The 230,686-nt window shown below is 47.6% G+C and carries 198 protein-coding genes and 2 pseudogenes (1 of these 200 running past the window's edge); 48 read left to right on the top strand and 152 right to left on the bottom strand.

Annotation, left to right across the window (positions count from 1 at the left end):
* The 7 genes from MKX74_RS09725 to pdxR form a co-directional block, all read right to left on the bottom strand.
* Positions 1 to 1,328: the 5' portion of a helix-turn-helix domain-containing protein gene (locus tag MKX74_RS09725; protein ID WP_341178230.1), read on the bottom strand. Its footprint begins 925 nt before the window's first position; only the first 1,328 of its 2,253 coding nucleotides appear in the window; its start codon is at positions 1,326 to 1,328; the stop codon falls past the left edge of the window.
* 81 nt (positions 1,329 to 1,409) lie between these two features.
* Positions 1,410 to 2,600 carry an MFS transporter gene (locus MKX74_RS09720; RefSeq protein WP_341178229.1) on the bottom strand — a complete coding sequence of 397 codons (1,191 nt, stop codon included), beginning with the start codon at positions 2,598 to 2,600 and terminating at the stop codon, positions 1,410 to 1,412.
* Positions 2,601 to 2,759: 159 nt separating this feature from the next.
* Entirely contained in the window at positions 2,760 to 4,454 is a 1,695-nt protein-coding gene (locus tag MKX74_RS09715; protein WP_341178228.1) for a hypothetical protein, read from the bottom strand.
* 17 nt (positions 4,455 to 4,471) lie between these two features.
* On the bottom strand, positions 4,472 to 5,341 hold the full coding sequence (locus MKX74_RS09710) for a carbohydrate ABC transporter permease (RefSeq protein ID WP_018883429.1): 870 nt from the start codon (positions 5,339 to 5,341) through the stop codon (positions 4,472 to 4,474).
* A 39-nt stretch (positions 5,342 to 5,380) separates the two neighbouring features.
* On the bottom strand, positions 5,381 to 6,232 hold the full coding sequence (locus MKX74_RS09705) for an ABC transporter permease (RefSeq protein WP_445667316.1): 852 nt from the start codon (positions 6,230 to 6,232) through the stop codon (positions 5,381 to 5,383).
* A 493-nt stretch (positions 6,233 to 6,725) separates the two neighbouring features.
* On the bottom strand, positions 6,726 to 8,333 hold the full coding sequence (locus tag MKX74_RS09700) for an extracellular solute-binding protein (RefSeq protein WP_341178227.1): 1,608 nt from the start codon (positions 8,331 to 8,333) through the stop codon (positions 6,726 to 6,728).
* Positions 8,334 to 8,642: 309 nt separating this feature from the next.
* On the bottom strand, positions 8,643 to 10,094 hold the full coding sequence (gene pdxR, locus MKX74_RS09695) for a MocR-like pyridoxine biosynthesis transcription factor PdxR (RefSeq protein WP_341178226.1): 1,452 nt from the start codon (positions 10,092 to 10,094) through the stop codon (positions 8,643 to 8,645).
* 139 nt (positions 10,095 to 10,233) lie between these two features.
* Between pdxR and MKX74_RS09690 the strand changes: the two genes are divergently transcribed.
* From MKX74_RS09690 to MKX74_RS09675, 4 genes are all read left to right on the top strand, one after another.
* Complete coding sequence (locus MKX74_RS09690) at positions 10,234 to 10,806, top strand: GNAT family N-acetyltransferase (protein WP_341178225.1); 573 nt, start codon at positions 10,234 to 10,236, stop codon at positions 10,804 to 10,806.
* Between the two features lie 441 nt (positions 10,807 to 11,247).
* Positions 11,248 to 12,114, top strand: a complete 867-nt coding sequence (locus MKX74_RS09685) for an ABC transporter permease (protein ID WP_445667315.1) — start codon at positions 11,248 to 11,250, stop codon at positions 12,112 to 12,114.
* Between the two features lie 18 nt (positions 12,115 to 12,132).
* Positions 12,133 to 13,026 carry a carbohydrate ABC transporter permease gene (locus MKX74_RS09680; RefSeq protein ID WP_018883435.1) on the top strand — a complete coding sequence of 298 codons (894 nt, stop codon included), beginning with the start codon at positions 12,133 to 12,135 and terminating at the stop codon, positions 13,024 to 13,026.
* Positions 13,027 to 13,139: 113 nt separating this feature from the next.
* Positions 13,140 to 14,642: an extracellular solute-binding protein gene (locus tag MKX74_RS09675; protein WP_445667314.1), complete on the top strand. Its 1,503-nt coding sequence runs from the start codon at positions 13,140 to 13,142 to the stop codon at positions 14,640 to 14,642.
* 117 nt (positions 14,643 to 14,759) lie between these two features.
* On the opposite strand, the gene MKX74_RS09670 is transcribed toward MKX74_RS09675, so the two are convergent.
* A complete protein-coding gene (locus tag MKX74_RS09670; protein ID WP_341178222.1) occupies positions 14,760 to 17,060 on the bottom strand; it encodes a helix-turn-helix domain-containing protein in 2,301 nt (766 codons plus the stop codon).
* A gap of 195 nt (positions 17,061 to 17,255) precedes the next feature.
* Here MKX74_RS09670 and MKX74_RS09665 point away from each other — a divergent pair, with 195 nt between their 5' ends.
* Positions 17,256 to 17,705, top strand: a complete 450-nt coding sequence (locus MKX74_RS09665; RefSeq protein ID WP_028591656.1) for a GNAT family N-acetyltransferase — start codon at positions 17,256 to 17,258, stop codon at positions 17,703 to 17,705.
* Between the two features lie 13 nt (positions 17,706 to 17,718).
* Here the strand turns inward: MKX74_RS09665 and MKX74_RS09660 are convergent, their stop codons facing one another.
* Positions 17,719 to 19,545, bottom strand: a complete 1,827-nt coding sequence (locus MKX74_RS09660; protein ID WP_341180549.1) for an APC family permease — start codon at positions 19,543 to 19,545, stop codon at positions 17,719 to 17,721.
* A 346-nt stretch (positions 19,546 to 19,891) separates the two neighbouring features.
* Positions 19,892 to 21,610 (bottom strand): NAD-dependent malic enzyme, encoded by a 1,719-nt coding sequence (locus tag MKX74_RS09655; protein ID WP_341178221.1) that lies wholly within the window; start codon positions 21,608 to 21,610, stop codon positions 19,892 to 19,894.
* Positions 21,611 to 22,045: 435 nt separating this feature from the next.
* Here MKX74_RS09655 and MKX74_RS09650 point away from each other — a divergent pair, with 435 nt between their 5' ends.
* From MKX74_RS09650 to MKX74_RS09635, 4 genes are all read left to right on the top strand, one after another.
* Complete coding sequence (locus MKX74_RS09650) at positions 22,046 to 22,471, top strand: acyltransferase (RefSeq protein ID WP_226383646.1); 426 nt, start codon at positions 22,046 to 22,048, stop codon at positions 22,469 to 22,471.
* Positions 22,464 to 23,570 carry a DegT/DnrJ/EryC1/StrS family aminotransferase gene (locus tag MKX74_RS09645; protein ID WP_341178220.1) on the top strand — a complete coding sequence of 369 codons (1,107 nt, stop codon included), beginning with the start codon at positions 22,464 to 22,466 and terminating at the stop codon, positions 23,568 to 23,570. Before MKX74_RS09650 ends, MKX74_RS09645 begins: the two co-directional genes overlap by 8 nt.
* A gap of 13 nt (positions 23,571 to 23,583) precedes the next feature.
* Positions 23,584 to 24,312, top strand: coding sequence for a glycosyltransferase family 2 protein (locus MKX74_RS09640; RefSeq protein ID WP_018883443.1), 729 nt, complete (start codon positions 23,584 to 23,586; stop codon positions 24,310 to 24,312).
* A 441-nt stretch (positions 24,313 to 24,753) separates the two neighbouring features.
* Entirely contained in the window at positions 24,754 to 26,097 is a 1,344-nt protein-coding gene (locus MKX74_RS09635) for a glycoside hydrolase family 30 beta sandwich domain-containing protein (RefSeq protein WP_341178219.1), read from the top strand.
* A 155-nt stretch (positions 26,098 to 26,252) separates the two neighbouring features.
* Here the strand turns inward: MKX74_RS09635 and MKX74_RS09630 are convergent, their stop codons facing one another.
* The 3 genes from MKX74_RS09630 to MKX74_RS09620 all read right to left on the bottom strand — a co-directional run bounded on the left by MKX74_RS09630 (position 26,253) and on the right by MKX74_RS09620 (position 29,974).
* Entirely contained in the window at positions 26,253 to 26,858 is a 606-nt protein-coding gene (locus MKX74_RS09630) for a thermonuclease family protein (protein ID WP_233426143.1), read from the bottom strand.
* 218 nt (positions 26,859 to 27,076) lie between these two features.
* A complete protein-coding gene (locus tag MKX74_RS09625; RefSeq protein WP_018883446.1) occupies positions 27,077 to 28,195 on the bottom strand; it encodes a GerAB/ArcD/ProY family transporter in 1,119 nt (372 codons plus the stop codon).
* 114 nt (positions 28,196 to 28,309) lie between these two features.
* Positions 28,310 to 29,974 carry an ABC transporter substrate-binding protein gene (locus MKX74_RS09620; RefSeq protein WP_028591649.1) on the bottom strand — a complete coding sequence of 555 codons (1,665 nt, stop codon included), beginning with the start codon at positions 29,972 to 29,974 and terminating at the stop codon, positions 28,310 to 28,312.
* 451 nt (positions 29,975 to 30,425) lie between these two features.
* Between MKX74_RS09620 and MKX74_RS09615 the strand changes: the two genes are divergently transcribed.
* A complete protein-coding gene (locus tag MKX74_RS09615; protein ID WP_341178218.1) occupies positions 30,426 to 31,280 on the top strand; it encodes a helix-turn-helix domain-containing protein in 855 nt (284 codons plus the stop codon).
* A gap of 308 nt (positions 31,281 to 31,588) precedes the next feature.
* On the opposite strand, the gene MKX74_RS09610 is transcribed toward MKX74_RS09615, so the two are convergent.
* The 6 genes from MKX74_RS09610 to MKX74_RS09585 form a co-directional block, all read right to left on the bottom strand.
* Positions 31,589 to 33,568 carry a glycoside hydrolase family 2 protein gene (locus MKX74_RS09610; protein ID WP_341178217.1) on the bottom strand — a complete coding sequence of 660 codons (1,980 nt, stop codon included), beginning with the start codon at positions 33,566 to 33,568 and terminating at the stop codon, positions 31,589 to 31,591.
* Positions 33,569 to 33,987: 419 nt separating this feature from the next.
* Positions 33,988 to 34,944 (bottom strand): IS30 family transposase, encoded by a 957-nt coding sequence (locus MKX74_RS09605; protein ID WP_028591466.1) that lies wholly within the window; start codon positions 34,942 to 34,944, stop codon positions 33,988 to 33,990.
* 104 nt (positions 34,945 to 35,048) lie between these two features.
* Positions 35,049 to 35,561, bottom strand: a complete 513-nt coding sequence (locus tag MKX74_RS09600; RefSeq protein WP_341180548.1) for an MFS transporter — start codon at positions 35,559 to 35,561, stop codon at positions 35,049 to 35,051.
* Positions 35,533 to 36,249, bottom strand: a complete 717-nt coding sequence (locus MKX74_RS09595) for an MFS transporter (protein ID WP_341178216.1) — start codon at positions 36,247 to 36,249, stop codon at positions 35,533 to 35,535. Before MKX74_RS09595 ends, MKX74_RS09600 begins: the two co-directional genes overlap by 29 nt.
* Before the next feature lie 53 nt (positions 36,250 to 36,302).
* On the bottom strand, positions 36,303 to 36,782 hold the full coding sequence (locus MKX74_RS09590; protein ID WP_341178215.1) for a GNAT family N-acetyltransferase: 480 nt from the start codon (positions 36,780 to 36,782) through the stop codon (positions 36,303 to 36,305).
* A 55-nt stretch (positions 36,783 to 36,837) separates the two neighbouring features.
* Positions 36,838 to 37,590 carry an MBL fold metallo-hydrolase gene (locus tag MKX74_RS09585; RefSeq protein WP_341178214.1) on the bottom strand — a complete coding sequence of 251 codons (753 nt, stop codon included), beginning with the start codon at positions 37,588 to 37,590 and terminating at the stop codon, positions 36,838 to 36,840.
* 350 nt (positions 37,591 to 37,940) lie between these two features.
* Between MKX74_RS09585 and MKX74_RS09580 the strand changes: the two genes are divergently transcribed.
* Entirely contained in the window at positions 37,941 to 38,852 is a 912-nt protein-coding gene (locus MKX74_RS09580) for a LysR family transcriptional regulator (RefSeq protein WP_341178213.1), read from the top strand.
* Positions 38,853 to 38,999: 147 nt separating this feature from the next.
* On the opposite strand, the gene MKX74_RS09575 is transcribed toward MKX74_RS09580, so the two are convergent.
* Together MKX74_RS09575 and MKX74_RS09570 are read right to left on the bottom strand one after the other, a co-directional pair.
* Positions 39,000 to 39,149, bottom strand: coding sequence for a hypothetical protein (locus MKX74_RS09575; RefSeq protein WP_341178212.1), 150 nt, complete (start codon positions 39,147 to 39,149; stop codon positions 39,000 to 39,002).
* A gap of 802 nt (positions 39,150 to 39,951) precedes the next feature.
* Positions 39,952 to 41,784 carry a UbiD family decarboxylase gene (locus MKX74_RS09570; protein ID WP_341180547.1) on the bottom strand — a complete coding sequence of 611 codons (1,833 nt, stop codon included), beginning with the start codon at positions 41,782 to 41,784 and terminating at the stop codon, positions 39,952 to 39,954.
* A 374-nt stretch (positions 41,785 to 42,158) separates the two neighbouring features.
* Here MKX74_RS09570 and MKX74_RS09565 point away from each other — a divergent pair, with 374 nt between their 5' ends.
* Together MKX74_RS09565 and MKX74_RS09560 are read left to right on the top strand one after the other, a co-directional pair.
* On the top strand, positions 42,159 to 42,479 hold the full coding sequence (locus MKX74_RS09565; protein WP_036632296.1) for a winged helix-turn-helix transcriptional regulator: 321 nt from the start codon (positions 42,159 to 42,161) through the stop codon (positions 42,477 to 42,479).
* A 316-nt stretch (positions 42,480 to 42,795) separates the two neighbouring features.
* Positions 42,796 to 43,677 carry an SDR family oxidoreductase gene (locus tag MKX74_RS09560; protein ID WP_341178211.1) on the top strand — a complete coding sequence of 294 codons (882 nt, stop codon included), beginning with the start codon at positions 42,796 to 42,798 and terminating at the stop codon, positions 43,675 to 43,677.
* A gap of 170 nt (positions 43,678 to 43,847) precedes the next feature.
* On the opposite strand, the gene MKX74_RS09555 is transcribed toward MKX74_RS09560, so the two are convergent.
* Positions 43,848 to 44,594 (bottom strand): amidohydrolase family protein, encoded by a 747-nt coding sequence (locus tag MKX74_RS09555; RefSeq protein ID WP_341178210.1) that lies wholly within the window; start codon positions 44,592 to 44,594, stop codon positions 43,848 to 43,850.
* A 371-nt stretch (positions 44,595 to 44,965) separates the two neighbouring features.
* Between MKX74_RS09555 and MKX74_RS09550 the strand changes: the two genes are divergently transcribed.
* Both MKX74_RS09550 and MKX74_RS09545 read left to right on the top strand, forming a co-directional pair.
* Positions 44,966 to 45,151 carry a sporulation protein Cse60 gene (locus tag MKX74_RS09550; RefSeq protein WP_028591637.1) on the top strand — a complete coding sequence of 62 codons (186 nt, stop codon included), beginning with the start codon at positions 44,966 to 44,968 and terminating at the stop codon, positions 45,149 to 45,151.
* 214 nt (positions 45,152 to 45,365) lie between these two features.
* The gene (locus tag MKX74_RS09545; RefSeq protein ID WP_341178209.1) at positions 45,366 to 45,812 is read left to right on the top strand and encodes a GreA/GreB family elongation factor; all 447 of its coding nucleotides are present in this window, start codon (positions 45,366 to 45,368) and stop codon (positions 45,810 to 45,812) included.
* An 83-nt stretch (positions 45,813 to 45,895) separates the two neighbouring features.
* On the opposite strand, the gene MKX74_RS09540 is transcribed toward MKX74_RS09545, so the two are convergent.
* From MKX74_RS09540 to MKX74_RS09520, 5 genes are all read right to left on the bottom strand, one after another.
* Complete coding sequence (locus tag MKX74_RS09540; RefSeq protein ID WP_341178208.1) at positions 45,896 to 46,864, bottom strand: polysaccharide deacetylase family protein; 969 nt, start codon at positions 46,862 to 46,864, stop codon at positions 45,896 to 45,898.
* 169 nt (positions 46,865 to 47,033) lie between these two features.
* Positions 47,034 to 47,444, bottom strand: a complete 411-nt coding sequence (locus MKX74_RS09535; protein ID WP_341178207.1) for a hypothetical protein — start codon at positions 47,442 to 47,444, stop codon at positions 47,034 to 47,036.
* A gap of 186 nt (positions 47,445 to 47,630) precedes the next feature.
* Positions 47,631 to 48,614, bottom strand: coding sequence for an ROK family protein (locus MKX74_RS09530; RefSeq protein ID WP_341178206.1), 984 nt, complete (start codon positions 48,612 to 48,614; stop codon positions 47,631 to 47,633).
* A gap of 210 nt (positions 48,615 to 48,824) precedes the next feature.
* Positions 48,825 to 49,304: a ferritin-like domain-containing protein gene (locus MKX74_RS09525; RefSeq protein ID WP_341178205.1), complete on the bottom strand. Its 480-nt coding sequence runs from the start codon at positions 49,302 to 49,304 to the stop codon at positions 48,825 to 48,827.
* 652 nt (positions 49,305 to 49,956) lie between these two features.
* Positions 49,957 to 50,040 (bottom strand): YjcZ family sporulation protein, encoded by an 84-nt coding sequence (locus MKX74_RS09520; RefSeq protein ID WP_231505479.1) that lies wholly within the window; start codon positions 50,038 to 50,040, stop codon positions 49,957 to 49,959.
* A gap of 473 nt (positions 50,041 to 50,513) precedes the next feature.
* Between MKX74_RS09520 and MKX74_RS09515 the strand changes: the two genes are divergently transcribed.
* A complete protein-coding gene (locus MKX74_RS09515; RefSeq protein ID WP_341178204.1) occupies positions 50,514 to 51,725 on the top strand; it encodes a chromate transporter in 1,212 nt (403 codons plus the stop codon).
* 70 nt (positions 51,726 to 51,795) lie between these two features.
* Here MKX74_RS09515 and MKX74_RS09510 read toward each other — a convergent pair whose 3' ends face one another.
* From MKX74_RS09510 to MKX74_RS09490, 5 genes are all read right to left on the bottom strand, one after another.
* Positions 51,796 to 52,824 carry a fibronectin type III domain-containing protein gene (locus MKX74_RS09510; protein WP_341178203.1) on the bottom strand — a complete coding sequence of 343 codons (1,029 nt, stop codon included), beginning with the start codon at positions 52,822 to 52,824 and terminating at the stop codon, positions 51,796 to 51,798.
* A gap of 285 nt (positions 52,825 to 53,109) precedes the next feature.
* Positions 53,110 to 54,117, bottom strand: a complete 1,008-nt coding sequence (locus tag MKX74_RS09505; protein ID WP_341178202.1) for an LCP family protein — start codon at positions 54,115 to 54,117, stop codon at positions 53,110 to 53,112.
* Between the two features lie 269 nt (positions 54,118 to 54,386).
* The gene (locus MKX74_RS09500) at positions 54,387 to 55,529 is read right to left on the bottom strand and encodes a hypothetical protein (RefSeq protein WP_341178201.1); all 1,143 of its coding nucleotides are present in this window, start codon (positions 55,527 to 55,529) and stop codon (positions 54,387 to 54,389) included.
* Positions 55,526 to 56,992, bottom strand: coding sequence for a sensor histidine kinase (locus MKX74_RS09495; RefSeq protein ID WP_341180546.1), 1,467 nt, complete (start codon positions 56,990 to 56,992; stop codon positions 55,526 to 55,528). The genes MKX74_RS09500 and MKX74_RS09495 overlap by 4 nt, the downstream gene beginning before the upstream one ends.
* 2 nt (positions 56,993 to 56,994) lie before the next feature.
* Positions 56,995 to 57,693 carry a response regulator transcription factor gene (locus tag MKX74_RS09490; RefSeq protein ID WP_341178200.1) on the bottom strand — a complete coding sequence of 233 codons (699 nt, stop codon included), beginning with the start codon at positions 57,691 to 57,693 and terminating at the stop codon, positions 56,995 to 56,997.
* Between the two features lie 389 nt (positions 57,694 to 58,082).
* Here MKX74_RS09490 and MKX74_RS09485 point away from each other — a divergent pair, with 389 nt between their 5' ends.
* Both MKX74_RS09485 and MKX74_RS09480 read left to right on the top strand, forming a co-directional pair.
* On the top strand, positions 58,083 to 59,213 hold the full coding sequence (locus tag MKX74_RS09485) for a DUF418 domain-containing protein (RefSeq protein WP_341180545.1): 1,131 nt from the start codon (positions 58,083 to 58,085) through the stop codon (positions 59,211 to 59,213).
* 184 nt (positions 59,214 to 59,397) lie between these two features.
* A complete protein-coding gene (locus tag MKX74_RS09480; protein WP_028591622.1) occupies positions 59,398 to 59,646 on the top strand; it encodes a WGxxGxxG family protein in 249 nt (82 codons plus the stop codon).
* A gap of 95 nt (positions 59,647 to 59,741) precedes the next feature.
* Here MKX74_RS09480 and MKX74_RS09475 read toward each other — a convergent pair whose 3' ends face one another.
* From MKX74_RS09475 to MKX74_RS09455, 5 genes are read right to left on the bottom strand one after another with little or no spacing between them, the layout of a single operon-like run.
* Entirely contained in the window at positions 59,742 to 60,377 is a 636-nt protein-coding gene (locus MKX74_RS09475; RefSeq protein ID WP_341178199.1) for a membrane protein, read from the bottom strand.
* The gene (locus MKX74_RS09470; RefSeq protein WP_341178198.1) at positions 60,374 to 61,813 is read right to left on the bottom strand and encodes a glycoside hydrolase family 1 protein; all 1,440 of its coding nucleotides are present in this window, start codon (positions 61,811 to 61,813) and stop codon (positions 60,374 to 60,376) included. The genes MKX74_RS09475 and MKX74_RS09470 overlap by 4 nt, the downstream gene beginning before the upstream one ends.
* Positions 61,814 to 61,816: 3 nt before the next feature.
* Complete coding sequence (locus MKX74_RS09465; protein WP_133567912.1) at positions 61,817 to 62,176, bottom strand: PTS lactose/cellobiose transporter subunit IIA; 360 nt, start codon at positions 62,174 to 62,176, stop codon at positions 61,817 to 61,819.
* Between the two features lie 21 nt (positions 62,177 to 62,197).
* Positions 62,198 to 63,427 carry a PTS sugar transporter subunit IIC gene (locus MKX74_RS09460; RefSeq protein ID WP_018883499.1) on the bottom strand — a complete coding sequence of 410 codons (1,230 nt, stop codon included), beginning with the start codon at positions 63,425 to 63,427 and terminating at the stop codon, positions 62,198 to 62,200.
* A 14-nt stretch (positions 63,428 to 63,441) separates the two neighbouring features.
* Positions 63,442 to 63,750, bottom strand: coding sequence for a PTS sugar transporter subunit IIB (locus MKX74_RS09455; RefSeq protein ID WP_267879780.1), 309 nt, complete (start codon positions 63,748 to 63,750; stop codon positions 63,442 to 63,444).
* A gap of 229 nt (positions 63,751 to 63,979) precedes the next feature.
* Between MKX74_RS09455 and MKX74_RS09450 the strand changes: the two genes are divergently transcribed.
* Entirely contained in the window at positions 63,980 to 65,815 is a 1,836-nt protein-coding gene (locus tag MKX74_RS09450) for a BglG family transcription antiterminator (protein WP_445667261.1), read from the top strand.
* A 42-nt stretch (positions 65,816 to 65,857) separates the two neighbouring features.
* Here the strand turns inward: MKX74_RS09450 and MKX74_RS28205 are convergent.
* From MKX74_RS28205 to MKX74_RS09440, 3 genes and pseudogenes are all read right to left on the bottom strand, one after another.
* Positions 65,858 to 66,039, bottom strand: a pseudogene (locus MKX74_RS28205) (helix-turn-helix domain-containing protein); the annotation flags it as partial.
* A gap of 28 nt (positions 66,040 to 66,067) precedes the next feature.
* Entirely contained in the window at positions 66,068 to 66,583 is a 516-nt protein-coding gene (locus tag MKX74_RS09445; protein ID WP_341178196.1) for a cysteine hydrolase family protein, read from the bottom strand.
* Between the two features lie 333 nt (positions 66,584 to 66,916).
* Positions 66,917 to 67,666 (bottom strand): SDR family oxidoreductase, encoded by a 750-nt coding sequence (locus tag MKX74_RS09440; protein ID WP_341180544.1) that lies wholly within the window; start codon positions 67,664 to 67,666, stop codon positions 66,917 to 66,919.
* Positions 67,667 to 67,836: 170 nt separating this feature from the next.
* Here MKX74_RS09440 and MKX74_RS09435 point away from each other — a divergent pair, with 170 nt between their 5' ends.
* Positions 67,837 to 68,412: a TetR/AcrR family transcriptional regulator gene (locus MKX74_RS09435; protein WP_341178195.1), complete on the top strand. Its 576-nt coding sequence runs from the start codon at positions 67,837 to 67,839 to the stop codon at positions 68,410 to 68,412.
* A 391-nt stretch (positions 68,413 to 68,803) separates the two neighbouring features.
* On the opposite strand, the pseudogene MKX74_RS09430 reads toward MKX74_RS09435, so the two are convergent.
* The 5 genes and pseudogenes from MKX74_RS09430 to MKX74_RS09410 all read right to left on the bottom strand — a co-directional run.
* Positions 68,804 to 68,945 (bottom strand): annotated as a pseudogene (locus MKX74_RS09430) (transposase); the annotation flags it as partial.
* Positions 68,946 to 68,960: 15 nt separating this feature from the next.
* Positions 68,961 to 69,992, bottom strand: a complete 1,032-nt coding sequence (locus MKX74_RS09425) for an alpha/beta fold hydrolase (RefSeq protein WP_341178194.1) — start codon at positions 69,990 to 69,992, stop codon at positions 68,961 to 68,963.
* Positions 69,993 to 70,180: 188 nt separating this feature from the next.
* Entirely contained in the window at positions 70,181 to 70,828 is a 648-nt protein-coding gene (locus MKX74_RS09420; protein WP_341178193.1) for a response regulator transcription factor, read from the bottom strand.
* On the bottom strand, positions 70,812 to 71,990 hold the full coding sequence (locus tag MKX74_RS09415; protein ID WP_341178192.1) for a sensor histidine kinase: 1,179 nt from the start codon (positions 71,988 to 71,990) through the stop codon (positions 70,812 to 70,814). Before MKX74_RS09415 ends, MKX74_RS09420 begins: the two co-directional genes overlap by 17 nt.
* A gap of 559 nt (positions 71,991 to 72,549) precedes the next feature.
* Positions 72,550 to 73,023 (bottom strand): magnesium chelatase subunit ChlI family protein, encoded by a 474-nt coding sequence (locus MKX74_RS09410; RefSeq protein ID WP_445667313.1) that lies wholly within the window; start codon positions 73,021 to 73,023, stop codon positions 72,550 to 72,552.
* On the opposite strand from MKX74_RS09410, the gene MKX74_RS09405 reads away from it, so the two are divergent.
* Positions 72,954 to 73,514, top strand: coding sequence for a helix-turn-helix domain-containing protein (locus MKX74_RS09405; RefSeq protein WP_445667260.1), 561 nt, complete (start codon positions 72,954 to 72,956; stop codon positions 73,512 to 73,514). The two genes, MKX74_RS09410 and MKX74_RS09405, sit on opposite strands and share 70 nt — an antisense overlap.
* A 266-nt stretch (positions 73,515 to 73,780) precedes the next feature.
* Here the strand turns inward: MKX74_RS09405 and MKX74_RS09400 are convergent, their stop codons facing one another.
* The 40 genes from MKX74_RS09400 to MKX74_RS09205 all read right to left on the bottom strand — a co-directional run bounded on the left by MKX74_RS09400 (position 73,781) and on the right by MKX74_RS09205 (position 116,455).
* On the bottom strand, positions 73,781 to 74,305 hold the full coding sequence (locus MKX74_RS09400) for a hypothetical protein (protein ID WP_341178190.1): 525 nt from the start codon (positions 74,303 to 74,305) through the stop codon (positions 73,781 to 73,783).
* A 2-nt stretch (positions 74,306 to 74,307) separates the two neighbouring features.
* Positions 74,308 to 77,202: a contractile injection system protein, VgrG/Pvc8 family gene (locus tag MKX74_RS09395; RefSeq protein WP_341178189.1), complete on the bottom strand. Its 2,895-nt coding sequence runs from the start codon at positions 77,200 to 77,202 to the stop codon at positions 74,308 to 74,310.
* Between the two features lie 62 nt (positions 77,203 to 77,264).
* Positions 77,265 to 77,708, bottom strand: a complete 444-nt coding sequence (locus tag MKX74_RS09390; protein ID WP_133567931.1) for a PAAR-like protein — start codon at positions 77,706 to 77,708, stop codon at positions 77,265 to 77,267.
* 166 nt (positions 77,709 to 77,874) lie between these two features.
* Positions 77,875 to 79,308, bottom strand: coding sequence for a phage baseplate assembly protein V (locus MKX74_RS09385; RefSeq protein ID WP_341178188.1), 1,434 nt, complete (start codon positions 79,306 to 79,308; stop codon positions 77,875 to 77,877).
* Positions 79,305 to 79,991: a hypothetical protein gene (locus MKX74_RS09380; protein WP_341178187.1), complete on the bottom strand. Its 687-nt coding sequence runs from the start codon at positions 79,989 to 79,991 to the stop codon at positions 79,305 to 79,307. The genes MKX74_RS09385 and MKX74_RS09380 overlap by 4 nt, the downstream gene beginning before the upstream one ends.
* 112 nt (positions 79,992 to 80,103) lie before the next feature.
* Positions 80,104 to 80,628 carry a hypothetical protein gene (locus MKX74_RS09375; RefSeq protein WP_341178186.1) on the bottom strand — a complete coding sequence of 175 codons (525 nt, stop codon included), beginning with the start codon at positions 80,626 to 80,628 and terminating at the stop codon, positions 80,104 to 80,106.
* Positions 80,625 to 81,770, bottom strand: coding sequence for a pentapeptide repeat-containing protein (locus MKX74_RS09370; protein ID WP_341178185.1), 1,146 nt, complete (start codon positions 81,768 to 81,770; stop codon positions 80,625 to 80,627). Before MKX74_RS09370 ends, MKX74_RS09375 begins: the two co-directional genes overlap by 4 nt.
* Positions 81,771 to 82,572: 802 nt before the next feature.
* Positions 82,573 to 83,973, bottom strand: a complete 1,401-nt coding sequence (locus MKX74_RS09365; protein WP_341178184.1) for a transcriptional regulator — start codon at positions 83,971 to 83,973, stop codon at positions 82,573 to 82,575.
* A gap of 621 nt (positions 83,974 to 84,594) precedes the next feature.
* The gene (locus MKX74_RS09360) at positions 84,595 to 85,506 is read right to left on the bottom strand and encodes a DUF4435 domain-containing protein (RefSeq protein WP_341178183.1); all 912 of its coding nucleotides are present in this window, start codon (positions 85,504 to 85,506) and stop codon (positions 84,595 to 84,597) included.
* Positions 85,507 to 86,493: 987 nt separating this feature from the next.
* Positions 86,494 to 87,075 carry a hypothetical protein gene (locus tag MKX74_RS09355; RefSeq protein WP_341178182.1) on the bottom strand — a complete coding sequence of 194 codons (582 nt, stop codon included), beginning with the start codon at positions 87,073 to 87,075 and terminating at the stop codon, positions 86,494 to 86,496.
* The gene (locus MKX74_RS09350; RefSeq protein ID WP_341178181.1) at positions 87,035 to 87,274 is read right to left on the bottom strand and encodes a DUF262 domain-containing protein; all 240 of its coding nucleotides are present in this window, start codon (positions 87,272 to 87,274) and stop codon (positions 87,035 to 87,037) included. Before MKX74_RS09350 ends, MKX74_RS09355 begins: the two co-directional genes overlap by 41 nt.
* A gap of 682 nt (positions 87,275 to 87,956) precedes the next feature.
* Positions 87,957 to 89,717, bottom strand: coding sequence for a YifB family Mg chelatase-like AAA ATPase (locus tag MKX74_RS09345; RefSeq protein ID WP_341178180.1), 1,761 nt, complete (start codon positions 89,715 to 89,717; stop codon positions 87,957 to 87,959).
* A gap of 251 nt (positions 89,718 to 89,968) precedes the next feature.
* Complete coding sequence (locus MKX74_RS09340) at positions 89,969 to 90,544, bottom strand: nitroreductase family protein (RefSeq protein WP_341178179.1); 576 nt, start codon at positions 90,542 to 90,544, stop codon at positions 89,969 to 89,971.
* 431 nt (positions 90,545 to 90,975) lie between these two features.
* Positions 90,976 to 91,383 (bottom strand): YraN family protein, encoded by a 408-nt coding sequence (locus MKX74_RS09335; RefSeq protein WP_341178178.1) that lies wholly within the window; start codon positions 91,381 to 91,383, stop codon positions 90,976 to 90,978.
* The gene (locus tag MKX74_RS09330; RefSeq protein WP_341178177.1) at positions 91,376 to 91,678 is read right to left on the bottom strand and encodes an EscU/YscU/HrcU family type III secretion system export apparatus switch protein; all 303 of its coding nucleotides are present in this window, start codon (positions 91,676 to 91,678) and stop codon (positions 91,376 to 91,378) included. Before MKX74_RS09330 ends, MKX74_RS09335 begins: the two co-directional genes overlap by 8 nt.
* Positions 91,675 to 93,723 (bottom strand): DNA ligase, encoded by a 2,049-nt coding sequence (locus MKX74_RS09325; RefSeq protein WP_341178176.1) that lies wholly within the window; start codon positions 93,721 to 93,723, stop codon positions 91,675 to 91,677. The genes MKX74_RS09330 and MKX74_RS09325 overlap by 4 nt, the downstream gene beginning before the upstream one ends.
* Before the next feature lie 341 nt (positions 93,724 to 94,064).
* A complete protein-coding gene (locus MKX74_RS09320) occupies positions 94,065 to 94,691 on the bottom strand; it encodes a ribonuclease HII (protein ID WP_341178175.1) in 627 nt (208 codons plus the stop codon).
* Positions 94,692 to 95,210: 519 nt separating this feature from the next.
* Positions 95,211 to 96,071 (bottom strand): ribosome biogenesis GTPase YlqF, encoded by an 861-nt coding sequence (gene ylqF, locus MKX74_RS09315; protein ID WP_341178174.1) that lies wholly within the window; start codon positions 96,069 to 96,071, stop codon positions 95,211 to 95,213.
* Positions 96,072 to 96,123: 52 nt separating this feature from the next.
* Positions 96,124 to 96,756 carry a signal peptidase I gene (gene lepB, locus MKX74_RS09310; protein WP_018883526.1) on the bottom strand — a complete coding sequence of 211 codons (633 nt, stop codon included), beginning with the start codon at positions 96,754 to 96,756 and terminating at the stop codon, positions 96,124 to 96,126.
* Positions 96,757 to 96,908: 152 nt separating this feature from the next.
* Positions 96,909 to 97,250 (bottom strand): 50S ribosomal protein L19, encoded by a 342-nt coding sequence (rplS, locus tag MKX74_RS09305; RefSeq protein ID WP_018883527.1) that lies wholly within the window; start codon positions 97,248 to 97,250, stop codon positions 96,909 to 96,911.
* A gap of 299 nt (positions 97,251 to 97,549) precedes the next feature.
* Positions 97,550 to 98,011 carry an ASCH domain-containing protein gene (locus tag MKX74_RS09300; RefSeq protein ID WP_341178173.1) on the bottom strand — a complete coding sequence of 154 codons (462 nt, stop codon included), beginning with the start codon at positions 98,009 to 98,011 and terminating at the stop codon, positions 97,550 to 97,552.
* 281 nt (positions 98,012 to 98,292) lie between these two features.
* Positions 98,293 to 99,066, bottom strand: coding sequence for a tRNA (guanosine(37)-N1)-methyltransferase TrmD (gene trmD / locus MKX74_RS09295; protein ID WP_341178172.1), 774 nt, complete (start codon positions 99,064 to 99,066; stop codon positions 98,293 to 98,295).
* 1 nt (position 99,067) lies between these two features.
* Complete coding sequence (gene rimM / locus MKX74_RS09290; protein ID WP_341178171.1) at positions 99,068 to 99,580, bottom strand: ribosome maturation factor RimM; 513 nt, start codon at positions 99,578 to 99,580, stop codon at positions 99,068 to 99,070.
* A gap of 101 nt (positions 99,581 to 99,681) precedes the next feature.
* Positions 99,682 to 99,912 carry a KH domain-containing protein gene (locus MKX74_RS09285; protein ID WP_018883531.1) on the bottom strand — a complete coding sequence of 77 codons (231 nt, stop codon included), beginning with the start codon at positions 99,910 to 99,912 and terminating at the stop codon, positions 99,682 to 99,684.
* A gap of 22 nt (positions 99,913 to 99,934) precedes the next feature.
* On the bottom strand, positions 99,935 to 100,207 hold the full coding sequence (gene rpsP / locus MKX74_RS09280; protein WP_018883532.1) for a 30S ribosomal protein S16: 273 nt from the start codon (positions 100,205 to 100,207) through the stop codon (positions 99,935 to 99,937).
* Positions 100,208 to 100,302: 95 nt separating this feature from the next.
* Positions 100,303 to 101,682, bottom strand: coding sequence for a signal recognition particle protein (ffh, locus tag MKX74_RS09275; protein ID WP_018883533.1), 1,380 nt, complete (start codon positions 101,680 to 101,682; stop codon positions 100,303 to 100,305).
* A 63-nt stretch (positions 101,683 to 101,745) separates the two neighbouring features.
* Positions 101,746 to 102,114, bottom strand: a complete 369-nt coding sequence (gene ylxM, locus MKX74_RS09270; RefSeq protein ID WP_018883534.1) for a YlxM family DNA-binding protein — start codon at positions 102,112 to 102,114, stop codon at positions 101,746 to 101,748.
* Between the two features lie 134 nt (positions 102,115 to 102,248).
* Positions 102,249 to 102,899 (bottom strand): PAQR family membrane homeostasis protein TrhA, encoded by a 651-nt coding sequence (gene trhA / locus MKX74_RS09265; protein ID WP_025681534.1) that lies wholly within the window; start codon positions 102,897 to 102,899, stop codon positions 102,249 to 102,251.
* A gap of 379 nt (positions 102,900 to 103,278) precedes the next feature.
* The gene (gene ftsY / locus MKX74_RS09260; protein ID WP_028592365.1) at positions 103,279 to 104,292 is read right to left on the bottom strand and encodes a signal recognition particle-docking protein FtsY; all 1,014 of its coding nucleotides are present in this window, start codon (positions 104,290 to 104,292) and stop codon (positions 103,279 to 103,281) included.
* A 148-nt stretch (positions 104,293 to 104,440) separates the two neighbouring features.
* Complete coding sequence (gene smc / locus MKX74_RS09255; protein WP_341178170.1) at positions 104,441 to 108,010, bottom strand: chromosome segregation protein SMC; 3,570 nt, start codon at positions 108,008 to 108,010, stop codon at positions 104,441 to 104,443.
* Positions 108,011 to 108,379: 369 nt separating this feature from the next.
* On the bottom strand, positions 108,380 to 109,078 hold the full coding sequence (gene rnc, locus MKX74_RS09250; protein ID WP_018883538.1) for a ribonuclease III: 699 nt from the start codon (positions 109,076 to 109,078) through the stop codon (positions 108,380 to 108,382).
* Positions 109,079 to 109,091: 13 nt separating this feature from the next.
* A complete protein-coding gene (gene fabF / locus MKX74_RS09245; protein WP_018883539.1) occupies positions 109,092 to 110,330 on the bottom strand; it encodes a beta-ketoacyl-ACP synthase II in 1,239 nt (412 codons plus the stop codon).
* Between the two features lie 347 nt (positions 110,331 to 110,677).
* Complete coding sequence (locus MKX74_RS09240) at positions 110,678 to 110,911, bottom strand: acyl carrier protein (RefSeq protein WP_018883540.1); 234 nt, start codon at positions 110,909 to 110,911, stop codon at positions 110,678 to 110,680.
* 93 nt (positions 110,912 to 111,004) lie between these two features.
* The gene (fabG, locus tag MKX74_RS09235) at positions 111,005 to 111,754 is read right to left on the bottom strand and encodes a 3-oxoacyl-[acyl-carrier-protein] reductase (protein WP_018883541.1); all 750 of its coding nucleotides are present in this window, start codon (positions 111,752 to 111,754) and stop codon (positions 111,005 to 111,007) included.
* Positions 111,755 to 111,780: 26 nt separating this feature from the next.
* Positions 111,781 to 112,743, bottom strand: coding sequence for an ACP S-malonyltransferase (fabD, locus tag MKX74_RS09230; RefSeq protein ID WP_341178169.1), 963 nt, complete (start codon positions 112,741 to 112,743; stop codon positions 111,781 to 111,783).
* A gap of 49 nt (positions 112,744 to 112,792) precedes the next feature.
* Positions 112,793 to 113,782, bottom strand: coding sequence for a beta-ketoacyl-ACP synthase III (locus MKX74_RS09225; protein ID WP_341178168.1), 990 nt, complete (start codon positions 113,780 to 113,782; stop codon positions 112,793 to 112,795).
* Positions 113,779 to 114,786, bottom strand: coding sequence for a phosphate acyltransferase PlsX (gene plsX, locus MKX74_RS09220; RefSeq protein WP_025681529.1), 1,008 nt, complete (start codon positions 114,784 to 114,786; stop codon positions 113,779 to 113,781). The genes MKX74_RS09225 and plsX overlap by 4 nt, the downstream gene beginning before the upstream one ends.
* A 1-nt stretch (position 114,787) precedes the next feature.
* Positions 114,788 to 115,363: a transcription factor FapR gene (gene fapR / locus MKX74_RS09215; protein ID WP_018883545.1), complete on the bottom strand. Its 576-nt coding sequence runs from the start codon at positions 115,361 to 115,363 to the stop codon at positions 114,788 to 114,790.
* A 262-nt stretch (positions 115,364 to 115,625) separates the two neighbouring features.
* Positions 115,626 to 115,799, bottom strand: coding sequence for a 50S ribosomal protein L32 (rpmF, locus tag MKX74_RS09210; protein WP_036645943.1), 174 nt, complete (start codon positions 115,797 to 115,799; stop codon positions 115,626 to 115,628).
* A gap of 143 nt (positions 115,800 to 115,942) precedes the next feature.
* Entirely contained in the window at positions 115,943 to 116,455 is a 513-nt protein-coding gene (locus tag MKX74_RS09205; RefSeq protein WP_018883546.1) for a YceD family protein, read from the bottom strand.
* A gap of 306 nt (positions 116,456 to 116,761) precedes the next feature.
* Between MKX74_RS09205 and MKX74_RS09200 the strand changes: the two genes are divergently transcribed.
* Positions 116,762 to 117,997, top strand: a complete 1,236-nt coding sequence (locus MKX74_RS09200; RefSeq protein ID WP_018883547.1) for a nucleotidyltransferase — start codon at positions 116,762 to 116,764, stop codon at positions 117,995 to 117,997.
* Between the two features lie 36 nt (positions 117,998 to 118,033).
* Here MKX74_RS09200 and MKX74_RS09195 read toward each other — a convergent pair whose 3' ends face one another.
* Positions 118,034 to 119,071 (bottom strand): YlbL family protein, encoded by a 1,038-nt coding sequence (locus tag MKX74_RS09195; protein WP_341178167.1) that lies wholly within the window; start codon positions 119,069 to 119,071, stop codon positions 118,034 to 118,036.
* 124 nt (positions 119,072 to 119,195) lie between these two features.
* Here MKX74_RS09195 and MKX74_RS09190 point away from each other — a divergent pair, with 124 nt between their 5' ends.
* Positions 119,196 to 120,503 carry a nucleoside recognition protein gene (locus MKX74_RS09190; protein WP_341178166.1) on the top strand — a complete coding sequence of 436 codons (1,308 nt, stop codon included), beginning with the start codon at positions 119,196 to 119,198 and terminating at the stop codon, positions 120,501 to 120,503.
* On the opposite strand, the gene coaD is transcribed toward MKX74_RS09190, so the two are convergent.
* The 4 genes from coaD to MKX74_RS09170 form a co-directional block, all read right to left on the bottom strand.
* On the bottom strand, positions 120,478 to 120,993 hold the full coding sequence (gene coaD / locus MKX74_RS09185; protein WP_018883550.1) for a pantetheine-phosphate adenylyltransferase: 516 nt from the start codon (positions 120,991 to 120,993) through the stop codon (positions 120,478 to 120,480). The genes MKX74_RS09190 and coaD overlap by 26 nt on opposite strands.
* Positions 120,986 to 121,576 carry a 16S rRNA (guanine(966)-N(2))-methyltransferase RsmD gene (rsmD, locus tag MKX74_RS09180; RefSeq protein ID WP_025679108.1) on the bottom strand — a complete coding sequence of 197 codons (591 nt, stop codon included), beginning with the start codon at positions 121,574 to 121,576 and terminating at the stop codon, positions 120,986 to 120,988. Before rsmD ends, coaD begins: the two co-directional genes overlap by 8 nt.
* Positions 121,497 to 121,676, bottom strand: coding sequence for a hypothetical protein (locus tag MKX74_RS09175; RefSeq protein WP_341180683.1), 180 nt, complete (start codon positions 121,674 to 121,676; stop codon positions 121,497 to 121,499). Before MKX74_RS09175 ends, rsmD begins: the two co-directional genes overlap by 80 nt.
* 220 nt (positions 121,677 to 121,896) lie before the next feature.
* Complete coding sequence (locus MKX74_RS09170; protein WP_341178165.1) at positions 121,897 to 122,820, bottom strand: DUF7638 domain-containing protein; 924 nt, start codon at positions 122,818 to 122,820, stop codon at positions 121,897 to 121,899.
* A gap of 130 nt (positions 122,821 to 122,950) precedes the next feature.
* On the opposite strand from MKX74_RS09170, the gene MKX74_RS09165 reads away from it, so the two are divergent.
* Entirely contained in the window at positions 122,951 to 123,160 is a 210-nt protein-coding gene (locus tag MKX74_RS09165) for a hypothetical protein (protein WP_081750172.1), read from the top strand.
* Between the two features lie 221 nt (positions 123,161 to 123,381).
* Here MKX74_RS09165 and MKX74_RS09160 read toward each other — a convergent pair whose 3' ends face one another.
* Together MKX74_RS09160 and MKX74_RS09155 are read right to left on the bottom strand one after the other, a co-directional pair.
* Complete coding sequence (locus tag MKX74_RS09160; protein WP_018883554.1) at positions 123,382 to 124,038, bottom strand: SGNH/GDSL hydrolase family protein; 657 nt, start codon at positions 124,036 to 124,038, stop codon at positions 123,382 to 123,384.
* Positions 124,039 to 124,155: 117 nt separating this feature from the next.
* Positions 124,156 to 125,025 carry a helix-turn-helix domain-containing protein gene (locus tag MKX74_RS09155; RefSeq protein ID WP_231505427.1) on the bottom strand — a complete coding sequence of 290 codons (870 nt, stop codon included), beginning with the start codon at positions 125,023 to 125,025 and terminating at the stop codon, positions 124,156 to 124,158.
* Between the two features lie 242 nt (positions 125,026 to 125,267).
* Between MKX74_RS09155 and MKX74_RS09150 the strand changes: the two genes are divergently transcribed.
* The 3 genes from MKX74_RS09150 (at position 125,268) to MKX74_RS09140 (ending at position 129,242) form a co-directional block, all read left to right on the top strand.
* The gene (locus MKX74_RS09150) at positions 125,268 to 127,301 is read left to right on the top strand and encodes a beta-galactosidase (RefSeq protein WP_341178164.1); all 2,034 of its coding nucleotides are present in this window, start codon (positions 125,268 to 125,270) and stop codon (positions 127,299 to 127,301) included.
* Between the two features lie 249 nt (positions 127,302 to 127,550).
* The gene (locus MKX74_RS09145; protein ID WP_018883557.1) at positions 127,551 to 128,225 is read left to right on the top strand and encodes a hypothetical protein; all 675 of its coding nucleotides are present in this window, start codon (positions 127,551 to 127,553) and stop codon (positions 128,223 to 128,225) included.
* Positions 128,226 to 128,564: 339 nt separating this feature from the next.
* The gene (locus MKX74_RS09140; protein WP_018883558.1) at positions 128,565 to 129,242 is read left to right on the top strand and encodes a response regulator transcription factor; all 678 of its coding nucleotides are present in this window, start codon (positions 128,565 to 128,567) and stop codon (positions 129,240 to 129,242) included.
* Positions 129,243 to 129,262: 20 nt separating this feature from the next.
* Here the strand turns inward: MKX74_RS09140 and MKX74_RS09135 are convergent, their stop codons facing one another.
* The 10 genes from MKX74_RS09135 to rpiA form a co-directional block, all read right to left on the bottom strand.
* Positions 129,263 to 132,376 carry an ATP-binding protein gene (locus MKX74_RS09135; protein ID WP_341178163.1) on the bottom strand — a complete coding sequence of 1,038 codons (3,114 nt, stop codon included), beginning with the start codon at positions 132,374 to 132,376 and terminating at the stop codon, positions 129,263 to 129,265.
* A gap of 219 nt (positions 132,377 to 132,595) precedes the next feature.
* Positions 132,596 to 134,605, bottom strand: a complete 2,010-nt coding sequence (locus MKX74_RS09130) for a methyl-accepting chemotaxis protein (RefSeq protein WP_341178162.1) — start codon at positions 134,603 to 134,605, stop codon at positions 132,596 to 132,598.
* Positions 134,606 to 135,023: 418 nt separating this feature from the next.
* Positions 135,024 to 135,644 (bottom strand): GDSL-type esterase/lipase family protein, encoded by a 621-nt coding sequence (locus MKX74_RS09125; RefSeq protein ID WP_018883561.1) that lies wholly within the window; start codon positions 135,642 to 135,644, stop codon positions 135,024 to 135,026.
* A 136-nt stretch (positions 135,645 to 135,780) separates the two neighbouring features.
* Positions 135,781 to 136,209, bottom strand: coding sequence for a GNAT family N-acetyltransferase (locus MKX74_RS09120; RefSeq protein WP_341178161.1), 429 nt, complete (start codon positions 136,207 to 136,209; stop codon positions 135,781 to 135,783).
* A 15-nt stretch (positions 136,210 to 136,224) separates the two neighbouring features.
* Positions 136,225 to 136,398 carry a hypothetical protein gene (locus MKX74_RS09115; RefSeq protein ID WP_341178160.1) on the bottom strand — a complete coding sequence of 58 codons (174 nt, stop codon included), beginning with the start codon at positions 136,396 to 136,398 and terminating at the stop codon, positions 136,225 to 136,227.
* Positions 136,399 to 136,469: 71 nt separating this feature from the next.
* Positions 136,470 to 137,033, bottom strand: a complete 564-nt coding sequence (locus MKX74_RS09110) for a nucleotidyltransferase family protein (RefSeq protein ID WP_018883564.1) — start codon at positions 137,031 to 137,033, stop codon at positions 136,470 to 136,472.
* Between the two features lie 98 nt (positions 137,034 to 137,131).
* Entirely contained in the window at positions 137,132 to 138,856 is a 1,725-nt protein-coding gene (locus MKX74_RS09105; protein ID WP_018883565.1) for an ATP-binding protein, read from the bottom strand.
* Positions 138,853 to 139,941 (bottom strand): cobalamin B12-binding domain-containing protein, encoded by a 1,089-nt coding sequence (locus MKX74_RS09100; protein WP_028592344.1) that lies wholly within the window; start codon positions 139,939 to 139,941, stop codon positions 138,853 to 138,855. Before MKX74_RS09100 ends, MKX74_RS09105 begins: the two co-directional genes overlap by 4 nt.
* A gap of 276 nt (positions 139,942 to 140,217) precedes the next feature.
* On the bottom strand, positions 140,218 to 140,661 hold the full coding sequence (locus tag MKX74_RS09095; protein WP_018883567.1) for a MarR family winged helix-turn-helix transcriptional regulator: 444 nt from the start codon (positions 140,659 to 140,661) through the stop codon (positions 140,218 to 140,220).
* 94 nt (positions 140,662 to 140,755) lie between these two features.
* Positions 140,756 to 141,427 (bottom strand): ribose-5-phosphate isomerase RpiA, encoded by a 672-nt coding sequence (rpiA, locus tag MKX74_RS09090; RefSeq protein WP_341178159.1) that lies wholly within the window; start codon positions 141,425 to 141,427, stop codon positions 140,756 to 140,758.
* A gap of 379 nt (positions 141,428 to 141,806) precedes the next feature.
* On the opposite strand from rpiA, the gene MKX74_RS09085 reads away from it, so the two are divergent.
* Both MKX74_RS09085 and MKX74_RS09080 read left to right on the top strand, forming a co-directional pair.
* The gene (locus MKX74_RS09085; protein ID WP_028592341.1) at positions 141,807 to 143,564 is read left to right on the top strand and encodes a methyl-accepting chemotaxis protein; all 1,758 of its coding nucleotides are present in this window, start codon (positions 141,807 to 141,809) and stop codon (positions 143,562 to 143,564) included.
* Between the two features lie 106 nt (positions 143,565 to 143,670).
* The gene (locus tag MKX74_RS09080) at positions 143,671 to 147,435 is read left to right on the top strand and encodes a non-ribosomal peptide synthetase (RefSeq protein WP_341178158.1); all 3,765 of its coding nucleotides are present in this window, start codon (positions 143,671 to 143,673) and stop codon (positions 147,433 to 147,435) included.
* A 227-nt stretch (positions 147,436 to 147,662) separates the two neighbouring features.
* Here the strand turns inward: MKX74_RS09080 and MKX74_RS09075 are convergent, their stop codons facing one another.
* Entirely contained in the window at positions 147,663 to 148,715 is a 1,053-nt protein-coding gene (locus tag MKX74_RS09075; protein WP_341180543.1) for a zinc-binding alcohol dehydrogenase family protein, read from the bottom strand.
* 128 nt (positions 148,716 to 148,843) lie between these two features.
* Between MKX74_RS09075 and MKX74_RS09070 the strand changes: the two genes are divergently transcribed.
* On the top strand, positions 148,844 to 149,200 hold the full coding sequence (locus MKX74_RS09070) for a winged helix-turn-helix transcriptional regulator (protein WP_341178157.1): 357 nt from the start codon (positions 148,844 to 148,846) through the stop codon (positions 149,198 to 149,200).
* A 92-nt stretch (positions 149,201 to 149,292) separates the two neighbouring features.
* Here the strand turns inward: MKX74_RS09070 and MKX74_RS09065 are convergent, their stop codons facing one another.
* Entirely contained in the window at positions 149,293 to 149,961 is a 669-nt protein-coding gene (locus tag MKX74_RS09065; RefSeq protein WP_341178156.1) for a TraX family protein, read from the bottom strand.
* Between the two features lie 370 nt (positions 149,962 to 150,331).
* Between MKX74_RS09065 and MKX74_RS09060 the strand changes: the two genes are divergently transcribed.
* Positions 150,332 to 151,558, top strand: a complete 1,227-nt coding sequence (locus MKX74_RS09060) for an MFS transporter (RefSeq protein ID WP_341178155.1) — start codon at positions 150,332 to 150,334, stop codon at positions 151,556 to 151,558.
* 26 nt (positions 151,559 to 151,584) lie between these two features.
* On the opposite strand, the gene MKX74_RS09055 is transcribed toward MKX74_RS09060, so the two are convergent.
* The 3 genes from MKX74_RS09055 to yicI all read right to left on the bottom strand — a co-directional run bounded on the left by MKX74_RS09055 (position 151,585) and on the right by yicI (position 155,736).
* The gene (locus MKX74_RS09055; RefSeq protein ID WP_341178154.1) at positions 151,585 to 151,800 is read right to left on the bottom strand and encodes a hypothetical protein; all 216 of its coding nucleotides are present in this window, start codon (positions 151,798 to 151,800) and stop codon (positions 151,585 to 151,587) included.
* 16 nt (positions 151,801 to 151,816) lie between these two features.
* Entirely contained in the window at positions 151,817 to 153,154 is a 1,338-nt protein-coding gene (locus MKX74_RS09050) for an MFS transporter (RefSeq protein ID WP_231505378.1), read from the bottom strand.
* A 266-nt stretch (positions 153,155 to 153,420) separates the two neighbouring features.
* Positions 153,421 to 155,736 carry an alpha-xylosidase gene (yicI, locus tag MKX74_RS09045; RefSeq protein ID WP_341178153.1) on the bottom strand — a complete coding sequence of 772 codons (2,316 nt, stop codon included), beginning with the start codon at positions 155,734 to 155,736 and terminating at the stop codon, positions 153,421 to 153,423.
* Between the two features lie 160 nt (positions 155,737 to 155,896).
* Here yicI and MKX74_RS09040 point away from each other — a divergent pair, with 160 nt between their 5' ends.
* Positions 155,897 to 156,796: a helix-turn-helix transcriptional regulator gene (locus MKX74_RS09040; protein WP_341178152.1), complete on the top strand. Its 900-nt coding sequence runs from the start codon at positions 155,897 to 155,899 to the stop codon at positions 156,794 to 156,796.
* A gap of 236 nt (positions 156,797 to 157,032) precedes the next feature.
* Here MKX74_RS09040 and MKX74_RS09035 read toward each other — a convergent pair whose 3' ends face one another.
* The 12 genes from MKX74_RS09035 to MKX74_RS08980 form a co-directional block, all read right to left on the bottom strand.
* Positions 157,033 to 157,467, bottom strand: coding sequence for a hypothetical protein (locus MKX74_RS09035; protein WP_341178151.1), 435 nt, complete (start codon positions 157,465 to 157,467; stop codon positions 157,033 to 157,035).
* Positions 157,468 to 157,479: 12 nt separating this feature from the next.
* Positions 157,480 to 157,926: a DUF6386 family protein gene (locus tag MKX74_RS09030; RefSeq protein ID WP_341178150.1), complete on the bottom strand. Its 447-nt coding sequence runs from the start codon at positions 157,924 to 157,926 to the stop codon at positions 157,480 to 157,482.
* 117 nt (positions 157,927 to 158,043) lie between these two features.
* Complete coding sequence (locus MKX74_RS09025) at positions 158,044 to 158,274, bottom strand: hypothetical protein (protein ID WP_341178149.1); 231 nt, start codon at positions 158,272 to 158,274, stop codon at positions 158,044 to 158,046.
* Between the two features lie 108 nt (positions 158,275 to 158,382).
* A complete protein-coding gene (locus MKX74_RS09020; protein ID WP_341178148.1) occupies positions 158,383 to 158,865 on the bottom strand; it encodes a tetratricopeptide repeat protein in 483 nt (160 codons plus the stop codon).
* Between the two features lie 286 nt (positions 158,866 to 159,151).
* Complete coding sequence (locus MKX74_RS09015; RefSeq protein WP_341178147.1) at positions 159,152 to 160,495, bottom strand: transcriptional regulator; 1,344 nt, start codon at positions 160,493 to 160,495, stop codon at positions 159,152 to 159,154.
* Between the two features lie 610 nt (positions 160,496 to 161,105).
* Positions 161,106 to 163,019: a threonine--tRNA ligase gene (gene thrS, locus MKX74_RS09010; RefSeq protein WP_341178146.1), complete on the bottom strand. Its 1,914-nt coding sequence runs from the start codon at positions 163,017 to 163,019 to the stop codon at positions 161,106 to 161,108.
* 509 nt (positions 163,020 to 163,528) lie between these two features.
* On the bottom strand, positions 163,529 to 163,987 hold the full coding sequence (locus MKX74_RS09005; protein WP_341178145.1) for an NUDIX domain-containing protein: 459 nt from the start codon (positions 163,985 to 163,987) through the stop codon (positions 163,529 to 163,531).
* Between the two features lie 191 nt (positions 163,988 to 164,178).
* Positions 164,179 to 164,727: a glutathione peroxidase gene (locus MKX74_RS09000; protein WP_018883587.1), complete on the bottom strand. Its 549-nt coding sequence runs from the start codon at positions 164,725 to 164,727 to the stop codon at positions 164,179 to 164,181.
* Between the two features lie 116 nt (positions 164,728 to 164,843).
* Positions 164,844 to 165,116 carry a GNAT family N-acetyltransferase gene (locus MKX74_RS08995; protein WP_341178144.1) on the bottom strand — a complete coding sequence of 91 codons (273 nt, stop codon included), beginning with the start codon at positions 165,114 to 165,116 and terminating at the stop codon, positions 164,844 to 164,846.
* A 9-nt stretch (positions 165,117 to 165,125) separates the two neighbouring features.
* Positions 165,126 to 165,410: a hypothetical protein gene (locus MKX74_RS08990; RefSeq protein ID WP_341178143.1), complete on the bottom strand. Its 285-nt coding sequence runs from the start codon at positions 165,408 to 165,410 to the stop codon at positions 165,126 to 165,128.
* Between the two features lie 47 nt (positions 165,411 to 165,457).
* Positions 165,458 to 165,991, bottom strand: coding sequence for a DMP19 family protein (locus tag MKX74_RS08985; protein ID WP_341178142.1), 534 nt, complete (start codon positions 165,989 to 165,991; stop codon positions 165,458 to 165,460).
* A gap of 96 nt (positions 165,992 to 166,087) precedes the next feature.
* Complete coding sequence (locus MKX74_RS08980) at positions 166,088 to 166,684, bottom strand: HAD family hydrolase (RefSeq protein WP_341178141.1); 597 nt, start codon at positions 166,682 to 166,684, stop codon at positions 166,088 to 166,090.
* Between the two features lie 353 nt (positions 166,685 to 167,037).
* On the opposite strand from MKX74_RS08980, the gene MKX74_RS08975 reads away from it, so the two are divergent.
* Positions 167,038 to 167,889: a YitT family protein gene (locus MKX74_RS08975; RefSeq protein WP_445667259.1), complete on the top strand. Its 852-nt coding sequence runs from the start codon at positions 167,038 to 167,040 to the stop codon at positions 167,887 to 167,889.
* A gap of 141 nt (positions 167,890 to 168,030) precedes the next feature.
* Here the strand turns inward: MKX74_RS08975 and MKX74_RS08970 are convergent, their stop codons facing one another.
* The 5 genes from MKX74_RS08970 to MKX74_RS08950 all read right to left on the bottom strand — a co-directional run bounded on the left by MKX74_RS08970 (position 168,031) and on the right by MKX74_RS08950 (position 172,262).
* Entirely contained in the window at positions 168,031 to 168,516 is a 486-nt protein-coding gene (locus MKX74_RS08970; protein ID WP_341178139.1) for a hypothetical protein, read from the bottom strand.
* A gap of 130 nt (positions 168,517 to 168,646) precedes the next feature.
* Positions 168,647 to 169,234, bottom strand: a complete 588-nt coding sequence (locus MKX74_RS08965; protein ID WP_341178138.1) for a DUF4269 domain-containing protein — start codon at positions 169,232 to 169,234, stop codon at positions 168,647 to 168,649.
* On the bottom strand, positions 169,231 to 169,386 hold the full coding sequence (locus MKX74_RS08960) for a hypothetical protein (protein WP_341178137.1): 156 nt from the start codon (positions 169,384 to 169,386) through the stop codon (positions 169,231 to 169,233). The genes MKX74_RS08965 and MKX74_RS08960 overlap by 4 nt, the downstream gene beginning before the upstream one ends.
* Positions 169,387 to 169,606: 220 nt before the next feature.
* Complete coding sequence (locus MKX74_RS08955) at positions 169,607 to 170,383, bottom strand: response regulator transcription factor (RefSeq protein WP_025677516.1); 777 nt, start codon at positions 170,381 to 170,383, stop codon at positions 169,607 to 169,609.
* Positions 170,367 to 172,262: a cache domain-containing sensor histidine kinase gene (locus MKX74_RS08950; protein WP_341178136.1), complete on the bottom strand. Its 1,896-nt coding sequence runs from the start codon at positions 172,260 to 172,262 to the stop codon at positions 170,367 to 170,369. Before MKX74_RS08950 ends, MKX74_RS08955 begins: the two co-directional genes overlap by 17 nt.
* A gap of 181 nt (positions 172,263 to 172,443) precedes the next feature.
* Here MKX74_RS08950 and MKX74_RS08945 point away from each other — a divergent pair, with 181 nt between their 5' ends.
* From MKX74_RS08945 to MKX74_RS08935, 3 genes are read left to right on the top strand one after another with little or no spacing between them, the layout of a single operon-like run.
* Positions 172,444 to 173,745, top strand: a complete 1,302-nt coding sequence (locus MKX74_RS08945) for an ABC transporter substrate-binding protein (protein WP_341178135.1) — start codon at positions 172,444 to 172,446, stop codon at positions 173,743 to 173,745.
* Between the two features lie 58 nt (positions 173,746 to 173,803).
* On the top strand, positions 173,804 to 174,676 hold the full coding sequence (locus MKX74_RS08940) for a carbohydrate ABC transporter permease (protein WP_018883598.1): 873 nt from the start codon (positions 173,804 to 173,806) through the stop codon (positions 174,674 to 174,676).
* Positions 174,677 to 175,501: a carbohydrate ABC transporter permease gene (locus tag MKX74_RS08935; RefSeq protein WP_341178134.1), complete on the top strand. Its 825-nt coding sequence runs from the start codon at positions 174,677 to 174,679 to the stop codon at positions 175,499 to 175,501. It begins immediately after the preceding gene.
* 419 nt (positions 175,502 to 175,920) lie between these two features.
* Here the strand turns inward: MKX74_RS08935 and MKX74_RS08930 are convergent, their stop codons facing one another.
* The 7 genes from MKX74_RS08930 to MKX74_RS08900 all read right to left on the bottom strand — a co-directional run bounded on the left by MKX74_RS08930 (position 175,921) and on the right by MKX74_RS08900 (position 188,018).
* Positions 175,921 to 177,396: a glycoside hydrolase family 1 protein gene (locus MKX74_RS08930; protein ID WP_341178133.1), complete on the bottom strand. Its 1,476-nt coding sequence runs from the start codon at positions 177,394 to 177,396 to the stop codon at positions 175,921 to 175,923.
* Positions 177,397 to 177,473: 77 nt separating this feature from the next.
* Complete coding sequence (gene licT / locus MKX74_RS08925; protein WP_018883601.1) at positions 177,474 to 178,307, bottom strand: BglG family transcription antiterminator LicT; 834 nt, start codon at positions 178,305 to 178,307, stop codon at positions 177,474 to 177,476.
* Positions 178,308 to 178,348: 41 nt separating this feature from the next.
* Positions 178,349 to 180,277, bottom strand: a complete 1,929-nt coding sequence (locus tag MKX74_RS08920) for a beta-glucoside-specific PTS transporter subunit IIABC (protein ID WP_341178132.1) — start codon at positions 180,275 to 180,277, stop codon at positions 178,349 to 178,351.
* Between the two features lie 331 nt (positions 180,278 to 180,608).
* Positions 180,609 to 181,340, bottom strand: coding sequence for an SDR family NAD(P)-dependent oxidoreductase (locus MKX74_RS08915; protein ID WP_341178131.1), 732 nt, complete (start codon positions 181,338 to 181,340; stop codon positions 180,609 to 180,611).
* A 118-nt stretch (positions 181,341 to 181,458) separates the two neighbouring features.
* Entirely contained in the window at positions 181,459 to 182,502 is a 1,044-nt protein-coding gene (locus MKX74_RS08910; RefSeq protein WP_341178130.1) for a S66 family peptidase, read from the bottom strand.
* Positions 182,503 to 182,537: 35 nt separating this feature from the next.
* Positions 182,538 to 183,164, bottom strand: a complete 627-nt coding sequence (locus MKX74_RS08905; protein ID WP_341178129.1) for a class I SAM-dependent methyltransferase — start codon at positions 183,162 to 183,164, stop codon at positions 182,538 to 182,540.
* Positions 183,165 to 183,392: 228 nt separating this feature from the next.
* Positions 183,393 to 188,018, bottom strand: a complete 4,626-nt coding sequence (locus MKX74_RS08900) for an Ig-like domain-containing protein (protein ID WP_341178128.1) — start codon at positions 188,016 to 188,018, stop codon at positions 183,393 to 183,395.
* Positions 188,019 to 188,529: 511 nt separating this feature from the next.
* Here MKX74_RS08900 and MKX74_RS08895 point away from each other — a divergent pair.
* From MKX74_RS08895 to MKX74_RS08880, 4 genes are all read left to right on the top strand, one after another.
* Positions 188,530 to 189,009, top strand: a complete 480-nt coding sequence (locus tag MKX74_RS08895; RefSeq protein ID WP_341178127.1) for a GNAT family N-acetyltransferase — start codon at positions 188,530 to 188,532, stop codon at positions 189,007 to 189,009.
* Positions 189,010 to 189,041: 32 nt separating this feature from the next.
* On the top strand, positions 189,042 to 189,551 hold the full coding sequence (locus MKX74_RS08890) for a phage tail protein (RefSeq protein ID WP_341178126.1): 510 nt from the start codon (positions 189,042 to 189,044) through the stop codon (positions 189,549 to 189,551).
* A gap of 102 nt (positions 189,552 to 189,653) precedes the next feature.
* Positions 189,654 to 190,163 (top strand): phage tail protein, encoded by a 510-nt coding sequence (locus MKX74_RS08885; protein WP_341178125.1) that lies wholly within the window; start codon positions 189,654 to 189,656, stop codon positions 190,161 to 190,163.
* Positions 190,164 to 190,186: 23 nt separating this feature from the next.
* Positions 190,187 to 190,726: a phage tail protein gene (locus tag MKX74_RS08880; protein WP_028592296.1), complete on the top strand. Its 540-nt coding sequence runs from the start codon at positions 190,187 to 190,189 to the stop codon at positions 190,724 to 190,726.
* 160 nt (positions 190,727 to 190,886) lie between these two features.
* Here MKX74_RS08880 and MKX74_RS08875 read toward each other — a convergent pair whose 3' ends face one another.
* Positions 190,887 to 194,006: a hypothetical protein gene (locus tag MKX74_RS08875; protein WP_341178124.1), complete on the bottom strand. Its 3,120-nt coding sequence runs from the start codon at positions 194,004 to 194,006 to the stop codon at positions 190,887 to 190,889.
* Positions 194,007 to 194,363: 357 nt separating this feature from the next.
* A complete protein-coding gene (locus MKX74_RS08870) occupies positions 194,364 to 197,474 on the bottom strand; it encodes a hypothetical protein (protein ID WP_341178123.1) in 3,111 nt (1,036 codons plus the stop codon).
* A 324-nt stretch (positions 197,475 to 197,798) separates the two neighbouring features.
* Here MKX74_RS08870 and MKX74_RS08865 point away from each other — a divergent pair, with 324 nt between their 5' ends.
* Together MKX74_RS08865 and MKX74_RS08860 are read left to right on the top strand one after the other, a co-directional pair.
* The gene (locus tag MKX74_RS08865; RefSeq protein WP_341178122.1) at positions 197,799 to 198,464 is read left to right on the top strand and encodes a GntR family transcriptional regulator; all 666 of its coding nucleotides are present in this window, start codon (positions 197,799 to 197,801) and stop codon (positions 198,462 to 198,464) included.
* Positions 198,465 to 198,471: 7 nt separating this feature from the next.
* Positions 198,472 to 199,455, top strand: a complete 984-nt coding sequence (locus tag MKX74_RS08860; protein WP_341178121.1) for a DMT family transporter — start codon at positions 198,472 to 198,474, stop codon at positions 199,453 to 199,455.
* 97 nt (positions 199,456 to 199,552) lie between these two features.
* On the opposite strand, the gene MKX74_RS08855 is transcribed toward MKX74_RS08860, so the two are convergent.
* From MKX74_RS08855 to ade, 5 genes are all read right to left on the bottom strand, one after another.
* Positions 199,553 to 199,936 (bottom strand): HEAT repeat domain-containing protein, encoded by a 384-nt coding sequence (locus MKX74_RS08855; RefSeq protein WP_341178120.1) that lies wholly within the window; start codon positions 199,934 to 199,936, stop codon positions 199,553 to 199,555.
* 130 nt (positions 199,937 to 200,066) lie between these two features.
* A complete protein-coding gene (locus tag MKX74_RS08850) occupies positions 200,067 to 200,429 on the bottom strand; it encodes a DUF3139 domain-containing protein (protein ID WP_018883615.1) in 363 nt (120 codons plus the stop codon).
* A 605-nt stretch (positions 200,430 to 201,034) separates the two neighbouring features.
* Entirely contained in the window at positions 201,035 to 201,592 is a 558-nt protein-coding gene (locus tag MKX74_RS08845) for a hypothetical protein (protein WP_341178119.1), read from the bottom strand.
* Positions 201,593 to 201,660: 68 nt separating this feature from the next.
* On the bottom strand, positions 201,661 to 202,263 hold the full coding sequence (locus tag MKX74_RS08840) for a hypothetical protein (RefSeq protein ID WP_341178118.1): 603 nt from the start codon (positions 202,261 to 202,263) through the stop codon (positions 201,661 to 201,663).
* A 515-nt stretch (positions 202,264 to 202,778) separates the two neighbouring features.
* Complete coding sequence (ade, locus tag MKX74_RS08835; RefSeq protein WP_341178117.1) at positions 202,779 to 204,608, bottom strand: adenine deaminase; 1,830 nt, start codon at positions 204,606 to 204,608, stop codon at positions 202,779 to 202,781.
* A 400-nt stretch (positions 204,609 to 205,008) separates the two neighbouring features.
* Here ade and MKX74_RS08830 point away from each other — a divergent pair, with 400 nt between their 5' ends.
* On the top strand, positions 205,009 to 205,449 hold the full coding sequence (locus MKX74_RS08830) for an Imm63 family immunity protein (protein WP_341178116.1): 441 nt from the start codon (positions 205,009 to 205,011) through the stop codon (positions 205,447 to 205,449).
* 151 nt (positions 205,450 to 205,600) lie between these two features.
* Here MKX74_RS08830 and helD read toward each other — a convergent pair whose 3' ends face one another.
* From helD to MKX74_RS08815, 3 genes are all read right to left on the bottom strand, one after another.
* Positions 205,601 to 207,979, bottom strand: a complete 2,379-nt coding sequence (gene helD, locus MKX74_RS08825; RefSeq protein ID WP_341178115.1) for an RNA polymerase recycling motor HelD — start codon at positions 207,977 to 207,979, stop codon at positions 205,601 to 205,603.
* A 348-nt stretch (positions 207,980 to 208,327) separates the two neighbouring features.
* Positions 208,328 to 209,092 (bottom strand): exodeoxyribonuclease III, encoded by a 765-nt coding sequence (locus MKX74_RS08820; protein ID WP_341178114.1) that lies wholly within the window; start codon positions 209,090 to 209,092, stop codon positions 208,328 to 208,330.
* 77 nt (positions 209,093 to 209,169) lie between these two features.
* Positions 209,170 to 210,228, bottom strand: a complete 1,059-nt coding sequence (locus MKX74_RS08815) for an FUSC family protein (protein ID WP_018883623.1) — start codon at positions 210,226 to 210,228, stop codon at positions 209,170 to 209,172.
* Between the two features lie 428 nt (positions 210,229 to 210,656).
* Here MKX74_RS08815 and MKX74_RS08810 point away from each other — a divergent pair, with 428 nt between their 5' ends.
* Positions 210,657 to 212,000 carry an MFS transporter gene (locus MKX74_RS08810; protein ID WP_341178113.1) on the top strand — a complete coding sequence of 448 codons (1,344 nt, stop codon included), beginning with the start codon at positions 210,657 to 210,659 and terminating at the stop codon, positions 211,998 to 212,000.
* Here the strand turns inward: MKX74_RS08810 and MKX74_RS08805 are convergent.
* The 4 genes from MKX74_RS08805 to MKX74_RS08790 form a co-directional block, all read right to left on the bottom strand.
* Complete coding sequence (locus tag MKX74_RS08805) at positions 211,948 to 212,151, bottom strand: YwbE family protein (RefSeq protein WP_018883625.1); 204 nt, start codon at positions 212,149 to 212,151, stop codon at positions 211,948 to 211,950. The genes MKX74_RS08810 and MKX74_RS08805 overlap by 53 nt on opposite strands.
* Positions 212,152 to 212,229: 78 nt before the next feature.
* Positions 212,230 to 212,967 carry a DUF1361 domain-containing protein gene (locus tag MKX74_RS08800; RefSeq protein WP_028592283.1) on the bottom strand — a complete coding sequence of 246 codons (738 nt, stop codon included), beginning with the start codon at positions 212,965 to 212,967 and terminating at the stop codon, positions 212,230 to 212,232.
* Between the two features lie 218 nt (positions 212,968 to 213,185).
* Entirely contained in the window at positions 213,186 to 214,379 is a 1,194-nt protein-coding gene (locus tag MKX74_RS08795; protein WP_028592282.1) for an MFS transporter, read from the bottom strand.
* A gap of 147 nt (positions 214,380 to 214,526) precedes the next feature.
* Positions 214,527 to 214,904 (bottom strand): MerR family transcriptional regulator, encoded by a 378-nt coding sequence (locus MKX74_RS08790; RefSeq protein WP_028592281.1) that lies wholly within the window; start codon positions 214,902 to 214,904, stop codon positions 214,527 to 214,529.
* 183 nt (positions 214,905 to 215,087) lie between these two features.
* Here MKX74_RS08790 and MKX74_RS08785 point away from each other — a divergent pair, with 183 nt between their 5' ends.
* Positions 215,088 to 215,933, top strand: a complete 846-nt coding sequence (locus MKX74_RS08785; RefSeq protein ID WP_341178112.1) for an SDR family oxidoreductase — start codon at positions 215,088 to 215,090, stop codon at positions 215,931 to 215,933.
* 183 nt (positions 215,934 to 216,116) lie between these two features.
* On the opposite strand, the gene MKX74_RS08780 is transcribed toward MKX74_RS08785, so the two are convergent.
* Entirely contained in the window at positions 216,117 to 216,440 is a 324-nt protein-coding gene (locus tag MKX74_RS08780; RefSeq protein WP_028592279.1) for an ArsR/SmtB family transcription factor, read from the bottom strand.
* 136 nt (positions 216,441 to 216,576) lie between these two features.
* Here MKX74_RS08780 and MKX74_RS08775 point away from each other — a divergent pair, with 136 nt between their 5' ends.
* The gene (locus tag MKX74_RS08775; protein WP_341178111.1) at positions 216,577 to 217,983 is read left to right on the top strand and encodes an MFS transporter; all 1,407 of its coding nucleotides are present in this window, start codon (positions 216,577 to 216,579) and stop codon (positions 217,981 to 217,983) included.
* Between the two features lie 176 nt (positions 217,984 to 218,159).
* Here the strand turns inward: MKX74_RS08775 and MKX74_RS08770 are convergent, their stop codons facing one another.
* Positions 218,160 to 220,865 (bottom strand): beta-mannosidase, encoded by a 2,706-nt coding sequence (locus MKX74_RS08770; RefSeq protein ID WP_445667258.1) that lies wholly within the window; start codon positions 220,863 to 220,865, stop codon positions 218,160 to 218,162.
* A gap of 263 nt (positions 220,866 to 221,128) precedes the next feature.
* A complete protein-coding gene (locus MKX74_RS08765) occupies positions 221,129 to 222,208 on the bottom strand; it encodes a LacI family DNA-binding transcriptional regulator (RefSeq protein ID WP_341178110.1) in 1,080 nt (359 codons plus the stop codon).
* 189 nt (positions 222,209 to 222,397) lie between these two features.
* On the opposite strand from MKX74_RS08765, the gene MKX74_RS08760 reads away from it, so the two are divergent.
* Entirely contained in the window at positions 222,398 to 224,089 is a 1,692-nt protein-coding gene (locus tag MKX74_RS08760; protein ID WP_028592277.1) for an ABC transporter substrate-binding protein, read from the top strand.
* A gap of 180 nt (positions 224,090 to 224,269) precedes the next feature.
* Here the strand turns inward: MKX74_RS08760 and MKX74_RS08755 are convergent, their stop codons facing one another.
* The 4 genes from MKX74_RS08755 to MKX74_RS08740 form a co-directional block, all read right to left on the bottom strand.
* Positions 224,270 to 224,896 (bottom strand): hypothetical protein, encoded by a 627-nt coding sequence (locus MKX74_RS08755; protein ID WP_341178109.1) that lies wholly within the window; start codon positions 224,894 to 224,896, stop codon positions 224,270 to 224,272.
* 374 nt (positions 224,897 to 225,270) lie between these two features.
* Positions 225,271 to 227,583: a class I SAM-dependent methyltransferase gene (locus MKX74_RS08750; protein ID WP_341178108.1), complete on the bottom strand. Its 2,313-nt coding sequence runs from the start codon at positions 227,581 to 227,583 to the stop codon at positions 225,271 to 225,273.
* 18 nt (positions 227,584 to 227,601) lie between these two features.
* On the bottom strand, positions 227,602 to 228,087 hold the full coding sequence (locus tag MKX74_RS08745; protein ID WP_018883635.1) for an NUDIX hydrolase: 486 nt from the start codon (positions 228,085 to 228,087) through the stop codon (positions 227,602 to 227,604).
* An 85-nt stretch (positions 228,088 to 228,172) separates the two neighbouring features.
* Positions 228,173 to 229,006, bottom strand: a complete 834-nt coding sequence (locus tag MKX74_RS08740; protein WP_341178107.1) for a GNAT family N-acetyltransferase — start codon at positions 229,004 to 229,006, stop codon at positions 228,173 to 228,175.
* A 390-nt stretch (positions 229,007 to 229,396) separates the two neighbouring features.
* Between MKX74_RS08740 and MKX74_RS08735 the strand changes: the two genes are divergently transcribed.
* Positions 229,397 to 230,464 (top strand): glycosyltransferase, encoded by a 1,068-nt coding sequence (locus MKX74_RS08735; protein WP_445667312.1) that lies wholly within the window; start codon positions 229,397 to 229,399, stop codon positions 230,462 to 230,464.
* Positions 230,465 to 230,686: the final 222 nt, after the last annotated feature.

Below are 230,686 nucleotides of genomic sequence, written 5' to 3'. Positions count from 1 at the left end.
GGAAAACCGATGATCAGACCGATTCGGCTACTGCTCACCCATTCTGCCCAGCCCTCCAATCCTTCCTGATACGTGAGCTCCTGCAGCAAATTCATCAGCGTCAGCTTCAGCACACTCTGATCCTTTAATGCATGGCTCTCACGGAACTGGTCATATTGGTTGATCTCGGCTGTGACAAAGGCATATTGCCCTACTGACGCAGAGAACAGCTTAAAGCGCTCAAGGATTTCATCCGGGATCGGTAATGCTTCACCCTCCAGCAGATTCAGAAAAAGCTGCCTGCGCTGTACGAGCATATTCTCATCATATTGCTTCTGATAATTGACGGTCTGCTCAATCAGGTTCTCTAGCGCCTGATCAATGATGAGCAGTTCATTTCTCGCTCTCACACCTGTACCTGTCGGCTCCTGTCTAAGCTGTAGCTCCTGAATCCGATTAAGCATGACCTTGATGGGGCGGTAGTTCTTACGGGTGATGTACAGAATGTATGCTGTGCCTGCCGCTACCGTCAAAATGCCGAGAATGATCCATACGTAAGACACGACCGACATCCAGGCGAACAGCTCTCCAGCCCGAATACCGCTCTCGAATGTCCAGCCTGTGCTATCCAACCGTATCGCGGTCAAGACATTCGTCTGTGCTGAATCCTCGACCAGATCTGGAGTATATACGAGCTCACGATCATCGTTAACAACTCGCAAGAAAGAGACCTGGCTATTGACCATATCATTGATCATTCGTTCCAATCGGTACATACTCAGACTGACGACGACTACGCCCTCCTGCCCGAACGGCAATGGAAGCTGCTTGTACATGCTGATTACCCTTCGCTCTGATTCCGAGGTTGCCAGCCGCAGCTTACGCACAGGACTCCAGCCGCGCTCTTCCTTGTCCCTTAGCGCCATCTCCAGAAACGCTCGATCTGCGAATACATCCAGATCAACCAAACCATTCAAGGTCAGTACCTTTCCATCTACAGCACGATAAATATACAGGGAATCTATCAGATCATTACGCACCAGCAACCGTCGCATATCATTGACTGTCGAGTAGAGGGGTGTGAGGTTACCTTCCTCATCCCGCCCACTAAGGAAATTTCCATACCTTTCATTGGTCTCCATTTCCTGCAGCAGTGACAACTCGGCACTCTTTAGCGCATTGCTCACGGAGTCAACCACATAGCCTGTAGAAATTCGATTGGCCTTGGTCGTCTCATTCCGCGATAGCTCCCCAACAATAACAATTGACAGGAAAATCAGGATCGACACTGTCAGCAGAAAGATGGGAAAATAGGAGAACATCATCCTGCTAGACCAACTCCGCTTCATTCGCCATCCCCCCATTTTTTTCTTTGGTCGGAATCAGAAGGAGTTGCCTGATCTTCTGTTCATGAGTCGAGTTAATGTCATCTAATGTGACACAACAACCCGCTTGGCCATTTTATTTATCCAATATAGCATGCCCGCCCCGATTAGTGCACTCATTGTACATGCAAAATACATGACATTGGCACCTCCACTCGAAAAGAGAAAGCCATTAAGCAAATTCCCTACAATCCCTCCAAGACCGGAAAACACCATATTAAAGATACTTTGTCCTGTTGCTTGCATCCTCTTGCCCGCAGCGGCTGCCACATATTCCACAGCAGCGACGTAGAACAGACCAAACGATAAGCCGTGCAGCACCTGAATGCCAACCATAACCATAGGAATCGGAAACAGCCATTGTATGGCCCAGCGCAGGGCGTAGAAGAAAGCAGCGAGCAACAGCGTTCTCTCATGTCCCCACGCCTTGAGTATTTTCGCTGCCAGCAGCATCGAAGGCACATTGGTCAGGGAAGCGAGCAGCAGGGCCGTTCCCACCAGTGAATAGCTCCCCCCTGCCTCCTGAAAAGCAAGCACAAAAAACGAATTGTAAGCTGTCAGTGTCTGATTCACAAAAAAGCAGGCAATCAAAAACAGCAAGAACAGACGATTTCCCAGCAGCTCACGCAAGCCTTCCGAGAGAGATACCGGCGCCGCTGCATACTCACGCTTGTTATTTGACAGACTGAGCACCGTCGCAGCCCCCGCCAGACTTAGCAGCAGGAAGGGTAACCATAATCGAGTAATCTCGAAATGCGATAAATAAAAACCACCCGCATAGCCTCCCAGCGCAGTCCCGAGGCTGCCCAGCATGCGAATCGTTCCATAGGACGTACCCGCTGCGCGGGCAGCCGACACTGCATAAGAGTCTGCAATTGGACTTTGCGTTGTACTGAAGATAATAGAGATAATATAAGCGAATACGATAACAGCAAAGATTTGAAAGCTATAAAAAAAGGAGAGCACTGCCGGTATAATAATCGCTAGCAGGAGCACTCCTTTCGTCTGACGGTAGCGGTCCACCAGCACTCCCCAGATCGGCTGTACGATGATCGACAGCAATATCCCTACAGACATCATTCCTCCTACGATGCTCGCATTCATCTTCTGGTGCACTAATAATGTTGTCAAATAAGGATTAAATAGCCCTCCTGCTGTACCCGTCAGCAAATAGAGAAGCCGAAGCCGATATAGATCTCTCTTGGCTCCTAATGGGATGACCGCTGTATTTTCCATGTCCATAACTTCCTTTTCGTGGATTCAAGCTAGAAAAATAGCCTCCGGCAGTGCCGGAGGACTCTGAACATTAACCATATAAATACAGTGCAACTTCAAGGTTACAGTATGCTCAAAAGGAGTCGCCTGAGATGGCATTACGAATGGTTATGTTTCCTTCTATTCGGCCACAGGGTCCAGCTCCAGATCAAAGCTCATATGACCGTTAACATTCGTCCCGAGATGAGCGTATACGATTTCAATCCGGTTATCTGTCCGAATAACATGAGGATGCGGCGCCTTGCTATCCACCTTGCAGGATAGTCCGGGTAGCTTCCAGCTGTCAGCCGTAATCTCCGCTTGTGATAGACCCGGTCCCTCAATCTCAAAGTACACCTCGACATCCAACTCCGTATCCAGACTTACCTCTGCCGACAAGCGGTCTTTATCCACCTTAGCGTCGAAAACAATACCTTTCAGATGAGTGTTCCAGCCCTTGCCCTTTTCCCTTCGAATCAGCCGCATATAATACTTATCCTCACTGTCTGACTTCCAGTGTATCGTTGCGGAATGCATCTGACCATTCGTATTGCGGCTCCCAGACATCGCTCCAATCATGCGGGAGCGCTCAATCCACGCACTCGCTGTGCAGAGATGACGATTCTCTCCAGGCTTATTACGTTCACAGAGCTCACGAAACTGCTTATCCACTCTACGGTCTCCAGCATGAGTGGCGAGCTGCTGCCGCACATCCTCCGGTACATTCACGCCAACCAGCGCAATCATCGGATCATGACTTGTCTCACAATTGGGAAGCGTCAAATGCTTATAGTCCTGTCCTAAGGCCAGATAAATGAAAACGCCCATCGAGCTGTGCGCCAGCATTTCCATTTCATAGGCTCTTGCGAAGGGACCAGACACATTCTCAAGCTCAGGGTTGTAGAACAGCGCAATATTCCGCCATAGCCCCTCTTCAATCTCGGCTCCAATCTCCTTAAGAGCAGCGGTACGCCCATAACATCTCCACATCCCAAGCACGGTTAGATCAACACCGTAGTAAGTCGTTGTGTTGAACTCGGCGAAGCTACCGAATTCACGGAATTCAGCCAGCAATCGCTCGGCCTGAAGCTGGGCATGCTCCTGCCAATTCTGCCGCTTCAAGCGATATCCGAAATAGTGAACGGCGAAAATATGCATAAGTTCAATATTGGTATTCATGGGGATAGCATCCGAGCCACGGCGATCTATGGAAGCTCCCACCGTCTTTACCATGCACTCGTCCATTCGGGCTACCACCTTGGAAGGCAGATTATGCTCAAAATGCTCCAATATAATAGCAAATGCACAAGCAATGAACTCTCTCCAGTTCGGATCGTAGCTTCTCCATACACGCGGAATGACCTTATCGGCCGCATCGCGCAAAGATTGTATAATGAACCGGGAATCCGATGCATCGGGCCCCATATTCGTATTCTGGTTCCATTGGATGCTTAGTTGCTGCCCGATCCTGTCCAGAGTATCATCCCAGAAATAGGTGAAGCCGGGTGCAAACTCCTTCCAGGCGTAGTTCCCAGCAGGTGGATCTGGTCGCTCGGGTGCCGTACGAAAGGTACCGTAATAGATTTCATCCGGTAGATCAAATTGCAAATCCATTACCTGATGTAGCAGGGTGCAAGCGCGGGTGATGTCCCCTTCACCTGCACGTATCAACAGACCTAATGCATAATGGACACTACTTCGGGTATCATGGCGTTCCGGTACTTCTTCATCCTGCAACAGCCCTTGCTCATCATCGTAGAGACCATCCATCAAATGCATAGCCTGGTCTACCAAATAACGCTGCTCCTCTGTCAACTGCTCTCGTAAAGAGATCATGAATATACTCCTCCTCATTAGCCCTTCACGGCACCTGCCGTAATTCCACTGATAAAGAAACGCTGCAAAAACGGGTACACGATCAGGATCGGAATAGTTGAGAATACGACGCTGGCTGCCTTCAGACTTTCCGGCATCATTTGTGCCATCCCTATCCCTTCCTGCATCATCTCACTCACCTGATTATTCTGAATCATCTGATAGAGCTTAAGCTGCAGCGGGTACAGCTCTGGCTTCGAAATATACATCAACGCATCCTGGAACCCATTCCAGCGGCCTACTGCGTAGAACAGACTAAGCGTAGCCAGCACCGGTAACGACAAGGGGAGAATAATGCGAAACAATGTCCCTATGTGACTGCTGCCGTCAATCTCGGCCGCCTCCTCCAGGCTTTCGGGAATCCCGTGCAAAAAGGAGATGAGAATAATCATATAGAAGGGACTGATCAAGTTCGGCAGTACGAGCGCCCAAATCGAATCCAACAGCTCCAGATTACGAATCAGAATATAGTCCGGAATAATTCCCCCGCTAAAAAACATCGTAACCACAATAATCAGCATGATCCATTTACGACCGCGCAGGTTCCGCTTCGACATGGCATAACCCGCCATAATGGTCATCAGCATAGACAGTACGGTCGTAAGCAGCGTTAGAAAAATGGTAAAGCCCAGTGATCGAATCATCGACATGTCCGCAAATACTTTACTATAGGCATCCAGTGTAAATTCGACCGGTATAAAAGAGACTAGACCTGCCATGATCGGACGGCTGGAACTTAAGGATATTGCGACAATATGGATAAACGGTGTCAAACACAGCAGAATGACTACCGAAATTAACAGGACATTAAAGATATCGAATATCCGATTTGAAGTGTGCTCGCTCATCGCTTCTTTCCCCTTTCAATACATCATTGTACGTTAGATCTACAATATGCTCTCATCTGTAAGCTTCTTGGATGTATAGTTCGCCACGAGCAGGAAGATCAATCCGACAAGAGCCTGGAACAAGCCCACTGCCGTAGCCAGCGAGATCTGCCCGGACTGAAGACCTACGCGGTACACGAATGTACTCAGCACCTCAGCATAGTCTCTGACGGCAACGTTACCAATGATGTAAGGACGGTCGAATCCTATGGATATCATATTCCCAAGGTTAATAATAAGCAAGGTAACAATTGTCGTCTTGATGCCTGGAATGGATATGTGCCAGATCTTCTTGAAACGCCCTGCTCCATCGACCTCAGCAGCCTCGAACAGCTCCTTGTTAATGCCCGTCAACGCAGCCAAATAGAGAATCGTGCCCCATCCCGCGCTTTGCCATACCCCAACGAGCAAATAGGTAATCAGCCAATAATTTTTGTCGGCGAGGAACGGGATTGCATCAAGACCAAAGCTTGTCAGCAAGTTGTTAATAAAACCGGATTGGGTACCGAATACCTGTAGCACAATGCCGCCAATAATCACCCACGAAATAAAGTGTGGAATGTATAGAATCGTCTGCGATAGCTTCTTGAACCACTTGACCTTCAGCTCATAGAGCATAATAGCCAGAATCAGCGGAGCTGGAAAGGATACGATGAGGTCCAGAAAATTCAGCATCAGTGTGTTGCGCAGTGCTTTGGAGAAATCGTTGTTCGAGAACGCCTCACGGAAGAATTCCAATCCGACCCATGGACTATCCGAGATCCCTTGAAAAAAGTTAAAATCCTTAAATGCCACCTGTACTCCATACATTGGACCATACTTGAAAATAATAAAGTACAGCATAGGAAGCATTAGCAGCGCGTACAGCTGCCAATGTCTTCGTAGGTATGTGGATGTCCGCACTGCCTTCACCTCTCCTTGATCATTAATGGTGCTACAGTGAAGAGTACTTGGACCATTATCTTGACCAGATCCAATGTGAGTAAAGAGCCGCTTTAAGCGGGGAGCCCTGTCGACCACTGATAAGCTTGCTGTTCTAATGAACGAATATATAAGCAGATGAACAGCAAGCTTAAAGGCGGCCACTCCGTTTCTTTAGGGCTTCCCCGCTTTCCGCTAACCACGCTCTTTACAGATCATTTAAGCCCAAAATCGTATTCGGCCAAGGTACTAGTAGCCCCTCCACTGTGCCAAGGTATTCATACGACACTCATACGACATTCATAACAATATCCCTTAAGACGCTTTTGTTTGATGTGTAGTTCAGTCCGTTAGTTGATGAGCATTTGAATGAGCTTTTGAATGAGCTTTTGAATGAGCTTTTGAATGAGCTTTTAACAATGCTTTATTGGCCTTTCATAGCCTTATAGGCTGCCGTACGCTCATCCAGAATGGCCTGTCCACCACTTGCCATATAGTCTTTGAGCATCGAATCAAAGGTAGCATCGAACTGATCTGGCTTCACCATCGCAGTCTTCACGATAATTTCCTGATACTTGTCAGCCAGTGTTGTACCATATTTAGCCTCTGATTCAATCGGGTGACCAAAGCGAACCTGCTGGATATTGTCCACATTCGAGATTTCAACTGACTTACGCATATCCTCTTGGTAGATGTCCATCGTCTGTGCGATATAAGCCGCTTCATTTTTGGCATCGTCTCCTGCGAACTTACCGTTTACGATGATAGCCAGGTCTCCGAAATTGTAGAGACGGTTCTTCGCTTCATCTGTCGCATCGGACTTCACAACAGGCACGCCATCCTTCATGACATAGTTTTCATTTTCAATACCAAATTGAATGTCGAACAGGTTACTATCCGAGGCCATCCAGTCCAGATACTTCAGCGCAGCCTCCACATTTTCACTGGATTTCGGAATCATGACGTACATTGCATTGGGTGCATAGGCCGGCTTAGAATGCTTGCCCTCAGAGTCTGTGAAAGCATCAACAGGTGTCATGACAGCTCCAGGAACGTTCTTCTGCAAATTCTCATAGGTGCCGTTGTACGGGAAGTACATTTCGCCCGCATCATCCGTGTAGAATCCGACATTACCGTTCTGAACATCCTGCCACAGCTGCTTCTTGTCCTTATCCAGACCGAAGTCCTTGCTGATTAGCCCCTCATTATAGAGATTGTTCAGGAATTTCATGGCATCCTTGAAGCCTGGCAGCAAGGTTGGGTAATCGCTGGACCCGAGTTGCTGAGTCAGAGTGTAGCGTTGCTCCTCCGTAAGCGGCTGGATGAACGACCAGATTAACGGATCATATTGAGCGGGAGCCAGGCTCATACCGAACGGAATGGCTTTGCCACCTGTATTTCCCGGGTCCTGTTCTTTAAATGCCTTAAGGGTGCTGTGCAGCTCCTCTGTTGTCTGTGGAACTGGCATATTCAGCTTGTCCAGCCAATCCTGGCGAACATATCCTGCATACTTGCCCAGTACAAGACGTTTTCCAGGAATCGCGAACTGTCGTCCGTCATACTGACCATATGCCAGCGTCTCCTCTCCCAGGAACTTCTTCAGGTTCGGTGCATGCTGATCCAGTAGCTCAGTGAGGTCTGTCAGACCACCTTGTTCGGCATAACGGTTGAAGGTACCCGAATCGTAGGTGAAGACAATATCGGGCACTTCACTTTTACTGGCCATGAGAACATTCAGCTTTTGTGTCTCTTCCGAGCGCGGCACAGGGACGAATTGCACCTTAATATTGTTCGGATCGCCGAATCTCTCCTGAATGAGGTTGGTCAAATAGCTGTCTGTTATCGTATAGCCTGCAGGAGTATTCCCCCGATCAAACAGCTCTACCTTTAATGTAGTAGCTCCAGCAGAGCCTCCATTCCCAGTGGAGGACTGTCCTTCAGTAGCTCCGCCACACGCCGAGATGAGCATCGTGGATACGAGTACAGTCGCCATCAGAGGACCCGACCATTTCTTGGACCAACCTTTTGTCATGAACACATCACCTTTCCCCTTTTAAATAATAGGATGCCTTCTGTGCTTTCTGTCATCTCCAGCAGCTCGCCTTATAGGCATCGAATTCTAATCGCTTGCTTGTATACGCCAGCGCCTTTGATGTTAACAAGTATCACACATAAAAACGAAAATGCACAATAAACTATTTTCAAATCATTTTCAAAAGCGGAATTTCATTGATTTAGGTCATGTTTATTCACATATAAACTATTATCCCGTGCAATAAACTTGTTTCCTTATTCATTTTATGTCACATTATATTACATTATATAAATATTTCGAAACATACTAAGAATGAACTCTCAATCTCCCCCATACTTGACTCAACTGCACAATTCCTTCTTCGATTCGCTCCTCATTCATGCCAGCAAAGCCGATGATGAATTCACGCCGTTCCTGATGCCCTGTCCCATGCCAGGTATAAGCTGAGGAGGCAACGTGAATGCCTGCCATTCTGGCCACCTGCAGCAGCTCAGCTTCTGTATGCTCCGTATGTACCCTCAGCACAATATGAAATCCCGCATTCTGTCCAATAACCTCTCCCCAGCCTGCAAAATGCTGCTTGATCGCCTCCACAAGAATATCGTGCTTACGGCGATAGACCTTTCGCATTTTACGAATATGCTGCTCCAGGTAACCACGCTTCATGAATAGCTCCATCGCGCATTGGTGAATCCGAGAAGCAGATTGCTCGAATAACAGCTCGTATTGTAGGGCCCGGAACGCTTCCATCAGTTCAGGAGGCAGCACCATATAATGCAGGGATAAGGCCGGCGCCATAATCTGAGAGAAGCCTCCCATATAGATAACTCGACTCGACTCCATCCAGCCCTGTAGAGACGGAATGGGACGACCGTGATAACGAAATTCTCCATCATAATCGTCTTCAATAATATATCCCTGCTGCTGCTGAGCCCATTCCAGTAATTGCAGACGTTTGCTGACCGACATAACCATCCCCTGAGGATATTGATGGGATGGTGTTACCGCTACTAGCGTTGCTTCACTGGCAAGCAGTCTACTAACATCCAATCCGTCAGGCTCTAGCGGAATTCGCTCCAGCTGGTAGCCCATCCTTCGAAAGGCCGCCGCTATAAGTGGATAGCCCGGGTTCTCCAAGCCTATGACACTGCATCTGTCCTGCAATAGCATGGCTAGAAAGACCAATAAAGTCATTTGGTCAGCTGCAATGACGATATGATCCGGGTTGGTACGTACACCGCGAAAATGCTCCAAATAGGTACAAATCTCCTTGCGCAGTCCAAGCTCTCCCTGCGGATCGCCATAGAACAGCACGTCTGGTGACTGCTGCATGACCTCCGCGGTCACCCTGCGCCACTGAGTATGGGGAAATCGACTAAAATCGTTACGCGACAAGTGAAAATCATAGGTGTACTCTCGCTGTGGTCGCAGAGGATTTGGCACGAATGACTTTAGAGCGGGTGTATCTGCGCTGGAATAGTTCCAAGTCCGGGTACCAAGACGAGCGTAATCCTCGGGCAATGGAAGCACATGATAACCACTTCGATTTCGTGCCTCGACGAATCCTTCAGCAACTAGCTGCTGATAAGCCATTTCGACTGGCGTCGTACTGATCCCGAGTGTGTCCGCGCATTGACGGACGGAGGGGAGACGAGTGCTCACCTCCCAAACTCCTAATACAATCTGTTCCTTCATATAATCATAAAGCTGAATATAGAGTGGGGAGTCCGGTTCAAATCGAATGCCTGCCAATATCATAGTGATCCTCCATACATCTGTCCTTTAGTTTTTATTCAATCTGACTATTTCTGAGTATACAGAAATCCATTATAGTAATGGAGTCTGGACATGCAGGATTCATTAATGAGCTTATTTCTATTACGGAGGGAAAATATATATGAGCAAGTGGATCGATGATGAAGCTACAAAGGACTTGCGCTTGGTCCAAGGGAAGAAGGTATATCTACGCCCGGTCGAGGTCGAGGATGCGAGGATGTACTATAGCACTTTGAATGAACCGGATATGCGTAGACTGACAGGTACCCAGGCTGTCTTCTCCCTTGCACGAGTGCAGAGCTATCTGGAACGCAAAGCCACTGATACCTCATCCGTGCTGCTGTGGATCGGACTGCAGGATACAAACGAGCTGATTGGGGATATTGCCCTTCAGGATATCGACACCACGAATCGGAATGCGAATCTGCGGATTGCGATCGGTAATGCAGACCACCAGGGGAAAGGCTATGGCAGTGAAGCCATTCGGCTACTACTGGGCTATGGCTTTGGCATTTTGAATCTGCACCGCATTGAGCTGAATGTATTCAGCTATAACGATCGTGCCATTCATGTGTATGAAAAGGCAGGCTTTGTACGGGAAGGAGTACAGCGACAAGTCCTCTATTACGATCATGCCTACCACGATTCCATCTGGATGAGCATACTTGCGGATGAATTCCGCCAACCAGGCTGAGTCCAAATACTACGAGGTCCCGAGAGCCCTGTTCTCGGGGCTTTTTTGCCCATCAAGGTTCATTTTGTACACTCCGATCCACATCCTTCACACTAGAAAAATATACTTTTGTTCACCAACCACGAAAGGCTTCACTTCCCAAACTGTATGCGCTTACATAATAATGAACATACGCTACTTCTGCTTGTGGCACCAGGGCTCCACATCTGATAGCAGCTGGGCGAGCATGAAATCACACGAGTGAACTCTTTTTACTCACTATTCGTCTTCATGCTACTTCTACTCTGTCTACATACCAGAAAGGAGTGACCTGCATTGACCCCTGTCTCCAAGCAAGCCGTTCATTTGCCTACAGATGCCTCCCTCCCCGTCCCTACGCCCAAAGTCGGGAGACTCCGAGGCTTCCTGCTGGAGCTACGACGAAATCACATCTTGTTCCTGATGCTGCTACCGACCTTGATCTTCTTCTTCATTAATTCCTATCTCCCTATGGTCGGGATCTATTACGCCTTCACCCAGTTCGATTTCAATACCAGCTTGTTCAATGCTCAGTTCGTTGGTCTGCAGAACTTTCAATTCCTATGGCAATCTGGCACCTTGACCAAGCTGACGCTGAACACGGTCGGCTATAATGCCGCCTTTATTCTGCTCGGCAATACGATGGCGATCGCCTTCGCCATTATGCTCAATGAGCTGCGGGCTCGCTGGTTCAAGCGTCTGGCTCAATCCGTCATGTTCCTGCCCTACTTCGTATCCTTCGTGATCCTGAGTGTCATTGTGTATAATCTTTTCAATTATGAGAGCGGATTCCTCAATACGATGCTTCAGCAGCTCGGGAGCGAGCCCGTTGACGTGTACAACAAGCCATGGGTATGGATATTCCTGATCATCTTCTTCTACCTATGGAAGAACCTTGGCTACAGCACGGTCATCTATCTGGCAGCCATTGTCGGTATTAATGAAGAATATTATGAAGCCGCCAAAATGGATGGAGCGAATATCTGGCAGCGAATCTGGTACATTACCGTGCCCATGCTCAAGTCCACCTTCATCGTCCTGCTACTATTCGCACTCGGCAGTATTATGAAGGGACAATTCGACCTGTTCTATCAGCTTATTGGCAACAACGGGATGCTGTACAATACGACTGACATTCTCGATACCTACGTATACCGTTCACTCAAGGTTACCTTTGATGTGGGGATGGCTACGGCCGCCGGTGTGTATCAATCTCTGTTCGGCTTCGTGCTAATCATGACCGTCAATTATATCATTCGCAAGATTAATGATGAATACGCCTTATTCTAGGAAAGGAGTTCCCTTGCCATGACTATTAAAGAGGAGCTTTCCAGTCGTATTTTCCAATGGATATCCTACTTGTTGACCCTTGCAGCAGCCATCGTCTGCCTGCTTCCCTTTCTGTTCATCCTGTCGGCATCGTTCACGAGCAATGAATCGATCATACGCGATGGCTTCCATTTCATTCCCAAAGAGTTCTCGCTGGAGGGCTACCGCACCGTGTTCACCTTCCCGGAAGAGGTCCTTCGAGCCTATGGGGTCACCGTCTTCACCACGGTTGTCGGTACGACGCTAGGGCTATTCTTCATGACGATGGCTGGCTATGTACTGGCACGCAAGGATTTCAAATATCGTAACAGCCTGTCCTTCTACATTTACTTCACAACCCTGTTTGGCGGTGGTCTTGTCCCCTGGTACATCCTGCTGACCAAATATTTGGGATTGCTGGACTCGTATGCTGTTCTCATTTTTCCAGGCCTGATGACTCCATTCCTCATCATTCTTATGAAGAACTTCATTCGTTCCTCGATGCCAGATGAGCTATTCGATTCTGCCAAGATCGATGGGGCGGGTGACTTCAAGATTTACTACAAAATTGTACTACCGCTGTCCACGCCAGGCATTGCCACCATAGGTCTGTTCCTGGCCCTTGCTTACTGGAATGACTGGTTCTTATCCTCACTCTTCATCAATGATCCGCACAAATACCAGTTGCAGTACTATCTGTACAATGTCGTGAATTCGATGCAATTCATTGCGCAGATGGGCGCAGGCACAGGAGTCTCTCTCTCGGCGGATATGCCGACCGAATCCACCAAGATGGCCATGGCCATCGTCGTCACCGGTCCGATCCTGCTACTGTACCCCTTCGTTCAGCGATACTTCGTTAAGGGACTGACCATCGGTGCAGTCAAAGGATAATGGGTCTGATTACCTGTTGTATCGCCAGGTCAAACCTAACTTACGTAACCTAAGGAGGTCTTCCCATGGATTTTTTTCAATACAGCAAGCCGTATCTGCTTATACTGGTGCCAATGCTGCTCGTCCTCTTTCTGCTGAGCGGCTGCGGTGGTAGTCAAGAGCCACAGAAACCAGGTAATCCTGCAGCCGTTGTCAAGGATGATATGTCCAAGAAAGTGCAGCTGCAATTCTATATGCTCGGGGATGCGCCTAAGGAGCTGCCAACGATCGAAGCTGAGATTAACAAAATGGCGGAACAGGAGCTCAATGCCACCGTTAAATTCAACTATACGACCTGGACCGATTGGGATCAGAAATACAAGCTGCTTCTATCTTCAGGCCAGCCCATTGACTTGATTTTCACAGCCGATTGGACACAATATCAATCCTATGCCAAAAAAGGGGCCTTTCTCCCTCTGGATGAGCTCCTGCCTGAAGCCGCTCCTACATTAAATTCATTCGTGCCCAAGGAGATGTGGGATGCCGTCAAGATTGATGGCAAAATCTATACCGTACCTAGCACCTTCAAGGAATATGTCACGAATGGGTTCGTCTGGCGCGAGGACCTGCGCGAGAAATACAACCTGCCAAAGCCCACGGATCTAGCCAGCTTTGAGGCTTATCTGGATGGTATCCGTCAGCATGAGCCCAATATGCGTCCCATCTCGCTCAACAGCGATGTCAAAGGCAATCTGCATGATCGCTACACAGAATTGGCCACGAAGAGCGTCGGTGCGCTTCCTTATGGCATCGGGATCAAATATGAGCAGCCCACCAAGGTATATGCCTATTGGGGCTCCGACGAGCATAAGGAAGAGCTGAATACCTACAAGCGCTGGGCCGACAAAGGCTTCATTCCGAAGAACGTTCTGAATATTAAGGATACCCTGCAGGATCAGGTGACATCAGGTAAGGCTGCCACCATCTTCGGCGACAATCCGAATCGCTTCAACGATATGGTCATCAAGCTGAAGTCCTCCCACCCGGATTGGAAGCTGGAATACTATCCATTCCCACTGACGACAGGCTATGCGACACCCGTGCACCCGATTCATAATGGGTTCGCCATTCCAAAGAGCAGCCCGAATCCTGCCCGAGCGCTAGCCTTCTATGAGAAGCTTGTGACCGACAAGCGTTACAATCTGCTGACGCAATATGGAATTGAGGGCAAGAACTACACCGTTAAGGATGGCTACTATCAAATGCTGGGGACGAGTGCAAGCAATGGCTTCCCACGCGAGGCCATGAACGGCTGGGCTTGGCGCAATCCCGAATATATGCTGTTTGATCCGAGCTTCGATAAGGTGAAGGAGATTTTTGCAGAGCTGGACACGATTCAAAAGCCTGACATCTATACTGGGTTCGCAGAGGACTATACTACCTATCAGGCCGAAAAGGCTGCTCTGGAGCAAGTGGAGAAGCAATATCTCTATCCCCTGCAGGCTGGGCTTGTAGCGGATATTAATGAAGGTCTTGAATTATTTATGCAAAAAGCCAAGCAAGCCGGACTAGAGAAGGTGCAAAGCGAGTACACCAAGCAATGGGAAGCCTATGTTCAGGAAAAGGGAATTCAATAATCCTCTCAAGTAACGCAGCTATGATAGATCGAACCGATGCTGACCAAAAATAACAGCCGTGCTACGCTCCACTTAAGGAGCTGTATTGCACGGCTGTTGTCTGTAGACTTGCTTGCCTTATACCGAGATCGGACGGGAGCGGCGATAATCTGTAGGAGTTACGCCTAGAGCACGTTTGAACATCCGGTGAAAGTAAGATGTACTGGCAAAGCCCGTTTGCATCGCAATATCCGCTACAGGCCAATCTGTCTCCAGAAGCAATTGACAGGCCTTCTCGATACGGGTTCGCTGCAGAGCATCTACGATCGTAATCATCATCTGCTGCTTGTAGATTCGACTGATATACACAGGGGAGCGATCGAGTTCCTCCGCGATCTGATTCAGACAAAAATCAGCATCCCCATAGCATCGATTTATTTTCTCCTGAATCTGCTCCACCAGTCGCTCTTGCTTGGTACTTCTCTTATGCAGCAGCTGTTGCCGTACACAAGAAAATACGATTTCCACCTCCCTTTGCCATTCCGTCACCGTATCGTAAGCTTCTGGTACGGGTACCTGTGGGAATACTCCTGCCTTGAAGCCGTTCATTTCCTCGATATGACCGATCATTTGCTGTAGATTCAGGACCAATCTTGAAAGCGCTATCTGTATTGCAGAGAACGAAGACCCATGCATCGCTGCAATCATTTTCTGCAACAGCGTATAAGCTTCATCGGTTTGCCCTGACTTCAAGTAATCCAGCAGCTTCTTCTCCTTATCAGCAGGATAATAGTACGTATGCTGAAGTGCAGCTCGCTCCATCGCCTTTGCATCCACAATAATTCCATTACCCAGGAAATAACGTTGCTCCATCGCCTCCTGCACCTGAAGGTATAGGTTTGGTAGTTGCTGTGGCTGATTACTTACTTGACTATAAGACGTTGATATAGATAACCGTAAATATTCAAGGCATGCCTCACGTATTTGACGCAGCACAGCTTCCAGCAGTAGCTTCGAATCATCCGCCTGATCTGAAATCGTAGCACTATCCATATGCAGCAGCAGAATAACCTCTGCTCCGTCCGCATCAATCGTCTCCACACGATAAGCCTGACCTCCGATCTCGGATGCAATGTTCATGATCGCGAATTTGTAGGGAAGGAGATCCGGACCACGCTCCTGCTGCCAGCGGGTATATTCATCAATGTGGATGAGTACGAGACGATAATCCTCATGAAATGGGAATGTAATGCCAAGCTCCATTCGTCGAGTCAGCCCCTTCTCCTCTGACATGGACTGATTGCCTCGTACCATACTCAAGAGCATGCTTTGACGAATCGTGTACATACTGTTACGTTTCTCCGATTCAAGTGTGTTCACATAGGCCAGCATACGGTTGATCGGCTTATATAGAATACGAGATATTTTCCAAGAAGCCGCGAGCCCAGCCACAGCAATCATAAAAGCAATGAACAGCATTGTATTTCGTAATGAACTAGTCATACTGATAACGCTTTCATAAGGAGTGATACTGATATATTGCCAATTCATTTGGTCTGGTGAGGTGAACGAGATCAATGATTTCCTTCCCTGGAATTCATCAATAAAGTAGCCTGAGCTCTGCTTGTAGATCTTCGTCGTTAACCAACCCCGATCGTGCTTATTAGCCTCTGTGTCTACTAATGTCCCAGCAGACAATAGTCTCCCCTGATCATTCAGAATATAGGATTGAATAGCAGAGCTGCTATCCCCTTCTTCGGCAGCCATCCCGGTATTCATCCAGGACGCAGATACATTAACGATAATTGCGGATTGGATCCGCTCCTCCGCATTGATTGCGTCATAGCATAGATACGTATAAGCAGCTACTCTTGAATCATCCCACTGACTCGCTCCAGCTGCTGATTCGGCAGCCGCAAGCTCCGCGGGAGGTAACACGGAGTACACTCTTGGAATTGGCGTAAAGGGCTTATAATTCTGATACTGCTTCATGATCTGCAGAATGCCTTTATCCGCTAGCTCCTCCTTATGAAAGATGCCATTTTGTCCGCGATTAGAGGCGATGTATACGGTATTGCTTTGTGCATTATACACATAGATGGACTCAATATAAGGCATAGAGCTTAGATAGTTGTTCATTTCCGCCATAGCACCCGTGACATCATAGACTATGGGCTCCGGGTAATACAGCAACTTGGACAGTGTACTGCTTCGATACATCTGAAAGGCGAGCGACTGCGCTACAGACGTCATATTATTGACCTCACGACTCCTGCGCATTAGACCAGCATGGTTCGCCTCGAAGGCTTGCTCCTGCTCAACCTGAACATAATAGAAATAATAGACTGTAGTCGATAGCACAAGGGTTAGTGTAACGCATAGGGTAATTCCGACGAGTAGCCTGCTTCGCAGGTTGCGGTACATGTAGAACGAGCTCAAGTGGACTCCCTCCCTGTCTGCATGCAGCTGATATCTGAACTAAGTCTATTATATGTACTTTGGCTTGAACAGAATATTGTACAAATGGGATGTTTGTGTACAATTTGAATTTTTTCAGTTTTGTATTGAATTTTTATTCTTATGGTTGTATATTTATTCAATCACTTCACAAAAACCGAATTGGAGAATCTAGCCATGACAACAATGATTAGAAATGTGACACCACATGATCTGACTCAGCTGACGGAATTGATGTATGAATACATAGTGGATTTTTACAAAAATCCTGCTCCATCCGAAGAGAAGCTTCACAGCATGGTTCATTTGTTAATGGATCAGCAGGAAGGAATTCAATTTATTGCCGAGGATCAAGGGAAGTGTGTAGGGTTCGCAACCCTATTCTTTACATTGAGTACGATGAAGGCTGATCGAATTGCGGTCATGAATGACCTTTATGTACAAGAGGCTTATCGCAATTCGGAGCTTGAAGAGAAGCTATATCATTCCTGTGTCACCTATGCCCGAGAGCATGGTTTTGCCAATATGACGTGGATTACCGCCAGTGACAATACACGGGCACAGTCCTTTTTTCATGCTATGAACGCCCGCCAAGGCAGAGAGTGGGTTCACTTCTCCATGAATTGACGGGCGTAGCTACTTACTTTTTCAGATGGTATGGTACGGTGGTAATAATGACATTTTTCCTGTAGAGCAAATGTGCTCTGATCAACAGACTGGACTGATTATGCAAAATATTATGCCACCCCTTCTTGGGGATGAATTGCGGGATGATCACCGTCACCTGATAGTTCGCCGAGCTAGCCTTGCGCTGCACCGTATCAATGAATTTACTCAAGGGATGAATAATGCTGCGATAAGGAGAGTACAAGGTAACCAGTCGAATGTCAGGCTGCCATTCCTTCCATTTCTTCTCGAAGATCAGCTCATCCTCCCGCTCAAACGGGACATAGACTGCAATAATCTGTTGTGGTGATAAGGATTTAGCATAATTCAATGAATTCTCGACAACATGAGTAATACCAGCCACTGGCAGTATGACCACATTCCCATCAATCGGTAGTGGTGGCTCACACGTAGACAATCTGAGCTGATCAGCTACATCATCATAATGTCTGCGCACACGGTAGAACAGCCATACGATGACAGGCAGGAATATGAGCACTGGCCATACCTGGCCAAATTTGGTCAGGAAGAACATCAGAGCAACCATCAGGCTGATTAGAGCTCCTGTCGTATTGGTTATCCATTTAAGCACCCAGCCCTTGGGCTTCTCACGTAGCCATTTAAGCATCATGCCTGTCTGGGACAGGGTGAATGGAATGAACACACCCACTGCATACAGTGGAATCAGATGCTCAGTCTGTCCCTCGAAGGCAATGATCAGAATAATAGACAAGGCACCAAGACTAATAATTCCGTTCGAATAGCCAAGACGATCCCCTCGAACCGTGAACATTCGCGGAATAAATTTATCCTTGGCCAGATTAACCGCCAGCAGCGGGAAGGCCGAATACCCCGTATTGGCTGCCAGAATAAGAATAAGCGCTGTCGTACCTTGAATGAAATAGTACATAACATGCCTGCCGAAGGTCTGTTCGGCAATCTGCGATACCACAGTCACCTCCCTAAGCGGAGTCACACCATAATAGTAGGCAAGGAGCACAATACCCGAGAACAACAGGGCTAGCAATGAGCCCATCGCGAGTAGTGTCTTGGCTGCATTGTTCGGTGCCGGACTCTTGAAGTTCGGGATCGCATTCGAGATGGCCTCTACCCCTGTCAGGGCAGAGCTGCCTGATGAGAAGGCGCGTAGCAGCAAGAACAAACTGATACCCGCCACAGGCGTCCCAATATTCGCATGCATCGTTGGGTCCACCTGACCTGTGACAATACGATATAATCCTGCCCCGATCAGGATAAATAAAGCGATCACGAACAAATACACCGGATACGCAAGTACCGAAGCCGACTCCGTCACGCCCCGTAAATTCAGAATCGTGAGTAATACCACAAAGATTACCGCAATAAGCACGTTATAAGGATGTAGACTTGGAAAAGCCGAGGTAATCGCGTCCGTACCGGCTGATACACTGACCGCAACCGTCAAAATGTAATCCACCAGCAATGACCCGCCAGCTATAAGCCCTGGATATTTTCCAAGGTTCTCCTTGGAGACGACATAGGCCCCGCCCCCATGAGGATACGCAAAAATAATCTGCCGATAGGACAGGATCAAGGCCGTCAGCAGCACGAGCACACATACTGCGATAGGAATGGAATACCAGAAGGCTGCCGTGCCCACGGTCACCAGAACAATCAGGATCTGCTCCGGTCCATAAGCCACAGAGGACAGGGCATCCGAGGACAGGATCGCCAGCGCCTTTTTCTTGTTCAGCTTCTGCTCCCCGGCTTCATGAGATTTCAAGGGTCTACCGATTAAAAAGCGTTTTAATTGAGAAAACACAAGGCTCACCGCTACTTTCTAAGAAGAATGAATCAGTTCACACATGCTTAAGCATGCGAATCTGCTCGTTGTCATAGTCTCCCCCCAAGCGGCCAGGATTATCTTCCGCCAGTCGGGACTTGAATAGAATATTCCTTTATACCGATGGTGTAAAACGGCGGCTAGCTTAATTTTGACAGGAATGATTTATGTAAACGGGTAAAGTTGCCTTTTTCTATTCCAAGCTCTCGATAGCTTATGAAATCATGCAATTAACCACTTCTTATCAAAAACACCGCTACCGAGCGGTAGCGGGTGATTTCATGTCCGTCTGCAGCCTATTCAGCACTTGTAACTACTTTGGTAATTAGCTATTGGATTCCAGTCTCTCCATAGCCTGTAGCGGCCTGTACCTAGGCTGCCACATAGCAGAGCGCACTGCCTCCTCTACATCCTCTGGCACCTGTAATGCAACCTCATCCTCTATGGCAGCCTTGGCTACAGCTATAGCTACTGCAACCGAGACATTTTTCAGATCCTTCACCCGCGGCAGCAACGGAGCACCCTGCTTGGTTGAATCTACAGCATCCGCTACGGCATGAGCAGCGGCGGTGAACATTTTGCTGGTGAATACCTTGGCTTGAGCTACAATAGCTCCAAGTCCCAAGCCCGGAAATACGAAGGCATTGTTCGCTTGCCCAATCTCATAGATCGTCCCTTTGTAAATGACGGGCTCAAATGGACTGCCTGTCGCAATCAAGGCCTTGCCGTCCGTCCAATGGAGCAGATCCTCAGGCACCGCCTCCGCAAGCTTGGTCGGGTTAGACATGGGCATGATTACGGGACGATCCACATGTCTGCTCATCTCCCTGATGACCTGCTCACTAAATGCACCAGATACACCGGAGGTGCCGATCAGAATAGTCGGCTTCACTTGCTTCACCACCTCCAGCAGTGATATTTTGCCGCTCGGGTCCATCGTCCAGGAACGAAGCTCTTCGGCACCTCGAATATACGGCTTCTGGAACTCCAGCACCCCCTCCGTCTCATCCGTGAGTAGTCCACGATAATCATATGCCCAGAACCGTCTCTCCGCCTCCTCCTTACTCAGCCCTTCCTTCATCAACGCATCGCGAATCTGATCCGCATTGCCGATGCCTGCAGCCCCAGGACCGAAGATAAGAATTCGCTGATCACGTAGAGGAATACCGCTAACCTGCACCCCGGATAAAATCGCTGCCAGTGTTACGGCACCAGTGCCCTGAATATCATCGTTGAAGGTCAGCATATGCGGACCGTAGCGGTTCAAGATGCTTCTGGCATGGACATGACTCATGTCCTCCCAATGCAGCAGTGCCTTCGGAAATAACCTGCGGGCTGTCTGGACATAGGCATCAATGAATTGCTCGTATTGCTCTCCACGAATTCGTTCATGCCGATTCCCGATATATAGCGGATCATGGAGCAAGGTCTGATTATTCGTCCCCGCATCCAATACAACTGGCAAGACTCGACCAGGATCGATCCCGGCAGCAGCCGTATATACAGCAAGCTTGCCGATGGCTATGTTAATGCCGCCAATGCCCCAGTCTCCAATGCCCAGTATACTTTCCGAGTCGGTAGCTACGATCAGATCTATATCGCCAGCCTCCACGCCTGTATTGTGGAATGCTTCTGCAATGCCATCCAGATTGTGAATCGACAAATACACACCGCCTGGCTTATGGTACTGGTGGCTATATTCCTGAATGGCCTGTCCTACCGTCGGTGTGTAGACAATAGGCAGCAATTCGCTAAGATGCTCACTCAACAGGCGATAATAGAGGACCACATTTCGGTTGTACAAATCATTCAGCATTATATTTTTGCGCAGATCGCTTGGCTCATTCTTCAATTGCTCATAAGCACGACTCACCTGCTCCTCGATATTCAGGACGACTGGAGGCAGGATGCCATTAAGATGCAGGGCTGACCGCTCCGCTTCCGTAAAGGCAACTCCCTTGTTCAATAACGGATTGGACAGGATATCCTTGCCTCTGAGTGGCGTTCGGAGCACACCCGTCGAATCCCGATATAATGTTTGCATATACTCATTCCTTTCTTATGTCAGCATCAGTAGTTTCAGAAAAAGCAAAGCACATGACATGCCACGGATGATGGAATATAAGTAATTAGGTTACTTAGACAGGAGTGAAGGTTAGCTTTCCCCGGAAGTCCCAGATTATTACTCCAGCACTTTTGCAATGCCCTGCTTTTTGCGCCTCAGCCTGAATAGTCTTTGAAACTACCACAACCTAGAATCAGCACAGAAAAATTCCTACTTACATACAATGAACAAGATATTTGTATTAGCTATGAAAAGGAGGGATGAGCCATTAATAGTTTCTACACACACGATGAGCTCGCTGAGCTTGGATTAGCCGAATACGGTCATAACGTATGGATTAGCCGCAAAGCTAGCATCTACGGTGCACAGCACATCCGTCTAGGCAATCATGTCCGTATTGATGATTTTTGCATTTTGAGCGGAAAGATCACCCTCGGCAGTTATATTCATGTAGCTGCTTATTCTGCTTTGTACGGGGGAGATCAGGGTATATTCATCGAGGATTTTGCCAACATTTCCTCACGTGTGTCCATTTATTCGATATCTGACGATTACTCCGGCGAGACGATGACGAATCCTATGGTGCCTGAGAAGTATAAGCACGTGACCAGTGAGCCGATACGGATTGAAAAGCATTCCCTTATCGGCAGCGGCAGCATCGTCATGCCGGGAGTCACCATCAGGGAGGGAAGCTCATTTGGCGCGTTCAGCTTTATCAAGAATGACTCCAATGAATGGTCAATCAATGCGGGAATTCCGAGCAAAGAGCTTAAAAAAAGAAGCATGCAAGCTCTTGTGCTCGAACAAAAATGGTTAGAGGAGCGCGGCGGACTTGAGTAAAAAACCAATCTATGTCTCCCGTTCCTCAATGCCGCCATTTGAGGAATATATGAATGAGATCAGACCAATGTGGGAAACGGCCTGGCTGACCAATATGGGGGCATATCATAATCGCTTTGAGCAGCAGCTTGTTGAATATTTGGATGTTGATTATATCTCTTTATTTACGAATGGGCATCTGGCACTGGAGCTAGTGCTGCAATCCATGAATCTGACAGGCGAGGTCATCACCACACCGTTCACCTTTGCCTCCACGACCCACGCGATTGTCAGGAATGGACTGACTCCAGTCTTTTGCGACGTGAACCCGGTCGATTACACCATGGATGTCAGCAGGATTGAAAGCCTGATTACCGATAAGACCTCAGCGATCTTACCCGTTCATGTGTACGGCAATATTTGCAATGTCTATGAGATCGAACGAATCGCCAAGAAATATGAGCTGAAGGTCATCTATGATGCCGCTCACGCCTTTGGGGAGAAAATTCACGGTCAGAGCGTAGGTAGATTTGGAGACGCCAGCATGTTCAGCTTTCATGCCACCAAGGTATTTCACACCATCGAGGGTGGTGCGGTTACCTTTGCTGACGAAGGGATCGGCAAGAAGCTGTATCATCTGAAAAACTTCGGGATTACGTCAGAGGAATCAGTAGAAGGAATAGGCTCCAATGCCAAAATGAATGAATTCCAGGCGGCCATGGGTATCTGTAATCTGCGGCACCTGCCTGAGGTTCTGGAGAAAAGAAAACAGATTGTAAGCCGTTATCGGGAGCGATTAGCTCCTGTGAAAGGGATTCAATTGATTCGTCCCGTGGAGGGTGTGCAATCGAACTATGCTTACTTTCCGGTTGTCTTCCATCAGACGACTTTCGGATTCACCCGAAATGAAATCTATGAACGGCTCAAGAAACATCAGATCATCACCAGAAAGTATTTCTATCCTCTGACCAATACACTCGCATGCTATAATCAGCGATTTGATGTCAATGCAACTCCTGTAGCCCAAACTATTGCCAAGCGTGTGCTCACCCTGCCTCTGTATGCCGAGCTGGCAGTAGAAGATGTCGACCGGATTTGCGATATTATATTAGAAAGATAGGCGGGGAAAGCATATGATTATACATGTATACTCCATCTGCTGGAATGAGGAGAAGATGCTCCCTTTTTTCTTCAGGCATTATGATGATATCGTGGACCAATACTTTATCTTCGATAATGGCTCGACCGATCGCTCCTTATCCATCCTGGAGGCGCATCCGAAGGTAACGGTCGGTAGCTTCGAGACCAAGGAGCATTCACTCGTATTGACAGCTCTTGATCTATTCAATCAGTTCTGGAAAAACAGCATCGGCAAGGCGGACTGGATTATTGTCTGTGACGTGGATGAGCACTTATATCATACGGATCTCAGGGCCTACCTGGAGGATTGCCAGGCGCAAGGAATTACCCTGGTTACTCCCCTCGGATTCGAAATGGTGACAGATACTTTTCCGGATGAAGCAAGCAAGTTGTGCGAGACAGTTCAACACGGAGTACGACGCCACATGTATGACAAGCCGCAAATTTTCAATCCCAACGCGATTACAGAGACGAACTTTACGCCTGGTCGACATCGAGCTGCTCCTGTAGGCAATATCATTTCACCACCCACCATCGAGATCGTTCTGCTTCATTACAAGTACCTGGGCTTCGAGTATGTGAACTCCCGATTTTCGATCTTACAGCAGGGGCTACAGCATCTGGACATTGCCCATGGGTACGGAGTCCAGTACTCATGGGGCGAGCAGCAGCGATTTCAGGAATTCTCCAATCTGCTTATGAGCGCAACAAAAATTGTGTAATCAAACCATCCTGTCGCATTTGAGAGTCTAATTATTGCTGATTAATAGAAGAGGACTCCACCAACGTATAGTTGGGTCTGGAGTCCTTTACAATAAACTGCGTTAGCCAGCAATGCTCGTCATATCATTCTCTACCATCCCTTATCATGACTGTTCATGAGTGGAAGGATTGAAATGAAAAAAAAAATATTTTTACATAAAGGTTTTTGGGAATATTTGGCGAATATGATATGTGTTAGATTTTTTGCATAACCAATTTCAGTATTATAATACACAGAATAGAAAGCGCTTACTTATATGAGAAATTGGGCTATGAGAAAGGAGAATGTCGCGGCGAGTGCATAAAGGTGTGCACGGAAAGTGTGCTCAGACTGTTACAGAGGCTGCATGTCTAAAAGTGTACGGTGCTATGCAATTATTTATTAATAAGGAGATGAGATCATGATTTCACGGGTAAAAAAGACCATTTGCACGCTATTGGCCTGCGTGACGGCATTACCGCTACTATTGAGTGTACCTGCCCCTAATCCAGTGTCTGCGGCAAGTGATGCTACCATTAATTTATCAGCACAAAAGCAAGTCATTCGTGGCTTTGGCGGCATCAACCACCCTGCATGGGCTGGTGATCTGACAGCATCCCAACGTGAGACGGCTTTCGGTAATGGACAAAATCAGTTAGGCTTCTCGGTGCTGAGAATCTACGTAGACTCCAATCGCAATAACTGGAATCGCGAGGTAGCCACCGCTAAGAAGGCTATTGAAAAAGGCGCCATTGTCTTCGCTTCCCCTTGGAATCCTCCAAGCGATATGATTGAGACCTTCAATCGCAACGGTGACAGCAATGCCAAGCGGCTCAGATATGACAAGTACGCTGCTTATGCACAGCATCTTAATGATTTCGTGACTTATATGAAAAATAACGGAGTAGATCTCTATGCGATCTCGGTGCAAAACGAGCCCGACTATGCTCATGACTGGACATGGTGGACTCCGCAGGAGATTCTTCGCTTCATGAAGGAAAATGCCGGCTCCATAAATTGCAAGGTCATTGCACCCGAATCGTTCCAATATCTTAAAAATATATCGGACCCGATCCTGAATGATCCGCAGGCGCTTGCCAATATGGATATCCTCGGCGCTCATCTGTATGGAACCCAGGTCAGCAATTTTGCCTATCCCCTCTTTAAGCAAAAAGGAGCAGGCAAAGAGCTATGGATGACCGAGGTATACTATCCTAATAGTGACAATAATTCGGCAGACCGCTGGCCTGAAGCGCTGGAAGTCTCCTATCACATGCATAATGCCATGGTAGAAGGCGATTTTCAAGCGTATGTATGGTGGTATATCCGCAGACAATACGGTCCTATGAAAGAAGATGGTACCATCAGCAAGCGTGGTTATAATATGGCTCATTTTTCGAAATTCGTCCGTCCTGGCTATGTGCGCGTCGATGCGACCAAGAATCCGGATACGAACGTGCATGTGTCTGCTTACAAAGGCAACAACAAAGTCGTTATCGTAGCAATCAATCGTGGGGATTCAGCCGTCAATCAGAATTTCGTCCTGCAAAATGGAAGGGCAGGTACACTATCCCGATGGATCACAGATGCCAATCGGAATATGGCATCTGAAGCCACACTCAATGCATCCAGCGGCTCATTCTATGCCCACCTGCCAGCCAGAAGCGTCACAACCTTCGTGGGCGATCTGACAAGTTCAGCTACCCTGAATCTAGATGATGCAGCTCTGACGAACACCGTGGTAGAAGATACTTATTCCAAATAAAACAATTGTACGTCGATGTACGAAGACAAATACAGCCTTCACTCCCTTATCTCAAGTGGAGTGAAGGCTGTCGTATTACGTCATACCACAAGCAGCCAGGTTATTCCAACCCTGCAGTAATTCTAGATATCTTCGCGATAGCCTCTGTTCCTTGACTACCTTCCATCTGGATGGAAACCATCCTTCTGCACATAATCCTCTATACTCCAAATACCGATTCCTGCCTTCTGGGCGTCGGATTGAATCTCCTTGAACCGGTCCACATATTTCACATTAGGGGGATAGATGTATGCGACACGGGCGTACCCTTCCTCCAGTAGCATTTCATTCAGCATACGGTCTCCAACCCAAGCATAGGCTAACAGTCGTCCATAGCGATCCCGTTCAGACACATCGAATTCAAGCGATAATTCTTCCTGCTCAAGCATACTTTTCGTATAATCCGAAGCTTCCTTCGCAAATGGCTGCACTGGCGTATTGGGCTTCACGCTTTCTGGAGTATCAATCAACAGTAAACGTACCTTCTCTTCGTTCCCTCCGATAGAGACAACGAACGTGTCACCATCTACCGCCCTGACCCATGTAGCAGGAACACGCCCACCAGCAGTCCATTTATCTGTTTCTGATCGTCCTGTTTCCTCGTGCTGCAGCGCTACACTGAATAACGAAGCTACGGCAATGATCAGCATGAAGATCAATGCCCGATAACGTTTGAACTGATGCAGCCAAATGTTAGCTGTGTTGTTCCTATTGCGGTGCATCTGTTTCCTCTGACTGTCTGTATTTCTCATCCTGTCCTGTTCCCCACTTCTCTCCACCTTTTTCTAGTATGTATGATACTACAATCAAGGGACGGTATAAACCATCCCCTGAAGATCGAGTATGTGGAGGACATTCATGGACAAGTATCACAGCCAAACAGTGCTTGCTTCGAGTTTATGCAATGACTTTCTGTTGGGCACGTATATTTTGTACACGCCTAGGATGTCTTGGACCTACGAGACTTGCTCCCTCCCCTTTTCCTGATAAAGCTGACGATCAGCAGCATGACCGGGATGATCCCGAACAAAAGGACAGATATATCCCCCAGTAGATCTCCTAACGCCAGGGTCTGATCCAAATCCTTCGGCAAATAGGAAATGATATACAGCACGGGTAGTAGAATGAACTGTATGGTCTTTATTTTCTTAATTCCAAATATATCTCGAATACCCACAGATGCGAAATAGTGCTTGAAGACATAAGTGGCAAAGATCTGTACTAACCAAAAGATAAGAAACTGGGATTCAAAGCGCTCAAAAAGAAAACCCTCCATCTCAAAGCTTCTGACCATATCAAAGGTCGGCCAAGTCCTTGCCTCAGCTCCCTCAAGAGACAGGCTCCCTATCACCATAATAATGGTAACCAGATAAATTAAGGTAACAATAGATATGCTGGTGTATACTGCTTTATTGCTATCCTTGATATTGGCCATGTATGCCGTCGTGATCAGAACAACTTCATATCCCGAATATGACAGAAACGATGGCTTGATTCCTTTTAGCACAGGCACGATACCTTGGCCTAATACCGGTCTGAGATGGTTCAATTCAAACGTCTGGCTGCTAAGTAGCATGACAAGAAGAAACAGTGCTAATGTAATCGGTAAAATAATTGCAAATACGCGTATCATCACCGTAATGCCACCCGTAATCATATAGATCCCAACCCACATGATCACCATAATGCTGGCCCAGGTCGGCGTACGATCCAGCAAATACATATCCGTAATCTCTGCCATGACCCTAATCTCAAAGGAACAAAGAATTGTAAAATACAAAATAATAAAAATCCCGAGTAAATAAGAAAGCCATTTCCCAATAATCTCGGGAATGAACTCAAATACCGTCTTTCCGGGGAATTTTCTGCACAAAAAAACCAGTAGGAGGCCTATTCCCGTAACCATCAGACCTGATAGGATTATGGAGATCCAGGCATCAGGCGTGCCCACCGCTTGGCTAATAGTCCGGGGCAGCGTCAATATTCCAGCCCCCAACATGCTGTTCATGACAACCATGACAACTCCGGATGCTTTTATTTTCGAAAAGGAACTATCCATTCATTTCACTCCACTGGAGAATTTGATAAAAGTATCCCCGGGTTCCATTATTTTTATGTGGAGTTAGTGGAGTTAGGTTCACTCAATATTCAATCTGGTATAAATACAAGGCCATTACCATTTCCCAGCTATTCGATCTTTAACCACTTGGTTAATAGTCTCTTCATATGTGATTTTGTCCAATTTATTAAGCTCATTCGTATATTCGAGCCATATCTTCTCGAAATTGCTTGTAGACTCCATGATCAGCTTAGGAAGGTACTTCATTTGCAGATCATCAGACCTCGTGATAAAGATCTGCTCTGGAGAGCCCTGAGCCAACTCAATAGACCAAGCTGGAAACCACGGGCGCTCTTCCGGTTTGGCAAATAGCTCGCTAAAGGTATTTACACCATATGCATCCAGAAGCTTTTTGTCTCCCTCGGTATATGAAAACGATGCAGCCTCTGGCTGATTCCCGGGATTATAAGCGTTACCATCCGTCAAGGTCGAATTATCACCGTAACGCGGCCAATATGCGCCAAAATAAGAGAAACCAAAGGTGCGTCTTAGCTCAGGATCATCATGATATCTACGCTGCTCGTCATTTTTATAATAGTAACGACCATTCTCGTCTACACTGTACGTTTGATCCCGAATTCCCCATTGAACAAGTACCTGGTTTTCCTCCTTTAGTAAAGTATCAAAATACTGGATAATACGGACTGGATCCTTAGCTTTGACCGAAATGCCGATCCCGTAGTTGTTCACGAAGCCTGGAGGATCTATATATTGGTCTTTGATGCCTTTGTCAAATACAATGGGTAGAGGAGCATACCGTTTATCATCAATACCTGCACTTAATAAATTTTTGTTGGCATCGCCCACCTGCCATTCGTAATTGAAATACCCCAGCACACGACCAGAGGTCAGTTTGGCTAAATACTGATCCTTATTCATAGTAAAAGATTCTGGATCAAGTAATCCCTGAGCATGGATCTCGTTCAGCTTCTGAATCCATCTTTTCTGATAGTCTGTTCCTGCTACAAGCTTTGCATCGTGAGTGTTCATATCTACAATGACGCTTCCGTCGTTAGGATAACCAGCCAGATGCATGGCCGGATTCTGCAGCGTAAAGAAGTTATTAGTAACACCTGCAAGGGAAACAAATCCGATCGTGTCGAGGCCGTCCACCTTCGGATATTTCTCCTTATAACGTTTGATTAGGTCAAAATACTCATCCAGCGTAGTGATCTTCGGATAATCGAATGCTTTCAATACAGCTCGCTGAATCCAGAATGCTCCGCCACTGATGTTAGGAGATCCGATATACTCACCCATATTGGCCGTGTAAGGCAATGTATAGATAGCGCCATCCTTCTGTCTCATCTTGTCAAAATAGGGACCGTACACGCGCTTAATATTTGGACCATGCTTTTCAATCAGATCATCCAATGGAATATATGCGCCTGCACCAAGCAACTTATCCATTTCACCACTTGAGCTAATAATATCCGGGTAATCTCCGCTAGCGATCATAACACCTGCTTTGGTAGAGCTGTCACCAACCAGATACTCCAGCTTCCAGTCTACGCCAGTCTGTTTTTGAAGCTCCTTTCCAATCGTTGTCTCGCTAGCTAATATATCTCTGTTTCCAGGTGCAAAATGATAATAGGTAAAGGTAACCGCTTGACTCTCACTTCCATCGGTGGTCGATGTGGCTGGGGTTGCCTCCTTGCTGCAACCAACAAGCATGAACAGAACGGCTAGGCAGACATTTAGTAGCTTATTTCTAAACATTTGGCTGAATCCCCCTTAGTTTTGGATATTTTTGTAAGCCCTTTCAATATAACAAGAAGCCTCATGTTCAGTGACCTAAAAAAGTATAGAACTTACTTAGAAAACTATTCAATTTTTATAATGAAATCGCTTCTTGCTCACGACGAACAAGTTGTTTTTGCTGAGCTACAACCACATTCGAATCCTTGCTCAATAAAAAAGCTCCACCAGCAAGAGCTGATGAAGCCAAAACATTCGATACGACTATTACTTATAGACAAAATTATGAACATGCATAGTCCAATATATAAGCCCATTGCCATCTAAGGCAATAGCCGTACAATCATGCTGTGTGGTTAAGTGCATGTAGTCCATTCCTCCCTCCCAGCAGCTTTTGGCAATATAGCGATCATCTATTGTGCTGTATATACTTCTAATTGTAAGATTGGAGAGATCGGAAAGGAATGATAATATGGCTATTAAACCTGACTATCCTGCTGTCCCCAGATCACATAAACAAGCGCCCCATCCACCCGGTATCCTGGTGTCCGATCATTATCGTGAACCCTACGGATATAAGTGCCATCGCCCCGAGGGCACCAAGGACTGGCTAGTTATGTACACGCTGTCAGGCCAAGGCCGGATTCGGAATGGTAACGGAGGCTATCTGGAGTGTGTCCCAGGCACAGTTACCCTCCTCTCTCCCGGAACACCGCAAGAATATTTCACGACGGAAGACATGATCTGGGAGAAAATGTGGGCTCATTTCATCCCGCGCATCACCTGGATCGATTGGATGCCTTCCAGCAATACGGATGGACCTGTATATCAGATCAATATTACTGATAAGAGCACCCTCGCTTCCATCGAATCGGCGTTTCGCCGTGTGCTTTCCTACCGCCTGGACCCATTTGCATTGCTACGAGATGAGCTCACGCTCAACGCTCTGGAAGAGATCATTCTGTTGCTCTCCGGGCTGCAGTCCGACAAGAAAGCATTGGACCCCCGCATTCGGGAGGTTCTCAATATCCTTGTGGAGCAATACGCAGAGGATCATCCGATCAAGGAGCTGGCGCACAAAGTCTGTCTTTCCCCGTCAAGACTCTCGCACCTCTTCAAAGAGCAGGTGGGGGATTCGATTATTGAGACCTTGATGAAGTATAGACTCAGACAAGCCGAGAAGCTCCTGCAATATACATTCCGTCCTATCACCGAGATTGCACTGGATGTGGGCTTTCATTCATCGGACTATTTCTCAAGGCAATTCGCTTCCTATTATGGAGTAACGCCTTCCCATTTCCGCAAGCAGCATCGGGAGCAGTCCTGATCACTTATATAAGTTATCCTTTAAGCAAAAGAAAAACGTCTTTCGAAGTACTTTCACAGGAGACAGACCGCCTTTAGTGAATGTTCTTCTTGCGATAATCGAATGGCTCAGCTCCGCTGAAAACATATACATTCTATCCATTAAAAATAGCCCCGTAGAATAGACTTGGCGGTCACCAAAATCTGTTCCACGGGGCGCTTATGCCGGTGTAGACGAGTGTAAACAGTGAATTACTGAGTCAAGTTATGTCACGAGTTAACCAATGAAAAGTAATACTATATCTACGAGGGTTACCCCGTTCTCATTTCTCATATATCCATAAATTCAATCAGCTCACCAGACACTACAGAGAAGCCAGTTGGCCTCTGAATCTGAAGCAAGCTTTGTTGCCAATGGTCTGCAGCGATGCCATCGAGACTCACTACATAGCTCTTACCTGGCGACATGATAGGAAGTGTGATACTCGTGGTTCCTCCGGCTGGGTCATGTACTGTTAGTGTATACCCTGTCAAAGTGTAGCTAGGAATACTATCACGAATGGTAATGCTTAGCTCTAGCCCATCCTTTTCCGCCGGCTTGCAGACAGCGCTTAGTTCCAATGGAGAGCCCAATTCTCTCAGCACCTCATAGGACGGCTTTGGCATCCCATAGCAATCCATAGAGCCATGTATACGCTGTCGAAGTCTTCCTTCTCCATCCTCACCCATTTGCGTACGATAGTCGTTCAGGCTGAAATAGATGAGTGCTGCAATGCCAGGGTGCTTGCGGTACTCCAGGGTATTCTCTACCAGAATCTCTCCACGCCGTGCATCTCCTCCTGCAAAGGCCGGTTCACATAATCCGAATTCTGCTACGATAATAGGTTGATCAGGATAGTCCTCGCTTATGCTCCGAATGACGGCAGGGCGGTCCAGATCCCCATGCCATGTTCCAATATAATCATTCCACATAATCAGATCGCCCACCCCGGTTGCATCCAGCCCAGGATTTTCATGCACCGTATTAGATACGTAGTTAATGAACCTTGTATCATCCATTTCGTGCACCAGTGCTTTTAGCTCCCTGAAAAAGTGAACCGTAGCTGGAGACTGTCCATTGACCTCATTACCTAATCCCCAGGCGTAAATACAAGGATGGTTATAATGGCGATTAATCATCTCTGAGGCGTGCTGCCTTGAGCGTTCCAGCCAGGTATCATCAGGATCTGCCGGTGTCTGCCAATGCGGAATCTCCTCCTGTACAAGTAAGCCATGACGATCACACCAGTCTAGAAGCTTGCTGTCCTGCTGCCAATGAAAACGGGTAATTACGCAATTCGCATGCTTGATATGCTCAAGCATCTCAATCCATTGCTCCTCCGTCTCTGCCATTCCGTGATCTGGATGCGACCCTGGCATCCACTCTACACCCATTAATCGCACAGGCTCTCGATTCAATAGCAGCAGGTGACCTTGTGCTTGAATCTCCCTAAAGCCTATGGTTCCCTTCCATTCATCGGTCATGAGTCCTTGGCATGTTAAAGAGATGGAGACGGTATACAGGTGAGGATGATCAAAATGCCACAAGTGCGGTTGCTCTACCCGGATCTCGGGTAGCTGTACTGGATTCCCCTTCGATCTTACCTCGATTTCTTGCTGAGCAATAAGACTGTCTTCTCTGAAAATGCCTATTTTCATTGTCAAAGGTACGTCCAACACGGCGGATTTCTCCGTAGTTAAAAAAACATCACCAGATAATACACCATAGGCAGCACTATTGCCCTCATCCGTAAATACAGGTACAGCCTTGAGCTTCGCATAATCCATCGCATATTGTCCTGTGACGATCAGCGATACGCCGCGAATAATCCCACCATCATCAGGCCAATCGAAGCTATTGCTTAACGGAAGCGCTGTCATGCTGTTCTCATTCTTGACTGATACCACGATCAAATTGTCTTGACCTGAAGCAATAAGTCCTGACACATCCAATACAAAGGAGGTGTAACCGGCATTGGCGTGCTCACCTGCATGCTGCCCATTCACCCAGACCGTGGCATCGCGATAGACAGCATCGAATTGTAATCGGAGCAGCTGCCCTTCCCATTCCGGCTGACCGAATACGGAATAGGAATACCAGCCTGTACCTCTGAACTCCTCCAGCCCTTCTTGTACGTTCCAGGTGTGTGGGATGCTGACTTCTTGAGCATCTGGAAGCCCACGTTCATACCATTTCTGCATGCTTCCTTCGCTCGTAGGGTCTGCTTGGAATTTCCATGTCTCGCTAAGGGAATAACTGAATCTCGCCATGATTGATTTCCTCCATACTCTTTCTGATTCGCTATGTCATGCCTCTGCTCTATTGAGTACTGCTGCCTTTATATCTTTGCATGAAAGTATGGAGTTGAAATAGTTCAATCATGCTGAAAAACAGAAGAATTATGCTACAATCTCTTTTGTATCCCCCTAGTGAATAAAAGAGCCCTACCAGCTCAAGCTCCTGGCAAGACTCTATTCAAATTTTTTACTATCCAGAGAAATAATATAAATGGGTATGTTGGAAAGCTGATTAACTAACCTGCCAATGACCGATCTGTCTGAAAAATCCCTTCAGTTTCACTCAGTACTAGTATCCTTATGCTGTATTAATATTGTTTGACATGAATCCTTTTGTAATCACTGTCGCTAATAAAAAAATAAAACAAATATTTATATTAAATGACGGATTGTCAAGCCAAGTGCGACAGTTCCTCTGAAAAGGATTCGTGAGCGGTCCTCCAGTCCAGACATTTACGTGGTCTTTGGTTGATCAAGTGCAGAGCGTTTTCCAGAGCTTCATCCGTGATTTGCGCGAAATCGGTCCCCTTGGGGAAAAACTCTCGCAAGAGGCCGTTGGCATTCTCATTCGAGCCGCGTTGCCAGGAGGAATACGGATCTGCGAAATACACCTGTACGCCATGAGTAGCTTCCAAGCTGGCGTAACAGGCAAACTCCTTGCCACGGTCTGCGGTAGCGGTTTGAAATGCATGGGTAGGATACTGTGAGGCCGCTACACCAAAGGCAATCTCCATGGACAACGCGGTACGGTCTGGCATCCGAATGGCGGTGTACAAGCGGGTTTTGCGTTCGATAAACGTGGCCAAGCAGCCCTTGCTTTTCCCACGGCCTGAGACGACTGTATCGAGCTCCCAATGGCCGAAGGTCTCCCGGGAACGAACCACTTTCGGACGCTGAGAGATGGCCTTACCCACAGCGAACTTGCCGCGTGTCTCTGCAGGTCTCTGCCGTTTACCTTTGTGCCGTAAAACCGTAAGCACGCCTTTTACCAAACGGCCTGTATACAGCCAGCGATAGATCGTTTTAAAACATACCATCGCTTGACCCTCCTGACGCAATCGCTCTACGGTTTGCTCCGGAGACCAGGTCGCCTGAAGCTTTTCTTCGATGCGACTCGCCAGTTCTAGATTCCACTTACCTCCGGAAACTGACGCCTTACGGCGCTGGACATAGCCCTCTTGCGAGTTCTCCGCGCAGTACGGGTGTTCTGCTGCATTTCGGCGGAGTTCACGGCCAATGGTGGCATGATGTCTGCCAAGTTCCTTGGCAATCGCTCTGGTACTTTTCCCCTGCTGGTGGAGGATTTCTAGCTTGCTTCGCTCGATTATGCTAAGATGTGTGTAGCTCATGGTGGATTCTCCTTGTGTGAATGTGGTGTAGGAACCTTCATTCTACACGAATCCGGCCATGGGCTCTTTGGTATATTTATTTCCAGTAGGTGTCGCACTTCATATTACAATCCGTCAAATATAATAACTAATTTACTAAATAATGCTACACCAATACTCATACCGATAAAATTGCATAAATTATACACACCAATACTTATTTTCTTGGATTCTTTCAGTTCCAAATCTAATAAATTATTTAAAGCAACTTGTACAACAGAAAAGGCAATGAAGCAACAAACACTTGTTAAAATGTATACTATGCCTATTTTTGAGTTAAAAATACTAATTAAATAACCTATGAAAAAAATATATAATCCTATTCTATAGAATTTTTTCACATTTTTATTAGTCATATTCTTCCCAATCCCTATACTTGCAAACCCTCCTATTAAAGCACTTATAAAAAATAGGATTCCAGACTGTATGGGATTAAAAGTATAAGAAAAAATATAAGAGAGAAGAAAAACATTTGCTCCCAGCAAAAAAAATAACAAAAAACTAAGACTAGTTATTCTAACAAAAATTGTATTATTGAATATTTTTTTATCAATAATTGGGTGAGAAACGGTATTGATATGGCGAATAAATAATAGGAAAAATACACCACAAAAAACAATAAAAAAGAAAATTAATGTTCAAGGCACATAATAAAAAGAGAATACATAATAACAAATGAAACGTCCCAAACCAATCAAATGGAGTCTTATTTTCTACGTTAGTTTCTGGAAAAGTAAAATATAAAATCGGTATAAAAATTATTGCACAACTCATAAATAAAAATAACATGTGCCAATCCGTTGTGGATAGAATAATACCACTCAGTAAAGGTCCTAAACCTGATCCTAAAGCCATAGCAAAGCTTATAAAAGCAAGACCTATCGGTAATAATGCTCGATCAAGTACATCTATAATTGCAACCATTGTCAGTGAAATAAAGGCTGCCCCTCCGACTCCTTGTGCAATTCTACATAATACAAGTAGATAAAAATGATCCATAAAAAAGCCCAAAATAGAGAAGAGAACAAAGATAACTAAAGCAAAAAGATATAGTTTTTTTAATTGAATGCTTTCAGCAAGCTTACTGTATACTATTGAACCTACTGTGACCATAATTGAATACCCTAGGATAAACCAACTACTAAAAGATATAGAAATATGTAAGTCCTTCGCAATGGGTACGAGAGCTAAATTAAAAAAGAAACTATTCATTACTCCGAGTAATACAGTGCTTAGTAAACAAAACAATATAATCTTATTCTTCAAAGACAAACCCTCCGTTTAACTATTCCATAAAAATAAGACCTTCTTTCCTTTTGTTATAGTTCTAATAGAAATATAATTGAATTGCGGTCAGGATAATCATATTTAATTGGCAAATCCTCTTTATCAATCTCTTTAAATCCAACCTTTTTATAGAAACCGTGTGACCTAGTGGCCTTAGATGGGGTATCTAAAATGATCTTAGAAAAACCTTGTTTCTTAGCAAAATCAAGCAGAGCTTCATAAAGCTTTTTTCCTGTCCCAAATTCTTTGCCTCGATAGTCTTTATAAACAAAAAATTTCTTTAATACAGCAACCTCCTTATTTTTCTTTTGCAAACCAATTGAACCTACGACCTCACCGTTATCATTTAACGCTATCCAAAAATTACCGCCATCCTTTATATAATTTGAATGAATGTCCAGTATGTCCGGTTGTTCTTTAAGACTAATACCCACTTCATATTCGACATTCTGTACATGCAATATTAATTTAATGACTTCTTCTTTATAACTATCATCGTAAACCGTAATCATTTATTAACTCCTCCAACCGTGTTTATTAAAAGAATGCTATTATATATACCTTTTATTAAGATTTCGCTGCTTTTGCTGCTCCCCAAAGTGCACCTAGATTAGCTCTATTTGGATAGAGTTCTAACATCTTATGGTATAGTTCCTGTGCTGTTTCCGTTATTTCATTCAATCGGTTAAAATCTCGGATGTAATTTTGTGTCTCGGCGATAATTTTGGGATTATCTTCATTTTCGGGTTTCTTATGTCCAGCAACCACTGCACGTGGTTTTAGTACCTCAAGTTTGTCGAGCACAGCTATCCACTCAATTCGAGTTTCGTTAGTGGTTTCGGCCAAGTAAAGATGAATGTCGTTATAAGTTGCATCCCCTGAAACGATTAAATCAATTGATGGGACATGTAGAGACGTTGTATCTCCAGTATCAGTAAACCCAGTATTCACCATGATAAGTTTTTGTCCTTCTAGCTCGAACTCACTTCCTTCAAGTTCCTGAGCGACAACTAAATCCTCAGGTATCTCACCAGGAAAAAGTTTATGCCAGAAAGATTCAGGAGATATTTGTTCTTGCATGGCTTTAACAGCACCTGGAGTTGCTATCGCTCTTGCATCAGGAAAAAAATCTAAAAGCATCTTTATACCAAAGAAATGATCACCATGACCATGAGTGATATAGATTGTGGCTAAGTTTTTACTACTTTTGACAACCCAATCTACCAATGCTTGATTTTCTTTAATAGTAAGAATAGTAAGAAATGTATCAATGAGGACTGCGTCTTGTTCACCATAGATAAGCGTCACCGTATTTGCCACCACTTCAGCAAATCTTGTCCTTCTGGTAAATCTCTACTGAGACCTTGACGCTTTGACACTAACACATCCCAGTTTAGAGGATTTTTTTGATTTTAACTTCCGGCATATCTTTTCTCCTCCCTGACCAGTTATTCTTGTAAATACATCAGTTAAATCCAAGATATGAATCTCAATCTATAAATTCTAGTTATAAAAACGTATAGAATCGTTTTCACATAATAACCTTCTGTATTCAAATTTCCTTTAGATTAACTCGAAACTAATCATTAGTAAAATTGAATTTTGAGAAGTTATCCATTGATTTTTTTGATACTATAGAAATGAGATTAAATTGAAAGTTGGTGAATCTGATGGAAATACGTCATTTTATTACATTTAAAAAAGTTATTCAATTGGGTAGCTTTACACAAGCAGCAGAACATTTAGGTTACACTCAATCCACGGTGACTTCTCATATTCAAGCACTTGAGGAACATTTGGGTGCACCTCTATTTGACCGGATGGGTCGAAAGATAAGATTGACTGATATAGGCAAGAAATTATTGCACTATACTCAAGAAATTCTAGATACTTACGGGAAAATCGAAAGCATTGTATATGATGGTGATGAAATAAGAAGCGAGTTAAGGATTGCTGCCCCTGAATCCTTAACCGTTTATCGACTTGAACCTATATTAAGAGAATATAGAAATAAGTTTCCCCATGTAAGCATCATTTTAAGTAACGCTACTTGCGGAGATAACAAGAGAGCAATACTTAATGGTAGTGCAGATATTGCATTTCTTATGATGCCAACGTTTCAGGATTCAGATTTAATCGTACATGCTTTACTGGACGAGCCTATTGTTCTTGTTGGAAGTTCTGACAACCCGCTGAATGTTTTAGATCAAAGCTGTGAAAACCAAAAGTTAAACGAGTGTTTGATCACGAATGAGAAAGAATGTAGTTATCGAACCATGTTTGAAGAATATCTTCGAAAAAGAGGAATCGTGCTTTCTGATACGATGGAACTTTGGAGTATTGAGGCGATAAAACGTTGCGTAATGAGTGGACTGGGTATTGCTTGTTTACCATTAGTAACTGTAAATAATGAAATTAAGGATGGGAGGTTAAAGGTTATTCCATGTGAAGATGGTCTTAAACAGATTTCCTCCCAAGTTGTTTATCATAAAAACAAGTGGATTTCCCCCGCTCTATCAAAGTTTATCGATATTACATTGAAACACACAAGAGACTGGCCATGTGAGGAAATTATTTGTTAAGGCAATCTGAGGGCTTAGTTATATTTTCTCCTCCATAGTAGCAGCTAAAATATTTAGTATAAAAAATGTATTAACATATATGTGGGACTGACCCCTGTCAAGGAGATTAAGCAACCTGAGTCCGGTATTCATACGGGCCTAGGTTGTTTAATTTTTGATATACGCTTCTTTTTTGCCGTAATAAGGCTTTTTCTTGCGGATAGACAGCTTGAAATCCCTCTCATTCATCAAGCGTTGGATTCGTTTGTGGTTAATGATTTGTCTGTATTTCTTCTCGATCATACTTTGACACGTCAATAGCCGTAGATTCCTCTGACTTCTTTACAGCACTCCGTTATCCTCATCTTAATCTATTCGTCTTCACGCTGCTTGGAGGAAATGAATTGCTGTCTTTTCATCCGCCTATAGTATCCGCTCTTGGAGACTTGAGCGAGTTGCCATAACTGGAGAACGCTATATCCTCTCTTGGTTAATTCCTCAATCACTGCAAATCTTTTGTTACAAGGTACCGAATCCATTCCACCTTTCACATCTTTAAGAGCTTTTTTAGCAATTCATTTTCTGCTTCAAGCCGTTTGATTTTTGCCTCTGGATCTTCGGGCCTCGTTCGTGGCCTACCCATCCCGTCTTTTAAGTGTAAATCCACAGCTTTCTTCTTGAACGCTATATCATATGTTTTTCTAAATTTCCCCATCACATTACCCAGATCACGATAGGTGTCCACTTGCGAGTGATTAGCATAGTCTCCCAGCCCAACTCTTGGTTCTTTGTGGTTACTAAAGCCTTGAACACTGATTCGAACACACTAATTTGGGAGGAAGATTAATGGTGTATACCTTCTACCTGGCAACTATTCTAATGCTCATTAGTTTGATTACAGATGCTGCACAGTTTACATCCTCTGTTTGATTATGAATATAGTAACCATTAGGCATGTCTGTATCAGCGATCCCTAATTATTGCACTCTTGTTCTCATATGTATTATTTATAGGTACTCAAATCAAAAAAAGCTCTTCTAGCATAGCCAGCAGAGCTTTTCATGTAATAGTTATAATAGATACAACCTAATAGATACTTACTTGTTGCAAACTTACAATACTATTTCAATACGCCGCTTAGGCTGCCACCTTTAGCAAATATCGGATCAACTCGCTTCTCAACAGCTGGATCGGGAATAAGTGGCGGGGCATGATGCGGCTTCGTTCTGGCATCGATAATGAGATTGTCGCAGCCCCAATGCTTAAATGTACTGTCAGCGTTCACCCCATAGACATCATGTGAAGGGTTACTTCGGGTGAAGGTCGTCCACAGGAAATTATCAAGCTTCTCTGTGACAAAAGCGCTACTGTCGCATAGAACGATTAGCGGACAGCTGGACAACTCACCACGTACACTAATAGCATTCGTCAGCTCATCCAGCTGCTGCTCTGCATCTGCATACGTATTGAACGCTGGCCCTTCGATCGCCACCATACCCGGAAGGATGAGTCGCGGATTGACGTAATTCCTTAGCTCTTGAAGCTGTTCCGGCACTTCTGTGCACAGGTCACGCTTCTTGTCACCACAAGCAGCGAGTATTACCTTACTTCCTTGATTCAGTCCGTTACCCGAGTAATCTAATGTATCGATGGTTGTGTTGGTCTGAAAATGAATATCTCGCTTCAAATCAATACGCTCCAGCACATAGGAGAAGAACTCAGATATGTTATGGGTGCTGAGCGGCTGTTCTTCCTCTGCTGCAATGAACAAATATTTCGCAAGACTCAGCTGGTTGGTACCCAAAATCCGGTTAGCGATTGTGAGTAGCTCTGCCGGTTGTTTTACCTTGGTGTACGGTGTATAGCGTTCGTAGCCAACTGCAAGCAGCAGTGGATGTACCCCCGCAGCATCAACAGCATGTACTTCTTTTACCCCTGGAATCTCCTGCTTGATGGCCCCACCCGTCAGCGCATGAATGAGTGCTCCGAACGTGGTGTCTTCCTGCGGTGGCCGGCCAACGACGGTGAAGGGCCAGATTGCATTCTGTTTTGCATAGACTTTGCGGATGCGCATCATAGGAAATGGATGAGTTAAGCTATAGTAACCCAGATGATCACCAAAAGGTCCCTCAGGCTTGGTATCGCCTGGATGAATTTCTCCAGTAATAACAAAGTCGGCATCCTTGCTAATACAGAATCCAGCCTCATCATACCCATACCTGAATCTTTTGCCAGCTAACAGTCCGGCAAACAGCATCTCGCTTAATCCCTCTGGTAGCGGCATCACAGCTGATACGGTATGTGCGGGCGGTCCGCCGACGAAAATGCTTACCTTAAGCGGCTCCCCTTTCCGATTGGCTTTATGCTGATGAACTCCAATGCCCCGGTGAATTTGATAATGCAGGCCGAGCTCCTTATTCGTCTCAAATTCATTGCCTGTGAGCTGTACACGGTACATTCCCAGATTAGCTTGCATAATTCCTTGCTTGTCAGGGTCCTCACTATATACTTGCGGCAACGTAATGAAAGCCCCGCCATCCATCGGCCAATGCTTAATCAACGGAAGGTCGGTTATTTGGATTTCTTTGAAGCCTGATAGGACGTTTCCTTGCTTGAGTGGTAGAGCTTTAATGGCCGACGTAGCATCGGAAATATGCCGAAATGGGGTCTTTAAAGCCTTCATCGGATCATTGCGCAAGGCAATGATATTCTGTGTTGATTCCCAGGTATCCCTAAAAATAAATTTGCCCCGCTCCATTGTGCCGAACAGGTTAGATACCGCCTTATAACGCGATCCCTTGATATTCTCGAATAAAAGGGCGGGACCTCCCGCTTCAAACACTCGCAGGTGAATGGCCGACATTTCAAGCAGTGGGTCGACTTCTTCTCGTATGCGAATGAGATGCCCATTTTGTTCCAAGTCCTTTATGCATGCCTCTAGTGATGTATAGATTGTAAGACACTCCTTTCATGAGCTACCCCTATATGCCATTAGCAAAATCTATTGCAGGAAAATAAACATTTTATTTTACCCTTCCTCTATAGTACTTATATGTGAATAATATCTCAACCTAGTCACTACTTACATAACCCATGTTCTCGCCTAGAAGAGGCTCTCATTAGACATGGAAGAAGTTCTTTTAGGTCAAGAGAGGCAGTCATCTCCCGCAATGTGATGACTTGAGTCCAATGAGAATGGTACAGTACAAAGCTATCCAATGGCAAATGATGATTATGAAATGGTATACTTACATGAAAAAAGTAGCTTATGTCATGAATCTTATTCAAGATTACAGATAATCAACATTCATGGAGGGAGGTAGAGACTTGGAGTCTGTCAGCATTAATGATCGTTGTCCTGTAGAGTTTGCTGTGAGTCTGATCGGCGGAAAATGGAAGCTTTTAATATTATATCGGCTAATGACGCATTCAACCATTCGCTTCAATGAACTGCAAAAGATGCTTGCGCCCATAACCCATCGAACATTAACACGACAGTTAAGAGAGCTAGAGGAATCGGGCCTGCTTAACCGCGTTACTTATCCTGTAGTGCCACCCAAGGTCGAATATTCACTTTCCGATAAAGGTAAAAGTCTTGCTACAATACTTACACATTTAGAGGACTGGGGATTACATCATATGAATTAAGTAGGATTAATCCCTCTAACATCCTGTACGGAGGCTCCTACTCTCCATGCCCAGAGCTTTACTCCCGGCTAAGTCCAAGATGAATATATCTTGACTTAGCTTATTCGTCATTGTGTAGATCCTGCAGCTCCTCCCTTGTCTAAAGCCACTTTATCAGCTCTCCCCTGCCCCGTAGTATCCCCGAGGATACTTCATATCAAGAATGTGCGTACTTACATTGCAGAGTCCAGGATGTTAATCTATGACCACAAGTTGAGTACCTTTTCGTATTCAATCAGTATCCAAAACTCTTAATGGAAAGGTAGTGTTCATAATCATGAATAATACGGAGCAATATTTAGTATATGGGGCATCTGGTACACAAGGAGGGGCTGTTGCCAAATTACTCGTTCAAGCTGGGCATGAGGTTCGGACCTTAACTCGTAACGAAGAGACTGCAAAGGCATTGGCCGACCAAGGAATCCAAGCTTGTATTGGAGATCTGGCTGATGCCGAGCTGCTTCATCAAGCACATGAAGGTGTCGACCGCGTGTTCTTGAACCTCCCTGTTGAATTCAACCAGGACAAATTAAGACAGTATACCAAAAATGCTATCGACGCAGCCCTGCGGGCAAACGTGAAATTGTTCGTTGTCAACACGAGTATTTATGTCCCTGACGTCGTCACCGAAGCAGCAGGACTTGAAATTAAACGCGAGATCATTGCTGAAGTACAACAGAGCGGCCTGCCCTTTATTATTGTAGAACCGATTATTTACATGGAGAACTTCTTGATTCCAGGAACACTGAACAATGGGGTACTATCGTATCCTGTACCTGCAGATAGACCGATCTCGTGGATCAGCATTGATGATGCGGCCCAGTATCATTACTATGCTCTACAGCACCCTGAGCTTGCAGGAAGTACGATTCCGGCACCAGGGCCAGAGGCTCTCACGGGTTCACAGTTAGCTGAAGCATTCAGTGATGCCTTGGGTGAGAATGTAAGCTTCGTTCCCTTGCCTTTTGACAGCTTCGAAGCGGGCATTCGTCCATTTCTAGGGGAAGAGACAGCAAGCGGTCTGAAGGGAGTGTACCAGTGGATTTATGATCATACCGATCATCTTCCATTGTATCAAGAGGTTGATGAGCGCCTTAAAGCCATCCTTCAGTTAACTACACTGACAGAGTGGATTCGTCAGACGATGATTAAAGCATAATACTTGAGTTATCAGCTATAAAATGAAGTAAAACAAGTAAGAAAAGATAGATTGCTATCTTTTCTTACTTGTTTTTTTGCACAATCACACTAGCACCTTTACCAGATCTCATAACAGCATAGAGCCGCTGCATGTGAAGTGCTTTGTCAACCACTGCTAAGCTGCCAGCTTCACTTTACATACCAATTCATTGCATTTTTATATAGAACCTTTTCCGTCTGTTCTTCACCTAGCGTATTATAAATCAGTTCAATATCAGAAGGATGATAAGGCCTCTTTGCTCTCGTGGATGGTAAATCCGTGCCAAACATAAGAGCCTCAGAATTCACTGAGCAAATGGAACGGATCGCCTCTGCTACATCAAGCTCAACCCTGCCAAAGCCGGTTGCTTTAACCCTAACCCCTTTATCGACTAAGGATAGGAGATGATGAAATCCTTCCTTTGATAAACCCAAATGGTCTACCGAGACGGCTGGAAGATGCTCTAATACGGATGCGATGTCCGGTAAGGAAGTAGAGTCAATGTATAATTCCGCGTGCCATCCTGCTACCTCATAGACTCTTCTTGCAAAGTAGTCCAAACGAGAGATGTCCTCTGAACCTCCGCGCCTGACATTGAACCGAATGGCTCTTACACCATGCCCATGAAGCCTTATAATTTCTTCGTCTGACGTGTCGTATCGTAATTGAGTTACACCAACAAAATGTTGTCCGAGCTTTTGCAATGAATCGATCAAATAAGTCTGATCAAAGCCTTGAAATGAACCAGATACGACGGCCCCGCCTCTAACCTCTACATTCTGGACTTGCTTCAGGTAATCTGTGCAGGTGAACGCATCAGGCACAAACCCTTGATTCTCGATTAATGGAAAGCGTGGGTCAATAATGTGTAAATGAGCATCAAATATGGCTCGCATGACGTTAAAATCTCCCTTCTTCCTTCTTCCTGCTCCCTTGCTTCTTTACTCCCCGAATTTTTTGGTAATAGCTAAAAACAAATTAAGTTTCATCTATTGAAACCTAATTTCATTATTACACCTATCTTAACATAGCATTCTTGCAATGGAAAACTCCAACATTCACGCTTGAGATACAATGCTCTAAATTTTAAGTCAGGCAAACGTAGCTTCCACGACTAACTGACCATACATTTGCATAAATGGTATCCAAAATAAATTTTATTCAATATATTACATTTAATGTTTAGACAAAAACTTTTATTATGCTATGCTTCATGGATACCTATAAAGGTTTCTTACTAGCACTACATTGTAGGGAGGTGAATGCTGTGATCCAGGTTAAAGAATTCATAAGCACTGATATTTCTTATGCCGAAAAAGAAGCAAATAATTTCCTTGCTGAGCTTCATGAGGAACAATTCATAGAGGTGCTATACGATACTCACACTGTGCTGGATGCCCAAGGCTGTAAACATAACAGATCAGCCATTTTAGTAGTCTACAAAAAAATCTGATGGTTTGACGATGAGTATAGCAATCGAATAAGAAGTGAATGATCACATTTCGTCAGTGAGGCGAAGTGTCTTAGTTGTATGTCCTCTTATAGGAATACTATTAAGGAGGGGATCACGAGATCTAACTTAGTTTCTCTATAACAAAAGAAATACGGAGGGTTTAACATGAGCTATTTATCCAATCCACTTATCTTTCAGGGGGAGCGTATCTATTATGAACCATAGTTTGTTGCTGGAAGGTTCAAGAGTACAACTCATTGACCAATTAGTGTATCTGGATGAAGGTTTGTCTACCTTTATGGATGAGTACTTCCCAACTCCCAATAGACAACGAAAGTTAGTGGAAAATACACTAACAAAATATACGTCCATTATTGAAGGCATTGTTCAGAACTTTACGGATCGTAATTTGAATACATTCGTATTGATTGGAAGCAAAGTCACTATACAATATCTGGATGATGGTACAAGTGAGTCCTTTGTCCTTGTCTTTCCTTCCCTTGCAGATCCGGACAAAAATCTCATATCGTTTCTTTCTCCTATAGGCTTACATTTGCTGATGGCACAAAAAAATGAAGTGTATGAGCTGGAAATCCCTTCAGGAACTGTACCCGTTCAGGTAGAGAATATTCAATATTACAACCATGGAAGCCTGGAGTAATGTGATCAGCTAAATAGAACCCTTCGTCTAGATAGACGAGGGGTTCTCCTAATGACGCAAACCCACTACCTTGCTTCTCATCACTACCTCATAGTTTTAAATGTAAAACCATGATCCTTCAAATATCTCAGGATTTCTGGGAGAGCCTTTGCCGTCTCTTCTTTACCATAGGTGTCGTGCATCAAGATTACTGCTTTTTCCCTGCCAGCCACACTTTTTTTGAACTCTTCTACTAAAGCTTCTGCTTTCTTGGACGCCCCCTCAGCATCTCTCGGCAATGTATTCCAATCTACTTGATGATAGCCATCAGCCTGCAGCATATTGTCCAATACCGATATACCGGAAGGGTCTTTGTGCTGCCAGGTCATATGTCCTCCAGGAAATCGAACAGCCCGTGTTGAGAAATCCTGTCCGAGAACCATCTTCAAAGAGTCCTTCGTTTTATTAATTTCTTTCATAAAATGATCTGCATTAACCTTTCCGCCAGGATATAAATAGTCATAATCATGTGAATATGTATGATTGCCTATCGCATGTCCTTCTGCGGCTATTCTTCTGACTAGATTTTTAGTATCTTCATTTTTATCTACCGCTTTTCCTAATACAAAAAAAGTAGCTCGCACATCTTCTTTCTTCAAAATATCCAGGATTAGCGGGGTCACTGTCGTGGAAGGCCCATCATCAAAGGATAAATAGGCAACTCTTTCCCCATTCGCTCCATCCGGCATGACTCCAAGCATTTGCTGATCTAGATATTTCTCCACAAATGCAACATCCTCAGCCAGAGGATCCTTCTGAAGAGGAACGATTTCATTACTATTTAAAAGAATCGGCCCTTCAGGATTTATATACTCCCCGGACAGCTGTTCTGCTGGAATCAGGGCAAACTCTTTGGTTTGCTCGCTTTTGGAGGACTCGTTACTCGTTAATACTCTTATACATACCAGTATCAAGATGATTATAAGCAATAAGATTAGTCGATTTCTTTTCACTCTTTGAGATCTTTTCATTCCTTTGGCATGTCTCATTTGCAATGCAGCATTCTTTTTCATTCAGGTGTACCTCGCTATAAATGGATTGACCTTCTGTCTTGTCCTACTATAGCAAGGAGTTGTATCTTTCCTCCCCATACTTGTAACGGTGTTGTTACAGCGTTGTCACGGTGTTGTGAAATCATAAAAAAACTGTACAAAAGCACAAAGCTTTCATACAGTAATTTTCCTACCACACTTTAAATGTAAAACGATAGATTTCACTTGTGTCTCGGGTGCTTCCAGCGACAAATAGACTATCCTCCAACCAGGTCAATTGGTAGAAATCCTGAACGTTGCGATAGATGATCGTATCTGACTGGAGTGTGTCATTTCTCAGGTAGGTGACATGCAGCTCATTATTACTGGAATCATACAGGAACAGCCCTCTGGTTCCATCTACTCTACCCATTAGCATGATATCGCCATTATTTAATAGGGAGTATTGCAAGATTTCTTCAGCACGAATGAACAGCTCATCATCCTTGGCATCTTGAAGCGCATAACGGTAGATAGCCTCATTGCCTTGCCCAAGATAAACGACCATAAATATACTTGCCTGATCCTTACTAATGGTTATGCTATCAGGATCAGCCATCATCCCATTTTCATACAAATGGCACCGTATTTATGACAATTCATATACGTGGTCGGCAAAAAAGCCTCATACTCATTGCGGGTCTGACCCTGGCAGTGTGAATGAGGCTCTTTAAATCTAGTTCATCTAATTCATCTAATTCATCTAATTTATCTAATTTATCTAATTCATCTAATTTATCTAATTCATCTAATTTATCTGACTGATCTGGCTCGTTGCATAAGCCGCCGCACCGATCATACCTGCTCGCCCACCAAGCTGTGCAGTGACGACACGACATGCATGTGACGACAATTGAAGTGCATGAGCCTGGATGGTCTCTCGTACAGTATGTAACAGCCGGTCTCCGGCCGCTGACACTCCTCCACCGATGATAATTAACTCTGGATTAAACAGATTAATGACATTCGCAAGACCGAATCCGAGGATCTCCCCTGTCTCATGCATAACCTGAATCGCTATCGGGTCGTTCAGATCATAGGCATCCGAGATCATTTTTGCAGTAATCCGGCTCAGATCACCTTCCACCCAGGTCTGGATCATGCTATGCTCTCCGCGTTCCAGTTTCTCAATACAAGTACGTACCATCCCTATAGCAGACACATATCTTCCCAGACAACCTGAACTCCCACATCTGCATGGACGACCTTCCCGGAACATATTCATATGTCCAATTTCGCCAATGCTCGAAGTAGTTCCATATAGAACTCTTCCATCGACTACAACCCCAGACCCCAAGCCGGTTCCAATGGTGACCAGTACGATATTATTCAAGCCCTTTCCTGCTCCAAAATGCCACTCTCCATAAAGATTCACCCGGACATCGTTATCGATAAATACCGGGAATGAGAAGTCCTTTCTCATCTCTTGAACTACGTTAATATTCTCCCATCCTGGAAAGTTCGGTGAGAAAATAGATAGCCCTTCCGTGGGATTCAGCAATCCCGGGATTCCTAATCCCATACACAATACTTGCTCGTCCGTTATTTGATGAAGCTGCATGAGCTCACGGATTATATTTTTAATAGCTGTAATAACATAATCAGGACCTTCTGATGCATGTGTTGGGTCACTTCGCTCTGATAAAACACTCAAGCTTCCATCTAAAATAGCTGCTTTGATATTGGTTCCTCCGAGATCGATGCCAATCATATAACCAGGTGAATGATTCATGGATGAATCTCCTTTTTAAGGATGTATTCTTTGGGAAATTGTAACTAGCTTTTAGTATAGCAGTTAGCACTCCCCAATACGTATTCGATAATCATCTTTCTACACAAAAACAAATAAGCGATTGAAACACGCATCGCTCGAACGTTACGTCGGCATCCATGCGCACTTCTCTCGCTTATGGGTTATAGCTGAAGCCATTCTCTGCCTTACCTAATGATTCAACGTAATCAGATAATTGTATTTATCAGCATGCTTAAGCTCATCCAATATGATGCCGAACACTGTGTCTTTATAGATGCCAGCAGGCAGTCCAAACCAAATCTTGCGGTATCGTTCTACTGCACCCAATTCTCCCATCAAGGCTCGCTGTAGACCTGCTGTATAGGAGTTCACTTTTTCATATTGCTCATTGCTGGAACCTGTAATGGTCTGACCTGTCAACGCCAGATACATCTCTCTGAACATTTTGTTGTGACCACGCTCATCGTCACGAATACTTTCGATGATGGCTACCTGCTCCTGTGAAGGGGCCAAATTGATTAATTCCGTGTAGAATAGCTCGTCGTTGCGCTCCCCTTGTACCGCTTCCTTAATCATTTGTATCGCTTCCATATATCCAGTGCTCCATATAGGCGTGAATTCGTGTCTCATATAGTATACATTTCCCCAGTAAGAAGGTCCTTGATCCAAGCTGACTCCTCCCAACGTTTGTTTATGGAAGTATATGTGTATTCACCCATTCAGGTTCCTACCCAGAGAATGAGTGCAGTAGTTCCCCATCTGGTTGTAACAGAACTTTTTTATGAACAATACAATCAGTCTGGGCATATGGTGTATTACATTTCAAATAAGGAGTGCTGAGTATGACCCTACAAATGAATCCACAGCAAAGAGTGCTATATCAAGCGGACAATAATACAGCTCAAAACATAAGAGCCTATAGAGATCATCTACACAACATATGCAGACATCATATACACCAGTATGTTCGCATTGAGACCTTAGACGGCCAAATGATGGTAGGAAGAATTGTGAGCTGTGATAAGGGATTGTTGAACCTGGCCGTTAAGAATAATGAAGGTCATCATGGGCATGGTACTTATGGGAGAGGTTTTGGTTACAATGACGAGCTCATTTTAACTCTGGTTCTTTATGAATTGCTCGTAATTACTTTGTTGTACACCTAACAGAATGCTTCATCCTGAACAAAGGAATGACTCCTGTCTTGTACAGACGGAGCCATTCCTTTTTGTGATGTATTTTACCGAACAAGCGAAATCATAGACGGGTGTGTGATCAAGCTGCAAGATGTATTCAGCCTCACTGCAATTGGCGCATTAGATTAGACATAAAAAGTTCTCAGAACGATAACCAAGAGAATGTAGAGTACCAGAATCACGGCAGTCGAAGTGTAAACCGGGCAAATTTTCTCACAACTCACTACAAACACCTCCTTGTGATTTACCACAATATACGCATTTATCGCGCCAAGTGTTTGTGCTTATACCCAAAATTAGATACGAACATTTAGACCAATCCCATAACTTATGTAACACCGTCAAATCTCTAAATAGCCTACAGCACGGGTAGGTTTTACTACTACACGATTAAAAGAGATATCCTCACCTTTCGAAGGCTGGAGGAATGCTACCGGACACTGAGGAAACTTCTTCTCGATCGTGCTTGTTTCCACTCTCCCGCTATGCGTTTACACAAGGTTTTTTGATACAAGCTGTAATTTCAAAAAGTGGCTCAGTTATCTATGATTTAATCCAGCGTTTAATTAATGTTGATCCTGATGATTATAATGTAGCTAATCAGGTAGAGGTAATTCGACCTCCCTTGACTATTAATCAATTGGATAGTCTGGAATAATCCGCTGAGGAGGAATAACAACGCTTGGAGAATCATCAAGTACTACATCAGGACCACCCTAAAAGTAAAGCTAGGGCACTGTCTGAAGTGCTGGCTGTATCCACGAAGCTCGGCCTCACTTCATTTGGAGGGCCGATCGCACATCTTGGTTATTTTCATGAAGAGTACGTTCGCCGTCTAAAATGGATGGATGAGCGAGGCTATGCGGATTTAGTAGCGTTGTGCCAATTTTTGCCCGGACCTGCGAGCAGTCAAGTAGGGATTGGAATTGGGATCATCCGCGCCGGACTGCTCGGTGGGCTGATAGCTTGGATAGGTTTTACACTTCCATCTGTCATTGCCTTAGTCTTGTTCGCTTTCCTCTTGCAAGGCTTTGATATCAGCAGCTCAGGTTGGATTCATGGTCTTAAACTGGTTGCTGTAGCCATTGTCGCCCAGGCTATACTTGGTATGGGACAAAAGCTAGCTCCTGACCGTAGCAGGGCAACCCTTGCCATCTTTACGGCAGCGGCGACCCTCTTGTGGCAGACTGCTTTCATTCCAATCCTCCTTATTGTTCTTGCAGGCATTATTGGTATGATCCATTTTAGAAAAACGACAACCACTCAGATATCAGACCTGTCTGTTCCTGTTAGCCGTAGCTTGGCAGTAGTTTGTTTAGGTACTTTCTTTGGAATGTTGATTGTTCTCCCCCCGCTAAGCCAATTGGATAGCTCGGGATGGCTGTCATTCTTTGACAGCTTCTACCGTTCAGGATCGCTTGTATTTGGGGGAGGTCATGTCGTACTTCCACTGCTGGAGCGCGAATTCGTCCCTACAGGTCTGATCCACAAGTCCGACTTTTTGGCGGGATACGGTGCAGCACAAGCTGTACCAGGGCCATTATTCACTTTTGCCGGATATTTGGGAGCGATGATAAGCGGAGTTACAGGAGCAGTGATTGCAACGATCGCTATCTTTTTGCCCGCTTTTCTTTTAATCGTAGGAGCATTGCCCTTCTGGAATTTTTTACGTAAAAGCCCCAAAATCCAAGGCGCTTTAATTGGTATTAATGCTGCTGTTGTAGGCATCCTGTTGGCGGCGTTATATAATCCGCTTTGGACAACATCTGTTCTAGCTCCTGTTGATTTTGCACTGGTATCTATTTTGTTTCTAATGCTCGTTTTTTGGAAAGTACCCCCATGGATCGTTGTCGTCGCTGGTGCAGCCGGTGGTGCAATGATTAACTTGCTCTAACCCGTTAAACGGCAAAGAGCCTTACCAGTATGAATGCTGGCAGGGCTCTTTTGAATATGACGGTATATTTTTAATACTCACTAACCTCAAATGTCAGTACACGATCATACAAGATGTAATCTTTACGGCTGCTGAATGGACCTTTGTTATGAACATGCTTGTCGAGGGCATAGGAAGCTTTGCCCGAGCCTGCCTGCTTGGCTTCATACCAGGCAATGAAGTCATGGACCTCCTTCATGCTGAGGTCGAATTCTTTCTCCAGCCCTGTTGTCATCGTAACTACCATAATAGCCCGGTTGCCGGAAGGCTGTTCTGGTTCTGGATTAGGCTGTTCACCTGCCAGCGGAGTAGCCGAGGCCTCTTTGGATCGTTCCGATTCCACACCATTTACTGTCGCCGTCACGGCGAAATAATATGTCGTCCCATTGGTTAGCCCTGGAATAACATAGTTGGCATATGCATCCTTAGTCACACTCACTGTTTCCGTATAGTTACCAGGCTTCGTTCCATAATAGATCGTATAGTTTGTGGCATCCTGTACTTCCTTCCAGCTTAAGATAGCCTGCGAGCTGCCAGGAGAAGCCGTTAGTTGAGAGGGAGTATTAATAGGCACAATGTAACCGCCCTGATTAAGATCTATGGCATCCAGTGAAGTCCACACACCTGATTGGACAGATTCAATTACGATTTCATGGAATCCTGTCTCAAGACCTGTCTTTTCAAAAACAAGCGTTAATGTTCCTGTGTTATATTGCTCGCTATACGTGTAGGGAACTCCATCTATGGTGATTGACACTTCAGATGCATGCTCCTTACTTGTGTAGGTTAGTAGACGAATCTGATTTCCATAGAAATCAAATGTAATGTTCTGGCCTGGTGTTTGCGTCCATTTTCCCGTGGAACGATAATAGTTAGGACTTGTCCCTGGAGGTATGGTTCCTGTAACATACGCATCGTCATATCTAGTCCAGCCATTTTCCGGGTTCTTAAGTACGGTTCCTATATTGGCTGCATAGGTTTTTGTTGCCGTTAAAGAGAGTAGCATGAAGAGCGTAAGACCAAAAATGATCGTAAACTTTCTTAATATTTCCTTATTCATCGGAATACCCCCTAATATTTGGTGAATCCACTTAAAAATAAGGTAATCCATCAATCATGTCTAAACATAAACTTACTGATTTATAAAAATATACTATAATTTTGCATAATTATTTTTTATTGGTTTTCATTTTGATACAAAAAGCTCCACCAGTGCTAGCTAGCAGAGCTCTTAATACTAAAACTAACCAATGTTGATTCAGCCATCCTTGAGCTAATAATCACTCAGGTTACTCTATTTACCTTATGCGATAGATTAAGCTACCTCCAATTGTTCCGTGTTTCTTTACTTCCCCACACTAGTACTTGCTTGATCTACACCCGCCTCGTCTACAACTGAATCAGGCTCGCTGGTATGTAGCGCGCCTTGTACAAATGCTCTCAAATCACTTTTACTCGTCACACTTAAGACGGCTGCTCGCCCCACATAAGTCTGTTCAATTAGCTTCATAGGAGGAATCTGCTCACTAGCTGTAACGTTGCTCTCGTAACCCAGTGAAGCCAGCTTCCACATATCATCGACGGATAAATTCGTATCTATATAGGGACTTACTTCCTTCAGGATGGATGGGAGCTTCATAATCGAGGTCGTCGTCTTCATCTCCTCGGCAATGGCCTTCAGGAAATCCCGTTGTCTTTGTGTACGCGAGAAGTCAGACATGGCATCATGGCGGAAGCGCACATACTGCAGGGCTGTTGTTCCATCCAAATGCTGCATTCCCTCTTTGAGGTTGATATCAAATTCGTGCTTATCCGCTTTACTTTCATAATTCATATCCTTCTCAACATGAAAATCAACACCACCTACAGCATCGACCAGCTGAATAAAGCCTTGAAAATCTGTATACACATAGTATTGAACAGGCATACCTAGCAATTCGCCTACTGTACTCATAGCCACCTGTGGCCCGTGTTGAATAGCCGTATTAATTCGGTTCTTGCCGTGTCCAGCTATATCCGTATAGGTATCTCGAAGTATAGAGAACACATGGATGGTTTTCTGCGTAGGGTCCAGGGATACTACCATCATGCTGTCCGATCTCGGAATTTCCCCCTTCTTGGTTCCACGGGCATCTACCCCCATCAGTAGAATATTCACAGGCTCGGTGCCCAGCCACTCAGGTGGTTCAACAGCTACAGCTTCATTAATCTCACTAAAAGGAGAGTTTTCTGACGTCTTATTCAGACTCTCCAGTCCTCTATAAATAGAGGAAATGTAATAGATCGCAGAGCCAAGTGCCATGACTAGGATTAACAATAACAATATGGTTAGCGTTTTTTTTCTAAGGGTCATTCGATTACTTCCTTTCTCGACCTTGCTGTATACTCAGATAAATTAATGGTCCTGCAAGGCTTCATTTAATATACCGAGCAGATGTCGCCAAGATTTGATCAACATGTAAACAAGTTGTCACAAGCGAGGAATGTATTAGAGGAATCTATCAAATAAAAAAAAGAGCATCCCTATCTCCGTAAACCGGAATAGGGGTGCTCTGGGTAGTACCTTATGCAGTTACCAGGTGAACAATGGGGTGGTAAAATGTAAGACACAGAACCAATTTATTATCGAAATTCGATAATGAATGTCTGCTCGTCCTTCGCATCCGAGGCAATAGCTTGCGTAGTTGAGAACATCTTTTGCCCACGAATTAACACACTCTTGTTATCTGGGCTCCAATAGATTTCATTCGCGATGAGACCACGGTAGACAGGTTCGTTAGACAGAATATTCTTCCCTTGGACCTTCCCGACAAATAAAGCATCTTGATCGTATAAAGAATAAGCAATGCTCTTCTTGTCGTGAGACAGTTGGAAATCATTCACCTTCTCCAGCAATATGGACAGTTCACTGCTACGCTTATCGTATACATACAAGGTTCGATCAGCACCGAGGAATACGAATTGATCTGCTGTAAGCCAAGCATATTGCGCCCCCGCTCTTTCGCGCTCATATTGAACTCTAATGCTGTCTCCACTGACTGATCCCAATAGCAGATTAGTCCTGCCATACGAACCAGGTGGATACGTAGTTAAGAGTACACTTTCTCCATCATCGGACATCTGTACGGTAAGAACTGACCCCAATGAAGTCAGGTCTCCTAACATATAGGACTTCGATGTCTTCGTAACAACATCATACGAGCGAAGCCTGCTATGCTCATCTCCCTGATAACCTACCAATAGATAGCTCAGGTATTTGCCGTTGTTCGACCAGGACACGTCCTGTAGGAAAAAAGGGGCCCGGGTGCTAATCTTGGCTACTTCTACCTCGTTACCATCGGCTAAGGAAATGATCTTCAGCCTACTCTCCGATGCTGAACTTGTGATTTGGCTAACATACTTACCGTCAGGCGACAACAGCATTTGAGTGTTGACATGGTCCATTTTAGGTACGACCTTACTTTGATCATAGGGACTGGTTATACGCCTTAATTCAGTCCGACCAGTTATTCCTTCATTTCGGGTGACAGCAAGTACAGAATTCGAAGCTGCCCACCCTAATAATAAATCCGAATTCGTAATCTCATCAGGAAGTCGATAGATCTTATGGACCTGGAATGGATGAGAATCAGGCTCTTCTATATTCATATCTACCTGACCAGGTATAATGACAGTCTCCGTTGTAGGCCCCATATTGCAGCCTGACAAGAGTATCACACTACATGCGAGATTCATTAGAAGCAATGCAACGCGTGTGTTGTTCATAACGATGTCCCCGTTCTTACGATCTTCAAGCCGTCAAATTCTACAGTTACGCTCGTATGACCCTGCTGATTAAGGATGGATACCGCTCCTCCAGATTCATGCACGATAGATTTTACGATGCTAAGTCCCAGCCCTACGCTACCCTCTTCCGATCCACTGGGGTCGGCCAGATAGAAGGGCTCGAACCAATCAGTCAATGAATCTGCCTGCATGGGATCACTCGGATTCTCAAACACAAAGCGAATTTTACCATCGGCGTGAAATGCCTTCACATTGATTTCCGAGAACGATGCACTATATTTAATCGCGTTGTCCAGCAGATTGATAAAGATTTGGCGGAGCCTGTCCTTGTGGATCATTACCATCAGATCGGGCTGAATTTCACACTTTATTTTTTTCTTATAACGCTGTGCGCGGATCGTCATGGACTCACACACATCCTGTAGAATCAGACCTGCCTCGACCTTATCGGATTCCTCTGTTGTTGCATTTTTACGCGAGACTTCAAGGAGCTTCACCACCATGGCATGTAATCTCTTGCTTTCCTCAATAATATGATTCATTCCTTTATCAAAAAAGCTTCGATCCTGCTCGCCGTTCTCCCGGATCAGTTCAGCATATCCCAGAATGGACGTGAGAGGTGTCTTGAGCTCGTGAGTCACGTTATCAAAAAATAGCTTTTCCTTCCGGTGAAGCTCCTGAAGATGATCCCGATCCTTTTTGATAATCGTAATTTGTTTGCTGATCTGGTCAATCATATCGTTGAAATTGTCCGCTAACCTACCGATCTCATCTTGCTGCTTCACCTCAGCTCGCACGTCCAGATTCCCATTCTTTACTTCCGTAGATACCCGGCTAAGCTTGACCAAGGGAACGGTGATATGTCTCGACAGAACATACGAGAAGAGGAAGGCCGCCACAAAAATGGCCAATGACATGTAAAAGATGATATCCAGGACCCGACCACTTTGCTGGTATAACAGGCTGAAATCCTTGGAAAAACGCAATATCCCCACTCTCGCTCCATCAATAACGACAGGATAGGAGAAGAGAGCCACAGCACTGCTGTGGTCATAGGTGATGCTATAAGCCATGTTGCCATTCACAGCCTGCTGCAGATCATTCTCTTTATGCTGTCCGAACATAGAGCTGTCCGAGGCATGGAGTAATTCGCCTTCCACTGTGTAGACACCTACGGCGCTGCCTGTCGCATGATTTAGATCATCCGCCATTTCCTGAGCCATTTCACCAAAATACAGAGTATTGCTTGTGAAATGATTAATGAGAAACGCCTGACGAACATAAATGTTACTGTTGTTCTTAAGTCCCACTAACTCTGAGGTTACGAGCTTCTGATTGCTGGACTGAATGAATTCCTTAACCGTCTGATTAAGAATAAGAAAAGAGAGGAAGAAAATAAGAAAGAATCCTACAAGAAATTTAACACTGATTCTCTTCATGATTCTTAATCCACCTGTTTTACAAATTTATACCCGATACCGAACACCGTAATAATATAATTACTGGCGCCTAGCTTCTTGCGCAGTCGCTGGATGTGAGTGTCTACTGTACGTGTATCGCCTACAAATTGATACCCCCATACCAAATCGAGCAAATCCGAGCGAGTAAATGTCTTGCCCTGATTCCTGAATAAGGTCATCAGCAAGTCATATTCCTTGGGTGTCAGCTCCACAGCTTGCCCATCGTTCTTGACGAGTCGTTCCTCGGTAACAATCTCCAGCTTATGAAAGCTTAGAACACCTTTACCATTCTCTTCATGGCTCCCACTTCTCGCAGAATCAAGCCGTCTCAGGATCGTTCGAATCCGGGCAATAACCTCCCGTAAATCAAAGGGCTTCGTGATGTAGTCATCCGCTCCGATTTCCAGTCCAAGGATCTTGTCGGTAATATCTGATTTAGCTGTAATCATAAAAATGGGGATGTTATAGTCTGTAGTCACCCTTTTACAAATATCCAGCCCGCTCTGATCGGGCAGCATCCAGTCCAGTAACAATAAATCTGGCTTAAATAGCTCCAACTCCTTCATGCCTGCAGCACCGCTTGCAGCAGTCCGCGTCTGGAAGCCTTCCTTGGAGAGTCCATAGGATAGCAGATCGGCTATCGGCGCGTCATCTTCAATGATGAGAATTTTTGCATTGTTCAACGGATCTTCAACTCTTTTCTTCTTAACGTAACGTTCACAAAGTAATAGCTAGAATGGTTGAACCATACTAGTCAAATAACTAAAATAGATGGTTAGCTAGAAAATGGAGAAAGCCTCGTTGCGGGGTCCCTCCTACAATACAGGTCCTTTCGTTCAAGGTATCAGATACAGCTTCCAGACACAATCTTTAAACGGTCTTGTGACAAATTGTTTACATCCTGATCAAACTTTAGTGACATCTCCCCTCTAATATGCACTATATTCAGTCCTTAATCACAAGGAATGAAGGGTACATACAAAACCAGAGTCTTTCTGGGAGGAGGATATCGGTGTCTATTCGTAATACACGGCAACAGGATAGCAATGCAACAACGATCACACAGGATTCTATGGAAGGAAAAAAGCGCCAAAGAGCAAATCCCTCGGGCTCTGGTCGCCTTATCGCGCTTGATGCTGTTCGGGGACTGGCCGTAATAGGCATGTTTTTGCAGCATTTCGCGCTGAATGAAAGGAACGCCTTTGTTTCTGGGAATACAACCTTGCTTTTTATACTCTGTGGCGGAATCTCTTACTCGATTATGGCCGGACGAATGCTGGGGAAAGGAACCGACATAAAGGTATTTCGTACGCGAATGCTGGCCCGGTCCGTATTCATCGACATCATTGGATATCTGCTGATCATGTTAAATGCTCCGTTCGGTGTGATTCTGCCAGCCTATGCTGGACTGTTCCTTCTGGCGTTGCTATTGGTGCGTCGCTCGACCCGGACGCTTGTCTTGACAACAGCAGTTCTGATCTTGATCGCCCCACCTCTGATGATCCTTGGAGGAAGCCTCCTGTCAGGCACTTACTTACTCAGGGACATTGCTGGTGGTCCAATGTCAGCGCTTGGACTGGCACCTGCCTTCGTAGCTGGTATGGCGATTGGCCGCCTTAATCTTCAGCATGCGCGAACAGCCTTCTTGTTCGTTGTTAGCGGAGGATTCATTATCGCGATCAGCAAACTGCTCGCTACGTTCATTATGCGTGGTCTTAATCAGTCATTTGAAGCATGGATCGTAAGCGTTCAGGGCACTGTAGTCAACCAACCTGATCCTTATGCTATTTGGCCGCATAATGTGGATTCTCCGATGTGGCATATGCTTCTGTGGACAGCTCCACACAGTGCTTCTACATTTCAGACACTTATGGGGCTGGGAATCGCGTTCCTGGTGCTAGGAATTGTCTGCCTCATACCCAACAAGCTCTCAGCAGTGCTCAAGCCTTTTGCAGCCGTCGGACGTGTTGCATTGACAATGTATACCTTACAGTTCATTGTGATCTGGATACTTGAGCTAGCTGGAATTGAACTAGGATTGGGTAGTATGCCATTAGGTGATTTGCTCGTTGCAGTAATAACCGTAGCGATTAGTTGGATCATTGCGCTGCGCCGCACAGGTCCACTTGAAGCCTTCATGAGAAGATTCGACCAAGCCTTCACTCCCGCAGCCGACACGAATAGCGGTTCATCTAAGTTATAGTCAACTGCTAAGTTATAACCAGCTACACAAAGTCAATAAGCTTACCTAGTCACTGTGTACAATGCTAGGAAAGCTTATTGACCCTTTTTAAGGTAAGTTGGAATTATATAACTACAAAACACTGCATAATGGGTATGCATTGCGAACAAGCTATAATCATTACACTGTGAGGAGGATTTTTGTAATGAAACGAATAGTTGCATATGTATTGCCCTTGCTCCTGGTTACAGCCTTATCAGCTCCGGCTTTTGCCCAACACACGACGGATCGAGACATGACGTATCAAAACAATAGGGCCAATTACCAAACGAACTCCGTTCGAGCTAATGCAGTGGACAACGATAACAACTCGAATTGGGGTTGGCTGGGATTATTAGGTCTGATCGGATTAGCAGGCATGAGAAAAAGAGTACCTGATCGTTCCGATCGATAAGTAAGCTTATATCCATCAAAGAGCAGTGAGGAAAATCATCCTCCTGCTCTTCGCATTACCTAGGTCCCACAATACTAAATGGTTAAACTATTCAATTAAAAGCTCAAAGTTTTTTTACACTTAAGTAGCATTTTTTCCAGGAGCAGGGTCACCGGTCCGGTTAGCGCAAAGGCTATAATCGTTCCAATACCTACAACCCCTCCAAGAATAAATCCAGTGCTAAAAAAGATGGCATCTACGCCAATTCTACCGATGTCATACCGAAGTCCGAATTTGGACTCGACGTATCGCAGAACAGCGTCTAACGCATACATTCCATTGCTGAAATTCATCAACAACACATAAGTCATGGAGAAAAAAATGTTGGCAAGAAGCACAATGGAGATTTTTGCCCATAGTGAGAATTGAGGCAAGTCCATATCGGCAATGAACGGATGAACCCAGTTAATCAAGGGACCGATTAGAAGACAATACATAATGGAGCCTAACCCGATAGACTTATGATTTAACCAAAGACCTGCAGCAAGAAAAGCAATGCTTAGGCCGAAGCTTGCAAGCCCGACACTGATGCCGAGGCTTTTATGCAAGCCGTCTAATAAAACCGTTAAGGTATCGGACCCTATATTACATTCGATAAATAAATTGACGGCTATGGCGCTTAACAGAGTCGCTACGAACACGATAACCAATTGGCCGATACGATTTGCGAATACAGGGGAAACCAATTTCAATCGAGATCTTCTCCGTTGGAAGCAATCACCTTTTTCATCCAATGATAACTATCCTTAAGATAACGCTTCTTGCTTCCCTGACCATAATCATCCTGATCTACATAAATGAAACCGTACCTTTTGCTCATTTCCGAGGAGGAGCAGCTAACGATGTCGATCGGCCCCCAGGCATAATATCCTCTCAAATCCACCCCATCTTTAATAGCTTCTTTCATTTGCTCAATATGATCCCGGTAATAATCAACCCGGTAAGGATCGTGGATGGAATGATCTTCTTCCAGACGGTCATGGTAGCCGACCCCGTTTTCCGTAATATAAATGGGACACTGGTACCGATCATAGAACAGATTAAGCAAGGTACGCAATCCGACAGGATCAATGGTCCATCCCCATGAATTAGCTGGAAGCTCGAAGTTGCGGTACGGACCCGTTTTGTTTTTCAAGCTCTCATTATCAAAAATACGAGTATAGTAATAGGAAAATGACATAAAGTCAGCCGTATGTCGCAGCGCCTCTTCATCACCCTCCGCGAACTCAACCGTAATGTTGTTGTCGTTGAAGTAACGGAAAGCATAGCCAGGATAATAACCACGCAGCAACACATCGGAGAAGAAGTATTCCATTTGGTTATTGCGAACGGTAGCGAATACGTCTTCTGGTTTGCTGGTCGCCGGGTACGCAGGTCCACCACAAAGCATCATACCGATTTGCAAGTCAGGATTCAGCTCTTTGGCATATTTCGTAATCAAGCCGCAGGCTACCATTTCATTGTGCACACCTTGATATTTAGCGGAGAGCAGATCCTCTACAACATCCTCCGCAATACCTAGATGGTTAAAGGATTCATGAACGATTAAATTGATTTGATTAATGATGATCCAATATTTCACCTTGGTATGGTAACGATCCAGGATGACTTGGCTAAAGCGGTGAAAAAAATCAATCATTTCTCGGGAGTACCAGCCTTTATAAGCCAAAGTTAAATGAAGCGGCATTTCATAGTGGGACAGCGTGATCATCGGCTCCATCCCATTGGCAATAATCTCGTCAATCAAATGGTCATAAAACTTCAATCCAGCTTCGTTGGGCTGCTCCTCATCGCCGTTTGGAAAAATCCTTGTCCAGTTGATCGACGTGCGGAACGTTTTGAGTCCAAGCTCGCTGAGCAGCTTCAGATCTTCTTTATAGGTATGATAGAAATCAATGCCCCAGCGTTTTGGAAAAATCTTCTCTTTATTCTGAATGGCATTTTTAATATAGTCGGTAGTTAGCTCCAGGTTATATTTTTTCTCTAACGGAACTTGGTCTGTATACTCGTTAATATCCGCTACGCTTAACCCTTTTCCGTCAATATCATAAGCACCCTCAGCCTGATTGGCAGCAATGGCCCCTCCCCATAGAAAGTCGGCAGGAAACCCAGATGGAATGGTCTTCATAGTTTATACTTCCTCTCTTTGCTTATTGGTCTCTAATTGGTTCAATCTCTTGTCGAAGCTTTCAAAAATATCAAGCAGCCGCTTGGCCAAGTTAATCTCGCTGTAGACGGTCATTAGCGTATCTTGTGCATGAGCGAATAACACCGAATAATCTCCTTGCTGGCCTTCCGTTTCTTTTTGGATGCAATTCGTTTGCACCCGATGAGCAATGACGATTTCAGCGTTGGCTAACTTCATTTTTGACCTTGCGCCGTCAAACTCAGCATCCTCAATGTCCTTTAATGCCTCCATACAGTGCTTTCTTGCTTCTCCTGCATGCAAAATGATTTGCATCGCTTCCTGAGCCACTTGTTCCGATGTCATGATTATGATCTCCTTAACAAATTAATGGGCTTGCTGCGCTTCCTTCTCAACCTCTTGTTTCTCGTACGTTTTGAAAAATGGATACCAAATCAGCGTTGCTACAACAACACAGATCAGCATCAGCATTATGCCTGTGACCGTTCCCGTCGTGATCCAGGTGGAGATCGGAAACGGGACGTACCACATATCGAATATCACTTTTGGTATAGGAGCAAACGGAATCACTTTCGTTCCGAACCACACGATTGCAGGCAGGACAATACCAATGATCCACATCGGAATCATCAATAACGGATTCCATACGATGGAGCCGAATATTAAAGGCTCGTTGATGTTAAAGATGGAGGGAACCAGACTTGCCCGCCCCAGAGCTTTCAGTTTGGTGCTTTTGGAGAACATATGCATAACAAGTAATGGCAATGTACAGCCAACGCCTCCCACCCACAGGTAAGCGGAAAATATCGTCTCTGATGTAACCAGATTGTGCGCTCCCATTGTCGCATTTGCGGTGATCGCCGCCAGAAAAATGGGTTTGGTTACCGGGGTCAATACCCAACTGGAAATCCCCATGGAATACAGGAAGCAATAAATAAACAGAATCAGCATAAATCCCCAAGGGCTTTCCGTGATGTGAGCCAGCGGCATAAATATATTCAGAATGATATTGTAAATATCGACATGAACGATATCGACTAGCAGCCAGGCTATAATCAAAGTGATGCCAATCGGAAGCATCGAGTCGAACCAGGATCTGACAAAGTCCGGGATAACGGACTCTTCCTTAAAGAAAGAGAATCTTCCGAACAAGCTCATCACATAGCCGGTAAAAAGAGCAGCGATGATGGCAACGAACATTCCCCCGGTTCCCAGCGAACTATGATTAAAACCGACAGTACCATCCTTGACGACTTGAGGAGACACAATGATCAAAAAAGTGATCAGACCTGTACATCCGGCAATAAAGCGCTGTTTTCTTAACTTCTTTTTCTCCATCAGGTTGAACGGTATGAGAAAAGAAACTAACAGTGAAAGCATCCCCATCGTCCATCCGAACGGTACCCAGAAATTAGGGTAATTCGGTATTTTGTATAAATCACCTGGTATCGTCAGTAGGCAAAATACCGATCCTAGAAGAATGAAAGGTAACAGCTGCATGACAGAATCCTTGAGTGTCACAATCCAAACATTATTGTTGACCTTATTCATCTTTGGAGAGAAGTCATTTTTGAGCCATCCGATGAAGTTATTCATTGTCCTTATCCCCTTTAAATGTTCAACTCGCTTAACAAATCATCCAAGGCTTCTTCCCCGTTTAAGGTTGAATAATAAGATGGCTTCATTAAGAGCACTTTAACATCCGTACCTTGCGTGAGCTCCTTAATGTCATCCATAATATAAGCCAAGTGAGGACCCACTAATAATGCATCAATATCATCAATGTAATTTTCAATTTCTGCCTCTCCTCTGGCTTTGATCTCCATATTCAGGCTTCTTTTTTTAGCAGCCTTGCGAAGATTGGCAGCCATAAAACCGGAGCTTGCTCCCGACCCACAGATTAGCAACACGTTTAGCACTTCTTCTGCATTTGCCATGGTAATCATCCTCGCTTTTCTATATAATCGTGTTGTGACAGCGCTGTCATCCTTACAACCACACTATATTACAATTTCAAAGCCGCTCTCAAATAAAAAACTGCACTCCTAAGGTGAAAGATTTTAAAGCGAGGAAACGCCCATGAAAACACAGTATATCGATTTAATTCATTATTTAAGCAACTGCACGCATTGGATACCGTCGCAAAGCTTGGCAGATCGATATGGCGTGTCCAAACGCACCATCAAGTCTTACATTGGTGAGATTAGTCAGCTCCACCATGGGTTAATCCTCTCGTCAAACAAAGGCTATAAAGTGGATACGGATCAGGTGAACACCTTTCTGAACAGCGAACAAACGGCCATCCCTCAGATGCAATCCGAACGAATTGCCTATATTCTGAAAAAAATAGTGCACACCAATCAACCTATTTATATACACGATTTAAGCGATGCACTGTTTATCAGTGAATCAACGCTGAGGCTGGATTTGAAGCTGATCAAGGAAAGGCTTGCCAAAAGCAATCTGGAATTGAGCTGGGCCAAGAATCATATTGATTTGCGAGGCAAAGAAAAGGACAAGCGTAAATTAATGAGCAGCATTTTGTATGAAGAGGCAAACGGAAGCTTTATCGACGTCGATAAAATCAAGAGTTTTTATAGCGAACTGAACGTAGATTACATTCGAAAAGTCGTTGTGGAGACCTTTTCTTCCCACCACTTTTTCACAAATGATTTTTATTTAACGAACGTGATCATTCACATTACCATTGCACTGGATAGAATGAAGCATGATTTTCAATTTTTGAATAAGGCCGTAGATTTTCACACGGACAATGCTGCATATCAGATTGCCAGAGAGATTGCCTCACAATTGGCAGCCTATTTTCACGTCCAATATTCAGAAGAGGAAATCGCGGATTTGGCGCTTCTGATTTCGTGCAATGGTACAAACGTCAACTTTACGCAAATCGAAGTCAGCGATCTGGAACGAATCGCCGGGAGCGACTGTATTGATTTGGTCAGCGAAATCGCATTCAACTTGCACAAGTATTACTATATCAGTATTGCCGATGCTGATTTTATTACCCGTTTCACGCTGCATGTTAAAAACCTGTTGATGCGATTAAACAACAACCATTCAACGAAAAATCCATTAACAAGCACGATCAAAAAGGAATGCCCTCTGATTTACGATTGCGCCGTACATGCATCCCTTGTGATTAAAGAACGAACCGGTTATCGGATCAGTGACGATGAAATTGCTTATTTGGCTTTTCATCTGGGGTATGCCATTGAATTGCAGCGGCAAACCAACGTAAAAATCTCGTGTACAGTGCTGTTTCCACTCTACTACAACATGAATGTACAAATGATCAATAAATTGCAGCAGTATTTTGGCGACGATATTTCGATTCATTCGATTGTTACGGACGAAAGCGACTTGAATTACACATCTAGTGATTTCATTATTTCATCCGCCCAGCTACACAAAATTCCGGAAGTGCCCTTTGTCGTGATTACTCCCTTTTTTATCGAAAGTGACCGCGAAAAAGTATCGGATAAAATATTTGAGATAAAAGAGCATAAGAAGAAAAATCAATTCAAGCTCCATCTGGAATCCTTTCTGGACGAAAGGCATTTCTGCCATTCCACGGAGCAGTCTGAGAAGGAGGATGTTTTACGGTTTATTTGCCAAATTCTGAATCGGGATGGCTATACGGACGAGGATTATTACTCCAAAATCCTGGAACGAGAAACCATGTCGTCAACCGCATTTGGACAGGTAGCCCTACCCCATGCGATTAAAATGGAGTCCCACAAAACGGGCATGTTCATCTACCTGAATCCGAATGGGATCAAGTGGGATCATTCTATCGTGAAAATTGTGTTATTAATCACCGTGAGCGGAGAAGGAAGAAAGATTTTCCGTGACGTATTCGATTCGCTCGCTACCATATTAACGAATGATACCCATGTGAATGTCCTCTCTTCCCTGGATAATTTCGAGGACTTCATCAACCAATTAATCGCCTGCTGGGAATAATCGTTCGGCATCTCCCAGCAAAGGCGCTTATCATTGATGTCATTTCCCGGCAGGGATAGAGGACTTGCGCCTTTGGACATAGTTCTCCTGAGAGCACTCGGCACGGTATGGCTCAGATTTCGATGGAGTTCTCGGCAAATGGAGGCATGATGCCTGCCTAATTCACGGACAATGGTTCTGGCACTATTCCCCTGCTAGTAGAGGATTTCTAGCTTGCTGCGCATTCATTAAGGTGTCTTAACATAAAGAGCCCTAGGTAGTTTCTTCAAAGATGTGGTTCGATAACAAGTCATTTAAACTAATGATTTTACTTCCTTTACTTTCATAATAGCTCAGCATTTCGTTAATTTTCCTTTTATCATAGCTTGTAATGCAATCTGATAATACATTAACGCTATAATTTACTTTGCGTAAGTTGTAGCAGGTTGATTTCACACAAGCAACAGCATCTGCTCCTGTTATGTAGAAGTCACTTATTTGATTGTTGCTAATAAAGTCTGTGAACTCTTCACTGCTCAATGCGCTTCCTTTGTATTTTGTAAAAACATTTTCGGATACCATGTTTAAATCTGGAGCTAGTTCAGCTCCGCGAGTATTGGGTTTAAAAGTTCTCGTGCCGTCTGATAAATTTTCATGCCTAATGTAGATCACATGAATATCCTTATCCACTGCCCATTTTATTGCTCTATTGATATTATCAATTATTTCCTTGTAATTCTTTGTTATGTCGTTTTGAATATCTATTATTACCAAAGCTTTCTTCACCATAGGGCTTCCTCCTCGTATTGGCTTGTTTGATTTTCATCATACTATTCAATTATTGACAACAGTATGGCAGTATTCTAATACTGATCAAAAGAAATTTTGAGAAATTGAAAGTATGTCGTTTGATCCCTTCGTTTATAATCCACACACAAAAAAGCTCATTCCTACTCATGGTTCAAGCGGGAAAGAGCTTTGGGAAGTTTATCAGGTGTTTGATTTATTGGTTTAAATGTACGATCTTGTTTTTTGGGTTGTACATAGGCAGTTGAAAATGTTCACAGACTATGTATCTATTTCAAGATCGCCTACAATATTGAGATTTCTATTATATGTAGATTAATGAATCTTTGGAGGCTCAGACTGCATCGCATCATTAAGCTGGGCCAAAAAAACACCTTCGTTCGGGCCAGGGTTATTCCGAAATACTTCTGCTTCTTTGACCAAAACTTCGTCTATATCCGTGCCAAGTAGCTTTAGCGTTGCATCAATAAATGAAGAAAGCGGCATCGCACGCGGCTCATCATTATTGCTCTGAACCCACGGTGGTACAATTTCTATTACTTTCACCGAAGTATCTTTAAGCATGTATCTTTGGGACAGTGTATAGGTATGAAGTGCTGCCTTCGTCGCAGAGTATATAGCAGTTGCCGCTAGTGGTACAAATCCAAGAATCGAAGTCGTGTTGATGATAACAGCTTCTTCTTTGGACTTCAAATGGTCGATTAATGCAGAAGTCAATCGAATGGGACCTAACAAGTTCGTGGCGACTGTCGAAACCAAAACATCCTCATCGATCCTCCCCACTGCGTTATCGGGCTGAATGATGCCGGCGTTGTTAATCAAGACATTCAAATCCGGAAATTGTTCGATTACATGATTGGCTGCCCTCTCTATACTTACAGGGTCTTGTACATTCAATTCCACTGCGAACATGCCTGGATTCGCTTGGATGGTCTCCTCTAGACGCTCTTTACTTCGGCCAGAGATAATAACTTTGTTTCCGAGATGCTGAAGAGCTTCTGCTAACGCACGTCCAATTCCCGAACCGCCACCTGTAATAAAAATCGTGTTTCCTGTAAGTTTCATCATTATACCTCCTCTTAATTTGAACTTGTTGAATTATCAACATTCATTTTATATAGTGAATGTACCAGGGCTATAGATGGTCTACAATGGTTAAACCAGGTTCAATTGTTCATTTTTCAACAGTTGGGTTCAAGTTGTTCATTTTGTATGGGATGGAGAGGAGGTAAGATATGGACAGGCGCATTCCAAAATCGAGACAAGCTATTATCGATGCTTTTATGAGGCTGATGTCGGAAAAGGAATTTGAGAGCATAACGATCAACCAAATTGCGGAGGGAGCAAATGTCAATCGAGGAACAGTATACTTGCATTTCGATGACAAGTACGATCTACGCGAGCAATGCATGCAATCTCAAATTAACCAGTTACTACAACATTGCATGTCTGAAAAAAACCTCAATCATCTCCCTTCGAAAACCTCGCTACATCGCGCGTTTGAATATTTGGAGCAGCATGCTTCTTTCTATTCCATAATGCTCAAGAGCAAGGGAGGCACTGTTTTTCGAAACCAAATGGAGACTATGTTCAAAAAAAGCCTGAATCAGCATCTTGATTCGATCAATCCCGGTCCAGAAATGAACAGGGAAATTACGGTACAGTTTTTAATAGCAGCGACAGTCGGTGTATTAGATTGGTGGATGATCCGTTCAATGCCTTATCCGGCACCGGTCATGGTTGAACAATTTTGGTGCTTGCTGAACCCAGGTGACAAAGGCCAGGAACATCGTTCCATTGGAAGTTGCTGATTTGGCAGTGTCTGACAGACTGGGCGAAATCGACTTTTCAAACCACAATAAATCAACAGCACGTGGTGCAATAAAATACACTCTTATGACATCAAAGCAAATAGGTGTAATGACTATTGCAGCGGATACAAACTATAATTAGACAGATTCAAAGAGCAGCGAGGTCAATCCTTCTGCTCCTTTTTGTCTGGTAGCTCTTATTCTGTCGAAGTAAAAAATATAGTTCGCTAAATCATGTACTATGAATATATGTAATTATAAAAATGCTCCACCAGCGTTAGCCAACAGAGCTCTTAAAGTCGTTTCTAAATTCATATTAGATATACAATCAGTTGATTTTAATCAACTCCAAGATCGGTTCAACGAAAATAGCCCCTGTAAGGGGGCTATTCCAGATACCCAGCACGTCCTTGTTGCCATCCAGATCCATGCCGATGACCATGTAAGTAGCTTTACTCACGATGGTCCCGCTTAACCTTGAAATGGATGGCATCCAGAAACACGATAGCATACGTCGGTTGCAAGGAACCGTTATATAGTCACATCGACTATTGAATAAACTCTTTGACCATCCAATTTAAGAATCTCTCTTTTTCCTCATAGTGTGGATAGTGCGCCGACTGTTCATAAGAAATGAACTCTTTTTGTTCCGCTTCAATTCCTTCAAAAAATAACTTAGCAGCTAGTGAGGAGGTCATATAATCGTAATCACCCATAACAAAATAGGTGGGTAGATCCATCTCAGTCACCCTAGAAGGCAGGGAATTCATCATGGCTTCCCCTATCAAAATTTCTTGTGAATAGCTCATCCCTTTCGTGTGACGAAATGTATCTACGATGTTGTATTCACTGCTTAACGCCTTTCCCCAGAAGCTCTCATCTGGATTTTCCATCAACCTTGCTGCACCGCCATATTTCTTCACGTATTGTCGTGGCGTAAACGCCTGACCTTGCTGTATGGCTTCAGCAACCTGTTCCAGTTCTTGAACATCTTTTTCATTTCCGGCTAGTCGAGCTTGCTCGACGACATAACTCCAGCTCTCTGTCTCGCTCAGAAGCACATCTCCAACTTGACCTATACCGATGTAGGCTTCGAATTTCTCAGGTGCTTTCTGTGCAGCTAGTGTACCAATGTATGTGCCAAATGAATGGCCGATCAGTATCACCTTTTTCTTACCTAAACGCTCAGTAATGTAGTCGGTGATAGCCAATAAATCCTCAACCAGTAAATCAGCTGAAAGATTAGAATAGTCCTCGGAAAAATGATAGGATTTCCCACTTGCACGCTGATCATAGTTTACTACCGTAAACCGGGATTCCAATAAATCTTGGTTTTTCTTAGCGAATGGAAGCTCCGATGATGCTGGACCACCATGTACAAAGAGAATAACCGGATTATCCAAGTTATGACCTCGAATCATAATCGCATGTTTAGACCCATTTATGTCTACTTGCTCCAACGTGCTAATCCCATTCTCCGTTTTTATTTTCGGAGTCCATGTAGGAAAGTAAAAGACTACGAGTGAAAGGATGAGAATAGTAACACCTGTCCCTAAAATCGTTTTCTTCCATTTATTCATGCTAGTAATACCCCTCTCTTTTTCAATTCAGGCACGCGACGGTGCTACTTGCTTGCTTTGTAAGCATAGATCTTAAAAGTCATACTTACATAGTGCGGTTTAGTAATGATTGAAGGTATGACAAAAAAAATCGGCAACCCAGATGAGTTGTCGATTCTCAAGTTCATAATTAAACACATTTAACCTTGCTAGCCATCCATCATTCCTGAATCTCTTGCCTTACGTGTTGCCTCTTTCCGTCCCTTTACATCCAATTTAGAATAGATCGAAGAGATATAGTTTTTAACAGTTCCTTCACTAAGAAAGAGCGCTTCGGCAATATCTTGATTTCGCAAACCGGATGCAAGCTTGTGAAGCACTTCAATTTCGCGTGCGCTTAATCCGTAATCATTATTTTTTGGAGCTACGGCCTGGGGCATATTTCTAAGCATCTTGCGCGCCATTTCCTGAGAAATTAAAGTCCCCCCTGTGTGCACGACTCTTATTCCTGCGGCCAGTTCCTTGGGACGGATGGCTTTGAGCAGGTATCCTTCTGCTCCATTGCTCAAAGCCGTAAGAACATAATCCACTTCCTTGTAAGAGGTCAACATTATAATTTTGATAGCTGGAAATTGCTTTTTAATCCGTAACGTTGCGGTAACACCATCCATAACAGGCATATTAATATCCATTAACACAATATCGGGTTGAAATTGCTTACTACATTCGATTGCTTCCTCTCCATTTTTGGCCAATCCGACAATTTCAAAATCTTCTTCAAGAGAAAGAACAATATCAAGACTTTCCAGAATCAGCTCCTGATCATCGGCAATTAATATTTTAATGTTCTGCAGCACGCAGCATCACCCCACTTAATGGAATTTCACATCTGACCTCGGTAATTGTAACCGCTCCAGATGAAGAGGAGAGGATCAGCCTGCCTCCTAGGTGCTGAATCCGTTGCTCCATGGTGGTTAAGCCAAAACCATAATCCAGTTTATCTATGGGCTTACCATTATTTTGAATCACCAAATGCAAGACTTCTTCAGCAATATAAAGTTTTAATTGCAGTGCAGATGCTTTCCCATGTTTCAACGCATTCGTAAACGATTCTTGAATTACACGAAGGATAGCCTGCCTTGCTTCAAAACGCATGGGTTGCTCAGTCAAGGGCAAGTCCAACGTAACATGCGTCCCTGTATGCTCGGTAAAGCTAGTCGCAAGGGTCTCAATTTGCTTGTATAGGCAGTCATTATCATCTCCCCCTATTTCGTGAACGATCTCTCTAATTTCGTCCAGATTTCGTTCAGCTAAAGTTCGCAAACGAGTAAGGCGCTCCTTCACCTCCATAGGCTTACGATCCATAAGAGCGATAGCCACATCCAGACTCATAATCATCGAGATAAATGAGTGGCCCAGTGAATCATGTAGTTCCTTGGACATCCGATTTCTCTCTTCCACTAAAGTCATTTGTTCGACCTGAGCAGCGTAATGAATTAACAATTTGTTCTGATGTTCAACTTCAACGGCTAAAGCATTTTTCTGATGATAGGCGTTAGCTATAAAACTAACCCAGATCCCAATAAAGCAAAATAACAGGTTATCAATACCCATGCTCATGCTTTGATTCAAAGTATATCCCTGATAAATTTGGAAGCCGAACGGTAGCAAAAATATAACAGGAAGCACCCAAAACGTCTGTCTGGTCAATAAATAACCCATGATCAGACTGGGAAGCAAGTAATCGGAATTGAACATGAATTCAGGATGAATCATGGAGTTAACATAGTAAGACCCGCCGAGTATAATCTCGACTATGCAAAACCATGTTTTATTTATCCTCCGTTGTGGGAACCAAAACCACATCGGAACAAAAAAGGCTGCCAACAACCAGATTATTTCCAATTGGAGTTGGACAAGATCTTTTGAAGCAGTCACAATTCCAATAGCAAGTAACAAATAATAATAAGATCGAAGCAAAAAAATGCTCCAGTCCATAAAAGCAATTATCTTCTTCACTTGTGTACTCCTCCAGCCTGGTCATCGCTCCGAAATCGAGTAGATAATCTAAACTGCTTGATCACCGGACATCCAAACACTATCTCCCTTCTCCAAAGCAACACTATAACTAATTCCCTAAGACCTCGATGAAATTGATTAAAGCTGTATCATAAATTGAACAATTTCAATGATTAATAACTAAGATAGTCTACCACTGTTTTTTACAACAGCAAAGCGAAGCGCACTGCAAAATTCAGGGTTATTATTGGATCTCATATAACACAGTACTATATTTATCGGATACTTAGGAATCTTACAATTGCGGGGTTAGCTACTAAAGCAGACATTCCAGTTGTAGCGTTTAGTAGAATTGAGAGAAATGTTAAATCTGCAAAGATTCAGATGCTCCAAAGTCTGTCTGGGTTACTTGACTAGCCCGTTTCATATCTTTCTTACTAAGATAAAATCTCTGAAAATACTTTGTGAGAAAAAATAAAAAAGACCAGATTAGTGTAATCAGCACAGGACATAGTATATGCATATTGATGGCATATAAAGCCTTACCTGAAAATGACACTCAGCTTGTATACACCTGTTTCACATCCAGATTCCTGTACTGAATTGCCTCCGCAACATGAGCTACTTCAATATGCTCTTCTCCAGCCAAGTCCGCTATTGTCCGTGACATCTTCAAGATGCGGTCATAGGAACGCATGCTCAGTCCAATCGCTTCCACCGTATGCTCCAGCAATTGCTCTGCCTCGCGGTTCAGCTCCGTATACTTGCGTAGCAGCCTTCCAGATAGCTCACTATTCCAGGCAATTGGCAGCTTGGCATACCTTTGAGCCTGTACAGCCTGAGCCTGCAATACCTGCTGTCGCATATCGTGGGACGAGAGATTCTCCGTTTCCTTACGCCATTCCTTCGGGCGTGGCACCTCTACCTGCACATCAATCCGATCCAGTAGAGGTCCGGAGATGCGTGAGCGATACTGCGCGATTCTGGCTGGACTACAGCTACAGACCTCACCATGAGATTCTCCACTTAACAGTCGGCCACATTGACAACCGTGTAGTTAACACCTTGGGACTATATATCACTAAGGAAACGCGGCTGTTTCCAAACGAACCACCTGAAGAGCTTAACACATCTGGAGCTCGAATCCGGTATCATCGGATACTTCGGAGTCTCACAATTGTAGAGTTGGCTGCTAAAGCAGGCATTTCAGTAGTAGCGCTCAGCAGAATAGAAAGAAACGTTAATCCCGCAAAGATTCACACACTCCAAACTCTGTCTAAGATATTGGGCCAGCCTGTTTCGTACCTTGGGTGCTACGATGGAATGCTTGAGAATACTTTGGGGGAGAAGATAAAAAAAGCCAGACATTATCATGGTCTGACCAAGCGTGAATTAAGTGCAAGAATAAAAGTCGACGCAAAGACAATTCACAACTGGGAGCTTGGAAAGACCAAGCCTTCTACTAAGTATCTAGATAAGGTTCAAACTGTCATAGAAATCCTTAAGGAGTATGATACAGTGTGATTATTAGTATTACTGAATGTACCTCAGCAATTAAGACCATCTTTTGCTCTTCTGCCTGTACCTGATTTGCCATGTCATTCAACTCCTTTGTTTATTTTCTGCACACAAAAAAGCTCATTCCTACTCATAAAACAAGTTGGAAAGAGCTTTTGAAAGTTTATCAAGTGTTTGAAATGTTTAGTGTTTGGTTTGTTGGTTGTAGTGTACGATCTTGTTGTTAGGGTTGTAAACAGGTTTATACTAAAAGACTTCTTCCGACATTAATATTAAGTGAAAACCCTACTCCATCCGTACCTTTTTGTGTTGAGCATATATTCTTTAACAGGTATGAAATTAGCACTATTTAATTCAATATATACATTCGATCTTGTTGCTATAGACAAGTCACATCTACCATAAGGCCATGCCAGAGTTCCCTCTACTTCATAAATATTTCTTTCATCTTCCTGATATACTTCACCCCAAGTTTTGTTTATTTTCATTAAGCTATTATCTGGCCAGCTTAGTTTAGTGTAAGGGGGTTCCTTACTAAATAGTTCGACTTCTATATCTCCACCAGTAACATCATGAAATGTGAGCCTAGAGTAACCCGATACGTAAATATCATCATTGAATGGTTTGGTATGTTCAGTTAATCCATACGCTTCTAAACCAAATACACTAATAGGTAGAGTTACCCCCCATACATCTAGTGCTAATTTAGTAGAAGAAATTGATGAATAGTCAATGTTTATTGTGGACTCACCCAAGTATATGATCTCAAATTTTTCATTAGTAATATTTAATATCATGTTTATTTTAACCTCCTTAAAATTACTTCTAATTGTTTACTTAGTGCCTTCTCACTGAAAGCATCGCCGCTAGTTGTTTTCTGAGTTCCAAACATTAAATCATCCGAAGCTTTCCCTTTGTTTACCAATTCAAAACCGTATTTCGAAAGCTCTTCATCATTCATTTTATATATTTTGCTGAAATAGGGGTTTTTCTCTCCACCTACTATTTTCAATAAGCCTCCTGGCTCAATTACTCGTGGAATATCACCCTCAAGAGCATTATAACCATGTGGATTTTGCACAATTACCTCTGCCTGTGAACCTGTTTTAATTCCAACCAAGTTATTGGCATCCATTACCTCAACACCTTCAGCTCGTGGATCAATGTCCCCATTCCTATATCCTGGTCGAGGGTTATCTCCTGCACCTACATTTAGCCTATTACTTTCATCAAGTTTTCCCGTCCCCTCAGTCTTACGACTATTCGCAGCTCCCTGGTAATTCAATGTATCGTCAAATTCATCAATCGGACGGTTAACACCGGGGCCACCTTTCTCCTTAGGCTGCGGATCTACAGTTGTCTTACCTGAAGTCGAGCTCAGGGCTCTGCCCTCCATATACGCCGTACCTGCACCGTATGCAGTAACAACCGCTGAATCAATTTTAAACCATCGACTCGCATTTTCAAATGACAGTCGGTCCATTTCTTCAACCGTCAGCTTCGATAAATCCTGGCCTTTCTTTTGCAGGCTGTGCAATTGATAGATTAGGTATGAGTTATGTCCCAGTTCCTCTTGGCTTAGTCTTTCAGTAGCCTTGCTTCCATAGAGCCATACCAAGTAGTACTGCTGCGCTTGATAGAACCCTTCCTGCTCTCCACCGTACAACTTGCTCTCTGGATTTCTTGCCTTGATCTCCGCTAGTGTCTGCTTGCCGATGTCTGCATTCGGCCTTAGCATATCCTTCTCCATGTGCAGAGCCATATACGTACTATACCGCTGCTTCCGCTTCATCTCATCCTTCATCGCCTTAATGAGCTCTTCGGCCATCGGCGTTCTGCCGAACATTCTGGCGGCGGTGTACGCCTTGCCCAGCAGCGGACCACCCACAATCGACAATAGATGCTGACCGAATATGCTCGAACTGGAACGTCCTCTGGCTCCTCCTGATGATACATGGCCCATGAACGGCATCGCACCAGCGACTGCCACAGCGACAACGGCACCAACAGCAGCGACCACCGGGCTTGCACCTAAGACTGGGATCATACCCGCCACTGCCTGACCCAGCTTCAGCGCATTGAGTTGCGTCCCCATCAGATTAGCCGCAGGAGCTTGGCCCCCTTCACTTCCCTTCGAATTCGAAGAGCTGCGACCTGACGAGGAATCTCCACCCTCTCCCCCGGAAGCGTCCGGCGAGTCTCCGGGAGTCGGGGCTCCGGCAATGGGCGGTTCCCAGATCAGCTCCAGATCGGCCACGAAGACGGGCCGCTTCACCGTTCCCTCCAGCTTCACCTGTGCTGAGCGCAGATCGGTCTCACCGTCCAGCACGAGACTGCTGCCTCCGGCATGCAGATAGATGGCACTACCTGCATCCACCTGCACACGACGATCTGCATGGAGCGACAGACGACTCTTGGCAGAGACCGACAGGCTGCTGTCACTACTCACCTGCACGCCACCGGAGTGAAGCCGAATATCTACCTTTCCGCTGCTTGCCGTCAGCGTCAACTCAGATGGGCTGAGCTGTATCGACTTCCCCGCCGTCGTACCCCACACCTTCACCTGGGGATCAGTCAGCTTCGCTGACGCTGACTTGGCCCGGCGGATTGAGGCCGTTACCACAGCCTCCGACTCCCGCACATTCGGAAAATAGACCTGAACCTGGTCCCCCACCTCCGGCATGACATACCAGCCGCTATGCCCCTCGGCGCTATAGAGCGTTCCGTAGGGGAACCACCACGCCTTCGCAGGGTCCTGCTGCTCGTCCACCTCCAGATGCACACGCAGGTGATCCTCTTTGACCTCCAGCACCTTGCCTTCCAGTATCGCCCCTGTCAATCTTGCATTGTGCTGCAGCGGCTTATGAATGCTGCCTTCAGGCATCAGGCGGTACTCATGGAGCAACAGTTCTCTTTGGGTGCTCGTCGTGATCTCACCGACGGTCCAGTTCGTTCCCGCCCACTCTACCTCATCTCCCGGTTGGGCCTGTGTTCCGCTCTCCAGCATATGAATGAACTCAGCCGTGGCGTCCTTCTCGAAGCTCCGTCTCAGCCGATAATGGGTGTTGTCCAAGCTGACGGAGCGTCCCTCCGGTACGCCGAACCAGAGCTTCGGACCAGAAAGCGTCACCTCAGGAACCAGCATTGTTCCAAAACGGGATGCCATCCGTTGCAGGAATGCCCAGTCCGTCTCCTGATACTGGACAAGGAGCTCACCAAGCTTGACTTCATCGCCAACCATCTGGATGCAGTCCGCATCGGGATAAAGCTCTAGCACCTGCCGAATAAGCTCAGCGTACGTCATCTGCGAGTCCTGAAAAGAACGCGTCCGCGGTCTAACGTCCAGTTGATAGGTATGAGACACCGCCTCCAGTTCAACGGTGTGTACTCCTCGAACCATGCTCATGCGCACCTGCTGGAGCTCCCCATGAAACAGCGTACGGGCAGGCTGGCCCTCCTCCCCTCGGAGCGTAAGTATGAGCGGTTGATCCGCTCGGGCCTGCTCCAGCACACGTCCCTGTTGCTCCTCGTCTACAATTCCCGTCAGGAACAGTCTGGCGTGATCGTGCAGCGGGCGGCTCATTCGCATATCTGAAATCCTTTGCAGCGCAAATGGCGCTGACAGCTCCAGCCGATGTAGTGGAATGTGACTGGGCTCTACTTTTGTGCTCTGATTGGTCGGAATCTCACTCATCGCCATTCTTCCTCATCTCGTTGTTCCTCCCCCGTCTTCCCTTCCTTGTGATGAACGTCCGCTCAGTCGAGGTTCTGTCCATCATCGTCAATTCGAATCATGCCTCCATACATGCAGGCGTTAGAGCAGCTTTGCAGCAGCGCTGGCTGACCTTCAATCAGCACATCCTTCTTTCCACCAATCCATGCTCCCGTGATGACCGGGACACACGGTGCTTTGGGCACTCCGTAGATATCCACCAGCTTGCTCGCCTTCACCGCAGGGTTGGCCTTACACCAGCACCTGCCAAAGCCAGATATGTTCACTCCCGGCTCACAATCGCCGACATTCATTTGCGCCTTGCCTTTGATATATACACCATGGCTTAGCGGGCGCTTCAGCCGAGTGGGCTGTGTGCCGAAGCTACAGCTTAGAATGGCCCCGGCTACGACATATCCCAGCTTACTTCCCTTTCCGGGCCGCAGATCTTCCTTCCCGGCAGAAGCACTATTCCCTGTCTGTGACAATACCCTCACTCCTTTGCGGCATCATGGCCACCGCATCCTGATCTCCTAACATTTGTCTCTCTCAAACTGCTCTTGCCTACTTCTACTTCTACTTCTACTTCTACTTCAGCCTGTCTACAGATCAATTGAAGTCTGCATATGGTCTCTCTCTGTAGTTTCTTTCCTGCTAATTCGTCTTCACCTCACTGCCCATGACCGTCGTCTGACCGCCCAGAGACACCGTACTGCCCTGACTAGAGAGCTGGATTTCCTGTCCTGCCGTGATCTTGACCTTGTCTCCTGCACTCAGCGAGATATTTCCACCTGCACTGAGGCTGATCTCTTGATCACTCGTAATATGAATACCTTCCTTCTCATTCAAGCGAATAAAGACGGCTCCGTCCTTGCTGGAAATGATGATCTCATCCGGTGTCAGCCGAATTTCTTTACCGTGTGGGGTACGAAAAATCTTCACCTGCGGATTACTGAAACGGTTCTGTCCCTGCTGTCCCTCCTCACTCCGTCCCTCCCGTGCTGAGCTGCTGGCGAAAGCCCCGTCCTCCAGATGCGCTGGAAAGGTAATGCGTACGCGATCCCCCAGCTCTGGCATCACATACCAGCCGCTATGCCCTTCAGCGGTATAGGGAGAAGCATACGGGAACCAATAGGCTACTGCTGCCTCCTGAGTCTGATCGATATCCAGATGTACACGCACCCGATCTCGCTCCACCTGAATGACGCTGCCCAGCAGCGATAAGCCTGTCAGCTGTTCATTGAACAGCTCGCGGTGCCGGAGACCTTTATGCGTCGTCATAGTGTATTCGTGCGTTAAGATGCCTTGCGTCATGCGGGTATGGACCTTGTATACGTACAGACTTTTACCTTGAAAGGCCACCTGGCTGCCCAGATCCAGCACTTGCTCGGTCTCCAGCCCATAATCCACGAAATCCTGCTCATTCACCGGGGTCGTATCATTTCCGTTAAAATGACGATACGTCTCGATCCGTTTACTGACCGTATAATGATAGTTGGACAGATTCAGGCCAGAGGGCATTTCCTCCACGCCAAAATATAATTTGGGGGTATCAAAGTTCGATGCAGGACTGAGGGAAGTCCGATAGCGCGAAGCCATGCGCTTCAGGAATGCCCAATCCGTCTCGGCATATTGGACCGTAAGCCTTCTTAAGGCCGCACCGCCTGTGGCAGAGTCGATCAGGTCAAAGCCAGGATAGTCCTTTCCTACGATGTGCAGCATCGTCTCGACTGTCATATTCTTGTCCTGAAACGATCGACTTCTGGGGCGAATATCCAGCTGATAGCTGTACGACACCGCATCCACCTCCAGATAGTACACATCCCGTACGACCTTGATCTCGATGTTCAGTACCGTGCCGTGAAACAAAGCAGCCTGGCTGCCGTCCTCTTTAAGCTGGAATACACCCACAGGAGAATCTGCTGCCGTCATCTGCACATAGCTGTCCTTCCATTCCTCAGGCACCATGGCGGTAAACGACAGCCGTGTGTGCTCATTCATCTGCTTGCGAATATGAAGCTCCTGAATGCGCACGTGCTCGTAGGGGGTGATGTGTAGTAAATCATACGTCGTTCGCGGGGTCGTCATAGTGTCTCTCCTTTCGTAGGGATCATCTTCAGGGTGGCTAACATCCGGTAGGCAAGTGGTCTCCAGATGGGTAGATGCTCAGCCGTACAGTTAAAGGTGCCGATTAAGGCCTGGCCCTCCAGCTCCGTGAAGAACATCAGATGATACAGCAAGTCATTCCATACAGGCGTCGTGAATTCACAATAGCCGAGCTGTCGACCGTGAATGTCCACCAAGCCCTCGCTCTGCCATTCCTGAATGCGCTGTGTCTCTTTAATGACGGCTGTCATGTCCATCGTGAGCTGCTCTACATCCTGTGGGCCGATATCGCTGTCGATCCAGTTCAAAGCCAGATTGATGCTCCCCTCCTGATTCGTCAGGATCAGGGATGGACGATGGGCGGACGGATACTTCATTTGCTTGAGCTCCGGTGCCATCTCATGAAATGTAACTGGCATCGTCATCCCTACTCGTCCATCCAGCAGCAGACGTTCTGCGAACATCAGAATCTCTCCGTCTACACGACGCATTCCCTTCAGCCACTGCTCTGAAGCTTCCCCGAGTGCGATAGCTTCCTCTAATGTTCCTGTCTTTGCGATCCCCAGATCCTCAAGGCCCTCAACTTCTTCCGCTGGCTCCTCCTGTTGGATTTGGCGCAGGCTAACCATCATTTCATCCAGGTGCTTCTTCTCCAGATGTTCCATGGATACTCCTCCTTCTTGTTGACTGGCTTGCTATACGTCATGAGATCAAGCTCTGCTCCATAGCTGACTTTCGTTACTTGACCGTGAACTTAAGCATCCATGCTCCATTCCTCTACTGCAGCTCAGCCTCTTCCAATTGCATGCCAATGAATCCTCTGCGTAGCATACTTTCTGCAAGCACAAGCTCCACAATGAGGTACGGTTCACGCAATCCCCGCAATCGCGCCAAAGGCTGCTGTTGCATTCCCTGCTGATTCACGACGAGCTTTTGTAGCCCACCTCCAAGCTGCCACTCGCTCCGCGTACCAATACCATCGACAAGTGGAGGCTGGACAAGCCAGTAGAGCCGCTGCTCCATTCGATCCAGATCACGCAGCAGCGCCATCCGGCTGAATAGCTGTGGCATATAGAAGCGCAGCAGTTCATGCACGGAATCGGACACGAGCAGCAGCTCACCAAGCATCAGATCAGGATAGACCGTAAGATCATGGCCTCGCACGCGGAACTGGGCTGCACTGGACTCTGGCCATTGTGTCCAATCCGCGAGACTCAAGTCCTCTCCATTCGCCTCTTCATCCCATACAGGGATAGCCGGATACACCATGCTGTGCTCCGGCTTGCCGATCCAATATTTCATGATTCCACCAGCTTCCTATTCGTTGCTACCTTACTCATCCGCTCTAATCCCACGGATACATCAGAAGAAAATTGTGCTCCTTCCAGCCAAGCCCCGTGAAGCATAGCCTCATCCACATGTAAGGCTCCCCGAAAATCAGCACCGGGCAACCAAGCGCCTGTAAAATCTGCACCCGCCAGATTAGCACCGGTAAAGCATACCGGCTCATAACCAGGTCGTTCCCAGTGCTTCTCCGCCAATAAGCCTGCCATTCCAACACAACCTCGAAAAGACGCATCACGCAGGTCTGCTCCTGTAAAGCTTGCCTCTGCCAGAAATGCCCCGCTGAAATCTGCATCACATAAGTCCGCTTCATCCCAGCGAGAGCCTACTAAATAGCCATTCGTGAATAAGCTTCCTTTACAGGAGCTTCCTCGCAGATCGCTATAATACAAATGAATTCCCGTATAATCTCCCTGCGACAGCTCGGCATGACGAAACACCTCACCGGAATACGCAAATCCATGTCTGCCTGACAGTTCATTCCCTAGCTCTTCTGCAGAGCGCTCTCTGCGATCTACCTTATACACAATCTCGCTGAGATCCCGATATTCGCCGACGCGAATTTCACATTCACGCTCAAGTCGGACACGGTTCAAGGCAGGCATCAGCTTATCTTCATGAAGTCGCAAGGTATAGCGGGCTAATGCAAGCACGTACTGATGGACGAATGCTGTTGTATTCATCATCCATCGCCGCACATCTGTCGGGTCAATCGCTCCAGCATACTTTTTGGCCGTCTGCAACAGCTCTGTCTCCACTGGCTTCAAGAAGTCATAGGCCCAGGCAGCGTCATAACATATAGAGTACGCCTGTTCATCAAGGAACCAGAGTCTGTTCGAGCCTTCTAACAAGTAGAGACCCTGTCCGCTGAGCATGGATGTTCGTAGTAGCGAGAATGTAATATATCCAAGCGCAGCTTGCTGCCCTTGTTCCTGCAAAGCTTCACATCCTGTGATGATTTCTTCTATAGAGATCCAGAATGACTGGGCTAGCTGGGTCTTATGTACCTGATAGTAAGATTCAAGCCGTTGAAGCATATCTTGCAACCGTGGGATCACCGTATTCTGTTCAAAATGCTCCATGGCTTGGGATCTGTTCATTGCTGTCTCTCACTGCCTTTTCCAGATGGATATGTGAAGGTACAGTCACCTTTTAAAAATTGGAATGACGAGAATAAATATTATGAATTGTTCTATTTTAAATACAATGTAATTTTACATTATAATAGTTAATTTTTACTATCAGGCTAATGTTTGAAATTAGTCCGTTGTGCCTTCACATTCGTGAAATTAGAATGCGTATTCCTGCAGCTTTTCAGTATGATAAGAATAGCTATAAGGATTGTTAGACATGAGATTAAAATGGGTAAATGTATAGTCTCGAAGGTCTGCTGGGGAATCTGTAACGTTTAGCAAGTGATCCATGGATCGTGCATATTATTTAAGCGTCTATGAAACGTGACTGAAGTCAATAACTGAGGGACTGCTGATGAAGAACGGTCATGTAGATCAAGCAGAGGAATGTTACCAACAAGCTGAACGGTAGAAAGATGCCATTATTTATTGTTACACGAACTTATAATGAGAAGATTATATAACGGCTCTTATAGAGCATATTTAGGATGGTAGCAAGAGCCCGCTGTATGCAGAGTACCCTTTGTCCGTTGGTACAACACATTGAACACTGACACAGTCGGCTCAATTTGTATCAGCTTAAAAAACCAGTCGGCGGTTTTCAACTCCTTCGACTGGTTACCTCAACTTGTAAGAAACTTTAATCACTTATACTATGTAGAGAAAACTCAAATACTTTGATTGTGATCTTGATTCTTAAGCTTCACCCTTATGATCTTGCACTTGGTACCCTGTTCCTGGCACATAAACACCACATGCAAATATTAAACTAAATACGGTTAGTAGTAACACGATTCTTTTTTTCACTTTGATGCACCTCTTTAAATAATTTTTGATACTCTGACTGCGTATCAGTACTTGCATACTTTCTAAACGTTTCAAATAACCCCACACATTTAACAACAATTGTGTCATAGTTAATTGTAGTTGATTTTGCCAAACTTTTTAATAAATACTTATAACCAATCTCATATTCGCCCTTATGTAGATAATATTCTGACAGTTCATAGAATAGACGTGCAAGCCGTTCCGACTTTAATCTTGTATTATTCATCCCTGGTGTATCCTTACTATCCATTAACAAGCTAATTTCATGGGCAAAGTGTTTGAAAATGGGTGCTGCATCAATATTAAAGCGATTGGCTAGTTCGGCAATATTAAGTAATGACAGTAGGATGTCATCCTTTTGCGTATCAATATAGGACACATAATCCATTAGAACACTTAAATCTCCAGAGAAAAGTTTTGTGACGTAGGCATTGGTTTTTGCCCATTCCTTGAATAACCCCTTCCAATGAAGTGTTTCTTCATCGCTCTCCTTAACCCAGTCCAGATCAGCGTAACCTGAAATGAATTGCAAAGCTCGCTGATAGTCTCCTAGCTCATGGCATACTTCACCGCGAAGCAAGTCGCTGTATGCAATATATACAAATAACGGTCTGCTTAGTTTATGATGCGAATCCTCATCACTAACCGCTTTCCTACGTTCTGAAAAGTAATTCATTCTGGCTTTGGTTCCCATACGTTCTGCGAAATTATCTAACTTGTCCCATTTACGTAGAGATCGATATAAATTGGCTAGATCCTTTAGTGCATCAAGCTGTAATATTTCATCCAAGCGTTCTACGTAGGGTTCGAACTGTGCTGCAATACGAAGGTTTTGCATTTGATCGTCACTAATCCTAATCGTAAATAAACGATACTGGCAGAGTGCAAGACGTTCGGAATGCTGTGAACGCTCTGTTACTGCCACAGCTTCATAGATCAAGGCCGCTGCGTCTTTATGCTCTTCCTGTAGTAGCTCCTCTGCTCCATCAAACAAAACGATGCAGTAGATTGGATTGTCCAACAGCCAACTGACAATCTGCTGAATGTACTCCATTTTGTTTAACTGAGCGCATCTGAAAATAAATGGTCTTATCCGTCTCCAATTGGGCTGGTTAGCTGTTATGTTATCTTGTATGTAAATTTCGTAAAAATGACCTTCCGGGAGTCCCATTATGCTAGTAATTCTGTCCAATTGGTTAATCGCCATGATTTTACCGCCCGTAATCACAGAGCTGAGTGTTCCAACATTCAACCCTGTCATCCGTCCCAAATCACTAAGTTTCAACTGTTCACGTTCCATAAATTGTTCTACTTCTGAGCGTATCGTGGTTGTATGATTCAAGATAACCACCCCTTCAAATGTTGACAACTTTCACGGAAAAGCATGAAGCTAGACAAATAATCAATAAGTTAGTGCCCTTAATTATTTCACCATGTAATAATACCACTTTATGGTATAAGAGTGCATCTTTATCAGGGGAATTTGTACAAAGCAAAGGCTCAGCCATCTGATTGAAAGCTGAGCCTTTTGCTTTGCCACTAATTCATCCTATAGTTCTGTCCACGATTCAAGCTTACCAGTATAAAAGTGTAGATACGTACTTCCATAAACCCATTGTTCTATTTTTAACGTGCTGCTAGTATATGAATTTACATCATCAGGTTCTCCCCATGAAAGAAAAACTTAGTCTTAATTCATGCCTGTAGAAATCTTCTGCTGTGAAATCTTGCTCCATATCACGGATGACCATTCGGGATATGGTACCTTGGGATTGGAAATATAAAAACCACCTCTAATTGGGTCAGAAGGTTCTATATAAAAGGTGGCTTGAATGTTTGATATGCTCAATTTGAATATTTCGCCTTAATGACTAAACTCTTTGATATGGGCTATTCGTCTATTACAAAACTTAAAAGTTGATGTTAATTTCAAACTATTTACTAGCACCCTGTTTTAGTTTCTTTACCCTGCTATTGACTCTTGGTAATACTCCAAATAGTTATAGATTGCTCTTTTTAAAAAGCTAAAACTAGTCAAGTCACATGTGTGTGCTGATATATTCTCAAAATCTGATTTATCCAAATGCTTTTTACCAATCATCGAATTTAAGTAGCAAATATATAAACTTAATAACTGCTTTCCAGGTACCAGCTTCCAAATACAATCTTCATATCCGTTTTTTATTTTATTTTCAATACTCAGATATAGGCCAATGAAGCCCATTTTTTTTGATTCTAAATATTCACAATATACTGTTTCTTTTATATATTTTCTAATTTTAAGTTCATCTAAAAAATATGAACTATTATCGTTAGTGAAATATGCCGCTTTCAAACCAGTATTAGAAACATCAATATCCAACTTTTGAACAACCATAAAAATTGTAAGCAATTTTTTATAACATATGCTTATTTTTTCTAACCAATTTAAGATATTCAGGTTTCTTTTACAACTTTCAATACCTTGGTTGGTTCTACTATTTATGATAGACGCCCCAGCATTCTCATCAACTAAGTAATTTTCAATAGAGTATCTTTCTAAATAAATAAAATTCTTATCTGTGACCATATTGTTTTCTAAAATAGTATCAAAATCTAGATCAGCAATATAAAAGCATGCCTTTTTAGTAGCTTCGCTATAATCAGATTTGCTACGTTTATAAAGATTTATTAGGTTCCTTTTTCCGTTTACAGCGTGAACATTAGTTACTTTTAAAGTATCACCCAACAACCTATATAGGATAGTTTCATAGATATGAACACCAGCCGCATCCTCTATATAAACTATGACATCATCTAAGGCATCATATAGAATCGGGAAGGCCATGTATGCTTCTGTAGAATGCTGCGGAATAATATCATTAATGTTATTCATATATAAATTCCCCTGCTTTCCTTTCAAAGAGCGGTATGCACTTTTCTCTATATCTTCCGACAATCTCTGCAGAATGAGTAGCAAAGATAATTTGTAACTCTGGAGCAATAGATAGTATTGAGCTAGTAAAGTCCCTTTGCCATGAAACATCGCAAGAGTATAACTCCGTTTTCATCGAAAGACCCCTGAAGCGGAATCAGGTTGATTACTCGTATCCCGTCTGATATCTCAGAATAAAATGGTAGTTTGAAAAGAATAATCCCTGTCAAAACCAGTATATATACTACAAACAATACGATTGTAAGAATATTTCGCTTTTCGCTTTTCATTGTCAATTTCCTCCTTATGGTTGCTTACGCCTTCGGCAAGTCCATCCAAAACATAACACCGTCCAGGACGTTTCCACATACACTAGATTCAGTATCGATCACTTAATTCAACCCAATATATAGTGTCTTGTAAATTGATAATTCGAAAGATGCAGTGACGATATAGCAAAATATTAAGCGAAAGGTAAAGGATATTGCTGGTTATCGTTCATATTAAAAGCTTTTAAAATTAGAATGAGAACGATAAAGTCTGATCTGTGCTATAAAAATTGGTCGCTGGAAGCTCCCCTTTCAAGCATAGTACTGCAGACCATTTAGAAAATTCTCCGTTACCTCATTTTTTATGTTATTATCCTTCTTCCATCTGCACTCCTGCTTTGGAGACAAAAAAAGAGTCGTACACCTCACCGTGCAACGACTCTCCACTCTGCCATTAACCTTCCCACAAATCATGGATTGGGCAATTCCATCTGTAAAGGAAACTGCTCCATATCCTTCGACATCAGACCCAAGCGCTTAGCAACAAATCCTTTGCTAGTTGCTCCTTTTTGGCAGAGCTGACCATATTGGCTATCGACGGAATATCGGTCAATTAGGAACGATTCTGCCCATGATCCAAACTGATCTTCAGACCATGAATGTTCAAGTACAAAATCCACTACTTGAAATAAGCTACCAACATGAACCTTTTTAGCACCTTACGTTGGGCATGGTCCCAATTGCGGAATGCAGCGTCCATAAAGTCAATCTTGTGTTCAATTAGCTCTGTTACTGGAGTTGGGACCTCATCCAAGTTTGATATGAACTGATTCAAACTCGCTCCCCCAAAATCAATGTCTTGTTTGGAAGCTGAAGCAATGAACTGCCAGATCAGTTGCTCATCCACATACCGATTGCGATCTGCCTTGGTAAAGGCGATCTTTTCAAAGAACAAATGCTGCCCTAGCTCCTGCACTGACTCACGAACAGCAGGACTTACTTTGACTCGCGTTTTCTCCGTAGAAGTCAACGGAACGGATTGATTCACCCTGTAGAACATCTCCTCCACTTCTTCAAAGCTACACTCACGAAATTCCGTAACCGTGAAGTTGTAGGTAAGGAATTCAAATTGTGCTTCAGAAGACAATTCATTGTATCGCTTGCCAGCAATGGCTTCACTATTGAAATCGGCAGTTCCCTTGCTCAGCTTATAATTGCTATCAGCAAAAAAAGAAAACAGACTCCCAACGCTGCCTTCCATCAATAACCCAGATGTAACCATCGCCGTTATCCCAAACGAGAATGTTGGGGATATAACGGTCTCGAATAACTGAATCCACGAGATAGGAACGGCGATCATTCTTCCACACGCTGTTGCGCTGAAACGGGAGATCAAAGCGAATACGCTCCCGCATGTTCAAAAGGCTTTTTATTGTACGCTGAATACTGGATCTTTTCATGAATAGTCCTCCTCAAAATAAAGAAACAGGACAGCATAAATCTGTCCTGTTTCTCATCAAATTTCAAAAGCTTCATATACAGATTCATCTTCAAAAGAAGAAGCTTTAACAACTCGGTCTGAAAACCCCTGTACTCCCTGGATTGACTCCGTACCGAGTAATAGAGAAAGGACTGAAAATCCATCCCTTCTCCTTTTTCAACTGATTCCAGTAGCGAATGTATTCATCATTCACATGAGCTTCACCATCTGTAACAAAGATAGTGTCCGCTTGCTGGAATCGGCTCTGTTTAATCACCTCAGCAGATTTCGTCAACGGGGCCGTGAAGCTTGTTCCTCCACTCAAAAATACTGTAGCGAGTCGAATCATATCCTGGACACTACTTTTTCCGCGCTCATAGATTGTAGGTTCTTTAGCTTGTGTAGAAAACGGAATCCAAGCAAATTCCCTTCTTTACTTCCGAGCAATACTCATAAGCGCTAAAGCAAATCCTTTAGAGAGCACATCTTGATTCTTCATACTACCTGATTGGTCCAGACAAAGAATGATTGGCCCTTTCCCAAGCTACTCGTGGCCCTTCCGTATCATACTGAAACCGTTCCGATACTATCTCATTAAGGTTTTAAGCTGTGTAGGATTCAAAACGCCCCATCCCACATCAAAAACCAGTCAATAATTTCTATCAGCTCGTATACACCTGCTTCACATCCAGATTCCTGTACTGGATCGCCTCCGCAACATGAGCTCCTTCAATATACTCTTCTCCAGCCAGGTCCGCTATCGTCCGGGCCATCTTCAAGATGCGGTCATAGGAACGCATGCTCAGTCCAATCGCTTCCACCGTATGCTCCAGCAATTGCTCTGCCTCGCGGTTCAGCTCCGTATACTTGCGTAGCAGCCTTCCAGATAGCTCACTATTCCAGGCAATTGGCAGCTTGGCATACCTTTGAGCCTGTACAGCCTGAGCCTGCAATACCTGCTGTCGCATATCGTGGGACGAGAGATTCTCCGTTTCCTTACGCCATTCCTTCGGGCGTGGCACCTCTACCTGCACATCAATCCGATCCAGTAGAGGTCCGGAGATGCGTGAGCGATACTGCGCGATTCTGGCTGGACTACAGCTACAGACCTCACCATGAGATTCTCCACTTAACAGTCGGCCACATTGACACGGATTCATCGAAGCGACCAGCATAAATTGAGCGGGAAAGGTGAATACAGCTCGAGAGCGGCTAATTGTCACGTGGCGATCTTCCAGCGGCTGCCGGAGCACCTCCAGCACCTGACGGTTGAATTCAGGCAGCTCGTCCAGAAATAATACGCCCCTGTGTGCAAGACTCACCTCACCGGGACGAGGAATGCTACCTCCTCCGATCAGACCAGCTGAAGAAATCGTATGATGCGGGGAACGGAAAGGACGCTGACGTATAAGCCCCGTAGGTGCTTCCTTCAATTTGCCGGCCGCACTTAAAATCTTCGTGACCTCCAAAGCCTCTGACTCTGTTAAAGCTGGCATGATGGTGGGCAGACGCTTGACCAGCATGGTTTTGCCGGTTCCTGGCGGGCCAATGAACAGCAGATTATGCATGCCCGCCGCAGCAATCACTAGCGCTCGCTTAGCCTGCTGTTGACCAAGCACATCTGCATAATCCTCGACAACATTGGGTGTTGTCGCTCTCAATGGATGCCCAGACTCTGATTGTCCTCGTCCTGCAGGGAAGGAAAGTGATTGTAACGGCGCATACGTCGAAATTCGTATAGGCGCCTTGGCTCCCTTTAACCCGCGAAGCTCCGCTATCACACTTTCACTGTCAATCACTTGGTGAGTAGCCTTGTCAGCTTCTTCGGCAACAGTCTCCCTATCAACGGCCTCCTTATTGTGATCTGCACTACTCACGGTATGTCCTGCTTCATATGAATAACCGCCTTCATCCTGATCATTCGCTACATGGATTAGATCGCGCAAATGATTCAAAGGGTATACGTTGATACCGCTAATGAGGCAGGCTTCCTCCCAGTTCTCCTTCGGCAGGAGTACGCTGCTGCAGCCCTCTCTTTTCGCTGCATCCACCATGGAGAGTACCCCGTTGACAGGACGTATACTCCCATCCAAAGCCAGCTCACCAATGAACAGTGTCCGCTCCAGCATAGGCAGTACGACCTGTCCACTAGTAGCCAATAGACCAATAGCAATAGCCAGATCGAAGGCGGTTCCCTCCTTTCGCAAATCTGCCGGGGCTAAATTAATCGTCACCCGCTGAGCAGGATAGGTGAACCCACAATTTTTGATGGCTGCTCGTACACGTTCGACAGCTTCCCGGATAGCCGAATCCGGAAGACCAATGATAGCTGTCTGTGGCAGGCCATTGGCCAGATCCGTCTCAACCTCAATGAGCACACCATCAATGCCATACAGACAAGCACTGTCCAATTTTCCATACATCACAAAAACACCCCATTCATCTATATTTGAGCATGACTTTAACGCCTGCTTATACATGAAAAGGGTGCTTCCACTATTTCACTAGCTTCACGAACTGTAGCTATAAAGTTAAAAAATGATGTGCCGATCATGATGTATTTGAAGAGATACTCGCTGGATGGCGAATAAAGGGTTTTGACTACGCTTGTGCTGCCTAATTCATGCAAAGCTTATGAGGCTGAGCCCATAGTCTAAATAGTTAAGTTAAGAGTCTACCGATCGAATAGGGTAAGCTTCTCTACTGCAGCTGTACGTGGCTGTGCTTTCGGAATCACATCAGGATATCCACCGTAGATCATTGCCACTACTTTTTCACCAGGCAAAATATCCAATTGCTCACGGAATTTAGGACCATAGAGGAACGGCTTCGTTACCCAGAAGGTTCCAATTCCCTTGCTCCAGCCAGCAAGCATAAAATTCTGAACAAGCGCGCTTACAGCCGCATAGTCCTCATCCCACACCAACTGCCGCGGATCTTCCTTCATCACGACTACAAGCTGGAATGGATTATGCAAAATCCCCTCTGCAAAGCGATTATTCTCCTCCCCAATCTCTGCAGAGATGGCATCGACCAAGCGCTGACGGCCATCTCCCGTAAAGAGCAAGAAACGCCATGGCTCACGAAGCTTATGATTCGGCGCCCATACCGCGACATCCAGCAGCTCTGTAATGGTCTCCGTCGGAATTGGATCTGGTTTGAACCTTTTAACTGTTCTCCGGTCACGAATGACATCCAGCACCTGCTCCGGGAATTTCACTTCTGTATTTGATTCTGAATTTGTGCTCATATGACTTCCTCCTCAAGTATCTATTCATACGATTTGGCTACTTATAGCAGTAGCCTAAAGAATATCGAGTTATGTAGCTCCCAATCCTGCTTGACAGGCTATCGTATTCCAAATACAGACTATTCAGACAGAATGTCCTGTCATTATTATCTGACATCATCAACTATTCGCTTATAAACTTGAATTTAAATTTGAATTTAGATTCAAATGAGAACACTTCTCAATAATTAAACTATAGCTTCTCCCATTCCTCTTGTCAAACAAGCTTTATTTGATAAGGCAACTAGTCAGTTTCAAGACAAGGGAATAAAAAAGACTGACTATCCTGATCTAACTAAGGACAGACAGCCTGTGTGCTTCACGGCTCATAATAATTGATAAAATTCATGATTACAGAACCCTTTGTCTATGGACTGCAATCACTTATAACATTAGAACGCCGAACATATATGTTCGGTCACCTGGGCTTTCCCGTCTGGTAATAACTGTACAGCAACGACATCAAACCGTACAGGCCAATCCTGAACACCCTTCATATGCATGTAGATTGCGGCCACATGGCGAACCTGTGCTTGCTTGCGTGCATTTACAGACTCAGTAGCAGTACCATAGGCTGATCCTGATCGACTACGCACCTCCACAAATACAAGTGAGCCCTCATCCTCTACGATGATGTCGATCTCACCGCTTCTACAGCGCCAGTTGCGCTCACGCAAGAGATAGCCCTGTTCCTGTAAAAAATCGACCGCCGTCAACTCACCCAAACTTCCTTTGTCACGTCTTGTGGCTCTAGCTTTGGGAGCAGAAATCCTTTGTCCATCCCACTCAAAGCTATTCATAGGAACTGCCTCCGGCCTGCTTATCCATCCGGTAAATATAAGTCAGTACCTCTGCTACAAGATGATACAGCTCTGTAGGAATCTGCTCATCCAGATCCAGCTTCGATAGCACTTCTACAAGGGCGGGGTCCTCCTGCACAGGAACACCGTTCTCTCGGGCCTTCTCCAGAATCGTCTCCGCTAGACGACCGCTTCCTTTTGCCACGACGACAGGAGCATCATGCTCCCCTGGTGCATATTTGAGAGCGACGGCTTTTTTCCTTGCCAGGGATGTTTGCTCTGACGAATCACTCATATTTTCACATCCACCCCTTTGTACGTCTGCGGAGCATATTCCTCCGCCACCCGCACTGGTGCATCCAACTCCTGCTCAGCTCGTACTGGCATCGGCTCGGCTCGTAAGGACAACAGCTGATAGCCGATGCCTGCCAGCCCTTCTGTGACGCTATCTCTACCGCTTTCCAGTAATGCCCCGGCCCATTCGCTATCATTGTGCACTTTGACACTAACGATACGATCCACTACCTGCACATCCAGCAGCGTCGGTCCAAGAGCATGCATATCCAGATCGAACCATAGGCGGCAATTCGCCGGGTCCAGCTCGCCTTTCTTGCCACGCCGAGACTGAATCTGTACCGAGGCCGTCTCCTGTCCATCTGGGCCTATGAAAGGTATGAACAGATGCACCTGTGCAAATGGAGCTGTGCGATCCGTATTCAGCAGTAGCTGTTGACCTGTAAGGTGCTGGACCACCTGCTGTGCCGCCTCCCGCAGCGCAGGCGGCACATCGTCGCTGCTGCTCATCAGCTGCAGCAGCATTCCCTTGACTGTGGCAGCAGCATCCGCCTGCTGCCCATTCGCTGCCTGTGCCAGGCCAGGCAGCTCTCTTCCCGCCCCGCTACCATTCGCGGGGCGAAGCACCTGCTGCTCGTGCTCTGCACCGAGCAGCTTCAGCAGCCGCCCTACCCACGGCTCCGCTTCGCGGGTGGCGGGCGGCTGCACTGCGGTCTCCGCGGCAGGCCTAGCGGAGACTTCTCCGGGCTGTGGCGTATCGCCAGCCCGCCCGGTTGCCGCGCCTTGGCTATGCTCCGGCGCGGATGCTTGTGCTGGTGCCAATGGAGTAGGCACCAGTCCTCGCAGCTCCTGCAGCACCGTACGGAGCTGCTGAAGCTGCGCACCGGACTGCGGCGTTCCTGTCGCCGCAGCCTTCCCGTTCCCAACGCTGGCCTCTGCGCGTCCCGCTGCAGCAGGCCCTTGATTCGATGTACTCTCGCCAGCAGCCTGCTGGGTCAGAGCTGCTGCACCAGATGCGTTAGCAGCAATAACGCCTGTCATTGGGGACCCTGCTGCCGTATTGCCCGTTGCTCCAGTCAGACCAGTAGCTCCACCAGCTGTCGTTACAGTCGTGCCCGTTGCTCCTGACTGTGATCCATTAACTGCCGGGCTTGCTCCGCCGGTTGTATTCCCTGTTGCTCCTGCTGTACCACCCGTTCCCTGCTGTGATCCAGCCTGAACGGTTGTAGGGGCTCCTGAAGAAGCTAACGGCTGTCCTTGACCTGTATTCCCTGCTCCCATACCAGTAGGAGCAGGGGCTCCAGCTGCTGTACCTGTTCCTTGAGGGGATACACTGCCAGTAGCCGCTCCTGCACTTGCAGACGTACCAGCATTGATCGTAGTCGCAGCATTACCTGCTCCACCTGATGTTGGTGATCCATTTGCCGTACTCGTGTTGTTGCTTCCCTGCCGCAATGCTTGATCCACCAGCTTCTCCAGAGAAGTCAGCAGTTGATCAAGTGAAGGTCCGAAGATCGCCTGCTGAAGACCGGCAATGCTTTGTGGAGTCATGGGAAGTCCACGCTGAAGAGCTACCGCCGCCGACTGGACGAGCGTATCCAGCTTGGCTCCGCCTGGAAGTAGCTGATTGGCAACCTCACGCAAGCTCTTGGCGTTATCCTGCGTCAGAGGAATGCCGTTACGCTGCATCAATTGAATAAGCTCACGATTGTCCGCAGTGTCTGGTAAGCCAACCGATTTCAGCACCTCTGACAGCGACACCGACGGCAATGGTAGATACGGGGATTGGGACAAAGGCTTGAGCACCGCCATCCCGTTCTCGCCGGGAGGCTGCACCTGTAGCAAGGTCGTCTGACCTGCCTGTAGCGGTGTCTCCAGCTTGGCCCGTACCTGTGCACCTTGGATTTGAATAACCGCTTCGTTGCCGTCATCGGATACCTGCATGACCGTGCCCCGCACGACCTGCCCCGTCTGCAGCTCCAGCTTTTTACTGTCTCCGGCTTTGGCATCTCCCATCAACCCGCGGATAACCGATCCGATGTTCATGGCGAACCTCCTTACATATCAGGATTAATATCATCTATATGCATACTGCAGCATGTGCTAGAGCACGTTGTACGAATTGCTACCACACGGTGGGCCTGTCCTCATGTTGTCTTCTTGTATATCTGTTCATTCGTTTCTTTTCTTGTATATATCGGTCATTTCAAGATAAGTTATGAGTCCGCTTACCGGAACGCGCCACTTCTGAATACAGAAAGCCATCGCTTACAGCTGGATATAGGTAGCAGACAAGATGTTCTTCCGTACATACGTGATGACGTACATTAAGTACCATTATGATGACGTACATTAAGTAACATATTAAGGTTCAATATCAGATCAAATTACAAATCAAACAGTGTAGGCTGCTCGGTCAGCAGACTGCCAAGGAAGCTTCTTCGATGCATCGGCGTTGGCCCCAAGGCCACAATCTGCTCTCTATGCAATTTGGTTGCATACCCCTTATGTATGGCAATACCGTATTCTGGATACTTGGCCTCCCATTCCGTCTGGCAGAGGCGGTCACGAGTGACCTTTGCGATAATGGATGCGGCAGCTATGGATTGACTGTTTGCATCCCCTTTAATAATGGATAATTGCGGGATATCAATCGCTACCTTTTCGGCATCGACCAGCAGATAATCGGGAGCTAGCTGCAAGCCTTCCACCGCCTGCTTCATGGCCAGACGAGCTGCTTGCTTGATGTTGATCTCGTCAATCACCTGGGCACTCACGAAGCCGATCCCGACCGCTAGTGCTTTGTCCATAATCTGCTCATAGTACATGTCCCGCTTCTTGTCGCTCAGCTTTTTGGAATCCGTTACACCCTCCAGCTCCAGCCCAGGAGGTAAAATAACGGCGGCAGCTACTACATCGCCGAACAAGCAGCCACGGCCTACCTCATCAATTCCGGCTATGAATTGGTAGCCTCCCTTCCAGCATTCACGTTCATAACGCAACATTTCACTCATTACAGCACCCGCTTTACATATATTTCGACTTCATAATAGCCATGGCCCTACCATACTAGTCCCTGACCGAACTGATTATGTAACGATCAGGAGAGCACAGTCGTTATTGGACATCGAGAAGTCCTTGAGATACGAAGGGTCCGCCCCATGCTTGCTGTCTATCTGCTCATCACCTCGCGCAATAGAACAGCAAGCTTAACAGCCATCATCAGAGCTCTCCGCTTGCAGCGGCTTATATTTTCCAAGCTATTTTCATGAGGATATTCATATGGATACAGCCCATCTTAACATATTTATGAGTCCACATTACAGAGAACTTCTACCACCAATTTCTGTCTAAGCGAATATCTGGCTGGCTTCCAGTGGATAACTGACATTTATAAATGCATTAACCTTCATGCTCGATCATATACAAAAAAACCTTCCGCATCTCTGAATGAGACACGAAAGGTGCTTCCTCTCGCTTGCCTATAGCTTAGACCAACATGATGCGAGTAGCACACTAGATCTTCACATCACCTAGTAAGGTGACTCCAGTGTCAAGCGTCCCAGCTTGCCTGCACGCAAATCACGTAGAATTACCAGCGAAGCCTTCTCCAAGTCTACGTGTCCACCACTAACGATACAACCACGCTTGCGTCCTACCGCTTCCATAACCTCTACAATCTCGTTAGGGTTCTCAATATCCTGCGGTTTCTCCGTTAACCCGTATCGCTCAGCCATCGTATCCCAGTAATATTGAACCAAGTATTTGACCCCGAAAAAGGCTACATCCTCAACGTTCAAAATCTCTTCCTTAATGGCGCCGGTTACAGCCAGACGATACCCGACATTTTGATCCTCGAACTTGGGCCACAGGATACCTGGTGTATCCAACAGCTCAATCTCGCCAATTTTGATCCATTGCTGCGCCTTGGTTACGCCAGGACGATCACCCGTCGCTGCAATATTCCTGCCAGCCATGCGGTTAATAAGTGTGGACTTTCCGACATTCGGAATTCCTACAATGAGAGCCCGAATTGCTCGTGGATTAATCCCCTTCGCAAGCTGTCTGTCGATCTTCTCCTTCAGCAAAAGCTTGGCTTGTACAGGTATATCCTTAATCCCTGTTCCCGTCTGCGCATCGACCTGCAGTGCTGCATGGCCCTGCTCTTTAAAATATGCGATCCATTCCTGTGAGACCGCCGGGTCCGCCAAATCCGCCTTGTTCATGACAATCATCCGCGGCTTCCCCTGCAAAATCTCGTCAATCATCGGATTACGGCTGGACAGTGGGAGCCTTGCATCAATTAGTTCGATAACCAGATCAATCAGCTTCAGCTTCTCCTGTATTTGGCGGCGCGCTTTGGTCATATGTCCAGGAAACCATTGAATCGTCACCGTCATCACCTCATTCTACAAGCCGTTAAGTGGCATGAAGCCATTCAACCGCTTATTCACTATGATTAATCCATTTCATATCTTTGATGGGCCAGAAAATAACATCAGCTCGCCCTACAATCTCATCCAGCTTGATGTAACCGATCCGGCGACTGTCTGTGCTGTTGGAGCGATTGTCTCCCATGACAAATATTGTTCCCTCAGGGACTTTATCGTCAGTTACCATTCCATTCGGGAAATCCATCAGGGAATTATACTCCCGTCCCTCTGCTTGAGCTTCCTCAACAGCCTCGTGAATATATGTCTCAGGAATAGGCTCTCCGTTTACCGTAACCTTATCCCCTTCTACTTTGACCGTATCTCCAGCGACAGCAATAACGCGCTTAATGAAGTCTCGTCCCTCTTCAGGCACATGGAATACGATGACCTCTCCACGCTTGGGTTCACGGATGCTATACAGAATTTCATTCACAATAACCCGTTCTCCGGTATGAAAATTAGGCTGCATCGATGGACCTTCCACAATGAATGGCTTGAACAAGAACCAACGGATCAAAAAGACAACAATCAGCGCTATTGCAATGGCCTTAACCCATTCCAGAATCTCATTCTTCTGCTTCTCGCCTGAATTCCCGCCTTGATGTACCGACTGCTCGCCAGCACCCTGCCCGTGTGGCTGCTCCATAGCTCAGACTGCTCCCTTCTTGTCGATTACTTGTACTCTATGTATCATGATTCGATTACGAGACCGCCTGATGAATCAGTACAGTCTCTCCGAACTTCTCCAGAAAAAAACGAAAGGAGCTTGTAATCAAGCCCCTCACGTTATTCGTTATATTAACGAATTTCTTTAATTCTCGCTGCTTTACCGCGCAGTTCACGAAGATAATAAAGCTTCGCACGACGCACTTTACCACGGCGAGCCACATCGATTTTATCGATTTTTGGGGAATGAAGCGGGAAAGTTCTTTCCACACCTACACCGTAAGAAATTTTACGAACTGTAAAAGTCTCACTAATTCCACCACCACGGCGCTTGATCACAACACCTTCGAACAATTGGATACGCTCACGAGTTCCCTCGATAACCTTAACGTGCACTTTCAAAGTGTCGCCAGGACGAAAGCTCGGAATATCCTTGCGAAGTTGTTCTTGAGTAATCGCTTGGACGATATTCATCTAGGACTCCCTCCTTCCGTACAGGTGTTCATGCATCTTCCAGAAACTCATCCGTTTCCTTCATCATCCACAGCGGACCACCGTATTACACACAACAGATGTATCATATCATGGAGGGCACCGTATTGCAACAACAATTAGAGGGGCTTATATAATTTGTTGATTTTTGCTGGTGTATCCTTTCCTTTGAAGCCAGCCTATACTGACTCCCGCGTGATCTACATCAAGTCATGTATTTAATTATAGACATCTACCTGCACGATTACAAATGCCTGCGACAGCCGTCAAGACAGTCAGCTCTAGCGATGATCTACGACCTGAAATGTCTGACAGACGAGTAACAAATCCGGGGTAAACGTTATGCCATGAAGTCCTAATTCCCACGTGAAGAATTTGACGTGCTCTTGGTACCAGTAATCATAGCTCAAATCTCCCTCGCCCTCAGACCTTGCGAACTCGGCTGTGACATCCTTCATTTTGACCAAGTCTATGTTGGTATATTGGATGATTGCTAGCGGTTCATTGTCTCCATCCAATATAATCGCGTAATCATTCACTTGCGGGATCGGCTCCCCTTCAAGCTCATGGACACAATGTGCAGCGCATGTCCCTGTTTTGATGCCTTGAACGACCAAGCCTCCCAGCTCATCTCCCATTTCTTTGGAGCCATCTCCGAACATCCATGCTGGTGGGACACTGAGAGAAAGCCCATGTTTGCTGGCATAGGTGTTCCAATATGATTCAATTGTATTCGTATTCATTCTATACCTCATCTTGCAATCACCAGTCTGATGATCATTTTGCGGATAAAGCTTAATCGTTGCTTACCAAAGTAGAACCCAACACCATAATCAGCTTATGAGCAGTATGAAGCCGATACAAGCGGAGAGCCTTACTGATCACTGTTAGACCCACTACACTTTCAAACGAAGTTATAAGCAGATACGGCAGTTGGCTTGCACTCGTTGTACTAGGGTTTGCGCACGTTTCGCTAGTGGCTATACTTCCCAGGTAATCAACCTGAATTTATTGGATCAAGGTACTAGGTGTTTTCCTGCTCCAGCTTACGCAGCCACTCCCGCTCCTTGGCCGTCAGCTCTGCCTGCTCTAGCAGCTCAGGCCGACGCTCCCACGTTCGACGCAAAGATTCCTGTCGCCGCCACTGCTCAATATTCGCGTGATGGCCGGAGAGTAGAATGTCGGGCACCTTCCACCCACGGAATTCAGGAGGACGCGTATAATGTGGATATTCAAGCAGACCTGTGCTGAAAGAATCCGTGATCGCACTGCTCTCGTTACCCAGCACTCCAGGCAGCAGTCTTACTACACTATCAATGACCGTCATGGCTGGCAGTTCTCCGCCAGTGAGCACATAGTCGCCAATAGACAGCTCGTCCGTCACCAGATGCTCCCGAATGCGCTCATCGTAGCCTTCATAGTGCCCACAGACAAAGATCAGATGCTCTTCCCGAGACAGCTCCTCTGCCTTCTGCTGGGTAAACGTATCCCCTTGCGGGCACATCAGAATGATGCGTGGCTGTCTTCCTCCCTGAGCACCCGAATTCTCCTGCTCATCCGCCTGCTTGCGTGCCAGCAAGTCCTCCACGGCGGCGAATATCGGATCTGGCTTGAGCACCATCCCTCCACCACCGCCATAGGGCGTATCATCGACGGTATTATGCTTGTTCGTTGCGTAGGCCCGGAAATTAACTGCTTCCAGTGAGACGATTCCCTTCTCTCTTGCCTTGCCGAGAATGCTAGTTCCGAAGACTCCCTCGAACATTTCCGGAAAAAGGGTCAATACATCCACTCTCATCTTACAATAGCCCTTCCATAAGCCGCACTGTTACACGCTTCTCAGACACATCCACCTGCAGCACAACCTCCTCGATATAAGGCAGCAGCAGATCCTTCCCGTTCTTCTGCTTCACTACCCATACATCATTGGCTCCAGGCGTTAGAATCTCCTTGATGGTACCGAGCAGCTCACCTTCCTCTGTGAATACCTCACAGCCTACAATCTGATGAAAGTAGAACTCATCCTGCCCCAGCTCGCCCTGCCGATCCGCTGTGATCTTCAGCATGCTGCCTTTATATTTCTCGACATCATTGATATTTCCATATTCCTTGAATTTCACAATGACCATATTCTTTTGGAAACGTGAAGTTTCCACCGTTACAGGAATCGGAGCTCCCTGCTCAGAGACGATAAGAAGCTCACTTCCTTTTGCAAAACGGTCCTCGGGGAAATCCGTGGAAGACAATATCTTCAGTTCACCGCGAATGCCGTGCGTATTTACGATCTTGCCGACATTTAATAACTGTTGCATCTTGCCCCTCCTGCTCTTTCACGTTCTATTAACCGGACATAACATCTTCAGCATGTACGAAAGGGGGCTAGGACATTCATCCTAACCCCCTTTCCTATATCTTAAGATATGATATCAACGGTAACCCGTTTATCCATCTTAACTGCTGCTGATGTAACCACAGTACGAAGTGCTTTGGCGATCCGGCCCTGCTTGCCGATAACCTTGCCGACATCATCAGGATGTACAGCCAGCTCATAGACGACAAGCCGATCCTTTTCAACCTTCTTCACGGTTACATCTTCCGGATGATCTACTAAAGCCTTAGCAATGATTATCACTAATTCTTCCATTTATGACCCTCCGAATCAGCAACTATTTTTGCTGTCTAAGCTCATGGTGTTTTTTCATTACACCAGCTTTGCTCAGCAGGTTGCGAACGGTATCAGATGCTTGCGCACCGTTTTGCAGCCATTTCAGCGCTTTCTCTTCATCAATGTTAACAACAGCCGGTTGTGCAACCGGGTTGTAGTAACCGATTTCCTCGATAAAGCGACCGTCACGAGGGGAACGAGAATCAGATACCACCACGCGATAGAAAGGCGCTTTATGCGCACCCATACGTTTCAGACGAATACGAACTGCCATGAAATTCACCTCCTTCAAGAAATAGAATAGACTTGCTATATCATTCCACGCTCACTTCGGCATAAGCCAAAACGACGATCATGAACCTCTGATCATTATCTGAACGGGAAACGCATTCCCTTGCCCAGACCCTTAAGCTGCTTTAAAGCCTTTTTGTTCTTTGGACCCTTCGGTCCCATCATGTCCGAGAATTGCTTCATCATTCGGCGCATCTCGTCAAACTGCTTAATGAGTCGATTGACCTCAGCCAGCGACGTTCCGCTTCCCAGTGCAATCCGCTTGCGACGGCTGTGATTGATGAGATCAGGCTGCTGCTTCTCTTCAGTCGTCATAGAGTGCACAATGGCTTCGATGCGTCCCATTTGCTTGTCGTCCACCTTGATGTCCTTCATCTGCTTCATGTTGCCCATACCGGGAATCATATCCAGAATCTGGTCGAGAGGACCTAGCTTCTTCACCTGATCCATCTGTTCGAGGAAATCCTCGAACGTGAATTCAGCGTTGCGCATTTTGCGCTCCATCTCTTTTGCTTTGTCGGCGTCTATATTAGACTGGGCTTTCTCAATGAGAGAGAGCATGTCGCCCATGCCGAGAATCCGTGAAGCCATCCGTTCAGGATGGAAGGGCTCCAAGGCATCCAGCTTCTCACCCATGGAGGCGAATTTGATCGGACAGCCTGTTACAGCTTTGACCGAGAGAGCCGCACCACCACGTGTGTCACCGTCGAGCTTGGTCAGGACTACTCCAGTAAGCTCGAGCTGCGTGTTGAAATGCTCCGCCACGTTAACAGCATCCTGTCCTGTCATGGCGTCTACGACGAGCAGAACCTCATCAGGCTGAACTACACTATGGATTTGCTTAAGCTCCTCCATCAGTTCCTCATCGATATGCAGACGACCTGCGGTATCGACGATGACATAATCATGCCCGTTCTCCTTCGCATGCTGCATACCTTGTCTGGCAATCTCAACGGGGCTGGTCTGATCTCCTAACGAGAATACCGGCGCCTTGATCTGCTCTCCAAGGATCTGAAGCTGCTTGATAGCCGCTGGGCGGTAAATATCGCCAGCGATCAGCAGGGGGCGATGATTCTGCTTCTGCAGCAGCTTGGCCAACTTCCCTGTGGTGGTCGTCTTACCGGCACCCTGCAGACCTACCATCATAATCACTGTAGGCGGCTTGTTCGCTTTAGCGAGCTTTGCCTGACTTCCGCCCATCAGTTCGGTCAGTTCCTTGTTAACGATGTCGATAATGACCATACCAGGTGTGAAGCTGTCCATAACTTCCTTACCGACAGCCTTTTCCTTGACCTTCGCAATGAAGTCCTTCACTACCTTGAAGTTAACGTCCGCCTCAAGCAGAGCCAGTCGTACCTCACGCATGGCTTGAGCTACATCATCCTCAGATACCTTACCCTTGCCCCGCAGCTTGCTGAACACACTCTGAAGTCGGGTGGACAATCCTTCAAATGCCATACAGTCACACCTCCTCTTCCATGTTGTGACTACTCACCAGTGAGCCTCATCGCAACAAGCAGGTTACATTTCCTGCAAGCGACTCACGATGTCATTCATCTGCTGCAATGTCGCCTCATGCGGCATATCCGTCTGCGACATGAGCTTCGCCAGATGACCCTGCAGACGTTCAAGCTCTTCCGATCGCCGTTCATGTCTGGCTAGCAATCCAAGCTTCTCTTCATACATGTCGAGCACCTGCTCGGCACGCTTGATATGTTCATATACAGCCTGACGGCTGATTTCGAATTCTGCTGCAATCTCTCCCAGGGAGAAATCATCATGAAAATAATATTTGAGGAACATCTGCTGCTTGTCTGTCAGCAAAGGTTCATAGAAGTCAAACAGCAGGTTAATTCTGGTTGTCTTCTCGAGTCGATTCTCCTGACTCATTTTGGGCACCCCCATCGTCAAGGAAAAACACTTTACACTTCTTTTCAACGTTCCTTATCATACCTAAAAGAAATCTCGTTGTCAAGCATTTCTCCTTGTCACAATGAAATGACTTGAATTCCTTTGACGTGAGCCTAGATTTTGAGCGGTGTCAGGTAGAGCAGCACGGCAAAAAAGTGCAAAATGCTACCGCCTAATACGAACAAATGCCATACCGCGTGATGATAAGGAAACGCCCTCCACACATAGAAGATCGTCCCGAGCGTATACATGATCCCTCCGCCTACCAGTAGCACGATTCCTCCATGCGGTATAGTGGCCACTAGCGGATTCCAGGCAATGACGATGAGCCAGCCCATCACAAGGTAGAACGCTGTAGACATGAACAAAAATCGCTTCGTAAAAAACACCTTGAATATTACACCAGCAACTGCAATTCCCCAAACAATGCCGAACAGCGTCCAGCCCAGTGTGCCGCGCAGTGCCGTAAGCATGAATGGCGTATAGGTCCCAGCAATGAACAGGTAGATACAGGAATGATCGAAAAATTCGAACAAATCCTTAACCTTTCCTTCTTTAAAGCTGTGGAGAAGCATCGAATTCGTATACAGCAGCAGCATCGTTACACCATAAATGGTGAAGCTCACGACATGCCATGCTGTACCTTGTGTACTGGCAAAGACAATCAGAAGCACAAGAGCCGCTACGCTCAGAGCCGCGCCAATCCCGTGTGTAATTGCATTAGCCAGTTCTTCCCGTCGGTTGTAAGTGTAAGTATTAACCATACGAAACCTCCCATTATTCTTGTCGATCAGGTATTTAACCAGGGTATTTTCGAGATGTCCTTCACAGTGGCTTCCATCATTATACTATGTTACGGGCACACGGCGCACCTCGGCCCCATCCTGCCCTAGCTTACAAAAAAGGACCTGTGCTACACACAGGTCCAATATAACAATACATCAGCTAACTACAGCATACACAAGTACAACCTATGTTGACGTTATCTACATCCAATAGGTGTCATGGTTCACCTCAAGCTACAAGGCAGTATCCTTCTACGCAACTACGAAGTACCTGCATTCCATGTGCTCGCATGTGGTCACATGGATCGGTTACACGGTCAAAAATCGCATACTCCCGCTGTACGCGGCGGCAGTGTTATCAGGACTGGGAGTCCGAGGCATCCGCCGCCTCCTCGGTCGTCTCCTGTACAAGACCTGCGAACAGGGCATGTACGAACTGATCGGAGTCAAATGGCTGCAGATCATCAATCTTCTCGCCAAGGCCGACGAATTTGACAGGCAGGTTCATCTCCTGACGAATTGCAATGACGATACCTCCCTTGGCCGTACCATCCAGCTTGGTCAGCACAAGACCGGTCACGCCGCTCTTCTCACCGAAAAGCTTCGCCTGGTTCAGCGCATTTTGTCCTGTCGTTGCATCCAGTACGAGCAGCACCTCATGCGGGGCATCCGGGATCTCCCGCTGAATGACACGGAAGATTTTGTTCAGCTCCTCCATCAGATTCGTCTTGTTCTGAAGTCTGCCAGCCGTATCGCAGAGCAGCACATCCACCTGACGCTGCTTCGCAGCCTGTACGGCATCATACATCACAGCGGCTGGGTCTGAGCCTGAATGCTGTTTAATAACCTCTACGCCTGCGCGTTGGCCCCATACCTCCAGCTGCTCGATTGCTCCTGCACGGAACGTATCACCTGCCGCCAGCATGACCTTCTTGCCCTCCTGCTTGAAGCGATGAGCCATTTTACCGATTGTAGTCGTTTTGCCGACGCCATTGACCCCTACGAACAAAATGACGGTGATGCCATCTGGATTAGTCTTGAGCTCATTATTCTCCGTTCCACGCAGTAGCTCAGACAGCTTCTCAGAAAGCACAGGCTGCAATTCAGCCGCATCCTCAATTCGACGCTTTCTCACCTCATCGCGCAGCTCTTCAATCAGATTCATGACCGTGTTCACACCTACATCGGCACCGATCAGAATCTCTTCAAGCTCCTCGTAAAATTCCTCATCGATCTTTCTGCGACGAATAATCAGATCCGATACCGCTTCCACTAGGCCCTTGCGCGTTTTCTCCAGACCATCCTTGAATTGCTTGGTAACCGATTCTGTCTTACTGGCAATGCTCTCTCTCAGCTTCTTAAAAAAACTCAAGCTTAGTCCCTCCTGCTCTTATATCAACATTTTGCATCATTCATGTCATGTAGTTAGAAAGCCCTTTGCTTTCTGTGGCTTTCTAGCTTTTCGCTAATGACTGTACTCACCAGCTCATTCAACCTACCCTTAGATAGGGGGCAGAGCATTAGGCGATCTCAGCCTCTTCGTCCTCCAGCCGGACGGATACCAGCTTCGAGACCCCGCCTTCCTCCATCGTTACCCCATACAGCACATCCGATTCCTCCATCGTCCCTTTGCGGTGGGTAACAACGATGAACTGGGTCTGCTCTGAGAACTCCCGCAAATACTGGGCAAAGCGGACCACGTTCGCTTCATCCAGTGCAGCCTCAACCTCATCCAGAACGCAGAATGGCACTGGCTTGACGTGCAGGATGGCAAAAAGTAGTGCCATTGCTGTCAGGGCACGCTCTCCACCAGACAGCAGCTGCAGATTTTGCAGCTTCTTGCCTGGAGGCTGCGCTACAATATCAATCCCCGTATCCAGTAGACGCTCCGGATCAAGCAGCACGAGGTCTGCACGACCACCACCGAACAGCTTGGTGAACACGGTGCCGAACTCTCGGCGGATGGCATCAAAGGTCGTCTTGAAGCGCTTGGACATCTCCTCATCCATTTCACGGATGACCTGATACAATGTAGTTTTCGCTTCAATCAGGTCAGACTTCTGCTCATCAAGGAATTGATACCGCTCGTTCACGCGCTGATACTCTTCAATAGCACCTAGATTCACCTCACCCAGTGCAGAGATGCTACGCTTCAGCTTCTGTACCTCTGCCTGTGCTTCCTCAATATTCTCTGGTACAGGATACCGCTGCTTGGCAAGCTCGTAGCTCATCTCATACTCGTCTGCCAGCTTACGAAGAATATTTTCCAGCTCGACATCCAGCCGGTTCACACCAATCTCAGTCTGGCGCAGCTGCTCCTCTATCTCTTTAAGCTGATTGCGTTGATCACGAGTCTCGTTCTCCGCCAGCTCCAGCTTTTTCGATAACTCCGCTCGGGCAGCCCGCTTGAATTCCAGCTTCTCGGCTGTCTCGCTCTTGAGCATACGATAGCGATTCAGATCTTCAATCTGCTTCACGCTCTCCTCGCGATTCTTCTTGAGATCCGCCTCCACAGCTGCAAGCAGAGATCGGTTATTCCGGGCGTCCTTGCCAAGACCATCCGCATCCTGCTGCAGTCGGCGCAGCTGCTCCTCCAGCGAGAAGCGCTCCTGGTCAAGCTTACCTTCCCGAACCTTCAGATCGGTGAGTTGAACCTGTAGCTCCTCCTTGGCGGATTCGTTAGCCTTACGGGCGAACTCTGCAGCCTGAATAGCCTGGTGAACCTTCTGCTCCTCTTCTTCGAGTGCTGCGAGCTTCTTCACAGCCTCCTCACGAGAATGTTCCAGCTGCTTGATCTCCTCCAGAAAGCCTGATTTCTCCTGCCCTGAGATGGCAACCTGCTCCAATACATGGCGGAGCTCATGCTCTATCTGCTTCATCTCCATAGCTGCCTGCTGCTCTTCGCCCCGCTTTACATCGCCAGACTGACGTAACTCGTCCAGACGCTGCTGAGTCTGCTCCATCTCTTGCTTCACATTCTGTATGCTCTGGCGCAGCTTGTCCAACTGACTATCCGTGCTCTGAATCTCCTGATCCAGCTGATCCAGCTGACGCTTACGGCCCAGCAGGTTGGCATTCTTCTTGAACTGGCTTCCGCCTGTCATCGAGCCTCCCGCATTGACCACATCGCCTTCCAGCGTCACGACCCGATAGCGATACTGGCAGCGTGCAGCGATCCGATTCGCATCCTCCAGCGTACGGGCAATAACAACATTCCCAAGCAAGCTTCCAATGATGCCTTCATAGCGTTCATCGTACTGCACCAGCTCCGCACCGATGCCGACAAAGCCCTCAGCCTCTTCAGCAATTCGGCGTTCGCTAGCCCCAATCTGCCTTGGACGAATAACGTCCATGGGCAGAAAGGTTGCCCGTCCCAGCTGACGTTGCTTCAGGAAAGCGATCGCTTGTCTAGATACCGCCTCATTCTCCATTACAATATGCTGGACGGAAGCACCCAAAGCCGTCTCCATGGCCTGCTCCAACTGCTCTGGCACACGGATAAGCTCAGCTACAGCTCCATGAACTCCATGCAGTGTTCCTTTTCTGGACGCTTTGAGCACTTCCTTTACGCCCAGCATGAAGCCGTCAAAATCATCCTGCATTTCCTTCATCGTATCCCGTCTGGAGATGAGGGCTTCCCGTTTTTGCTCCCATTTTCTTACTGCGCCTTGACTTTCTTCCTGTAGCTTCTGCTGGGACTGGTAACGCTCGCTCTCCTGAATATAACCGGTTCGCAGACTGCTGATCTCGGTCGAGAGCTTGTTGCTGGCTGCCTCAAGGTGTTGCTTGCGTCCTTCCAGCTCGCTCTGCTGTGCCTCCCATTTCCCGGATTCATCCTGCACTCGATTCATCCTACGCTCGGCAGATTCCTTCTGCTGATCCGCATATCGAATCTCATTGCGCGTCTGAGCCATCTGGTTCATCAGCTCCAGCAGGCTTCCCTTCAGACTCTCCTCTTGCTCCTGACTGATTCCGCCAGTTACGCCTATTAACTTGGCTTCCTCCTGCAAGAGCTGCGAACGAAGCTGCTCCAGCTCTTGATTCAGGGATGAGACCTTCTCACGCAAGCTCTCTAGCTCCTGCTCACGTTCCAGATTGCGCGTCTCACTTGATTCCAGTGACTGCTGAAGCTGTTCACGATTCGTCTCCAGGTTGCGGAGCCGCTCCTTGAGCAGCTCTCCATAGCCCTCACTTTTCTCTGTCGCCTCACTGTATTGGAGAAGCTCTGCCTGCAGCCGCTCCACTTCTTCCTCAAGCTTGCGTAGCTCGGTACGATCGCTCTCCAGCATGGCATCATGTCTAGACACAATCGTGGAGAACTGTAGCTGCTCCTCTTGCAGCTGCTTCAGCCGTTCATTCGCTGCACTCCATGAGGTATGTATGGCCTCAATTTGGTGGACATAGACCGAAATTTCCTTAGATTTCAGTTGGCCTCGAAGCTCCTTGTAATGAATTGCTTTCTCCGATTGCTCCTTCAGCGGACCAATCTGATCCTCAAGCTCGGTGACCAGATCGTGAATACGCAGCAGGTTTTGTTCCGTATCATCAAGCTTGCGCACAGCCTCCCGTTTGCGGGACTTGTATTTCACAATACCTGAGGCTTCCTCAAAGATACCTCTACGGTCCTCTGAACGAGTACTTAAAATCTCCTCGATTCGCCCTTGACCGATAATGGAATAAGCTTCCTTACCAATCCCGGTATCCATGAACAGCTCGGTAATATCCTTCAGACGGCATGCCTGACGATTAATGAAATATTCACTGTCACCGCTGCGGTGGACTCGGCGAGTCACCGTAACCTCACCAAAATCAAGCGGAAGAGCCTGGTCCTCGTTATCAAGTGTCAAGGAAACTTCACCGAAATTCACGGCTTTACGGGCATCACTACCAGCAAAAATGATGTCCTCCATCTTGCCCCCACGCAGGGATTTCGCGCTTTGCTCACCAAGCACCCAACGGATTCCGTCGGAAATATTACTTTTGCCGCTCCCGTTTGGACCGACGACAGCGGTAATGCCACGGACAAACTCCATTTCCGTCTTGTCGGCGAAGGATTTGAATCCTGCCAGCTCAATGCGTTTTAAGAACATGTGTTGATTCACCTCTATTACTGAATATCCGTCAGACAGTTCTACTTTAAATCTATCTAGGTAGCCCGGACGGATGATAATGGCTGTCATAACTATAACCCAGAATAAGAATAACTAGAGTTGCTTATGACCACACTCGCTACCATACACTTCATAATCGACATCGGACAGTTAGCTCACCCCATAAGTCTGTCCACACGTAATTCTGTTAGTATTGTAGCACACGTAATACTTCTGGCCTGTGATTATAGCTCGGGCAGAACGAAAAAAGAGCAAAAAGCAGTCCGTTCCATACCTGAGGATATCTATCCTGCGGGCTGCTCTTTGCTCTTGCTTTGTCCTGACAGCATATAATTGCTACAGATCTGATCAAGCCTCGGACAACTTCAGCTTGTTCAAGGCTACTGCCGCCGCCTGCTGCTCGGCTTCCTTCTTGGAACGTCCTGTTCCGGTTCCCAGGCGTTCATTATCCATATGAACCTCAGCCACAAATTCGCGCTCATGCGCCGGGCCGCGTTCCTCAACAATTCGGTACTCTAGCACACCCATGTTATGATGCTGTGTCAGCTCCTGTAGCTCGGTCTTGAAATCACTCATCTGCAGCCTTCCATTCAGGACAATCTGAGGGAATATATGCTCATTCAAAAATGAGCGAACTACCTCGAGACCCTGATCCAGATACAGAGCGCCTATAAAAGATTCGAATACGTCAGCGAGCAAAGCCGGGCGGGTCCTCCCGCCGGTGAGCTCCTCCCCTTTACCCAGTAGAACATATTCACCGAAATTCAGAGCAACTGCGAACTTCACAAGTGAAGGCTCGCATACAATCGCTGCTCTAAGCTTGGTGAGCTCTCCCTCCGGGCGATTAGGGTACTGATGATATAGCTGCTCGGATACAGTCAGCTCCAGGACCGCGTCGCCCAAAAACTCAAGGCGCTCATTATCCTGATGCTGACCAAACCGATGCTCGTTGACGTAAGAGGCGTGCGTGAAGGCCTGTTTTAACAGCTGACGATTGTTAAACTGAATATGAAGTTTCTGCTGTAATTGCTTCAAATCTCCACTCAAGCGGCCTTACCCCTTACGCTTCGAATTTTTTTAGAACCACGGTAGCATTGTGGCCACCAAAGCCAAACGAATTGGACATTACAACATTTAGCTCTGCTTTGCGTGGAACATTCGGTACATAGTCCAGATCACAAGCAGGATCTTGATTGTCCAGATTAATCGTTGGCGGAATCGTCTGATGCTGCAATGCCAGACCACAGATAACTGCTTCCACTCCGCCAGCAGCACCCAGCAAATGACCTGTCATAGACTTGGTTGAGCTGACAGCTACCTTGTATGCATGATCACCCAGCGACTTCTTCACAGCCTCTGTCTCCGACTTGTCTCCTACTGGAGTCGAAGTACCATGTGCATTGATATAGTCAATATCCTCTGGCTGAAGACCCGCATCACGAATAGCCATCTTCATGCAGCGAGCTGCTCCTTCTGGATCTGGCTCCGTCATGTGGTGGGCATCTCCAGACAGGCCATAGCCTATTACCTCAGCATAAATGCGAGCTCCACGCTTCTGAGCATGCTCGAGTGATTCCAGAATCAGAACTCCTGCACCTTCACCCATGACAAAACCGTCACGATCCGTATCGAACGGTCTGCTTGCCTTCTCAGGCTCATCATTACGTGTGGACATTGCTCTCATGGAGCAGAAGCCTGCCATCCCTGTAGGACGGATCGTTGCTTCAGCGCCTCCACAGATCATGACATCTGCGTCCCCGCGCTGAATCAGACGGAAGGAATCCCCAATCGCATGACTTCCCGTCGCACATGCCGTGACTGGTGTCGTGTTAGGTCCCTTTGCCCCTAGGGTAATGGACAATTGTCCAGATCCCATATTAGCAATCATCATCGGAATGAAGAATGGGCTAACACGCTTTGGCCCTTTCTCCAAGAGCGCATTGTGCTGGTCTTCCCAGGTACCCAAGCCCCCGATTCCCGAGCCGATGGATACGCCCACACGCTCAGCTTCCGCATTCCCACCAATCTCAATTCCACTATCCTTCAGAGCCATGGTACCTGCGGCTACAGCGAACTGAACGAAGCGGTCCATCTTGCGGGCATCCTTGCGCTCCATGTAATCCTCTGGATTAAAATCCTTGATGGATGCAGCGATTCTCGTTGTATACTCACTGACATCAAAAGCCTCAACGACGGAGACGCCTGATTTGCCTGCCATCAGATTATCCCATAATGTATTCAAATCCTGGCCAAGTGCAGTGACTACGCCCATTCCTGTTATTACGACTCGTTGTTTCATGATTCACCTCTATGGTTAACTGCAGTCTGTTGTGCAATTGATTATTTTCATCTGATAGCATATATAGAATCAACTAAAGTTAGCAATGCTCCCCAACCTACCGGCAACATCCCGATACAAGAGCAGTTCCGCCTTTAGTTCAGCCTGTATCATCCCATCGGAAAGCAATGCAATGAATTAGGAGAAAGTCCCGCCTGAGACAGAACGGGACTTTGGTTTGCTGACTTAGGTCAGCATTTTGCATAATTCGATTAGGAACGCTCCCTAGTTCAAACTATAGGTAAACAGATTCTGCTCAGACTATAGCTTGTCCATTGAGAGCAGCTTATAGGATTTATGCAAAACGCCTAGGTGAGAGATTGTATGTACTTTACAACTTCACCTACAGTTGTAATTTTCTCTGCATCTTCATCAGAGATTTCCATATCAAACTCATCTTCCAATTCCATAACCAATTCTACTACATCAAGAGAATCAGCGCCTAAATCATCTTTAAAAGATGCTTCAAGTGTAACTTCAGCTTCGTCGGCTCCCAAACGGTCTACGACTATGCGTTTTACACGCTCCAATACGTCGGACATCCGGCTCACCTCCTCACCCGTATTATACGAAAATTCGAATTAAAATGCCATAGAAGAGAAGCAGTGCCACTCTTCCGCCCCAAGGGGTACAGGCTACATGTACATGCCACCATCCACATGCAGAGTCTGGCCCGTCATATATGAGGAGGCTTCAGAGGCCAAGAACAGCACCACTGCAGCAATCTCCTCAGGCCGTCCAAGACGGGCCAGCGGAATATCCTTGAGCATATTCTCGCGCAAATCATCCGCAAGCACTTGGGTCATCTCTGTATCAATGAATCCAGGAGCTACGCAATTGACAGTAATTCCACGAGATGACAGCTCGCGTGCCGAGGACTTCGTCAAGCCGATTACGCCTGCTTTGGCAGCTACGTAATTCGCCTGACCGGCATTTCCTAGAACGCCCACAACGGAGGAAATGTTGATAATCCGACCCGCACGTTGCTTCATCATCGGGCGGGTGACTGCTTTAAGACAGTTAAACACACCTTTGAGGTTCGTTTCAATAACCTGATCAAATTCTTCCTCTTTCATACGCATAATCAGATTATCTCTCGTAATACCCGCGTTATTCACCAGAATGTCAATGCGGCCCCAAGTGTCAAGCACTTGCTTGATCATCTGCTCCGATTCTTCTGCGCGACCAACATTAGCTTGTACAGTGATCGCTTCAGAGCCATGAGCCCGAATCAGCTCTGCCACCTCAGCTGCCGCCTGTTCACTGCCAGCATAGTTCACTGCTACATGGGCCCCTGCTTCAGCTAATGCCAGTGCGATACTCCGACCGATTCCCCGGGAAGCACCGGTGACCAGTGCAATTTTACCACTTAAAGGCTTGGACATGATTGCTTCCTCCTCGTACCATTGGCTTAATTTAGAGTGTCCTCTCCAGCAGGAACAGTCAATTCCTCTATCGTTGCCTGCAACGCAGCCAGACTGTTCACGTTGAGCAAACGGACTGATTTATCAATCTTCTTAATAAGGCCTGTCAGGACGCTACCTGGACCAAACTCAACAAAGGTGTCTACACCTTGTGAGATGAGCCAGTTCACACTGTCCTCCCACAATACAGGAGAGTAGACCTGTTCTACCAGCAACTCTTGAATCCGTTGTCCATCCGTTACAGGCTCTGCGGTCACATTCGCAACTACAGGATACTTCGCCTCGCTAAAGGATACCTGTGCAAGTTCTTGGGCCAGCTTCTGGGCCGCTTCCTTCATCATGGAGGAATGGAACGGGCCGCTCACCTCCAGCATAATTGCACGCTTGCCTCCAGCTTCCTTCACACGCTCAGCCACAGCTGCTACGCCAGCAGCTGTGCCTGACACCACGATCTGTCCAGGACAATTAACATTAGCTAATTCTACCGCACCTGCGGTAGTACTAATCTCCTGACACAGCGTAGCAAGCTTGTCCCGGTCCGCTCCAAGCACCGCTGCCATCGCACCTTGACCTCCAGGTACAGCCTCTTCCATAAAGATACCGCGAGCACGCACCAGAGCAACGGCATCCTCAAAATCAAGCACGCCAGCAGCTACGAGAGCACTGTACTCACCCAGACTGTGACCAGCTACATAATCAGGAGCAATGCCACTTGCCTTGAACGCTTCACAGAACGCCACACTAGCTGTGAGAAGAGCAGGTTGTGTGTTGGAGGTCTGCTTCAGCTCGGACTCAGGTCCCTCGAAGACAAGAGACTGCAAAGAGAATCCCAGTCGCTCGTCTGCCTTCTCAAATAATTCGCGGGCAACCGGAACTGCGTCATGAACGTCACGCGCCATGCCCACCGCTTGTGATCCCTGTCCCGGGAATACGAATGCTATTTTACCCATAGTAGTGTACCTCTTTCTAATGCAAAGTCAAAAAGTAGCAGTAAGCTACTTACCATACCAGTACAGAAGCACCCCAAGTAAGTCCTCCGCCAAAACCAACCATTAACACGCGGTCGCCTTCCTTAATCCGACCTTCCTCAGCCGCCTCAACAAGCGCAAGCGGGATGGATGCCGCAGAAGTATTCGCATATTTATCCACGTTAACAACTACCTTCTCTGCTGGTAGCTCCAGACGTTGCATCGCCGATTGAATAATGCGAATGTTCGCCTGATGCGGTACGAAGATATCGATATCCTCTTTGGCATAACCAGCTTTCTCCAGTACTACATCTGTTGCAGAGGCCATGACACGCACCGCGAATTTGAACACCTCGCGCCCATTCATATAAATATAATGCAATTTGTTCTCGATCGTCTCCGTTGTAGCAGGCAGACGCGATCCGCCTGCTTCCAGCTTCAGCAAGCCACCGCCTGCGCCTTCTGCACCCAGATCAAAGGACTTGAAGCCTCTTCCTTCCGGTACCTCACCAATGACAACGGCTCCTGCTCCATCTCCGAAGAGGACGCAGGTGTTGCGATCCGTGTAGTCCGTGATACGGGACAGGCAGTCAGCACCGATAATCAGCGCATTCTTGTACATCCCCGTCTGGATGAAGCCATTTGCTGTGGCTAGTCCGTATACAAAGCCAGAGCAGGCAGCTGACAGATCAAAAGCCGCCGCTCCCTTTGCACCCAGCTTATCCTGCAAAATACATGCTGTAGAAGGGAATGCCATATCCGGTGTAATTGTTGCTACGATAATCAGATCCAGCTCTTCCGCTGTAAGGCCAGCTGAAGCAAGTGCTCTCACAGCAGCCTCATACGCCAGATCCGAGGTCGCTTGCTCAGGCGCAGCAATATGACGCTGACGAATACCTGTACGGCTTACAATCCATTCGTCACTGGTTTCAACAATTTTCTCAAGGTCGCTATTCGTCAGCACTTTCTCTGGTACGTATTTTCCTGTACCGATAATGCCTACGGATTTTAAATTAGTCATGAAGTCACTCTCTTCCCGCTTATTTCATCAGATATACTGTCCACCAGCTTGTTCTGCAAGGCAATTCGTGCCTGACGCACGGCATTCTTGACAGAATTGGCATCCGCAGAGCCATGCGCCTTCACAACCAGTCCGCTCAAGCCAAGCAACGGGGCTCCGCCATGCTCAGCGTAATCCAGCCTGTTCTTGATGCCTCTCAGCTCTGGCATGATCAACGCTGCTGCTAGCTTCGTCTTAAGCGATTTGCCGAATTGCTCCTTAAGCAACGAGAAGATCGTCCCTGCAGCTCCCTCAAGCGACTTCAGCATGATATTACCAGCAAAGCCGTCACATACCAATACGTCGCAGTTGGCCGACAGAACATCTCTAGCCTCTACATTCCCCACGAAATGTACCGGCAATTGCTCTAGCAAAGGATAAGCAAGCTTGGTGAGCTCATTGCCCTTACCAGCTTCTGTTCCTACATTCAGCAGTCCTACTCGTGGCTTGGGCAGGCCGTGTACTTTGTTACGATACAGACTTCCCATCAGCGCATACTGGGCCAGATGCTCAGGCTTGGCATCCATGTTCGCTCCGAGATCCAACGCCAGTACGCCTACCTCATCCAGCGTAGGAATCATGGGGGCAAGTGCAGGACGCTCAATGCCTTCCATCCGCCCGACAACCAGTAGTCCGGTCGTCATTAGCGCCCCAGTATTTCCCGCCGAAATCATGGCGTCAGCCTCGCGCTCCTTCACCATTCTACCTGCAACCACCATCGAAGCATCCTTCTTCCGACGAACCGCACGTACTGGCTCGTCCTCACCTCCAATGACTTCCGAGGCGTGACGTATCGTCAGGTTGGCAGGACGCTCCTTCTCCAGCTTGAGTTGTTCCTCGATGAGCTCCTGATTCCCTACGAGAACAAGCTCTGTATCCTTCCACTCGACAGCTGCTGCAATCGCTCCGGCAACGATTGCCCCGGGGGCATGGTCGCCTCCCATGGCATCAATCGCGATCCGCATGCTAAATTCCTCCTTCAGTATCTTCCACGGTGGAACGATAAATGACGAAGTTCCCCTGAAAGACCATTTCTTCTACTACGTATATGAACACCTCGACCTTGGCCTTCCCCTTCTGCGAAGGATTCGAACGAACATAGGCCTTGGCTATGCATTTCTCACCCAGATGGACAGGACGCACAAAGCGGATATCCGCAGAGGCTGTCAAGGCGATCTCGTCATTGATTACGGCCACTGCTAGCGAGTTAGCCTGAGCGAACACATAGTGACCGCGCGCGATTCCCGTTCTGGAGAAGACATGCTCCTCCTTGATCTCGAATATCGAAATACCGCTGCGATCCAGCTGCAGGTCTACGATATCCCCGATGATCTCATGCAGGGGCAAAGAGCGGACCTGATCATAAGAGCGCTCGGCCATAAGCTTCATGCGTTCACGAAGCTCCGGTATGCCAAGCTCCATGCGGTCCAGACGAATGGTCTGAATACTGACCTTGAGCTGCCTTGTCAATTCCTGGTCCGTAACGAACGGATTATCTTCTATGAGTTGTGTCAGCTGCTGATGTCTTTGTTTTTTGGGCAAACGCTCGATGGCTACTCGCCTCCTTACCTAACGTTACCCCTAGATGGTAACCTTGTATATTCGAACGAATCATAATCGGTGTATGTATCTTATCTATGTACGGACAGTCTGCTCTATGAACTGGCAGCCTGCATTCGATATACTGCCTCTTATTAGAACCTGGTACTAAAGCAACAGTATATCGTATGCCGAGCCAAAAGAAAAGCATGGAGGCAAAAAAAATAGTACCTCACCGTGGTGAAGCACTACTTTCAGATGCATCTTATTGAGAAATAATCTCTCTAGATTTGTACGTTCCACACACTTTGCACACGTGGTGAGCAAGCTTCAATTCTCCGCATTGTTCACATTTCACCATGCCCGGCACAGCCAGTTTAAAGTGAGTACGACGTTTATCGCGACGTGTCTTGGACGTTCTACGTTGAGGTACTGCCATCATTCCCACCTCCTTATCGAAGTCAACCCGTTAGGGGTATTGCTTGTTATCTCATTCAAGACCGGGATTCTAGCACCTGTTCAAGACAGACTCAGCTCCGCAGCCGGTGAATAACTACCTTACATGATGTTGCTGTAATAGACTTACTTGAATAGATTCTTCAATGCAGCAAGTCTTGGGTCCACGCGTGTGTTGTCACAGTCACAGGAGCCCTCATTCCAATCTTGTCCGCAGGTCGGACATAGACCCTTGCAGTCCTCCGAACAGAGCGGAGTGAACGGCAGATGAATCACAAAGGATTCCTCGCAGAAAGGAACCGTGTCGAATGCCTCACCTTCCACAGGGATCGTGGCATCCTCTTCGTCTTCCTCCAGTTCTGCTTCCCCGACTACCGAGCGAAAGCGCTCCTCGAACGGGATGTCCAGATGCTGATGGACAGGCTTCAGACAGCGTGAGCATTGGGTATCCAGCTCAGCCGACAACGTGCCCTTCAATTCCATCAGGCTCTCACCTACTATGCTGGCACTCAAGTCCACCTGCAGCGGAGATACCGCTGTAATGTCCTTGCGATGGGTAATCATGTTCGAGACATCAAGCGTCTCACGAACGATAACCGGGCCATCATGTTGAGCTACTTTACGAAAATGTAAATGCATAAATATCACCCCAAACAAACAAAAATTATTATACCGACTGAGCCCGATGTTTGTCAACACCTTTTCCTTTACACCCATTCGTACCGCCCGACTGCACAATGATGTACAATGTAAGATACACCAAGAAGGATGGACATGCAAAGATGTAGATACTTCAACAGGGAAGAACACTTCCAGTCGATGTAAACGGACAAGCCGATAGAGCTGTTAGACCGATGGAATTTATCCAAGGAGCCTCGGGCTCTGCATAGTCGAGCCGGGCTATTATCATAGTATACCCTAATTTTGAGGGAGTTGTTTGCTCAATTGAAGACTTTAGGCATTATTGTTGAATATAACCCTATGCATAACGGACATCTGTATCACCTGACAGAGGCCAAAAATAGAACGGGTGCCTCCCGCACCGTGGCGGTCATGAGTGGCCCGTTCCTCCAGCGCGGCGAGCCTGCTATCGTTGACAAATGGGCCCGCACCGAGATGGCGCTCGCTATGGGTGTAGACCTCGTTCTGGAGCTGCCGGTAGCCTATGCGGTGCAGGCAGCCGACTGGTTCGCCTACGGCGCCGTGGCCCTGCTGGAGTCCACGGGCATCGTGGACTGCCTCTGCTTCGGCAGCGAGGCAGGTGACCTGTCGCCGCTACAGGCGCTGGCGACAGCACTGACCGCGGAGCCGGACGCGCTGAAGTCCGGCATCGCGGAGCGATTGGCGGCAGGCTGGAGCTACCCTGCCGCCTATGCAGACGCCGCCTGTGCCCTGGCGGCGGAATGGCCGGACCACGCGGAGCTGTCCGGCATACTTCAGCAGCCCAATAATACTTTAGGGCTGCATTATTTGATGGCGCTGCAGCGGCTCGGCAGCGCCATAGTGCCCTGCACGATCACGCGCAGCGGATCGGGCTATCATGACGCCGTGGCGCGGGAGGGCGAAGCCATCGCGAGCGCCACGGCGATCCGCCGCCTGCTGCTGAGCGGCGGGCCTAATGCAGCGGCACCTTATGTGCCCGGTGCCGTGCTGGATATTCTGCGCCGCGAGTGGGCAGCTGGGCGCGGGCCGCAGCAATGGGATTCATTCAGCGTGCCATTGCTTCACGGACTGATTACGCGCAGCCCCCAGCAACTGGCCGAGCTGCATGAGGTGAACGAGGGTCTGGAGCATCGCCTGCTGAATGGCCTTCACCGACTGGACAGTCCGTCAGTCGAGAGTCTGCTAAGCGCCCTGAAGACCAAGCGATATACACGTACCCGACTTCAGCGTATGCTGACCCATATTTTGCTGAACCACTCCAAGGTACAGCTGGCGCCTACAGAGCTCGCAGCAGGACCTCATTACCTTCGCATACTGGGCTTCAATCAGACTGGAAGAGCCATGCTTAAAGAAATGAAGCAGCGGGCATCCCTCCCGCTGCTTGTTCAAGCGTCCTCTCAATCCCTGCCCCAGCTAGAGCTGGACCTGCAAGCCTCTGCCATTTACAGTGCTGCTATGCGGGAGCCAGAAATCACGCGCATGTATGCCGATTATCTGCGCCCACCAGTCATATCCTGAACGCCCCTGTCCACTAGACTTATGTCCAACAGGGCTTCAAGACTCTGACTTGACGGCTTTGACATCCAGATAATCCAAGGCGTCCTGCAAGGTACGCACGGGCACTAGCTCCATGCGCGTGCCAATAGCCTGCGCTTTGCCGAGTGCAGCCTCATAGTTACCCTCAGGCACGAAGAAGAGATCCGCTCCCTTTCGATCGGCTGCAACAATCTTATGCACGATGCCGCCGATCTCACCTACATTGCCATCCTGATCAATGGTGCCTGTGCCTGCAATCCGATAGCCCTTACTCAGATCCCCCGGCGTGAGCTGGTTATAGATCTCCAATGTGAAGATCAAACCGGCCGATGGCCCGCCTACATTGGTCGAGGCGAAGCTTATCGTGTGATCCGGGTTGTCGGGCTTGATTTTTTGTACCGTTGCCAGGCTTACACCAAGCCCGATCCGTTGCTGTCCAGTATCCGGGTCGGTGATAGGAATTAAGGTCACCTCCCGGGTCAGCCCCTCTCCATCCCGAAGCAGCTTGAAGCTCAGTGTATCCCCGGCACGCTTGCCCTCCAGAAGACCCCTTAGCTGTGCATGGTCTTGGATGGCCTTGTCCTCCACCTCCAGCAGCTGATCTCCCGGAAGGAGGTCACGGTCTGCGCCTGGCAGCAGCTTCATGACGACCACATGATTCGGAACAATTTGATATGCTACTCCAGCATGATGATAGGCGGCCTCAATGGCAGAGGATTGCGAGCTATCCATCAGATAGATCTGCTGAGCAGCATACTCAGCCTCACTGCGCCCCTGCAGTCGGCTGTCCTTGTCTTGAATCTCAGCATCCCGATCAAAGGCTGACAGTGCCAGCAGGATGACATTCGCATAGCTGGCCGATACCGTCGTCATCATGAAGCTGCCCGACTCGCTCGGATCGCCATTTTGCACCGTCACCATCGGCTTTACTTCCTCAGCGGTGCCGGGCTTATAGATCAGATACGGAATCGGCATATACACAAGGACATAGGCCAGAATGGCGATGCTAAGCAAATACAGCAGCCAGTATAGCCCGTTGCGTCTATTTTGTTGCATACTCCTCCGCATCCCCTTTCTTTTTTCCCTTGGCATCTATATGACTTCTGGTATGTATTTATTCTGTGACTCATAGACTCCTATTAAGAATAGGGTACAAGCCGGAAGAAGGTGAATCAGCGATATGAAAAATATTATTCAGGCGCGTCCGCGCCTTATATCCACCTTAGCTATCGCTCTAGGTGCAGTCATGGTGCTTACAGGTGTCCTTCTGGCCCCCGAGGAGGTGTTCAAGGCTTCCTCGCAAGGGCTCAAGCTATGGTGGACCATTGTATTCCCAGCTATGCTGCCGTTCTTGATGCTGTCCGAAATGCTCCTGGCTCTAGGCATCGTTCACGGTCTCGGAGTTCTGCTTAGCCCACTTATGCGAAGCTGCTTCCGTCTGCCAGGCCATAGCGGCTGGGTACTGGCGCTGGGTATGATGGCCGGGGCACCCGCTTCCGCTGAAGCGATCAGACAGCTCATGGCCCGCGACGAGCTTGGCGAGACGCAAGCCCGGCTGCTCACGGCATTGACTCATTTCAACAATCCCATGACGATTATCGTGGTCATCGGTACCGGGTTCCTGCACAGTCCTGCTCTCGGCTACCTGCTGCTAGCTGTACATTGGAGCGCCGGGATCACAGCCGCACTGATTCTGCTTCGTGGTCGTAGCAGCTCTAACACTCTAAACAATTCTGCTACATACAAACAATTGACAGACAACAACATAAACAGACATCATGCATCCAGTTCTACTTCAAAAGCAATAGAAGGGCATAGCTATGTTCAGGGCCCCTTCGTTCGAATACGGCTGGGCACTGTGCTGACGGAGATGAGACTCGCCCGCGAGCAGGATGGCCGCAGCTTCGGCAAATTACTGGGTGATACAGTTACGAATGCCGTGCAGACGCTGATGATATCGGGCGGCTTCATTTTATTCTTCGCGGTCATCAGCCAGTTATTCAGCCTGTATGTGTCCTCAGGTGCCTTCAGCTATGTATGGCCGGCACTGCTGGAGCTTCACCTCGGCTCATATGCTTTGACCACAGCACTTGGCAATTCTCCACTCGTACTGGCCGGTATCAGCGCCATCTTGGGATGGGGCGGCTTATCGGGCTGGTTCCAGAGCGTTGCCATTACAAGACCCGCAGATCGCGGTAAGCTACTGGCATACACGAGACTATGGCACGGCCTGATCGCTTTTATATTTACCCTCATCCTCTGGGGACCATGGCAGCGTCTTATGCAGCTTGTCCAGCCCGCCTATGGGACGAATCCGCTTCTGGGGCTCACTGACACAAGCACAAGCATAGATATGGCAACAGAGCCGACCATTCCAAGTCTATGGCAGCTCACGGTTGCCCCATGGATGCTGGGCATCTTGATTCTTACAGTGTTACTATTGCTATCAATCACGATGTATGCTAGTCGTCGACTTTTTTCGCGTTGAATTTGTCGTACAAGGCCTCGCCCACCTCTGGAGATACCAGATCCACAATGTTCCCGTTAAAATGAGCAATCTCTTTCACCATGCTGGAGCTAAGGTAGGAGTACTTGGGATTGGTCATCATAAAAATCGTCTCTGCCTCGGGATTCAGCTTGTGGTTGGCTGATGCCAGCTGCAGCTCATATTCAAAATCCGTCACAGAACGAATCCCGCGGACGATGACATGCGCTCCCTTTTGCCTCACATAATTAGCGGTCAGGTCACGAAAGAAATCCACTTCGATATTAGGGATATCCTTCGTCACGGAGCGCAGTAGCTCCATACGCTCCGCTACGGAAAAGAGCGGGTTTTTACTTATATTATTAAGCACCGCCACAATCAATACATCGAACTGTCTGGCAGCACGCTGGATGATATCAAGGTGTCCCATCGTAACAGGATCAAATGTGCCCGGATATACTGCAATTCTTTGTTTGTGTCCTTGTTCAATCATTGTCTGTGTCCTCCTTGACCGACTCTTCGTGCAATATGTAATCGTACACGGATACGGTCGTCTCTCCATATACCGCTTTGCGCAGCTGCTTGAATCTGCCGAATTGCTCCGGGTATTCATAGCCTGTCTCATATTCCAGCACGATGACTGCACCATCTCTCAGCAGAGATAGCTCATGCATCTTGCTCATCAGTTCGTCTCCATTTTTCATGCGATACGGTGGGTCCAAAAAAACGGCATCAAAAACAGTCCCGCGCTTGGCGAGCGCCTTCAAGGCGCGTCCAGCCTCGTTACGGAACACTTCAGCCTGCCCGGCCAGGTCTGTCTTTCGTAGATTCTCCTTGATGACCTCCACACTTTTCGGCTCCAAATCTACAAACACAGCCCGATCCATCCCCCGACTCAGCGCTTCAATTCCAAGTCCTCCACTTCCAGCAAATAAATCCAGGACTACACCACCATCAAAGTAGGGTCCAATGATGCTGAATAGAGCCTCCTTGACTTTATCCGTAGTGGGTCTCGTCCCCATACCAGGGACTGCCTTGAGCGGCCTTCCCTTGGCGCTTCCAGATATGACTCTCACTGATGATTTCACCATTCTCTCTATAGCTTGATATACGATCGCCAGCGACCTTATGCCTGTATCGTATCACATTGCGTCCCGCTTGAAAAATGAAGTCCATGCACGGGTACAATGGATGATCCTGCAGACCGCTAGACAAATTTCCACTTGGAAATGTATAACATCCCCTGCATTGGGCATGCTTGAAATATCGGCATTTAACCGATGCCGTAGACAACCGCGGAGAAGGCTTACGTTTCCCCATAAGCTCTTCGTCCGGTTTCTCCTCTCCCATCGAAGGGCGCTCCGCAAGGGGCGTCCGATTTTTTTTGCCATACCCATCACACCTCGCGCTTATCCTCCGGCGAGTACAGAATACGCTGGTAATCAGAATCCCTCGTGTCCATGTCCCCCAGATACATTCGCATATGCTCAGGTACTTGCTCATAGGCTGTCTTCAGGCGCTCACGGTTGAACTCACTTGGGAACTCCAGATACAAGTGATAAGCAGCACGACACTCCTCAAGGGATGTCTGCTCACCCTTTAGCTTCTTATACTTGTCCAGGAGCTCCTTATATTTATCTTCCGCTACTTCCGCATACAGCTCCTCTGTGAAGGTGATCTTCCCAAGCTCCGGGATCGAGACAACCAGCGGATAAGCCCCTGTAGTGAACAACGTTCCATCCGCGAACGAAGCCTCTAGGTCTTCAATAGGAATCTCACGCGAATCTGGCAAGCCATAAATATGCACGATTCCATTCTCATACACGACAAGATTGACAAGGTAATTTTTCCCTTGCTCTCTCATGAACATGCAGAAGCCGTCACCCTCAATAGTGCTATAGAACATCTCTTGAATGACAACAAAATCAACTGCCTTCGGGGAAGGACTGATTCTTCGCACTTCCATTAGCTCCCGCTCTCGGGCAGTAATCTCGTAAATATTGCGAAACTCTGGATTCAGTGACCGTACCTTTCCCTCGATGTGCTGGTAGTAGCTATCGTTATCGAATGACCAATCCGCCGTTCCGACGATGAAGGCACCCAGACCATGTAGAGACAGTGTCTCTCCGTCAGGTATATCCGGTCCCAGCCAGTACTCGTCAATCTTTTGCCCCAGTCCCTTTAGATCTACGAGCTCCCAGCAATTCACCATCCCATCCTCATAGATCTGCACCTGGACGAGAAAATGATGATCTGCGTTATGTATAATGCCATGGGTAGTTGTCCCCTCGACCTGCTTCTGTCTTCGAATTCTCTGCATCTGTCTTCACCTCTCTATTGACTACATCTGACATCTGATATTGGACCATATTAACGACAGCTCAGCTGTTGTCCAAGCAAAACACAAGTTTTGTAATATTTTATAGCAAACAACGAAAGGAGCTGCTGTCATGAGCTGCCCAGTAAATCCAATTGTGTGCCCACCTGTGCAAGTTGTAAATCATCTGTTCTACCCACAGGTCATCCCTGTCATTCATCCAATCGAGATCGTTAATGAGTGCCACGTTGTACCGATCTACAATCATCAGTTCCCTGTGTCCGTCACCAATGGTCCTAGCTGCCAAGTCTCCGCGCGCCGCAAAAAATCGCGTCGGCGTTAAGCCTGACGCGTACTACACGGCAGGATATCCAACCATCTACAGACAAGCATACTTGCGTACTTTTGAACAGGGACACTCACCATTCAATGGGGCTATAAATCCATCTTATCAGCCATTCAGTTTCCGGAGTTCCTGGTTAACCGATAGAGACACATCTAAGCAGGCAGGTCGGCTTCGGGAGCACCCTGGCTGACCTGCCTGCTTAAGTTGGCCTTCTATAATCAAGCTCTATTCCAATCAAAGCCGATGGCTTCAAGCACTGCACGCGTAATAATCATATGCCCTGCTTGATCCGGGTGGACCCTGTCCCATGCCAAAGCAGCCGGATATATGAACTCCCATTGTCGATCAAAAGCCGCTTGCGTATCTACAAGAATGGCCTCCAATTCTTCGGCAATCTCCTTCACAGCGGCTCCGTAAACATCCATCGTAGCACGCATGGGGTCCTCTGTATTCGCTTCCAGATAGTACGGCGTGATCAACACCAACCCTTTCACCGACGAACGCACAGGGGTCAATAGCTCACGCAAGGTGCGCTTGTACTCATCCAGATAGACATGCTGTTCAGGACGTGCGGCAGCATCGAATTGTCTCCATACATCGTTCACACCGATCTTAACAGCTAGCCAATCCGGCTTGAGATCCAGTACATCGTTACTCCAACGTTCCTTGAGGTCACGCACGGTGTTCCCGCTCGTTCCCACATTGGATATACGAATGTTCAGATCCGGATACACCGCTCGGAGCAAAGCATCAATCTGCGCTACATACCCATTGCCAAGAGCCCCGTTTCCTCCCTCGCCAATCGGTCTGGCACGTCCACAATCCGTAATCGAATCGCCAATGAATACCCAACGGTCCTGACTGCTTAACTTCATCCCGGTCCCTCCACCTTGTTCCCTATAATAGTAGTCGAGCTACCTCCATGATAACCATTGTATTCCAGACTCTGCAAGATCATTTTACAAAGACTGACAATCAGTATTGGTGCAAGCTTAATGGAGTATTCGAAATTGCTGTGGTGTTACACCTTCATGCCTCCTGAAGGTCGCTACAAAATGGCTGCTGTCACGGAATCCAACACGCTCGGCAATTGCACGGACAGGCATGGCAGGGAACTCTGTCATGAGCTCTTTCGCTTTGCGCATTCGAATCATAATTAGACAAGCATATGCAGTAATGCCCATAGATTGCTTGAACAGAGAATTCAGATGTCTGATGCTGACACCCAAAATTGCAGCCATGTCTCCAAGCCCCAGAGAAGGGTCACCATAATGCTGCTCCATATACTCCAGTACAGGAATCGTTCTCTCCACCTGTTGGTATAGTGATGGCAGAGTGCCGGTTCGACCATGCTTCTTAAGCATGGCCAGGAATCTATACATATCAGAAGAGGCATCCAGCCCTAACAAATCTCTGTCGCTTGCAATGGAATCCAGCACCTGAATACCGAAGCCATCCAACTCGTTCCCCTGCTCCCAGTAGTACAAGGAGGCTGGCTTCAAGCCCAAAGCGGCGATAACAGCCAAGCACAAGGGGCCGGTAAACGTGATATACAGCGTCTGCCATACATTACTGCGGCGATTGTACCTGTGAGGCTCCCCTGGTGGCAGCAGCACCCCCGTATTCTCCCCCATTTTGAACGAAGCGCCCCCGAAGCTCATTACCCCTTCCCCCTGAATAGTCTGCAGCCAATGAAAACACGGGAAGCCCTCTGGACGGTCTACATCCTCCTGCTGTCCATTTAGACCAATGCTATCAATGAACAATGGAAGCTTCTGCTCGCGTGAGGTAAGAAAATATCGTTTGTGCACATTGTTGTGCATATTGTGAAGCTGCGGTTCCCGTTGCTCTTTCCACTCCATTTCATTCACTCTACTCACTTCCATTTTCTTATATACACTCTGACTTTTATTATATATTCAAGAATAATGATTTCATATAGCATAGAGTTATTCTTATATATTCAATTCTGTTATGTGAGTTCTGTTGTGAGTTCTTGTTATGTGAGCTCTGTTATGAGTTCTTGTTATTGAGTTCTGTCGTAGCTCTGTATCGTAAAGTGTTTTACTTTGGTGTCTTACTTTCATGAAAGAGGTGCTTGATCATGATCAGTAGCAAGCTGCCCAAGGTTTTTTATGGTGGTGATTACAATCCAGAGCAGTGGAGCAAGGACATTCATACTGAGGATCTACGGCTATTTAAGCTGGCAGGCATAGATATGGCTACGATAAACGTGTTCGCTTGGGCGAAAAATCAGCCTGACGAATCCACCTATCATTTCGAGTGGCTGGATGAGCTCATTGAAAGCCTGTATGCGAATGGTGTCTATGTCTGTCTGGCTACCAGCACAGCTGCCCATCCGGCCTGGATGGCGAAGAGATATCCGGATGTGCTGCGTGTCGATGCGGATGGGCGCAAGCGCAAGTTCGGCGGGAGGCACAATTCCTGTCCTAACAGTCCAACCTATCGCAAATATGCAGAACGAATGGCAGAGCGGCTGGCAGAGCGTTATCAGAATCATCCAGCCGTGCTGGTGTGGCATGTCTCCAATGAATATGGTGGCGAGTGCTACTGCGAGCATTGCGAGGCAGCTTTTCGTGTGTGGCTGAAGAAGCGCTACGGTACCGTAGAGAACCTCAACCGGGCGTGGAACACCTCCTTCTGGGGGCACACCTTCTATGACTGGGATGAGATCGTATTGCCGAGCAATCTGTCTGAGCATTGGGGAAATAACAAATCGAATTTCCAGGGGATATCACTGGATTATTCACGCTTCAATTCGGATAGTCTGCTGGAATGCTACCTGCTGGAGTATCATGCGATCAAACGACGCATCCCGGATTCGATCATTACGACGAATCTGATGGGCTTCTATAAGGAGCTCGATTATTTCAAATGGGCACAGCATCTGGATATCGTCTCCTGGGATAGCTATCCCGCCCTGGACACACCTTTCAGCTTCACAGCAATGGCGCATGATCTCATGCGCGGCCTCAAGGATGGTCAGCCCTTCATGCTAATGGAGCAGACTCCGAGCCAGCAGAACTGGATGCCTTACAATTCGCTGAAGAGACCGGGCGTAATGCGGCTATGGAGCTACCAGTCCATTGCTCATGGAGCTGATACCGTCCTGTTCTTCCAGCTTCGCCGCTCTATCGGCGCATGCGAGAAATATCATGGAGCTGTCATCGAGCACGTCGGACATGAGCATACCCGTGTATTTAGAGAGGTCACTCAATTGGGCGCTGAACTGAAGGCACTGGGAGATACCCTTCTGGATGCTTCCGTTCCTTCGCGGGCAGCTATTATTTTTGATTGGGATAACTGGTGGGCGATTGAGAAATCCAGTGGGCCAACCGTCGCTCTGAAGTATCTAGAGCAGATACACAAATACTACAAAGCATTCTTCGATCAGCATGTTCAGGTTGATATCATCAGTCCATCTACAGAATTCACTAAATACGATATCGTTGTCGCACCTGTGCTGTACATGGTAAAGGAGGGTGTAGCAGGGCGGCTGGAGCATTTTGTCGAGCAAGGCGGCACATTCCTGACTACCTTCTTCAGCGGTATTGTCGATGAACACGATCTGGTAATACTTGGTGGATATCCTGGCAAGCTGCGGAAGCTGCTTGGCATATGGGTGGAAGAGATCGACGCGCTCTTGCCGACCCAAAAGAATCGTATCGTGATGAAGGAAAAAACAGGCGTACTAGAGGGGGCCTATCCATGTGGACTGCTCTGCGACCTGCTGCATACAGAAGGCGCTGATACGATTGCGGTCTATGGCGAAGATTTCTATCAGGGTATGCCTGCGCTCACTCGCAACCGTTGGGGTAATGGTGCGGCCTGGTACATGGCAACCGACCCGGATCAGGAATTTCTGAATGGACTGCTAACCCATATCTGCACTGAACTCGGCATTGGGGCTCCAATCACCGCTCCTGACAGTGTGGAGATCAGTGTTCGCTCCAAGGAGGGTACGGATTATATCTTCGTTATGAACCATGACCGTGAGCCTCAACAATATTACATTCAGGAGGGTACAGCATTGGAGTTGATCAGCAAACACGAATATAGTGGCGAGGTCACCATTGCCGGCCATGATGTGCATATCTTGAGACCAAGCCAGCATTAGATCGCGGAACATATAGAAGTACAACAATTTGAGAAGCAAATGGAGACGCAACTTGGGAAGCATCTTGAGAAGCATTTCTGTGGATTGCTGGATCTCCCGTTTAGTTACAGGAGTGGCACATTTCATCATTGCCACTCCTGTCTGTGCTGCTGCCAAAAAAAGAAAACCGTAGTTCAGCAATCCAGCGCTGTGCTATAATATCCATGTATTGGCATCCGCTAGGCTGAATGAGGAGTTGAAGGAACGACAATGAGCAAGTTTATCATCTTTTCGGCATTATGGTGGCTGGTGGGCAATCCTTTCCTCGCCCTGCTGCTCCTGCTGATCATCATCTATGTACTTGATCGCCAATTCATCGGCATCTTCCCGAGTCTGACTCGTCCCTTGAAGCGTAGACGCGAAGCAGCCCGGCTGCGAGATCAGATTGCGCTGAATGCGAATGATGTATCGGCCAAGCTGGATCTTGCACGTAACCTGATTATTCGCAAAAAATATGAAGAGTCTCTGCGTTACCTGGGGGAGATCAAGGACAGCTATGATGATTCTGCTGATTACTGGAATGCAGTAGGCACTAGTAGGATTATGCTGGGCCAGTCGGACCAAGGAGAAGCTCACTTGTTGAAGGCCTTATCTATTAATCCGCGCGTACAATACGGTGAGCCTTGGCTAAGGCTGGCAGATGCCTTCAAGGATAAGGATCAATCCAAGGCCCTAGGCTATCTGGAGCAATTTCAGAGCATTCAATCCTCTTCATGTGAAGGCTATTATTTATCGGGAATAATTTATCAATCGCTGGGGAGAAGCCGTGAAGCGCACGAAGCATTCACCCAGTCACTGGCCATTTATCGTACGTTGCCCAAATATCGTAAAAAGAGTGAGCGCAAATGGGCACTGCGAAGTTGGGTCAATAAAATGAAGAAATAGCATGCCAATAGACGCACCCCCGATCGGGAGTGCGTCTTTCTGCTACCCATCATTACAGCCATCTTTGTTATGCTGCATGCTAGTACTTCATTCCACTCTGCAATGCAATGCTTCCTTACAGTGTATCTGTTCAATGTTTCAATCCAGTACAACGATTATGAGCTCTCAACTTCTCAAATCCGTCCATTGTCACCATCAGCAAGACTTTCCAAAGGATGAAGGGTTTTCTTGACAGACCCCTGCCTTACGTATAGATTAACAAGTATACTTGCACCTTTTTACAAATATATTAGAGCATTTCAATAAGCTAGTAGCTGATGAATCCAAGAGAGGAATATCATGATCAGAGTGCTTATCATCGAAGACGACCATATGCTTGGCGACACACTGGCTCTTTATCTACAAGGAGAAGGCTATGAAGTGAGCAGAGTGGACAATGCCGAGAGGGGCCTGATCTTGTTGAGCTCCCAGCCGGATATCATTATTCTGGATCTGGTGTTGCCAGACTCACAAGGGATTAATCCCTGCGCACTCATTCGAGGCCATACTCAGGCTCCGATCATTGTGACCTCCTCATTGACGGATGTTCATGAACGGATCCGCTCGTTAACCGAGGGAGCTGATGATTTCGTGTGCAAGCCCTTCAGCATGCAGGAGCTTAAGGCCAGAATTGAAGCTGTATTAAGACGGAGCTCACATCCGGTGAATCCCACAACAGGGCCAGCTCCTGAACCAGGAGTCACCATAGATTTGGAACGAAGAATCATTCTTCATAATTACAGCAAGATTGAGACGACCTTTTCAGAATTCGAGATTATGAAGCTTTTTCTGCTGAACCCCGGCAAAGTATTTAGCCGTTACGCCCTTATTGAAGCCATTCGTGGTGTTGACTCCTATATCAACGACCGTACAGTGGATGTTCACATTACCAAGCTGCGCAAGAAGCTCGAAGAAAATCCCAAGCAGCCTAGATACATACATACGATATGGGGCGTCGGTTACAAATTCACACCTTGAATTACCATTATAATCCCTCACTACGGCATGGATTGTAAAATAAGCTGAAGCTCATGAAGCACTTCCTCTAATGTAAGCTCTATCTCATGCTCAAGAGCCCCATGCTGCAGCAACTCCTCCATTTCAATCACCTTCTGCTGCAATCGTCTGGCATATAGATTGGCAGCAGCTCCCTTCAAGGTGTGGATTCTACGGGACACCTGGTCGAAGTTCTTGTCGTGCAGCTCCTGCTGTACGATACTGCCGAACGGCTCGTACTCCGTCTTGAATCTTCTCAGTGCAAACTGGAGAATATGCATTTTCTCATCCATTTGGGTTAGCGCTTGCTCAATATCCACTCCTTGAATACTGCGCAAACCATTCATGCCCGACCAAGCATCTACGATCCTCATTAGCCGTTCCGAGTGTACAGGCTTCATCAGCACTTCATTAATTCCGCTCGACAGGCATTGCTCGTGTACAGACTTGACACTGTTCGCAGTGATCGCAATGATCGGCGTCTGATCATACGCACGTATTCTCCGAATGTGCAACGCGGTCTCCATACCGCCCAGCTTAGGCATGGACAGATCCAGAAAGATCAGACTCCACGGCTTCTTCTCCAACCAATCCAGCACCTCATAGCCATTACTTGCGATTGTCACCTCATATCCCAGATAACCAAGTAATCCTTCGATGACAAGCTGACTAATGCGTTCATCCTCACCTACTAGAATACATTTCTTCTCTATTAAGGAGGCCGGCTCGGACATATCCTGTTCAGTGCTTCCTTCTGATGTTAGAGCGGGCTCCTCCAACATCTCAAACACTTCCAAGAGTCCAAGACGGGTAACGGGCTTAAAGAGACGGGCATCTGTCTCCACTTCGTAATCATGTGCCTCAGCCACTATAACGTTACCTGCATCCGAGCACACCACAATATGCAGATAGGGTCGCAGCAGCCTCGTCAGTTCCATAATTCTACGCTCCAGGGGATCTTCTGCACAGGCGGCTACGTTCATAATTAGCACGTGCTGACCGCCCTGATCATTTGACGTTCCCCAGCCCGAGCTGATGAACTCCTTAAAGCTTGAAAATACACGCGGATTCATGCCAAAGGATTGCAGAATCTGAGTCATACTCTCTCTGGAATGGGATGGGTGATCCACGATGGCTGTCTCGTAATTAGGAATACTTACTTCCGTGTGATCAGGTAGGGTTTGCTCCTGTGAAGCTGCCAGTGCAAAGCTTAGCTCAAAGTAGAAGCGGCTGTAGCTGCCAAATGCGCTATCCACCTCCAGACTACCACCCATAGACTCCACCAGATGCTTGCAAATGAATAATCCCAGACCCGTTCCGCCATACTTTCGACTTATATCCGGGTCCCCCTGTGTAAATGACATGAACACCCGCGACATTTGCTCCTTCGTCATACCGATCCCCGTGTCCTCAATCTCAAAGAGAATTCGGACTTGCTCTGCCTCTAGCGAGATGACCTCTGTCCTCAGCAGAACGTGACCAGCATCCGTAAATTTGACTGCATTGCTCAGTAAATTAAGCAACACCTGCTCCAGTCGATAGGGGTCACCAACAACATAGAGTGGACAATCGGGATCTGTGTAGAACACCAGCTCTACATTCTGTTGTCGCGGATAGACGCTTGTCTTGTCCGCCAGTCCCTTGATCCATTTTTCGAAATGAAAGGGCACCTGCTCTAGAACCAGCTTTCCTGCCTCGATCTTCGCCATATCCAGAATATCATTTGTAACATTCATGAGTGAGTGGGAGGAATCATTCATCTTGCGCACATAATCCTGCTGAATCGGAGACAACCTGGTTCGCTGTAGTAGTAGCAAAAAACCGATAAGCCCATTCAGTATCGTCCTGATTTCATGGGTCATATAAGTCAGGAATTCGCTCTTGGCCGCACTGGCCTCCACCGCCGCCTCACGCTCACGAGCATCCGTGATATTCTGAAATACGGCTTGAATTCGCACAAGTACATCCCTGTGATAGAAAGGAAGAATGTACACGTTGTAATACGACGACATGCCATTGTCCAATATGATCCTAAGCTCGGTCTGCTTCGTTCCTTCATTATGCTGCGTGCTTCTCATCAGCCTCACCCATTGCTCCTCTTGCTCTATATGTACCAGCTTCTCAAGGTGCTGATTCATAATCTGGGGAAGCTCGAGCTGAAGCGCTTGCAGCGCATTTGAATTGGCATACATAATACGACCATCAGCCGTGAACTCCATAATCCAGTCCTCTGCGTATTCCTTCAGAAATGCAAAGCCCTCTCCCTGTTCCTGAAGCTGACGCCTGACCGACTTATACGTAGCAATGTTAACACCATACCCTATCAGACGCTGAACTCTTCCATGCTCATCTACAATCGGCTGGAGCTTCACCAGTGCATAGTGACCGAGACATTCAACCTCATAATAGACTGGCTTGCCTTCCCAGGCCTCCTGATACTTCTGATGGATAAACTCAATGATCTCTTGCGGAAAAATCTCACTGTCCAGCCCAGTCGATCCCATAGGCTGCCCCTGTCGGTGAGGAGGAACACCAATTAACTGGAGCATCTCACCTTCGGAGAAGAGATACTCATACCTCCCGTTTCTCTTCTCTACAATAAAGGTGAACCCTGGCTGATGCTCCACAAGCTCCTCAAGCTGACGATAGCTCTGCATGAGGCGTTGCTGTCGCTCTCTGGACCTCGCTAACACGGACAATAATATAATGACCATTAACAACATCAGGGCCAGCGACAGTATTCGACACATCCATCCTGCGGCAAAGCCCTGAAACAACCCAAGCAGCATACAGTTCAATAACAAAAAAAGACCTCCTGACAGCCACTGTACGAAAAAACTCTTCAAAAAGGCATTCAGGAGGCACAATCCAGCTATATACACAAGCTCAGCTGTCCAATACTGCCAGTTCATGGCATAGGAAGCAGGGTCCATCATCCGGAAGATCAATAACATCATGAATATGATTACTGCAGACCCTGCCCGACCAAAATAAATCCCCAGCATATATACGATCCCGAGCATGCTCATTTCCATTGGATGATGTAGACCCTGACGGACAGTAAGTAGCACAAGGGCTACCACTCCTAGCACTATGCCTACAACCCATGTACGCATTGGCTGCTTCATATAAATTAGCTTATCCTGCTCAAGACAGGAATGAAGAAGATAGATCGAGCAAAGAACAATCAATGCCGGTAGCATAAAATCTAGTATCAAGTGCCCACCATCCAGATCAGAGAATTGCATAACTATGAAACCTAGTTCCTTTAATCATAGTATGTGAAGGCTAATTGAAGCAACCAAAACAGATTCATCTGTGTGAAAAGTAGCCTCTCAATATTTGAACTTCCGTATTAATTGCTGCAGCTGCTCCGCCATATCTGCGAGACTAAGTGCAGAGGCTGATACCTGCTGCATTGCAGCCAGCTGCTCCTCTGAGGATGCGGCCACCTCCTCCGCTGTGCCCGCATTGCCTGTAGCAATCTGAGCCAGCTCAGAAGCCACTGCGGATACCTCTTCGACCCCGGCTGTAATTTGCTGGGATATAGCAGCCACCTCTTCAACCTGCGGTGTCATCTCCTGCATGCTATTCAGTATTGTCTCGAACTTGCTGATCGTGGCTGTGGAGATATCCATACCGTCACGAACCTCGCCCGAGATCTTATTCATCATACTCACAGAAGCCTCCATATCCTGCTTGATCACTTCTGTAAGCTGCGTAATATCCTTAACAGATTGTCCCGATTGCTCCGCAAGTTTGCGAATCTCCTCGGCAACGACTGCGAAGCCTTTTCCATGCTCTCCTGCCCGTGCTGCTTCAATGGAAGCATTTAATGCCAGAAGGTTCGTCTGATTGGCTATGTCTCCTATAAACGTCGTAATCGAAGCAATCTTCACAGAACGATCACTCAAGACCTGGATGATGTGGTTCGCCTGCTCCACCGTCTCATGAATTGAGCCCATTTGCCTCACCGTCAGCCGCACAGACTCCCCACCTTCCTCAGCTTGGGACGTGGTGTGGCGAGTCAGACCTGCAACCTGACCAGAGCGTTCCGCAATTCGGGTAATACCTACGGCGATTTCATCGAGGGCAACATTGTTCTGGACAATACTCACATTTTGTTTCTCTGCACTGCTGGCAATTTCCTGAACGGCCTTCGCTACATCCTCACTTGCCGCACTGGTGGATTCTGTACTTTGTGTCATCTCTCCAGCGGAAGTTACAACCTGGCGTGAGCTGCTCTCAATGCTCTGAATTAATAGACGTAGATTGCCCTGCATCTTGCCAAAGGCATCGGTCAGATCACCGATCTCATCATGGCTTTGTCGAACGAATTCCTGCGTCAGATCACCTTCACTCAGAAGAATAGCTTGTCCCTTCAGCTTCTCGATCGGACGAATGATAGAACGGACGACAAGCCATACCAGCACAATTCCTACTGCTAGACAGATGAGAAGAATCCACAGCATGCTCGTCAAAATAGGCTTGGCCGCCTCCACCATTTCAGAGGTATACATCGTACCAGCCAGCTTCCAGCCTGTCAGGGGATTCGTTGTAAAATACATCAGTTTATCGTCCTCACCCACCTTGTAGGAGAAGCTGCCGGATGGATTCTCGTATACCTGATTCCAAAAAGCATCCTCTGCATTTGTGCCCGCTTCAAGTGTAGGATGATAGATGTATGTGCGACTGGTATCCAGCATCACCATATAGCCCTGTTCACCAATCTTGACGTTCTGCATCCAATCCCGAAACATGGTTAGCTTAAGGTCAATTCCAATAACACCTGTTCCATCATCCAGCGCTTTGGCAATGGTAACTGTAAAATCATCTGAATTCTCTGAGCGATAAGGAGCGCTAACCGTCACTTCGCTCGGCTTGCTCAGCGCTTCCTTGTACCAGGCCTGTTCTCTTGGGTCATAGCCTGCCGGGATCTCCTCCGCTGGAGCAGAGGTCATATACAATCCTGATTCAGCAGCAAGCTGAATCGCGGAGGCATCTTCATTTTGCTGCAAATATTGGGCGAACTCCCCTGTGATGTAATCATCTTCTTCGTTGGTGTAGAGCGCTTCATCCAACTGCTCAGCGTAGGTCTTAATATCACTGATTTTGGACTGAATGGCTATGGTGATGGCCAGATCCCCCAGCTTCACAGCTTCCTCTGCACCATGTACAATTTGCTTCTCCACTTGTTCTTTGGCATTAAAGTATGCCAGCACCCCTACTAGTATGGATGGGGCAACCAAAAACACAAGAAAAGACAGGATCAGCTTCGTTTTGAAGTTTTTTTGAATACGGGTCAACCACCCTGTTTTTTCGAGTTTTGCCACTTTCGAATTCAATTCCTCACACCTCTTCTTCTGGTTTTATAGTTCCTCAATCCATATTCATGAGCGAATAACAACCTTCAATATAATCTGAAGCAGCAAGAACTAAGACCAAAGAACTACCGTGCTAAGTATAGGAGAAAATCATTAAATCAAATGCTAACCATTCATAAGAAAACTATGAATTTCCTTAACACTTGTTAAGAAAACTTAAGCGCATTTATGGCAATTCTCTATGACGTTCGTCGTCATTCGACAAAAATAAAGCGAATATAAGGATATCAATAAATGATTTTCGCAAAAGCACATGCTAACAGCACCTACCAACAGCTCTGCACAAAAAAAGGACATCCTTCAGCCCAAAGGCGAAGGACATCCCTCTTGTTACACCATCATTTCTAATCAGCTCTAATCAGATCTAGTCAGCTAGAGCCTATCTCAGCGGATAATATCCTGCTTGATTCAATTGTGCAGCGATCACTCGATAGCCTCGTCCGTTAGGATGGATCCCATCCAGTGAGAGCAGACGGCGCTCTTGGCCTGCGAAGCTGTCCTGAATCTGGACTGCCCGAATGACCCCAGCATTCATTGTGCTGAGAAAACGATTGTATTGCCCCACCCAATACTGTGCCTGCGGATAGCGCGGCAGTGGGTTGTACAGCCCCAGAATTCGAATAAAGAAGGGTTCCCGGCTGCCTCTCTTGATCTGCAGCAGCGTATTCACGATCCGGCGCACATTGCGTTTGGTCATCTCCAGATCCCCTCCTGCATCCCGCTGCATGCCTGAGCGCGCCATCCTGAGCAGATCATTGCCCCCGATACTGACGGTGATGATATTGGCCTGACTCACCCCGCTCTCCAGCAAGGTAGAGCTGTTCAACTGACTGAGCAACTCTCCTGAAGTCATCCCGTTCACTCCATAATTATGCAGTATAATTCGCTCTTGCAGTGACCGCTGTGCCATGCTTCTATAGAGAGGAACGAAGCCGCTGCCAGGCAGTGCCCCGGTCCCTACCGTGAGCGAGTCACCAAGAGCCGTATAGCGATATGCCATATTCCCTGCCTCCCTGTCGGTTCACCCTCGCAGAACTATGCTTCTGCTACAATGATTACACTGCCGAAGCAACGCTCCGCTGAACTGGCGTTAATGCAGTATATGTAAAGACAGGGGATACGGGCACGGTGAATGCTTAGTCGAGCTCTACTTCATACACACAGCGGTAATGCTCAAGTCCAGTGTGCGTATCCTTCGTTATGTATACCGCAAATCCGAGCTGTCTGAAGAACTGTGCTCCTTCCTCATCGGTATTTGCCGTCATACGCTGTAGCTCACGCTCCTTGATCAATTCCAGCAGCATTCCTCTGGCATACCCTTTATGTCGATTCTCCGGAAGAACAGCCAGATGCTGCAGCTTCAGCTCCCCATCGGCCTGCTCAACGAAGCCGGTGATCCCAACGATCAGCCCCTCGTCCTCATACCCGTATAGATGCCAGTCTGCCAACGAAGCATAATGCTCAAGCAGCTCGTCCTCCTCTTCTCCAGTCGGAATAGCCGCGTAGCCTAGCAGCTCTCTAATTTCGGGGCGTTGCACTAATTCATTCCTGATATCCTTGAACATGTTGGTTCCTCCTGATCAGCTGATTGTTGGGGCAGACAAGCTTGCCCCTAGTTGAAGATAATAAAATGTTTCATTTGAAAATGAGTCGGCACTGCTGACGCCAAAGTATCCCACGAGCGGAATAATTACTACAAGGAGCACGATTATCACCAGAACACCTAAAACGATCCTAAGTCTCTTACGGTTCACGTTGAAGCCTCCTGTATGCTTTGTGTCATATCCGTTCTTTTTATTAATGCATCCTATTGCAGGATTGCAGGTTATGCTTCCACGATTAGAAGCGGCCAGGTATCCAGCCACTGCTTGTCGAACACCCGTTGCCGGAAATAGGTGTCGCTCCGAAAGTATGGACCCTTGCGTACCTTCAAGTCCATTAGATCCTGAAGCCCGAAAGGAGCGACGATCTGAAGCTGATCCTCCTGGTCCAGATAGATGCCTACCGCCGTAGCTGTCTCTGGCCAATAACGCATCGCATCGGACACTGAAGCGTATGGAGCATGTCCATTGCGTATATGCATGTGTGCCTGATTCTTGACCGACCAGTTCCGATGAATCTGATCCCGGCCCAGCTGCTGTTCAAGCCATTCATCCCGCTCCTCGCTCTGCTGCTCGGGATCAAAGTATATGACGTCAATATCATTTAAAGGGGTCAAGGACACATAGCCGTGAAGCTTGTCCCAGACCCGGTTCCGCACATATCCGGCCGCGATGCAGGCTTGCGGTAGTCCGAGCTCCCTCACACGTCTCAAATCATCATATACCTGTGGGTCTTCCAGCCAAGCCAGCAGCCGCTCACGCTGCTCTATGTTGATATGATGTTCCATCAGATACCTCCCTAAGATGAAAATAACATGCACGCACTCGTTACAGAGTACATGCATGTCCAAGAACAACTTCCAAACTACAGCCTATCAACTACAATCTACAAAAAAGCTTCGAGAGCAGTGCAGGTCATGTGATACGTTGGCTCCAGCTTGGATATGACCGGTTTGACGGTCGACAGCTTCCGATCACGCGCAGCTTGCTCAATATCAGCGAACATGATCGACATTCGCTTGATGCCCAGACTGAGACTTCCTGATTTTAGCTCGTGCGCAGCCTCCAATATTTGATTATACACACACGGATCGAACTTCTCCTGCTCCAGCAGACCGATCAAGCGTTGCAGCTTACCTGGCGTATCACCCTTATATATATCCAGCAATGAAGCAAGCAGCTCTGTGCTTCCATCCTCATCCAGAGCCATGATGTCTCGGATGACCTCTTCATCAATGAGAGCCTCCTCTGGTGCAGCTTGGGGAAGCCAGTGCTGCAGCTTCTCCCTTAGCAAATGAATCGAGGCTGGCTTTTGCAGGAAGTCGTCAATGCCCGCAGTCGCCCCCTTGCTCCTTTCCTCTTCACCAGAGCTACCGGATAAGGCGATAATGGGTATCCGTTCGCTTTGCGATTGCAGTTCGTGTGCACGAATATGAGCTGCCGCAGCATATCCATCAAGCTTCGGCAAATGAAGATCCATCAGTATGCAGCCGTAATGGCGGTTACGCGCATACTCTACAGCCTCTTCACCGCTTACCGCAAAATCCAGCTCTTCCAGCCCCAATCGTCTTAGCTGCTCCCCAATCACCTTCCGGTTCACAAGCTGATCCTCTACTACGAGAATCGGCAGCATGGTATCCATCTTGTGACACTCCGATAGTTCTGCTGGAGCACCAGCCTTCGTAGTATGCGTGAGGTGAAGCTCAGGATCACGGGCCTTGCGCAGCTCTAACTCAATCCAGAAAGTTGCTCCCTCCTGCTCTACGCTGATACATCCGATCTGACCGCCCATCATTTCCACGAACAGCTTGCTAATCCATAGACCCAGGCCTGTGCCTCCATGTGGCGTTGTCTGTCCCTCTACCGTTTGGGTATAGGGCTGAAATAATATGGATTGATCAGCTTCTGAAATGCCTATGCCGGTGTCGCTCACCTCAACACGCAGACGTTGCTGCTCGTCGCTATTCTCCAATAGCCTGATCTTGATCTGCAGCTGCCCGGCAACCGTGAATTTGTTAGCATTGCCAAGTAAGTTGAGCAGTACCTGTGTGAGTCTCGCTGCATCCCCGATGAGCCTTGTTTCCACGCCCTGCTCCAGCTCCGTAGAGATCACATTGCCTTTCTGAGCAGCCTGTACCTCAAGCAAAGCTGTAACTTGCTTCATCATATCCTGCAGATTGATAGAGGTAGCCTGCAGCTTCATTTCTCCGGCCTCAATTTTGGATAGATCGAGCAGATTGTTCACCATGTCCAGCAGCAGCTTGCCTGACTGCTGAATCCACTGTATCGACTCCCGCTGGGCAGCAGGTAGCTCCTCTGCCAGAAGCACCTCTGTCAAGCCAAGCATTCCGTTCATGGGTGTACGAATTTCATGGCTTACCATGGCAAGGAACGTACTCTTCGCCTGATTCGCTCGTTCGGCATCCATTCTCGCCTGATTCAGCTCCGAATTGGACTTGGTCAGCTTTCTTTGCAGATTCACTAATTCATTATTCATCCCGGAGAATTCGCTTAGCACTTGTTCCTGCTCCGTCTGTGCTGTCACGATCTGTCTGGATAGCTCCTCAATGGTCTTGCGTAGATTCTGAATCTCCAACGAAGGATCACTCATGCTGTGTTACCTCCCTGGGCTATATGTGACAATAGATCAGCAGCAGCCTTCACTGCCTGATCCGCATCTATCGCGAAGCCATCTGCTCCAACTTCCTGCCATAGCCTGCCATCCATGTTGAACGGCTGTCCACCCACCATGATCTTTACATGGGCTGTTCGCTCGTCCGCACGAATCGCAACAATCAGATCCTTGATCAGATGAACATGAAAAGCCATCGTTGCCGATAGTGCCACTAGGTCGACGCTATAGTCAATAATAGCCTGAATTACATTTCGCTGCGGTACATTCGCCCCCAGATAGTACGTGTTCCAGCCTTCCATTTCAAAGAAATCCGCTATCATTCGAATGCCAATCTCATGCTGCTCCTGCCCTACGCAGGTGGCGAGTAGCCGATATCCATCACGTGAATGAACGATCCATCGACCATACAGGCTGGACATGATGAACTGTGTGGCTGCCGTACAGAAATGCTCCTGAGCGACATTCATGTCTCCCATCTGCCACAGTCGTCCAATCTCATATTGTGTAATCTGAAAGATATATTTATAAATATCCTTTATAGCTACCTCATTCTCCAGAAGCTCCTCCACAAGCTCAAGTGCTTCTCTTCGGTTCCCTGCACTTAGCAAGTCAAGGTACGTTCTAGCTTCCTCATATAACGGGTTATCCTGCCGGATGAACGAGGGGTATTCCTCTGGTTCCTTGATTCGTTCAATGCCGAGCAACAAATGGTCCCGCAACATCGTCTTGCCCGGGTGCTCCAGTAATTCCTCCAGGGCATTGTCGATCAGCTGCAAGTTGATCACAAGATCCTGAGAGGTGATACCGAACCCCTCCAGCAGAATTTTGAGCCAGGAAATGTACTGAACAAACAGCTTCGGACTGTCTACCATGACACTCTCTGCCAGAAATTGAAGGCTATAGAGCGTATCCTGCCTAGTCTTCACTTTACCAATTGGACCATATCGCTCCATCAGCTCGGGTTGAAGATCATATTGTCTATCTACTATCCAATCAGCCAGTTCACCCGCCCGTGTGAGTAGCAATTCGCCAGCGTTGCTATATCCAGCTTGTATACTCAAGCGAATTCACTCCATCCGGATTAATATAGTACCGCGAGCTTCAAAATGATGAACACTATAATTGAACCTCAATACGATGAGCTACAGCAATATAAGCTCAACCTTTAGTATAACGTATACTGCTTCATGAATTAACCCGTATTCGCAAACAATTCGTAAAATAAAGGACTTATTAAGTCTATTATCTTCAAATAAAAAAAGTACCGGTATACATAATACCGATACTTCTTCACCAATACTTCTTCGTAAAGCCAATTGGAGTGTGAGCCCTCTACCCTATCGCTCCGCTCCGAATCCCAGCTTACGCAGTAAGGTGATGGCCTGTTCCTTCTCCTTCAAAGACAGCCCACTGACCGCATCCATGATAACATCCCGATGACCTGGGAAAATCTGCTCGAAAAAGTGACGACCTTCCTCGGTTAGCTCAGCATAGATCACGCGCCGGTCATCCTGGGACGCCCGACGGGTCAGCATATTCTTCTTTTGAAGCTTATCCACTACATAGGTAATATTTCCACTGGAAATCAAGACCTTCTCACCGATCTTCTGTAGCGGCTGCGGGCCACGATGGTACAATAGATCCAGCACTCCGAATTCCGTAGTATTCAATCCATAGCCATGAATATCTCGATTCGTGCGGGATGTTACTGAATTATAAGCTCGTGCTAGCACGACAAACAAATTAAGGGATATTTCCTGATGATCCGTTGAATTAGACATAAAAGCCAGCCTCCACACCTCATATCTTAATTCAAAGATATATTAATTGTATGGAACTGTCAAGATCACCAGCGCTTTGTAGCCCGTCCACATGCTAAGCTCGATTTCTGATGCGAAGCTGACCATCAGCAGCTGCGATAATAACTTGGTCCGCCATGCCTACGAACAAGCCATTGTCTACGACACCTGGAATCGCATTCAAAAGAGCTGCCAGTGAACCCGGCTCCTTGATCTGACCATAGCTGCAGTCAGCGATGTAGTTGCCGTTATCAGTAATATACAGGTCTCCGTCCGCCCTTCTCCAGTTCACTGTGGCACCCGTTTCCTCAAGCGACCTTTTGGTCCATTCATGAGCGAAGGGTACTACCTCTACAGGTAAAGGGAAAGCTCCCAAGGTCTGAACAGCCTTACTCTCGTCAGCTACAATAATCAGCTTGTCCGACTGAGCCGCCACGATCTTCTCTCGCAGCAATGCTCCACCGCCGCCCTTAACCAAATGAAGATTCTCATCCACTTCATCAGCGCCATCAATGGTGAGATCCAGGCGATCCAGTGACTCAAAGGAAACAAGTGTAATGCCAGATTCCTCCGCCAACTGTTCAGAGGCACGAGATGTTGCCACCGCTTCAATCTTCAGACCATCACGCACTCGCTCACCGATCTTCAGAATTGCCCAGTAAGCAGTAGAGCCAGTCCCGAGGCCTACCTTCATCCCATCCTGGATTGCTTCGACTGCCTTCTCGGCTGCGATTTTTTTCATGTTCATAATAATCGCTCACTCCCACTTGTAATCTTACTTCCTAAGTGTACTACAAACTTCGATAACTAGAGGTGTTTTTTTTGAGTTTTTCCAGTATCATATTTTTGTACTCTTTTTCTAATGATTGCATAACAATGCATATTTACGCAATTACATCTAAGTTTTACATCCGCCTGATCTCATATAACTCTCACTTTGCTCTTCATTTTAAGACTATTTTTTACGATATTACATATGGGGTCAGCAAATTACCAGGACTTGAGTCTTATATGACAGGAGGGCAGAACAACTTAGTCAATACATAGAGAAAGGAATGACCACCAGCTTCCCTAGCGTCAAGATTATGAGTTCTAGCAACATTATTTCGAACCAGGAGTGAGCATTTTTGAAAACTTGGACCCGACTTTCATTTTTCACGAAAAACCTTCTTCTTTCTTTCATTAACATTATTTTGATTGGGACCCTGCTGATCGCGTCCAGCTACCTGATTCAGAAGTCTGTTCTGATCGACCAGCTCCATAGCCAGATTGAAAAGGTAACGGAGAGCTGGTATCAACAGATTGATGCCGAGGAAGTTAGACAGGCGGTTACGGAGCAAAGCTATGACGGCCCTGCACAAACCAAGCTGCGCGAGACGCTCGACACCATAAGCAAGTACAATCCTAACGTGAACTATGCTTACATTTTTGGGGTTGAGCTTGAAAATGGTCGTGGGACCTCGATTGTCGCTATGCCTACCGCTCTGCGCAACGACTTCGAAGCAGCGGATATGGGCGTTGGTGCTATGTATGAACAGCCGGTAATTATTGCAGATGCGGTGGGTAAGATGCTGAATGCTGGCAACCCAACGTTCTCAGACATTTACTCCGACGACTTCGGTACCTGGACTACACTGATGTATCCGCTCAAGGATAGCAGCAACAAGATTTTTGCGTATTTTGCTGTTGACGTGGATGCGAGCGCTGTGCCTAAGGGGCTCACCAAGACCCTATGGACTGGTATCGCGATCATGGCCTTGTTCTTCGTTATTTTCTTCGTCGTCCAATATATTGTCGTCAAACGCACACTGTCTCCAATCAAGGAATTAATCCATGGAATCGAAGAGGTCAGTGAAGGTAATCTGAATGTTCGTATCAAGGCAGGAGTCGATGACCTTGGCATTGTGAATGACAAATTCAACACTATGGTTGAGCGTATGAACAACACCATGGCCCGAGTACAATTTACAACCGATGAAGTGAATGAATCCGCCAAGGAGCTGCTCGCAATCTGTGAGCAAAATGGTACCAACGTTAACACAATTAACGCCAATATCAATGAAATTACGGATAACATCAAATCTCAAGAGCAATCTTCTATGAACACAGCTCGTTCCATGTCTGAGATGGCATCGGTCATTCAGACAATTGCAGTCAATGCCTCCAGTCTTGCCTCCGAGGCCGATTCCGTACAACAGCGCTCCGTGGAAGGCAACATGGTCGCACAACAGGCTGCTGAGCAAATGCACAAGATTACAGACTCCGTTAAGAACACTTCGCGGGCTATTCGTCTGCTCGAAAGTCGTTCACAGGAAATTGGTAACATTCTGAACATTATTAGTGGCATTTCCAGCCAGACCAATCTGCTTGCCTTGAACGCCTCCATTGAAGCAGCTCGTGTCGGTGAGGAAGGTAAAGGCTTTGCTGTCGTTGCTGGAGAGGTCCGCAAGCTTGCTGAGCAATCCCAGGCAGCCACCCAGCAAATCACTGGCTTGATTGAAGAGGTTCAGAAGGAGATCAAGGAAGCCTCGATCGCTATGGAGACAGGTACCATGCAGGTCGAAGAAGGAATTGCTGTTACAGAAAAAGCTGGATCATTGTTCGAGAACATTCTGGGTGCTACAAGAAGCTTTGTCGCACAGATCGAGGACCTGTCCAGCTCTACCGAACAGATCTCGGCAGGTACTCAGGAAATGACGGCTACCGCAGAAGAACTCTCAAACACAGTGAGCAAGACTGCTAGCAACAGCGGCTATATCTCTCAGACAGTGGAAGAGCAGAAGGCTTCAACGATCTCAATCATTGACTCCTCTAACAAGCTCAGCTCGATGTCTGAGGAACTAAGAGAACTGATTTCCTATTTCAAAGTATCCAATCCGAGCTAATGCATAGTCGTAACGTATAGCTAACTTCCAAAGAGCGCCTTCCATACTTATTTCTCGGATGGAAGGCTTTTCTTTCCCTATAACATTCATCGGAGGAGATCTGAACATGAGTCATTCCAATACGAATATTACTGCCCCAGTCATTCAGGCACTTCCTATTCCGCTCGATCGTAATCGCAGACACCGAACCTACGAGCAGGACAACTTGAATGTACAGCTTGACCGGACCGTATATGAAGCTGTGCAGGCCAAGATTCCTGTAGCGCAACAAGAAGCGTTCTTCACAGCCGTATTCTTTGCCTGGATGTACAGACTCTCTGCGGAGACCGAGCTGGCCTCCCTCATCTACAGTAACACGGCGGGATGGAATGTGTGGGAGTTAGAGCTGCAACCGTCCTTAACGATGTCCGAGCTAATGAACCAGTGCCATGATCTTCATTCCTCTAACGCATCCCGACTCACAGAGATCGGTGCGGAGGTTGTGTTCTCATATTTGCAGGCTGGCGACAAGGTACAGGACACTGCTGAATCGGCAAAATCCTTGCAGTCGTTACCTGAAGCTATGCCCGAGCCTATTATCGCTGTACATGTAGCAACCGAGGAAGACGCGTATCATGTTCACATTCGGTATGATCGCTCGCTACTGCTGGCTGACACGATGGAGCGCTATGCTTCCTATTACAACGTAATAGCATCAGAAGCAGTAGCCGGGCCCGAGAAGTCCATCAGCTCGTATGATATTCTGAGCGATTATGATCGCGCTGCGCATGAACAGCTTAATGCAACAGAGGTACCTTACCCGGAGCAGCAGACCATTCACGGCATGTTCGAAAACGCAGTCGCTCAGTATCCTGAGCATGGAGCCATCGCCTCAGGTACAGTAGAGCTTACTTATCGGGAATTGAACAGCCGCGCGAACGAAATTGCCGCGGAGCTGTTGTCCAGAGGACTTGCAAAGGGTGATTTCGTCACGATTTACATGGAACGCAGCATCGAGACTGTCATCTCACTGCTTGGCATCATGAAGGCAGGCGGCGTATATGTACCAGTAGACCCAGACCACCCTGCGGAGCGTAACGGCTTCATCGTCGAAGACACTCGCTCCGCTTACGTCCTGACGAAGCAGTCCTATCAAGAGCAAGCTGCTGAGCTCTGCTCAACCATCTCGACCGTTCGGGAGATTCTGATCCTAGAGGAGTTACTCGTCGGGCGTGAGACTGCCAATCCGCAGCTGGATGTGAGCCCAGACGATCTTGCTTATATTATCTACACCTCTGGCTCAACGGGTAGACCGAAGGGTGCACTGATCGCCCACCGCGGTGTCGTGAACCTTGGAGCCGTCGTGCAGCGGGATTGCGACATTGAACCACACGATGTGCTGACCCAGTTCGCAACCTACAGCTTCGATGCCTCGATCTGGGATACCATCGGCGCGTTATTTTACGGGGCTAAGCTATACTTACTCTCTTCCGAGGAGAGGGTATCCGTCGAAGAATTTGCAGAGGCTGTCGAGCGGACTGGCACTACCATTATTACGATTCTGCCTACCGTATTCTTCAATCAGCTATCCACCTATCTATCGGATGAGGGCTATCGCAAGCTGTCCCGGGTGAAGATTATTACGGTTGCAGGAGAGGCTCTCTACGGGAACCAAGTCCGGGCATTCCAGAAGAAATTTGGTACACGAACGGACATTGTTAACGTCTATGGACCTACTGAATGCACCGTAGCTACAACCACACATCGGGTTCGTGGTGCCGTGGACGAGGAGCAGGTTCACATTCCGATCGGGCGACCGATCCACAATTATCAAGTCTATGTTCTTAATGAGGAAAACCGCCTCTGCCCTGTCAATGTGCCGGGAGAGCTGTGCATTGCTACACCTGCACTTGCCAAAGGCTACCTGAACCAGCCAGAACGAACAGCACAGTCGTTCGTAGACAATCCATTCATTCCTGGAGGTCGTATGTACCGCTCAGGCGATATTGTTCGCTTGCTGCCAAATGGTACTCTGGAGTATGCCGGACGCAAGGATTCCCAGCTCAAAATCCGGGGCAACCGTATTGAAATTGGTGAGATTGAAGAGCAGCTGGCTCGTCACGCCGATATCCAGGACGTAGCTGTTATTGCCAAGAAGGATGCACAGGGACAGAATATGCTGGTTGGCTACTATACCACCACGCATGGTACAGAGCTTGAGACTGCGGACATTAAGGCACACCTGGCAGCGAAGCTCCCATCCTACTTCATTCCCGACTTCATCATTGGGCTGGAGCGGATGCCGCTATCGCCAACTGGCAAGCTGGATCGGAAGAAGCTGGCCTCGATGCCACATGAGCAATACGTACAGAGCAATGCATTGCCAGGGGAGCCTCCTCAGACGGAAACCGAGCAGCGGATCGCTGATGCCTGGCAAGAGGTACTTGGGCATGGTGGCATTATGCGTGACGATGATTTCTTCCGTATTGGCGGGAACTCGTTACACATCATCCATGTGCTGGCCAAGCTCAAGCCTCATTATCCGGGACTCCGGATCGGTGATTTCTTCCGTCATACGACGGCGCATCAGTTGGCTGATTATGTTCAACAGCTGGCTCAGCAATCCGAGCAGCCATTATCCGCAAGTGGCGCCGAGCAGCAAGTAAATCTTACACAGCAAGGTCCCAAGATTGAGCTGAATGAGCATCCGCTGGAATTTGTACCGGATCAGTCCTTTGCTCCAAGGCCGATTCACAAGCTGCTGATTACAGGCGCTTCTGGCTATCTCGGCTCACATATCTTACATGATGTACTGCGCTTTACTGAGGCAGAGGTCTTCGTCATGATGCGTCATACGGAGACAGAGGCAGCCTATCAGCGACTTGCTGGGATTCTAACGGAATACTTCGGCGCATCCGCTGCCCATGTGTTGCGCGACCGGGTAACCATCGTATACGGCAATCTGGAGGAGCCTAATCTGGGAATGCTCCCAGAGATTCACAAGCTGCTTAGTGAGCAGTTGGATGCTATTATCCACAGTGCTGCTGACGTGCGACACTTTGGTGATTCAGCTGCATTTGAGCGTACGAATGTAAGTGGCACACGTGCCTTGCTTGATCTTGCTGCTTCCAGACCAGGCATGTCCTTCCACCACATTTCAACGATGGGGATTCCCGAGGATCTGGCAATGAGTGGACAATGGGAGCGCGCACTACAGCATTCCTCCTTCCCGGCGGATATGCAGCTTGAGAATCTGTATTCCAACAGTAAGCTTGATGCTGAACGTCTGTTGTTCGAGGCTGCTGCCTCAGGAATACCTGTCACAGCCTATCGAGCGGGCAACCTGTCCTGTCATTCAACCAGCGGGCGGTTCCAGACCAACATTGAGAGCAATGCCTATTACCGGATGCTCAAAGCCATGCTATTGCTGAACAAAGCTCCCGAGGCGGATTGGGATACGGACTTTACACCTATTGACTATGCGAGCCGGGCAGTAGTCGAATTGGCATTCAACGCGGAGAGCGCGAACCGCATCTATCATATCTGCAATCCTCAGCCATTGCCTTATGCAGACCTGATTGATATGATGCGTGAGCTAGGCTATACCATTGACACCCTGCCATTCGCAGAATACACCTCCTGGCTGCTGAATCCGAGCAGTCAAGTGCAGGATGATGCGTTGCAATTGGCTATGGGCCAACTGGAGGGAGACGGAGCCAAATCCTCCGCTTACCGCTATGGCTGCGCTGTGACAGCCGCACGTCTAGAGCAGCTTGGTGTTCGCTGCCCTGTGACCGATCAGGCATTCATCCAGCAGATGGTGAAGCATGCCATAGACGTAGGGTATTTCCCGCAGCCCGCCGTGCTGCAGCAGCCATCCGCTGCTCGCTGATTCTGGGTACAGAGCTTCAGCATCACTTACACTTCACAGCTTGAACATTCGCTTGAGTCCGTTAAAGCTGGTAGCATGCTGTAGCTCCGTAATATAGAATGGCTAATTCAAATGTCAGTACAACAGAACGCGAGCATTCAGAGACGTCTTGTCTTGAATGCTCGCGTTTTTTGATGCGTTTTCCGAAAACGTATTTGTTGCTACACATCCGGTACACTGCGTAGAAGTCAGATATTCCCCTCGAACTCTTCTATTACGATCTTTCCAATTGTGCTGCCTGTCTCCAGCAATGCGTGAGCCTCTCGCAGATTGGCTGCGTGAATGGGTCGCAGTCGTGTAGTCAGCGTGGAACGGATCAGGCCTTGATCTATTAGACCCGATATCTCATTCAACAATTCATGCTGCCTGATCATATCACTTGTCTGGAACATAGAACGGGTGAACATCAGCTCCCAGACGAAGGTTGCACTTTTGCTCATTAGCAGATTGAGGTCAAGCGCTTGCTTTGTCTCCACAATAGAACAGATTTTCCCTTGCGGGCTGATGGATTCAGCCATATTAGGCCAATGCAGCTCGGTACTGTTCAAGCAGAAGATGTAATCCACCCCTTCCAGACCCAACGCTTGAAGCTGTGGCAGGAAGGGTTCATGATGATTAATCACTTCATCGGCTCCCATAGACCTGGCCCATGCAACGGACTCTTCCCGTGAAGCCGTGCCGATGACGCGCAATCCAGCGTACTTGGCCAGTTGAATGGCGATGGACCCCACTCCACCTGCTGCTCCAATGACTAGTAATGTCTTGCCCTCATTCTCAGCTGGGGTGAGCCCTACACCAAGACGATGGAACAGCCCCTCCCAGGCCGTAATTGCAGTGAGGGGCAGAGCAGCCGCCTCTGCATAATCCAGCGAAGCAGGCTTCATACCTGCAATCCGCTCATCCACAAGATGATATTCACTGTTGCCTCCGGGACGGATAAGGCTGCCTGCATAATAGACCTCGTCGCCTGGTCTGAACAATGTACATTCCGGGCCAGTCTCTACTACAATCCCTGCTACATCCCAGCCCAGTATCCGCGCTTCCTGCTCTGCTTTATCCTTGGGGGCGCGCTGCTTGACATCGACCGGATTTACACTGACGGCCTTTACATGCACCAGTAGATCTCTACCGGTTGCTGCTGGAGTCTTCAGCTCCACATCCACTAGACTATCTGGATCAGCAATGGGCAGATAACGGTATAGACCAACTGCTTTCATGGTTGCTTTGGGTGCTTCATTCATCATCTATTCCTCCTTGGATCTTATTGGGTCGCTCTATGATTGTAAATATAACGCAATTGTTCTAAAATCATAAGTAGGCACATTAATGTTATGTAGTATCTTTTTTTATACTGTAAGGAGTGAGTCTATTGGAGGACTACAGCAGCAAGTATGGGGAATGTCCAAATGAAGAGGGTTGTCCCGTTGCCTACACATTGGATATCATAGGCGGCAAGTGGAAGGGCATACTACTCTATCATATGATTGAGCAGCCTGTTCGCTTCAATGAATTCCGCCGGATCTGTCCGACGATTACCCAGCGTATGCTGACCCTGCAGCTGCGTGAGCTAGAGCAGGACGGTATCGTTCACCGTGAGGTGTATCATCAGGTTCCTCCCAAGGTGGAGTATTCACTGACCTCCTTTGGCCAGACCCTGATTCCTATTATCATGAAGATGAAGGAATGGGGAGAGCAGCATAGACATCAGACTCTTGTCAGATCTTAGCGGTATCTATAGCAACAACGCAGAAAAGCCGATCCACATTGTGAATCGGCTTTTCTGTTACGTCTCGGTATTCAGCTAAAACGATGGCACGATTATTGCTCAAGTATGGTGTAATCGAGGTAATACCTTATGGCAACAATGATCGACAGGTGCAGCGGGTAAAAGCTGACCCAGAGCCAGCGTGGCACACGTGGGCGAATGAATGACGGCAAGGAGCGGAGGCTCACGATAAGTATTGTAGATACAAGACTTAAATGCTGTGTCATCTGGAATAACGTTATCTCTCCGTAAGGTAAGGAATATCTAAGCTCATACAGCAGGTTCAGCACGAGATGGGCCGGAATCATCCAGAAGCCTCTGCAATACCGATAGATCAGCACAAGTAACAGGCCATATGCAGCGTAATCCATGTCGCTTGCTTCCATGAATAGTCCAACCAAGATATACATTGGAACGACTAGCCATAGACGCTTCATTCGATCAGCAATGGCGATAGATCCTAGTGATGCTAACAGAGTCCAGACTACATTAAGACCGTTCGTGTCGAAGGCCAGCATAAAGGGCAGCTGCGAGATCAGCGCTAGTGCACCAAGACGCAGCATGTATTTGGTCAGATTCCTCGTATGTACATAGCCCATATATAGAGCAAAGGCATAGATAGGGAAAGCAATTCTCCCAATCATTCGCCAAGGTGCTGATCCTGGAAAAAAAACAGCTCCAATATGGTCAATCAGCATGGTAATCATAGCAAGCCAGTGCACAGCAGTTATCTCCTCCCTGAATGTGTATCCTGATCCCGGGTGAAGTCCGCAGGCATGCAAGATATTTTATTAATTATACTATAGCTATAGGGTTATAGCTTGTCATTGTGTCGAAATTATGTCAAAATATTAATAGGTATCCGAAAGTGAGAAGCGGATTATTACTTCGTGCCACTAATAAGGAGTGCAGCGGGATTCGAGGCCATAAGGCCTGGAATCCTTTTTTTGAGCTTCATGCAAGCTTTGTATTATTGTTGAGTTCTCTTTTCGTTGTCATCAGGCTCGTACATGAAAGATTCTCACAGGATAGTGCCTTATAGATTCAGAGAGAAGCAGCCTCAAGCTGCCACTAGATAGGGAGAGAAGCTACATGCAACAACACATCACAGAACGTCTATGGACCAAGCATTTTGTTATTTTGACCTTCGTTAACCTGTTATTATTCTTAGAGCTACAAATGATCGTCCCCTCATTGCCGTCTTACGTAAAAGACGCCTTCTCTGCCAGTGCGATTCAGGTAGGATTGGTCACGAGCTTATTCGCCCTCAGTGCGATCGTTGCTCGTGTTCTCTCGACCCGTTATCTGGAAAAGGGCTTTCGAGCGTATATCGTCCTGATCGGGCTCGCGCTTGCTCTAGCCGGGACTCTCGGTTATGTGCTGGCTCCTACGGTAGGTATTCTGCTCTTGATGCGGGTGATTTTCGGGCTTGGCTTTGGGCTTAGCAGCACTACATTTCCCACTATGGCTTCAGATATTGTTCCTGCCAAGCGAATGGGTGAAGGCATGGGCTACTTTGGCCTATCCTCAACACTAGCCATGTCCATCGGACCCACGATTGGCATTAGTCTCCTGCAATACGGAGGGTTTAATGCGCTAGTATACACCACCTGCGCTGTGATTATTCTAGTCGTACCCATGACTATATGGCTGCTGAGACAACTCCCAGACCCTTCGAAATCTGGGAAGGATGCCGGCGTGAACGCAAGGCAAGCAACCGTGTCTAGCGAGGAGAATGACGGAGTACCGCTATGGCGCAAGCTCTGGCTGCCTTCCTTTCTGAATTATCTCATGGCCATTACTTATGGCGGCTTGCTTAGCTTCATGGTCTTATTCGGCCAGGAAGCGGGCTTGACACATGCAGCCTTCTTTTTCCTATTCCTTGCAGGAGCAGTGCTGCTGGTTAGGCCCTTTGCAGGGAGACTCTATGATCGGTTCGGCCATAAGGCTATTATTGGACCAGGCTCTCTACTCTTGCTGACGGGTCTTCTCTTGTTATCCTTTGCGCGTGCGGATGGGATGCTGTACCTTGCTGCCATGTGCTATGGAGCAGGCTTCGGCAGCATGCAGCCAGCCTTCCAGACCTGGATGATTCAATGTGTGCCTCCACGCAAGCGCGGAACAGCAAGCAGCTCTTTCCTAAATTCTACGGACTTCGGGGTAGCTACAGGTGCTCTCCTTCTCGGCTCCATCGCGAAATGGTCGAGCTATGCGATGATGTATAGAATTTCAGCCACAGCTATTGTAGCGCTGGTGCTGATGTATTTCTGGCTGCAGTGGAATACAAGACGGTCTCAAGCTGCGATTGAGCTTACATGATATTATGGCTTACATGATATTATGACTTACATGATACGGGGACTTACATGATAGAGGATTTTAAGTGATACCGTATTTCTTAAAAAGATAAAGCCGCCTGTCTGTTCCAGCGTCCCTAGGAAGGCTGAATCAGGCAGGCGGCTTTTTTGTGCTATACGCAGTTTAGTTGTGGCACAACTCCATTCAGCCAGAGTTCCACCACAGCCTGGAGTTGTTTTGGTGTAATTTTCAGTGGGTATCATATGAGAAAGTTTCTGCCTAACGGTAGCCTGCTTTTTTACGTATACCTGGTGTTCGCCGAGCAATGTCCTTCCCCCGCTGCTGTTCATGGGGATCATTCACCTGTCCCTCACCTGCTTCGTCTTCACGAGGCTTCACCGCGAATAGCATTAGCAGCCCTCCTACAGCGCTGAGCACGCTCATTACAATGAACAGAAGACTGTGCCCCCGATGTAACAACAGCGATACGATCGGAGGACCCAGCGATACCCCGACGAACCGCATACTACTGTACAGCGAGGTGATTGTCCCACGCTCCTTCTTCTCTATACCACGTGTTATTAACGAATCCAGGCATGGTAAGGTCAGACCAATCCCAGCGCTTCCCAAAGCGAATAGTCCGATTTCTATATAGATATTTTTGAAAAAGGAGATGAGGGTAAAGCAGATCGTAAGAAGAGCAAGACCGCTAAAGCCAAGCCATTTCATACGAGCTTTATTCTTACCAATGACCTTCCCGCCAACGTAGGAGCTGACGCATAGAAAAGCCAATGGAATAGCCAGAACTCCGCCTTTCATAACGCCATGCAGATGATGCTTGGACTCCAACGTCTCAGATAAATAGAACAAGGTACCAAAAATTGCAAACATGCAAATGCCGCCCATGGCAAATATAGCATACAGCCACCGACCATTTTTGCCCAGCACAGCCCTGAGCTCTGACAGAAATTCCTTGAATGCCACCTCTGCCTTTTGCTTACGGCGCGGAACGGACACGAAGAATATAACAAGGAGCAAGGAGATGAGAAAAAACACCGGAATGGACAGCAATGGCAAGTACCACAGCACCATTCCCAAAGCCGCACCCAGAATCGGACTCAATACTTTTCCAAACGTATTATAGGTCTCGACAATTCCCAGATTGCGACTAACTTCCTCCTCCTGTGTATATAGATCCCCTACGAGCGGAATGACGATTGGAAAAGCCCCGGCCGCACCTACTCCCTGCAATAGCCTGCCGCCGATAATCGTCCAATAGGCAGCTTGGTCTGCAAGCAGCCACGCACCAGCAGCAGATATGCCTGCTCCAATAACCGCTGTAATGAGACTAGGTACAATGACTGCCTTGCGTCCAAAGCGATCAGACAGGTAGCCTGCAATAGGTATGAGGATAATGGCCGCTACAGCGTACACTGTAATCAGCATGCTTACCCGTAGGGAGGTAACGTTCAGCTTCCTTGCCATTTCGGGTAGAACAGGAATGAGCATGGAATTGCCAAGCGTCATCATCAAAGGAATAGAACCCAGCGCCAGTAAGAGTGTATGCTTCGTATTCTTATCCGAATTTTTACTTGAATTACCGTACTTCATACTCATACCCTTCATGTCCAAGGACCTGATTTCATATACCATTCCCCCCAGGATTCAGTACACAAGCAGATAGTTGTATTGTGGTTGTTCCGGAAAGATTTTATGCATTAGAGTCTGTGAGTAACTCCAGACACTGTCAAGCTTCTACCGATGCCAGCTACCATGAAAAAAGCGCGTGCACGGGGATATTCCCGTCACTCGCGCCTCTTCGATCTGCAGTTATGATAGTTAGATAATCAGATATACGCTAGCTCCTCACCTAAGCGTCACACTTAGAGAGAAATGATCACTTCATGGCCTGCTTCTGGCGTGATGATGACGCCTTGAGCGCTGACCTGAGCCGAGCCGCCTTGCACTCCTGCAAGCTGCTGAATGCCACGCAGTACAATCTTCCATGGCTTACCAGCACCTTCTGCGCTCACCTGAATCGTATCACCAGTACGTTCGGCCTTAGCAGCCAGCTCCCGTTCCCCTTGACCATTCACAACGACGGCTTCAGCCTTCGCATCTGCCTCCAGCTCGAATAGATGGAGCTCGACCCCTGTTGCATAATCGTAATCAGGACGGTTATCCTCCTGCCCGATCGCCAGTAGTGTGTTGGGTCTGACAAGGACCGGCAATGTCGTGAAATCATGCTGCTCTGTCTGCCAGGCTTCTCCTGTCTTAACTTCGCCAGTCAGCAAGTTCGTCCAGCGACCAGCAGGCAGATAATACTGCACATCCCCCTCACGATTGAAGATAGGAGCAACTAACAAGGAATCCCCGAACATGTATTGGCGGTCCAACGTATGAGTCGTCGGATCTTCCGGGAACTCCAGCACCATAGCTCTCATCATCGGTAAGCCTCGCACGGAGGATTCCACGGCTGAGCTGTAGATATAAGGCATGAGCGTGCACTTGAGCTTGGTGAAGCTGCGCAGAACATCTACGGCCTCTTCATCGAATAGCCATGGCACCCGATAAGAATGGTTACCATGCAGTCGGCTATGAGAAGACAGCAATCCGAACTGTACCCAGCGCTTGTAGACATCTGGCGGAGCCGTTGCTTCGAAGCCGCTAATATCGTGACTCCAGAAGCCAAAGCCACTGAGACCTAGCGATAGACCACCACGCAATGACTCTGCCATGGATTCGTAATTAGACGAGCAATCTCCTCCCCAGTGAACCGGGAACTGCTGACCGCCAGCCGTAGCGGAGCGTGCGAATAAGGCCGCCTCATTTTTGCCCAACTCTTCCTCCAGCAGCTCGAATACCGCCTTGTTGTAAAGGTGAGTGTAGTAATTGTGCATTTTCTGTGGGTCAGAGCCGTCAAAATAGACGACATCAGTCGGAATCCGCTCACCAAAGTCTGTCTTGAAGCAATCCACGCCTTGATCAATCAGCACCTTCAGCTTGCTCTGATACCAGCGCACAGCATCCGGGTTCGTGAAATCAACCAGTCCCATTCCCGCCTGCCACATATCCCACTGCCACACACTTCCATCCGCAGTCTTCACTAGATAGCCATGCTCCATACCTTCATCAAACAGGATTGACTTCTCTGCAATGTATGGATTGATCCAGGCACAGATCTTGAGCCCCTTCTCCTTCAGCCTCCGCAGCATGCCCTCAGGGTCCGGGAACATATCCTTATCCCATTGGAAGTCACACCACTGATACTCCTTCATCCAGAAACAGTCAAAATGAAAGACCGATAACGGCAAATCACGCTCAGCCATACCATCTACAAAATGATTCACCGTAGCCTCATCATAATCGGTCGTAAAGGAGGTGGTGAGCCAGAGTCCGAAGGTCCATGCCGGAGGCAACGCCGGCTTACCCGTAAGCTTCGTATAATTATCTAGCACTTCTTTAGGATTAGCCCCACCGATAATAAAGTAATCGAGCGTCTCTCCCTCTACACTGAACTGTACTCTCGATACATTCTCCGAAGCGACCTCATAGGACACGCGCTCCGGATGGTTCACGAATACGCCGTAGCCCTTGCTGGATAGATAGAACGGGACATTTTTGTAGGCCTGCTCACTGCTCGTTCCCCCGTCTTCATTCCAGATATCTACTACCTGACCATTCTTGACAAAAGGAGTGAAGCGCTCGCCCAAGCCATATACGTATTCTCCAACACCAAGCTCCAGCTGCTCCCGGAAATAGGCCTGTTCATTCGGACCTTTAATATAAGCAGGCCCACGGTGGCCGCTGCCAGTGACTTTCTTACCATCATAATTGAAGGCAATGCTCCAGCCCTCCGTAAGCTTCACCGTGACATCAAGCTTGCCGCTCTGCAGGACAGCTGTCTGCTCGTCAGTCGTAATCTTCACATCCACAGGCTCGGTATGAATGTCGAAGACAGGTCCTTTCATAACTTTTCCTTTATGATGATTCATCCGTACACGAATGACATCGGGCATGGGGGAGCTAAAGGTCGTCTTCAGCAGTGCTCCGTTCAGTGTATCCCCTTTGTGCTGGACTTTTTTGCTCGCTGCATACAAGGTCAAGGAAGAGTCATCCGTGGCTATATCCCGAATATCCGCTGGATTCTGCACATCGTACCCTTTCCGAATTTGCCAATATCCATCCGTAAACTTCATTACCGCTTCCTCCTTGGGGGCTTGGAGCCCTACTCTGTTCTATACTATAATGATATTGATTAAAGAAAGGGTTTTCTTGTTTTATTTTGACCTATAGTATCAGTATTTTGATACCATAATTCTATATATGTGCAGCAGTATGTCAGGGAGGTAAATAAAGATGGACCAGGATCGGTTGCGTTTGAGAGAGAATCTGCGGGAAGACCGTGTGCACGGGGATGCCATGTATCCGGTCCGGGTATACCCGGACGTGGAGCAGCTGAATGGAAACTGCATTCTTGAGCCCCATTGGCATGAGGAGCTGGAGTTCATCCTGGTGGAGGAAGGAAGTGCCCTGTTTCAGACAGATATGAACTATACACTGGTACGTGCTGGTGAGATCTTGTTCGTGAACCGCGGGGAGCTACACGCAGGATATCTGCAGGATGATTCGCACTGCATCTTTTCTGCTGTCGTATTCCATCCGGATTGGCTGAATTGTCACATTAGCGATATTGTACAGCTTGAGTATATTGAGCCTTTTTTGCATAAAAAAAAGCGCCCTAGAGCGCATATCCACCCAGGCGATCCAGGCGGACGTGAGATTATTGACATCATTGGCAGCATGATTGCTGACCATCGCCAGCCCGCTCCAGGACTTGAGCTGATGACCAAGGGCAGACTGTACACCCTGCTCGCCTTGCTGGAGCCGTTCATGCAGCCCGCGGAGGCCACCGCAAGTGTACCTGGTCATCACGAGAAGATCGAGCGCATCAAGCAAGCTCTGGACTACATTCATGCTCACTATCAGGAGCCACTGCGTCTGAAGCAGATTGCAGATACCCTGCACATGAGCGAGGGCCATTTTTGCCGCTTCTTCAAGCAGATGGTGCAGAAGAGCCCCGTGGAATACACGAATGGCTATCGCATCCAGCGTGCCTGCCGATTGCTGGAGCACAGCAACCGCAAGGTCGTCGATATCGCTATGGAAGTCGGCTTCGACAATCTCAGCTACTTCATCGCCACCTTCAAGCGCAACAACGGACTGACTCCATCACAATATCGCAAGCTGCATCAGTAATCCTCATGCTCAGGTGCTAATACCTTGATCGAAGTAAAGATGAGTGTAGAGCCGCTGCAAGCGGGGAGCCCTGTCGACCATTGTTAAGCTTGCTGTTCTTTCGAACGAAATTGAAAATCTGATGATCAGCAAGCTTAAAGATGGGCACTCCGTTTCTCTAGGGCTTCCCCGCTTTCCGCTAACCATACACTCTAGAGATCATTCAAGTTCATAGTCATATTCACTCAAGATACTAGTCAGACTGTCCGACGCCAGATTTCGAACACCGGGTCCTCCTGGGTAGCAATGATGTAAGCTGGAGCTCCATTCTGCTCATCTAGATGAGCTGCTGTCTGCGCCACCACAGGTATGATGAGCAAGGGGACGATCAGGTCATGCTGCTCAATCGGGCCTTTCATGAAATCCAGTAGTGCCTCCTTCGTCGTCTGAACCCCATGTCCAGTGAAAAATAGCTGTCTTCCCTTATAACGAGGCTCATGGTTGAAGACAAGATAGCACTCGTCTTGCAGCACCGTGTCCAGCGCCTCGTAGTCGATCGCCTCGGAGAAGCCATAGCTATTCTTCAGTGCAAAGTAATGAAGGAATAGCTTTCGGGCCTCCGCCTGACTCCAAGTTACTTCTCGCTCCAGGCCTTCGAAATCATAGGCCATATGTCCAGTATTCTCCGTCATGCCTGCTCCTCCCTACTTCAAGCGAATCGGAGCGACAAGTGTATTGGTTCCTTGCTCGGACGGGATAAAGGAAAGTTGTATTGTGTTGTGCTCCATACGGTATGTAACGGTATAATTGCCAGGGTTCATGGTCAGCATAGCCCCGGATACAGCTGTAGAGTCATCTGGCTCCAATTCGCCGCCGGTCGTGTCCTCTCCTGCTCCAATAAATATCTGGCCCGAAGGTGCCTTCATATGTAACAATCCATCGGCATCATCCAATTGCTCTACGACCAATATGTTGAATTCCCCGTCAGCACCTACACCCAAGAATAAAATATGGCCTTGGTTCATCTCATCCAGCTCATCCTCGGGAATGCTCCACCAATCTGATGTATCATCGAAACGATGGCGAATCGCTGCCAGATCGAAGATCGCTACGGTGGATGTGTCTGTTACTATTGTAAATTCATGGTTCATGGCCTCTACCTCAATCCATCTATTCTTATTCGTTCTGTCTCTCTTCTTTACTTCCTTCTTCCTTCTTCCTTCCTCATTCCGTTCCTATGTCACACTGATGCCCTTCAAGATGTAACCTCACATATCATTCAGAATTTCATCCAGCCAACTGCTGTTCTCCTCCTCACATTCCACCTGCCCTAGAAATACCATAGTATCGTTGGACCGGACCTGGCCCTCATAGCTAATCTCAGGGATGGCTATCATATAACTGATCTCGGCTATCCCTTTCTCTGCGAGCAGTTCAGCAACCGGATCAATGATAAAAGCAAAGCCTTCCTCCAGTGCAGCATTCGCGCTTCGCTTCACCTTGCCTAGCTCACCATGCTGTGCCCCGTACCACAGAATGACGGCATGATCGAGATCAACGTACTCGTCAGTAAGGTCAAAGTCCCGTTCGAAGTGGCTACACCCCGCCTAATCCCATCTGTCATCCAGCTTATCTGAGTAATACAGAATCGCCTTCCGGTATGCTCGAATGCCTGCATCCTCGCTTGTCTCTGCAAGCTGGCGCAGCAGACGTTCCATGGCTCCTTTATAATCCTCAAGATTATACAGCACCATGGCGTAAAATACCTCAAATTCCCGATTCCCCGGGTACTCCAAAATGGCCTGTTTTAGCGTAGAAGCGGCTTCCTCATACCTGCCAAGTGTGCGGTAGGTGCTACCCAAGCCAAGGTATGCTCCCTTGCGATCCTCCCCATCCAATCCAAGTGCCAACGACTGCTCGTAATACGGGACAGCCTCCCGCTCCAGCTCCATCACATCATGCACCCAGGCGCACTGATACCATACAGCAGGATCAGTGGAAAATTCCGTAGTTAGCCGCAGCAGCAGCTCTTGTGCCTGCTCCAGCTGTCCCGTTTCCCGAAGCTTAATTGCTCGTTCAAGCTCACTCATGATACACCTCCCCCTAGCTTAGACAGTACATGATCGCTATAATTTGTACAACCGCTTGCCTCTGCTTCAACATAAAAGGACTCCACCGACATGATAGTTGGTCAAGAGTCCTTATAGATTTCATGATAATGTTATAAAAATCGAGACAAAAGGTTGGTAAATTGAATGTTCTCTGCCATCAATAATTTATGTCATCCACCACCATGAATGCTGGTCAACGTAATAATGGTATTCGTCACCAACATGACCACCAGACCACTTGCGAACATCAATGAGAGCATTTTCTTCATACGATCGCCTCCATTCTGACTAGATTGTGATACTCTACCTTAGCTTCCTCTGACGCATAATTACGGAAATGTTCAAATAATCTCATAAATCGCAGAGTAGAGTTATCATGATTAATTATAGTGGACTTTTCCAAACCTTTTAACAAATGGAGATAGCCTTTTTCATATTTTTCTTTCATTAAATTATAGTGTGCAAGCTCGTATAATAAGCCAATATGTTGATCATCCGTATTTTGTTGGTTATATATCTCATTCTTATCCTGCTTCAAAAGACCAGAGATCTCTTGCTCATACTTGGTTATAATTCGATCTACATCCACTTTAAAACGATTCGCCACAATCATAATATTCCATAAGCCACGAGTAACTTCAATTTCCTTGGACTCGATAAACTCAACATAATCTGATAATAGCTGCGTATCACCAGACATTAGTCTGGCTAGCAGGATATTCGCTTTTGCCCATTCTGCGAACAGGCCCTTCCAGTGCAGTGTATCAGCATCCGTCTCTCGTACCCACGACAAATCGGCATACTGGTTAGCTTTTTCTAGAGCCAGTTCGTAGTTACCTTGATCATGATAAAAGCCACCCATTAACAAGTTGCTATACGCTACATAAAAAAATAAGGGTCGAAGTGGCTCTTTGGTGACCGATTCCAAACCATATTGAATTTCTGCCAGACGATTCAACTTGATGGCCGTAGCATTTACTTTATCCCATTCATGTAACGATCTGTACACGTTGGCTAAATCCTTAAGTGCGTCCAACTGATCAATTTCATCCAGGCGCTCCACGTAAGGCTCAAATAGTGTTGCAACTCTGAGGTTGAGAGATTGATCATCACCAATACGAATCGTAAACAATCTATACTGGCTTAAGGCCAGACGTTCTGAATGCTGATTTCTTTCGCCACTGGCAACGTTCTCGTAAAGTATTTCTGCAGCCTCATAAAGCTTCTGATCAAAAAACTCCTCAGCCAGCTCAAAGACCAGTGGCACATAATATGCCACATTGTCCATAAGGACAGATACAACCTGAGCTATGCAATCGAGTCTGTTCAATTCTGTGCAGCGTTGCAAAAAAGCCTTCACTCTACGCCAATCCAGAGATGCCTCCAGCATATATTCCTGAACATATCGGGTATAGTAGTAATCCTCTGGCTTCTCCATGGCCTGTGTAACACAATCCAGTTGATGTACAGATATGGCACGGTTGCTCATTACAATACCACTTACTGTGCCCGCGTTGAGTCCGGATTTGGCAGCAAACTGACTCATGTTCATTTTGTGCTGTTCCAAATAATCTTGGATTTCTGTCCGAATCGTAGGTGTGATTTGCATAGGTAAACCACCCTTCTGGTGTTAACTTATATCAACATAAGGAAAGTTATGAGTTAGAAAACAGCCAATAATATATTCATTTTAACAGATCACATTATACCAAGTTATGGAACGTATGAATATGCCTTAGGCTTAAGGTAACTTTTGAACCTGCGTGATTTAAGAAATTATGTATATTGTTTAGAAATATGCTAGACCCTTTCACTCTCCTTACTATATTTGCTCAAAAGCAGTTCCAAGAAATATAACAAGGGAATTTCTGAGAAAATAGAAATACTTACGTTTCATCTGCCACATTAATAAATTGTCTATAAACTGCTTTAATTATGTTATCTATTACCGAGAGTGTTTCTTCTTTCTGCGCAGAGAAATAGGCAATATACTCTGGGATTACACTGGATTCACCTGACATCAGTCTATTAACGTAAGTATTAGCGATGGACCATTCCAGCGTGACAATAGCATTCGCTAAAGAATTCACATTGGGTTAGCATAACACCAACAGCGCCCCAAGATATGGCTATATAAGCAAGGAGCGCCGCTAGATATCAATTGTACAATCCAAAATCAATGTCTTACAAATTATCCTCAGGCTATTGTCTCGCGTCTTCTACCGCTTGGCAGCCACTTCCTCTTGCAGCTGCTCTATTAGAGTACTGGCCTCCATACTGCTATTCTCGTCCGTTCCTCGCTTCCGAACAGACACCAGATTGGCATTCATCTCACTCTCTCCCACTATGATCATGTATGGGACCTTGTGCAGCCCGGCTTCCCGGATTTTGTAGCCCAGCTTCTCATTCCGACTGTCGAGCTCGACCCGGAGCCCCGCGTCTGCGAGTGTGCGCTTGACGCTCAATGCATAGTCCACGTACCGATCAGATACCGGCAATATTCTTGCCTGGACAGGCGCGAGCCACAGCGGAAAAGCACCTGCGTAATGCTCCGTCAGAATCCCGATGAAGCGATCTATAGAGCCGTAGATCGCACGGTGGATCACCACAGGACGATGCTTGCCATTATCCTCTCCAATGTAGCTAAGCTCGAACTTCTCCGGCATTTGGAAGTCCAGCTGAATGGTGCCACACTGCCAGCTTCGCTTGAGCGCATCTTGAATATGGAAGTCGATCTTCGGTCCGTAGAAGGCCCCGTCGCCTTCATTAAGCTTGTAAGTCACGCCACGTTTCTCTAACACGCTCCGTAGGGATTGCTCCGCCTGCGTCCATAGCTCTTCCGAGCCCATGGAATCATCTGGACGTGTAGATAACTCAATCTCATAGGAGAAGCCGAACACACCGTACATGTAATCGATCAGATCAATGACACGCCCAATCTCCTCTTCGATCTGCTCTGGCAGGACGAACAGGTGCGCATCATCCTGACAGAAGGTCCGTACACGAGTCATTCCGCCAAGTGCCCCAGAGAATTCGTGACGGTGTACCTGACCGAATTCGGACAGACGGATCGGCAGCTCACGATAGGAATGACGGCGGTCCTTATAGATCAGCATGTGGCCCGGACAATTCATGGGCTTGAGCGCGTATGTTGTGTCGTCCACATTTGTGAAATACATATTATCCTTATAATGATCCCAGTGGCCTGACTGCTCCCAGATCCGGTTATTCATCATCAGAGGTGTCCGTACCTCCTCATAATCCAGCTTCCGCTGAACCTGGCGAGCGAAATCCTCAAGCTCTGTACGCACGGTCATCCCGTTCGGCAGATAGAACGGCATCCCTGGTGCCTCCTCAGAGAACATGAACAACCCCAGCTCCTTACCAAGCTTGCGGTGATCACGCTTCTTCGCTTCCTCCAAAATGTGCAGATGTTCATCCAGCTCTACTTTCTTCACGAATGCTGTTCCGTATATCCGCTGCAGCATCTTGTTCTTGCTATCTCCACGCCAGTATGCACCAGCTACATTCATCAGCTTGAATACTTTAAGTCTGCCTGTCGAAGGGACATGCGGTCCGCGGCACAGATCCACGAACTCACCTTGCTCATACAGACTGATGATGCTATCCTCAGGCAGTTCCTGAATCAGCTCCAATTTATAAGGATCACCCAGCTCTGTAAACAGCTTAATGGCTTCCTCACGACTGACTTCTTTACGCACAATCGGGAGATTCTCATCTGCAATCCGCTTCATTTCCTTCTCAATCCTGTGCAGATCTTCGATATTGAGCGAATGCTTCAGATCCATATCATAATAAAAGCCATCTACGATAACCGGACCTACACCGAGTTGCACCTCCTTGCTGCCATACACACGCCTAACAGCCTGTGCCAGTAGATGCGCCGTACTGTGTCGTATGACCTCAAGGCCTTCGGCTGTGTCCTGAGTTACAATCTCGATATGTGCTCCTTCCATCAGCTTGGTGGACAAGTCTACGATCCTTCCATTTAGCTTGCCTGCCACAGCATTCTTACGTAGACCACTACTGATCGATCCAGCCACATCCTCAATACTACTGCCCTCTACATACTCCCGGACCGAGCCGTCCGGCAAATGAATACTTACTGCCATTTCTGCTTCCTCCTCGTTCTTGCTTTCTTTTGTCCGGGACGTATGCTGGTTATGTGAATGCAAAAAAACACCCGTCCCGGTATCAAGGGACGAGTGTGTGCTCGTGGTTCCACCCTAATTCGACCATTAGCAGACGCACAGCAATGACGAGACATCAATGCAGGCAGCTTCAGGTCCTTAATTGGCATCCGATAACGTGGACGAGTCGGCGGCCTATACTAGCGTCTCTGAACAAGACGGGGTTCCAGGCTGCGGCTACAAAGGGGTAACTCCACATTCGACAGCTGAAGAGGCTCGCACCAATCACCCCTATCTCTGGCAGCCCGACATGGGAATCATGTCTTTGATCATTGCCTTTGAATATGCTTTTTATCTTACAAGGAGATTTTTGAAAATGTCAAGCAACTTTTTAGAATCCGTACGCCAACCCGCATCATAGCGGGAAATAAGGACCCAAGAGGTCAGGACAAGCAAAGCATTCGCTATGATGTCTGCCTAGTGATGTCTGCTTAGTTCACATCGCCTATGTACACACTTGCTTGGATACGGTCACGAATGATCCGTCCGAGCTTGCCAGGATACAGTCGAATGTCCTCCAGCTCCTCCAGAGCCACCCACTCAATCCCGATCTGGTTAGGATCTGGTACGGCCCCACCCTCAAGCTTCACGGTCGGGTCCTTCAGCTCACATTCAAAATAAAACTCCACCTGATGATAATCCGAATCCCATTCCGCGAATTCATGATTCCGACCGATATATTCACGGATATGGATAATATCCTTGACGATCACCTCGGCTCCCAGCTCCTCCAGACATTCGCGATATACAGCCTCAGATAGCGGCTCGCTGTGCTCCTGCCCACCACCGGGGAACAGGTAAGCCTCCCCGAACTGATCGCGATTCTTCGTAAGCAAGAGCTTGCCATCCTGCACAATGACAGCCTTGCAGGAATTACGAATTGGCTTCATCTGTATTGTCCCCCAATCAGGTTTGCTTCCGAATTGCTCATGACAGTGACTTACTCGTGACTTACTGGTGACTTACTCTTCACTTGTTGGCCCGTTCATGCTTCTGACTGATGCATGGACTTCTCTCTTGCACTTGACAGATCTTGCTTACTCTTGCAGAGTCTTGGCCAACTCTACCAGCCTATCAAGTGCTACAGGACCTCTTCAATACCTGCACGGATGCTCTCAATCGAGGACACAGGCTCAAAGCGCTTGACGACACGCCCCTCAGCATCAATCAGGAATTTGGTGAAATTCCATTTAATCGCATTACCATGCAGCCATTCTGGGGCCTTGTCGGCCACCATCAGCTTCAGCAGCTTCGCATTGATATCATCCTCGTCGAAGCCCTCAAAGGCAATGGCTTTGCGCAAGTAATCGTACAATGGATGAGCGTTCTCCCCATTCACATCAATCTTGGAGAACATGGGGAATTTCACGCCATAGTTAATCTGGCAAAAAGCTTCTGCATCCTGGCTGCTGCCCGGCTCCTGCTCGGCAAACTGATTACAAGGAAAACCAATGACCTGTAAGCCACGCTCCCGGTATTCATCGAACAGCTTCTGCATATCGTCGAATTGTGGTGTATATTTGCATTTGCTAGCTGTATTCACAATAAGTACAGGTCTTCCTTCATATTGATACAACGGAAAGCGCTCACCATTAGTCTTCGTTACATTAAAATCATAAATAGTCGCCATGTTATCCACTACTCCTCGCTTTTGCTCAGCATTCGTAAGATGCTTAAGATATGAAATACGGTGACGCTTGCCATACCTGAAAATTATAACGGGTACATCAGCATAAGGAAAGCTGACTATTGCGGTGCATCCTTCACGAATAGAGCCATGGCGATTATGTCCGCATAGCTGCCTTCCTCCAGCCTGATTTCATGACGAAGGACCCCCTCCTCCGTGAACCCAAGTGATCTGTACAACTGGATCGCCGCCTGATTATGCTCGAACACCTCCAGTTTCAGCTTGGCAACACGATCATGTGCCCTCGCCCAATCAATCAGCACCTCCATCAGCGCACGTCCAATACCACTTCCACGATAATCTTGATGTGTACTAACACTGAAGCTTCCCATGTGGGCAATCTAAGATTTGTGTCCACCGTGAAAGGACAGAAAGCCCACAAGCTGCTCTTCATGTTCCGCCAGCAGGATGATATGATTGTCCTTGTGCTGGATCTCTTCGATCCACATCCGTTCCTGCTCAGCCGTAATTGTGAATTCTTCAGGTGTTGTTAGCAAATACGGCTCGGTGCGAATAATGGTCTGATTGTAGGACAGGACTCGTTCAGCGTCGACGCCTGCGACAGGACGAATGATGATATGCCTTCCTGCCTTATCTACCAAGTGACGTATACACGAATGGCTCATTTCTATGCACACCTCCTACTCAAGTAAGTATTCCTATTAAATGAATTTTAGATCAGCTCATTCTTATGAGCTTCTACATAGTCATAGAGATACACAAATAGCTCACGATCGGTATACACGTATAGCTGCTGTGCTATATCCGCGATGAATTCAATGTCGATGCCATGTCTGTCCTGAAAGCTCGTTATGGAATGCACCTGGAGGGTTATTTCTGGACCGCTTGACTTCAATTCCAGTCCCTGCTCCTGTTCGTCTCTGAGCCAATGTACTCGGATGCTCTCTAATAGCTCATGGTCACGCTCCGCACCAATTCGCTGCAGAGCTTCTACCGTTTCTTGCAGGTAGCGACCGCTGCGATTCTCTAGGAAGCCTAGTATTCCGTTCATATTCAGCTCCGTGTCAAGCTCGATCATCAGCATCACATCCTGCAGCACGCGCGGTAGCAGCTCGAAGCTCTCCCACAGCTGAGTTCGTGGAACTCCGTACATGCTGTCGCATATCTCGCCCACGATGTCCTCTCCACTCCCATGTGCTAGCGTATCAGTCGAGATTACCGTATGGAGCAGCTGTTTAATGTCCACAAAACTCTCCCTCCCTCACAAGCTTCCCCGCAATAGTCCATTTTCCTCCCCTGTCAATCATGCATCAGTGAGCTGTATCGGTCCCCTTCTTCCCGTTCATTTCATTTCTTGTATATGTAGCTTGACCTCATCAATCCATTGGTGCTCAGCATCTGCCAGAATGGTAGTCCAGCCTATGGCCTTGGCCATCTCTAGATTCTGCTCAGCATCATCTACGAATACGACCGGCTGCGAGCCAGATAATTGCTCTTGGACAATCTGGAATATATTGGAATTAGGCTTCGAGCAGCCGACGGTACTGGAAATCGTCATGGAAGTTATATAGTTCCTAATCGGCTCCAATACCGGAGTAATCCACTCAGCCCGATGATTACTGAGCAAGTGGACCTGGAAGCATTCGCTCCATTCCTTTAATTTATCCCACGCGGGCAGCGGTTGAAGATGCTTGGTAACATGGACATTGCTCAATACTACATTTTCGTTGGAGGACTGCTGCTGGAGCCAGGCCCAGAACCCCTCTTCGCGGATCGTTCCATCCCACAGTTGCTCGCGAACTTGATCCTTATAGAGACTTCGTAGCGTTGTATATGGTACCTTGAGTAGCTCAGCTGCCTCTTCCCAGAATACAGGCGTGATATTGGTTAGCAGCACTCCTCCAACATCCAATACTAAATTTGGTTTTTCAGTATGCATATGTCCCTCCATCTGTCCTATATCCCATAGTGAATTACGGATTGTTTTGATACAAGTGCACTGTCTACGACTTGGATAATTAAGCTAAATTGATGAATGAACTCATGTCTTGGCACTGCATATCCCTCCAATAACACACTTTACGACATCTATCATATTATTACTGAGTAGCAAATGCTATCTTCTAATACATTCTTCATGAGAGCACCTCTTGGTGCCAACCTAGCATTTACATTCCGTGATCTGCCAATTATAATAAGACTATCAAAAGAGCTGGCACTTCATGTGTGAATAAAGCGATTAAAGGATGTAACTCTCCTTTAATCGCTTTTTTTGTGTGAATTCAGTCGTAAATGGAGGTATTGTCTGTGAAGAAAAGAACCTACGAATTACTCATGCTGGTTATCGGGGCATTTCTATTTGCCCTCGCTGTCAATTTATTCGTCATACCGAACGATTATGGTGAAGGCGGCGTAACGGGGATCACCATCATTTTATACTATCTCCTCGGCTGGTCTCCGGCCATTGTCAGTATCGTTCTGAACGGGATCTTGCTGATCGTCGGCTATAGGCTGCTGGATAAAAAAACGACACTATATACGATCATAGCGGTCGGCTTTAACTCACTATTCCTGTATCTGACCGAGCATTGGGAGATATCATCGAGCGAGGCTTTCATTAACGCTATTTTTGCAGGGCTGTTGGCTGGAGTCGGCATCGGGCTAATCATCCGCGTGGGCGGTACAACCGCAGGGACGACTATCCTGGCGCGTCTAGCCAACAAATACTGGGACTGGAATATTAGCTACGCCCTGTTATTCTTCGATCTGATCGTTGCTGGCTTCTCGATCTTCGTCATTGGGATTGAGAAGACTATGATTACCGTCGTCATTCTTTATGTAGGAACGAAGGTCATGGATTTCATTGTGGAAGGCTTGAATCCCAAAAAAGCAGTGACGATTATATCAGCACAGCATGACAGCATTGCAGCGCAGGTAACGAAGCTCATGGACCGGGGTGTCACGGTGCTGCGGGGCTCCGGCTATTACACGGGGCAGGACAAGGAAGTGCTGTACATCGTCATCAGCAAGCAGGAGGTGTCCATGCTGAAGAGAATTGTGCGGGCAGAGGACAAGAACGCCTTTGTCACCATCCATGACGTGCGTGATGTTTTTGGTGAAGGCTTCATCGATATCTCGAAGTAATGGCTAGTGGTTGTAACTGGTTAGGATAAAGCATCTCCGACTTCATAAACAAGTCCTTGAACTTCAAGGACTTGAACGTATTCATCAAACATACGTGAATTGAACATGAATAACTGTACTTATGAAGTGTTATGAAGCTTATTACAACATGAATTCTAAATAGTCTTTACTGTAATATAGCTCCACAACTGCACCAGCACCAATGTCATCATATAACCGAAGCACAGTCTGTTCATCCTCCCATGTATATCCTTTGAAATGGCTGTTTTCGAAGGAATGGGGGGGCCCGTAGGATTCGCTAAGGTCCATACGAAGATTTTGGAGAAGGATAGTACGTTCTTCCAACGGCTCAAGCCTATACCAGTAGGCAGCAGCATTTAATGTCTGATTGAATTCATCTGGAAATATGTACATGACCTCAGATTCTCCAGACCCTGTTGTGGGGTAAGCATAGATTAATGTCTGAGGACTTACTTCATTTGCGTCTGTAAGCTCCAAACTCTCTGTCTGCCTAACCTCTTCTACGCTCATACCCCAATGTGTAACTCTGAATGTGTGATTCTCAGAACAAGCTGATACGAATAAGAGAAGTATCGCTAGCAATGTTCCTATTACCAATCTCTTCATTTACCCGATCCCACCAATCTAAAACTCATGTTGATTACCCTCGTGCTCCTGTTCACTTTTTGATGACGTAATTCTTATCTGCTGCTCACGATCTCCTTCAACCGATCCTCGCCCTTTCATGACTCGTAATCTAACTAATCTGCTCTTTGTCCAAAAAATTCCTGAGTTCTGCATCCGTCCAGCCTTCCATCTCTAGTAGAAGCTGATATGGATCACCATGCAGACCAAGCAGTTCACCGAAGGCTGGCTCCGTCTTCAAGCCCTGTCTCTTCAACTCCCGAACCCTCTCTCGATATGTGCTCCCGAGCAGTGTCAGGATTTTATGCTCAATCCGCATGTGCCGATAGCCATTTTGCTCTACCGTCGGGATTGGCTGGCCGAACACTTCAACCCACTGCCCTTCCTGTTGGAAGGAGATTACGATTCGCTGAATACCGTGTACTGTGCGAATGGCCTGACGAAACCCAGGCTGCTTCTTGTAAACCTCCATAATCGCCGAGCAAGCCTCCATATCATGAACCTCACATATAATATCCAAATCGCTATCCGGTAGAGCTATATCAATCGGTATAGTCCCTACTAGCAGTGGGCTGAAGCCTTCCAATCGCTCCATAATTCCCAATCGCTTCAGAATATCATAGCATCGTCTCTGTCTGGGATTACCTTCCTGCATATAGTTTATGCTCCTGAAATCCTCACTGTAGTCGAGCTCTATCATGAAGCATGATCTCCTGTCAGCTTGCAGAGCTTCCCCAATCGGCCTTGAATCTCCAGTAATACTGTTCCTGAACAACCTGACTGGTCGGCTTGCTGACCGAAAAATTTCATTATGGACTCAGCGGCCTCAGCATCTGCAGCGTTTATCCACATGCATTCCAGCATTGCATCATCCCATCCTTCCGTTCTGACTGGCTGATGCATTCATTAGCCAGTACTTAGCTTAGACATCAGTAGCACTGGAGTTCAGCATCGTCACTATATTTACCAAGTTTACGCACAAGAATGTGTCTCTTATCTGAAGATATATCCACCCACGCCTCCTGTCAAAGGATTCCTGCAGGTTACGTTCCCCACCTACAGATCTATTAAGTCAATTCGTATCCCCCGGCGCCTGCCACTGCTGTCTGTACTCACTGGGGTACATCCCTGTCTTGTTCTTGAAGATTCGGCTAAAGTAATGCGGGTCACTGTAGCCGACCGACTTGCCTACATGCTTGATATCCATATCCCCGCAGGTCACCAGCATCCGCTTGGCCTCATTCAGCCGCAGGCCTGTCAAATACTTGAGAGGCGTCTCGCCGGTCACCTTCTTAAAGCATTTCCCAAGATAGTCCACCGAAAAATGCAGCTGCCCTGCCATATCCTGCAACGTAATTTCATGCATGTAGTTCTGCTTCAGGTACAGCTTGACAGCCTCGGCTATATCTTCGGCCTGAAGCTGTTCATCGGTCACCGCGCTTACCCGGGCCAGCGAATCATTCACACGGCCCAGCTTGATCTCAAGTGAATGCAGCAAGGCACGTAGCTGTTCCTCCGTTAGCGGCTTGAGCAAATAATCTTCAACCTTATAGGTGATGGCCTGTCGTGCATATTCGAATTCATGATGACCGCTTAGGATAACAATTTTGACATGAGGATACGCAAAATACAGATGCTTCGCCAGCTCCAGCCCATTCATAATCGGCATCTGGATATCCGTGACGACCAGATCCGGTACAGCCTGCTCCATCAGCTTCAGTGCCTCCTGCCCGTTCCTGGCTTCGCCAATGACCTCAAAGCGGGAATCCAGTTCACGGAATTTACGGGACACATTGCGACGGATGAGTGCTTCATCCTCCACAATGATCGTTCTATAGGTCATCGCCATCGTTAACCGACTCCTTTCGAATAGAACCAGAGATTGCAATTTCCACCCCACCAGTGGGTAGATTCGTGATATGCATATCTGCCGCATCGCCATACCATAATTTCAGCCGAATCCATATATTTTTCATACCCATTCCGTTAATGCGCATATTGGGCATACGCTGCCAATCTCGTGAGGATTCCATATACTCTTGCATAGCCTTCATGGCCTCCGGCTCCATGCCAGGGCCATTATCCTCAACTGTTATTTTCCATCTATTGTTCGTCTTATCCTGCTCACCCATAATTCGTACACGCCAGGGAGGTGTATCACGAAGACCGTATTTCATGGTATTCTCCAGCAGAGGCTGGATCAGCAGCATTGGAACCTGATTATTCTTCATTTCATCCGGGATGCTAAATTCATATTGCAGATCGTCCTCAAAACGAATCTTCATGCACTCCAGGTAGCGCTCACAGTACTCCAGCTCCTCTGACAACGGGACTCCGTTTTTGCTGGACCCTGAAATGTATCGAAGCATCGCTGTAATATGCCCGCAAAAAGCTACAATCTCGTCGTTCATCCCCTCCTCTGCCATAATGCTGATGTTAGCAATATTGTTATACAGAAAATGAGGATTCATCTGGGATTGCAGCGCCAATAGTCGAGCTTCAGCTTCTTCGGTCTTGAGTGCTAACAAATCCTGAAAGGACTGTACCAGCTGCTGATTAAGCTTGAAGAACGTATCGTTCAGCTCATCCAGCTCACGAATCGCTCCAGGGTTCTCCAGCTTGAATAATTGGCCGGGCTTCTGCCCCGTCGCCAGAGCTTGCGCATCTGTAGTGCGTATCAACTGCTGGAGTCGGTGCAGCGGAAGGGTCACGCGCTTGGATATGAGATAAGATATCAGCAATATACATGTCAGTGTAGCGAGGGTCGCTCCAACCACCAGCAGGGTGACCCGATTCAGTCCAGCGAAGAGTGATCGCTGTGATTGTGTCACGACGATCGTCCATCCCGTCTCCGGTGATACGGCATAGGTCATCATCTGCTTGGCGGTACCGCCAAATTCAGCCACCTCATGCATCGTCTCAGGTGAGTAATGCCTGCTGTGGATTAATTCCTCATAATAGTCACCTACAGCAGACCACTCCCCAGACTCGGAAGTAAAGGGATATAATACGGCATCCTGCTCATCCAGCACATAGATGGAGACCTCCTTGTTATCCGCGACCAGCTCCTGGGGGTAACGGAACACCGTTGCTGCATCCTGCAAAATCTCCACTACTCCCTGACTGACATAATTTCCGTCCTTATATACTCGGGTTAGTGACAGATAACGATGCTCAGAGGGACCGGATGCCGTGGGGACTGGCAACGAGCCGCCCTGCAGCATTTGCAGTACACGCCACCCATTGCGTCTCCAGGTCTCCTCATACCAGGGCCTTTGTGTCAGATCAACAACCCGCTGTCCATTGAATGCCCCGGCACCCAGCATTTTACCGTTGCTATCATAGATATTGGCCTGCTGTGCCGTATTCGAGCTGCTGATAATTGCCAGTATGACGTCAATCAGCGTGGTGTTGTCCTTGTAGAACAACGGGTCCACAGCAGCACGCTTCTGCTCATCCTCTGCCAGAGACAAATAATGGCTAAAGTGCTCCTTGACCAGATTGGAATACACAATATTCATGGAGAGATTGTTCATCTTGATGATTTCCTGATCCAGGTTGCTCACAATGGATGTGACCAGTTGCTTCTGCTGATCAGCGCTGCGACTGCGGATGTCATTTGCCAAAAATACATACAACAGGCTTGCCACCAGGAGCGAGAAGATAATGAATACGACTGAGTAGTAGGTAAACAGACTTTGCTGCAGCGTTCTAAAACGATATCGCATGTTGCTTTCACCTCTCCAAATCATCCGCGTTGCTCACTTCCATACGAAAATGTCCACCTCAACAGAACGCTTTTGTCTATTGAGTGACCTCCACTTTCAAAGTAAAGTTATGCACATAAGAATACGCTTACATTTCCGATTCTGCAAGCGATCACAAGCATATTTTAGGGGAGGCTCACTCATGAAAAAAAGAATTCTCGCTCCACTTGCAAGCTTGCTGCTGCTGTCCGGCCTATTGCTGGGCGCATGTAGCTCGTCAGGAGGCTCGGGCGGCTCTGACAAAGTAACCCTGACCTTTGGAACCAGCCAGACGGGTATCCCCCGTACAGGTATTATGCAGGAAATGGCTAAGCAATACGAGCAGGAGACTGGTGTTAGAATCGACTTTCAGGTCGTTCCAGATGCCCAGTGGCGCGACCTCATTAAGGTGAAGCTGGCCTCGGGAGAGGCTCCGGATATTTTCAACGTGGACGTAGACCCACTCAGCATGCCTGCCAATGTGCGACCTGAGGAGAACGCCATTGACCTGACGAATGAGGAGTTCACCTCTAGCATGTCTGAGGAGATACTGCCTACCGTTAGCCACAAGGATAAAGTATATGGCGTCTCCTTCGCCCCGTCCAAAATCTGGTACGTCTACTATAACAAACGCATCTTCAATGAGCTTGGTATCGAACCTCCAACCAATTATGCCGAATTCAAGGAGATCAGCCAGAAGATCATGGATAAGGGTATTACCCCATTCTATCAGGCTCCAGCTAGCGGGTGGTACCAAGTGCTCCCATTGTTCGAGACGGGACCCAATTATGAGAAGCTCGCACCTGGGACCTATGACAAGCTGAACAATAACGAGATGAAGGTCGAGGAGCTGACGCAGCTCAGAACGGTGCTGGAGCAATTGAATGAATTCGCAGAGCTCGGGTATTTTGGCAAGGACTTCCTGTCCAATACGGTAGAAGCTGGCATCGAGGCCTTCGGTCAGGAAAAAGCGGCCATGCTACTACGGGTGCCGGGTACAGAGAAGGAAGTATCTGATGCATATCCTGCTATGAAGGACAATATGGGATTCTTCGTTATGCCTTGGGGAGACAATCAGACGATTGGCGTCAACCCCGGGGGATCGGCGGCCATGTTCGGCAACAAAAACAGCAAGCATCCTGAAGAGGTGCTGAAGTTTTTCCGCTGGATTACGCAGCATGACAATCTGCAAAAGGTATTTGACGGGGGTGAGGGTAATCTGACGATTTGCTGGCCAGAAATCGAACCTAAGCTGACTCCGGACTATATCGAGTATGAGAAGGCACATGAGAAAGGCACGGTTATGCAGGCTGCTGTCAAATACATTGACCCGCAATGGATGGATATTGGCAAGGACATCTCAGGAATGTTCGCAGGTGCGATGACGCCGGAGCAGATTCTACAGAATATTGATAAACGCCGGGCAGAGCAAGCCAAGGTGCTGAAGGACGAGGCGTGGCAATAAGCCGCGCATGCCTCCGCAAGCATGCCTGCTCACGGCAGGAAGGAAAGTGTGACCTGATATGAACCCTAACAAAATCTATCCATGGTACTTCTCTTCCGGGGCGATTGTGTTATATGCACTTTTCATCGTCGCTCCTGCTGTGCTGGGAATCTATTATTCCTTCACAGACTGGAATAGCTATAGCCCGGACAAGAACTTTATCGGACTTGAGCACTTCCGCACTATTCTGGCAGGCGATCCGACCTACCTGTTATTCATTAAGAATACGGTGCTATTCACGCTGGTGACCTCCATTGCAAAGACAATCATGGGACTGCTCCTCGCTCTGCTGCTCGTCAGCGGAGTGAAGGCAGCCAGCCTGCATCGGATGATCATCTTCTCCCCGCAGGTGCTCTCATTCCTGATTATTGGTCTGGTCTTCAAGAGCCTGCTGGACCCCAATAACGGCTTCGTCAATGTCACCCTGCGCTCGCTCGGTCTGGATGCGCTCGCTCAGAATTGGCTGGGCTCACTCACCTGGGCGATGCCATCCATTATGGCCGTGGACACCTGGAAAGGGATGGGCTACATCATGGTGCTATTCATTGCTGGCCTACTCGCCATTCCCCGGGACTATTACGAAGCAGCTGCGATTGATGGGGCTGGCTTCTGGCAGCGGCTACTTCGCATTACGCTTCCCATGCTGATGCCTACCATTACGATTGCAACCGTGCTGAACATTACGTACGGACTGCGAGTATTTGACGCCGTCTATGTGCTGACGAACGGAGGCCCGGGGAACGCAACGGATGTCATCAACACCGCTGTCTACTCTTCCTTTGCCAAAGGATACTGGGGTCTGGGCAGTGCGCTGTCTACTATCCTGTTCCTCATTATGGCCATCATCTCCGTGTTCATTATCCGCTTGATGAGCAGAAAGGTGGAATTGTAAATGCAATGGCGCAAAAGGCTTACCTCCATCGGACTCAATGCGCTTGCCTGGATTCTGAGCCTGATCGTGCTCATTCCCTTCGTCGTCATTGTGCTGAATTCATTCAAGTCGGACGCTGAGGCGAAGGTGCTGAAGCTAAGCCTGCCTGAAAAATTTATATTCGATAATTATCAGATTGTCTATGAGCAAGGACATTTGGGCCAATCTTTCTTGAACAGCCTGCTGCATGCGACCTCGTCCTCCTTGCTGCTGGTATTCGTAGTAGCGTTCTCGGCCTTCACACTCTCGCGTAATCACTCCAGGCTCAGCAACGTTCTGTACTTTTTCCTGATTCTCGGCATTACCCTGCCGCTGAACTACATTCCGCTCATGGAGGTCATGAAGACGCTTGGCATGATCAATTCCCATCTGGGCATGATCCTGCTCTACACAGCTATGGGGATCCCGATCTCTCTATTCATCACGTATGCATTCGTCTCAGGCATTCCCAAGGAGCTGGATGAGGCTGCGATTATGGACGGCTGCAACGGCATCAAGCTATTCTGGAAAATTATTATGCCGCTGCTGGGCTCCGTACTAGTGACTGTCTTTGTCCTCAACTTCCTGAGTGTGTGGAATGAATTCACCGCTCCGCTGTATATGCTCAATACGGTCGATATGTGGCCGATGACGCTAGCCGTGTACAATTTCTTTGGGCAATTCAGTGCGCAGTGGAACCTGGTCAGTGCAGATATCGTGCTTACGTCTCTGCCTGTGCTGCTCGTATTCCTCCTGGGACAGAAATATATTGTAGGAGGTCTTACCTCAGGGGCTGTTAAGGGATAAATCAATAATAGTATACGGTTGGCGCGTAGTGATGTAGTGGTGAGTAGTCGCATAGTTTAGTGGTGAGACAATAAGATAGTGAGAAAACGAGGCGATAAGGCAGCGGAGCAGAGGCGCTCCGAGAACGAACCATTCCTCCGATCACTGTTGTCCCCGAAATTCCAATTATAAATTTTATAGCGGATACAATTCGGGGACAAAGGCGAACGCTGCCGCTTCTTTGGAATTGCTTCGTCCTCTCCGCTACTTGTGTGCATACTGTTACCTTATTAAATCACATGGCGAAATCACCATTGTGCAGCAATTTCTCTAGTACGGAACAAAGGTCGAGAGCGGATGTGCTACATTTTTCCGCTCTCGACCTTCTGCTTCAGGACGATCATACTCATCTTTTTTTATCCAAGTAAAGTTCGTTATCTCTACCCTGTAATGTGCGGCACCAATCCATTATTCGCAATGACATCTTTATACCAATAGAAGCTCTTCTTCCGCTTGCGCTCCAGGGTTCCATTCCCCTCGTTGTCCTGGTCTACATAGATAAAGCCGTAGCGCTTCTCCATCTCGGAGGAAGAATAGCTGATCAGATCAATGATTCCCCAACTCGTATAGCCCATAAGCTCTACTCCGTCTAGGATCGCTTCATGCATCTGTTCGATGTGCGAGCGGAAATAAGCAATCCGATATTCATCCTGTATGCTGCCGTCCTCTTCAATCTGGTCATAGGCACCGATCCCGTTCTCCACGATGAACAAGGGCACCTGATAACGATTGTACAGGTCGCACAGCGATAACCGAAGGCCAACCGGATCAATCTGCCAGCCCCAATCATTCGTCTGCAGGTACGGATTTTTGACCCCACCTGTGGTATTGCCACTTACCTTCTCCAATCCCTCGCTATTGGCACTGGCTACCAGGGACATGTAATAGCTAAAGGAGATAAAGTCTACCGGATGGGTACGCAGAATCTCATCGTCTCCCTCCAGCTTGTCGATGACAATTCCACGCTCGCGGAAGAAACGGTCCATATACCGTGGATAAGCACCGCGCACCTGTACATCGGTGAAGAAATAATTGAATTGATTGTTGCGGTAGGCAGCCAGCACATCCTGCGGATCACAGGTATGCGGGTACGTCAGCAGCCGGGTAAGCATGCAGCCAATCTGGGAGCCTGGAATCAGCTCGTGGGCATATTTCACAGCGAGACTACTTGCTATGAATTGATGATGCAACGCCTGGTATACAGCCTGTTCGACATTGTCGAAACGGTCCGGTACAATCCCCCCACTCGTGAATGGATGCCGTACAAGACTGTCGATCTCGTTGAAGGTAAGCCAATACTTGACCTTGCCTGAATAACGTTGGAATACAACTTTACAGAAGCGGACGAAAAAATCCACTACGCGACGATCCGTCCAACCACCGTACTCATTGACGAGATGCATGGGCATTTCATAATGAGACAAGGTCACCAGCGGCTCAATTCCATGCTTGTGCATTTCATCAATCACGTTATCATAGTACAGCAACCCAGCTTCATTCGGTGCAAGCTCGTCTCCCTTTGGGAAAATCCGTGTCCAGGCTAGAGAAATCCGAAGCGTCTTGAGCCCCATTTCTCCGAACAAAGCCATATCCTCAGGGTAGCGATGATAGAAATCGATCCCCCTGCGCTTTGGATAATCTCTGTCGGATTCATCCTCTAGCGCCTGCTGAATCTGCTCCTCCGTGATGGCTTGATGCTTCTTATAGTCCTGATTGCTGACATTTTTCTTGAAGATCGCAATATCCGCTGTGGATATCCCCTTTCCATCTACATTCCAAGCTCCCTCTGCCTGGTTAGCCGCAATGGCTCCTCCCCACAAAAAATCCTTAGGAAATGTTCTGGTGATCTCTGCCATGTCTGTCTCCTCCTTAATTATCTACATGTCTACTTCTATTGTTGTCAACTGAACCATTCTAAGAGTCGAGTTGCTCATTACCTGCTAATGACGCGGTTAATATGGATGATCAGGTACATCGTCTCTTCGCTGGAAATATGGTAGCCGAATCTCGCTTCAATATAACGTCGAATGGACTCTGTACACAGCTCTTCCTCCGGGTACTTGCTCATAATTTGCCCAAGTAGATCATGATCCTGGGACTCTAGCATCTTCTGCTCCAACAGACGCTGGACGAAGAACTGCAAGTGAGTCAAAAATCGAGAGTAGTTAATGCTCGTCGTATCCAGCTCAATACCGAAATGAAGCTTGACGATATTCAGAATGTCCTTGACGGTATTTGTCATCAACAGCACCTGGTTCATGTTATCCTCCGTCTGTGACGCATTCACCAGATGGAAGGCAATATTGGCTCCCTCCTCCTCGGGAAGAGCAACACCAAGATGCTGCTCCATTAGCCCCAAGGCATGAAGCCCGATCCCGAATTCCTGTGGATAAAATTTCTTGATCTCCCACAGCATACGGTTCTGCAAGGTCATACCTTCCTTGTAACGTTTGACCGCCATATACAGGTGATCCGTCAGGGACAGGTATAAATGCTCGTTCAGTTCCCTAGATAAGGCTTGCTTGGCATAGGATATGATTTCGTCCGCCACGATCAGGTATTCCTTCGGCGTCTCCTTCATTAATGCAGTCAGATCGGAGGAAATACTTTCATTCTCAAGGACATATATTTTCTCGATTTCATGCTCCTGTATTTCATCCTCCGGTTTGCTTTTGAATCCGATGCCCTTCCCCATCACGATGACTTCCTTGTGGTCATCACGCCTCGCAAGCACAACACTCGAATTGAGAATCTTAATGACTTTCATATCCTATGACCTCTCACTTTCTAGGCTGATTTCTCCTGGTGTCAGAATGCTGTGATCAGGGGCTTGTCCGGCCCGATCTCATCCCCGGCTCCGTGTCCGAGCACCTCCAGGTAAGTGCCTGCATTCGTTATAATGACTGGCGTTGTCGTATCATAGCCTGCGGCCTCAATGGCATTCAGGTCGAACTCTATCAGTAGATCACCATGACGAATGGTATCGCCTTCCTGGACATGGACGTTGAAGTGCTCTCCCTTCAGCTTGACCGTATCCAGTCCTACGTGGATGAGCAGCTCTACCCCGTCTACAGACTTCAATCCGATGGAATGCTTGGTCTTGAAGACCGTCTCTACTGTACCGTCAAAAGGAGCTACCACTCTACCCTGATGGGGTCTGATCGCCATCCCCTGTCCCATAGCTTGTTGGGCAAAGGCTTCATCCTGCACCTCACTCAGCGGTAATGCTATCCCTTCGATTGGTGCAAATACAACACTTCGAGACTTAATGTTCTTGCTCCGCACTTGGGACATCTCAGCTGCTGCTGTGACTCCTGTAGTGTGGGAAGGAGATCCACTGGCGTTACCAGACGGCTGCTCAGCGGTCGTTGCTGAAGCCTCGTCCTTGAACCCAATTACATATACTGCGATGAATGTTACCACGATAGATATTGCTGACGTAATTAGCGCATTCACCAGATTCGAGCTATCTTCACTGATAAACATCGGCAAGGATGCCAGTCCCGGCCCAACCGCCGCGAAGGCTTTCAAATTCACCAATCCGGCGTATAATCCAGCCGCAGCCGCACCGATCATACTGGCGAATAATGTCTTCTTGAGCCGTAAATGCACACCATACAATGCAGGCTCAGTAATACCGAACAAGCCGGAGATCCCTGCTGGCAGAGCAATTTGCTTCAGCTTAGGGTCCTTAGTCTTGACAGTAACAGCCATAGCTCCTGCTCCTAGTGCCATATTAGAGCACAGCATGGCAATGAGCACAAGCGTCTCATAACCTGGCGAAGCGATAGCTGCAAAGATGATCGGGTACAGTACCTTGTGCATACCGAACATTACGATGATCGGCATTAATACCGACAAAATGACTACGGTTAGCCAACCGATTCGTTCCTGAATCCATACCACGCCCGCGGACAAGCCAGTACCAGCATAGTTGCCAAGGGGTCCCAACACAATCAGAGCGATTGGCGCTACAATGACGATTGTGATCAGCGGCTTCAGGAAGATCTTCACAGGTCCTGGTGAGATTTTATCTGCAAATCGTTCAATATAGGACATGAACCAGACGGTCAATATTATGGGAATGACCGAGGTCGAGTATGTGACGGACGGGACGGGTAATCCCATGAAAGATACAGGCGCATCTCCTCCTAACAAGCTAATCAGATTCGGATGCAGCAGTACGCCACCAAGAGCTACAGCTACAAACGGATTGGCCTTGAACTTCTGAGCACTTGTAAAAGCTAAGAGTACCGGCAAGAAATAGAAGGCTGAGTCAGCGATTAGGCTTAGAATAAGATACGTCTGACTTTCCTTGGACATCACACCCGTCACTGTCAACAACAGCAGCAATGCCTTCAGCATCCCCGAAGCCGCAATCGCTGGAATAATCGGCTGGAATATCCCGGCAATCATGCTCGCAAAGCTGTTGAACAATCCCTTGAGACTACGATCTGCCGGAGTCGTCCCTTGCGAGGTTCCCTCTGCATTCATATCCAGCATCTTTACTAATTCATTATAGACGTAACCAACATCGTTCCCTACAATCACCTGATATTGTCCGCCGCTATTGACCGCACCCATGATACCGTCCAGCGCCTTGATCTCCTCTGTCTTCGCCAGCTCCGGCTGGCGGAGATTCATACGTAGACGAGTAGAGCAATGGATGACGTTGCTGATATTGCCTTGTCCGCCCACCTTGTCGAGTATAGCGCGGGCTGTCTCTTTATAATTCATGCTTCAACACTCACTTTCCAGAAAATAGAGAATAAAAAAAGACCTAAAAAGGGTAGGAACATAAAATGCTCACTACCCAATTCAGGTCTTGCCTGCCGAACAGTAACACGCCAGATTGGATATGATGTATGGAATGCACAGCTCTGTGCATTGAATTAAATACGTTAATTAATTATGCTTATAGACCTTTACCTCACGAAAGATCATTGTCATACAATGTCCCGGGCTCTCTCGTAAAATAAAACGTTTACACGAATCAATATATCATTGCCTTCTTGAAATTGCAAGCATTTGAGACAAGGGATTTCTGTTCCCGCTATGAAGCGGTCATCTATCTAAGATAACCGCCATTATTAATATCGAAGGTAGCACCGGTATAGTGCCTCGATTTGTCTGATAGTAAAAAAATCACTGTATCAGCAACACTCTCGGGGCTTAGCGGCTGTTTAATCAGTTGGTGATTTAAATATTCTTCCTTTCTCCATACAGGGATCTCCTCCATCATGCTAGTATCTACCATCGTTGGGGCTACCGCATTTACTCGGATATATGGGGCAAAGTTCATAGCACAGCTCTTGGTTAGCCCTAGAATGGCTGCTTTGGACATCCCGTAGACGGCATCTGAGCTTCCTTCCAACCCGGATACAGAGGACATATTAACGATCGTTCCCTGACGCTGCTGCTGTAACAGCATTTCACCAAAGCAACGTGAGACATACACGCTCCCCATAACATTTACGCTCATCACCTTGGCCATTTCGTCAGGTGTATAGTTCAATAATGACTTACCTAAGTAAATGCCTGCATTGTTCACTAAGCCGTTCACATCGGGGTGCTTCTCAGATATGTAAGCAAAGAAGGAACTCACGTCCTCGTATTCGCTGATGTCCAGCCTGTACGTAGATAGCTGCTCCGTATTTGCATCGGCCTGAAGCTTGGTTAGCGCATCTTCATTGATATCACATGCCATCACTGCCGCACCTTCTTGGAGGCATTGCAAGGTGATAGCCTTTCCTATTCCTGATCCACTTCCCGTGACAATAACCTTCATATGCTGTAGCATAGCTGCTCCTCCTTTAATAAACAGTGCATTCTAATAGCCCCTCCTGAGCGAGAGTAGTACGAACTAGCAGGGCGCTAAAGAAAGCTCCTATGATTTCTCGTCCCCCATGTAGAGTTAATTATGACTCCCTGAATGGACAATCAAGAAGAATAATCTCTTGGGTACCGGGACGTAGCTCGATTCGACCTCCCAGAGGCAAGATCAGCTTCGGGTCTGTATGCCCCGCATCAAAATCCACTACAATCGCTATATGATCAGCCTCGAATTCATCCTTGATCACATTTACAATGATTTCATTCAATCGCTGCTTCTCGTCCTCCGTATAATCCTTGGCTCTACCAAACATAACACCTTTGATTTGGGTGAATATTCCCTGCATTCCGTAGTTGCGGAGCATATAGCCTACTTGATCAGGTGAAGGCTTGTCCTCTGAAGTTTCGAAGAATAGTATTTTATCCTGCCAGAACGATCGTTCAGGCCAGAATTCGGTGGCTTTCATAAATTCGAGCACTTCAATGCAACCGCCCCACAACGTGCCTTGCTGTACGGAATCTCCCTGTAAAAAAGTCCAGCCCTTCTCATTATCATAGAATTCCTTGCACTCCCCAAGCGTCTCCAGCCTGCTCCATTTCTGATACCCATTTGTCCATCGGAGATACGGAGCATAATGATACGGAAAATGATCCGTGAAGAGCATTGCCCTTACATGCTCCAGATGCTCAGAAGGAAGACTCCTCATCTGGGCGATTCCAGCCATAATAGACGGCCCATAAAAAGTAACCATGCCTAATTGATTGATGTACGCCAAAAAGGTGGTCGCATCTGAGAAGCCCATAATAAACTTTGGATGATTGATAATGGCTTCCTGATCTAGATACGGTAAAATTCTTATAGACTCATATCCGCCAATAGAGGTGATTACCCCATCAATTGTGTTGTCCCTGAAGCATTGGTTAATATCCTCCGCACGTAACTGTGGATGTCGATACAGATCGTCAGGAGACATTCTTGCTGTCGGCATTTCAACAATTTCCAACCCCAGAAGCTCTTGGAGATTCTTCAGTCCTAGCTCATAAATATCTGGGAATAGGTAAGGTAAGCCATTTGACGGCGATATGATAGCAATTCTTGAACCTGGCATGATCCTTTTAGGCTTCAGCATGTAGTCCCTCCTATACATCCCCACTGTCTATTCGATTAGATTTTCTCCGCCAAAATATATCTGATGGTATATTCCTTAGCTTGATTGTTCTGATAGAGCAATGTCTCCTGCCTGCTCCCCATATCCAGAATATGCAACTCTGCAAAATGCTCTCTTAAATCTTCCTCTCCAAAAAAATGAGCATACTTCCCCGAGGTGTACTCGTATGTACCCTTCTCCAGCTCTCGCCCCATACCGAAATGCTGATCCTCGTCAGAAAAACACGTGAAATATAGCATGCCACCAACTCTTACATCATCAATGCAGCGTGCAATAAGCTGTCTCCGCTCAGGCTCCAAAAATAAATGCAGCACATCATAGCAATAGATCGCATCAAACTGCTGCGGAGATATGACAGGCTCCAGTACAGAGCCCTGAATGTATTCACTTGCTGTGTCCCATTGACGTGCAAGCTGAATTGCCTCCGCTGATAGTTCTATACCTGTTACCTGAAAATGGGCAGATAAAGCTTTACTGTTCCTGCCGTAGCCCGCCCCTGGAATAAGAACCCTCTTAACATGATGTGACTTGAATAGCTCAATCGCATGAAATACGGTAGGACTCGGCTCGGTTCCCCAGATCATTCCTGACTGTAAAAAGCGCTCGTTCCAATACGTTCCCATCTTTATCTCTCCTAGTTCACGAATAGTCAGCACATTGCACATTGTATATTGATCATCCAAGTACAGCCTGAACTTACACGTTAAAATAAATAACTAATCTGCTAGAAGCTATAATTCACCGAATATTTCTTTATTATATATCTTCTTCAAATAATTAGATGTAATAAAAAGGACCAGACATAAGTCTGGCCCTGAATACTTAGCTTTCCATAATAACGTCAATAGCTTCTATTGAATAAGTTCGGATTGCTGAAGCAAATTTTGAAGCAGCTGCGCTACCTCTGCACGAGTAATTTCGCCCTTAGGTGCAAGCAGCGAAGCTGATCGACCCTTGGCAATATTTTGCGACAGATTGGCAGCAATATGCGCCCTTGCATAGCCCGCAATGGAGAATTGATCCTCGAACGATGCCAGCTCGGCTTCTATTTGCTCCTGGGATGCGGTCTTCTGGATGCCAGTGAGCTCCATCGCTTTGGATATGATCGTCATCGCTTGCTCACGAGTAATATGATCCTGCGGAGCAAATCGACCATCCTCATATCCTTCGATCAGTTGATACTCACGTGCAGTCTGGACGTACCCCGCGAACCACTGGGAGGCTTGCACATCTGTAAAGGCTACATCCCCTTGGCCAGGAGTCAGTCCCAATGCTCTGACCACCATAGCCGCAAACTCCGCCCGCGTAATATTCCGGTTCGGCTCGAATCTGTCTGAAGCAACTCCTGTAACGATCATGCGGGAGCCCATATCGGAAATCGCATTCTCCGCCCAGTGATTGACCGTATCCGGGAAGGTAACAGGATGCCACACCAAGGAATACATACTGTTCGTCAAGCTGTTAATGACCGCGTAATACTGACTGTCCTGCTGCCGTACATAAGTAGGTACATGATGGATAGAGCCATCTGCTCCTACCACTACTCCAGTCGTAATCTGATTCGGATCAACCGTGTCTGGAATAAGCAGGTCTCGTCTAACATAGCTACTAAAGCGATTAATATCCGTAGTAGTATTCTTGTAGGTAGCTGTCATCGTAAAATGAACCGGCTCCACCAGCCATGTAGCGCCTGCTTGGGAAGAAGCAGCCTGCAGCAGATTCTTATCCGCTGGGCTGGCCTTGGCAATCGTAAGCTTAAAGTCTACGTCTGCAAGGTTGGTAGCTGCACCTAAGTCGATTGCTATATCACCCAGTGGTAATTGGCCGGCTGATAATTGGTAGGAAGCACTAGGTGTTGTGAATACCAGTACAGCAGATCGGTCTGCCAGCTGTTGCACAATACCTCCGTTGAGTACAGCCGTAGTCCTATCCGAGTCTACCTGTACCGGCATCGTTACCACTGCGTTATTCCCTTCCCGCTCTAGCCACTCAAGTAGCTTAGCAGAATCAGGTGTAATCGTAGTGATCGTCTGATTATTGACAGTTGTTGTGTCCAACGTTCCGATATTCTCGGCTCTTCCATTCACGAGCACAGGAACACCATTTGGCAATGGCTGCGTTGGAGTTGGATCGCTCGTCCCTGGAGTATTCGGTGCGGGTGTTGTTGAACCTCCAACTTCACTGTTCCCCCCACCAGAGCGTCTTGGCAGGACGACAAAGGTAACGGTAGCTGTAGCAATAGCTCCTTCTCCATAGACGGCACTTACTACAGTCGAATATGTGCCTGCAGTCAACCCAGCTATCGGCTGAATTGTCCAACTGTCAATCGTCTCACCTGAGCCTATATTGGTAGCACCCGTATGAAGCTCAAAGGAATTAGAGTCACTGGAGTATACACTTTCGATTACCGCCATGGTATTGCCGGCATTGGTCATCAGCAGCGGTCTTGCTGCAGGACGTGTATATCCAGCCCGAACTTGATCAAATACAGGTGCAGCCATAGCGAGCTCTGAAGTCTGTTCACCAATATCCTCGAACTCTGCAGTTACTGTGACGTCCCCCGCTGGCATTATGAATGAGCCATTGCTAATTGGGAAAGCTTCCGAGTCGAAAATGTACTTCAGGGAGCCTGGTTGAAGTCGCTTCCCAGCTTCAGGCAGAACAGACACCGTAATTGGCACTCCTGCAACAGCAGTCGTCGGACTAGCTGTGATTGTGCCTCCTGCCTGATTAGCAACATGTACCGTGTACTCCACTGGAACTACAGGAGCGGCTGTCACCGTGATCGTCGCTGTGCCTTTTTTGCTGCTGTCTTCCGTGGACGTCGCCGTGATCGTGTACGGACCTGGTGTCGCTGTCGCAGACACGCTTACCAGGCCCGTGTTGCTCACCAACACGTTACCCGTCAGGTCGCTGCTGCTCCACGTCACTGTCTGAGCTGCACCACCGCTGACGCTCACTGTCGCGCTCAGCTGTTCCGTTGCTCCCTGCACCACATTGGCTGTGCCTGGAGTCACCGTTACACTGTTTACCGCTGGGGCGGCTGTCACCGTGATCGTCGCTGTGCCTTGCTTGCTGCTGTCTTCTGTAGACGTCGCCGTGATCGTATACGGACCCGGTGTCGCTGTTGCAGACACGGTTACCAGTCCCGTGCTGCTCACCGACACATTCCCTGTCAGATCACTGCTGCTCCACGTCACCGTATCCGCTGCGCCACCACTTACACTAACCGTCGCGCTCAGCTGCTCGCTCGATCCTTGCACCACGCTTGCTGTGCCTGGAGTGACTGTCACGCTGTTCACCACTGGAACCTCAGGCGCAGCTGCTACTGTAATCGTCGCTGTTCCTCGTTTGCTGTTATCTTCTGTGGACGTTGCCGTAATCGTGTATGGACCCGGTGTTGCCGTCGCAGACACGGTGACCAGTCCCGTGCTGCTCACCGACACATTCCCCGTCAGATCGCTGCTGCTCCATGTCACCGTCTGAGCTGCGCCACCACTTACGTTCACCGCCGCGGTCAGCTGTTCGCTTGCTCCTTGCACCACACTTGCCGTGCTCGGAGTAACGATCACGCTGTTCACCGCAGGTGCTTCCGTCACTGTGATCGTCGACGTTCCTTGCTTGCTGTTATCTTCCGTGGACGTTGCTGTGATCGTGTATGGACCGGGCGTCGCTGTCGCAGACACGGTGACCAATCCCGTGTTGCTCACCGACACATTGCCCGTCAGATCGCTACTGCTCCATGTCACCGTATCGACCACGCCACCGCTTACGTTCACCGTCGCGGTCAGTTGCTCGCTCGCCCCTTGCACCACACTTGCCGTGCTCGGAGTGACGATTACGCTGTTCACCGCAGGTGCTTCCGTCACTGTGATCGTCGCTGTTCCTTGCTTGCTGTTATCTTCCGTCGACGTCGCCGTAATCGTGTACGGACCCGGCGTCGCCGTTGCAGACACGGTGACCAATCCCGTGTTGCTCACGGACACATTGCCCGTCAGATCGCTACTGCTCCACGTCACCGTATCGACCGCACCACCGCTTACGTTCACCGTCGCGGTCAGCTGCTCGCTCGCCCCTTGCACCACACTTGCCGTGCTCGGAGTGACGATTACGCTGTTCACCGCAGGTGCTTCCGTCACTGTGATCGTCGACGTTCCTTGCTTGCTGTTATCTTCCGTGGACGTTGCTGTGATCGTGTATGGGCCCGGCGTTGCTGTCGCAAACACGGTGACCAATCCCGTGTTGCTCACCGACACATTGCCCGTCAGATCGCTGCTACTCCATGTCACCGTATCGGCTGCGCCACCACTGACGTCAACCGTCACGCCCAGCTGCTCGCTCGATCCTTGCACCACGCTTGCTGTGCTCGGAGTGACGATTACGCTGTTCACCGCAGGTGCTTCCGTCACTGTGATCGTCGACGTTCCTTGCTTGCTGTTATCTTCCGTGGACGTTGCTGTGATCGTGTATGGGCCCGGCGTTGCTGTCGCAGACACGGTGACCAATCCCGTGTTGCTCACCGACACATTGCCCGTCAGATCGCTGCTACTCCATGTCACCGTATCGGCTGCGCCACCACTGACGTCAACCGTCGCGGTCAGCTGCTCGCTCGATCCTTGCACCACGCTTGCTGTGCCTGGAGTGACGATTACGCTGTTCACAATAGGCACGACTGCCAAGGTAGTCGTATTGATAATGCCTGTCGTGAAATCCTGCGTGTAACCCACGGCTACTACTTTTCCGCCTGCCACAGCAATGTCTGCATAATCAGCCATGATTCCACTATTGCCTGGATCTTCCTGCCAGGTCAGCCCATCCGTGGATACTGCCACTTTTTCAAGCTGACCTACCGTGTAGAATTGTCCTGCGGCAAAAATGACTGAATTCAACGCTAGTGTATTGTCACTCAGCGCATTATTCTGAGTCCATACCAATCCGTCACTGGAGACATAGGATTTCCCCTTATCTCCCACAGCTACGAACCTGTTGTTGCCGTAGACAATGTCCGTAATCACATGAACTGATGGTGCAGTGTACACCAGATTCCAATTCACTGCATCAACAGAACGATAGATCCGGCTAGGTTGATCCTGCATGTAGGTCGTTGCCACATACACACCATCACCATAGGTTAACCTGTAAAAATTCAAGCCGTTACTCCCTGTAAATACCACCGCAGGCGCTGCATTACCGATGTAAGAGTAAGCTCTGTCTCCTCCTATCAGAACGTAACGGTCCTCTGCAGGATTATAGACCATGTCCTGAATCAGGGTATTATTCAGGGAGGCATGAACAGGCACCCAGGATGATGGGATTTGAGGCGTCGTCGTTCTGAGCACGCCTTCCGACCCCGTAAGATACCAGGTCGAATTCAAGTACTTAAGATTACTCGGTTCGAGCGCTAAGCCAAGATTATGTTCAGTCCAGGTCGTCGTATCTGTGGAGAGATGATAATCCAGGAAATACCCTAAGGACATCCACGTGCCTCCACCATATTCCGTCAGCGTTTGAAAGCTGTTCGGGACCTGCTTTGCGTTAATCCATGTTGAAGCACTCGCCTTCGGTGCCCAACCGAACAGGCCCAAGGAGTGAATCAGCAGGACGATGGCTAGCGTAGCCCGGATGACACTTCTTACACCTTTCTTGCTTTTACAAACAATCGCTTTCGCCCTCCTCTATCACTGAATCTGCTTCATACAACTATGTAATTTCCCTGAGAAGTAGACCAAATGCCGGATATGGAAATTACTCTCAGTATAAAGGAAAATCGTTTGTGCGTATCACGAAATTTGGGTCATATTTCCGTTGTATTAGTTCTAATTACCCATGATGGTTGTATATTATTTTACATTAATAGATGAAAATAACTTCAACTTTTCGTATTTTGAGTTAATTCCCAAATTATTAATGACAATTACCAACATATTCTGATATAAACATCATATAGTAACCTTTCCGTTGACAGATAGCCCGATAGGAGGACTCTATGTGATCACTACTGTTGCTACCAAACCCGACGATGAACTCTTTCTGTTTCAGCTGTATTCCTCAACGCGCCAAGATGAATTATTGAGTTGGGGATGGGGAGAGCAGGAGAAGCAAGCATTCCTTAGCATGCAATGGAGGGCACAGACCATGTCCTACGCCGCTGCTTATCCAAATGCGATTCGGGAGATTGTACAGCAGCAACAGACTCCTGTCGGTCAGCTGTATACCAGCTGTCACGGTAATCAGTGGCTACTTATCGATATCTCGCTTCTTCCGGAGTATCGTAATCAAGGAATTGGCTCCTGCTTGATTCAGAAGCTACAAGAGCACGCACGCAGGGCAGAGGCAACTATTCAATTGAGTGTGCTTCCTATGAGCAGCGCAGCGCGGCTGTATCATAGATTAGGCTTTCGGCATGTGAGCAGCTCCGGATTGCACCACATATTGGAGTGGAGCCACTTACACAACGACAACGATTAATCCAAACATTGATGCAGAAGGGTGTGTGTTAGATGGGTGAAGGGTACTTGGGTGAAATCCGCCTGTTTGCGGGCAACTTTGCTCCAGAGGGATGGGCATTATGCAACGGTCAGTTGCTTCTGATTAGTGCGAATGAAGCATTATTTAGTCTGATTGGCACCACTTATGGTGGAGATGGGCAGACCAATTTTGCGCTTCCTGATCTGCAGGGCAGAGTAGCCGTGCATCGCAGTCAGACCTATACGATAGGACAAAAAGCAGGCAGTGAGACTGTTACTTTGAATGCGTCTAACCTTCCAGCACATACTCATATCGCTAACGCTTGGACAGGTGGGACAGACAAGTTGGACAGTCCAGAGAATGCATTATGGGGAGACTCCCCTCGTAAAATTTATTTTTCAGGGACCCCGACGGCTACGGTCAATATGAATGCTAGTACCGTTAGTAGCGTCGGTGGCAACCAGCCGCATGATAACATGATGCCATCTACTGCTATCTCGTTCATCATCTGCTTAGAAGGCATATATCCATCTCAATTCTAGCCGTTCCTTTTTTGAATTCATTTAACAACGATTTTATAATAGTTAATCAGTGAAAAAACGAGTTCCAACAGACTCAACCATTTGTTATGAGGAGGTAATACTATGGAGCCGTTCTTAGGCGAAATTAGACTGTTTCCCTACAATGCCATCCCCAAGGGATGGAGTCCTTGTGAAGGCCAGATTCTTTCAATCAATACGAACCAAGCACTATACTCCATTCTCTCCAATGTGTATGGAGGTGACGGCAAAACTACTTTTGCACTCCCCGATTATCGCGGACGCACTCCTATTCATGTATCCGCCAGCATTCCTCTCGGTACTTCCCAGGGAGAGGCTGCGCACACACTGACCATTAATGAGATCCCACAACATACGCATCAGGTATATTCAAGTCCTGAAGCTCCAAAGCTAGCTACACCCACTGGAAATACCTGGTCCGCTATAGCAGATTCCTTCAGTCAGAATGCGCCAACGACCGGAGGAACTGCTGCACAAATGGCCGTAGGAAGCATCAAAGAATCCGGGAGCTCATCCGCCCACGATAATATGCAGCCTTATCTCGTACTGGTCTACGCTATTGCTACTACAGGGATCTACCCCTCAAGAGGTTGAAGTAATTATAAGGAGGTACGTACATGGCTGACGCATTTACTGGCGAGATTCGAATTTTCTCTGGCAATTATGCACCCCGCGACTGGGCTCTGTGCAATGGTCAATTGCTCAAGATTACCGATTATACCGCTCTCTATTCCATCATTGGCTTCCAATATGGAGGAGACGGAAAAACTACATTTGCGCTTCCTAATCTCATGGGCTCCGCAGTCCTGCACCAGGGTCAAGGCGTTGGTCTTACGCATCATATCATAGGGGCCAAGACAGGGTCAGCACAGGTTACGCTGGTCTTATCTCAGACACCTAATCATACCCATACTGCTCAAGCAGTAGCTGTGAATGGTAATCAGAACAGCCCAACAGACAGCTACTGGGCGCAAGCTCCCAAGCCTGCTCCTACTTTGCCGCAGCCGCTTTTGTATAACTCTACTCCTGCTGCCCAGATGTCTCCCATGACCTTAGGGGCAGTCGGTGGGTCGCAGCCTCACAACAACATGCAGCCCTTTATTGCGCAGAATTTCATCATCTGCCTGAATGGAGATTATTACCCTGTACGTCCATAAACGACAAGGTGTCTATGTATTACCCCATGCCCAGTCTTTACGATTGGACATGAAGAAGCTCAGCGCAACCGCTGAGCTTTTCTTCTTGTCATCAATGCTAATATCGCAATCATAGATCTTGCAATCACAATCATAGGTCTTGCAATCGCGATTATGAGATCTACAATTCAATAATGATAGCTTCCGATACCTCATATTCAGGAGCTGCTGCAGCACCCGCCACGTACATTTCATGATCCTCGACTACCGGTATCGCCTTGCCTTTCAGCGCTAATTCTTCAAGATTACTATTGCTCTTGACTGACTTTCGGCCTGTATAAGCTACAGCGGTGCCGTCAAACGTCATTACGATCTTGTTCACATCCTTGAGGTCTACCCCTCTATTCAATGGATCATTGTTCAAGTCCTCCAGCGGTATTTCTATGGACCACAAAGCTAACAGTCCCGGCATGATTCGGCCGAGGCCATCTCCTGCACTGCCTCCCGAATAGCTCTCGATTTTTTCCGTCACACCTTGTGGCACTGCTGGTGTAATTGAGACCTGATATTCATAAAAACCCTGGCTTTTCTTATGCACAAAATCAAATCGCTCTCCCTGCGGGTCCAGGAAGGTAGAAGAACCCATATGAGTGAATCTCACATGAACATTGCCCGAGTCAAGTCTCGCACCCGGCAGCTGAACCTGGCATTGACTAGCCGTCATATGTGCTTTCCCCGCAATTTTCTCTCTCACGATCTTATTATCCAGGGACAGGGCGAAGAACGCCTGCTTATGCTCACGCAGCGCTCGGAACTGCTCCGGATAAGTAGCTTCATTGAAGATCACGGTAATATTGCGATACGTCTGGATTGGCGTCTCCGAGTGATTCACTGCATCTATGATTTTATTCGTAATCGTCGCATGAATCTGGCTTAATTCGGCTACGTGGCTGCCACGAATCTGTGGGAATAGATCATGACCCAGCACCATGTAACGGAACGCCTGATATTCCTGATATAAGAAGTCAATCAGGCTCTGCTTGGCATCATTGTACATGCTGAAGATGTACGTATGGAACAAAGGTAGCGATGGGTCCACTTGATCACCCAGAGCCTGACGAAGACGCTCATCCTCAGCACGCAGGCGTGTGGCATCTGCCAGCAGCTTTTCTTCCTCAAGGAACTTGGCACCGTAGCTCTGCACCTTTTCTTGATAGCCCTCCACCACTTTCAAATAATCATAGAAGGCATTGCGATAACTCTCCACTTTCTCCGCGGGAACCTTTTTGTATACAGGCTCCAGCATGCTTTCGAATTCCTTTCGAGTCATCTTGAACATGGAGGCACGATAACCGAATTTATCTTGGGCTTGTCCCATCTGCTCGCCGATATCGCGCAGCTCCCTACCGCTCTGATATAGACCATATATAGAGGAAAATCCTTTTTTCACACTATTTATGGATTTGCTTAAGGCCTCTTCTTGTTTCTTCTTCTCCTTCTCAACCTGCTCCGGATCTGTGCTATGATTGCGAACCGCTACGCTTGCCTTGGACTCGAAGCAGCTACTTACAGCTGAATATATGGCTCCCCCCGTGCGCACTGCGGTCATAACAGGCGTTACGCTAGTGACAAGAGCCACTCCATTGACGACCAGATTGAAGGTAGCCTTCAGTGAATCCAGCGCCAGTTGATTTCTTAATGCCTCCACGAACTCACCTGCGGTTGTCTCTAATATCTTTTCCTTCTCAAACAAATTTCCCAGCATGCTGTCAATGTCGTTTTTGAGCTCTGATCGATCCGCTATAGACTTAGCCCGCTCCTTGTCCATTGCAACAACCTTGTCGGCTGAAATGGTCAGTGCCTTCGTCAGCGCACCCTCTCGGTTGTGTTGACTATTTTGTGCCTGCATATACTCGATATAGAGATCCTCAGCCTGCTTCGCCGCAGTAATCAGATCGCTTCCGCGCTGCTGATATTCTTTCAAAGGCATTAAGGGCGTCCAGTTCCATGGGTTTCCGAAGTAATCCAGTCCATCACCTAATTGTGCGAGGAGAATAATCGCTTTACTGCGCAATGCCAGCCACTGAACCGAACTAGTGAGAAATAGCTTCATGAATGCTGTGGTCTGCACCTGGCTTGCTCGCATCTTGTCGAACCATTCCTCATCCGGCAAGGTGTTGATCAGCCATTCCAGCAGGACAGCAGCTTCATTCAAAGTATCTTTACTGCCGGCCATATAAGCTACGCTAGCCTTGTGAAGTGTCAGCGTTTGTTGCTCTAATGAGGCGCACAGCATCCCGTTCTGATAGAATGTAATAAATTCTTCCTGTATAGAGACATGCTCGATGGGCGAGCCATGGAATTGAGCATGCTTGATCAACATCTTTGCCAATTGGCCTGCCTTGCCTGGTGAAGCTGGAACAGCTCGCGCCCCATCTTGACCATCTATGCCATCTGCCCCGCTGTCACCACGTTTATCACTCTGCACAAAAGTTGGTGGAAAAACAACAAACTCTAATTCATGAGCACCTATCCCTCCCTTTCCCCCTGAATTGCCTTTACCTGGCTCCGCTTCCGCTCCAGGCTGCCCCGCTGCACTGTCCAGTGTAATCAGGTGCTCCGAGGCTGATTTCACATAGCCCACAAATATATCGCCACCATTACCTCCGTTACCAGATCTACCCGCATTTCCACCGTTGCCGCCATTCCCACCCTTTTTCCCGGGAGCAGCACCAAAAAGATAACGCCGTTTGGCATTGAACTCGATATCCTTTCCTTCCACTCCATCTGTGCCTACGGCCCCCTCGCCGCCATCTTGTCCACGTCCACCTGGACCGCCACTGGCAATCAGCTTGAGTTCTCCTCCCAGCTCATAGCGCTCCGCTACCAATACAATATGTCCACCTGCGATCCCTTGTCCTCCGTCTTTACCGTTGGCCCCGTGCTCCCCATTCATGCCTTTCTCTTCCTTAGCTGTGCCCGATCTTGCCGGATTGTTTTCGTAGTCCTCTACAGGTCTGCTTGTATAAGAAGTATCAATGGTTATTGGACAATCTGACCAGATAATGCGAGCATTCATAGTGATATTTCTGCCTGCAACTACTAAATTCTCGCACAAATGGATTGTGTCCGCCTGGATAACGTAGTGGGCACTTACATCCTTGAAATATTCCTTGGTAAGCTCCAGATCCGCTGCAACCAGATGGATCGTGTCTCCGATTCGTCCCCGTTGAACCTCTGAAAATAATAGTGATTGTGCCACTTCCTCTGGTGTCATGAACCCGTTGTCTAGCGTCGTCATGGCAAAAACCTCCCAAAATTTGATGTAAGTAAAGCTTGGCATTTCCCATAGAAGTATGTCGATTGATGTTTTGGAAATTACTTTCATCATAATTGAAAAATGGACTATGAATTCCACTAATTTTTGCTTACAACTGGCCTGTTTGGGTAATTAGAACTATATATTTAATATAAATTTTTACATTTATTACATATAATTAACAATCATTCTGAACAAAGTGACATGGTTCAAATGTCATCACAGGCAATATCAAACACCTATTCCTCAGGCCGGCTTAGAACGAATGCACGACAGAAGGACCTTAGCCCAATAGCTAAGGTCCTTCTTATTATGCATGCGACAATCCAATCATCGGACTTACAATTCAATAATGATATTCTCTGCCCCTTCAGCTCCTGGAGCTGTCACTGCATCTGCACCATACACCTGTTCGCCCAGAGCCGTAATATCTTTTTCTTCCCGTGCTGGCTTACTGGTGCCTCTCAAAGGCTTCCGATCTGTATAGGCTACAGCAGTACCGTCAAACGTCATCACAATCTTGGTAACATCCTTGAGGTTTACCCCACTATTCAACGGATCATTGTTCAGGTCCGCAAGCGGTACCTCGATGGACCACAAAGATAACAGTCCCGGCATGATTCGGCCGAGGCCATCTCCTGCACTGCCTCCCGAATAGCTTTCAATTTTCTCCGTCACTCCACCTTGTGGACCTGCAGGAGTAATAGAGACCTGGTATTCATAAAAGCCCTTGCTTTTCTTATGCACAAAATCGAATCGCTCCCCCTGCGGGTCCAGGAACGTAGAAGAACCCATATGAGCAAATCTCACATGAACATTCCCCGAATCAAGTCTCGCACCCGGCAGCTGAACCTGGCATTGACTAGCCGTCATATGTGCTTTCCCCGCAATTTTCTCACGCACGGCCTTATTGTCCAGGGACAGGGCGAAGAACGCCTGCTTATGCTCACGCAGCGCTCGGAACTGCTCCGGATAAGTAGCTTCATTGAGGATCACAGTAATATTACGATACGTCTGGATTGGCGTCTCCGAGTGATTCACTGCTTCTATGATTTTATTCGTAATCGTCGCATGAATCTGGCTTAATTCGGCTACATGACTGCCCCGAATCTGCGGGAATAGATCATGACCCAGCACCATATAACGGAACGCCTGATACTCCTGATATAAGAAGTCAATCAGATTCTGCTTGGCATCATTGTACATACTGAAAATATACGTATGGAACAACGGTAGCGATGGGTCCACTTGATTGCCCAGAGCCTGACGGAGACGCTCGTCCTCAGCACGAAGGCGCGTGGCATCTGCCAGCAGCTTCTCTTCTTCAAGGAACTTGGCATTGTAGGTCTGCACCTTTCCTTGATAGCTCTCTACCACATTCAGATAACCATAGAAGGCTTTGCGATAATTTTCTACCTTCTCCTTGGATACCTTCTTGTACACAGGCTCCAGCATGCTTTCGAATTCCTCTCGTGTCATCGTAACCATCGAGGCATGGTAACCGAACTGATCGCGGGCCTGTTCCATCTGCTTGGCAATATCTATTAGCTCGCTGCCGCTTTGATAGATTGCATAGCCAGAGGAAAATACCTTTTTCACATTGTCCATCGACTTGCTTAGGGCTGCTTCTTTTTTCTTTTTTTCCTTATCGGTCTGCTCCGTGCTCGTACCGCTATCCGCTGCTTTTGCTTCAGACTCGAAGTAGCTATTGACAGCCGAGTAAATGGCTCCACCTGCACGTAATGCAGTGATGGCAGGGGTAACATTGGTGACGAGAGCTACTCCATTGACGACCAGATCAAAGGTGGCCTTCAGTGAATCCAGCGCCAGTTGCATTTTCAAGGCCTCCACAAACTCATTTGCGGATTTGGCCAATTCATTTTCCTTCTCAGACAGATTACTCAGCATACTATCCATCTCGGTTTTGAGCTCCGAACGAGCTGTTATAGACTTAGCCCGATCATCCTCCATTAGAACAATATTGTCCGCAGTAATGGACAAGGCCTTCTTCAGCGTGCCTTCTCGGTTCTGTTGATTATTTTGTGCCTGCATATACTCGATATAGAGATCCTCGGCCTGCTTCGCCGCTGTAATCAGATCGCTTCCACGCTTCTGATACTCATTTAAAGGCATTAGTGGCGTCCAGTTCCAGGGATTCCCGAAATAGTCCAGTCCCTGACCTAATTGAGCAAGGAGAATGACCGCTTTACTACGCAACGCCAGCCACTGAACAGAATCGGTGAACAATTGCTCCATGAAGGCGGTCGTCTGCACCTGTCTTGCTCGCATCTGGTCGAACCAACCTTCATCTGGCAAAGTGTGTATTAGCCATGTCAGCAGAACCGCAGCTTCTGTCAGACTTTCTTCGCTCCCAGCCATATAAGCCACGCTAGCCTTGTGAATGGTGAGCATTTGTTGCTCCAGCGAAGCGCACAGGATACCCTGCTGATAGAATTTAATAAACTCTTCCTTTACAGAACCATGCTCGATGGGCGAGCCGTGGAATTGAGCGTGCTCAATCAGCATCTTTTCCAATTGGCCTGCCTTGCCTGACACAGCCGAAGCAGCTCTCGCCCCATCGTGACCAGACTTACCGTCTGCCCCACTGTACGTACGTTCATTACTAATATAGGGAACCGGAGCCCTGTCTCCACGCCCTGGACCGTACTTGATGATTCGACCGCCCAATCCTCCTTTTCCCCCTGACTTACCGCTACCAGGCTCTGCATCCGCACCAGCCTGCCCGGCTGCACTATACAGCGTAATCAGATCCTCCCTGGCTGATTCCACATAGCCTACCAAAATATCGCCACCATTACCTCCGTTACCGGATTTCCCTGCATTTCCACCATTTCCGCCATCGCCAGCGTTTTTCCCGGCCGTAGGATCATCATTCCAAAAGAAACCGACCTCTGCATCCTTCCCTGCCTCTCCATCTGTTCCAGCAGCACCATCGCCGCCATGTTGTCCACGCCCGCCTGGACCACCGCTGGCAATCAGCCTGAGCTCCCCTCCCAACTCATAGCGCTCGGCTACCAATACAATATGTCCTCCTGCGATACCATGTCCTCCATCTTTACCATGAGCCCCATCTTCCCCATTTGCACCCTTATTTGGCTTTACTGTGCCCGATTTGGCTGGATTGTTTTCATAGTCCTCTACAGGCACTTTGGTATACGACGTATTGATGGTTATTTGGCTGTCAGACGAGATAATACGAGCGTTCAAGGCTACATTCCTGCCCGGAATCTCCAGATTCTCACGCAAATGGATTGTATCCGCATGAATGATGTAGTGAACATTTACATCCTTGAAGTATTCCTTGGTCAGCTCCAGATTCGCCGCAACCAGATGGATCGTGTCCCCAATGAGACCTCGCTGAACCTCTGAAAATAATAATGATTGTGCTACTTCCTCCGGTGTCAGGAACCCGTTGTCTAATGTAGTCATGGCAAAAGCCTCCCGTAATTTGATAATTTGATGTAAGTAATGCTTGTCAATCCCCATAGAAGTATGTCAATTGATGTTATGGAAATTACTTTCATCATAATCGAAAAATGGAGAATGAATTACATTAAATTCAGGCCTTTTATCATGATGTTAGGAAATTAGAACTATATCTTTTATATAAATTTTTACTTTTATATCAAATAAATACCATTCATTCTGAACAAAATGACCTAGTTCTATGATGTTATATGTAGACGAAGAAATCGGTGAATGAGTTGCTGAGATTGCATTGCTGGTGAAACCGATATCTGATATATTGGTTTTATGGATAAACATATCATTAAGCCCATTCAACGCCTGTCGTTGCGTGATGAAGTCTATCACACGTTAAGAAGGTCCATCATTACACTGGAACTACAACCTGAGGAGCGGCTCAGTGACAAGGACTTAGCTGAGAAATTCGGAATTAGCCGCACCCCTGTCCGAGAAGCGCTCAAGAAGCTGGAGGATGAAGGTCTGGTGGGATCGCTCCCGGGGTCATCTACTTTTGTTGCTCCAATACATGTGAAGGAGGCTGAGCACGCTTTTACCGTTGTCGCTGTCTTACACGCTTTGGCGGCCAGACTTGCAGCTCCTCTACTAGAGCCCGCAGATATTCAGGCTTTGGGGGAGTGCAATGCCTCATTACAGCATGCCATTGAACGAGGTAATGCAATTCAAGCTGTAGAGGCAGATACGAGCTTTCATAAGGTCTTTCTGGATGTCGCAGCAAATCCTGAGATTATATTGGCACTGGAACGTAGCATACCCAAGATTCAGCGGTTGGAAATATCACAATTCAATACCTTGAATGGCCTGCAATCGGTAGAGCAGCATCTTCAAATCATGGATGCATGCAGGCTTAAGGAATACGACCGCGTTGCTCGTCTCGTTGAAGACAATTGGCTGAGTCTCGGAAAGCTGCTGACTGAGCCATCCGAGCTGAGGTGACATGGATGTGAAGCCGGTTGTTATTGGTATAGCTGCGTCTTTCTTTTTCGCCTTCACCTTTGTACTCAATTCATCCATGCAGCAGTCAGGTGGAAGCTGGGTGTGGAGCGCTTCGTTGAGATATCTGTTTATGCTTCCACTTCTCCTGTGCCTGGTGCTGTTCAGACACAGACTTCGTCCTCTTTTAGCAGAAATGAAGAAAAACCCCGGTAGCTGGATACTATGGAGCACGGTCGGCTTCGGCTTCTTCTACGCCCCCTTGTGCCTTGCTTCGGCCTATTCGCCGGGATGGCTAATTGCGGGTACATGGCAGATGACGATTATATCTGGTACTTTGCTCGCACCGTTATTTGTCGAGACCATCCTAACCAGTAACGGCCCTGTTCAACACCGCGGGAAAATTCCCGTTAAAGGCCTTGCCTTGTCTCTCGTAATTCTTCTAGGCATTGTTCTGATGCAGGTTGAGCACGCGCAAGGAATATCACCGAAAAGTCTGCTGCTAGGTGTCATTCCTGTGCTGCTCGCCTCGGTCGCCTATCCACTAGGCAATCGTAAAATGATGGAGCTCTGCGGGGGGCGACTGGATACCACCCAGCGGGTACTCGGCATGACCATCGCCAGTCTGCCCTTCTGGCTGCTCCTCTCCTTGTATGGTCTTGCCACCGCAGGATTGCCCAGTAGGGAGCAGAGCCTTCAGGCGCTGCTGGTTGCTCTATTTTCCGGGGTGATTGCTACGGTTCTGTTCTTCAAAGCAACAGATCTGGTGCGCGGAGATCTTCGAAAACTAGCCTCCGTCGAAGCTACCCAATCTATGGAGGTGCTGTTTGCCTTGGCTGGTGAACTGTTGTTCCTGTCGCTTCCTCTTCCGTCTCCAGTAGCCTGGTTCGGCATGATGCTGGTGGTCATCGGTATGATTTTACATAGCTATGCATCACATCGAACGACGTCACCCCATGCACGTATCCAGAACACGAGGCCCATAGAGCGATAAGGTTAGAATTGTCCGATAGACCCAAACGAATGAACGCGCAGCGATGTCCTGTAGTCAGGGCTCACTGCGCGTCTTTGTTGTACAGCCATATATCGCTTTACTCCTGCTTCCTACCCAATTCAATCAGTGCCTGTGTCGCTGCTGCTCGAACTACAGGCTGTTCATGCTGCTCAAACCTGGTCACGATCGGAAGGTAAGCCGCATTAAAGGTAAGCCCTAGCGCATAAATCGCATCTGGAAGTAGCTCAGGATCCATATCCATCAAATGCTCCGCCAGATAATCGAGTCTGTCAGACGCGTATTCGCTCAGCAGCTGAAGAATATCCTCCTTCACAATCTGCACGTTGCAGCCGAATAGCTCCCGCTCCAGTAGCTGTATTAACTCCTCCTTGAAGGACAGCTCATAGCCAAAGTATGGATCAAGATATCGGTCCAGGCAAAAGAGCAGGCTTGCTTCTCCACAGTATTGGCACCCTGCCAATAATCACGTATAGCCCGTAGCCCCTGCCGAACCAGCTCCATATGCTGCTCGGTATACGTTATGCTGCTAACCTGTTGATTGTCCAAGGTTCCTGCCCCTCTTATATGCCGATCTTGTACTCTCTTGCCTACTACTGTTGAACAACATGCTTCAATTCTGACTTATTCAGCGTAAGCCCCTTCTCCTGTGCTTCCTTTGTAAGGTGGTAGCTGAACTGCATCACTTCATTGTGGGCAAAGTATACGTATTCCACATGGGGTTCATCCTTGAAGACTACCGTTGCGAAAAATGGGGGTAATTTGATGCCCCAAATTCCTTTGACAGATGCAATGTCTTCACGTGTGTAATGCTCTTGTCCGATCAGATACTGGCTTACCCGATTGGCGTAAATGACTTTATTCACTTGTACATATACGACAGGTGTCAGTATAACAACTACAACAATCGTCCAGATCACAATCGCGACGACCGATCTAGGCTTGCGCTTGGACATTCTTATTCAATCCCCCCCCATAGCTGTTCAATGACTGGTGGATTATATTCCTGTGGGAACCATGCCACGGCTAACCATAATGTCAACAAGATGCAAGCTATCCAAAGCAAACCCTTTATGAACAAGTTCAATTTCCTGGTCACAAAAAGCGTTGTCACAATCAGAGCCGTATTCGTGAATAAAATCGTGGGCAGATATACAATTCTACCAAGGCCAGTATAAGGGAACCTATAAATCAGTAGAGCGATGACCAGCATGGATGGTCCCCATGCAATTAGCATCTTGCTTAATGGGTCGTTCACACCGATCAACCCAGTAACACTGCACTGCGGTGCAAGGCCTAACTCTATCCGATTACATTCTTGACAGATATACGGATAGGGAATAATGATTGGAAGGATAGCCATGATTACGCCAATACCTACATCCCCGCTAAAGGCCCACCCCACTAAAATAACGTAACTGGAGAGAATAAGTCTGCTTAGGAAAGAATGGGCTTGCTTCAGCTCTGTAGTATCACATGTTGGACAAGTGTTCATCTGCGCCGATTTCCTTTTCTACAAATTGAGCTTATTAGATTGTGTGGCTAAGTGGCTGGGTCAAGTCTAAGATATGGCATTCTCATCTCGAACTACCTGGAATGAAAGCTTGGAGACTCTAAAATACCCTAGTATTTGGGACAAATTCTCTCTACTCTTTCCGTAATCAATCACTGTAGTTCGAAGTGCGGGTCTGCTATCAATTTCAATTCTCCACCGTTGCTCATCCACCGACTCCATTTGAAAGGATACAACCTCGCCCCAGGTGAGCCAATTTACGCCAGTTGTTGCGACAATCGTACCCCTTACCAGGTTATGCTCCTTGAGCTTGGTACGGGTGAGCATACGTAATGAAGATATACAGGTCTCGAAGATCTCCTGCTTCGTTCCCTCAACTTCGAGCTCAATGGTATTTCGGACTTGGATCTTCCCCTTCTCATAGCCCAACCGCTTCAGGTTAATCCACTGGATTAGTGAGGCAATCCCTGTCATGAACAGCCCGAATACCACGCCAAAGATCAGTGAGGATACAAGCCATGAGTCGCTGTATACTCTCATGAACAATCCCATACACAGTCCATAGGGGACCCCTGTAGCAAAAAACAAAATAAGCTTCTGCTTCATCGCTTGCTCCCTTCTTTTATGTAATACGTTTTGCCTTTATGGCTAAATGACTATTTAACACGCTCACCTTACATCGAATCAATCCATGCTACGAATTCCCTCACACTACCCGCAGGGTTAATGGCCGTATTCATCTCAGCGATCTCGTCATTATATTCCAGCTCATGAATGAGCAATGGGACGATACGACCGAACACACGTTGTACGTCTCCCTGATCGTGCAGTCTTTGAATGACACCCTTCACCAGCTCATAGAAATTCGCTACAATCTGGTTACCCAGCTCCATAGCCTGGTTAAAATCTGCTGCTTCCAATTCATCCGTATAATATGATGGCAGAGACTTAACCCATTGATCTCTCAACGGTAGCGTCTCGGACGCCTCATCGTCGTAGCTATCGCCAATGACAATCTCCTCATTTTGCAGCCAAAATGCATAATTCCATCTGGCTTCAGCAGGGTCCGATGCATCGGACAGGCTATTCTGTACCTGAGATTCTGTGTTATAGCCGAACACCAGCCGCGGCTGTCTAGGATCATCATCCTCACATTCAATGTAGAACGACAACACATACATATCGTCCAAGAGCTGCTGCTCCCAGGTATCTACTTGCTTTTGAATCATTTGATATATCGTATCTTCTAAGCTATTCGTTTCTTTCAAGCTATTCATGCTTATGCCCCCCAATAATATTTAATGTAATGAATTAGTTGCTTGACCAGATCAACTATAATGTAGAGCCGCTGCAAGCGGGGAGCCTGTTGACCGCTGTTAAGCTTGTTATTCTTCGATCTATGCTGAATAGCTGTTGAACAGCAAGCTGAAATCATATTCGTTCAAGATAAAAGTTAACCTATGTAATTATTACTCTACTAAATAGACATACCATGTAGCACTCACGAGCTATTGGGCCCTGTACCATCCGAATATAGCATTCAACCTCATATCACTAGCTAATCCTTGTTCATGATAACCTAAAATGTGGAATTTGCGAAGTGCTTGTAGTTCTTTTATTCCAATGCCCACAAAAAAGAAGGCACCCTTCTCTTTGAAGATCCGGGTGTCCTTCTCAGCAACTACACTACATACTCTAACTTATATTACGTACTTCAGCCTAGACTACATAGTCAACCGTATGACTCCCCATACACATGCCGTCCATATACTAACACTCGCTTGTAAATGAATTAACTCTCCAGCTCATGTCCAATGAACATGGACACCTTGCGGATACCGTCGACACCGATGACAACGAGCCCTTGATCGGACAGGCGGATCTCGGGAATCACGACCAAAGCGAGCAACGACAGGGTCATAAATGCATTATTAAGCTTACAGCCTGCTTGCTGGAGCGCGAGACTGATGCTCTCCGACTGATGGGCCACCTCGGCAAATGGGGCATCGGACATCAGACCTGCGATCGGCAGCGGGAATATTGTAGCATCTTCATTCGTACACACTACTGCTCCACCTTGCAGCTCAATGACTTGATTTGCGGCCTTGGCCATCAGTTCATCATCATTTCCGATTACAAGCAGGTTATGGCTATCATGCGCTACGGTCATGGCAATCGCGGCTGGAATCGTGAAGCCAACACCCGTCACCAACGCTACCGAGCCTGCGCCCGTCCCCTTATGTCGTTCGAATACTGCAATCTTGCACAGATCACTGGTCAGATCAGCGGTGACCACACCATTACTTACAGCGACCTTGCGTTGCACTTCCTTCGTCTCTACGTGATTCTCCGTCACCTGGATGACACGCACCTCCGCTGCTCCATCCGGGCATGGGGCTTGAATGGTGAAGCGGTCCGGGGTGAACTCCGCCTTCAGCCGCACAGTGTTCTTCACTTCGTCAGGGTAGCGGAAGCTGTCCCAGTCCGCGATCATATGGCCATGCTCGGCTACCAGCTGACCAGCAGCAATCGTTGCGCTCACTTGTACATCAGCCAATCGACCGTCCAGCAAAATAATATCTGCAATCGAACCCGGTGTCACCGAGCCGATATCCCGAGCCACCCCGAAGCGCTCAGCCGTATTAAGCGTAGCCATCTGGAATGCTGTAATGGGCTTCACTCCTTGCGCAATGGCATGACGCACGACATAATCCATCTGCCCTTCATGCAAGAGCGATTCCGCGCTGCGATCATCCGTTACCAGCATCATGCGCCGTGTATCCAGCCCCATCTCCGTACAGGCACGGATCGTCTCGGCAACATCATGCCAGGCCGACCCCTGTCTCATCTTGGCGTACATACCAAGTCGAATGCGCTCGGCTACATCCTCGGGCGTGACGCATTCGTGATCCCCCGAGACACCACTTGCAGCATATACCGGAAGCCGCCAATCATCCGAGGCCCATGTGAAATGTCCATCTGCAACCTTGCCTGCACGCAATGTCGCCTGAATTTCGCCGATCATCGTCTCATCCCCATACACGACACCCGGGAAATTCATCACCTCACCAAGACCAATCATATCCGGTCCCCAGGTCAGTGCTTCTGCTACTTCTGCAGGACCAAAAGCAGCTCCTGAGGTCTCAAGCTCCGCACTCGTCGAAGGGACACATGAGGCTACCTGCATGTAGGCTGCCATAGGCGTGGTCCGCGCATCCTCCAGCATAAGCCGCAGTCCTGGCAGTCCCAATACATTGGAAATCTCGTGTGCATCGAAGAAGCCACCTGTAACTCCTAGCGGCAGCACCGCTTTGGCGAACTCTGTAACGGTGAGCTGAGTGCTCTCAATATGACAGTGTCCATCCAGCAGTCCTGGGGCAATATAACGACCATTCGCTTCAATAATTACAGTCTCCGGACCGATCGTATGCTCTACATTGGCACCTACATAGGCAATTCGACTGCCCTGAATAGCGACCGACATATTCGGAATGATCTCGCCAGAGGTCACATTTACGAGCGTTCCACTCCGAATGACCAGAGATGCAGGCTTATCCCCTCTGGCTGTAGCCACCAGCTCCGGTACACAATCCGCAAGTGGCGGACGTTGAAATTGATTCATTACACATGACCTCCATAGCAATAATACAAGCTATTCCATTCGACCCGTAGAATCAACCTGCAAAAAATATATGTTTCGTATTATAATCCTGTGGCATGGATATGTAAATCATCTTTATCTCGACTGTTCGATCCACCAAAAAAGGCGTACAAAACTGTGCATTCACCGAATACGCTGTCATTTGTGCGATATATTAGCTTACACTTTATCTATGCAAATTATATTAGCTCATGTACGTGATGAGTTATTGAGTGAGGAATGATAAGGTTATATCAGGATGATGTCCATACGTTATCCGTGCATGTCCATACAATGTCTGTTCAGTGTCCATACAATGTCTGTGCAATGTCCACACAGTGTCCGTGCAATGACCGCCCTACAACGGAAAGGAGACGATCTCATGTCCCTCTATAACACACAACAATTGATTGATCAGATTATGACCCATCTCCACGGCACCACTCTGCCTCAAGACAACCTCTACAAGATGGTAGAGGCTTTATTCGACGAGAAGCATTATCCTGATCTCGTACCGCACATTATCGTTGAGCCCACTTGCTACCGACTGCAATTACATGAGCGTGGGATCCTCATTCAAGAGCGGCGCACCTTTCAGGCGGAGGATGCCATCTATCTCGTGCTGGAGCAGGTCATTCACGATTCGGCATATGTGATGCTTCTTAAGAAATACAGTAAGGATAATATCACAGCACACCTGAAGCATACTCCTGACATCATTAATGAACTGATGAGCATTATTCATCAGGCCTTTGAGCAAATAGGAGGTATTTTCGACGAATGGCATCTGTCTGGCAGATTTAAAGAGCTTCTAAATGAATAGCTTTTAAAATGAATAAGAGGAGCGGAATATCCGCCCCTCCCTTATCACATTGATTTCACTGATTTCACCACACGCTGCAAGACACTCATGTCCTTGGCTACCTGTTAACTTAGATCTGCTGTATAGCCATCAGCCGCGCCTTAGGTGTCAGTTACACATTCACATTCGCTTGCTCATAGGTACTAGCAGCCTGCTCGGTGATGAAGCGGCTCGGATTACCGAGCGAATACAAGTGTAGTGAATGCATAGCTCGGGTACAAGCGGTGTAAAAGAGCTTACGTTCATGCTCATGTGTGTACTGCTCCTCGGAAGCATTGTAGATGAGCACCCCATCGAACTCCACGCCCTTGGCAAGATAGGCGGGTATGACATGAATGCCCTTCTCAAAGGCGGGTGTAGTCTTCTTGATCAGCTTCGGCTTGGCATCCACATGTCTTGCTGTCAGCTCCTGCTCCAGTCTCTGGTATACAGACAAGCTTTCCTCCGCTGTCTTGCAGATCACAGCAATCGACTCATAGCCTTCCTGCAGGAGCTGCTGGATATCGGAGATGATCGCTGCTTCATGCTCCGTCTGATCGCCAGTCATGTACACCCTTGGCTTATCCCCGCTTCGGTTGAACGGTACGATCTGGTCGCCGCCCGGAACCATTCCCCTCGTAAATTCAATAATTTCCTGCGTTGAGCGGTAGCTGCGAGTTAACGAGATCAGCTCGGTCTGCTCCGGTCCGTACAGGGTACTTAGAGGACCCGCATCCTGCAGCACCGAGGAATGAGCATAGATCGCTTGATTAAAATCACCGAGCGCCGTCATCTTGGCCCGTGGAAACAGCTGCTTGATGAAGGCCAGCTGGAACGCGGAATAATCCTGCGCCTCATCTATGAAGACATGATGAATATCGCTATTGGAGCGGAAGCCCAGCATAATCTCATGAAGGTAGAGGTAAGGTGTGGCATCCTCATAGGCTAGCTCTCCCTTGCCGATACGCTCGAGTGTAATTCGGCAGATATCCTGCCATTCTAGAGGCAATCTGTTTCCGTCTGCCAGCTCACGATAGAGCTCCTCATTCGTGAATAGCTCACTATACAGCTTCTTGATGTTCACGAACCGTAGCGTCTTGATCCACTTGCGAAGCGGTTTCAGACGATTGCTGACCACCATTTTGGCCAGTATGTCACGCTCCATGTCGAAATCATCAAAGCTTCCTGCCAGATTTCCTTTCTTCTTGCGACGAAGGCGGTTATACGCACGCTGATATTCTTCCTTATCCAGCAGCTCGATCTGATCATCGACCCATGAAGCCGACAACTCCTCCTTGCCAAATCGCGATAGCTCCTTCAGCATCCACTCCCGCAGTTGCTCCAGCCGATTAGCTAGACGGACCGATGGATCGAAGCCATAGAATTGATGATGAATCATTTCTGATGAGATGATCTCCCGCCCCTGGAAGCGAACAGGCTTGAAGATCATCCCTTGCTTCTCCAACCTACTTCGATAGGCACGAATGACCTGAAGGAATCTCTCAGAGGATTTGTACTGCATGCTAGCAATTCGGGCCTTATAATCAGGTGTCTCTGTGGCAGAAAGCACATATTCGAGCTGCTCAAATGGGTCCTCCAGTTGGAACTCCCTGCCTAGTCGCCGTTCTAGATATTCCTGGAAGGTGGCCTGCTGCATGTTCTCTTCGCCAAGCTCTGGCAAGACTGTGGACACGTAGCTGTTGAACATCGGATTCGGCGAGAACAGCACGACCTGATCCGCGCTTAGCCTCTCCCTGTATTTGTACAAGAGGTATGCCACCCGCTGGAGCGCTGCAGACGTTTTTCCGCTACCAGCAGCACCCTGCACGATCAGCAGCCGTGTTCGATCATCCCGAATAATACGGTTCTGCTCCCTTTGAATCGTGGCAACAATGCTCTTCATCTGAGCATCTGAGCTACGGCTCAGTACCGCCTGCAGCAGCTCATCTCCAATCGTGACCCCCGTATCAAACATGAATTTGATATCACCATCTCGAATAACGAACTGCCGTTTGAGCGTTATTTCCCCGGAAATGTTACCAGAAGGTGTCTTGTACTCCGCTGGGCCTGGCATACTGTCATAATAAAGATTTGAGATGGGTGCACGCCAGTCGTAAATCAGGAAGCTCAGCTCATCCTCGTCGAGCAAGGAGGCGATGCCCAGATATATTTTATCTGCCTTCTGCCCCTCCTCTGCAAAGTCAATGCGCCCGAAATACGGGCTCTGCTCTAGCTTGCGAAGCCTGCCTAGCGTCTCAAAGGATAGCTTATGCCGGTGCTCACGCTCAGCCAGTACCTGTGATTGCTGACGCATACTGGTCGAGGTCTCCCCTACATCATCAGACTCGGACAGGTTGATCGTTACTTCATCCCAGAATTCCTTCCGCATCGTAATAACATCTCCGCGCACGTCCCCAGTTTCGGCTTCCAGCTTACGGATCTGCTTGTGAATGAGTGAAGTGACGGAATCGACTCGTTCCTGTTCTGTTTTCCACTCTTGTTCGGTACTCATCTATGAATCTCCCCCTTATTTTGTGTTCAGCACACTGCTGCAATAACCAGCGTTACTGGCAAAGGCAACAATCCTTGTGAAGGTGCAAATGAATTACCACTCGTAATGAACCTTTTATGACTATGAAAATCAGGGATTGTTCTAACATTGAAAATGTAGTATAATAATGTTATCTAAGTAAACTTTCGAATTTATATCGGGAAGCTATATTGTTTACTTAACCACATTGAATCAGGAATATGGCTCTTTCTGGAATGAACAGAGCATTCATTATTGTAGCATTTTAAGCCACCATGTTCAAATTGAACAGGTGGCTTTTTTAGTTATCATGTGGTTAGAAGTGCTTGCTCAATGTGTTGGCAACTGTAGTTGCAAGCTGACAGGACAGTGATCACTGCCCAGGACATGACAGTCAATCTGCGCCTCCTGTATAGCCTTCTCCAGCTTCTTCGATACGAGGAAATAGTCGATGCGCCAGCCAACATTGCGTTCACGAACCTTCGGCATGTAGGACCACCAGCTGTAGACGTCTGTACGATCCGGATACAGATGGCGGTAGCTGTCCAGATATCCGGCGGCAAGCAGCGCTGTCATCTTGCTCCGTTCCTCCAGTGTGAACCCGGAGTTACCCATGTTGGGCTTGGGATTCTTCAAATCCATCTCCTGGTGAGCCACATTCAGGTCCCCACAAATAATAACCGGCTTCAACTGCTCCAACCCTAACACGTAGGCTAGAAAGCGATCCTCCCACTCCAGTCGGTAAGGCAGACGTGTAAGATCACGTTTGGCATTGGGCGTATAGACGTTTATTAGGTAAAATGCCCCGAATTCCAGTGTAATCATTCGTCCCTCCGGCTCGCTGTCTTCCTCCATGCCATAACGAACACTCAGCGGCTTCATCCGAGTGAATATGGCCGTACCGGAATAGCCCTTCTTAAGCGCATAGTTCCAATATTGATAGACATCCTCTCCGAGGTCCAGTTCAATCTGGCCTGCCTGCAGCTTCGTCTCCTGCACGCAGAATATATCTGCTTGCATTTCTTGATAATAATCCATGAATCCTTTATTTACACAGGCTCGCAAGCCATTGACATTCCATGATATCAGCTTCATGCTCTCTCCACCTCTCACTCACATCACAACAATAAAGCACGGGCTTCATGACGCATAGCAGGCAAGCGGAGCACTCTCTATCTCCGCAGCCATGTCACGGTATTGCGCCCCTGCTTCAGATCCCGGCGATGAATCCGGTCAGCCAGTCGGTTCATCCGTTCCAGCTGATGTCCGTAATCGTACATGCTTGCTGCAACTACTGCTAGCCTCAGCATGCCATTATCGTCCTTCTGCTCGAAGCCCTCAATCGCCTTGTTCATGAAGTCTTCATTCATTCTCTCAAAGTTGCGAGATTCCTCTTCATTAGGCTTCAGCTTGTCCTCGAATTTGAGCAGCCCATGCTCATGGAACTTGATCTGCCGCTCCAGATGCTCATCGAAGAAGCGATCCGCTCCTTCGGGACGCTCCGCCTGAAAATAATGGCGCTCAATCGCATTCAGCACCTCATAGCCTTTTTCCAGCCCCAATAGCATTTGCTTATACACGACCAGCTGACGGCTCTTGCTGTAGCGCGCACGCTTTAGCTTCTTCTGCTCTTCCTCGAACAGATTATACTTATCGGATAGAGACTTAATCGCTGCCCCCAGACTGCTCTTCTCGTCTCTGAATACCGTCTCCTTCATCTCATCCGATATCGCCGTACGCAGCAAGAGTGACATCTGCGAGAACACACTATGTATCTGACTCAGAAATTGCTTCCTTGGCTTGGGAGGAAAGACCGTAATATTAATAATGAATGCCGACACAATACCGATCAAGGTCAACACAAAACGCGTAATAGCGAACTGCCAATCGTCACTCGCCTCCATGACAGATACCACCGTAACCAGCGTCAGACCGATTGTCTCTCCCATCTTCAGCTTCAGACAGATCATAATAACCAGACTGCATACTAATCCGACTGCGATGGGCTGGTTCGAGATGAACATTCCACCGAGAAGTGCCATCCCTGCCCCGAGCGTCGTCGTCTGTACCTGATCGAGAAAATACCGCCATGACCTGTAGATCGAAGGCTGCATGGCAAAAATAGCAGCAATGGCAGCACCTACGGGCGATTGGGCATCAATCAGCATGCTCAAATACAGAGCCAATGTGACTGCTATACCAGTCTTTAACACCCTTGCTCCAAATGCCAAGCTAATCCCTCCTGTGACGCAAATACAATGCTGGAAACAATTCGCTCATCCGCGAATATACCTTATATTTGCCCAATACCTTATGATTTCAATGGAAAATATGAATGTAGTCATGCCGATCTACTATATAGAATTCAGCGACTATTGTCTAGAAGTATTATACCCCATACGATGAGGTATGAAATGAGGTATAAAACCAAGCTTACATGACCTGTTACAGCATTATACCTCAACATGACGATACTCTGCCAATACGCTTGATTACGATCTGTTCACATCCACCAAGAACCACGAATTCACAAAGGAATATAGGCAGTGGATCTGTTGCACGCAGCAAGAACCTGTTAGAATAACAAGATTGGCATGGATACATTGAGTTCCTGACCGGTATAGAGTCAGGTTACATAAGGATCGGGGGATTACCGCTCGTGGAAGGCTTCATACAACGGCTGCAGCATTGGCCACGTAATGTGCGATTGTTCTTTATAGCGAACATGCTTTACCAGATTGGTGGAGGAATGTTCTCTGTTCTATATAATCTCTATATTCAAGGACTAGGCTATTCGGAGACGATGAATGGACGAATCATCAGTGTACAGTCACTGGTGACCGCAATCATGTTCATTCCCGTCGGCCTTCTGGGCGACCGGCTAAGCCGCAAAACACTGCTGATCCTAGGCGCGTGCTGTAGCGGACTTTTATTCGTCGGGCGCTCCTTCTGGGCAGAGGGCTCAGGCATGCTTCTGCTGGCTGGCGTGTCAGGATTATTCGCTGCCTTCGTGCAGGTGCTGGCCATCCCCTTTTTGGCGGAAAGTGTAAGCAAAGCCGAACGACTGCGCGTCTTCAGCCTATACTCTTCGATTGTGCTCGCATCACAGATTATCGGGAGTCTGGGTGGTGGGGTATTTGCAGACGGACTGCAATGGGCTGGACTGAATCACATTACTAGCCTTCAACTGGTGCTATGTGTAGGTGGGATTGCAACTCTGCTGTCTTTCATTCCTCTGCTGTATATGTCCGAGGCCCCTAGCAGGGGCAAGATCGTCCAGGCAGCTGCAGCGACAGAGCAAGCCGTGAATACTGTCCGTGCGCCGCAGGAGCAGGGAGAAGCCTCTTCAGCTCCCACGACCCAGACAGTACAGCTACAGCGCAGAGATCAGAATGCGGGCGGCTCGAACGATAGGAGGATTATCAGCCAGTTCGTGCTGACTCAGCTCCTGATCGGATTCGGGTCTGGACTCGTCATTCCGTATTTGAACCTGTATTTTACGAACCGCTTCAATGCCTCACTCAGCGGTATGAGCCTGCTGATCGCTCTGGGACAAGTCATGACCATCGTCTCCATGCTAATCGGTCCATATCTGGCGGCAAGGCTAGGCTCAGTAAAGGCAGTCGTTTGTTTTCAGGTATTATCGTTGCCCTTCCTGCTCATTACAGGCTTTACGAACCTGCTGTGGGTAGCTTCGATTAGCTTCCTGTTCAGACAAGCACTGATGAATGCAGCTAATCCCATTCACTCCTCGGTCATGATCGACCGGGTATCCGATCGCAGACGTGGAATTGCCAATTCCATGATGCAGACAGCATTTATGATCGGATGGGCCACCATGGGCCCTGTTCAATCCTATTTGATTACGACGTACGGCACCTACTGGGGCTATGCTATCACCTTTAGCATCACCGGAGTTCTGTATAGCGTATCCTCACTTCTGTATTACTTTATGTTCCGGGAGTCCCGATCTGCTTCACCCGTCCGACCTGGCCACTCGTAAGCCGTACCTTGATTCCATGAGGATGCTGCGCCGAGTTGGTCAGGATGTCCTTGACGATCCCCCGTGTCAGCTTGCCGGTGGCCTGATCCTGCTTCAATACAATGGCCACCTCTAGACCCGGTCTGATGCTTGCTCTGTTCTGTCCATTCATGATTTGTCCTCCTGCAATTATTCTTCTTAATTTTAATATAAATTTAACCAAACACTTCTTCACAAGCTTGCTACGCGGTCACAAATCCAATGAACGATGCTCCGTGGCCCGGCCACTATGGGATACCGCCCAAATGAACATATAGCATGTCACCAGGAACAGGAAAAACATCCCTGCACCACTCATAAAATGACTGGCTGCCTCTGCATCTGCCCAGAGACTGCTGATCTGTTGGTAGAGAAGCAGAGGATCCATGACCATATCCCACGTGTTCGCCCGCAGAAATCTTCCTAAATAAATCCCAATAGACGTCAGACCCAGCACAATGAAGGTGAACGTCCAACTGATCAGCACTCCATAGCTATGACGGACAAGCTGTCGTACCGATTCCAGCGAGAAGTAGCCGAGCATGATTCCACAGAAGCCCACTAACAACATGGGCAGCAGATGGCTCCAGAATGTAATCTGCATCCAGAAGCGCCCTTCCGCTACCCAAGGCTGCCTCACTACATGCAGCATATCCGTAATTAGATAAGGGGTATTAGGGTAAAAAAACAGCCAGATGGCTCCGGCAAGCGACAGATACACCGTACGCAGCAGCCCTTTACGAGAGGCATAGCCTACATCCAGCAATACAGCGAAGATGACCGGAATCAATGCCAGCAGCATATTCCACGACACGAATCGATATGCAGGTGCCCCGGAGGGAAGCTGCACCCGAATCGCCCACACCGTGCTCACCACTGCTACTAAGATGATGACCAGTAGGGCGCTCAGCTTTCGGGGGTAATTCATTGCTCTCAATTTTGCGTACATAGCTCCTCCTCTAACCTTTGCCGCAGAATGATAACAATAACTCGATTGTCTCACTCCCAGCCTTTCAATAGAACGCGATGCTTCGGACAGTGTACAACAATTGATCCTGTTCGACAACGCTTCCAGACCACTCCTCTTATCTTACCCCTGTCATGCAGCAACAAAAAACCGTAGGCTCCGAGTGACGGAGAATACGGTTGTTATTGTGTGTAGAATAATTATTTGCGGAGCGCGGATACGATCTCCCGTGAACGGTGAAGCTCCTTGTTCTTCGTTCCAAACACCACGACCAGCAGCATAACAACACCCAATGCAGCACTAATGACGCATGCCAGATTCATTAAATCAGGCCCACCAATATCCAGCAGGAAGCCGTTCAGCGCATTCCCCATAATTCCAGCAACGCCCACGAAGACCATGCTGAAAATACTTTGTCCAGTCGCCTGCATACTCTTGCCCGATACTCGTGCTACATATTCTACTGCCGCAATATAGAAGAAGCCAAAGGACAGTCCATGCAGCGTTTGTACCCCGATCATGACATAAGGATGCGGGAATACGATCTGAATGGCCCAACGCAGCATATATGCGATAGCAGCCAGCAGCATCGTACGCTCCAGTCCCATTCGCTTAATCACCTTCGAAGCAATCAACATGGACGGCACATTCGTAATGGCCGCGAGCATCATAGCGAGACCAGCCAGATTATCCGAGCCCCCAGCGATACGGAACGCCAGCACAAAATACGTATTAAAAGCCGTCAGCGTCTGGTTCAGCAAGAGCGAGCCAGCAAGGAAGAACAGGAATATACGGTTCCCAAGCAGCTCCTTAATCCCCTCTGTGAAAGATTTGCGCAGCGAATGATCCTCCTCCGCTTTGCGTGGCAGCAGGAGAGCAACTGCAGCCGCCAGCCCATTTAGCACCAGATAGGGAATCCAGATATTCGATACATCTGATAAAGACACGAGCCAGCCGCCAGCATAGCTCCCGATCGCAAAGCCGAGACTTGCCAGCAGCCGAATGCTGCCATACGTAACTCCCACCCGCTGGGCGGTTACTATGGCATAAGAGTCTGCAATCGGAGCCTGCGTAGCCGCAAAGACCGTAATAATACTATATACAAGCATAATAATCAGAAATGATTGGGATTGATAAAACAACACCATGATGCCTGGCACCGCTACGCTAAGAATAAGGACAAGCCTCATCTGCTGATAACGGTCCGCGATCACTCCCCACACAGGCTGTGCAAAGATGGATACCAGCGTGCCGACCGCCATAATGACGCCCACATCACTGCTTGTCAGACCATTGTTCACTAGCAGCAGCGTCAGGTAGGGGCTGAATGATCCGCTAGCCAGTCCAATGAATAGGTAAAAGCTTCGTAATTTGTATAATTGACCGCTCTGCATAAGCTGTAAGCTTCCTCTCTGCAACCCACCGTTGTTGCTTGTTTGCTCCGAGACATCTTTTACCGAACAAGCTATGACGAATCAAGCTCCAAGCTTCCATTATACTCATTTTATACATATTGAAAAGGACCAGACTCACAGTCTGACCTAAGGCAGTTTGTCAAATCTATTTTGCTGGATGTCGATTAAAGCCAGCTTGTAGTTAAGTCTCTCCAACGCCTTCATTAAGAGCGATATTTGCTCCTCTACCTTGCTCTTCTGAAGTGATAGAATCTCCTTTCTTTCCTCCAATGTAGTGTTCTTGTCTTGATAAAGCTCCAAGTATTTTCTGATCTCGCTCAAAGATAAACCCGTTGAACGCAGTGCCAGTACCGACTCGATCCAGTCAATGATGGAATCGTCAAATATGCGCATTCCGTTCATGTCTCGCTCAATTGGGGGGAGTACGCCTTCTTTTTCGTAAAATCGCAGGGTATATGCGGAAATACCCGTTTTCTCCGAAACTTCTTTAACAGTATAAGCCATAAGTGTTCTCCACCGCCTATCTATATTAGAGTTACTCTAACTCAGATTAGTGATTTAAACGTTATCTTGTCAAATCAATCTTCGATTATCAATGTTTTATTTCAGGGGCTTGACTTAGAGTTTCTCTAATCTCCTATGCTATAACCAGAACCCATACATGATGATGACGAAGGAGAGATTTCTATGACTAAAACTGTGTTGATTACTGGATGCTCGACAGGCTTGGGAAATACCACAGCCAAAAAATTTGCTAATGAGGGATGGAATGTTGTAGCGACAATGCGCAAGCCTGATGGGCATCTAACTGCAGAGTATCCCGAGCGGTTAATCGAAGCTGCGCTCGATGTCACAGACCACGCAAGCATTGAGGCTGCGATGGTGGCAGGAATAGAGCGGTTTGGCCGACTTGACGCTGTAGTGAACAATGCTGGAATCAGCGTCGCAGCTATTTTTGAAGCCACCCCCATGGAGGTTGCCCGTCAGATTTTCGAAACCAATGTATTTGGCGTTATGAATGTCATTAAGGCTATTATCCCACATTTTCACGAGCAAGGGGGCGGAACTATTGTGAACATCAGTTCCAGCATCGGTTATGCGCCAGCTCCGTTGCTTGCAGTCTATTCCGCAACGAAGCATGCGGTTGAAGGGCTAACAGAATCCCTGTCCTACGAGCTTGAATCGCAGAATATCGCTATCAAGTTGGTCGAACCGGGATATATGCGGACTACGAACTTCTCGGCAAGCTCCACCGCCACCCTGAACATTCCTATTCCGCCTTCTTACCAATTCTACTTTGACCAATTAATGCAGAATATGATTAACTATCCATTTGATTTTGCAGATGAGAATGGGGTCGCCGAGCAGGTGTATGTCGCCACCTGTGACCAATCGGATCGTCTGCGCTTTGTCGCAGGTCCAGATGCAGAAGAGATGGCCCGACTGAGATGGACCGAGACGGAGGAAACGTATTTAAGCGCCATGCGGGGTCTAATGGGGCACATGACTTGGCGGGAATCGCTCGAGAAGTAGAAAAATAAACGACGGAAGAGCCCAGATTGGGCCCTTCCGTCGTTTTTTCGCTGAGAATGGTTAATATAGATATTTCCTACTAGAAATGAACCGATCAAAGAGGAGTACAATTCTTAGTTTTCATAACATCAAAGCACGACCAATAATAGGTTACTAGTAGTCAGCTTCCCAAGTAATAAGTATCTATTCTGCGCTACTCAGCGTAGCCTCATAGGAATCCAGTATGGTGCTCAGCACACCTGGAAATCGGACTTCCAGATCTTCCGCACGCAAGGAAATGAAGCGCTGGGTGCCCTGAATACGTGTGCGGACAATCCCCGCTTCACGCAATGTACGCAGGTGGTGGGAGAGCGTCGACTTGGCAATAGGTACAGTGAAGCTGTTGCAGGCCTGCTCACCATTCTGCCGGATATCACGGACGACACTCAGACGGATTGGATCGCTCAAGGCATATAGTACGGTGGACAACACTAGGTCCTCCCGCGACGGATGATGGAGCTGCTTCATAATCATACTTCTCCTTATTTGTGATTAAGAGAAACGCTTACTTCACTTCCACATTGAATTTTAGCGGATTCCATGATATATTTCAAATGTTCGATAACAATAGAACAATAAAATAAAGAAAAAGAGTGGTGAGACTGTGAACTCGGTTCCAACAGACAACACAATTACAGAACAACAAGCAGCATCGGAAAGCGGCCTTCCACGTGAAGGATTGCTGACTCTATTGCTCGGGTTCGCTGTCATACTTGTCATTATGAACACAGCCATGTTCAACCTGGCCCTACCTGATCTGACGAAGGCCTTCAGCCTCACGTCCACGATTACCTCGCTAATCGTGACTGGCTATTCGATTACCTTTGCAATCTCCTCTATTACATTCAGTCGCCTGTCCGACTTTCTACCATTGCGTTGGCTGATGACGATTGGACTGCTGACTATCGGGGTTGCTTCGATTGCGGGATTATTTGCCACGAGCTTCTGGCTTGTGCTCGCCGTGCGAATTATTCAGGCTATGGGAGCTGGAGCCATCATCTCCTTATCCATGGTACTGTTCACACGCTACATTCCGCTCTCACGTCGAGGCAAAATGATGGCAGCCATCATGTCGTCGGTATCCCTTGGTCTGGGTCTTGGCCCGGTCGCAGGCGGTGCCATTGTGGAATTTATGGGCTGGCGATATCTATTCGGTGTTACCGCCTTAATTCTAATCGTGCTCGTCTTCCTGTACCCTCTGCTTCCCAAGGAAAAGCCGGCACGTGGCAAATTCGATGTTATTGGCGCATTGCTAGTCAGTGTTAGTACGACAGCCCTGCTGCTGTTCTTGACCAATAAATCCTGGCTGATGCTGCTTGCAGGCGCACTTGGTCTTGTGCTGTTCATTGTCCGCATTCGCCGGACACCAGAGCCGTTCGTTCAGCCAGCCTTATTCGCTCAGAATAACTATATGCTGCTGATTGTTATCGGGATTACTTCCTATCTATGCAGCTTCGCGACGCTATTCCTGATACCGCAGATTCTGGTGCATCATTATGAGATGACGGCGAGTCATGCCGGATTCATCATATTCCCGGGATCATTACTGGCAGTTATCGTATCGCGCAAGGTCGGCTCAATCATTGACCAATACGGAAATGCAGCCATTTTAAGATATGCACCATTTGTCATATTGACCGCAGTGCTGCTGTTCGCACTCTTTGCAGGACATTCCTGGCTGTCGATCCTGTTCGTGTATATGGTAATGAGCTTGGGCTTCACCATGCTCTCAAGCAGTGTATCCAATGAGATTTCACGGATTCTGCCGGGATCGCAGATTGGTTCTGGTATGGGACTGTTTCAGTTACTGCAATTTTTCTCAGGCGCATTCAGCGTAGCATTAGCCTCCAGTGCCCTGGAATGGCAGCATCATCTAAGCTTGTCCACAGCGTTCTCCAACATCTTCTGGGGTCTACTGCTGATGGCGATCCTGTCTGTGGTTGCATCCTACCGATATATGCAAAGTGTAACTGCCTCACTCCGTTGCTCCCGCAGCTCGCTTGAAGCATAGAATGCGTACCTTGACTAGATCAAATGTGTGTATAGAGCCGCTGCAAGCGGGGAGCAAATGAATCAAATATAGGCTCGCGCGTAAAATTGCACAAGCGGCCATCCAGACGCTCCTTCAGAAGATATCTGGAGACAGCGCAGGATGGCCGCTTGTGCTATATTCGGGTCTTTGGAGTGTTACTTTATAGAGTGAACGGGCTGAATAAGGTCATTCAGCGAATACACCGTGAGCTGCGGCATCTGCCCTTCTTGGACTGTAGCTTGCTTCTGCTCCTGCTTCTGCCCCTGTCCCCTGTCCACAGAGTAACCCTGAGGAACCGCTCGTGGTCTGAAGCCAACGAGCTTGGTCTCTCCTGGGAGCAGATCGAAGTTATTATCTGTGAACATGCCATCCACCTCGGCAGACAGCCAGACATATTTAGCCAATACATCTGACTGCACGCTGAACCAGTGAACATCGCCTTCCTCCCACTGTGCCGAAGTGAACGTTACATCTGTAGAAAGGCGTGGATTATCAGGCTGATCCGATGGTGCAGCCACCTCACAAACCGTAATCTCTGGAGCAGGTAACAGAGTAGACTGTAATGGAGCAAGCAGCTGCTCGCGGCGATCCAATACGGTGCCGTCCTGCTCCAATGCCGCAACGAGCACATATTCGACTGCACCTCGGCCCTGCAGCAGCTCATGAATAGACAGTGTGCTCGCCACAGTCGCTCCCAGCTTCGGAATCTCTACAGATTGTGTCCGTTCCTCGACCAGGCCGTCGCAAATGTGGTAGAGAGCTACACGTAGTGTCCCTTCGAGCGGCTCAAGCGTATCATTAATCAGATGGATGGAAATGGTGTTACGGTGCTGATCTTCAGCCAGCTCTGAATCCTCTGTCAGTAGCTCGATCGACAGCATGATGTCCTTGAAGGAGCGCTTGATCGTATATTGAGCTGCCTTCCAGCGACCGTAGTAATCCATACTCGCCCAGGAAGCAACCGGCCAACAATCGTTCATCTGCCAATACAGCGTCCCCATACAATAGGGCTTGCGGCGTCGATGCGCTTCAATGGCCATGCCCATGGCATCAGCCTGCAGAATCTGGCTCATATGCATGAAAGACACGAAGTCGCGCGGCTCCTGCATATAACGATCCATGTAGGTCTTGATCAGCTGATTACCTCTGCCGTTCTTCTGATGGGCAAGCATCACCTCGGATTCCAGCGCAAGCTCGTGCTCCTCCGCATAGGTACGAACCGTCCGATAGTCAGGAAAAGACTGAAATCCATACTCACTCATAAATCTGCCTACATATTTACTGTAGTTCTCAAAAGGCTCTGAATTGTGCCACACTCCCCAATAATGGATGTCGCCTTCGGTGGAATCATTTCTCGTATGTTGTCTGTCATCACCAGTCAGGTCAACCAGGGGTGAGGATGGCCAGTACGATATCTCAGGCATGAGCTCCTGCACCCGATCTGGTAGTATTTGATGGAACACAGCCTCATAATCTGCCCAGAGCTGCTCCCGCTGCTCTTGAGTGAACGACTGCTTCCAACCCCATCCGCGTTCCTCCACATAATGCGACCAGGCCGAATCAATTTCATTATTGCCACACCATAGAGCGATGGATGGATGATGGCGTAGACGCCGGAGCTGATCGGCTGCCTCTTGCTTCACACTATGGAGAAAACGCTCATCTCCAGGATACATGGAGCAGGCGAACATGAAATCCTGCCAGACCAAAATGCCATGCTCATCACACAGGTCATAGAATACATCTGCTTCATATATGCCTCCACCCCAGACGCGCAGCATGTTCATATTGGACTCCACAGCAGAACGAATCTCATGCAAATAACGATCCGATGTGACCTCCGTTACGAAGCTGTCGTTAGGAATGTGGTTAGCGCCTTTGCAGAAGACAGGGATTCCGTTCAGCTCCAGATAAAAGCTGGCTCCTGCCTCATCCCGCTCGCGGACCAGACGAACGGATCTGAGTCCCGTGCGCACCTCATACTCGGACAACAGCTCGGTACCTTGCTTCAGTGTTGCCCTGAAAGTATGTAGCTTTGCCTCGCCCAGACCTCTGCTCCACCAAAGCTCGGGCTCCTGAATATCCATCGGCAGCTCCAGAACATGCTGACCCGGAGTCAGATTCACCTCCATAGACCATTCCCCGCCTGCGCCACTTACCAACAGCTGTCCCGCAACAGCTTCCGTACAGGCTACCTCCACCAGTGCCGTCAGCTTCGCCTCTGCTGCCGTCACCTCATCCTGACGAATACAAAAATCCGTCAAAGACGCAATAGACCAGCCCTCCAGTCGCACCTCACGCCAAATACCGCTGGTGACGAAGCGTGGCCCCCAATCCCAGCCATAATGATACGGAGCCTTGCGGGCAAAGACGCTAACCTTCCTGCTACCAAGCTCCCCTAGCTCAGATTGATCGTTCGGCGCAGGCAGCTCATATCCCAGCTTCTCCAGCTTGGGCAGATCCTCTTGGATCGGAGAGCGAAATCGCACAAGCAGCGCATTTTCACCAGATGTCAGATATGATCGAATATCTACCCTCCAGATTCTGAACATGTTATCGGCCGTCAGCACCTGCTGACCATTCACGTAGACATTCGCATAGGTATCCAGTCCTTCAAATACAAGCTCAAGCACATCCAGCTGCAACCAATCCGAATCTACATGAAGAGTTGCTGCATATTCCCAATCCTGCTTATCCACCCACTGCAGTCTGTGCTCATTGGTCCCATAGAATGGATCATTGATTCGTCCGCTCTGGAGCAAGTCTGTATGCACACACCCGGGAACCTGTGCCGGAAGCCACTGCTCCTCATCAGCGCTCTTGAAGCTCCATGCCGTAAGATTATGGATCATTTTATTCATGAGTAACCTCCCGAATCTGGAAATGACGTTGGAGAACTAAGTTCAATTGAATAACAAAAGGATAACAACCATACCCAAGCAAGCGTATTCAAAAAAACTTTTAGGATAATTACATAACAAAATTATAACTAACGTTATCCAAAGGTCAATACCAGATAAGAAAAAAGCCTGGATACGACATGCACAACCATGCCTACCCAAGCTAATCACATCGAACAGATCCAGCCATTTCCTACGACACCTCTGTAGACATCCATATATCGCTATGTGGAACGCACTGGCGGCATATATGTATCCCTCAGCACCAGCTCTGCGTAGATTGACTTACGTTCAGGCGCTGAAGCCGAATTCAGAATACGCCACAATAGCTGATCTACCGCCCGCTTGCCTAGCAGCTCCTGATCCACCTTGACGGTAGCCGCTAGTGGAAGCTCCATATGAGTATGGTCGAAGCCCGTCACGCCGCACATGACAGGGGCATCTACACCGCGCTCCTCTAGAATGCGCAGGACAAGCTGGGCCGTCACATCATTAACACAGACGAAGAGCTCAGGTAATTGGTCAAGCGGTAACGTTCGCAGACCCTCCTCCAGACTGGTATCACCTAACCCCAGCAGGCTCTCTTTTTGTATAAGTGGGGTACCCGATGTATCAATCGCACCATGTGCACCGAACATACCATGCACACCCACGATCCCCTGCTGCTCCAGCACCATGCGATAAGCCAACCAGCGCTCGTAGAAGCTCGGAGCCTCATGAATGCGGCCCACGAACTGTAAGCTGCGATAACCCCGAGCAAGTATTGCACGTACCAGCTCTCCCATTCCGCTTGTATTGTCAGTGAATATCGTATCCGCCCGCACGGTCGGGTCCAGATGGTCCACCAGTACTAACGGAATGTCCATGCGGCTAATATTTAGCAGAATGCTCGTGGATACGGTACCGACCGTAATAATGCCGCGGATTGCCTCCGGATTCAATAGCGTGAACATATCCTCCGAGGTCGGCTCAGTCAGCGTCAGAACGTCCAGCCCCTTTTGGTTCAGCCGCTGCGAGATCCCCTCAAAAATCGGGCCCCAGTACCGGGACTCCCTGTTCTGATGTCGAATATTCGGAAATAAAATCATTACTGTTCCCTGCCAACCTCCGGTCAGCTCATCCTTCAATTCGATACGCCCTGCTCTGCCCTCGCTCCGAAAATAGCCCATTTGCCCGGCCAGATTCACGATTGTAGCCCTCGTCTCCTCACTGACTCCTGACTTGCCTGCGAGAGCTCTTGATACAGCGAATTTCGACACTCCTGCAGTGTCGGCTATTTCCTGTAGTGTCACTTTTTTGCGCATTATATCACCTGTCCTGATTCACGATTGCATATGTACTCATAACTTGCTTCATGGTAGCATATTTTTCTTACAAGTACCAAACAAGTTTGCAAACAATCCCTTGACTGTTAGGTTATTTTTATTTACAATACCCTTGTTGAAAGCACTTACATTGTATTTATTAACAATATCATATGAGGGGGAACAAGCATGGGCAAATCGACAACCTGGCGTTATCTAGCCGTCATGCTGGTGTCAGCAAGCTTGCTGGTAGGCACCGCTTGCAGTAACGGCAGCAACTCTTCTGCTGTAGAGGACGATCCAAATGATACAAGTCCGTTGACACTTACTTACTTCAGTGGCGAAGCTAATCCGAACTGGAACAATATGAAGGATGCTATTGGTCAGGAGTTTACTCGCAAGACTGGCGTCACCGTGCAAGCAGAGTTTGCTGTGAATGGTAGCGGTCAGGACAAATTCGCCCTAATGGCCGCCAGTGGAGATTATCCAGATATCGTATACCCTAAAGACAATGTAGGCAAGCTGGTCGATGCAGGAGCCCTTATTGACCTGACCGATCTGATTGAGGAGCATGCTCCGAATATCAAGAGGGTATATGGAGATTATTTTAACCGGATCAAATATAGTCTAGACGATCCTGCCATCTACACCATCCCCACAAATATGGGTGTGGATACGGTAGCCTTTGACGCTACTGGAGGTTTCGAGATTCAGCATCAGGCCTTGGAGAAGCTCGGATATCCCAAGATTAGAACCGTCAAGGATTTCGAGAATGCACTGCGAGCCTATGTCGAAAAATATCCCACCACCAACGGACAGCCTACGATCCCCCTGACGCTGGATGCTGATGATTGGAAGATCATGATTACCGTCACCAACCCTGCGGTCCAGACTACAGGTGCCCCTAACGACGGTGAATATTACATTGACCCCGAGACCTACGAAGCGAAGCTGCACTACCGTCGCGCAGAAGAGCGTGAATACTTCCGCTGGCTGAATCATATGTACAACGAAGGCTTGCTCGACAAAGAGACCTTCGTACAGAAGAGCGATCAATATAAATCCAAGATTGCCAGTGGCCGCGTCATCGGCCTAATTGATTGGGAATGGAACTATCAGGATGCTGAGAATTCTTTGAAGGCTGCAGGCCTTGAGGAGCATACGTATGCTCACTTTCCTGTGACACTCACAGAGGAATATGATGACCCTTCCTTCCAATCCATTGGCTTCGATACAGCTTATGGCATCGGCATTACGACCAGCAACAAGAACCCAGTCCGTACTATTAAATTTCTCGATTTCCTGTCCTCTGACGAAGGCCAAATACTGCGGCAATGGGGTATAGAGGGGCAGCATTATAATGTCGTAGACGGCAAGCGTGTCATTCCACCAGACGTACAGGAACGGAAGAACAATGACAATCTGAACTTCCAGAAGGAGACCGGCATCGGACTGTACTGGAGCTGGGGTGCACAGTATGGCGACGGGATTAAGGACCCTACTGGCAACTACTACACGACGAATTATCCTGAGCTGATCACAGCTAATTATAGTGAAGCCGAGAAAAAGTCACTCAAGGCCTACAACGCTACTACCTGGAAAGACCTGTTCAAGACCGAAAAGGATTTCCCTGTCAAGGAATGGGGAGCTGCCTACAACATGCCTGTTCCTACCGATACTGACTACAATGTCATTTATCAGAAAGCGCAGGATATTATGAAGAAACGTATTCCCGAAGCGATCCTTGCACCACGGGACAAATTTGACGAGGTATACGACACCATGCTGAAGGAGTTCGACAATGCAGGTGTGCCGAAGGCTGAGGCTACCTACACCGAGCTGATCAAGAATCGTCTCAAGCTGTGGAATGGTGAGGAGTAGCTAGAGCTGTAAGCTCGGAAATCTTTCCTTTAAATCAACAATTAAGGGCCGCACCGTTGCAGAATGTCTGCAGGCGCAGCCCTTTGCTTTATTCTCCAAGCTAATCTGATACCCCGATGAACCGAGGTTCGGTCTTTTATGATGACAACCCAAAACTAGCCGAATGGGGTTCAATCACAGTTATAGCGCCGCAAGCTCGGCCAGTGCCTCCTCCTGGTCCCGCTCGGGATTCAACCTCGTGATGAGCTCTTCCGTAATCACTTGCCCTTCAAAAACGTCACGGACATCCTCGGCTTCCAGCTCCAGCTCATAGTAGTCGTTTGCCCAATCCACGTAGGCCTCTGGTGTGTCGTACATCGTGGACAGCAGCCAAGAAGCTCCTGAGTCTATGCCTTCCGGCACGATCACTGGCCCTGCAGACCAGTTCGCAGCCTCCACCAGTCGCCAGTAACAGAAGGTGACCTCTTCTGGCTCCAATGCATCATCCTGCAGATGCTGCATCAATTCAGCTGGCATTCCGTCATACATCCCGGGCCACACGCCGTACTCTTCCTGTGCATGTGGACTGAGCTCGGATTCATGGTCAAAGCCTTTGATAATCGTGCCTTCAGGTGCAAAAATAACATACATATGATTGCCAGACCCGTCATCCACTTTGGCCAGTGATACCCCTTCTGCCCAGGCAGGCTCATACGTGTAGTAGCGTAGCCACTCCTCATCGCACAGAATAATATCCAGCAGAGCCAGTACTCTCAGGTTGGTCTGCAATTCCTTGGGATTTATAACTTCATCAGCTAGTGCTATCATATGCTGTCCTCCGCTCATCTCGCATATTTACTCACATTCTTGTTTCTTAGAATTTTCTCAGAATCTTCTTAGATTTTGATTTAAAAGTGATTAAACTCTCTTTAGATGCCCTTCTACTTTCTATTAAGACTCTTCTTTTTCTTATAGACACCTAATACTCTTGTAGAAAATACTATTGTAGAAAATACTATTGTAGAAAATACTATTGTAGAAATAATATCTCTTATTCTGGTACCTCGGGCCATATTAAATATAAGTATAGAGCCGCACCAAGTAGGAAGCTCTATCAAAACCTATGAACACCTATCGAAACCTATGGAGACCTATCAAGACCTGTCGACCGCTGTTAGGCTTCCTGTTCTTTACGGTCGCTCTCATTTCGTCGGCTTCTCTATAACCCACAGACAGGTACTGTCCGGCAATGGCACAGGGTTCCCCTTCTCGTCCGTTAGGACGATCCGCTCCTGTAGCGACTCCGTATAGCCTGCCTGCAAATAATGCTCTGCTACCAAAATACCTGCCTCTTCCCCAAGGGTCTCATGAATGAACTTCCGATAACCGGACGGTGTCAGATAGCCGAATTGCTCCTGCACCTCGTGAACATAAGCCTCGGCACCCCAGGTATATGTATAGAGGAACTCCATCGCATCATTCACAGGCAGCTCCACCTCATCATCACCTAGCACCGTATATTCAATCCTTCTGCCTGCAAAATCCTTCGCATAGCGTTCAAGCCAGCGCACACCGTCAGTTTCTAGAAAACGAATACGTCTACGCTGCTCCAGCGGCTCAGTCATGATGCCATCTCGAATGATGATCCTCCCACCTGGGGCAAGGACCCGGTACGCACTACGCAATGCATCGGCTACAGTAAGCAGGTTGAATTTGTGGCCGTCCCGCTCAATATAGGAATATAGCTCATGCAGAATGGATGAGAAAATGATCGTATCCACGCTTCCAGGCTCAATACTGCTCTCCAGTTGAAGCGCATCTCCCTTCATGACCTGCCACTGATGCCCCTCCAGCTGCTTCTTGCGCTCCAGTGCCTCAATGACATTCGTTGAAATATCAATCCCTACAGCCTGCAAATCAGGCAACTCCTGCTCGATCAGGTCCAGCAGCACACCTCCGCCTGGTCCGATATCAAGTACGCGAGTCCCGGAAATGTAGTCCAGCATGACCCGCTTGTAGTCTACCGTCTGGTTCATATCCGCGAGATAGCGCTCCTCGTTGTGGAAACGGTCATACGCATCTCGACGCAGATCGAACAAATCAAAGAGCAGCAACACAGCCTGCTCATAAAGCGGCGTCTTTTCTGCCTCGATACAAAATTCGATCAGCTTGTTGGCTGCGGGCGAGAATTCGAAGTTAACAAATACGGTGTCTGCGAGCGACGGCAGCTGCTTTAGCTGATAATGCAGGTGAGGATTGTCCGGCTGCTGCCCGTTCAGGATCTCCTCCCAGCTCAGTTCACGCAAAAATTTCTCAATCATGCGCTTCTTATACACATTAATGTGCTTCTGCCCTTTATAATCGTAGTAAATCATGTTCATGAAGGGCTCAAAGCTGATATGACGAAGCTGTTGACTCCATCTGCCTGTAAATTCATCTGCCGCATAGGCGCTGTTGTCCATGAATGGAGCTTCAGCTCCATGCCTATCTTTAAGGGACACCGTGTGCTCCTGCTCCTGCGACTGCGACTTCGTCTCCAGTTCTGTCAATTCCAATCCCGTTGAGCCCGATACGACTGAGTCGCTTACTGCTGTGCCGGATACGTCTGAGTGGCGCAGCGCCAGCAGGAAGATCTTCACGACCTCCTCCAGAGAGAAATCCTGCAGCGCTGATTCTACATACCATAGTGTCTTGTCTTGCATATTCGTGAGAGCAGAAATAACACCTTCTATTTGTTCCAGTTGGGTAAATGCTTGACTGAACGCTTCTCCGCCTTCAATAGATGCACTGCGCAGACGCATGAGGCGCTCTCGAATCGTCCAAGCTACCTCACGCTCACCTGCCGCAATATTACGGATGAGCTGCTTCACTTCAGGCTGTACCCGTTCCCACAATGCCAGATCCACTGCTCCGATGATACAAGCATTTAGCGGAAGCAATACTGAATCCAGCTCCTCCGCTGAGAGATACCCTTTCTCTACAAGCTCTATCAAAGGCTCATGGGCCGAGAAGGGAACCTCTCCCCGGATGTATTGACCAATCAGGCCATGAGTAGCGATCAGGCGCTCCACCACTATATCCTTAGCCTGGTCTGCTTCGATCGGATCAGGGATCCCCTCCCGCAGTCGCTGCGTAGCAGCACCCTCGCCTCTGCCGTACCGTGCATATAGCTGGGCTGAGCCCTCATTATGCACGAACAAATTGATACCGTGAGCTTGCCAGGCCAAGCGTTGACGCAGTGTGCCCCCTTTGGCTGTCTCTGCCCAGATCAGCACCTGCTCTACCAATTCCTTGACCCAAAAGGACAGCTTCATCCCCTCCAGCAGACGCAGTGAACGCTCCACATAGTCCAGCACCGGATTGACTTGCCCTTGTAGCTCCTCCAAGGATTGAATACGCTCATAGTTCACGACCCGCTCCTCGGCCGATGCCAGTAGCTGCAGCCAGCTATGTTGCCCCAACGATGCGGGATCTCCCGAACGGTAGGCAGCAATTGCCTTCAGTGACCGTAACATCTACTCATCCCCTCCCCTTCATTTCTCTCCGTCTAATATAGCGGCAATCAAGCGCTTCTGGTGGCTAGGTAGATCCGCAGGCAGATGCATCCTGTCGCAGAACATAGCCTCAGATATTTCGCTATTGGCCTGGAATGTCCCACCCGTCACGATGCCTCTATACACCAGTTCAACCCGTCCTGGCTTCGTGCTGTAGATCGCCCGCTCCAGTCGGGTAATCGTCACCTTGAATTGCGTCTCCTCCCATATTTCTCGCTCCAGCGCCTGCTCCGGCTTCTCCATCTCCATCCAGCCGCCCGGGATCCCCCAAGGCTCCTTGTCACGATACGTGTGCTTCAACAGCAGGACCTCTCCTGCATCATTCGTGATCACCCCAAGGACAGCAACGAGGAATTTATGCTGTGTCCGGTATACAATGGTATTCTTCAAGCCCTTCAGTGGCATGTGACGATACATATAGACCAGCCAGTCTCTTGGAATGCGTCGAATCAGTCGTGCCAGCATACAACACCTTCATTCATGTGGTTTCCCAATCCATTTTGAATACTACTAATTTTCAGATTGAATAGGCTCCGATTACATTTTGATTTTACCGCTCGGGCTGTACTCTATACCAATACGAATATCGATCCCGGAAGCCCATACTTTCATACAATTGCAGAGCAGGCCTGTTATCAGCCAGCACCTGCAAATAAGCATATTGTGCACCTTGAGAAGCTCCCCAGCGCAATAGATGAAGCAGCAATTGACGCGCATGGCCGCGTCTGCGGAACACAGAATCAGTCCCGATCTCGTAGATTCCCAGACCTCCGCCAGCAACTACTCCAAGTCCACAGGCTACAGGGATTCCCTCCACATACAGCAACACATAACCTGCATTGAGACCCGAATGACGCAGCAGTCTCTGCTTTACCTCCAGATACTTGTCACTTAGCCCACTGAGACGTACAACCGTCTCTAGCCACAACGGATTCAATTCCTCGAATATCGTGACCTTGTATCCCGCAGCATCAAGACACTGGGCATGTGAGTGCCCTATATTTAGCAACGTGAGTGGCACAGGCCCAGCCAAATCCATGCTTTGCACACGAGACAGATCCGTCTGAACATAGCCACGGGCCTCAAGTACAGCATCTAGATTGGATGGCTCTGTATACGGTGTTATTTTGAATATGGTTGGCAAGCCAGCCTGCTGATAGTACTGCTCACATCGGTTTATTTTGTCAACTAAATGCTGTATGTCATTTATATGCTGTGAGTCATTTATACTCTGTGCGTCTGTCTTTGACCCGGCATACAACGGGCTTATGGAATTAGAGCGCTTCGTGTAGCCTCCAGCGAATCTGAGCAGCCATCCGTCCAGCTCCAGCTGCTTCAGCGCAGGCCAACTCTGCAAAGACTGTTCTTCTAAGAATTTATACACCTGAAATCCCCCATCCATTTCTGCAGCACGATGCATCATCCGTGAATAGACCCTGAACCACGCAACACATCGGCAAGAGAAGCATCATCGCTTCTATGCTGCTATGCAGAAGTCATAATCGGAAGTGCAAGAAGCCCATATAGAGAATTAATATACATTAATATGAATAATAATTCAAAACGGAAAAGAGTATTCTTTCCCATATTATACAGGGCCTCTGAATGCGTCGGCAAACTCCGGCTTTCGCACAGCAACGGGAATAGGATGAGCTACCCCATGAATATACATGCTGTAGCGGAGGCTATGCATGATTCCAATGTCAGGCTTATAGCGCTTGACTAACACTCGGTGCTCAGGGGGAGAATACGATTGCCAACCATTAGCCTATGTATGATCGTCAAAAATGAGGAAGAGGTGCTCGACGGCTGTCTCAGCTCTGTCGCGGACCTCGTGGACGAGATTGTCATTGTGGATACAGGGTCTGATGACCGAACCAAGGAAATTGCTGCACGATTTGGCGCCAAAATTGTGGATTTTGTCTGGAGAGATCATTTTGCGGATGCCCGGAATTTTGCCTTCGACCATGCCACCCAGGAGTACATTCTCTGGCTCGATGCAGACGATGAGCTGCTGGAGCCCGATCGGATCAAGCTGCGGACGTTGAAGGAGAACCTTCCTCCTTCTGTCGATGCTGTGTCAATGTTCTATAACACGGGCTTCAATGCCCAAGGAGAGGTCAGCTTCCAGTTCCGACGTCACCGACTGGTCAAGCGTGCCTGCAACTTCAGATGGTTCGGGGCCGTTCATGAGTATTTGCAGGTGGGCGGTAACATCTTCACCACCGACATTGCTATATCCCATCGCAAATTCAAGAAGACCGCTACGGAGCCTTCAGGTTCGGTTGGGCGTAATCTGCGCATCTATGAGCGGATGGCTACTGAGGGTAGAGAATTCACTCCGCGGGACTTGTTCTATTACGGCAATGAGCTGCGAGAGCATGGTCAGCACGAGAAGGCGTTGGAGATCTATGAGAAATTCCTTGCCACCAAGCAGGGCTGGATTGAGGATGAGATTCGAACCTGTCAGCATATGGCGGATTGCAAGGCTGCACTCGGGAACCAGGAAGAGGCCGTCCTGACGAGCATGCGTGCACTTCTCTATGATCGTCCACGGCCAGATGCGAGCTGCACGCTGGGAGATCATTTTATGCGCAAGCAGAAATATGCAGCCGCCATCTACTGGTATGAGCAGGCCTTATACTTTGAACACCGGGAATTACCCGGCTTTCACCACAAATCACTCACGACCTGGTATCCCTATCTTCAGCTCTGTGTCTGTCACTGGCAATTGGGAGACAAGGAAGCCTCCCGAAGCTGCAATGAGAAGGCTGCCAGCTATCATCCCGAGCATCCTAGCATTGTCTCTAATCAGAAGCTGTTCGAGGGGTCCGCTACCTAATCGCAGCGAGTGAAGGCAGACAGACACAGATAGTGATAAACAAACAGATACGGATACACAAGAGAACTATCCTGGCATCCGCCGAATGATACCCGTCATGTAGATTGTATAAGCCGGTGTATGTTTAATGAACTTATTTCAATAAGCAAGGGCTACTCACAAATCAAAACATGATTTAACGCTTTCTTGGAAAATAGACAAAAAGAAGCTTCTAAGCGCATC

It is taken from the genome of Paenibacillus sp. FSL K6-1230 (assembly GCF_038002385.1).
Lineage (GTDB): Bacteria > Bacillota > Bacilli > Paenibacillales > Paenibacillaceae > Paenibacillus > Paenibacillus massiliensis.
The sequence above is the reverse complement of the archived record's forward strand: the minus strand, read 5'-3'. Positions and strand labels throughout refer to the sequence as shown.

Coding starts and splice junctions, on each gene's coding strand:
- MKX74_RS09580 (WP_341178213.1), top strand. CDS start 37,941: ATGGAAATACGTCATTTTATTACATTTAAAAAAGTTATTCAATTGGGT.
- thrS (WP_341178146.1), bottom strand. CDS start 163,019: ATGGCAGTAAGTATTCATTTGCCGGACGGCTCGGTCCGGGAGTATGTA.
- MKX74_RS08805 (WP_018883625.1), bottom strand. CDS start 212,151: ATGAATGGACAGAACAGAGCAAGCATCAGACCGGGTCTAGAGGTGGCC.
- MKX74_RS09110 (WP_018883564.1), bottom strand. CDS start 137,033: ATGGAACATCATATCAACATAGAGCAGCGTGAGCGGCTGCTGGCTTGG.
- MKX74_RS08800 (WP_028592283.1), bottom strand. CDS start 212,967: ATGTACGCAAAATTGAGAGCAATGAATTACCCCCGAAAGCTGAGCGCC.
- MKX74_RS08760 (WP_028592277.1), top strand. CDS start 222,398: ATGGGCAAATCGACAACCTGGCGTTATCTAGCCGTCATGCTGGTGTCA.
- MKX74_RS09395 (WP_341178189.1), bottom strand. CDS start 77,202: ATGAGTGAGATTCCGACCAATCAGAGCACAAAAGTAGAGCCCAGTCAC.
- MKX74_RS09720 (WP_341178229.1), bottom strand. CDS start 2,600: ATGGAAAATACAGCGGTCATCCCATTAGGAGCCAAGAGAGATCTATAT.
- MKX74_RS08865 (WP_341178122.1), top strand. CDS start 197,799: ATGGATAAACATATCATTAAGCCCATTCAACGCCTGTCGTTGCGTGAT.
- MKX74_RS08955 (WP_025677516.1), bottom strand. CDS start 170,383: ATGGCGATGACCTATAGAACGATCATTGTGGAGGATGAAGCACTCATC.
- fabD (WP_341178169.1), bottom strand. CDS start 112,743: ATGGGTAAAATAGCATTCGTATTCCCGGGACAGGGATCACAAGCGGTG.
- MKX74_RS08920 (WP_341178132.1), bottom strand. CDS start 180,277: ATGAATTATAAAGAGACAGCCCGCGCTATACTCGACAAGGTGGGCGGA.
- MKX74_RS09385 (WP_341178188.1), bottom strand. CDS start 79,308: ATGACGACCCCGCGAACGACGTATGATTTACTACACATCACCCCCTAC.
- MKX74_RS09425 (WP_341178194.1), bottom strand. CDS start 69,992: ATGAATAAATGGAAGAAAACGATTTTAGGGACAGGTGTTACTATTCTC.
- lepB (WP_018883526.1), bottom strand. CDS start 96,756: ATGGAGCAGCCACACGGGCAGGGTGCTGGCGAGCAGTCGGTACATCAA.
- plsX (WP_025681529.1), bottom strand. CDS start 114,786: ATGCGGATCGCGATTGATGCCATGGGAGGCGACCATGCCCCCGGGGCA.
- MKX74_RS09545 (WP_341178209.1), top strand. CDS start 45,366: ATGAACCATAGTTTGTTGCTGGAAGGTTCAAGAGTACAACTCATTGAC.
- MKX74_RS09005 (WP_341178145.1), bottom strand. CDS start 163,987: ATGAAGCCAATTCGTAATTCCTGCAAGGCTGTCATTGTGCAGGATGGC.
- MKX74_RS09360 (WP_341178183.1), bottom strand. CDS start 85,506: ATGAATAACATTAATGATATTATTCCGCAGCATTCTACAGAAGCATAC.
- MKX74_RS08750 (WP_341178108.1), bottom strand. CDS start 227,583: ATGTTACGGTCACTGAAGGCAATTGCTGCCTACCGTTCGGGAGATCCC.
- rplS (WP_018883527.1), bottom strand. CDS start 97,250: ATGAATATCGTCCAAGCGATTACTCAAGAACAACTTCGCAAGGATATT.
- MKX74_RS08880 (WP_028592296.1), top strand. CDS start 190,187: ATGGCTGACGCATTTACTGGCGAGATTCGAATTTTCTCTGGCAATTAT.
- MKX74_RS09480 (WP_028591622.1), top strand. CDS start 59,398: ATGAAACGAATAGTTGCATATGTATTGCCCTTGCTCCTGGTTACAGCC.
- MKX74_RS08875 (WP_341178124.1), bottom strand. CDS start 194,006: ATGACGACGCTAGACAACGGGTTCATGACACCAGAGGAAGTGGCACAA.
- MKX74_RS09400 (WP_341178190.1), bottom strand. CDS start 74,305: ATGATATTAAATATTACTAATGAAAAATTTGAGATCATATACTTGGGT.
- MKX74_RS09125 (WP_018883561.1), bottom strand. CDS start 135,644: ATGGCATATCGCTATACGGCTCTTGGTGACTCGCTCACGGTAGGGACC.
- MKX74_RS09155 (WP_231505427.1), bottom strand. CDS start 125,025: ATGGAGTGGAAAGAGCAACGGGAACCGCAGCTTCACAATATGCACAAC.
- MKX74_RS09350 (WP_341178181.1), bottom strand. CDS start 87,274: ATGAAAAGATCCAGTATTCAGCGTACAATAAAAAGCCTTTTGAACATG.
- MKX74_RS09015 (WP_341178147.1), bottom strand. CDS start 160,495: ATGCAAATCACACCTACGATTCGGACAGAAATCCAAGATTATTTGGAA.
- MKX74_RS09710 (WP_018883429.1), bottom strand. CDS start 5,341: ATGAGCGAGCACACTTCAAATCGGATATTCGATATCTTTAATGTCCTG.
- MKX74_RS09035 (WP_341178151.1), bottom strand. CDS start 157,467: ATGACGGAGAATACTGGACATATGGCCTATGATTTCGAAGGCCTGGAG.
- MKX74_RS09505 (WP_341178202.1), bottom strand. CDS start 54,117: ATGACCCTTAGAAAAAAAACGCTAACCATATTGTTATTGTTAATCCTA.
- MKX74_RS09510 (WP_341178203.1), bottom strand. CDS start 52,824: ATGAATAAGGAAATATTAAGAAAGTTTACGATCATTTTTGGTCTTACG.
- MKX74_RS09175 (WP_341180683.1), bottom strand. CDS start 121,676: ATGGACTTCATTTTTCAAGCGGGACGCAATGTGATACGATACAGGCAT.
- MKX74_RS08915 (WP_341178131.1), bottom strand. CDS start 181,340: ATGCTACAGCATATGAAGGTTATTGTCACGGGAAGTGGATCAGGAATA.
- MKX74_RS08905 (WP_341178129.1), bottom strand. CDS start 183,164: ATGGGAACGTATTGGAACGAGCGCTTTTTACAGTCAGGAATGATCTGG.
- MKX74_RS09300 (WP_341178173.1), bottom strand. CDS start 98,011: ATGAATACGAATACAATTGAATCATATTGGAACACCTATGCCAGCAAA.
- ade (WP_341178117.1), bottom strand. CDS start 204,608: ATGAATCAATTTCAACGTCCGCCACTTGCGGATTGTGTACCGGAGCTG.
- MKX74_RS08970 (WP_341178139.1), bottom strand. CDS start 168,516: ATGAAGAGATTGGTAATAGGAACATTGCTAGCGATACTTCTCTTATTC.
- MKX74_RS08765 (WP_341178110.1), bottom strand. CDS start 222,208: ATGCGCAAAAAAGTGACACTACAGGAAATAGCCGACACTGCAGGAGTG.
- MKX74_RS09060 (WP_341178155.1), top strand. CDS start 150,332: ATGCAACAACACATCACAGAACGTCTATGGACCAAGCATTTTGTTATT.
- MKX74_RS08840 (WP_341178118.1), bottom strand. CDS start 202,263: ATGAATAGCTTGAAAGAAACGAATAGCTTAGAAGATACGATATATCAA.
- MKX74_RS09530 (WP_341178206.1), bottom strand. CDS start 48,614: ATGAATCATTCACCTGGTTATATGATTGGCATCGATCTCGGAGGAACC.
- MKX74_RS09105 (WP_018883565.1), bottom strand. CDS start 138,856: ATGAGTGATCCTTCGTTGGAGATTCAGAATCTACGCAAGACCATTGAG.
- MKX74_RS09020 (WP_341178148.1), bottom strand. CDS start 158,865: ATGAGTGAGCTTGAACGAGCAATTAAGCTTCGGGAAACGGGACAGCTG.
- fabG (WP_018883541.1), bottom strand. CDS start 111,754: ATGTCCAAGCCTTTAAGTGGTAAAATTGCACTGGTCACCGGTGCTTCC.
- MKX74_RS09355 (WP_341178182.1), bottom strand. CDS start 87,075: ATGGAAGGCAGCGTTGGGAGTCTGTTTTCTTTTTTTGCTGATAGCAAT.
- MKX74_RS09640 (WP_018883443.1), top strand. CDS start 23,584: ATGATTATACATGTATACTCCATCTGCTGGAATGAGGAGAAGATGCTC.
- MKX74_RS09705 (WP_445667316.1), bottom strand. CDS start 6,232: ATGCTTCCTATGCTGTACTTTATTATTTTCAAGTATGGTCCAATGTAT.
- MKX74_RS09195 (WP_341178167.1), bottom strand. CDS start 119,071: ATGCAACAAAATAGACGCAACGGGCTATACTGGCTGCTGTATTTGCTT.
- MKX74_RS09000 (WP_018883587.1), bottom strand. CDS start 164,727: ATGGCGACTATTTATGATTTTAATGTAACGAAGACTAATGGTGAGCGC.
- MKX74_RS09635 (WP_341178219.1), top strand. CDS start 24,754: ATGATTTCACGGGTAAAAAAGACCATTTGCACGCTATTGGCCTGCGTG.
- MKX74_RS08900 (WP_341178128.1), bottom strand. CDS start 188,018: ATGTCCTTAGGGTATTTCCTGGATTATCATCTCTCCACAGATACGACG.
- MKX74_RS09470 (WP_341178198.1), bottom strand. CDS start 61,813: ATGAAGACCATTCCATCTGGGTTTCCTGCCGACTTTCTATGGGGAGGG.
- MKX74_RS08845 (WP_341178119.1), bottom strand. CDS start 201,592: ATGAAGCAGAAGCTTATTTTGTTTTTTGCTACAGGGGTCCCCTATGGA.
- MKX74_RS09335 (WP_341178178.1), bottom strand. CDS start 91,383: ATGAATAGCTTTGAGTGGGATGGACAAAGGATTTCTGCTCCCAAAGCT.
- MKX74_RS09485 (WP_341180545.1), top strand. CDS start 58,083: ATGGAAGGAAAAAAGCGCCAAAGAGCAAATCCCTCGGGCTCTGGTCGC.
- helD (WP_341178115.1), bottom strand. CDS start 207,979: ATGAGTACCGAACAAGAGTGGAAAACAGAACAGGAACGAGTCGATTCC.
- MKX74_RS09460 (WP_018883499.1), bottom strand. CDS start 63,427: ATGAATAACTTCATCGGATGGCTCAAAAATGACTTCTCTCCAAAGATG.
- MKX74_RS08980 (WP_341178141.1), bottom strand. CDS start 166,684: ATGCATACTGAAAAACCAAATTTAGTATTGGATGTTGGAGGAGTGCTG.
- MKX74_RS09325 (WP_341178176.1), bottom strand. CDS start 93,723: ATGAACATCGGATCGGTTATCCGCGGGTTGATGGGAGATGCCAAAGCC.
- MKX74_RS09120 (WP_341178161.1), bottom strand. CDS start 136,209: ATGTTCAAGGATATCAGGAATGAATTAGTGCAACGCCCCGAAATTAGA.
- MKX74_RS09500 (WP_341178201.1), bottom strand. CDS start 55,529: ATGAACAACACACGCGTTGCATTGCTTCTAATGAATCTCGCATGTAGT.
- fabF (WP_018883539.1), bottom strand. CDS start 110,330: ATGAAACAACGAGTCGTAATAACAGGAATGGGCGTAGTCACTGCACTT.
- MKX74_RS08910 (WP_341178130.1), bottom strand. CDS start 182,502: ATGCTGAAGCCTAAAAGGATCATGCCAGGTTCAAGAATTGCTATCATA.
- MKX74_RS09050 (WP_231505378.1), bottom strand. CDS start 153,154: ATGAGTATGAAGTACGGTAATTCAAGTAAAAATTCGGATAAGAATACG.
- trhA (WP_025681534.1), bottom strand. CDS start 102,899: ATGGTTAATACTTACACTTACAACCGACGGGAAGAACTGGCTAATGCA.
- MKX74_RS09630 (WP_233426143.1), bottom strand. CDS start 26,858: ATGCACCGCAATAGGAACAACACAGCTAACATTTGGCTGCATCAGTTC.
- MKX74_RS09375 (WP_341178186.1), bottom strand. CDS start 80,628: ATGAAATATTGGATCGGCAAGCCGGAGCACAGCATGGTGTATCCGGCT.
- MKX74_RS08780 (WP_028592279.1), bottom strand. CDS start 216,440: ATGAAGCAGCTCCATCATCCGTCGCGGGAGGACCTAGTGTTGTCCACC.
- MKX74_RS09190 (WP_341178166.1), top strand. CDS start 119,196: ATGAAAAATATTATTCAGGCGCGTCCGCGCCTTATATCCACCTTAGCT.
- rpiA (WP_341178159.1), bottom strand. CDS start 141,427: ATGAACATGAAAAAAATCGCAGCCGAGAAGGCAGTCGAAGCAATCCAG.
- MKX74_RS08745 (WP_018883635.1), bottom strand. CDS start 228,087: ATGCTGGCACGACTGATTCGACGCATTCCAAGAGACTGGCTGGTCTAT.
- MKX74_RS08990 (WP_341178143.1), bottom strand. CDS start 165,410: ATGAGCCATTCGTGTATACGTCACTTGGTAGATAAGGCAGGAAGGCAT.
- MKX74_RS09205 (WP_018883546.1), bottom strand. CDS start 116,455: ATGCATTTACATTTTCGTAAAGTAGCTCAACATGATGGCCCGGTTATC.
- MKX74_RS09330 (WP_341178177.1), bottom strand. CDS start 91,678: ATGAGTGATTCGTCAGAGCAAACATCCCTGGCAAGGAAAAAAGCCGTC.
- MKX74_RS09685 (WP_445667315.1), top strand. CDS start 11,248: ATGCTGCTACCGACCTTGATCTTCTTCTTCATTAATTCCTATCTCCCT.
- MKX74_RS09080 (WP_341178158.1), top strand. CDS start 143,671: ATGAGTCATTCCAATACGAATATTACTGCCCCAGTCATTCAGGCACTT.
- MKX74_RS08995 (WP_341178144.1), bottom strand. CDS start 165,116: ATGGGAAGCTTCAGTGTTAGTACACATCAAGATTATCGTGGAAGTGGT.
- MKX74_RS09535 (WP_341178207.1), bottom strand. CDS start 47,444: ATGATGGCTGATCCTGATAGCATAACCATTAGTAAGGATCAGGCAAGT.
- MKX74_RS08790 (WP_028592281.1), bottom strand. CDS start 214,904: ATGGCTTATACTGTTAAAGAAGTTTCGGAGAAAACGGGTATTTCCGCA.
- pdxR (WP_341178226.1), bottom strand. CDS start 10,094: ATGATATTGGCAGGCATTCGATTTGAACCGGACTCCCCACTCTATATT.
- coaD (WP_018883550.1), bottom strand. CDS start 120,993: ATGATTGAACAAGGACACAAACAAAGAATTGCAGTATATCCGGGCACA.
- MKX74_RS08870 (WP_341178123.1), bottom strand. CDS start 197,474: ATGACTACATTAGACAACGGGTTCCTGACACCGGAGGAAGTAGCACAA.
- MKX74_RS09715 (WP_341178228.1), bottom strand. CDS start 4,454: ATGATCTCTTTACGAGAGCAGTTGACAGAGGAGCAGCGTTATTTGGTA.
- MKX74_RS09030 (WP_341178150.1), bottom strand. CDS start 157,926: ATGAACCATGAATTTACAATAGTAACAGACACATCCACCGTAGCGATC.
- MKX74_RS08820 (WP_341178114.1), bottom strand. CDS start 209,092: ATGAAGCTGATATCATGGAATGTCAATGGCTTGCGAGCCTGTGTAAAT.
- MKX74_RS08890 (WP_341178126.1), top strand. CDS start 189,042: ATGGGTGAAGGGTACTTGGGTGAAATCCGCCTGTTTGCGGGCAACTTT.
- MKX74_RS09610 (WP_341178217.1), bottom strand. CDS start 33,568: ATGGCGAGATTCAGTTATTCCCTTAGCGAGACATGGAAATTCCAAGCA.
- MKX74_RS09165 (WP_081750172.1), top strand. CDS start 122,951: ATGAGCTGCCCAGTAAATCCAATTGTGTGCCCACCTGTGCAAGTTGTA.
- MKX74_RS08940 (WP_018883598.1), top strand. CDS start 173,804: ATGAACCCTAACAAAATCTATCCATGGTACTTCTCTTCCGGGGCGATT.
- MKX74_RS09345 (WP_341178180.1), bottom strand. CDS start 89,717: ATGTATGGAAAATTGGACAGTGCTTGTCTGTATGGCATTGATGGTGTG.
- MKX74_RS08945 (WP_341178135.1), top strand. CDS start 172,444: ATGAAAAAAAGAATTCTCGCTCCACTTGCAAGCTTGCTGCTGCTGTCC.
- ffh (WP_018883533.1), bottom strand. CDS start 101,682: ATGGCATTTGAAGGATTGTCCACCCGACTTCAGAGTGTGTTCAGCAAG.
- ylxM (WP_018883534.1), bottom strand. CDS start 102,114: ATGAGTCAGGAGAATCGACTCGAGAAGACAACCAGAATTAACCTGCTG.
- MKX74_RS09285 (WP_018883531.1), bottom strand. CDS start 99,912: ATGGAAGAATTAGTGATAATCATTGCTAAGGCTTTAGTAGATCATCCG.
- MKX74_RS09075 (WP_341180543.1), bottom strand. CDS start 148,715: ATGAATGAAGCACCCAAAGCAACCATGAAAGCAGTTGGTCTATACCGT.
- MKX74_RS09150 (WP_341178164.1), top strand. CDS start 125,268: ATGATCAGTAGCAAGCTGCCCAAGGTTTTTTATGGTGGTGATTACAAT.
- MKX74_RS09095 (WP_018883567.1), bottom strand. CDS start 140,661: ATGTCTAATTCAACGGATCATCAGGAAATATCCCTTAATTTGTTTGTC.
- MKX74_RS09435 (WP_341178195.1), top strand. CDS start 67,837: ATGGACAGGCGCATTCCAAAATCGAGACAAGCTATTATCGATGCTTTT.
- MKX74_RS09625 (WP_018883446.1), bottom strand. CDS start 28,195: ATGGATAGTTCCTTTTCGAAAATAAAAGCATCCGGAGTTGTCATGGTT.
- MKX74_RS09605 (WP_028591466.1), bottom strand. CDS start 34,944: ATGAGCTACACACATCTTAGCATAATCGAGCGAAGCAAGCTAGAAATC.
- MKX74_RS08960 (WP_341178137.1), bottom strand. CDS start 169,386: ATGTGGATAAACGCTGCAGATGCTGAGGCCGCTGAGTCCATAATGAAA.
- MKX74_RS09160 (WP_018883554.1), bottom strand. CDS start 124,038: ATGAAGTTAAGCAGTCAGGACCGTTGGGTATTCATTGGCGATTCGATT.
- MKX74_RS09555 (WP_341178210.1), bottom strand. CDS start 44,594: ATGCGAGCCATATTTGATGCTCATTTACACATTATTGACCCACGCTTT.
- MKX74_RS08975 (WP_445667259.1), top strand. CDS start 167,038: ATGGAGGTATTGTCTGTGAAGAAAAGAACCTACGAATTACTCATGCTG.
- MKX74_RS09680 (WP_018883435.1), top strand. CDS start 12,133: ATGACTATTAAAGAGGAGCTTTCCAGTCGTATTTTCCAATGGATATCC.
- MKX74_RS09540 (WP_341178208.1), bottom strand. CDS start 46,864: ATGAAAAAGAATGCTGCATTGCAAATGAGACATGCCAAAGGAATGAAA.
- MKX74_RS09340 (WP_341178179.1), bottom strand. CDS start 90,544: ATGAGCACAAATTCAGAATCAAATACAGAAGTGAAATTCCCGGAGCAG.
- MKX74_RS09590 (WP_341178215.1), bottom strand. CDS start 36,782: ATGATTACGGTTTACGATGATAGTTATAAAGAAGAAGTCATTAAATTA.
- MKX74_RS09145 (WP_018883557.1), top strand. CDS start 127,551: ATGAGCAAGTTTATCATCTTTTCGGCATTATGGTGGCTGGTGGGCAAT.
- MKX74_RS09700 (WP_341178227.1), bottom strand. CDS start 8,333: ATGACAAAAGGTTGGTCCAAGAAATGGTCGGGTCCTCTGATGGCGACT.
- yicI (WP_341178153.1), bottom strand. CDS start 155,736: ATGAAGTTTACGGATGGATATTGGCAAATTCGGAAAGGGTACGATGTG.
- MKX74_RS09560 (WP_341178211.1), top strand. CDS start 42,796: ATGAATAATACGGAGCAATATTTAGTATATGGGGCATCTGGTACACAA.
- trmD (WP_341178172.1), bottom strand. CDS start 99,066: ATGAGAGTGGATGTATTGACCCTTTTTCCGGAAATGTTCGAGGGAGTC.
- MKX74_RS09380 (WP_341178187.1), bottom strand. CDS start 79,991: ATGGAACATCTGGAGAAGAAGCACCTGGATGAAATGATGGTTAGCCTG.
- MKX74_RS09140 (WP_018883558.1), top strand. CDS start 128,565: ATGATCAGAGTGCTTATCATCGAAGACGACCATATGCTTGGCGACACA.
- MKX74_RS08795 (WP_028592282.1), bottom strand. CDS start 214,379: ATGCAGAGCGGTCAATTATACAAATTACGAAGCTTTTACCTATTCATT.
- MKX74_RS08850 (WP_018883615.1), bottom strand. CDS start 200,429: ATGTCCAAGCGCAAGCCTAGATCGGTCGTCGCGATTGTGATCTGGACG.
- MKX74_RS09440 (WP_341180544.1), bottom strand. CDS start 67,666: ATGAAACTTACAGGAAACACGATTTTTATTACAGGTGGCGGTTCGGGA.
- licT (WP_018883601.1), bottom strand. CDS start 178,307: ATGAAAGTCATTAAGATTCTCAATTCGAGTGTTGTGCTTGCGAGGCGT.
- MKX74_RS09445 (WP_341178196.1), bottom strand. CDS start 66,583: ATGGTGAAGAAAGCTTTGGTAATAATAGATATTCAAAACGACATAACA.
- MKX74_RS08830 (WP_341178116.1), top strand. CDS start 205,009: ATGTCCCTCTATAACACACAACAATTGATTGATCAGATTATGACCCAT.
- MKX74_RS08965 (WP_341178138.1), bottom strand. CDS start 169,234: ATGATAGAGCTCGACTACAGTGAGGATTTCAGGAGCATAAACTATATG.
- rimM (WP_341178171.1), bottom strand. CDS start 99,580: ATGCAACAGTTATTAAATGTCGGCAAGATCGTAAATACGCACGGCATT.
- MKX74_RS09240 (WP_018883540.1), bottom strand. CDS start 110,911: ATGTCCGACGTATTGGAGCGTGTAAAACGCATAGTCGTAGACCGTTTG.
- MKX74_RS09655 (WP_341178221.1), bottom strand. CDS start 21,610: ATGCAAACATTATATCGGGATTCGACGGGTGTGCTCCGAACGCCACTC.
- rpmF (WP_036645943.1), bottom strand. CDS start 115,799: ATGGCAGTACCTCAACGTAGAACGTCCAAGACACGTCGCGATAAACGT.
- MKX74_RS09370 (WP_341178185.1), bottom strand. CDS start 81,770: ATGAACAGATCCCAAGCCATGGAGCATTTTGAACAGAATACGGTGATC.
- MKX74_RS09320 (WP_341178175.1), bottom strand. CDS start 94,691: ATGAGTGAAATGTTGCGTTATGAACGTGAATGCTGGAAGGGAGGCTAC.
- MKX74_RS08950 (WP_341178136.1), bottom strand. CDS start 172,262: ATGCGATATCGTTTTAGAACGCTGCAGCAAAGTCTGTTTACCTACTAC.
- MKX74_RS09225 (WP_341178168.1), bottom strand. CDS start 113,782: ATGACTAATTTAAAATCCGTAGGCATTATCGGTACAGGAAAATACGTA.
- MKX74_RS09615 (WP_341178218.1), top strand. CDS start 30,426: ATGGCTATTAAACCTGACTATCCTGCTGTCCCCAGATCACATAAACAA.
- MKX74_RS09690 (WP_341178225.1), top strand. CDS start 10,234: ATGAGCAAGTGGATCGATGATGAAGCTACAAAGGACTTGCGCTTGGTC.
- MKX74_RS09040 (WP_341178152.1), top strand. CDS start 155,897: ATGGACCAGGATCGGTTGCGTTTGAGAGAGAATCTGCGGGAAGACCGT.
- MKX74_RS09675 (WP_445667314.1), top strand. CDS start 13,140: ATGCTGCTCGTCCTCTTTCTGCTGAGCGGCTGCGGTGGTAGTCAAGAG.
- smc (WP_341178170.1), bottom strand. CDS start 108,010: ATGTTCTTAAAACGCATTGAGCTGGCAGGATTCAAATCCTTCGCCGAC.
- MKX74_RS08770 (WP_445667258.1), bottom strand. CDS start 220,865: ATGAATAAAATGATCCATAATCTTACGGCATGGAGCTTCAAGAGCGCT.
- MKX74_RS09135 (WP_341178163.1), bottom strand. CDS start 132,376: ATGCGTACATGGGTTGTAGGCATAGTGCTAGGAGTGGTAGCCCTTGTG.
- MKX74_RS08755 (WP_341178109.1), bottom strand. CDS start 224,896: ATGATAGCACTAGCTGATGAAGTTATAAATCCCAAGGAATTGCAGACC.
- MKX74_RS09055 (WP_341178154.1), bottom strand. CDS start 151,800: ATGATACCCACTGAAAATTACACCAAAACAACTCCAGGCTGTGGTGGA.
- MKX74_RS09465 (WP_133567912.1), bottom strand. CDS start 62,176: ATGACATCGGAACAAGTGGCTCAGGAAGCGATGCAAATCATTTTGCAT.
- rpsP (WP_018883532.1), bottom strand. CDS start 100,207: ATGGCAGTTCGTATTCGTCTGAAACGTATGGGTGCGCATAAAGCGCCT.
- MKX74_RS08885 (WP_341178125.1), top strand. CDS start 189,654: ATGGAGCCGTTCTTAGGCGAAATTAGACTGTTTCCCTACAATGCCATC.
- MKX74_RS08930 (WP_341178133.1), bottom strand. CDS start 177,396: ATGGCAGAGATCACCAGAACATTTCCTAAGGATTTTTTGTGGGGAGGA.
- MKX74_RS09170 (WP_341178165.1), bottom strand. CDS start 122,820: ATGCAGAGAATTCGAAGACAGAAGCAGGTCGAGGGGACAACTACCCAT.
- MKX74_RS08935 (WP_341178134.1), top strand. CDS start 174,677: ATGCAATGGCGCAAAAGGCTTACCTCCATCGGACTCAATGCGCTTGCC.
- MKX74_RS08785 (WP_341178112.1), top strand. CDS start 215,088: ATGACTAAAACTGTGTTGATTACTGGATGCTCGACAGGCTTGGGAAAT.
- MKX74_RS09620 (WP_028591649.1), bottom strand. CDS start 29,974: ATGTTTAGAAATAAGCTACTAAATGTCTGCCTAGCCGTTCTGTTCATG.
- MKX74_RS08735 (WP_445667312.1), top strand. CDS start 229,397: ATGATCGTCAAAAATGAGGAAGAGGTGCTCGACGGCTGTCTCAGCTCT.
- MKX74_RS09665 (WP_028591656.1), top strand. CDS start 17,256: ATGACAACAATGATTAGAAATGTGACACCACATGATCTGACTCAGCTG.